The organism is Huijunlia imazamoxiresistens (assembly GCF_037132455.1).
GTDB lineage: Bacteria > Bacteroidota > Bacteroidia > Chitinophagales > Chitinophagaceae > Flavisolibacter > Flavisolibacter imazamoxiresistens.
On the sequence record NZ_JBBBEI010000005.1, the window covers coordinates 193,647 to 372,216 of the forward strand.

Annotated in this window: 159 protein-coding genes, 3 tRNA genes, 1 other RNA gene and 2 riboswitches (1 of these 165 running past the window's edge); of the genes, 104 read left to right on the forward strand and 59 right to left on the reverse strand. The window is 56.1% G+C overall.

The window, feature by feature from the left end; translation table 11 throughout:
* A protein-coding gene (locus V9K67_RS08195; RefSeq protein ID WP_336721376.1) for a sodium-translocating pyrophosphatase crosses the window boundary here: on the reverse strand, nucleotides 1-1,689 show its 5' portion. It extends 594 nt beyond the left edge of the window; only the first 1,689 of its 2,283 coding nucleotides appear in the window; its start codon is at nucleotides 1,687-1,689; its stop codon lies beyond the left edge, outside the window.
* A 577-nt stretch (nucleotides 1,690-2,266) separates the two neighbouring features.
* On the opposite strand from V9K67_RS08195, the gene V9K67_RS08200 reads away from it, so the two are divergent.
* From V9K67_RS08200 to V9K67_RS08235, 8 genes are all read left to right on the forward strand, one after another.
* Complete coding sequence (locus V9K67_RS08200) at nucleotides 2,267-2,815, forward strand: lipocalin family protein (protein WP_336721377.1); 549 nt, start codon at nucleotides 2,267-2,269, stop codon at nucleotides 2,813-2,815.
* Between the two features lies 1 nt (nucleotide 2,816).
* Nucleotides 2,817-4,289 carry an SDR family oxidoreductase gene (locus V9K67_RS08205; RefSeq protein ID WP_336721378.1) on the forward strand — a complete coding sequence of 491 codons (1,473 nt, stop codon included), beginning with the start codon at nucleotides 2,817-2,819 and terminating at the stop codon, nucleotides 4,287-4,289.
* Nucleotides 4,286-4,744: a hypothetical protein gene (locus V9K67_RS08210; RefSeq protein ID WP_336721380.1), complete on the forward strand. Its 459-nt coding sequence runs from the start codon at nucleotides 4,286-4,288 to the stop codon at nucleotides 4,742-4,744. The genes V9K67_RS08205 and V9K67_RS08210 overlap by 4 nt, the downstream gene beginning before the upstream one ends.
* A 78-nt stretch (nucleotides 4,745-4,822) precedes the next feature.
* Complete coding sequence (locus V9K67_RS08215) at nucleotides 4,823-5,752, forward strand: DUF6607 family protein (protein ID WP_336721381.1); 930 nt, start codon at nucleotides 4,823-4,825, stop codon at nucleotides 5,750-5,752.
* Between the two features lie 115 nt (nucleotides 5,753-5,867).
* A riboswitch (cobalamin riboswitch) is annotated at nucleotides 5,868-6,073 on the forward strand.
* A gap of 116 nt (nucleotides 6,074-6,189) precedes the next feature.
* Nucleotides 6,190-7,161 (forward strand): ribonucleoside-diphosphate reductase small subunit, encoded by a 972-nt coding sequence (locus V9K67_RS08220; RefSeq protein WP_336721382.1) that lies wholly within the window; start codon nucleotides 6,190-6,192, stop codon nucleotides 7,159-7,161.
* Between the two features lie 24 nt (nucleotides 7,162-7,185).
* Nucleotides 7,186-9,585 (forward strand): ribonucleoside-diphosphate reductase subunit alpha, encoded by a 2,400-nt coding sequence (locus V9K67_RS08225; RefSeq protein ID WP_336721384.1) that lies wholly within the window; start codon nucleotides 7,186-7,188, stop codon nucleotides 9,583-9,585.
* Nucleotides 9,586-9,730: 145 nt separating this feature from the next.
* Nucleotides 9,731-10,306, forward strand: coding sequence for a Crp/Fnr family transcriptional regulator (locus tag V9K67_RS08230; RefSeq protein WP_336721385.1), 576 nt, complete (start codon nucleotides 9,731-9,733; stop codon nucleotides 10,304-10,306).
* A 65-nt stretch (nucleotides 10,307-10,371) separates the two neighbouring features.
* Nucleotides 10,372-10,812: a carboxymuconolactone decarboxylase family protein gene (locus tag V9K67_RS08235; RefSeq protein ID WP_336721386.1), complete on the forward strand. Its 441-nt coding sequence runs from the start codon at nucleotides 10,372-10,374 to the stop codon at nucleotides 10,810-10,812.
* Nucleotides 10,813-10,895: 83 nt separating this feature from the next.
* Here the strand turns inward: V9K67_RS08235 and V9K67_RS08240 are convergent, their stop codons facing one another.
* Nucleotides 10,896-11,144 (reverse strand): KGG domain-containing protein, encoded by a 249-nt coding sequence (locus V9K67_RS08240; RefSeq protein ID WP_336721387.1) that lies wholly within the window; start codon nucleotides 11,142-11,144, stop codon nucleotides 10,896-10,898.
* Nucleotides 11,145-11,606: 462 nt separating this feature from the next.
* A riboswitch (cobalamin riboswitch) is annotated at nucleotides 11,607-11,802 on the forward strand.
* A 183-nt stretch (nucleotides 11,803-11,985) separates the two neighbouring features.
* On the opposite strand from V9K67_RS08240, the gene metE reads away from it, so the two are divergent.
* The 6 genes from metE to V9K67_RS08270 all read left to right on the forward strand — a co-directional run bounded on the left by metE (nucleotide 11,986) and on the right by V9K67_RS08270 (nucleotide 20,283).
* Entirely contained in the window at nucleotides 11,986-14,316 is a 2,331-nt protein-coding gene (metE, locus tag V9K67_RS08245; protein ID WP_336721388.1) for a 5-methyltetrahydropteroyltriglutamate--homocysteine S-methyltransferase, read from the forward strand.
* A gap of 105 nt (nucleotides 14,317-14,421) precedes the next feature.
* The gene (locus tag V9K67_RS08250) at nucleotides 14,422-14,940 is read left to right on the forward strand and encodes a hypothetical protein (RefSeq protein WP_336721389.1); all 519 of its coding nucleotides are present in this window, start codon (nucleotides 14,422-14,424) and stop codon (nucleotides 14,938-14,940) included.
* Nucleotides 14,941-15,112: 172 nt separating this feature from the next.
* On the forward strand, nucleotides 15,113-16,705 hold the full coding sequence (locus tag V9K67_RS08255; RefSeq protein ID WP_336721391.1) for an ABC-F family ATP-binding cassette domain-containing protein: 1,593 nt from the start codon (nucleotides 15,113-15,115) through the stop codon (nucleotides 16,703-16,705).
* A 79-nt stretch (nucleotides 16,706-16,784) separates the two neighbouring features.
* Nucleotides 16,785-18,980: a B12-binding domain-containing radical SAM protein gene (locus V9K67_RS08260; protein ID WP_336721392.1), complete on the forward strand. Its 2,196-nt coding sequence runs from the start codon at nucleotides 16,785-16,787 to the stop codon at nucleotides 18,978-18,980.
* Between the two features lie 38 nt (nucleotides 18,981-19,018).
* Nucleotides 19,019-19,474: a DUF1801 domain-containing protein gene (locus tag V9K67_RS08265; RefSeq protein ID WP_336721393.1), complete on the forward strand. Its 456-nt coding sequence runs from the start codon at nucleotides 19,019-19,021 to the stop codon at nucleotides 19,472-19,474.
* 8 nt (nucleotides 19,475-19,482) lie between these two features.
* A complete protein-coding gene (locus V9K67_RS08270) occupies nucleotides 19,483-20,283 on the forward strand; it encodes an alpha/beta hydrolase (RefSeq protein WP_336721395.1) in 801 nt (266 codons plus the stop codon).
* Between the two features lie 404 nt (nucleotides 20,284-20,687).
* Here V9K67_RS08270 and V9K67_RS08275 read toward each other — a convergent pair whose 3' ends face one another.
* The gene (locus V9K67_RS08275) at nucleotides 20,688-21,221 is read right to left on the reverse strand and encodes a hypothetical protein (protein WP_336721396.1); all 534 of its coding nucleotides are present in this window, start codon (nucleotides 21,219-21,221) and stop codon (nucleotides 20,688-20,690) included.
* A 170-nt stretch (nucleotides 21,222-21,391) separates the two neighbouring features.
* On the opposite strand from V9K67_RS08275, the gene V9K67_RS08280 reads away from it, so the two are divergent.
* A complete protein-coding gene (locus V9K67_RS08280) occupies nucleotides 21,392-22,459 on the forward strand; it encodes a calcium:cation antiporter (protein WP_336721398.1) in 1,068 nt (355 codons plus the stop codon).
* A gap of 63 nt (nucleotides 22,460-22,522) precedes the next feature.
* On the forward strand, nucleotides 22,523-22,993 hold the full coding sequence (locus V9K67_RS08285; protein WP_336721399.1) for an META domain-containing protein: 471 nt from the start codon (nucleotides 22,523-22,525) through the stop codon (nucleotides 22,991-22,993).
* Nucleotides 22,994-23,010: 17 nt separating this feature from the next.
* On the opposite strand, the gene V9K67_RS08290 is transcribed toward V9K67_RS08285, so the two are convergent.
* A complete protein-coding gene (locus V9K67_RS08290; RefSeq protein WP_336721401.1) occupies nucleotides 23,011-24,435 on the reverse strand; it encodes an aminotransferase-like domain-containing protein in 1,425 nt (474 codons plus the stop codon).
* Between the two features lie 138 nt (nucleotides 24,436-24,573).
* On the opposite strand from V9K67_RS08290, the gene V9K67_RS08295 reads away from it, so the two are divergent.
* The 4 genes from V9K67_RS08295 (at nucleotide 24,574) to V9K67_RS08310 (ending at nucleotide 28,359) form a co-directional block, all read left to right on the forward strand.
* Nucleotides 24,574-25,662, forward strand: coding sequence for a branched-chain amino acid aminotransferase (locus V9K67_RS08295; protein ID WP_336721403.1), 1,089 nt, complete (start codon nucleotides 24,574-24,576; stop codon nucleotides 25,660-25,662).
* Nucleotides 25,663-25,694: 32 nt separating this feature from the next.
* Complete coding sequence (locus tag V9K67_RS08300) at nucleotides 25,695-26,198, forward strand: GyrI-like domain-containing protein (protein ID WP_336721404.1); 504 nt, start codon at nucleotides 25,695-25,697, stop codon at nucleotides 26,196-26,198.
* 91 nt (nucleotides 26,199-26,289) lie between these two features.
* Entirely contained in the window at nucleotides 26,290-27,693 is a 1,404-nt protein-coding gene (locus V9K67_RS08305) for a PAS domain-containing sensor histidine kinase (protein ID WP_336721405.1), read from the forward strand.
* Nucleotides 27,694-27,714: 21 nt separating this feature from the next.
* On the forward strand, nucleotides 27,715-28,359 hold the full coding sequence (locus tag V9K67_RS08310; protein ID WP_336721407.1) for a response regulator transcription factor: 645 nt from the start codon (nucleotides 27,715-27,717) through the stop codon (nucleotides 28,357-28,359).
* A gap of 15 nt (nucleotides 28,360-28,374) precedes the next feature.
* Here V9K67_RS08310 and V9K67_RS08315 read toward each other — a convergent pair whose 3' ends face one another.
* Nucleotides 28,375-29,097 (reverse strand): hypothetical protein, encoded by a 723-nt coding sequence (locus tag V9K67_RS08315; protein ID WP_336721409.1) that lies wholly within the window; start codon nucleotides 29,095-29,097, stop codon nucleotides 28,375-28,377.
* A gap of 134 nt (nucleotides 29,098-29,231) precedes the next feature.
* Here V9K67_RS08315 and V9K67_RS08320 point away from each other — a divergent pair, with 134 nt between their 5' ends.
* The 21 genes from V9K67_RS08320 (at nucleotide 29,232) to V9K67_RS08420 (ending at nucleotide 50,662) form a co-directional block, all read left to right on the forward strand.
* Nucleotides 29,232-31,694, forward strand: coding sequence for a heavy metal translocating P-type ATPase (locus V9K67_RS08320; RefSeq protein WP_336721410.1), 2,463 nt, complete (start codon nucleotides 29,232-29,234; stop codon nucleotides 31,692-31,694).
* Nucleotides 31,695-31,943: 249 nt separating this feature from the next.
* Nucleotides 31,944-32,111 (forward strand): cbb3-type cytochrome oxidase assembly protein CcoS, encoded by a 168-nt coding sequence (ccoS, locus tag V9K67_RS08325; protein WP_336721412.1) that lies wholly within the window; start codon nucleotides 31,944-31,946, stop codon nucleotides 32,109-32,111.
* 20 nt (nucleotides 32,112-32,131) lie between these two features.
* A complete protein-coding gene (gene ccoN, locus V9K67_RS08330) occupies nucleotides 32,132-34,333 on the forward strand; it encodes a cytochrome-c oxidase, cbb3-type subunit I (RefSeq protein ID WP_336721413.1) in 2,202 nt (733 codons plus the stop codon).
* Nucleotides 34,334-34,339: 6 nt separating this feature from the next.
* A complete protein-coding gene (locus V9K67_RS08335; protein WP_336721414.1) occupies nucleotides 34,340-34,561 on the forward strand; it encodes a CcoQ/FixQ family Cbb3-type cytochrome c oxidase assembly chaperone in 222 nt (73 codons plus the stop codon).
* Nucleotides 34,558-35,451: a cbb3-type cytochrome c oxidase N-terminal domain-containing protein gene (locus tag V9K67_RS08340; protein WP_336721415.1), complete on the forward strand. Its 894-nt coding sequence runs from the start codon at nucleotides 34,558-34,560 to the stop codon at nucleotides 35,449-35,451. The genes V9K67_RS08335 and V9K67_RS08340 overlap by 4 nt, the downstream gene beginning before the upstream one ends.
* An 83-nt stretch (nucleotides 35,452-35,534) precedes the next feature.
* Complete coding sequence (ccoG, locus tag V9K67_RS08345) at nucleotides 35,535-36,971, forward strand: cytochrome c oxidase accessory protein CcoG (RefSeq protein WP_336721416.1); 1,437 nt, start codon at nucleotides 35,535-35,537, stop codon at nucleotides 36,969-36,971.
* Between the two features lie 97 nt (nucleotides 36,972-37,068).
* Nucleotides 37,069-37,506 carry a FixH family protein gene (locus V9K67_RS08350; protein ID WP_336721417.1) on the forward strand — a complete coding sequence of 146 codons (438 nt, stop codon included), beginning with the start codon at nucleotides 37,069-37,071 and terminating at the stop codon, nucleotides 37,504-37,506.
* A 20-nt stretch (nucleotides 37,507-37,526) separates the two neighbouring features.
* Entirely contained in the window at nucleotides 37,527-37,847 is a 321-nt protein-coding gene (locus tag V9K67_RS08355) for a hypothetical protein (RefSeq protein WP_336721418.1), read from the forward strand.
* A 140-nt stretch (nucleotides 37,848-37,987) separates the two neighbouring features.
* A complete protein-coding gene (locus V9K67_RS08360) occupies nucleotides 37,988-38,701 on the forward strand; it encodes a sulfite exporter TauE/SafE family protein (protein ID WP_336721419.1) in 714 nt (237 codons plus the stop codon).
* A gap of 51 nt (nucleotides 38,702-38,752) precedes the next feature.
* A complete protein-coding gene (locus tag V9K67_RS08365) occupies nucleotides 38,753-40,159 on the forward strand; it encodes an FAD binding domain-containing protein (protein ID WP_336721420.1) in 1,407 nt (468 codons plus the stop codon).
* A gap of 75 nt (nucleotides 40,160-40,234) precedes the next feature.
* Entirely contained in the window at nucleotides 40,235-42,538 is a 2,304-nt protein-coding gene (locus V9K67_RS08370) for a xanthine dehydrogenase molybdopterin binding subunit (RefSeq protein ID WP_336721421.1), read from the forward strand.
* Nucleotides 42,501-43,529, forward strand: a complete 1,029-nt coding sequence (locus tag V9K67_RS08375; RefSeq protein ID WP_336721422.1) for an XdhC family protein — start codon at nucleotides 42,501-42,503, stop codon at nucleotides 43,527-43,529. Before V9K67_RS08370 ends, V9K67_RS08375 begins: the two co-directional genes overlap by 38 nt.
* Nucleotides 43,530-44,171: 642 nt before the next feature.
* Nucleotides 44,172-44,474, forward strand: coding sequence for an urease subunit gamma (ureA, locus tag V9K67_RS08380; RefSeq protein ID WP_336721423.1), 303 nt, complete (start codon nucleotides 44,172-44,174; stop codon nucleotides 44,472-44,474).
* Between the two features lie 39 nt (nucleotides 44,475-44,513).
* Nucleotides 44,514-44,885 (forward strand): urease subunit beta, encoded by a 372-nt coding sequence (locus tag V9K67_RS08385; RefSeq protein WP_336721424.1) that lies wholly within the window; start codon nucleotides 44,514-44,516, stop codon nucleotides 44,883-44,885.
* Nucleotides 44,882-46,603, forward strand: a complete 1,722-nt coding sequence (gene ureC / locus V9K67_RS08390) for an urease subunit alpha (protein WP_336721425.1) — start codon at nucleotides 44,882-44,884, stop codon at nucleotides 46,601-46,603. The genes V9K67_RS08385 and ureC overlap by 4 nt, the downstream gene beginning before the upstream one ends.
* Before the next feature lie 170 nt (nucleotides 46,604-46,773).
* Nucleotides 46,774-47,283, forward strand: a complete 510-nt coding sequence (gene ureE / locus V9K67_RS08395; protein ID WP_336721427.1) for an urease accessory protein UreE — start codon at nucleotides 46,774-46,776, stop codon at nucleotides 47,281-47,283.
* Entirely contained in the window at nucleotides 47,276-47,965 is a 690-nt protein-coding gene (locus V9K67_RS08400; RefSeq protein WP_336721428.1) for an urease accessory protein UreF, read from the forward strand. The genes ureE and V9K67_RS08400 overlap by 8 nt, the downstream gene beginning before the upstream one ends.
* An 82-nt stretch (nucleotides 47,966-48,047) precedes the next feature.
* Entirely contained in the window at nucleotides 48,048-48,683 is a 636-nt protein-coding gene (gene ureG / locus V9K67_RS08405) for an urease accessory protein UreG (protein WP_336721430.1), read from the forward strand.
* Nucleotides 48,680-49,507, forward strand: a complete 828-nt coding sequence (locus V9K67_RS08410) for an urease accessory protein UreD (protein WP_336721432.1) — start codon at nucleotides 48,680-48,682, stop codon at nucleotides 49,505-49,507. The genes ureG and V9K67_RS08410 overlap by 4 nt, the downstream gene beginning before the upstream one ends.
* A 15-nt stretch (nucleotides 49,508-49,522) precedes the next feature.
* Complete coding sequence (locus tag V9K67_RS08415) at nucleotides 49,523-50,224, forward strand: hypothetical protein (RefSeq protein ID WP_336721434.1); 702 nt, start codon at nucleotides 49,523-49,525, stop codon at nucleotides 50,222-50,224.
* A 12-nt stretch (nucleotides 50,225-50,236) separates the two neighbouring features.
* Entirely contained in the window at nucleotides 50,237-50,662 is a 426-nt protein-coding gene (locus V9K67_RS08420; RefSeq protein WP_336721435.1) for a GNAT family N-acetyltransferase, read from the forward strand.
* Between the two features lie 58 nt (nucleotides 50,663-50,720).
* Here the strand turns inward: V9K67_RS08420 and pucL are convergent, their stop codons facing one another.
* The gene (gene pucL, locus V9K67_RS08425) at nucleotides 50,721-51,566 is read right to left on the reverse strand and encodes a factor-independent urate hydroxylase (RefSeq protein WP_336721436.1); all 846 of its coding nucleotides are present in this window, start codon (nucleotides 51,564-51,566) and stop codon (nucleotides 50,721-50,723) included.
* A 78-nt stretch (nucleotides 51,567-51,644) separates the two neighbouring features.
* Between pucL and allB the strand changes: the two genes are divergently transcribed.
* The 7 genes from allB (at nucleotide 51,645) to V9K67_RS08460 (ending at nucleotide 58,058) form a co-directional block, all read left to right on the forward strand.
* Entirely contained in the window at nucleotides 51,645-52,988 is a 1,344-nt protein-coding gene (gene allB, locus V9K67_RS08430) for an allantoinase AllB (RefSeq protein WP_336721438.1), read from the forward strand.
* A 16-nt stretch (nucleotides 52,989-53,004) separates the two neighbouring features.
* Nucleotides 53,005-54,240, forward strand: coding sequence for a M20 family metallo-hydrolase (locus V9K67_RS08435; protein ID WP_336721439.1), 1,236 nt, complete (start codon nucleotides 53,005-53,007; stop codon nucleotides 54,238-54,240).
* A gap of 14 nt (nucleotides 54,241-54,254) precedes the next feature.
* Nucleotides 54,255-54,989, forward strand: coding sequence for a (S)-ureidoglycine aminohydrolase (gene allE / locus V9K67_RS08440; RefSeq protein ID WP_336721441.1), 735 nt, complete (start codon nucleotides 54,255-54,257; stop codon nucleotides 54,987-54,989).
* Between the two features lie 17 nt (nucleotides 54,990-55,006).
* On the forward strand, nucleotides 55,007-55,513 hold the full coding sequence (gene uraD, locus V9K67_RS08445; protein WP_336721443.1) for a 2-oxo-4-hydroxy-4-carboxy-5-ureidoimidazoline decarboxylase: 507 nt from the start codon (nucleotides 55,007-55,009) through the stop codon (nucleotides 55,511-55,513).
* Nucleotides 55,510-55,848, forward strand: a complete 339-nt coding sequence (gene uraH, locus V9K67_RS08450) for a hydroxyisourate hydrolase (protein WP_336721444.1) — start codon at nucleotides 55,510-55,512, stop codon at nucleotides 55,846-55,848. Before uraD ends, uraH begins: the two co-directional genes overlap by 4 nt.
* 31 nt (nucleotides 55,849-55,879) lie before the next feature.
* Entirely contained in the window at nucleotides 55,880-57,316 is a 1,437-nt protein-coding gene (locus V9K67_RS08455; RefSeq protein WP_336721445.1) for a DUF6986 family protein, read from the forward strand.
* A 94-nt stretch (nucleotides 57,317-57,410) separates the two neighbouring features.
* A complete protein-coding gene (locus V9K67_RS08460) occupies nucleotides 57,411-58,058 on the forward strand; it encodes a hypothetical protein (protein WP_336721446.1) in 648 nt (215 codons plus the stop codon).
* A gap of 200 nt (nucleotides 58,059-58,258) precedes the next feature.
* Here V9K67_RS08460 and V9K67_RS08465 read toward each other — a convergent pair whose 3' ends face one another.
* The 5 genes from V9K67_RS08465 to V9K67_RS08485 all read right to left on the reverse strand — a co-directional run bounded on the left by V9K67_RS08465 (nucleotide 58,259) and on the right by V9K67_RS08485 (nucleotide 61,030).
* Complete coding sequence (locus V9K67_RS08465) at nucleotides 58,259-58,921, reverse strand: hypothetical protein (protein WP_336721447.1); 663 nt, start codon at nucleotides 58,919-58,921, stop codon at nucleotides 58,259-58,261.
* A gap of 151 nt (nucleotides 58,922-59,072) precedes the next feature.
* Nucleotides 59,073-59,354 carry a hypothetical protein gene (locus tag V9K67_RS08470; protein ID WP_336721449.1) on the reverse strand — a complete coding sequence of 94 codons (282 nt, stop codon included), beginning with the start codon at nucleotides 59,352-59,354 and terminating at the stop codon, nucleotides 59,073-59,075.
* The gene (locus tag V9K67_RS08475) at nucleotides 59,351-59,830 is read right to left on the reverse strand and encodes a hypothetical protein (protein WP_336721451.1); all 480 of its coding nucleotides are present in this window, start codon (nucleotides 59,828-59,830) and stop codon (nucleotides 59,351-59,353) included. Before V9K67_RS08475 ends, V9K67_RS08470 begins: the two co-directional genes overlap by 4 nt.
* Nucleotides 59,805-60,665, reverse strand: coding sequence for an AAA family ATPase (locus V9K67_RS08480; protein WP_336721452.1), 861 nt, complete (start codon nucleotides 60,663-60,665; stop codon nucleotides 59,805-59,807). The genes V9K67_RS08475 and V9K67_RS08480 overlap by 26 nt, the downstream gene beginning before the upstream one ends.
* Nucleotides 60,666-60,721: 56 nt before the next feature.
* Nucleotides 60,722-61,030: a hypothetical protein gene (locus V9K67_RS08485; RefSeq protein ID WP_336721453.1), complete on the reverse strand. Its 309-nt coding sequence runs from the start codon at nucleotides 61,028-61,030 to the stop codon at nucleotides 60,722-60,724.
* A 106-nt stretch (nucleotides 61,031-61,136) separates the two neighbouring features.
* Here V9K67_RS08485 and V9K67_RS08490 point away from each other — a divergent pair, with 106 nt between their 5' ends.
* The 3 genes from V9K67_RS08490 to dapA all read left to right on the forward strand — a co-directional run bounded on the left by V9K67_RS08490 (nucleotide 61,137) and on the right by dapA (nucleotide 64,087).
* On the forward strand, nucleotides 61,137-61,868 hold the full coding sequence (locus tag V9K67_RS08490) for a S24 family peptidase (protein WP_336721454.1): 732 nt from the start codon (nucleotides 61,137-61,139) through the stop codon (nucleotides 61,866-61,868).
* 128 nt (nucleotides 61,869-61,996) lie between these two features.
* Complete coding sequence (locus V9K67_RS08495) at nucleotides 61,997-62,974, forward strand: acetyl-CoA carboxylase carboxyltransferase subunit alpha (RefSeq protein ID WP_336721455.1); 978 nt, start codon at nucleotides 61,997-61,999, stop codon at nucleotides 62,972-62,974.
* Nucleotides 62,975-63,205: 231 nt separating this feature from the next.
* Nucleotides 63,206-64,087 carry a 4-hydroxy-tetrahydrodipicolinate synthase gene (gene dapA / locus V9K67_RS08500; RefSeq protein WP_336721457.1) on the forward strand — a complete coding sequence of 294 codons (882 nt, stop codon included), beginning with the start codon at nucleotides 63,206-63,208 and terminating at the stop codon, nucleotides 64,085-64,087.
* A gap of 160 nt (nucleotides 64,088-64,247) precedes the next feature.
* Here the strand turns inward: dapA and V9K67_RS08505 are convergent, their stop codons facing one another.
* The 4 genes from V9K67_RS08505 to V9K67_RS08520 all read right to left on the reverse strand — a co-directional run bounded on the left by V9K67_RS08505 (nucleotide 64,248) and on the right by V9K67_RS08520 (nucleotide 67,925).
* Nucleotides 64,248-65,657, reverse strand: a complete 1,410-nt coding sequence (locus V9K67_RS08505; protein WP_336721459.1) for a sensor histidine kinase — start codon at nucleotides 65,655-65,657, stop codon at nucleotides 64,248-64,250.
* 72 nt (nucleotides 65,658-65,729) lie between these two features.
* Nucleotides 65,730-66,632 (reverse strand): ribonuclease Z, encoded by a 903-nt coding sequence (locus tag V9K67_RS08510; RefSeq protein WP_336721462.1) that lies wholly within the window; start codon nucleotides 66,630-66,632, stop codon nucleotides 65,730-65,732.
* Between the two features lie 24 nt (nucleotides 66,633-66,656).
* Nucleotides 66,657-67,529: a fructosamine kinase family protein gene (locus V9K67_RS08515; protein WP_336721466.1), complete on the reverse strand. Its 873-nt coding sequence runs from the start codon at nucleotides 67,527-67,529 to the stop codon at nucleotides 66,657-66,659.
* A 9-nt stretch (nucleotides 67,530-67,538) separates the two neighbouring features.
* Nucleotides 67,539-67,925 carry an STAS domain-containing protein gene (locus V9K67_RS08520; protein WP_336721469.1) on the reverse strand — a complete coding sequence of 129 codons (387 nt, stop codon included), beginning with the start codon at nucleotides 67,923-67,925 and terminating at the stop codon, nucleotides 67,539-67,541.
* 96 nt (nucleotides 67,926-68,021) lie between these two features.
* On the opposite strand from V9K67_RS08520, the gene V9K67_RS08525 reads away from it, so the two are divergent.
* The 4 genes from V9K67_RS08525 (at nucleotide 68,022) to V9K67_RS08540 (ending at nucleotide 75,951) form a co-directional block, all read left to right on the forward strand.
* Nucleotides 68,022-70,547 (forward strand): ATP-dependent Clp protease ATP-binding subunit, encoded by a 2,526-nt coding sequence (locus V9K67_RS08525; RefSeq protein WP_336721472.1) that lies wholly within the window; start codon nucleotides 68,022-68,024, stop codon nucleotides 70,545-70,547.
* A gap of 86 nt (nucleotides 70,548-70,633) precedes the next feature.
* Complete coding sequence (cmk, locus tag V9K67_RS08530; RefSeq protein ID WP_336721475.1) at nucleotides 70,634-71,344, forward strand: (d)CMP kinase; 711 nt, start codon at nucleotides 70,634-70,636, stop codon at nucleotides 71,342-71,344.
* Between the two features lie 682 nt (nucleotides 71,345-72,026).
* Entirely contained in the window at nucleotides 72,027-73,655 is a 1,629-nt protein-coding gene (locus V9K67_RS08535; RefSeq protein WP_336721477.1) for a T9SS type A sorting domain-containing protein, read from the forward strand.
* Between the two features lie 640 nt (nucleotides 73,656-74,295).
* Nucleotides 74,296-75,951 (forward strand): T9SS type A sorting domain-containing protein, encoded by a 1,656-nt coding sequence (locus V9K67_RS08540; protein ID WP_336721480.1) that lies wholly within the window; start codon nucleotides 74,296-74,298, stop codon nucleotides 75,949-75,951.
* A 95-nt stretch (nucleotides 75,952-76,046) separates the two neighbouring features.
* Here the strand turns inward: V9K67_RS08540 and bamJ are convergent, their stop codons facing one another.
* Nucleotides 76,047-76,775, reverse strand: coding sequence for a BamJ family beta-barrel-assembly machinery protein (gene bamJ / locus V9K67_RS08545; protein WP_336721481.1), 729 nt, complete (start codon nucleotides 76,773-76,775; stop codon nucleotides 76,047-76,049).
* Between the two features lie 194 nt (nucleotides 76,776-76,969).
* Nucleotides 76,970-77,749, reverse strand: coding sequence for a M57 family metalloprotease (locus tag V9K67_RS08550; RefSeq protein WP_336721484.1), 780 nt, complete (start codon nucleotides 77,747-77,749; stop codon nucleotides 76,970-76,972).
* Between the two features lie 413 nt (nucleotides 77,750-78,162).
* Here V9K67_RS08550 and V9K67_RS08555 point away from each other — a divergent pair, with 413 nt between their 5' ends.
* A complete protein-coding gene (locus V9K67_RS08555; RefSeq protein ID WP_336721486.1) occupies nucleotides 78,163-78,612 on the forward strand; it encodes an acyl-CoA thioesterase in 450 nt (149 codons plus the stop codon).
* Between the two features lie 59 nt (nucleotides 78,613-78,671).
* Here V9K67_RS08555 and V9K67_RS08560 read toward each other — a convergent pair whose 3' ends face one another.
* The 3 genes from V9K67_RS08560 to V9K67_RS08570 all read right to left on the reverse strand — a co-directional run bounded on the left by V9K67_RS08560 (nucleotide 78,672) and on the right by V9K67_RS08570 (nucleotide 82,272).
* Complete coding sequence (locus V9K67_RS08560; protein WP_336721487.1) at nucleotides 78,672-79,508, reverse strand: M57 family metalloprotease; 837 nt, start codon at nucleotides 79,506-79,508, stop codon at nucleotides 78,672-78,674.
* Nucleotides 79,509-79,808: 300 nt separating this feature from the next.
* Entirely contained in the window at nucleotides 79,809-80,588 is a 780-nt protein-coding gene (locus V9K67_RS08565) for a M57 family metalloprotease (protein ID WP_336721489.1), read from the reverse strand.
* Between the two features lie 304 nt (nucleotides 80,589-80,892).
* Nucleotides 80,893-82,272, reverse strand: a complete 1,380-nt coding sequence (locus V9K67_RS08570) for an exonuclease domain-containing protein (RefSeq protein ID WP_336721490.1) — start codon at nucleotides 82,270-82,272, stop codon at nucleotides 80,893-80,895.
* A gap of 85 nt (nucleotides 82,273-82,357) precedes the next feature.
* Here V9K67_RS08570 and V9K67_RS08575 point away from each other — a divergent pair, with 85 nt between their 5' ends.
* Nucleotides 82,358-83,278: a class I SAM-dependent methyltransferase gene (locus V9K67_RS08575; protein WP_336721492.1), complete on the forward strand. Its 921-nt coding sequence runs from the start codon at nucleotides 82,358-82,360 to the stop codon at nucleotides 83,276-83,278.
* 70 nt (nucleotides 83,279-83,348) lie between these two features.
* Here the strand turns inward: V9K67_RS08575 and V9K67_RS08580 are convergent, their stop codons facing one another.
* The gene (locus tag V9K67_RS08580) at nucleotides 83,349-84,164 is read right to left on the reverse strand and encodes a M57 family metalloprotease (RefSeq protein ID WP_336721493.1); all 816 of its coding nucleotides are present in this window, start codon (nucleotides 84,162-84,164) and stop codon (nucleotides 83,349-83,351) included.
* 915 nt (nucleotides 84,165-85,079) lie between these two features.
* Here V9K67_RS08580 and V9K67_RS08585 point away from each other — a divergent pair.
* The gene (locus V9K67_RS08585; protein WP_336721494.1) at nucleotides 85,080-86,450 is read left to right on the forward strand and encodes a S8 family peptidase; all 1,371 of its coding nucleotides are present in this window, start codon (nucleotides 85,080-85,082) and stop codon (nucleotides 86,448-86,450) included.
* Between the two features lie 116 nt (nucleotides 86,451-86,566).
* Here the strand turns inward: V9K67_RS08585 and mdh are convergent, their stop codons facing one another.
* A complete protein-coding gene (gene mdh, locus V9K67_RS08590; RefSeq protein ID WP_336721495.1) occupies nucleotides 86,567-87,496 on the reverse strand; it encodes a malate dehydrogenase in 930 nt (309 codons plus the stop codon).
* Between the two features lie 146 nt (nucleotides 87,497-87,642).
* Nucleotides 87,643-88,182: a TlpA family protein disulfide reductase gene (locus V9K67_RS08595; RefSeq protein WP_336721496.1), complete on the reverse strand. Its 540-nt coding sequence runs from the start codon at nucleotides 88,180-88,182 to the stop codon at nucleotides 87,643-87,645.
* Nucleotides 88,183-88,392: 210 nt separating this feature from the next.
* Here V9K67_RS08595 and efp point away from each other — a divergent pair, with 210 nt between their 5' ends.
* The 3 genes from efp to accC all read left to right on the forward strand — a co-directional run bounded on the left by efp (nucleotide 88,393) and on the right by accC (nucleotide 91,164).
* On the forward strand, nucleotides 88,393-88,959 hold the full coding sequence (gene efp, locus V9K67_RS08600) for an elongation factor P (RefSeq protein ID WP_336721497.1): 567 nt from the start codon (nucleotides 88,393-88,395) through the stop codon (nucleotides 88,957-88,959).
* A gap of 274 nt (nucleotides 88,960-89,233) precedes the next feature.
* The gene (gene accB, locus V9K67_RS08605) at nucleotides 89,234-89,716 is read left to right on the forward strand and encodes an acetyl-CoA carboxylase biotin carboxyl carrier protein (protein ID WP_336721499.1); all 483 of its coding nucleotides are present in this window, start codon (nucleotides 89,234-89,236) and stop codon (nucleotides 89,714-89,716) included.
* 110 nt (nucleotides 89,717-89,826) lie between these two features.
* The gene (gene accC, locus V9K67_RS08610) at nucleotides 89,827-91,164 is read left to right on the forward strand and encodes an acetyl-CoA carboxylase biotin carboxylase subunit (RefSeq protein WP_336721501.1); all 1,338 of its coding nucleotides are present in this window, start codon (nucleotides 89,827-89,829) and stop codon (nucleotides 91,162-91,164) included.
* A 77-nt stretch (nucleotides 91,165-91,241) separates the two neighbouring features.
* Here accC and V9K67_RS08615 read toward each other — a convergent pair whose 3' ends face one another.
* The 6 genes from V9K67_RS08615 to V9K67_RS08640 all read right to left on the reverse strand — a co-directional run bounded on the left by V9K67_RS08615 (nucleotide 91,242) and on the right by V9K67_RS08640 (nucleotide 99,862).
* Nucleotides 91,242-92,447, reverse strand: a complete 1,206-nt coding sequence (locus V9K67_RS08615; RefSeq protein WP_336721504.1) for a hypothetical protein — start codon at nucleotides 92,445-92,447, stop codon at nucleotides 91,242-91,244.
* Between the two features lie 136 nt (nucleotides 92,448-92,583).
* A complete protein-coding gene (locus tag V9K67_RS08620; protein ID WP_336721506.1) occupies nucleotides 92,584-93,414 on the reverse strand; it encodes a type 1 glutamine amidotransferase in 831 nt (276 codons plus the stop codon).
* Nucleotides 93,415-93,596: 182 nt separating this feature from the next.
* Nucleotides 93,597-93,863 (reverse strand): hypothetical protein, encoded by a 267-nt coding sequence (locus V9K67_RS08625; RefSeq protein WP_336721507.1) that lies wholly within the window; start codon nucleotides 93,861-93,863, stop codon nucleotides 93,597-93,599.
* A gap of 276 nt (nucleotides 93,864-94,139) precedes the next feature.
* Nucleotides 94,140-95,252: a carboxylate-amine ligase gene (locus V9K67_RS08630; protein WP_336721508.1), complete on the reverse strand. Its 1,113-nt coding sequence runs from the start codon at nucleotides 95,250-95,252 to the stop codon at nucleotides 94,140-94,142.
* A 174-nt stretch (nucleotides 95,253-95,426) separates the two neighbouring features.
* A complete protein-coding gene (locus V9K67_RS08635; protein WP_336721509.1) occupies nucleotides 95,427-96,449 on the reverse strand; it encodes an ATP-grasp domain-containing protein in 1,023 nt (340 codons plus the stop codon).
* A gap of 131 nt (nucleotides 96,450-96,580) precedes the next feature.
* Complete coding sequence (locus tag V9K67_RS08640; protein ID WP_336721512.1) at nucleotides 96,581-99,862, reverse strand: TonB-dependent receptor; 3,282 nt, start codon at nucleotides 99,860-99,862, stop codon at nucleotides 96,581-96,583.
* Between the two features lie 302 nt (nucleotides 99,863-100,164).
* Here V9K67_RS08640 and V9K67_RS08645 point away from each other — a divergent pair, with 302 nt between their 5' ends.
* On the forward strand, nucleotides 100,165-101,385 hold the full coding sequence (locus V9K67_RS08645) for a bifunctional 3,4-dihydroxy-2-butanone-4-phosphate synthase/GTP cyclohydrolase II (RefSeq protein ID WP_336721514.1): 1,221 nt from the start codon (nucleotides 100,165-100,167) through the stop codon (nucleotides 101,383-101,385).
* Nucleotides 101,386-101,524: 139 nt separating this feature from the next.
* On the opposite strand, the gene xerD is transcribed toward V9K67_RS08645, so the two are convergent.
* Together xerD and V9K67_RS08655 are read right to left on the reverse strand one after the other, a co-directional pair.
* Nucleotides 101,525-102,433, reverse strand: a complete 909-nt coding sequence (gene xerD, locus V9K67_RS08650; protein WP_336721516.1) for a site-specific tyrosine recombinase XerD — start codon at nucleotides 102,431-102,433, stop codon at nucleotides 101,525-101,527.
* Between the two features lie 102 nt (nucleotides 102,434-102,535).
* The gene (locus V9K67_RS08655) at nucleotides 102,536-103,183 is read right to left on the reverse strand and encodes a hypothetical protein (protein WP_336721519.1); all 648 of its coding nucleotides are present in this window, start codon (nucleotides 103,181-103,183) and stop codon (nucleotides 102,536-102,538) included.
* A 117-nt stretch (nucleotides 103,184-103,300) separates the two neighbouring features.
* Between V9K67_RS08655 and V9K67_RS08660 the strand changes: the two genes are divergently transcribed.
* The gene (locus V9K67_RS08660; protein WP_336721521.1) at nucleotides 103,301-103,795 is read left to right on the forward strand and encodes a YkgJ family cysteine cluster protein; all 495 of its coding nucleotides are present in this window, start codon (nucleotides 103,301-103,303) and stop codon (nucleotides 103,793-103,795) included.
* A gap of 67 nt (nucleotides 103,796-103,862) precedes the next feature.
* Here V9K67_RS08660 and V9K67_RS08665 read toward each other — a convergent pair whose 3' ends face one another.
* Entirely contained in the window at nucleotides 103,863-104,216 is a 354-nt protein-coding gene (locus V9K67_RS08665; RefSeq protein WP_336721523.1) for a YraN family protein, read from the reverse strand.
* A 32-nt stretch (nucleotides 104,217-104,248) separates the two neighbouring features.
* On the opposite strand from V9K67_RS08665, the gene manA reads away from it, so the two are divergent.
* Complete coding sequence (manA, locus tag V9K67_RS08670; RefSeq protein WP_336721526.1) at nucleotides 104,249-105,472, forward strand: mannose-6-phosphate isomerase, class I; 1,224 nt, start codon at nucleotides 104,249-104,251, stop codon at nucleotides 105,470-105,472.
* Between the two features lie 91 nt (nucleotides 105,473-105,563).
* Here the strand turns inward: manA and V9K67_RS08675 are convergent, their stop codons facing one another.
* The 3 genes from V9K67_RS08675 to V9K67_RS08685 form a co-directional block, all read right to left on the reverse strand.
* Nucleotides 105,564-106,019 carry a hypothetical protein gene (locus V9K67_RS08675; RefSeq protein WP_336721529.1) on the reverse strand — a complete coding sequence of 152 codons (456 nt, stop codon included), beginning with the start codon at nucleotides 106,017-106,019 and terminating at the stop codon, nucleotides 105,564-105,566.
* Nucleotides 106,020-106,080: 61 nt separating this feature from the next.
* Nucleotides 106,081-106,560 carry a ribonuclease HI gene (gene rnhA, locus V9K67_RS08680; protein ID WP_336721530.1) on the reverse strand — a complete coding sequence of 160 codons (480 nt, stop codon included), beginning with the start codon at nucleotides 106,558-106,560 and terminating at the stop codon, nucleotides 106,081-106,083.
* Nucleotides 106,561-106,625: 65 nt separating this feature from the next.
* Nucleotides 106,626-108,218, reverse strand: coding sequence for an acyl-CoA carboxylase subunit beta (locus V9K67_RS08685; RefSeq protein WP_336721531.1), 1,593 nt, complete (start codon nucleotides 108,216-108,218; stop codon nucleotides 106,626-106,628).
* Between the two features lie 62 nt (nucleotides 108,219-108,280).
* Here V9K67_RS08685 and V9K67_RS08690 point away from each other — a divergent pair, with 62 nt between their 5' ends.
* Entirely contained in the window at nucleotides 108,281-108,871 is a 591-nt protein-coding gene (locus tag V9K67_RS08690; RefSeq protein WP_336721532.1) for a biliverdin-producing heme oxygenase, read from the forward strand.
* A 3-nt stretch (nucleotides 108,872-108,874) separates the two neighbouring features.
* Nucleotides 108,875-111,604 carry a PAS domain-containing protein gene (locus V9K67_RS08695; protein WP_336721534.1) on the forward strand — a complete coding sequence of 910 codons (2,730 nt, stop codon included), beginning with the start codon at nucleotides 108,875-108,877 and terminating at the stop codon, nucleotides 111,602-111,604.
* A gap of 198 nt (nucleotides 111,605-111,802) precedes the next feature.
* Here the strand turns inward: V9K67_RS08695 and argH are convergent, their stop codons facing one another.
* The 8 genes from argH to V9K67_RS08735 all read right to left on the reverse strand — a co-directional run bounded on the left by argH (nucleotide 111,803) and on the right by V9K67_RS08735 (nucleotide 120,619).
* Nucleotides 111,803-113,104, reverse strand: coding sequence for an argininosuccinate lyase (gene argH / locus V9K67_RS08700; protein ID WP_336721536.1), 1,302 nt, complete (start codon nucleotides 113,102-113,104; stop codon nucleotides 111,803-111,805).
* Nucleotides 113,101-114,246: a M20 family metallo-hydrolase gene (locus tag V9K67_RS08705; protein WP_336721538.1), complete on the reverse strand. Its 1,146-nt coding sequence runs from the start codon at nucleotides 114,244-114,246 to the stop codon at nucleotides 113,101-113,103. Before V9K67_RS08705 ends, argH begins: the two co-directional genes overlap by 4 nt.
* Before the next feature lie 5 nt (nucleotides 114,247-114,251).
* Nucleotides 114,252-115,046: an acetylglutamate kinase gene (gene argB, locus V9K67_RS08710; protein WP_336721540.1), complete on the reverse strand. Its 795-nt coding sequence runs from the start codon at nucleotides 115,044-115,046 to the stop codon at nucleotides 114,252-114,254.
* A 13-nt stretch (nucleotides 115,047-115,059) separates the two neighbouring features.
* Complete coding sequence (locus V9K67_RS08715; RefSeq protein WP_336721541.1) at nucleotides 115,060-116,013, reverse strand: Rossmann-fold NAD(P)-binding domain-containing protein; 954 nt, start codon at nucleotides 116,011-116,013, stop codon at nucleotides 115,060-115,062.
* Between the two features lie 201 nt (nucleotides 116,014-116,214).
* Nucleotides 116,215-117,399, reverse strand: coding sequence for an aspartate aminotransferase family protein (locus V9K67_RS08720; protein WP_336721542.1), 1,185 nt, complete (start codon nucleotides 117,397-117,399; stop codon nucleotides 116,215-116,217).
* 120 nt (nucleotides 117,400-117,519) lie between these two features.
* On the reverse strand, nucleotides 117,520-118,545 hold the full coding sequence (argC, locus tag V9K67_RS08725) for an N-acetyl-gamma-glutamyl-phosphate reductase (protein WP_336721543.1): 1,026 nt from the start codon (nucleotides 118,543-118,545) through the stop codon (nucleotides 117,520-117,522).
* A 36-nt stretch (nucleotides 118,546-118,581) separates the two neighbouring features.
* Nucleotides 118,582-119,841 carry an argininosuccinate synthase gene (locus V9K67_RS08730; RefSeq protein ID WP_336721544.1) on the reverse strand — a complete coding sequence of 420 codons (1,260 nt, stop codon included), beginning with the start codon at nucleotides 119,839-119,841 and terminating at the stop codon, nucleotides 118,582-118,584.
* A gap of 76 nt (nucleotides 119,842-119,917) precedes the next feature.
* The gene (locus V9K67_RS08735; protein WP_336721545.1) at nucleotides 119,918-120,619 is read right to left on the reverse strand and encodes a GNAT family N-acetyltransferase; all 702 of its coding nucleotides are present in this window, start codon (nucleotides 120,617-120,619) and stop codon (nucleotides 119,918-119,920) included.
* 944 nt (nucleotides 120,620-121,563) lie between these two features.
* Here V9K67_RS08735 and V9K67_RS08740 point away from each other — a divergent pair.
* Together V9K67_RS08740 and V9K67_RS08745 are read left to right on the forward strand one after the other, a co-directional pair.
* Nucleotides 121,564-122,286: a 3'-5' exonuclease gene (locus tag V9K67_RS08740; protein WP_336721546.1), complete on the forward strand. Its 723-nt coding sequence runs from the start codon at nucleotides 121,564-121,566 to the stop codon at nucleotides 122,284-122,286.
* A complete protein-coding gene (locus tag V9K67_RS08745) occupies nucleotides 122,253-124,160 on the forward strand; it encodes a DUF294 nucleotidyltransferase-like domain-containing protein (RefSeq protein ID WP_336721547.1) in 1,908 nt (635 codons plus the stop codon). The genes V9K67_RS08740 and V9K67_RS08745 overlap by 34 nt, the downstream gene beginning before the upstream one ends.
* 261 nt (nucleotides 124,161-124,421) lie before the next feature.
* Here V9K67_RS08745 and V9K67_RS08750 read toward each other — a convergent pair whose 3' ends face one another.
* Nucleotides 124,422-124,577: a lmo0937 family membrane protein gene (locus V9K67_RS08750; RefSeq protein WP_336721549.1), complete on the reverse strand. Its 156-nt coding sequence runs from the start codon at nucleotides 124,575-124,577 to the stop codon at nucleotides 124,422-124,424.
* Between the two features lie 869 nt (nucleotides 124,578-125,446).
* Between V9K67_RS08750 and V9K67_RS08755 the strand changes: the two genes are divergently transcribed.
* Complete coding sequence (locus V9K67_RS08755; RefSeq protein ID WP_336721551.1) at nucleotides 125,447-126,208, forward strand: transporter; 762 nt, start codon at nucleotides 125,447-125,449, stop codon at nucleotides 126,206-126,208.
* Nucleotides 126,209-126,232: 24 nt separating this feature from the next.
* Here the strand turns inward: V9K67_RS08755 and V9K67_RS08760 are convergent, their stop codons facing one another.
* A complete protein-coding gene (locus V9K67_RS08760; protein WP_336721553.1) occupies nucleotides 126,233-126,961 on the reverse strand; it encodes an HAD family hydrolase in 729 nt (242 codons plus the stop codon).
* A 152-nt stretch (nucleotides 126,962-127,113) separates the two neighbouring features.
* On the opposite strand from V9K67_RS08760, the gene V9K67_RS08765 reads away from it, so the two are divergent.
* Entirely contained in the window at nucleotides 127,114-129,027 is a 1,914-nt protein-coding gene (locus V9K67_RS08765) for a PAS domain-containing sensor histidine kinase (RefSeq protein ID WP_336721555.1), read from the forward strand.
* Between the two features lie 99 nt (nucleotides 129,028-129,126).
* Here V9K67_RS08765 and V9K67_RS08770 read toward each other — a convergent pair whose 3' ends face one another.
* Entirely contained in the window at nucleotides 129,127-130,188 is a 1,062-nt protein-coding gene (locus tag V9K67_RS08770; RefSeq protein ID WP_336721558.1) for an NAD(P)H-dependent flavin oxidoreductase, read from the reverse strand.
* A gap of 141 nt (nucleotides 130,189-130,329) precedes the next feature.
* On the opposite strand from V9K67_RS08770, the gene budA reads away from it, so the two are divergent.
* The 3 genes from budA to V9K67_RS08785 are packed head-to-tail and all read left to right on the forward strand — an operon-like array spanning nucleotide 130,330 to nucleotide 132,828.
* Entirely contained in the window at nucleotides 130,330-131,097 is a 768-nt protein-coding gene (gene budA, locus V9K67_RS08775) for an acetolactate decarboxylase (RefSeq protein ID WP_336721560.1), read from the forward strand.
* Nucleotides 131,098-131,123: 26 nt separating this feature from the next.
* Nucleotides 131,124-131,735 (forward strand): DUF1572 family protein, encoded by a 612-nt coding sequence (locus tag V9K67_RS08780; RefSeq protein ID WP_336721562.1) that lies wholly within the window; start codon nucleotides 131,124-131,126, stop codon nucleotides 131,733-131,735.
* A gap of 34 nt (nucleotides 131,736-131,769) precedes the next feature.
* Nucleotides 131,770-132,828 (forward strand): GNAT family N-acetyltransferase, encoded by a 1,059-nt coding sequence (locus tag V9K67_RS08785; protein WP_336721563.1) that lies wholly within the window; start codon nucleotides 131,770-131,772, stop codon nucleotides 132,826-132,828.
* Between the two features lie 89 nt (nucleotides 132,829-132,917).
* Here the strand turns inward: V9K67_RS08785 and V9K67_RS08790 are convergent.
* From V9K67_RS08790 to V9K67_RS08815, 6 genes are all read right to left on the reverse strand, one after another.
* Nucleotides 132,918-132,999, reverse strand: a tRNA-Leu gene (locus V9K67_RS08790).
* 154 nt (nucleotides 133,000-133,153) lie between these two features.
* On the reverse strand, nucleotides 133,154-134,323 hold the full coding sequence (locus V9K67_RS08795; RefSeq protein ID WP_336721564.1) for a hypothetical protein: 1,170 nt from the start codon (nucleotides 134,321-134,323) through the stop codon (nucleotides 133,154-133,156).
* 282 nt (nucleotides 134,324-134,605) lie between these two features.
* Nucleotides 134,606-134,687, reverse strand: a tRNA-Leu gene (locus tag V9K67_RS08800).
* A gap of 276 nt (nucleotides 134,688-134,963) precedes the next feature.
* Nucleotides 134,964-135,045: transfer RNA gene (locus tag V9K67_RS08805), tRNA-Leu, on the reverse strand.
* 56 nt (nucleotides 135,046-135,101) lie between these two features.
* Nucleotides 135,102-136,028, reverse strand: a complete 927-nt coding sequence (locus tag V9K67_RS08810; RefSeq protein ID WP_336721565.1) for a DMT family transporter — start codon at nucleotides 136,026-136,028, stop codon at nucleotides 135,102-135,104.
* Between the two features lie 98 nt (nucleotides 136,029-136,126).
* On the reverse strand, nucleotides 136,127-136,939 hold the full coding sequence (locus V9K67_RS08815) for a 2,3,4,5-tetrahydropyridine-2,6-dicarboxylate N-succinyltransferase (RefSeq protein ID WP_336721566.1): 813 nt from the start codon (nucleotides 136,937-136,939) through the stop codon (nucleotides 136,127-136,129).
* 127 nt (nucleotides 136,940-137,066) lie between these two features.
* Between V9K67_RS08815 and V9K67_RS08820 the strand changes: the two genes are divergently transcribed.
* The 6 genes from V9K67_RS08820 to V9K67_RS08845 all read left to right on the forward strand — a co-directional run bounded on the left by V9K67_RS08820 (nucleotide 137,067) and on the right by V9K67_RS08845 (nucleotide 142,647).
* The gene (locus tag V9K67_RS08820) at nucleotides 137,067-138,050 is read left to right on the forward strand and encodes a glycosyltransferase family 9 protein (protein WP_336721567.1); all 984 of its coding nucleotides are present in this window, start codon (nucleotides 137,067-137,069) and stop codon (nucleotides 138,048-138,050) included.
* An 18-nt stretch (nucleotides 138,051-138,068) separates the two neighbouring features.
* Nucleotides 138,069-138,647: an L-threonylcarbamoyladenylate synthase gene (locus V9K67_RS08825; protein WP_336721569.1), complete on the forward strand. Its 579-nt coding sequence runs from the start codon at nucleotides 138,069-138,071 to the stop codon at nucleotides 138,645-138,647.
* Nucleotides 138,648-138,749: 102 nt separating this feature from the next.
* Nucleotides 138,750-140,177, forward strand: a complete 1,428-nt coding sequence (locus V9K67_RS08830) for a CCA tRNA nucleotidyltransferase (protein ID WP_336721570.1) — start codon at nucleotides 138,750-138,752, stop codon at nucleotides 140,175-140,177.
* Nucleotides 140,178-140,424: 247 nt separating this feature from the next.
* Nucleotides 140,425-141,000 (forward strand): IS1096 element passenger TnpR family protein, encoded by a 576-nt coding sequence (locus V9K67_RS08835; RefSeq protein ID WP_336721573.1) that lies wholly within the window; start codon nucleotides 140,425-140,427, stop codon nucleotides 140,998-141,000.
* A 133-nt stretch (nucleotides 141,001-141,133) separates the two neighbouring features.
* Nucleotides 141,134-142,042, forward strand: coding sequence for a tRNA (adenosine(37)-N6)-dimethylallyltransferase MiaA (miaA, locus tag V9K67_RS08840; RefSeq protein WP_336721575.1), 909 nt, complete (start codon nucleotides 141,134-141,136; stop codon nucleotides 142,040-142,042).
* 167 nt (nucleotides 142,043-142,209) lie between these two features.
* Nucleotides 142,210-142,647 (forward strand): hypothetical protein, encoded by a 438-nt coding sequence (locus V9K67_RS08845; RefSeq protein ID WP_336721577.1) that lies wholly within the window; start codon nucleotides 142,210-142,212, stop codon nucleotides 142,645-142,647.
* Between the two features lie 75 nt (nucleotides 142,648-142,722).
* Here the strand turns inward: V9K67_RS08845 and V9K67_RS08850 are convergent, their stop codons facing one another.
* A complete protein-coding gene (locus tag V9K67_RS08850) occupies nucleotides 142,723-144,258 on the reverse strand; it encodes an OmpP1/FadL family transporter (RefSeq protein WP_336721578.1) in 1,536 nt (511 codons plus the stop codon).
* 113 nt (nucleotides 144,259-144,371) lie between these two features.
* On the reverse strand, nucleotides 144,372-145,247 hold the full coding sequence (locus V9K67_RS08855; protein ID WP_336721581.1) for a hypothetical protein: 876 nt from the start codon (nucleotides 145,245-145,247) through the stop codon (nucleotides 144,372-144,374).
* Nucleotides 145,248-145,409: 162 nt separating this feature from the next.
* Between V9K67_RS08855 and proS the strand changes: the two genes are divergently transcribed.
* Nucleotides 145,410-146,888, forward strand: coding sequence for a proline--tRNA ligase (gene proS, locus V9K67_RS08860; RefSeq protein ID WP_336721584.1), 1,479 nt, complete (start codon nucleotides 145,410-145,412; stop codon nucleotides 146,886-146,888).
* Nucleotides 146,889-147,066: 178 nt separating this feature from the next.
* Nucleotides 147,067-147,531 carry a DUF5362 family protein gene (locus tag V9K67_RS08865; RefSeq protein WP_336721585.1) on the forward strand — a complete coding sequence of 155 codons (465 nt, stop codon included), beginning with the start codon at nucleotides 147,067-147,069 and terminating at the stop codon, nucleotides 147,529-147,531.
* A 100-nt stretch (nucleotides 147,532-147,631) separates the two neighbouring features.
* On the opposite strand, the gene V9K67_RS08870 is transcribed toward V9K67_RS08865, so the two are convergent.
* Nucleotides 147,632-148,432 (reverse strand): RDD family protein, encoded by an 801-nt coding sequence (locus V9K67_RS08870; protein WP_336721587.1) that lies wholly within the window; start codon nucleotides 148,430-148,432, stop codon nucleotides 147,632-147,634.
* A 96-nt stretch (nucleotides 148,433-148,528) separates the two neighbouring features.
* Between V9K67_RS08870 and V9K67_RS08875 the strand changes: the two genes are divergently transcribed.
* The 13 genes from V9K67_RS08875 to V9K67_RS08935 all read left to right on the forward strand — a co-directional run bounded on the left by V9K67_RS08875 (nucleotide 148,529) and on the right by V9K67_RS08935 (nucleotide 164,128).
* Nucleotides 148,529-149,479: a stage II sporulation protein M gene (locus V9K67_RS08875; RefSeq protein WP_489753310.1), complete on the forward strand. Its 951-nt coding sequence runs from the start codon at nucleotides 148,529-148,531 to the stop codon at nucleotides 149,477-149,479.
* The gene (locus V9K67_RS08880; protein WP_336721591.1) at nucleotides 149,472-150,242 is read left to right on the forward strand and encodes a DUF4129 domain-containing protein; all 771 of its coding nucleotides are present in this window, start codon (nucleotides 149,472-149,474) and stop codon (nucleotides 150,240-150,242) included. The genes V9K67_RS08875 and V9K67_RS08880 overlap by 8 nt, the downstream gene beginning before the upstream one ends.
* Nucleotides 150,242-151,468 carry a DUF4350 domain-containing protein gene (locus V9K67_RS08885; RefSeq protein ID WP_336721593.1) on the forward strand — a complete coding sequence of 409 codons (1,227 nt, stop codon included), beginning with the start codon at nucleotides 150,242-150,244 and terminating at the stop codon, nucleotides 151,466-151,468. The genes V9K67_RS08880 and V9K67_RS08885 overlap by 1 nt, the downstream gene beginning before the upstream one ends.
* The gene (locus tag V9K67_RS08890; RefSeq protein WP_336721594.1) at nucleotides 151,452-152,447 is read left to right on the forward strand and encodes an AAA family ATPase; all 996 of its coding nucleotides are present in this window, start codon (nucleotides 151,452-151,454) and stop codon (nucleotides 152,445-152,447) included. The genes V9K67_RS08885 and V9K67_RS08890 overlap by 17 nt, the downstream gene beginning before the upstream one ends.
* 42 nt (nucleotides 152,448-152,489) lie before the next feature.
* Complete coding sequence (locus V9K67_RS08895; protein WP_336721595.1) at nucleotides 152,490-153,830, forward strand: DUF58 domain-containing protein; 1,341 nt, start codon at nucleotides 152,490-152,492, stop codon at nucleotides 153,828-153,830.
* Nucleotides 153,831-154,113: 283 nt separating this feature from the next.
* On the forward strand, nucleotides 154,114-156,525 hold the full coding sequence (locus V9K67_RS08900; protein WP_336721598.1) for an SLBB domain-containing protein: 2,412 nt from the start codon (nucleotides 154,114-154,116) through the stop codon (nucleotides 156,523-156,525).
* Between the two features lie 166 nt (nucleotides 156,526-156,691).
* Nucleotides 156,692-157,765 carry a hypothetical protein gene (locus V9K67_RS08905; RefSeq protein WP_336721601.1) on the forward strand — a complete coding sequence of 358 codons (1,074 nt, stop codon included), beginning with the start codon at nucleotides 156,692-156,694 and terminating at the stop codon, nucleotides 157,763-157,765.
* A 90-nt stretch (nucleotides 157,766-157,855) separates the two neighbouring features.
* Nucleotides 157,856-159,205 carry a flippase gene (locus tag V9K67_RS08910; protein ID WP_336721602.1) on the forward strand — a complete coding sequence of 450 codons (1,350 nt, stop codon included), beginning with the start codon at nucleotides 157,856-157,858 and terminating at the stop codon, nucleotides 159,203-159,205.
* Nucleotides 159,206-159,209: 4 nt separating this feature from the next.
* Nucleotides 159,210-160,127 (forward strand): hypothetical protein, encoded by a 918-nt coding sequence (locus V9K67_RS08915; RefSeq protein ID WP_336721603.1) that lies wholly within the window; start codon nucleotides 159,210-159,212, stop codon nucleotides 160,125-160,127.
* Nucleotides 160,128-160,176: 49 nt separating this feature from the next.
* Entirely contained in the window at nucleotides 160,177-161,262 is a 1,086-nt protein-coding gene (locus tag V9K67_RS08920) for a glycosyltransferase family 4 protein (protein WP_336721606.1), read from the forward strand.
* A 51-nt stretch (nucleotides 161,263-161,313) separates the two neighbouring features.
* The gene (locus tag V9K67_RS08925) at nucleotides 161,314-162,063 is read left to right on the forward strand and encodes an FkbM family methyltransferase (RefSeq protein WP_336721627.1); all 750 of its coding nucleotides are present in this window, start codon (nucleotides 161,314-161,316) and stop codon (nucleotides 162,061-162,063) included.
* Between the two features lie 5 nt (nucleotides 162,064-162,068).
* Nucleotides 162,069-162,776, forward strand: coding sequence for a glycosyltransferase (locus V9K67_RS08930; protein ID WP_336721607.1), 708 nt, complete (start codon nucleotides 162,069-162,071; stop codon nucleotides 162,774-162,776).
* An 11-nt stretch (nucleotides 162,777-162,787) separates the two neighbouring features.
* Nucleotides 162,788-164,128: a hypothetical protein gene (locus V9K67_RS08935; RefSeq protein ID WP_336721609.1), complete on the forward strand. Its 1,341-nt coding sequence runs from the start codon at nucleotides 162,788-162,790 to the stop codon at nucleotides 164,126-164,128.
* Nucleotides 164,129-164,235: 107 nt separating this feature from the next.
* Here V9K67_RS08935 and V9K67_RS08940 read toward each other — a convergent pair whose 3' ends face one another.
* Complete coding sequence (locus V9K67_RS08940; protein WP_336721611.1) at nucleotides 164,236-164,766, reverse strand: hypothetical protein; 531 nt, start codon at nucleotides 164,764-164,766, stop codon at nucleotides 164,236-164,238.
* A 175-nt stretch (nucleotides 164,767-164,941) separates the two neighbouring features.
* On the opposite strand from V9K67_RS08940, the gene V9K67_RS08945 reads away from it, so the two are divergent.
* Genes V9K67_RS08945 through V9K67_RS08955 form a run of 3 tightly spaced genes read left to right on the forward strand, consistent with a single transcriptional unit; the run spans nucleotide 164,942 to nucleotide 167,844 of the window.
* On the forward strand, nucleotides 164,942-165,631 hold the full coding sequence (locus V9K67_RS08945; RefSeq protein WP_336721613.1) for an acyltransferase: 690 nt from the start codon (nucleotides 164,942-164,944) through the stop codon (nucleotides 165,629-165,631).
* Between the two features lie 13 nt (nucleotides 165,632-165,644).
* On the forward strand, nucleotides 165,645-166,718 hold the full coding sequence (locus tag V9K67_RS08950; RefSeq protein ID WP_336721614.1) for a glycosyltransferase family 4 protein: 1,074 nt from the start codon (nucleotides 165,645-165,647) through the stop codon (nucleotides 166,716-166,718).
* Nucleotides 166,719-166,734: 16 nt separating this feature from the next.
* Nucleotides 166,735-167,844, forward strand: a complete 1,110-nt coding sequence (locus V9K67_RS08955; protein WP_336721615.1) for a DUF1972 domain-containing protein — start codon at nucleotides 166,735-166,737, stop codon at nucleotides 167,842-167,844.
* 46 nt (nucleotides 167,845-167,890) lie between these two features.
* On the opposite strand, the gene V9K67_RS08960 is transcribed toward V9K67_RS08955, so the two are convergent.
* Complete coding sequence (locus V9K67_RS08960) at nucleotides 167,891-168,109, reverse strand: hypothetical protein (RefSeq protein ID WP_336721616.1); 219 nt, start codon at nucleotides 168,107-168,109, stop codon at nucleotides 167,891-167,893.
* 112 nt (nucleotides 168,110-168,221) lie between these two features.
* Here V9K67_RS08960 and V9K67_RS08965 point away from each other — a divergent pair, with 112 nt between their 5' ends.
* From V9K67_RS08965 to truB, 3 genes are all read left to right on the forward strand, one after another.
* Complete coding sequence (locus V9K67_RS08965) at nucleotides 168,222-169,625, forward strand: undecaprenyl-phosphate glucose phosphotransferase (RefSeq protein ID WP_336721617.1); 1,404 nt, start codon at nucleotides 168,222-168,224, stop codon at nucleotides 169,623-169,625.
* Nucleotides 169,626-169,656: 31 nt separating this feature from the next.
* Nucleotides 169,657-171,315: a capsule assembly Wzi family protein gene (locus V9K67_RS08970; RefSeq protein WP_336721618.1), complete on the forward strand. Its 1,659-nt coding sequence runs from the start codon at nucleotides 169,657-169,659 to the stop codon at nucleotides 171,313-171,315.
* Between the two features lie 98 nt (nucleotides 171,316-171,413).
* Entirely contained in the window at nucleotides 171,414-172,094 is a 681-nt protein-coding gene (gene truB / locus V9K67_RS08975) for a tRNA pseudouridine(55) synthase TruB (protein ID WP_336721620.1), read from the forward strand.
* A gap of 82 nt (nucleotides 172,095-172,176) precedes the next feature.
* Here truB and V9K67_RS08980 read toward each other — a convergent pair whose 3' ends face one another.
* Nucleotides 172,177-174,516, reverse strand: a complete 2,340-nt coding sequence (locus tag V9K67_RS08980; protein ID WP_336721621.1) for a BamA/TamA family outer membrane protein — start codon at nucleotides 174,514-174,516, stop codon at nucleotides 172,177-172,179.
* A 63-nt stretch (nucleotides 174,517-174,579) separates the two neighbouring features.
* Here V9K67_RS08980 and V9K67_RS08985 point away from each other — a divergent pair, with 63 nt between their 5' ends.
* Nucleotides 174,580-175,311 (forward strand): TrmH family RNA methyltransferase, encoded by a 732-nt coding sequence (locus V9K67_RS08985; RefSeq protein WP_336721622.1) that lies wholly within the window; start codon nucleotides 174,580-174,582, stop codon nucleotides 175,309-175,311.
* A gap of 66 nt (nucleotides 175,312-175,377) precedes the next feature.
* On the opposite strand, the gene V9K67_RS08990 is transcribed toward V9K67_RS08985, so the two are convergent.
* Nucleotides 175,378-176,613 carry an ABC transporter permease gene (locus V9K67_RS08990; RefSeq protein ID WP_336721623.1) on the reverse strand — a complete coding sequence of 412 codons (1,236 nt, stop codon included), beginning with the start codon at nucleotides 176,611-176,613 and terminating at the stop codon, nucleotides 175,378-175,380.
* A gap of 183 nt (nucleotides 176,614-176,796) precedes the next feature.
* On the opposite strand from V9K67_RS08990, the gene V9K67_RS08995 reads away from it, so the two are divergent.
* From V9K67_RS08995 to V9K67_RS09005, 3 genes are all read left to right on the forward strand, one after another.
* On the forward strand, nucleotides 176,797-178,074 hold the full coding sequence (locus V9K67_RS08995) for a type IX secretion system plug protein (RefSeq protein WP_336721624.1): 1,278 nt from the start codon (nucleotides 176,797-176,799) through the stop codon (nucleotides 178,072-178,074).
* Nucleotides 178,075-178,207: 133 nt separating this feature from the next.
* An RNA gene (gene ffs / locus V9K67_RS09000) (signal recognition particle sRNA small type) lies at nucleotides 178,208-178,306 on the forward strand.
* Nucleotides 178,307-178,429: 123 nt separating this feature from the next.
* A partial coding sequence (locus tag V9K67_RS09005) for a transaldolase family protein (protein WP_336721628.1) occupies nucleotides 178,430-178,570 on the forward strand: 141 nt, incomplete at its 3' end.

A 178,570-nucleotide genomic window follows, 5' to 3' on the forward strand; every position in this document is an offset into this window, starting at 1 on the left:
CCCTACGGCGCGGATGGCAAGGGAAGAAAAGATGAAGGGGATCATGCCGCCCACGAACAGGCTGGCCAGTACGTTGGCCTTGTAGATGTTGATGCCGTTGATGCCGGCCACGCCCACAAAGGCGGCAAACAGGGCCAGGGCCGTAAGGGCGGCCGAGGCAATGGCGAAGCCCTTGCCGGTGGCGGCGGTGGTATTGCCCACGGCGTCCAGCGTATCGGTCTTTTCGCGTACTTCCTTGGGCAGCTCGCTCATTTCGGCAATGCCGCCGGCGTTGTCGGCAATGGGGCCGAAGGCGTCAATGGCCAGCTGCATGGCGGTGGTGGCCATCATGCCGGCGGCCGCAATGGCCACGCCGTACAGGCCCGCAAAGGCGTAGGAGCCGTAGATGCCGCCCGCCAGCACCAGGATGGGCAGCAGGGTCGACTCCATACCAATGGCCAGGCCGCCGATGATGTTGGTGGCATGGCCGGTGCCGCTCTGCCGTACGATGGTATCCACGGGACGCTTGCCCATGGCGGTATAAAATTCGGTGATGACGCTCATCAGGGTGCCCACGACCAGGCCCACGGCAATGGCGCCCATGACGCCGTACTTGGTAAACGGAGCGGCTTCTGCTGCCAGCTGGCCGCCGGCAAGGATGTCACGGCTCAGGAACATGTTGCCTTCCGGCAGGATCCAGTTCACCAGGAAGTAGGAAGCGATGGCGGTGAGGATGATGCTGCCCCAGTTGCCCATGTTCAGGGCGCGCTGCACCACGGAGGTGTTGACGCCGGCCCCCTCGCTGATGCGTACGAACAGGGTGCCGACCATGGAAAAGAGGATGCCTGCCCCGGCGATGAGCATGGGCAGCAGGATGGGGGAGAAGCCGCTGAGGCCGTCGGCCAGCGGGGCCTTGGCAGCATCGGTCACTTCGTGGCCCAGCACGATGGTTGCCAGGACGGTGGCCACGTAGGAGCCGAAGAGGTCGGCGCCCATGCCGGCCACGTCGCCCACGTTGTCGCCGACGTTATCGGCGATGGTGGCGGGGTTGCGGGGATCGTCCTCGGGAATGCCGGCTTCCACCTTGCCCACCAGGTCGGCGCCCACATCGGCCGCCTTGGTATAAATGCCCCCGCCCACCCGGGCAAACAGGGCAATGCTTTCGGCCCCGAACGAGAAGCCGGTCAGCACCTCCAGGGCGCGGGTCACCTGGGGAGCGGTGGACATGGCGCCGGGAGCAAAGATCTGGATCAATACGATGAACAGGCCGCCCAGGCCCAGTACCGCCAGGCCGGCAACGCCCATGCCCATCACCGACCCGCCGGTAAAGGAAATGGACAGCGCTTTGGACAGGCTGGTGCGGGCGGCATGGGCCGTGCGCACGTTGGCCTTGGTGGCAATGCGCATCCCGATATAGCCGGCCAGGGCACTGAAGAAGGCACCCAGGACAAAGGCCAGGGCAATGGCCGGGTGGGAGCCCTCATGCCGGCTGCCGAGATAGCCCAGCAGGATTCCTACGATCACCACGAAGTAGCCCAGTACCTTCCATTCCGCCTTTAAAAAGGCCATGGCGCCATCGGCGATGTACGTGCTGATTTCCTTCATACGGTCCGTGCCCGCATTCTGTTTGCTTACCCATAGAAATTTCACGAATGTGTAGATCAGGCCAATTAAACCCATGGCGGGGATCAGGTACACGTAAGAATTCATACTGCAAGTGAGGTTAAGAGGTTAAACAAATAACTTGTACGGATCTGGTACCCAAAGCAGGGAGCTGCACACCGGGCGTGCCTGCCGGGTTGGCTAACAAGATACGGGAATTTGGCATTGAGAAGATTGAATTTGGCGTCCTGCCCGGAAAGAATAAAAAAAATTCCAGGCGGGAAACCCATGACCACTATCCTTCAACACAATTTGGGGAACAGGGAACGAAAAGCCCCAATAATGCAGCCGGCAGGGAACGGACGTAGCCCGGCCGCCTGCCGCCGCAGGTCCAAAAGGAAACTGCAAAAAACAAGCCCGTCAGTTGCGGGGGTGGTTGGGGCAAACGCCCGGGCGGTGGCCAGCTAACAAACGCCTGAGATTCAGCAGGAACGAAAACCTTTTTTTCAAACAGCCCGGACCGCGGTGGCGGCCCATTTCCCAATTTGGGGACTACACAACCATTTTGCCCGGGTGCCGGAAAAGAAGCCCGCTGGGGAACCGCAACTTTTCGCCGACTTGGCTGTTTATTCCAGTGAAACAGGGCTTTGGCGCTGATGGGTTATTACCTCAAAAACAGGAGATCATGAACGCAAACAGAATGAAATTTTTTATGGGAAGCGGGGTAGCGGCGCTGCTGCTTTTTGCGCTCCCATCCTGCCGGTCCATCCCGGAAAATGCGGTGGTGGTAAAACCGTTTGACCGGCAGCGTTACCTGGGGCGCTGGTACGAGATCGCCCGCCTGGATTTTAAACACGAGCGGAACCTGAATAATACGACGGCCACCTATGCACTGAATGACGATGGCAGCATCCGGGTGGTGAACCGGGGCTATAATTATGTGACCGGGGAATGGAAGCAGGCTACCGGCAAGGCCAAGGCGGCCGGGGCCGCGGACGAAGGACGGCTGAAGGTGTCTTTTTTCGGTCCCTTTTATTCCGGCTACAACGTGCTGGCCCTGGACCGGGACTATAATTATGCGCTGGTGGCGGGCAAAAACCTCAAATACCTGTGGCTGCTTTCCCGTAGCAAAACAATGCCCGACAGCATCCGGAAAGCCTACCTCGACCAGGCGGCCCGGCTGGGCTACAAGGTAGCCGACCTGGTGTGGGTGGTCCACGATAAAAACGAATAACATGAACGTGCTGCTCACCGGTGTTACCGGTTATATTGCCCAACGCTTATTGCCCCTGCTGCTGCAGCAGGGGCACCGGGTGCTGTGCTGCGTACGCGATAAAAACCGCTTTTATGCGCCCTATGCCGCGGAAAACTGCGTCGTTATCGAAGCGGACTTTCTCCGGCCCGAAACCCTGCGGCAGATCCCGGAAGACATTGACGTGGCGTATTACCTGATCCATTCCATGGCGACCGGCACGGGCAACTTTGAACAGCTGGAGCAGGAGTGCGCCCAGAATTTCCGCCACCGGATCGAACAAACGAAGGCCCGCCAGGTGATCTATTTAAGCGGTATCGTCAATGAGCCCGTGCTGTCGCGGCACCTCTCGTCGCGCCGCAACGTGGAAACCATTCTTTCCGGCGCTTCCTATGCCCTGACCACGCTGCGCGCCGGCATCATCATCGGGTCGGGCAGCGCTTCCTTCGAGATCATCCGCGACCTGGTGGAAAAGCTGCCCCTGATGATCGGCCCGCGCTGGCTGAAAACCCGCAGCCAGCCCATTGCCATCCGCAATGTGCTGCAGTTTTTGAGCGGGGTGATGGGCCGCACCGACACTTACAACCAAAGCTTCGATATCGGGGGGCCGGAAATTATCAGCTATAAGGACATGCTGTTGCGCTTTGCAGGGGTAAGGGGCCTGAAGCGGCGCATCCTGATGGTGCCCGTGCTGACGCCCCGCCTGTCTTCTTACTGGCTCTATTTCGTTACCTCCACCTCCTATGCGCTGGCCCGCAACCTGGTCAACAGCATGAAGGTGGAAGTGGTGTGCCGGCCGAACGACCTGGCCGGGCGCCTGGGCATTTCGCTGATCGGCTACGACGAGGCCATCCGCATGGCCTTTGACAAGATCGAGCAGAACCAGGTGGTTTCGAGCTGGAAGGACGCCCAGTCCAGTAAAATTTTTCAAAAAGGCATTTCCGCCTTTATAGAAGTGCCGGTGAACGGTTGCTTCAAGGATGTGCGCCGCGAAAAGGTGGGCGACGGGGAACAGGTGCTCGACCGCATCTGGCAGATCGGGGGAAAGACCGGCTGGTACTATGGGGACTGGCTCTGGGAGGTGCGGGGATTTATGGACCAGCTGGTAGGCGGGGTCGGCCTGCGGCGGGGGCGCAAAAGCGCTACCGACATCCGGCCCGGCGACGCCCTGGATTTCTGGCGCGTGCTGGTGGCCTCCCGCGAAGACAAACGGCTGCTGCTGTATGCCGAGATGAAGGTGCCGGGGGAGGCCTGGCTGGAGTTCCGCCTGGGCGAAGACGGGGTGCTGACGCAAACGGCCACCTTCCGGCCGCTGGGTGTGGCCGGCCGGCTGTACTGGTACGCGGTGTTGCCCTTCCACGGCTTTATTTTCCGGGGCATGATCCGCAACATTGTGAGCGGAAGGCCGGAAAGAAAAGGCATCTTTGCAGTTCCTAAAAACACGGAGTACCGATGAAAGTGGATATCACGAACCGTACGGACCTGAATGCGCTGCTGCAGCGCCTGACCGAAGAAAGCCTGCCCGCCTGGGGCGTTATGCGGCCCCAGAACATGGTGGAACACCTGGCCACCACGGTGCAAATTTCCAATGGCAAACGCATCATGGCCCAGCGGCTGTCCGACGAGGAAACCCTGGCCGCCCGGCAAACCTACCTATTCGTGGACGCCGACTTGCCCAAAGGCATGAAAACGCCGCTGCTGGGTGAGGGGCCCGCTCCCTTTGAGTGGCCCAGCCTGCAGGAGGCGATCAGCCAGCTGAACGCCGAGCTGGACGCTTTCGAGCGCTACTTTGCGGCCCAGCCCGGGGGCACCAGCACCCACCCCCGCTTCGGCCCCCTGGACCATAAGGGATGGGTCCACTTCCACGGCAAGCATTTTACCCACCACTTCCGCCAGTTCGGCCTGGTATAAGGGGCAGGGTGAGGCTGGCAGGAATTATGCGGCAGGTTTGGTTGTTTCGTTCTTCTCCACCAAAAAAACCTGAACGCCATGAAAGAGATCTGCCGCTTCCTTTTCCTGCTGTTGGCAGCTTTGCCGGCCCGCGCCCAGTTGCAGGGCGGGCGGGAAAATATTGACAAGCTGTGCGGTTGCTTTGATGTGGAATTCAAATATGCCGAAACCTTTGCTCCTGATCCCAACTACAAATTTCATCCGCGGGAGCAGATGGGCGCCCGGGAGCTGGCCCTGCCCATTGAAGCCTCTGCCCGCAGGGTGGTGATCCAGCACCTGCTGATCCTCGACGATACCACGGTAATCAAGCACTGGCGGGAAGACTGGGAATTCGAGCAACCCTACCTGTGGAAGTACGAAGGCGCGAAAAAATGGGTGAGGCAGCAGCTTTTGCCGGCCGCCTACAAGGGCCGGTGGACGCAGACTGTCTGGGAGGTGGACGATGCGCCCCGTTACCAGGGCATCAGCGAATGGGTGGCCACCGACGGCAAGGTCTTCTGGCAGAGCACCGTTGCTGCGCCGCTGCCCCGCCGCGAGTACACCGTGCGCAACGACTACGACATCCTGCGTCGCGGCAATCGCCTGGTGCTGACCGACAGCGGCTGGACCCACGAGCAGGACAACGACAAGATCCGCCGGCAGTCGGGCGGCGACCACGTCATTGCCCAGGAAAAGGGCTATAACATTTATACCCGGGCCAATAAGGAAAAGTGCGCCTATGCCTTACAGTGGTGGCAGCAGCACAGCGCCTTCTGGGGGCTGGTACGCACCGAATGGCAGCAGCTGCTGACCGGGGGCAACCGGGTAAGCCTGCAGGCAAAGGTTGACAACAAGGTGCTGCACCAGCATTTGGATGAATTATCGGATCAGTACAACAACCGGCTTCTTTCGGCGGAAGCCGCCGCCCAGAAAATAAAAACCCTCCTGCAGAAGTTCGCCCAGGTCAATGCCGAAGTGGCGGGAAAGTAAACTGCACTTTGCTTCAGGCGAAGCGTTTCTTGTATTTGCCCTCTTCACCTGTTATTAACACTACGTGGATAACCCCGTGGAAAACAACTTTATGCTTCCAGCTCTCCTCCGCTGTATCTTGCAGGCAGATTTTGGTTACGCTATCGCCACAGGTGATACGTATTAAAAGGGAAGTCCGGTGCAAATCCGGCGCTATCCCCGTAGCTGTAAGCTCCTTAGCATTGTTCAGAACACAGACGGTCACTGTTTCGCCTCCGGCGGGATGGGAAGGCCCTGGACAATGGAGCAAGCCAGAAGACCTGCCAGGATCGGCTTTCTGTTTCATCGCTTTCGGGAGAAAGGCATTGAACTGGACCAATCCGCAGGGTATCCCCGCGCTGTTTCAGCCCTTATTTCTTTTTCCGAAGGCTTATTGCTCCATTTTTTAAACTATAGCTATGCAGCCGGAGAACGAAGTACTTTTAAAAGAGAACAAGGAACGCTTTGTCCTGCTTCCCATCAACTACCCTAAAGTATGGGAACATTACAAGCGCCACGAGGCCAGCTTCTGGACGGCCGAGGAGATCGACCTGAGCGGAGACCTTAAAGACTGGGAAACCCTGAACGATGGCGAGCGCCATTTCATTTCGCACGTGCTGGCCTTCTTTGCCGCCAGCGACGGCATCGTCAACGAAAACCTGGCCGTGAATTTCATGAGCGAGGTGCAGTTGCCCGAAGCCCGCTGCTTTTACGGTTTCCAGATCATGATGGAAAATATTCACAGCGAAACCTACGCCCTGCTGATCGACACCTACATCAGCGATCCTAAAGAAAAGCACCGCCTGTTCCATGCCATGGAAACCGTGCCGGCCGTAACCAAAAAGGCTGAATGGGCCCTGCGCTGGATCACCAATGGCAGCTTCGCCCAGCGGCTGGTGGCCTTCGCCGCCGTCGAAGGCATCTTCTTCAGCGGCAGCTTCTGTTCGCTCTTCTGGCTGCGCAAACGGGGGCTGATGCCGGGGCTGACCTTCAGCAACGAGCTCATTAGCCGCGACGAAGGCCTGCACTGCGAGTTTGCCTGCCTGTTATACGGCATGCTGCAGCAACAGCTGTCGCGGGAAGAGGTGTACGCCATCATCACCGATGCCGTTGCCATCGAAAAGGAATTCATCACCGAGGCGCTGCCGGTAGACCTGATCGGCATGAACGCCCGCCTCATGCAGCAATATATCGAGTTCGTGGCCGACCGCTGGATTTCCGAGCTGGGATATCCCAAGGTGTATGGCGCCGCCAATCCCTTCGACTTCATGGAAATGATCTCGCTGCAGGGCAAAACGAACTTTTTTGAAAAACGCGTCGGCGACTACCAGAAAGCCGGCGTCATGGCCGCCAAGGAAAGCCAGGCCTTTTCTTTGGAAGAAGATTTCTAACGCCTCACCCCTTAAAATATAATTATGAGCTATGTAATTAAGCGGAGTGGGCGGAAAGAACCCATTCAATTCGATAAAGTGACGGCCCGCATTAAAAAACTGTCGTACGGCCTGAGCCCGATGGTGCATCCCATCGACGTGGCCAAGAAAACCATTGAAGGCATTTACGAAGGCGTGCACACCACGGAGCTGGACAACCTGGCGGCGGAGGTGGCGGCTTCGCTGACGGCCACCCATCCCGACTACGCTATCCTGGCCTCCCGCATTGCCGTGAGCAACCTGCACAAGAACACGGTAAAATCGTTCTCGGACACCATGCGCAAGCTCTATGCGTATACCGACAAGGCCACCGGCCGCAAAATGCCACTGATCGCCGACGACGTGATGGTCCTCATTGATACGCATGCCGAATGGCTGGACAGCGTCATCATCTACGACCGCGACTACGCCTTCGATTATTTCGGCTTCAAAACCCTGGAAAAGTCGTACCTGCTGCGCATCGACGGGGAGATTGCCGAACGTCCCCAGCACATGTACATGCGGGTGGCCCTCGGCATTCATAAGTCCGACCTGGACAGCGTGCTCCAGACCTACCACCTCCTCAGCGAGCACTGGTTTACCCATGCCACCCCTACGCTCTTTAATGCCGGCACCCCGCGGCCGCAAATGAGCTCCTGCTTTTTGCTGGCCATGAAGGAAGACAGCATCGATGGCATCTACGATACCTTGAGGCAGACGGCAAAGATCTCGCAAAGCGCCGGCGGCATCGGCCTGGCCATTCACAACGTTCGCGCCACCGGCAGCTACATCAGCGGTACCAACGGCACCAGCAACGGCATCATTCCCATGCTAAGGGTGTTCAACGATACGGCCCGCTACGTGGACCAGGGCGGCGGCAAGCGCAAGGGCGCTTTTGCCATCTACCTCGAGCCCTGGCATGCCGACATCCCTGAGTTCCTGGACCTGCGCAAGAACCACGGCAAGGAGGAGCTGCGGGCCCGCGACCTGTTCTATGCCCTTTGGATCCCCGACCTGTTCATGAAGCGGGTGGAGGCCAACGGGCAGTGGAGCCTGTTCTGTCCCAGCGAGGCTCCCGGCCTGCACGAGTGCTGGGGTGAGAAATTTGAAGCCCTCTACACCCGCTACGAAGCCGAAGGACGGGCCCGCAAGACCCTGAAGGCCCAGGACCTGTGGTTCCGCATCCTCGACGCCCAGATCGAGACCGGCACGCCCTACCTGCTGTACAAGGATGCCGCCAACGGCAAAAGCAACCAGCAGAACCTGGGTACCATCCAGAGCAGCAACCTGTGTACGGAAATTATCGAGTATACCTCGCCCGACGAAGTGGCGGTCTGCAACCTGGCTTCGCTGGCCCTGCCGAAGTTCGTACGCAACGGCGCCTTCGACCACCAGCAGCTGTTTGATGTGACCTGCCAAGTAACGAAGAACCTGAACGCGGTGATCGACAACAACTTTTACCCCGTGCCCGAAGCAAAGGCTTCCAACACCAGGCACCGGCCCGTGGGCCTGGGCGTGCAGGGCCTGGCCGACGTGTTCATCCGCCTGCGGCTGCCCTTCGAAAGCGAGGGCGCCCGGCAGCTCAATAAAGACATTTTCGAAACCATCTACTTCGCCGCCATGACCGCCAGCAAAGACCTGGCGAAGGTGGCGGGTCCTTACGAAACCTACGCAGGCTCGCCCGTTTCCAAAGGCCAGTTCCAGTTCGACCTTTGGGGCGTGACGCCCGGCGACCGCTGGGACTGGGCCGGCCTGAAGGCCGAAGTGGCGCAGTACGGTGTGCGCAACTCCCTGCTGGTGGCGCCCATGCCCACCGCTTCCACCTCGCAGATTTTGGGCAACAACGAATGCTTCGAGCCCTACACCAGCAACATCTATGTGCGCCGGGTGCTGAGCGGCGAGTTCGTGGTGGTGAACAAGCACCTGCTGCAGGACCTGGCGGCGCTGAACCTGTGGAACAATGACATGAAGAACCGCATCATTGCCGCCAACGGTTCCATTCAACATATTCCCGGTATCCCGGCCCAGCTGAAAGAGTTGTACAAGACTGTCTGGGAGATCCGCCAGCGGGCGCTGATCGACATGGCGGCCGACCGGGGCGCGTTCATCTGCCAGTCGCAGTCGCTGAACCTGTTCGTGGACAGTCCTTCGGCCGCCAAACTCACCTCCATGCACTTTTATGCCTGGAAGAAGGGCCTCAAAACCGGCATGTACTACCTGCGTACCCAGGCCGCCGCCCAGGCCGTGCAGTTTACGGTGGAAAAGCAGGGCGGCAGCGCCGTGGAGCCCGTGCTGCCCGGCCAGCCGACGCGCGAAATGGCAACGGTGGTGCCCCTCAACGAAGCCTCCTTCCCGGAAGGAGCAGCCTGTTCGATGCAGGACGGCTGCCTAAGCTGTGGCTCGTAGAAAGGGAGCCGCATCCTGTTTTCGGCCTTCTGCCCTTCTTCGAATACCTGAAGAACGGCAGAAGGCCGTTTTTATAGATTAGGGATGTCGCCTGTAAAATCCAGTTGCCTTCCATGGTAATTTTGTGGTCAACAGGTTATTGCTTATGTCGGATATTTTGAAAAAGCATATTGAAAAGTTTATTGCCGTCAATGAACAGGATTACGCAAATATCCTGTCGTATTTCCAGCCCCTGAAAGTTGCTAAAAAGCAGAACCTGCTGGTGGAAGGGAAGGTGTGCAAGTCCAATTACTTCGTGGAGAAGGGTTGTTTGCGCCTTTTTTTTATCAACGAAAAAGGAGTGGAGCAAACCATACAGTTTGCCCTGGAGCACTGGTGGATGGCCGATTTTACGTCCTTTTCCACGCAACAGCCTTCCGAATATTATATCCAGGCGGTGGAAACCTCCGGGGTGCTGGCCCTGGAGTATGCCGCCCAGGAAGAAATGCTGCAGCGGTTCCCGCAAATGGAACGGTATTTCCGCCTGGTGCACCAGCGGGCGCATGCCGCTTACCAGTTCCGCATCCGGGGCCTGTATTATTTGTCCCGCGAGGAGCTGTTTCACCAGTTCAATGAAAAGTATCCCGAGTTCGTGCAGCGGGTGCCCCAATACCTGCTGGCTTCGTTCCTGGGCTTCACCCCGGAATACCTGAGTGAGATCCGCAGGAAGAAGCGTTCTTAAACTGGTTTAAGCAATCGGGCGGGGGAGGGGTTTTAGCTTTGCTCCATCCAAAAAATAAAAGCAAAATGGAACAAAGATTCAACTTTCAGCAATCCCATCCCGAAGCGTATAAGGCCCTCTACCACCTGAGTGTTATTACCGCCAAATCCTCCCTGACGCCCATACAAAGGGAATTGATCAAGATCCGGGCATCGCAGATCAACGGCTGTGCCTTCTGTATCGATATGCACACCAAAGAAGCGCTTCAAATTGGCGAAACGCAACAGCGGATCTTCCTGTTGAATGCCTGGCGCGAAACCGATTTGTTTACCGAAGAAGAAAAGGCGCTGCTGGCCGTGACGGAAGAAGTGACCCTCCTCCACCAGAAAGGTATTTCGGATGCTACCTACCGGCAGGCCGAAAAGTGCTTCAGCCCCCAGGTGATCGGCGACATCGTCCTGGCCACCCTGGTGATCAATTCCTGGAACCGCATTGCCGTCAGCTCGCTCCTGCCGGTGCCCCGGTAAACCCGGTAGATGTATCGGCAGATCAGGCCGCATAAAAAAACGCCTGAACCGGTGGTTCAGGCGTTTCGTTTGAATTTGGAACTTTAACGGTTACCGCCACCCTGGCTGCGTCCGCCGCCACCGGAGGATTGACCCCCTTTGCGGCCGGCTTCGCGCGCCTCTTCGGAATCGAATTCATGAGCGGTTCCCTTTTCATGGGCTGCTTTACCACCTTCACTGGCGATCTCTCTTTGTTTCTCCGGATCCATAGAGGCAAATCCTCTTTGCGAATTTCCTTGGTTTCCACCTTGATTACCTCCGCGGTTTCCGCCTCCTTGATTTCTTTCAGCCATAAAAACAAGTTTTTATTGTTAACAAATTTCTTGCGGTAAGCTAACCGGAAAATAGTGCCAATACGGCTTGGTTGCCCGGGCCGCTCTGTTCTTTTCCAGCTGTTCTTTATCCTTATAATAGCTTTAGGAAAACGGGGGCAAAACAGCGGAAAATTCCTGATCAGCAGACCTTCCGGCAGTCCTGACTATCTAAAGAAAAGTTGAAGTGTAGATTCTTTGAACAGGAGTTGTACAAAAAGTTGCATGGATGGGGCGACCTGCAGGACTTGTTTATTTTATGCACAGGAACGACTTTGGAAACTGGTTTTTATTAAGGTAACCGCCGGCGTGAATAACTCTCTTTGTTCAACTTTACTCCAGACGTATTTATACAAGTGGGTATCCTCCAAAGGAAGAATAAGTTCGGCGGGCGAATTTTTATAACAGCATTTAACTATTTTTGCCGCCTTAGCTCTTTGCGATCAACTTATCGGCGAAAAAGGTTTCCGGTGCTGAGCCGGAATGAAAAGGGAACCATGTGCGATTCATGGACTGTCCCGCAACTGTAAGTGCCCCCGACGTTTTTACCCCGCAATGCCCACTGTCCCGCTCCAGGCGCGATGGGAAGGGCGGTAAAAATGGCACAAGTCAGGAGACCTGCCTCTTTCGTTTTGACAATGCTTTCGTGGACTGAAGCAACTGCTCAAGCAGGATAAGTGCCTATTCAATTTAAAGGACGGGAGTTGCCGCCGGCAACGTCTTGCTTCCTGTTATTGCATGCGCATTTGTTGGCTCTTTCCCTGGAGCATTGTGGGTTTCATCTGCAAAGATTTTATTGAATCATTCAATTAAAATCAGACAAATGCAAACGCACAACCTGGGTTACCCGAGGATCGGTAACCGACGTGAACTGAAAAAAGCCTGCGAAGCCTACTGGGCAGGCACCCTCAACGACCAGCAACTCGAAGAAGCCGCCGCGGCCCTCCGCCGCCAAAACTGGCAAACGCAACAGGAGGCCGGTATCGACCTTCTTCCCTGCAACGATTTTTCCTTTTATGACCATGTGCTCGATACGGTCCTGATGACGGGCGCCGTCCCCGACCGGTTCCTCCTGCTGCAGGAACAGCGGCAGCTGTCGCCGACCGACCTGTTGTTTGCCCTGGCCCGCGGCTACCAGAAGGACGGCTTCGACCTCACCGCCCTGGAAATGACCAAGTGGTTCGATACCAACTACCACTACCTGGTACCCGAATTTACCGCCGGCCAGCAGTTCTCCCTTAATGCTGCCAAGGTGGTCCGGGAATATGCCGAAGCCGTGGCGCTGGGCGTTGCCGCCAAGCCGGTGCTGCTGGGCCCCGTCTCGTTCCTGCTGCTGGGCAAGGAAAAGGAAGACGGCTTCCACCGCCTGGAACTGCTCGACCGCCTGCTGCCCGTCTACATCGAGTTGCTGACCCAACTGAGCGCTGCCGGCGCCCACTACCTGCAGTTCGACGAGCCCTGCCTGTCCCTCGACCTGGACGAGCGGGAACGGGCCGCTTTTGCCAAAGTCTACACCACCCTCCACCGTTGCTTCCCGCAGCTGCATTTCCTGTTAGCCTCCTATTTCGACTGTTATGGCAGCAACCTGCCGCTGGCCCTGAGCCTGCCGGTACAAACCCTTCACCTCGACCTGGTCCGCTGTCCCGCGCAGCTCGACGACATCCTGGCTGCCGGCTTTGCCCACTCTGCAACCCAACTGTCGCTGGGCGTGGTGGATGGCCGCAACATCTGGATCAACGACTTCGAACAGTCGCTTACCTCCATCCGCAGGGCGGTGGAACACCTGGGCGCCGACCGGCTGTGGATCGCCCCTTCCTGCTCGCTGCTGCACGTGCCCTGCGACCTGGAGCTGGAGTCCAACGAAAAGACCCTGCCGGCAGAGGTGAAGTCCTGGCTGGCCTTTGCCAAACAAAAGCTGGAAGAGGTGGTGACCCTGAAACAACTGGCTGCCGGTGACGACAATGCCCGCGCCCGGGAACGCTGGCGGGCCAACGCCGCCGCCAACAAAAGCCGCCGGACCTCGCCGCTGACCCGGAATGCCGCCGTGCGGCAAAGGGTGGCGGGGTTGACGCCGCAGGACGACCGCCGCCGCAGTGCCTTTGCGGTGCGCCGGCCGCTGCAGCATGAAGCCCTGCGCCTGCCGCTCTTTCCCACTACCACCATCGGGTCCTTTCCCCAGACCGCCGAAGTGCGGAGCTGGCGGGCGCAGTGGAAAAAGGGCGCGTTGAGTGCGGAGGAATACGACCGCCGGATCGCCCGGGAAACCGAAAACGCCATCCGCTGGCAGGAGGAGATCGGCCTGGACGTGCTGGTGCACGGCGAATTCGAGCGCAACGATATGGTGGAATATTTCGGCGAGCAGCTGGCAGGCTTTGCCTTTACCCAGAACGGCTGGGTGCAAAGCTATGGCAGCCGCTGCGTGAAGCCGCCCGTCATTTACGGCGATGTCCGCCGCCCCGCCCCCATGACGGTCAAGTGGAGCGCCTATGCGCAGTCGCTGGCCGCCCGCCCGGTCAAGGGCATGCTCACCGGCCCGGTCACGATGCTGCAATGGAGCTTTGTGCGCAACGACCAGCCCCGCGCCGAAACCTGTACGCAGATCGCCCTGGCCATCCGCGACGAGGTGGCCGACCTGGAGCGCGCCGGCATACGGGTGATCCAGATTGACGAGCCCGCCCTGCGCGAAGGGCTGCCCCTGCGGCAGGAAAACCGGCGGCCGTACCTGCAATGGGCGGTCAAGGCCTTCCGCATCGCGGCTTCCGGGGTACAGGACGAAACCCAGGTGCATACCCATATGTGCTATTCCGAGTTCAACGATATCATCGACAGCATTGCCGCCATGGATGCCGACGTCATCACCATCGAGTGCTCGCGATCGCAGATGGAGCTGCTGGATGCCTTTGCGGACTTCCGGTACCCCAACGAAATAGGGCCGGGGGTGTACGATATCCATGCGCCCCGCATTCCCTCCGTGGGCGAAATGGAGGCCCTGCTGATAAAAGCCCTGCAGGTGCTGCCGCCCGGCAACCTCTGGGTCAACCCCGACTGCGGCCTGAAGACCCGGAGCTGGGAAGAGACCCGGCCGGCCCTGGTGAATATGGTAAAGGCTGCCCGGAAAATGAGGGCGCTGCTGAAGGATAAAGTACATTCCTGATCGGATGAAAAAAACGGGGTAAACGGATGGGTTTACCCCGTTTTTTTTAAGGCTGGGTTTGCGGGCGGGATGGGTTTTGTAAATTAGTAGGATATTATATGTGTTATGAAGCAGCTTCTTCTTTTGGTTTTCCTTTTTGCCGGCGTGGCAGGGCGCAGCCAGTCCCCTGACCTGCCCGCCTGGTTCTCCGAAACCTTTGCGAAAAAAGGGCTGGACGCTAAATACACCGTTCAGGCCTACCTGCAGCCTTCCTTTCTTCAGGCCGACTTTAACGGGGACGGGAAGGAGGATATAGCGGTGCTGGTGGTGGAAAAGGAAAAAAAGAAAAAGGGCATCCTGCTGGTGCACGGCAATACCCACGAATCCTTTTTGTTTGGTGCGGGGAAAAACCTGAACAAGGGGGGACTCACCTTTAAGTCCGCCGATCAGTGGGGACTTTATACCGAAAAGACCGCCCGGGCCATCCAGCGCGACCCGGAGAACGGCCATTTTACCGGGCACCGCGAAGTGGCGCTGAATACTCCCGCCCTGTTTATCCATGACCATAAAGGTGCTGCCGCCTCCGAAGGCTGGCTCATTCACTGGAACGGGAAGCGGTACACCTGGATCCACCACGGGCATTAAGCCGGAATGCAGGGGGAAACCTCTTCTGCCCCTTTAAAAGAAAACCTTATATTTGCAGCCCAACAATAATAGCTCCCCCATCATGTAAAAACGGATTTCTCCCCGACAAAAGACAAGCGGCGCCGCCCCAAGCGGATCGCCGGACTCCTCACTTTTAAAGGAAGAAATTCGTATGCTATTACTGCAGCAACTCGCTTATATCCATCCCAACAAGGACGTCCTGTTCGAGGACATCAGTCTCAGCCTCCCCAAACGTGCCAAAGCCGCCCTGGTGGGCAATAACGGTTCGGGCAAGTCTACCCTCCTGAAGGTCATTGCCGGGGACCTGGCTCCTGCGGCCGGCAGCATCACCGCCGGTGACCGCCTGTATTATGTGCCCCAGCATTTCGGTCAATTCAATGAACTGACCGTGGCCCGGGCGCTACGGGTGGACCAAAAGATCGCCGCCCTGCACCGCGTACTGGAAGGCGACCTTTCGGACGCGACCCTGGCAGCGCTGGACGATGACTGGACCATCGAGGAACGCTGCCGGGAGGCCCTGCAGCACTGGGGCCTGGACGGCCTGCGCCTCGACCGGCCTATGGACGCCCTCAGCGGCGGGCAGAAAACCAAGGTCTTCCTGGCCGGCATAGCCATTCACCAGCCCGGGATCGTGCTGTTGGACGAGCCCAGCAACCATCTCGACACCGGGGGCCGGCACCTCCTTTACGACCTTATCCAATCCAGCCCGGCCACCCTGCTGGTCGTCAGCCACGACCGTACCCTGCTGAACCTGCTCGACCCGGTCTGCGAACTGAGCAAGCGGGGCCTGACGGTCTATGGCGGCAACTACGACTTCTACGCCGAACAGAAAGCACTGGAGCTTAATGCCCTGGACCAGGATATCAAAAGCCGGGAAAAAGCCATCCGCAAAGCAAAGGAGGTGGAGCGGGAAACGGCCGAAAGGCGGCAGCGCCTGGAGGCCCGCGGCAAAAAAAAGCAGGAGAAGGCGGGCACGCCCACCATCATGATGAACACCCTGCGCAACAACGCCGAAAAGAGCACGTCGCGGCTGAAAGAGGCGCAGGGCGAAAAGATCAGGGGCCTGGCCCAGGAGCTGGCCGACCTGCGCAAAGAGCTGCCCGATGCCGACAAGATGAAATTCGGCTTCGACGATTCGGGGCTCCACAACGGCAAGATCCTGGTGGCGGCCACCGGCATCAACTTCAGCTACGACCACCGGCCGCTCTGGCACCAGCCGCTGACCTTTACCATCACCAGCGGCGACCGCATCGCCCTGAAGGGCGGCAACGGTTCGGGCAAGACCACCCTGGTCAACCTGATCCTGGGTGCCCTCGAGCCCGCTGCCGGTACCCTGCACCGGGCGGACAACCAGGCGGTGTACATCGACCAGGAGTATTCGCTGGTGGACAATGCCCTGACGGTATACGAGCAGGCGCAGCAGTTCAATTTTTCCGCCCTGCAGGAGCACGAGGTAAAGATCCGCCTCAGCTGGTTTTTGTTTGGCAAGGACGACTGGGACAAGCCCTGCAGCGCCCTGAGCGGAGGGGAGAAGATGCGCCTCATCCTGTGTTGCCTGACCATCAGCAACCGGGCTCCCGACCTGATCGTGCTGGACGAGCCCACCAACAACCTCGACCTTCAGAACATCGCCATCCTGTCCGCCGCGGTCAACGGCTACCAGGGTACGCTGCTCGTTATTTCCCATGATGCCTATTTTTTAAAGGAAGTAGGCGTGGAAAAGGTAATCGAGCTGAAGGCTTGAGGCATGCGGCTGAATTTTAAGAAACCGGAACGCATTATCCGGTCGGGGAACGGTACTTTTGCAGGCTAAATCAGCCGTTTTGAATGCCCCTGTCTTTTTGATCACGCCTCCTTTTACCCAGCTCAACACCCCTTACCCGGCAACCGCCTACCTGAAAGGTTTCCTCAATACCAAAGGCATCCCTTCCGTCCAGGCCGACCTGGGCATTGAAGTGACGCTGGCCCTGTTCTGCAAAAGGGGCCTGCAACAGCTTTTTGCCCATATCGAAAGCCTGGGGCAGACCTTTTCTGCCAATGCCGAGCGGATCCTTGCCCTCAAGGAGGATTATATCGATACCGTCGACGACGTGGTGCTGTTCCTGCAGGGCAAGCGGCCGACGCTGGCCCACCTGATCTGCAAGCGCGAGTTCCTGCCCGAGGCGGAACGCTTTACCCAGCTGGGCGACCTGAAATGGGCTTTTGGCAGCATGGGCACCCAGGACCTGGCCAAGCACCTCGCCACCATGTACCTCGAAGACCTGAGCGACCTGGTGAAAGAAACGGTGGACGAACATTTCGGCTTCAGCCGCTATGCCGAAAGCCTCGGCCGGTCGGCCTCCTCCTTCGACGAGCTGTATGCCGCCCTCCAAAAGGAGTACACCTACATCGACAAGCTGCTGATTGACCTGCTGCAGCAAAAAGTGGCGGAAGTGCAGCCCCGGCTGGTGGCCCTGTCCGTGCCCTTTCCCGGCAACCTGTATACGTCGCTGCGCTGCGGCCAGTGGATTAAAAAGAATTGCCCCGGCGTCCGGGTGGCCATGGGTGGCGGCTTTGCCAATACCGAGCTGCGGTCGCTCAGCGATCCCCGCGTCTTTGAATTTTATGACTTTATCACCCTGGACGACGGCGAAGCGCCCCTGGAGCTGCTGCTGGAACACCTCGAAGGCAAGCGGCCCCAATCGGAGCTGAAGCGGACCTTTACCCTGGTCGACGGCGCCGTCACCTACATCAACAACACCGCCTGTTCCGACTACCGGCAGGGGCAGGTGGGTACGCCCGACTACAGCGACTTTTACCTCGACCGCTATATTTCCGCCATCGAGGTGGTCAACCCCATGCACAGCCTCTGGAGCGACGGCCGCTGGAATAAGCTCACCATGGCCCATGGCTGCTACTGGGGAAAATGTACCTTTTGCGACATCTCGCTGGACTATATCAAGAATTACGAACCGCTGACGGCCTCTTTGCTGGTGGACCGCATGGAGGAGCAAATCGCCCAGACCGGGCAGAACGGTTTCCACTTTGTGGACGAGGCCGCCCCGCCGGCCCTGATGCGCTCGCTGGCCCTGGAGATCCTGCGCCGCCGCCTGGTGGTGAGCTGGTGGGCCAACGTGCGGTTTGAAAAAAGCTTTACCCGCGACCTCTGCCTGTTGCTGCGGGCCTCCGGCTGCATCGCCGTCAGCGGGGGCCTGGAGGTGGCCTCCGACCGCCTGCTGCAGCTCATCCAAAAAGGCATTACCGTGGCCCAGGTGGCCCGGGTGAGCAAGCATTTTACCGAGGCGGGCATTATGGTGCACGCCTACCTGATGTACGGCTTCCCCACCCAGACGGCCCAGGAAACCATCGACTCGCTGGAGATGGTGCGCCAGCTGTTCGAGACCGGCGTACTGCAATCGGCCTTCTGGCACCTGTTTACCATGACGGCCCACAGCCCTATCGGCCTGCAGCCCGAAAAGTTCAAGGTGCGGAAAGTGACCGAGGCCGTGGGCGCTTTTGCCAACAACGACCTGGAGCACGTCGACCCCACCGGCGCCGACCACGAGCAATTCGGCTACGGCCTGAAAAAAGCCCTGCTGAACTATATGCACGCCGCCTGCTTCGATTTTCCCCTGCACAAATGGTTTGATTTCAAGGTGCCCAAGACCACCATCGCCCCCGACTTTATCAAGAAAGCCATCGAAGAGCCGGAGCCCGCTTCGGGACCGAACAGCAAGGTGGTGTGGCTGGGACGGCCGCCCAAAACCGAACTGGTTCGCAAATCCAAAAAGGGCGCCTCCTGGGAGGTGCTGTCGCTGGCCTTTTCCACCAAAAACGCCACCCTCAGCATCAGCCTGGAGCCGGAGAAAGGCACCTGGCTGGTGGGCATGCTGCCCCGCCTCGGCCTGGCCAACCCCACCCCCCTGACCGTACAGGCCCTTAAGGCCGACTACGAGCAGGCCGGCCTGGAGGATTTTGAGCTGTTCTGGGACAATAAGCCCGTCAACACCCTGCACAAGGCGGGATTGTTACGCTTGTAGCGGCTTCTGCCTTATTTTTAAGGAAAATCAACTACGCCATGCCCTCCACCGCCGCCACTCCCGAAGCCTACCTGTCGGAACTGCCCGATGACCGGAAAAATGCCCTGAACGAACTCCGAGCCGTCCTGTTGCGGCACCTGCCGCACGGGTTTAAGGAGGAGATGAGCTATGGCATGCTGGGCTATGTGGTGCCCCATGAATTGTATCCGCCGGGTTACCATTGCAACCCGAAGCTGCCCCTGCCGTTCATCAGCATCGCGGCGCAAAAGAATTTTATCGCCCTCTACCATATGGGACTCTATATGCACCCGGAGTTGCTGCACTGGTTCCAGGAAGAATACCAAAGGCAGGGAACGGTCAAACTGGACATGGGCAAAAGCTGTATTCGCTTTAAGAAGCCGGAGCACATCCCCTACAAATTGATCGGGGAGCTGGCTGCCAAACTATCGCCACAGCAATGGATCACCGTTTATGAAAGCAAGTTGAAAAGATAGCGGGGTTTATGAAGCATCTTCTTTTCCGAACCCTTGTGCTCCTGGTGATCGGTTACGTGCTGATCTGCATCCTGCTGTTTTTCCTGCAGGAAAAGCTGATCTTCTTTCCGGATAAATTAAGCAAGGACTACAGGTTTCGCTTTAACCGGCCCTTCGAGGAACTGTTCATTCAGGGCCCGGGTGGAAAATTATTGAATGGCGTGTTGTTTACCATTCATTCATCCAAAGGGCTGGTGTTTTACCTGCATGGAAATGCCGGCTCCCTGGACAGCTGGGGCGAGGTGGCGGGAACCTACACCGACCTGGGCTATGATGTGTTTTTACTGGACTACCCGGGCTATGGAAAAAGTGAAGGCGTCCTGCGCAGCCAGGACCAGCTGTTTGGGGCTGTGCAGGCCGCTTACGACGCCCTGAAAAAACGTTATTCCGAACAACGGATCGTGGTGCTGGGCTATTCCATCGGATCGGCGCCGGCCGCCCATCTGGCCGCGGCCAACCACCCACGCCTGCTGATCCTGCAGGCCCCGTTTTACAGCCTTACGGATATGGCCCGGCGCCATTATCCCCTGGTGCCCCCGTTTATCCTGCGTTACCGGCTGGAAACCTATAAATACCTGCAAGATTGCCCCATGCCGGTGGTGTTGTTCCATGGCGACAGGGATGAGGTGGTAAACTACCAGTCCTCCGTTCGGCTGCGGCGGTTGCTGCAACCTGCAGATACGTTAGTGACGCTGCACGGGCAGGGCCATAACGGGATGACGGAGAACCCCCAATACCAAAGCGCCCTGGCCCGGATCCTGGACCGGTAAGCACTACCTTTATTTCCTATGCCGCTGCCTTATGAGACTGTATGTTTATCTCGAGTTGCCTTTCTTTGGCCGGAGAAGCCTGAAGGGCTTCACTGTGAATAGCCCCGGGTGCAACCCGGGGTCAGCAGTACGTGGTTACGGCAACCCCAACGGGGTTGACTGTGTCCTGTTCGAATGTCAGCAGTTTTCGATGCCGAAGGATTCTTCGGAAAGCTTTTCTGATCCAGGTCCGCCTGTTTGCCGTGGGTCCCACAATCAACCCCGTTGGGGTTGTGTCCTTTATCGGCGCAGTTCCCCGGGTTTGCACCCGGGGCTATTCACAGTGAAGCCCTTCAGGCTTCTTTTTCTTCCCCATCCGCTCCACTTGAAACGGTAGAAAGACTTTGTGTTATAAATCAGGAATCTTAGCCATCCCGCCCCGGTTCTTCGAGCTTTTCGTCTTCGCGCTTGGTACGCTCCATGGCTTCCGGTTCCAGTTCCTCGGCGCTGCGGTTGAGGCGGATGAACACGCCCCAGGCAGCCAGCAATACGCCTGCCGCCACCCCTACCACGGCGGCCTGCGGCAGTTGGGCGGGGTTCTTGTGCGCCAGTTCGAACACGGCTACGAGGCATTCGATAGACAGGGCCACGATGATGACCACCAAAAAGCGCGACAAAAACCGCCGCACCCGGGTAGGCGCGCTGATCTGCGCCTGCCGCTGTACTTCCTCTTCGAGGATGGTTTGACCCAGTTCCAGCGCCACCACGGCAATAGTGGCCAGCCCGATGCTTTCGAGGATGGAATTGAAGCGCTGCCGCAGCGGCTGGTCCGCCGCCGGGTTCACGCCCTGCCACAGCTCCATCAGGGCAAAGGAGATCAGGGCAAAGGCGCAGCAGAGCAACAGCAAAATGATGCTGCCATAACCAAAAGCGAAAATCTTCCCGATGAATTTGGACATGGTGCTAATTTAATCCCGGTGATGATCCGGTAAACGTTGTAGGATACCGGCAAATTGAGGGCCGGGCCTGGCACAGGCTTTTAAGCACCTCCCGCGGATCTGCCGGTGGTGACCGTAAGGGGGAAAACGGCAGTTTTGCGCAGCATTTTACCAAAGAAGCGAACAACAACATGCGACTATTACTGCAATGGACAACCGTTATTCCTGTACTGGGATGGGTGCTTTATTTTTCGGGGCTGATCCCGGAAAAGGGCATCTGGCAGATTGTTGCCAGCATTTTACTCATTATGAGTGTGCTTTCTGCCGTGCACCATTCGGAAATCATCGCCCACAGGGTGGGAGAGCCTTATGGCACCATCATCCTGGCAGTGGCCGTTACCATCATTGAAGTCTCCATCATCATTTCGCTGATGATCTCCGGCGGCCAGGAAGCCGCGTCCCTGGCGAGGGATACGGTTTTTGCCGCCACCATGCTCATCCTCAATGGCATCGTAGGCCTTTGCCTGCTGATCGGCGGGCTCCGGTACCACGAGCAGCATTTTTCCAAACATTCCGCTACCATTGCCCTGGTTTCGCTGGTCTCCATCGTGATCCTGACCCTGGTGTTCCCCACCTTTACCTCCAGCATGGAAGGGCCGTACTACAGCCGTCCGCAATTGCTGTTCGTGTCGCTGGCCTGCCTGGTCATCTATTCGTGTTTCCTGTTCGCGCAAACCATCCGGCACCGCGAGTACTTTCTTTCCGGATCAAAGAACGAGCAGGGAAGCGGGACGAAGATCAGCAACCCCGTCTTCGTTACCAGTATCCTGTTTCTCCTGGTCAGCCTGGGGATCGTGGTGTTGCTGGCAAAAATGCTTTCGGGCAAAATAGAGGACATTGTCCTGGCCCACCATCTGCCCAAGAGCCTGGTGGGGATCATCATTGCCGCGGTGATCCTGTTGCCCGAAGCCACTGCCGCCCTTATCGCCGCCCGGAACAACAAGTTGCAGACCAGCCTGAACCTGGCCCTCGGGTCTGCCCTGGCCAGTATCGGGCTGACGATCCCCAGCGTGGCGGTGATCAGCGCCTTTTATAAAATGGACATCATCCTGGGCCTGGATATCAAGTCCATACTGCTGCTGGGGCTGTCGGTCTTTACCGTCATGCTGTCGCTGGCAAGCGGGCGCACCAATATTGTGTATGGAGTGGTGTTGCTGGTCAACCTGCTGGCGTTTATCTTTTTGATCATCCATCCCTGAGGCCTTATACGTCCGCCTTTCGTGTTCTGCCGTAACTTGCAGGTTCATTAAACTGGTCGATCCATGAGAAAAAGTCGTTTCTTCCCGGTGGTGGTCTTGTTGCTGAGCCTGGCATCCTGTGGCACGGCCAAAAGCCCGCAGCAGGGAAATACTGTCCAGGCCTCTGCCCCGGGACAGCAGGCCGGGCTGGTCGAAAAATACTGGAAGCTGACCGAACTCGGGGGCAGCGCCCTGGTATCCTCCGACAAATGGCGGCGGGAACCGCATATGATCCTGAAAGCCGACGGCAACAAACTCAATGGCCATGGCGGCTGCAATTCGTTTTTCGGAACCTACGAGCTGCCCGGCGGCAACGGCATCCGCTTTACCGGTGTCGGCTCCACGCGCATGGCCTGCGAGGACATGCAGGTGGAATACCGCTTTTTACAGGCGCTTCAGGCGGCCGGACAGTATACCGTCCAGGGCGATGCGCTGGCCTTGCAGGACGCCAAAGGAACCGTACTGGCACGGTTTGCGGCGGTGTACCTGCGGTAAACCGACCGTGCAAAAAGTTATTGCTGCCTGGCCAGGCGGCCCAGCGTTTTCAGGGCAGCGTCCACCTTTTCGCTCCAGGGCAGGCCATAGCTCAGGCGGATGCAGTTGTGGTACTGGTCGCGCAGCGTGAACATGCGGCCCGGCGCAATGCTGATGCGGTGCCGCAGGGCCTCCTCGTACAGCCCCACGGCATCGGTGCCCCCGGGCAACTCCACCCACAGCAGGAAACCGCCCTGGGGCCGGCTTACCCGGGTGCCTTCGGGAAAATAGTCGCCGATGGCCCGCAGGTAGTGCAGCAAGTTGGCGTGCAGCGTCTGCCGCAGCTTGCGCAGGTGGTGCTCGTAGCGCCCCGTTTCCAAAAAGTTGCCCACCGCCTCCTGCATCAGCGTGGCCGAAGAAACCGAATGGTACAGCTTGGTGCGCAGCACCGCCTCCTTATACTTTCCCGGCGCCACCCAGCCCACCCGGTAGCCCGGGGCCAGCGTTTTCGAAACCGAGGCGCACCAGAGCACGTTGCCGCTTTCGTCAAAGGATTTGCAGGATTTCGGACGGTGGCTGCCGAAATAAATGTCGCCGTACAGGTCGTCCTCCACCAGCGGCACCTGGTGCTGCTCCAGCAGCCGCACCACTTCCTTTTTGTGTTCGTCGGGCATGCAGCTGCCCAGGGGGTTGCTGAAGTTGCTCACCAGCAGGCACAGTTTTACTTTTCGTTTTTCCAGGGTTTTTTTGAGCGCGTCCGGCTCGATGCCTGTCAGCGGGTTGGTGGGCAGCTCCAGCACGTTCAGCCCCAGGCTTTGCGCCAGCTGCAGCACGCCGAAATAAACGGGGCTTTCCGTAGCGATGGTATCGCCCCTGCGGGTCAGCGCCATTACCGCGTACGCCAGGGCGTTCATGCAGCCGGCCGTCGTTACCAGGTCGTCTTCCTGCAGGCGGCCGCCCCAGGTGAAGGACCAGCGGGCCACCTGCCGCCGCAGCCGGTCGTTGCCTTTTATCTGGTCGTACGAAGTGCCACCGGCCGGCAGGCTGCGCATGGCCGTTACCAGCGACTTGTTGATCCGGGCAATGGGCAGCAGCTCCGGCACCGGCACGCCCAGCGAAAACATCAGGTGGTTCTGCGTCCCCAGCTCGGAATAGACCCGGGCAATCAGCTCTTCGGTTTCCAGGGGTGCCAGGGCGTGCTGGGGATTGCTGGTGGCGGGGGCTGCCGGGAACCTGCGGTGCGTGCCGGCCACGTAGTAGCCCGACTGCGGCCGCGATTCGATCAGGCCCTTGCGTTCCAGTTCGTAGTACGCCTGCAGGGCCGTGCTCATGCTTACGCCCTGCTCGCGGCAAACGGTGCGGATGGAGGGCAGTCGGTCGCCCACCCGCAGCACCTCCTGCCTTATCTGGTGCTCCATATCGCCAGAAATCTTTTGGTACAGCGGCGCGCTTTTCTTTCCCATGCGGTTGAAACTGTTATGGTTAAAATTACTGAAATTGTATCTGTTCTGGTATACGTCCTTTTCCCAATTTTGTAAGGAACGCACTGTTTTTCTGCTTGCCGCCTTATCCTTTACTGATCATCTTCAAAAACGAACAGCATGACTACAGCAATCCCCGTTACCCGTACCACCCACAGCCGGCTGGCCACCTACGATTTTCAAAAAATCGTTTTCGGCGCCAATCCCACCGACCATATGTTCCTGGCCGATTACCAGGGCGGCGCCTGGCGCCGGCCGCGGATCGAACCCTTCGGCGACCTGACCCTGAGCCCCCTGGCCCTTTGCCTGCATTACGGCCAGACCGTGTTCGAAGGCTTCAAAGCCTACCGGCAGGCCGACGGCAACGTGAGCCTTTTCCGCCCCGACCGGCACCATGCCCGCCTGAACCGCTCCCTGGAGCGGATGTGCATGCCCGCTATCCCTGGAGAATTGTTTAGGACCGCCGTCCGCCGCCTGGTGGCCCTGGAAGAACCCTGGGTACCCCACCGGGCCGACGCCTCCCTCTACCTGCGTCCCTTTGTCATTGCCACCGAACCGCGCCTGGGGGTAAAGGTGGCGGACAGCTACCTGTTCGGCATCGTGTGCCTGCCCCTGGCCCATTACTATTCGGGCCACCTGAGGGTGAAGGTGGAGACTGAATTCGTACGGGCCGTGGAGGGCGGCGCCGGCGCCGCCAAGTGCGGGGGCAACTACGGGGCCGCCTTTTACCCGGCGCAGCAGGCAAAGGAGCAGGGTTTCGACCAGCTGCTGTGGACCGACGCTCTCCACCACGAATACATCGAGGAGTCCGGCACCATGAACGTCATGTTTGTGCTGGACGAGGTGCTGGTGACCCCGCCCTTGTCGGGCAGCATCCTGGACGGTGTGACCCGCGACTCGCTGCTGACCCTTGCCCGGGATGGGGGCATCCAGGTGGAGGAGCGCAGGATCAGCTATAAAGAACTGGAGCAGGCATTCCGGTCCGGCAGGCGGGTGGAGGCCTTTGGCGTGGGCACGGCCGCCGCGGTATCGCCCATCGGCGAGATCGACATCAACGGCCACCGCTATTTTCCCGACGTCTCCGCCGGCACCGTTTTCGCGCGGCTGCAAAGCGAGTTGCAGGACATCCGGCTGGGCCAAAAAGCCGATCCCTACCACTGGAATGATTTGATCCGGGTAAAAGAAGGCAGTGAGCAGGAGGCGGGGTAAATTGCCCCCCCAAATCAAAACGAAACAAAGAGATGAACGTACTGCCCCGACTGGAACAATTGTCCCCGAAAAAGCTGGTGGGTAAAAGAGCGCGGATGTCTTTTGCCGCCAACACCACGGTAGACCTGTGGAAAAGCTTTATGCCCCGGCGAAAAGAAGTGGCGAACGCCGCCGGCCCGGAACTGTATTCGGTGGAGGTGTACCCTCCTCACTTCTTTTCGCCCTTCGACCCGGCGGCGGCATTCGAAAAATGGGCGGGCGTGGCAGTGGCGGAAGGGGCGGCCGTTCCCGAGGGCATGGAGGCGCTCGATCTTCCCGCCGGCCTGTATGCCGTTTTCGTGTACCAGGGTACGGATGCCGCCGCGGCAGATTTTTACCGCTACATCTTCACCGGCTGGCTGCCCTCCTCCGGCTATGAATTGGACGACCGGCCTCATTTTGCCCTGATGGGAGCAAAATACAAACGTGAAAGTCCCGATTCAGAGGAGGAAATCTGGATTCCCGTTCGGGGGTTAGGCCCGGAAGCAGTACCTTAAACGTATAGTGCCGGTTATGCTCCGGGGGATTGTTAAAAAGCTGGAAAACGCCTGATGGACATAACTTTAAGCCGATATTTGCCATTGCACTATGGAACAACAGAATGCCCAACTGGTGGCGGTGCTGGAAAGCATCACCGATGGTTTCTTTGTAATGGACCGCCACTGGATTGTAAAATACTGGAACAAGCAGGCGGAGCTCCTGCTGCAGAAAAGCCGGCAGCAGATGCTGGGCGCCAGTCTGCAGGACTATTATCCCGAGGAGGTGGCCGGGGGCTTTTACCAGCGGTACCGGCAGGCGCTCGAAACGCAGAAAAGCGTCCGCTTCGAGGAGTATCTGCACCGCAGCGGCCATTGGTACGAAGTGACGGCCTATCCTTCGGCGGACCAGCTGTCCATTTATTTCAAGGACATAACGGACAAGAAGCGCCACGAGCAGGCACTGTTGGAAAGCGAAGAAAGCTACCGGCAGCTGTTCAACAACGCCCCGCTGCCGCAGTTTATCTACGACCGCCGTACCCTGCGGTTCCTGAAGGTCAACCAGGCCGCCCTGCTGACCTACGGGTACACCGAAGAGGAGTTCCTGCAGATCAGCGCCCTGGAACTACGGCCGGAGGAAGAGCGGGCAAAATTCCTGGACCATATACAAACCTGGAAACAGGAAGCCTGTCCCTATACCACCGTCTGGCAGCACCGGATCAAAAGCGGCGAGCGGATCACCGTGGAAGTGGCCGCCTCCCGGATCGTTTACCGGGGCCAGCCGGCTATCCTGGCCACCATGAACAACATTACCGAAAAGATCCGCCTCGAAGAGAAGATCGTCCGGCTGAAAGCCCTGCGGCAACGCAAGATCATGGAAGCCACGGTAGGGGCGCAGGAGCGGGAGCGGGCCGCCATCGGCCGGGAACTGCACGACAACATCAACCAGATCCTGACCACCACCAATATGTTCCTGGAACTGGCGGAGGAGAACGAGGCCCTGTGCCTGGAGATGATCGCCCGCAGCCGGGATAACCTGTCCCACGCCATCCGGGAGATCAGGGCCCTTTCCCGGGAGCTGACCACCTCCACCCTGGAAGACATCGGCCTGTCCAATGCCGTCCGGGAGCTGGCGGAGAACTACCGGCGGGCGAGCCGGTTTCACCTGCAGGTGGCCTGTGACGGGCAGCTGGATCATATCGGGATGGACGTGCAGGTGGCCTTGTTCCGCATCATCCAGGAGCAGCTCAATAATATCGTAAAGCATGCCGAAGCAAAGAACGTGGGGATAAAGCTCCGGTTCGGCGGCCGGGAAATCCGGTTGCAGGTGCGGGACGACGGTAAGGGTTTTGATACCCGCCTTCCGCGCCAGGGCCTCGGCATCCGCAATATGCAAAACCGGGCCGAGCTGCACAACGGTCGCTTGCGGCTGACGTCGGCCGAGGGAAAAGGATGCACCCTGGACGTGCACATTCCCTGGAAAGCGTGCGTAGACGAGCATTCAATTGTAAAATGAAAAGTATAAAAAGGAGTTTGTATGGAAAGAATCAGGGTTATCATAGCGGATGATCATGCTCTGTTACGCGAAGGATGGAGCTTTTTATTGAACAACGACCCGCAGTTCCAGGTGATTTCTGTCTGCGGCAGCGGGGAAGAAGCGTTGGAACAGGCAAAGGCAATGCGCCCGGATGTGGTGATCATGGACATCAATATGCCGGGCATGAGCGGTATTGATGCCACCCGGCTGATGCAACAGGCGCTGCCGCAGGTACGGGTGCTGGGCGTGTCGCAGCATGCCAAACCCGCCTACGCCTATAAAATGATGCAGGAGGGCGCCTACGGGTATTTAACGAAAACCTCCTCGAAAAAAGAGCTGTTCCATGCCATTCGCGAGGTCCATGAGGGCCGGAAATACGTTTGCTCGGAGATCAAGGACCTGGCCTTCGAACAGTCGCTGTCCGAAACCAAGCCCCCTGAATTGTCCGAGGTGCTTACGAAGCGCGAGCTGGAAGTGGTGGAACTGCTGGTGACCGGGCAGTCTTCGAAGGAGATCGCCGCCCGCCTGAATGTTTCCGACCGGACGGTAGAGGTACACCGGTTCAACATCCTCAAAAAGCTGAACCTGAAGAATACCGCTGCCCTCGTGAATCATGTCAACAACAGCGGTATCTGGGCGTCCTGAGCCGCAAAGGTTCCTTTATCCTTCCACCGCCACGCTTGCGGAAAGGGTTAACCCTTCCATGTTCTGGGCCAGCTGGCGCATCCGGTGGAGCCGTTCCGCCCCATCCTCCCGGCGCTGGTCGTCGGGGCAGGGAAAGTCGCCGGTAACGGCTTCTACCCGGTAACCCAGGCGCCGGGCCAGGTGGAAGGCATAGGGCCGCCAGCCCCAGCCGATGGTCGGGGGCAGGCGGTCCAGGAAAGGCACCAGTTCGCGGTGCAGCAGGAAGGGGCCATACACGTAGTCTGTGGGTTCGCCGATTACCTCGGCGCAGCAGCGGTTGATGGTGGTTTCGGTCATCTGCTGGAAAGGCGGGAAGGTGGCAAAGCCCCCGGGCGAGCGGGCCGCCAGCACCACGCCGGTTTGCCCGTCCGGCTGCAGGTCCTCCAGCAGGGCGGGGAGGAAGCGCTCGAAAAACAATGCTTTATCGGGCTCGGTATAAAAGAGATAAGGGGTGCCGCCCCCGTAAGCAGCCGTGAGGCTGCTTTTTGTTTGCGGCCACAGGCCCCGGGCCGGTTCCTGTAGCACAAACTGCGGAAAGCCCCGGAGGAACCGGAGAAAGGAGGGCGGTGAGCCGCCGTCGGTCAGGTAGACAGGTATTTCCAGCTGCGCCAGGCGGGTGAGCGCCTCCGTGAGGGCCGCTTCTTCCGCCTCGTTGCGCACCAGGGTCATGGTGGCAATGGACAGGTCTTTTCTGTTCATGCCTAAAACTAAGCTCTTTCGCTCTTTTCCCTCTTTGTCTCTTGACATTTCTCATCTTTCGCCTTGATGCAGGTCAGAGGATGGCCGGGTCGCTTTTGCCATTTTTGCCGCACTCCTAAAATCGCGTCATTACCATGGAAGCTCCTGCCTTTGGCCTGCCCGTACCGCCCCAAGCCCCCGCCATCCCCGCCCGGGAAATGGTGTCCTGTTATCATTGCGGCGAAACCTGCGATGGCAGCATCGCCGAAGCTGAAAAATGCTTTTGCTGCGAGGGCTGCAAGTTCGTCTTCGGCCTGCTGCAGGAAAACGGCCTGTGCAATTATTACGAGCTGAGCAAAACTCCGGGTATCAAGGTCACCGGCAAATTTGCCTCGGACCGCTTTGCCTACCTCGACAACGCCGACGTGATCCGGAAACTGGTACGCTTTACCGACGGCAAGCAAAGCCACCTATCCTTTTACCTGCCCCAGATGCACTGCGCTTCCTGCATCTGGCTGCTCGAGAACCTGCATACGATCCAGCCCGGCATCAGCCACTCCAAGACCAATTTCGGGCGCAAGGAGATCTTTATCGTCTTCGACCCGGCGGCCACTACCCTGCGCAAGGTGGTGGAGCTGCTGGCCTTCGTGGGCTACGAGCCCTATATCAGCTTCAACGATTCGGAAAACAAACGGGTGAAGAAGGTGTCGCGGGGCCAGATCTTCCGGATCGGCGTGGCCGGCTTTGCCTTCACCAACATTATGATGCTGAGCTTCCCGGACTATTTTGCTTCCGGCCAGATCGGCCAGGAAGAGCTGGAGCGGGTGTTTCCCTACCTGAACCTGCTGCTGGCCCTGCCGGTATTCTTTTACAGCGCTTCGGGCTTCTTCGTGTCGGCCTGGAAAGGCCTGCGCCAGCACTGGCTCAACATCGACGCCCCCATCGCCCTGTCCATTCTCATGACCTTTTCGCGCTCCGTGTACGAAGTGCTGAGCGGCACCGGCACCGGCTATTTCGACTCCATGGCCGGCATCGTGCTGTTCATGCTGGTGGGACGCTGGTTCCAGGACAAGACCTATGACTCCTTTTCCTTTGACCGCGATTATAAATCCTACTTCCCCCTGGGCGTGACCGTGCTGCAGGAAGGGGGGGGCGAAGCCGCCGTGACCATCTCGGACCTGAAGCAGGGCGACCGCATCGTGGTGCGCCATGGCGAGATGGTGCCGGCGGATGCCTTGCTGGTGAGCGGCGAGGGCAGCATCGACTACAGCTTTGTATCGGGCGAGAACACCCCCGTGCTACGGCGCAAGGGCGAACTGGTGTACGCCGGCGCCCGCCAACTGGGCGGCAGCCTGGTGCTGGAAGTGGCCAAGCCCGTAGCCCAAAGCTATATCACCCAGCTGTGGAACAACAACGAGGTGTTCAGCCCACAAAAGAACCGCGACAAATCCTTTATCCATCCCTGGAGCCGCTATTTTACTTTAGTGCTGTTTTCCATTGCCACCGCTGCGGGCATTTACTGGGCCCTGAACGATCCGTCAAAAATTTTGCCTTCCGTAACCGCCGCCCTGATCGTGGCCTGCCCCTGCTCGCTGCTGCTGTCGGCCACCTTTACCTTTGGCAACATGCTGCGGTATTTCGGCCGCAACAAGCTGTATTTGAAAAACGCCTCGGTGATCGAGGCCCTGGCCCGCATCAACAACCTCGTGTTTGATAAAACCGGTACGCTCACCCATACCGCCGAAGCCACCATCACCTACGAGGGCGAGCCGCTGTACAGCGGGGCCCAGGGCCTTTTGTATTCCCTGCTTAAAGAATCGGCCCACCCCCTCAGCCGCCTGCTGAAGGACCACCTGCTGCAAGGCGGCGCCGTGGCCCCCCTGCCCGTCACCGGCTTTTCGGAGCTGGCCGGAAAGGGTACCGAAGCCCTGGTGGACGGCCGCCCGGTCCGCATCGGCTCTTCGGCCTTCGTTACCGGCGCCAAAAGCGAAAAACGCCCGAACGCCGCCCAGGTGTGGGTGGCCATCGACGGGCGCACCTGCGGCCATTTTACCATCAGCAACAGCTACCGCAAGGGGGTGCAGGAAATGGCCCAAACCCTCCACCGCCGCCGCTACGGCCTCCACCTGCTTTCCGGCGACAACAACGCCGAGCGTAAAAACCTGGAAGCGATCTTCGGCAACGACACGCCCCTGCACTTCAACCTGACACCGCAGGCCAAGCTGGAATACATCCAGGTACTGAAATACTACGACGATAAAAAGCGCATCCTGATGCTGGGCGACGGCCTGAACGACGCAGGCGCCCTGAAGCAGGCCGACGTGGGCATTGCCGTCACCGAGAACACCAGCCAGTTCACGCCGGCCTCCGACGCCATCCTCGACAGCTCCAACGTGGGCCTGCTGCCGGCCTTCCTGCGCTACGCCCGCTCCGGCCGGCGCATCGTCACGGCCTCCTTTATCCTGTCCATCCTCTACAACATCGTGGGCCTGAGCTTCGCCGTCCAGGGACAACTCTCCCCGCTGGTCGCCGCCATCCTCATGCCTGCCTCCTCCCTCTCCATCGTGCTGTTCGTGACGGTTGCGACGTCCGTTTCCGCCAGGAGAAAGGGGCTTTGAGGAGTTTGCGAGTTTACGAGTTTACGAGTTGCTGGCGCCGGTACGGAAGAAACTACAAAAGTCTTCTAGACTTTTGTAGTTTGTCGTTCTGCCAGAATGTTCCTGCCGGAGTTACGCCAACTCGTAAACTCGTAAACCCGTAAACTCGTAAACTTTTCGGAGGTTGACTTTCCTCATGTTTCGCTTTGACGGCAGTCATCGTTGGCTCAGCAGTACGGAAATACTTTTGAGACCCGAAACTCCTTTAAAATGAGCGTATTACTTGTACTTATCGCCGTAAGCATCCTGGTAGCCGGAGGGTTCCTGGCGGCTTTCATCTTTTCGGTCAAACGGGGCCAGTATGATGATGACTATACCCCCTCGGTACGCATGCTTTTCGACGATCAACCTTCCACTACCGATACTCAGAAATCTTAAAACCAAAATAGCACCGATACATGCAAAAGGAAACCGTCTATTCCGGCAATGAGCTGGCCGCCGCCCCACCCCACACGGCTGCCGGAAATAGAGAACAATTCTATTACGACAACAAAACCACCGCCCTCTTCGCCTATGCCACCATCATCTGGGGCGTGGTGGGCATGCTGGCAGGCCTGTGGGTGGCGCTGCAACTGGTATTCCCCAAAACCCTGAACGTGGGCCCCTGGTTCAACTTCGGCCGCCTGCGCCCCCTGCACACCAACGCGGTGATCTTCGCCTTCGTGGGCAACGGCATCTTCATGGGGTATTATTATTCCATCCAGCGCCTGCTGAAGGCCCGCATGTGGAGCGACAAGCTCAGTAAGGTCCACTTCTGGGGCTGGCAGGCCATCATCGTGGCTGCTGCCATCACCCTGCCCCTGGGGTATTCCACCGCCAAGGAGTACGCCGAGCTGGAATGGCCCATCGACATCGCCATCACCGCCATCTGGGTGGTATTCGGCTGGAACATGTTCGCCACCATCCTCAAGCGCCGCGAACGCCACCTGTACGTGGCCGTGTGGTTCTACCTGGCCACTTTCATTACCGTGGCGGTGCTGCACGTGGTCAACTCCTTCGAGCTGCCCATCTCGCTGTGGAAAAGTTATTCCTGGTATGCCGGGGTGCAGGACGCCCTGGTGCAGTGGTGGTACGGGCACAATGCCGTGGCCTTCTTCCTGACGACTCCTTACCTCGGATTGATGTATTACTATATGCCCAAGGCGGCCAACCGCCCGGTGTTCTCCTACAAGCTGTCCATCATCCACTTCTGGGCGCTGATCTTCATGTACATCTGGGCCGGCCCGCACCACCTGCTGTACACCGCCCTGCCCAACTGGGCGCAGTCGCTCGGCATCGTGTTTTCCTTTACCCTGCTGTTTCCCAGCTGGGGCGGCATGATCAACGGCCTGCTCACCCTGCGCGGCGCCTGGGATAAAGTGCGTGAAGACGTTATTTTGAAATTCATGGTGGTGGCCATCACCGCCTACGGCATGGCTACCTTCGAAGGGCCGATGATGTCGCTGAAAAGCATCAACGCCATCAGCCACTTCACCGACTGGACCATCGCCCACGTACACGTCGGCGGCCTGGGCTGGAACGGCATGCTCACCTTCGGCATCCTGTACTGGCTGATGCCCCGCATCTTCCGCACCGAGCTGTATTCCAAACGCCTGGCGAATATGCACTTCTGGCTCGCTACCCTGGGCATCATCTTCTATGCCGTGCCCATGTACATCGCCGGCTTTGCGCAGGCCTCCATGTGGAAGCAGTTTACGCCCAGCGGCCAGCTGAAATACCAGTTCCTCGAAACGGTGAACTTCATGAAGCCGTTCTATGCCACCCGTGGCTTCGGCGGTGCCCTGTTCGTGGCCGGTGCCATCCTCATGATGTACAACCTGTTCCAAACCGCCGCCAAAGGCAGGCTGCTGGCCAATGAAGCCGCGGAAGCCCCCGCGCTGGTAAAAGAATACAAAAAGCACCAGGGCGAACACTGGCACCGCTGGATCGAACGCAAGCCCACCCCGCTGCTGGTCTTTACCCTCATCGCCATCCTGATCGGCGGCGCCGTGGAAATGATCCCCACCTTCCTGGTGAAATCCAATATTCCCACCATCGCCAGCGTGAAGCCGTACACGCCGCTGGAGCTGCAGGGCCGCGATATCTATGTACGCGAAGGCTGTTACACCTGCCACTCGCAGATGATCCGTCCCTTCCGGTCCGAGACGGAGCGCTATGGCGAATACTCCAAGGCCGGAGAGTTCGTGTACGACCATCCCTTCCAGTGGGGCTCCAAGCGTACCGGTCCCGACCTGGCCCGTGAAGGGGTAGGCAACAACCGCAAGAGCGACACCTGGCACTTCAACCACCTCGATGACCCGCAATCCATTTCTACCGGTTCGGTGATGCCCGCTTACTCGTTCCTGATCGACAACGCCCTGGATACCGCCACCACGGCGGCCAAGATCCGGGCCATGCGTACCCTGGGCGTGCCTTATGCCGAAGGCTACGAAAGCACCGCCAATGCCGACCTGATGACACAGGCCGGGGAGATCACCAGGAACCTGAAGAAGGACAACATCAGCGTGCCTTCGGATAGGGAGATCGTAGCGGTGATCGCCTACCTGCAGCGCATGGGAACCGATATCGGAAAAAACAAAACTGCTCAAAACACTAAATAAACTGTCATGCTCAAGTTCGTCAAGCAACACGCCGCATCCATTGAGGGGATCGACATTTATCCCGTCATATCGCTGCTGATCTTCTTCCTCTTCTTCGTGGGTATGCTGTACCTGGTGAAGCGCATGGACCAAAAAAGCGTGGAAGAGATCTCTTCCCTGCCGCTGGATGAGGCCGGGGACCTGTACACCATTTTTCCCTCACAAGCAAACAACCTGCATCAATCATGAGAAAGAGCACCACGTATAAATTCCTTTTTTCCGGCCTCCTGCTGGTCCTGCTGCAATCGGCAGCCCGGGCCCAGGAAGCCGCCGCCGGAGCCGGGGACGCCGGGGCCGCCGAAGCCGCAGCTGCTGCCGGTGGCTGGTTCCACTGGGGCATGGCCACCCTGTTCCTGTTCGTCCTGTTCTTCCTGGCCTCGGTGCTGCTGCGCTTCAATAACCTGGGCAAGGAAGGGGCCGATGAAGACGTGAGCCTGCAGCAATGGTGGGCCCGCCTGAACCGCAAGGTGTTCACCAGGGCCGTGCCGGTGGAAGACGAGGATGGCATTATCCTCGACCACGAATACGACGGCATCCGCGAGCTGGACAACGCCCTGCCGCCCTGGTGGAAATGGGGCTTTTACCTGTCGCTGGTGGTGGCGGTGATCTATGTGTTCCGCTTTCATGTGCTGAAGACCGGTCCCGATCCCGAGCAGGAGTACCGCACCGAGATGTCGCTGGCGGCCGCCCAGCTGGAGGAGTACCGCAAGACCTCGAACGATATGGTGGATGAAAAGACCGTGACGCTGTCCGACGCCGCCGGTATCGAGGCCGGGAAGAAGATCTATTCGCAGTCGTGCTTTCCCTGCCATGGCGGCAAGGGCGAGGGCGGCGTCGGGCCGAACCTCACCGACGACTACTGGCTGCACGGCGGCTCGCTGGGCGACGTGTTCAAGACCATCAAGTACGGCTGGCCCGACAAGGGCATGCAGGCCTGGGAAAAGACCTTTTCGCCTTCCCAGATCAAGGACCTGGCCAGCTACATCAAATCCCTCCGGGGTACCAACCCGCCCAATGCCAAGGCGGCGCAGGGCGACCTGTACGCCGAGGCTGCCACGGCCGGCGCTCCCGCCAAATAACCATCCCACCTGCCGCCCTTCCCCGGACGGGCGGCAGGTTTTCCCAAGCACTTTTCCCTCACCGGATTAACCTACACCCGCACATGAAAAATTCACCGGCTGCTTTCGATAACCGTGCAGAAGAAAAAAAAGTACTGCTCGACCAGTCTTTTCGTGATTCCGTAGCCACCATCAACAAAGAAGGGAAGCGCAATTTTCTCCATCCCAAAAAGCCCAAAGGCCGGTTATACGGCTGGCGCAGCCTCGCGTCGGTGGTCTACCTGGTCGTGTTTTTTACCCTTCCCTTCATCAAAAGCGGCGGGCAGCCCCTGTTCCTTTTTAACATCGCCGAGCGGAAGTTTATCCTTTTCGGACAGATCTTCTGGCCGCAGGACTTTTTCATCTTCGCCATCGGCCTGCTTGCTTTCATTGTGTTTGTGATCCTGTTCACCGTGGTGTTCGGCCGCGTCTGGTGCGGCTGGGCGTGCCCGCAGACGGTGTTCATGGAAATGGTGTTCCGCAAAATAGAGTACTGGATCGACGGCGATTCCAGCCAGCAGAAGCGCCTGAAGGCCATGCCCTGGAACGCCTACAAAATAAAAAAGCGCACGCTCAAGATAGCTGTCTTCTTCGCCCTTTCCTTCCTCATCGCCAACTTCGCCCTGGCCTACCTGGTAAGCATGGACCAGGTGCTGCGGATGATCCACGACGGCATCGGGGCGCACAAGGGCACCTTTGCCTCCTTGGTAGGTTTTACCGCCGTATTCTTTGCCGTCTTTTACTGGTTCCGCGAGCAGGCCTGCATCGTTGTTTGTCCCTACGGACGGCTGCAGGGAGTGTTGCTCGATAAAAAATCCATTGTCGTGGCCTACGATTACGTACGCGGCGAGCCCCGCGGCAAGGTGAAAAAAGCTTCTTTGGAGAACCCGCTGGGCGACTGCGTGGATTGTTCGGCCTGCGTATCGGTTTGTCCCACGGGCATCGACATCCGAAATGGTACGCAGCTGGAGTGTGTCAACTGCACCGCCTGCATCGATGCCTGCGACGCCATCATGGAAAAGCTGAACCGGGGCACGGGCCTGATCCGCTACGATTCGGAAGAGAACATCGCCCAGGCCAAGAAGTCCACCTTCAACTGGCGGCTGGCGGGTTATTCCTCGGTGCTGGTACTGTTGTTAGGCTTCCTTTGTTTCCTGCTGGTGAGCCGCAACGACGTGGATGCGCTGGTGCTGCGGACGCCGGGCCAGATCTTTCAAACCCTTCCGGATGGCCGCATCAGCAACCTGTACAGCATCAAGGTTACCAACAAAATACGGAAAGAGATTCCCTTGACCCTGAAGCTCGAAAACGTAAAAGGCGAGATCGCCCTCATCGGCCAGAAACTTCTGGTACCCGGTGAGTCGTATTTCCAAACAGGCTTCTTCGTCCAGATCGACCGCCAGCACATTGTCCGCCGCAAAACCCAGCTGGTGATCGGCATATACGAAAACGGACGGCGCATCGAAACCGCCAAAGCCATGTTTTTAGGACCGGGTTATTAGGGTGGGAAAAAGGAATTGGTTAATTGGTTAATTGGGTATTAGGAGCGGCGGTGAAAGAATTAAAAAAAGGTAGTATAAAAAAACTAAAAAACATTTTATGAAAATTTCCTGGGGATATAAAATAGCAGGGGCGTATATCACATTTGTGATCGGCATTCTTTTCCTGGTGTTCCAGGCCAACCGGCAGACGTTCGACCTGGTGACGGAAGATTATTACGGTGAAGAGCTGAAGTTCCAGAATGTTATCGACCGGCGGCAGCGGGCTTCCGAGTTGTCGGCCCTTCCGCAGATAACTTATGCGGGCGGCGAGCTGAAGCTGGCCTTGCCTTCGGAATTTGTCGGCAAGGAGGTGAAAGGGGAACTGTACCTGTACCGTCCTTCCGATGCCCGCAAGGACATCCGCAAAAGCTTTTCCGTTACCGGTACCGATTGCAACGTGCTGCTGCCCGGCGGCCTTTCCGGCATGTACGACATCAAGCTTTCCTGGCAGTCCGGTGGCCAGTCCTTTTACCACGAGCAAAAAATATTCTTCTAATCCCTTAACCTTATGGACCGATGTTTCTAAAAGTCTTTTCTTCCCCCGTCACGATGAGGATCGCAGCCTTGGCCGGCCTGCTGGGCGCTTTTGGTATCTATTTTTATTACGGAGCCGAGGCCCAGCCCTCATCGCCCCTGGTCTTGTTGCTGCTGGCCACAACGGGCTTGTTCATTAGCCGTAAAAAGGAGCTGGGAAGCAGCGTCTTCCTGTCCTTTGCCGGCGCCTCGCTGCTGGTACATCCCTTCCTCTTCCTTTCCCCCGCCGGCTATGCCGTTGCCGCCTTCCCGCTGCTGCTGGCCGGCGTTAGTGGCTTGGTTCGCTGGTGGAACAGGAGTTGAGGTATTGGTTCATTGGTTAATTGGGAATTAGGAGGGGCCGTCCTTGCCAAATGACCAATGTCCAATGACCCAATACGCTTCGACCTGAATGCCCAATATCCCAATATCCCAATTAACCAATTAACCAATACCTCCCCCACATGGATTTCCTTCAAATCATCACCACCGCCCTGGTCATGGGCCTCATCGGCAGCCTGCATTGCGTGGGTATGTGCGGGCCGCTGGCGATGGCGTTGCCGGTAGCGCACCGCAGCAGCCGCGGACGGCTGTTGGGCGGCCTGATCTACAATACGGGGCGGGTGCTGACCTATGCCGTGCTGGGAGGGATACTGGGATTGGCCGGGGAATACCTGCTGTCGTCGCACTGGCAGGGCAACCTGTCCATTGCCTTGGGTGCCTGCATCTTTATGTACCTTCTTTTTCCTTCGCAGAAAAAAGCTACCACTCTGCTGGCTACCTGGGCCAATAAGCCTTTTGTGCACCTGCGGCTCGCGCTGGGCCGACTGTTCCAGTCGAAAAAGTATACCTCCTTATTTGCCATTGGCGTGCTCAACGGGCTGCTGCCCTGCGGCATGATCTACCTGGCGGTGAGTTCGTCGCTGCTGGCCGGCTCGGCCCTGAAGGGCAGCCTGTTCATGCTGCTGTTCGGGCTGGGCACTTTTCCCGCCATGGTAGCGGTCGTGTTTTTCGGCAGTTATGTCAACCAGCAGTTGCGCCTCGGCCTGCGCAAGGCCGTTCCCGTCTTTTTGTTCTTCATGGCCACCCTGCTGGTGCTGCGGGGCCTGAACCTGGGCATTCCCTTCGTCAGCCCGGCCCTGCCCGATGCTCCCCAGGCAGCGGTGCTGTGCCATTAAGGCCGTTTCACCTGAAAATCTTATCTTTAAAAGGAACCAACACCTCCTTTTTTGATACGATTTATTTTAAACAATACCGAACAGGTTACGAGCCTTCCGCCCGGCTCGCTGCTGGTGGATTATCTTCGCTACCACCGCCATCTCACCGGTACCAAGATCGGCTGCCGCGAGGGCGACTGCGGGGCCTGCACCGTGCTGGTAGGCGAACTGAAGGAGGGCGAACTGGTCTACCGGTCCTTTGTTTCCTGCCTGACGCCGCTGGCCAACGTGCAGGGCCGCCACGTGCTGACCATTGAAGGTATTAATGGCACCGCCCTGAGCCCCGTGCAGCAGGCCATGGTGGACGAGGCCGCCACCCAGTGCGGCTTTTGCACGCCTGGTTTCGTGGTGTCGCTGACCGGCTTTTGCCTGGGCGGCAAAGAAGCTACTTCCGAAAATGCCCTGGCCGCTATCGACGGCAATATCTGCCGCTGCACCGGTTACAAATCCATTGAACGGGCCGCCCGCAAGGTGGCACAAGCGATGGAGGGCAGGGGAGGGGCGGACCCGGTGACTTTTGCCGTGAAAAAGGGCGTGGTGCCGCATTATATCGCAGGGATAAAAGAGCGGCTGCAACAATTGTCGCTTGCTGCCGACGGCCAGTTGGCCGGAGGGGAAAAGCCCCAACCCTTCGTAGGAGGGGGAACCGACCTGCTTGTGCAGCGGCCCGACGAACTAAAGGATTCCGCCAACCGCTACCTGTTCCAGAACGGCGGTAAACGTATCGTGCAGGAAGGCGATCGTTGTGTACTGGACGGGAATGTAACGGTTACGGACCTGGCGGAGTCGGAGCTGTTCCGGCGCCACTTCCCGCGGCTGGACCGTTACATAAAACTGGTTTCTTCTACACCTATCCGCAACATGGCCACCGTAGGAGGGAATTTCATCAATGCCTCTCCCATCGGCGACTTTACCATTTTCTTCCTGGCCCTGGATGCCCGCCTGCTGCTGGGCGATGGCGACAACCGCCGCGAATTGCCCCTGCGCCAGCTGTACAAAGGTTATAAGCAACTGGACCGGCTGCCCGGGGAATACATCGAAAAGATCAGCTTCCGCCTGCCGGACTCCCATACGCATTTTCATTTCGAAAAAGTAAGCAAGCGCACCCACCTGGATATTGCCAGCGTCAATTCCGCTATCAGTTTGAGGAGGAATAATGACAGCATTACCGAAGCGCATCTGTCCGCAGGCGGTGTCGCTCCTATACCCCTTTACCTGGAAAAGACCTCGACCTTTTTACATGGAAAAAAGATCAGCGAACAACTGGTGGATGAAGCCGTCGAGCTGGCCCAGGCCGAGGTCAGTCCCATCAGCGATGCCCGTGGCTCAGAGCAATACAAGCGGTTGTTGCTGGGGCAATTGATCCGCGCCCATTTTGTGTCATTAGTGGAAGCAGAGATGAGCAGAAGTGATGCGTAATTAGGAAGGGTGGTTCCCTGCCCAATATCCCAATTAACCAATGAACAAATTCCTGTACCTCAAAACCCCTCCGCAATGAAAAATATAGATTCCATCACCCACATAAAAGGCGAATCGGTTTACCTCGACGACCTGCCGCTGCTGCAGGGCACCCTCTTTGCCGCCGCCTTCGGCTCACCGGTAGCCCATGGCCATATCACGGCCCTGCACCTGGAAGAGGCCGAAGCCCTCCCCGGTGTGGTCAAGATCTTTACCAGCCGCGACATTACCGGCGATAACCAGATCGGCGGCATTGTTCCCGACGAGCAGTTGCTGGCTGATTCGGAAGTGCATTTCTGCGGCATGCCCATCGCCCTGGTGGTGGCCGAGACCGAAGAGGCGGCCCGTGCCGCCGTCCGCCTGGTACGGGCCGATATCGACCCCCTGCCCGTAATCACCAATCCCCGCGAAGCCAAGGCAAAAGGCGAGCTGATCGTGCCGCCCCGCACCTTTAAGCTGGGCGATACGGCCGGCGCCTGGCAGCAGTGCGCCCATGTTTTTGAAGGCACGGCCGATACCAACGGGCAGGAGCACCTCTATATCGAAACCCAGGGCGCCTACGCCCTGCCTTCGGAGGGCGGGGGGCTCAAAATATATTCCTCCACCCAGGCGCCTACGGCCGTGCAGCGCTGCCTGTCCCGCGTGCTGGGCGTGCCCATGCACCTGCTGGACGTGGAGGTGGGCCGCCTTGGCGGCGGCTTCGGCGGCAAGGAGGACCAGGCCAACACCTGGGCCGCCCTCTGCGCCCTGGCTGCTTACGTGCTGAAAAAGCCCGTAAAATATTCCCTCCACCGGGCCGAGGATATGGTCATGACCGGAAAGCGCCACCCTTATTCTTCGGATTATAAAGTAGGTTTGGATAAGGATTTGAACATCATTGCCTGGGAGGTGGAGTTTTACCAGAATGCCGGCGCCGCGGCCGACCTGTCGCCGGCCGTGCTCGAGCGCACCTTGTTCCACTGTACCAACTCGTATTTTGTGCCCAACGTCACCGCCACGGCCTACAGCTGCCGCACCCACCTGCCGCCTAATACGGCCTTCCGCGGCTTCGGTGGCCCGCAGGGCATGTTCGTCATCGAGTCGGCCATTGCCCATGCCGCCGAAGCGCTGGGCATCGATGCCGCGGTGATCCAGGAAAAGAACCTGAATAAAACCGGCGACGAATTTCCCTACGGCCAGATCGCCGAAAGCGAAGCCCGCGCCTGCTGGAAAAAGGCGGAGGAGATTTATGCGATTGGGGACTTGCGAAAGGAAGTGGAGGCGTTTAACAGTAGCAACCGGCAGTATAAAAAAGGCCTTTCCTTCATGCCCATCTGCTTCGGCATTTCCTTTACCAAGACCTTTATGAACCATGCCCGCGCACTGGTGCACGTATACACCGACGGCAGCGTGGGCATCACCACCGGCGCCGTGGAAATGGGGCAGGGGGTGAATACCAAGATTTTGCAGGTGGCGGCAGAGGTGTTTGCCCTTCCGCCCGAAAAAATAAAAATCCAATCCACCTCTACCTTCCGCATTGCCAATACGTCGCCCTCGGCCGCCAGTGCCACTGCCGACCTCAATGGGAAGGCCACCCTGCTGGCCTGTACGGCCCTGCTGGAGCGCCTGAAGAAAGTAGCTGCCGAAGAGCTGGGCGTGGAGCCCGGCGCCGTGGCGGTGAAGGACGGCCAGGTGTGGGCGGATGGCCAGCCAACGTCTTTGGACTGGCCGAAGCTGGTGATGGCGGCCTTTGTAAGACGGGTGAGCCTGTCGGAGCATGCCCACTATGCCACACCGGAGATCCACTTCGATGCCTCGAAGGAAAAAGGTCATCCCTTTGCCTACCATGTGTACGGTACGGCCATCACCACCGTAACGGTCGACTGCCTGCGCGGCACCTATACCATCGACGCCGTGCGGGTGGTGCACGACTTCGGCGCCAGCATGAACCCGGTGATCGACCGCGGCCAGATCGAGGGCGGCATCGTGCAGGGCGTGGGCTGGATGACGCTGGAGGAGGTGGTGTACGACGAGGCGGGGCGGCTGCGCTCCAATGCCCTTTCCACCTACAAGGTGCCGGATATTTATTCGGCCCCGAAAGCCATCGCCGTCGACTTCCTGCAGACCGATGCGGACAACCTGGCGGTCTTCCGCTCCAAGGCGGTGGGCGAGCCCCCGCTGATGTACGGCATCGGTGCGTATTTTGCGCTGCGCAACGCCCTGCGGGCCTTCCGCCCGGGAGCCGTCGTGCCGTTTTCCGCTCCCATGACGCCCGAAAAAGTGTTACTGGCTTTATACCCACAAAAAGGATTTTTGCAACCGCATGAACAAACAACTGATCACCTGGCAATTCATTCATAAGAGCCTGTCGAAGGGCATCCCCGTCATGTTGCTGTACGTGTTGCACAGCAAGGGCAGCAGCCCCGGCCGTCAGGGCTTTTTCATGGCGGTGAATGCTGCCGGTGAAATGGAAGGCTCCATCGGCGGCGGCATCATGGAACACAAGCTGGTGGAGCGGGCCAAGGACAAGCTGGTCAGCGGCGAGGAGGAGCATACCCTGCGCCTGCAGGTGCACGACAAAAGCGCCCGCCACCAGAGCGGCATGATCTGCTCGGGCGAGGAAACCGTATTCCTGTACCGGGTGCATGCCGATGAAATAGCCCTTATTGAACGGATGGTGCACTGCCTGCAGCAGAACGGCGACGGCCTGCTGGCACTGTCGCCCGCCGGCATCCGCTTCCTGGAAGGCGCCGCCCCCGACGGGGATTATTATTTTCAAAAAATTTCCGACGACGACTGGAAATACGAAGAAAAGATCGGCTACAAAAACCAGTTGTACCTGGTGGGCGGCGGCCACTGCGCCCTGGCCTTTTCCCGCCTCCTGTACAACATGGACTTTTACACCCGCCTGTACGAGGATCGTCCGCACCTGAACACGCTGCAGAAAAATTTTTACGTGCACGAAAAACATATCCTCTCCGATTACAGTGAGCTTCGGCACTATATTCCATCAGGACCGCACCACTACGTAGTGGTGATGACCGTGGGCTACCGTTCCGACGATACCGCCGTCAGGGCTTTATTGGGAAAAGAGTTTGCCTACTTCGGCCTGCTGGGCAGTGCCCATAAGATCGCGCAGATGTTTACCGCCTACCGGTCCGAAGGCCTGCCCGAGGAATGGCTGCAGCGGATCCATGCGCCCATCGGCCTTCCCATCCATAGCCAGACACCCGAAGAGATCGCGGTGAGCATAGCCGCAGAGATCATCCAGGTGAAAAATGAGCGGAGCCGGGAAGGGCTGAAGGCGGCCATACCGGCCACCGTGAAGAACAAAAAGGAAGGAGAGGTGTAAGTCCTTCCCGGGCAGGGCTAAAAAGCTCAGGAATAAATAATTAAAAAAGAATATGCATAAATAGTTTAATTTCGTAGTAGATTTCCGGTCTGCTATACCGGGAAGCCCGTTTCTTTTCCGTGCCCCTCCATTTCCATGACAATGCCGCTCCGGGTTCATACTGTACTGCAGGCCTTTTGTGCTCCCTGTACAGGGTTGACCGGGTCCGTACTCCGGGCTTCATGGCCCCAGGGATACCCAACTGTTCACCCAAGCACCCATTCTCTTCACCAGGGGGACCCCTGTTCTTTTACCCTGAAATGGAAATGTTGAAATCCGGAAAACAGGTAACCCAGTTTCCTGTTGCAAACAGGTAAATTCTTAAGGAAAAGGCGGCCGGTGCTCCCGGCTGCTTTTTTCGTTTGCTCCTGGCTGGTAGTCGCCGGCTGCCCCCCCCTGGAGGGGCTATTTTTATATATGGTCCCTGTTGTTCATGTGAGGTTTTTCGCTCCCTTTGTTGTTCAAAAGGCTTTCCGGGCCTGCGGCATCGCCCTCTTCTGGAAAATTGTGGGAAAGATTTGAGAAAAATCAGTTCAAAATTCCCGTATGCTGCTTAGTTTTAAAGAAATTGCTCCCGTAAAGATTTATTAACCACCATATATTATGCACTTAACTCCAAGGGAAACCGAGAAATTGTTGTTGTTCCTGGCCGGCGAGCTGGCGCAGAAACGCAGGGACAGGGGGCTGAAGCTGAATTACCCCGAGGCCATCGCCCTGATCAGCAGCCACCTGCAGGAGGCGGCCCGCGATGGAAAGTCGGTGGCCGAACTGATGCAGTACGGCGCCACTATCCTTACCCGTGAGGACGTGATGGAAGGTATCCCGGAAATGATCCACGAGATCCAGATCGAGGCCACCTTCCCCGACGGCACCAAGCTGGTGACCGTGCACGACCCGATCCGCTAAAATTCCCGAAAAGATTGACAACCCTAAAAGATTGACGACATGATTCCCGGAGAATACATACTGGCAGAGGACCCCATCGAGATCAATGCCGGCCGCCCCACGGTGCGGCTGACCGTGGTCAATACCGGCGACCGCCCCGTGCAGGTGGGCTCGCACTTCCACTTTTTCGAAGTGAACCGGCAAATGGCCTTCGAGCGCCGCCTTGCCCTGGGCATGCGCCTCAACATCGCCGCCGGCACGGCCGTGCGCTTCGAGCCCGGCGAGGAAAAAGAGGTGGAGCTGGTAACCTTTGGCGGCAGCCGCCAGCTTTATGGATTCAACAGCCTGGTGAACGGCGCCGCTTCACCCGAAGCGGCCGATGCCGCCCTGGAAAAAGCTGCCGGCCGGAATTTCAAAAACGAACAAGCATGAGTGTACACATCAACCGGATCAAATACGCCAACATGTACGGCCCCACCACGGGCGACAAGGTGCGCCTGGGTGATACCGACCTGCTGATCCAGATCGAGAAAGATTTTTCTGTATACGGAGACGAAGGCAAATTCGGCGGCGGCAAGACCATCCGCGACGGCATGGCCCAGTCGGCCCGCGCCAGCCGCGGCGAAGGCGTGCTGGATATGGTCATCACCAGCGTGATGATCATCGACCACTGGGGCATCGTCAAGGCCGACATCGGCATCAGGGACGGCAAGATCGCCGGCATCGGCAAGGCCGGCAACCCCGATACCATGGACGGCGTGGATGAGGGCATGATCATCGGCGCTTCCACGGAGGTGCACGGCGGCGCCGGCCTGATTGCCACCGCCGGCGGCATCGACACCCACATCCACTTCATCTGCCCCCAGCAGATCGACCACGCCCTGTTCAGCGGCATCACCACCATGATCGGCGGCGGCACCGGCCCCGCCGACGGCACCAATGCCACCACCGTCACTCCCGGCGCCTGGAACATCCGCAAAATGCTGGAGGCCGCCGAGGCCTTTCCCATGAACCTCGGCTTCCTGGGCAAGGGCAACTGCGCCGCCCTCGCGCCCCTGGAAGAACAGGTGGAGGCCGGCGCCCTGGGCCTCAAAATTCACGAGGACTGGGGTTCCACACCGGCGGTGATCGACGCCGCCCTGCAGGTGGCCGACAAGTACGACGTGCAGATCGCCATCCATACCGATACGCTCAACGAGGCGGGTTTTCTGGAAGATACCCTGGCCGCCATCAACGGGCGCACCATCCATACCTACCATACCGAGGGCGCCGGCGGCGGCCATGCGCCCGACATCATCCGGGCCTCCATGTTCCCCAACGTGCTGCCTTCCTCCACCAACCCCACGCGCCCTTATACCCGCAATACCATCGACGAGCACCTCGACATGCTGATGGTGTGCCACCACCTCGACAAGTCGGTGCCCGAGGACGTGGCCTTTGCCGATTCGCGCATCCGGCCCGAGACCATCGCGGCGGAGGATATCCTCCACGACATGGGCGTGTTCAGCATGATGAGCTCCGACTCGCAGGCCATGGGCCGGGTGGCGGAGGTGATCACCCGCACCTGGCAGACCGCCGACAAAATGAAAAAGCAGCGGGGCTTCCTGCCCGAGGACGAAGGCTCCGGCAACGACAACTTCCGCGTGAAGCGCTACGTGGCCAAATACACGATCAACCCGGCCATTACCCACGGCATTTCGGACTATGTGGGCTCGCTGGAAGTGGGCAAGTGGGCGGACCTGGTGTTGTGGAAACCGGCATTTTTTGGGGCCAAACCCGAGATGATCCTCAAAGGCGGCACTATTATTGGCAGTAAAATGGGAGATCCGAATGCCTCTATTCCTACCCCCCAGCCGGTTCTGTACCGGCATATGTTCGGGGCATACGGAAAAGCGGTGCAATCCACCTGTATTACTTTCGTATCCGCCGTTTCGCTGGAACGCCATGTGGTGCAGTCGTACGGGTTACAAAAAAAGGTGCTGCCGGTCAAAAACTGCCGCTCGATTTCTAAAAAAGACCTGGTACACAACAGCGGCACCCCCGAGATCCAGGTAAACCCGGAAAATTACGAAGTAAAGGTCGATGGTCAGCCCATCACCTGCGAACCCGTCGCCGTCGTGCCCCTGGCCCAGCGGTATTTTCTGTTTTAAGACGGATATTGGTCATTGGCCAATGGAGAAAAGCCCAAAACCTAAAACCCACTGGTGCACAAGGAAACTTGTGAACAGGTGAACTATAACTCTGGAACTTTGGAACTCTGGAACTATGGAACTCAATAATCGTTCGTCCCTGAACTCGTAAACCTTAAAAGAATACGACTATGCTCATACAGCGAAAAATCGGCAACCTGGCAACGTTTGCCATCGACAATCGCCGGATCGACCGTGTTCCGGTACAGTGGTACGAAACGAATAAGCGCATCCTGCACAAGCGGACACAGTCGGGCCGCGAGCTGGTACTGAAGTTTTTAAAGGAAGCCCCGGGACTGGCCCAGGACGATATCCTGTTCGAAGATGCCCTGAGCCTGGTGGTGATCGACATCCCGCCCTGCGAGGCCATCGTGCTGCGGCCGCAGAACATGCACCAGATGGCCAGCCTATGCTACGAGATCGGCAACAAGCACCTGCCCCTGTTTTACGAGAACGACGAAATCCTGGTGCCCTTCGAGGCGCCCCTCTTCCGGTTGCTGCAGGCCGCCGGTTTCGAGCCGGTGGAGCAGATCCGCAAGCTGCTCTACCCGGTAAGAACCTCCGTGGCCCCGCACAGCCACAGCAGCGGCGGCACCCTGTTTTCCAAAATTTTACAACTGACAACCTCCGCCAGTGACTAATTCCTTCCTGCTGCCCCTGCTGCAGCTGACCGACCCCGCCCTGCCGGTGGGTGGCTTTGCCCACTCCTCCGGGCTGGAAACCTATGTGCAAAAAGGGATCGTGCACGATGCCGCCACGGCCAGGGCCTTTGTGGTGGGCATGCTGTCGCAGAACCTTCATTATACTGATGCGGCCTTTGTGTCGCTGGCATATGAGGCCGCTGCCCAAAACGACTGGGAGCGCCTGTTGCAGCTCGACGAAGAATGCACGGCCCTGAAGCTGCCCCGCGAAATGCGGCAGGCCAGCCAGAAGCTGGGCATGCGGCTGGTAAAGGTGTTCCGGGAACTTTGTCCTTTTGCCCTGGCAGAGGAGTATGTTGGGGCGATTCGCGCCCAGCGGGCCTCAGGGCATTATTGCATCGTGTTCGGCTTGTACGCTTTTGCCCTGGGCATTCCCAAACAGGAAGCCCTTGCCGGTTTTTATTACAACGCGGCTTCGGGCATGGTCACCAACAGCGTCAAGCTGGTGCCCCTGGGCCAGCAGCAGGGGCAGGAGCTCCTGTTCGCGCTGCAGCCGCTGATCGTCCGCCTGGCCGCTGCCTCCATGAACCCCGACCCCGATACGATCGGCCTTTGCTGTACGGGCTTCGACATCCGCTGCATGCAGCACGAGCAGCTGTATTCGCGGTTGTACATGTCGTAGAAAATGTAACATGTAGTATCCAAAATAGAGAATGTAAAAGGGAGAAAAAAAACATACTTCCCTTGATTTGATAACGTAAACTATGAACGAAAGAACCTATATCAAGATCGGCATTGCCGGACCGGTGGGATCGGGAAAGACGGCGCTGATCGAACGGCTGTCGCGGCATATGAGCGGCCGCTACAGCATTGGCGTGATCACCAACGACATTTATACCAAGGAAGACGCGGAGTTTTTGACCCAAAACAGCCTGCTGCCGCCCGAGCGGATCATTGGCGTGGAAACCGGCGGCTGCCCGCATACCGCCATCCGCGAAGATGCCAGCATGAACCTGGAAGCGGTGGAGGAAATGGCGGAACGTTTTCCCGATATCGAACTCATTTTCATTGAAAGCGGCGGCGACAACCTGTCGGCCACCTTCTCGCCCGACCTGGCCGACCTGACCCTCTTCGTCATCGACGTGGCCGAAGGCGACAAGATCCCCCGCAAGGGCGGTCCCGGCATTACCCGGTCCGACCTGCTGGTGATCAACAAAACCGACCTGGCCCCCTACGTAGGCGCCAGCCTGGAGGTGATGGAGCGCGATGCCCGGAAAATGCGCCGGGGCAACCCCTTTGTCTTTACCAACCTGATGTCGCTGGAGGGCCTGGACAGCGTGATCGACTGGATTCGCAAATACGCCCTGGCCGAGGAGGCGGAACCTAAACTGTGGCGATGATCTCCGAGCTTTCCCTGCAAACGGCCCTGCGCAACGGCCGCACATATTTGAAAGATGTGTACTGCACCCCGCCCTTCAAGGTCGCCGACATCACCGAAGACCGGCGCCAGGGGGTGCTGCACCTGATGATCATGAGTTCGTCGCCCGGCGTGCTGGACGGCGACCGCCAGCAGGTGACCATCGACCTCGCCGAAGGCACACAACTGCACCTGCATACCCAGGCCTACCAGCGGCTCTTTCACATGAAAAAGGGGGCTACGCAGCAGGTGGAGGTGCGGCTGGGCGCCGGCGCTTCGCTTTGTTATTTGCCGCTGCCGGTGGTGCCGCACGTGGCGTCGCATTTTACCGCCCGCAACCGCGTGCACCTTTCTTCCGGCTGTCGCCTCGTATGGGGCGAGGTGCTTACCTGCGGGCGTAAGTTGAGTGGCGAGGTTTTCCGCTTTACCCATTACCAGAATATTACCGAGGTGTTTTTAGCCGGCCGGCTGGTGCTGAAGGAAAACCTGCTGCTGCGGCCTGACGCTACCGACCTGTCCGGCCTGGGGCAGTGGGAGGGCTACACCCACCAGGGCGGCCTGATCTTCCTGGATGAAACGGCATCGGTCAGTGAAGGGATAGCGGAAATCAGCGAAGACCTGTCCGCGGTTCCCGGCATCAGCTTCGGTCTTACCGCCGCCCCCGTAAACGGGCTGATTCTCCGCCTCCTCGGCCACAAAGCCGAAACCCTTCACTCCCTTTTAAAGAAGGTAGCAGATAAACTCCTAACTCAGGAACTCAGAAACAAAGGAACTCAGGAACGAACTCGTAAACTTGTAAACCCGTAAACTCCCCCAAAAATCGTGTTCGCCGAAATTCAAATACTGATTGTTACCGCGATAACCATCGCCTGTCTGCATACGCTGACGGGGCCGGACCATTACCTGCCCTTTATTGCCCTTTCGCGTTCGCGGGGGTGGTCGTTTGGAAAAACGGTCTGGTGGACGGTGGTGTGCGGCTGCGGCCATGTCTGGAGCTCGGTGTTGCTGGGTCTTTGCGGTGCTTTGCTGGGGTGGTCGCTGGCGCGGGTGGAAGGCCTGGAGTCGGTGCGCGGCGGCATTGCCGGCTGGGCCTTGCTGGCGTTCGGGCTGGGGTACGGTATTTGGGGCCTGGTGCGGGCGGGGCAGAACCGCCGGCACAAGCATTTCGATATCGCCGATGACGGGTCGGTTTCGGTCTTTGAGCACCGGCACGGCGAAGTGGTGTACCCCCAGGACCGCAACAAGGTAACGCCCTGGGTGATGTTCCTCATTTTTGTGTTGGGCCCCTGCGAGCCCATGATTCCCCTGTTGTCTTTCCCGGCGGCCCGGTCGTCGTGGTGGGTGATGGGATTGCTGATCGGGGTGTACACGGTGTTTACGCTGGCGACCATGCTGGTGATGGTGGTGCTGGGATATTACGGCATTGCCCTGGTAAAGACCGAGAAGCTCGAACGCTACATGCATGCCCTCGGCGGGTTCGCCATTTTTTCCTGTGGCGCCGGGATGGTATTTTTGGGTTGGTAAGAGCAAGAACAAATGGTTATTAAAGAAATCAGGCCGGAAGCAACCTGGCCCATAAGGTTGGAAGCCATGTGGCCCGGCAAGCCCCTGGAGTTTGTGCAGCTTTCCGACGATGCAAGCGGTGTTCATTACGGCCTGTTTGCGGAAGGAGCGCTGGTGTCGGTGGTTTCCTGTTTTGAAAAGAACAGGGAGCTGCAGTTCCGCAAACTGGCCACGCTGCCGCATCAGCAGGGAAATGGGTATGGTTCCCGGCTGCTGCAGCATGTGCTGGACGAAGCCCGGAGGAAAAGCATCGCCAGGGTCTGGTGCAATGCCCGGGTCAACAAAAAAGCCTTTTACGAAAAGTTCGGTTTAACAGATACCCATAAACGCTTTTCCAAAGAAGGTATTGAATTTACCATTATGGAACTGGTCTCCACTCCCCGGGAACCTTCCTTTTAACCGGGAACCCTGGAACCTGCGAACGCCAACTCGTAAACTTGTAAACCCGTAAACTTTCTTATTCCCTTACAATCGTAGCGGTAATATACCCGTACGGTTCGTCGGTGGCGATAAAGATCTCGTTTTTGTTTTCCATTCCAAACGGCTCCAGGTTGAACAGGATATGGTGCTTGTTGGGCATTTTCAATGAAATTTCCTTTAAGGCCTCGAACTGCTGCAGCACCGTTTCGCCCATGGCATAGAGGGTTTGCTGCACCGACAGGCTTTTGTGGAAGGCAAAGGTTTTCAGCAGCGTTTCCCGGATGGCTTCATAGCTGGCCGTAAAGTTGAGGTCGGTAGAGGCGTAGGTCCATTCCACTTCGCACTGCGTGGCCAGGATGCGGTCGGCGGTTTCCTTCAGCGTGGTGTAGGGGTCGCGGATATAGTTTTCAAAGCCCGAGTCGGTGGTCTTTACGAGCAGCAGGTCGCGGATGCCTGCCTTGACGGTAGTGCCGCTCCGGCTGTGCACGATGGCAGCCGTATGCTTTTCGGGGCCGCTGCCCACGAAGGCGTGGGGGTGGGGCGTTCCGTCGAACGACAGGCGGTAGTAACCATGCTCCGTCAGTTCGATGGTGGCGCCGGATACCTGCGGGTTGTTGTCCAGGAAATGGCCCGCCAGGTGCAGGCCGAAGTCTTCTATGCCTGATACGAAATGTTCCTTTGCCAGTGCGTACACGGTATTTTTCTGCGTGTCGGTGGGCAGTATTTTGCTGTTGTCGCCAAGGGTATGAGCGGTTTCAAAATCGCCTTCCAGGGCTACGCTCACCGAAATGTGCCGGAACTCGTGATGGCCGGCGTGCCGGATGATCTTCGAGAGGTTTACGGCATTTTTGCCGTACGCATTCTTTCCCAGTCTGATGGACATACGCTTGATTTTATGTAATATTAGGAACGTGAATCGACCATTCACTATCCAATTTACTCATTTATTCTGCAGATGCCTATGTTTGATCTGATCCTGAAAAGCAAATGCCTGGTCACGCCCGGCGGGATGATGGAAGGAAGCCTGTGCATCAAAGGCGGCATCATCACCGACGTGGTCACCGAGTCCTTCGAGAATCCTGCCGTGGTGGATCTTTGCGACAGTGTCGTTCTTCCCGGGCTGATCGACCCGCACGTGCACATTAACGAGCCGGGACGAACCGATTGGGAAGGCTTTGAGGCCGCCACCAGAGCCGCCCTGGCCGGGGGGCTTACCCTACTGGCCGACATGCCCCTGAACTCGTCGCCCGTAACGACTACGGTGGCGGCTTTCGACAAAAAACTGGCGGCAGCTGCGGGAAAGCTTTTTACGAACTGCGGGTTCTGGGGCGGCGTCGTTCCGGGCAACGAAGGAGAAATAGAAGGGTTGATCCAGCGGGGCGTGCTGGGCTTCAAGGCCTTCCTGACTCATTCCGGCATCGACGATTTTCCCAACGTTACCGAAAGCGACCTGCGGAAGGTGATGCCCCTGATCGCACGCCACGGCCTGCCGCTGCTGGTGCATTGCGAGCTGGCGGACGATACGCCGCTACCGGTTACGGATAACCGTTCCTATCGGCAATACCTGTCTTCCCGCCCTCGGCGGTGGGAAGAAGAAGCCATCGACCTCATGATCCGCCTGTGCGCCGAATACCTGTGTCCCGTACATATCGTGCATGTTTCTGCGGCTTCTTCCCTGGAAGCCATTCGCCGGGCCAGGGCACAGGGGCTGCCCCTGACGGCCGAAACGGCCCAGCACTACCTGTTTTTTTCCGCCGAAGAAATTGCCGACGGGCAAACCCAGTTCAAATGCGCCCCGCCCATCCGTGAACGGGGAAACAACGACCGCCTGTGGCAGGCCCTGGAAGAAGGGGTGCTGGACTTCGTGGCCACGGACCATTCTCCCGCGCCGCCGGAGCTGAAGCAGCTGGAAAGCGGCAATTTCAGTAATGCCTGGGGCGGCATCGCGTCCCTGCAATTTGCGTTGCCGGCTTTATGGACCGCCGCCCGCCGGCATGGGCATACCCTGCCCGAGGTTGTCCGTTGGCTGAGCGAGGCCCCCGCCCGGCTGACGGGGCAGCAGGCCCGGAAGGGAAAGCTGGAAAAAGGCTTTGATGCGGACATCGTCGTCTTTAAGCCGGAAGAGCGCTTCGTGGTGCGGGAAGAGGGCATCCACCACCGCCACAAGGTGACGCCCTACCTGGGAAAAGAGCTGACCGGCGTGGTGGCGCAAACCTACCTGGGCGGTCAACTGGTGTATGAAAACGGAACATTTGCGCAGGGACGCCAGGGGACAGTAGTCAGAAGGGAGCAATCGGCAAAATGAACGAAACACGAACCCATTGAAGGAAAAATATACAAGGCGGGCGGAACGGATCATGGCCCGGATCCACGAGCTGGCAGCGATCAGCGACGATGCGGACGGCATTACCCGTACCCTGGGTTCGCCGGCCTTTATGGTCGGCCGCAGCCTCGTGCTCTCGTGGATGCGGGAGGCCGGCCTGCAGGTGCGGAAGGACAATGCCGGCAACGCCAGGGCGCGCCTGCTTTCCCCCAAAGCCGGTGCGAAAACCTTTGTCATCGCTTCGCATATCGATACGGTGGTCCATGCCGGCCGCTTCGACGGGCCGCTGGGCGTGCTCCTGGGGCTGGACCTGCTGGAGCGGCTGAAAGCAGCCGACGTGTCGCTGCCTTTTCATCTCGAGCTGATCGCCTTCAGCGATGAGGAAGGCGTCCGCTTTCACTCCACCTACCTGGGAAGCAAAGCGGTGGCGGGGTCCTTTGAAAAAGAACTGCTGTCGAAGACCGATGCTTCGGGCATTTCCCTGGCGGAGGTGCTCTCTGCCATGGGCGGCGACCCGGACTTTGTGCAGGAAGATGCCCTGGAAGGCTGGCTCGGGTATTTCGAGGTCCACATCGAGCAGGGGCCGGTGCTGTACCAGGAAGGCCTGCCCGCGGCCGTGGTGACCGCCATTGCGGGGCAGCGCCGCCGGGAGCTGGTCTTCCGCGGCCAGGCGGGACATGCCGGAACGGTGCCGATGGACCGTCGGGCCGATGCCCTCTGCGGGGCGGCGGCCTTTATACTCGAAGCGGAGCGGTGGGCCAAAGCGGCCGGGGTGGTGGCCACGGTGGGAAAGCTCCAGGTCCATCATGCGGCCAGCAACGTCATTCCCGGCGAGGTGGTCTGCAGCCTGGACCTGCGCAGCGCCGACGAAGCGCTGCTGCAGCGGTCCGAGGAGGCCCTCCAGCAGGCCTGTGCCGACCTCTGCCGGCAGCGGGGCCTCGCCTTCGAATGGAACCCCGTGCAGCAAAGCGCCCCGGTGGCCTGCAGCCCGCAGCTGCAGCAACTGCTGGCGGAAGCCATCAAAGAGGCCGGTTACCCACCGGTGTTTTTGGTCAGCGGCGCCGGCCACGATGCGGTACCCGTGTCGGCGGTGGCCCCGGTCTGCATGCTCTTTGTGCGGTGCTTTGAAGGCATCAGTCACCACCCGCTCGAACAGGTGGAGGAGCCGGATATTGCCGCTGCTTTGGAAATTGCCGATAACTTTATGCAACACCTGATCCAACACTATTCTTAATCAAAATCCCCGACATGGAAATATCTGCCCTTACCCGTACCGTCGTCACCTCTACCCATGCGTTGATCAGCGGCGACGGCTTCGTCAACAGCGTGGTGCCCGGCTGGACCGGCTGCACGGTGAACGTGGTCATCAGCCGTGAAATGGGCGCCCGCTTTACCCAGACCCTGGTGACCCTGCAACAGGGCGGCCTGCTGACCGGCACCACCAAAGGCGACCAGCTGTTTTTTTACGTGGTTGCCGGGACGTGCAGGGCCTCGGTAGGCGATGCGGCACGCGACCTGCCCGCCGGCCATTTCCTGTACGTGCCGCCGGGAAAGGATTATGTGCTGGAAAACCGGGAGGAGGGCACCCGCCTACTTACTTTTCGGAAAACCTACGAGCGGCTGGAAGACCAGGCGCTGCCGCCCATAATATTCGGCGATGCGGCCACCGTGAAAGGCGCGCCCTTCCTGGGCGACGAGGCGCTGCGCCTGCAGGTGCTGCTGCCCGACAACCTCTCCTTCGACATGGCGGTGAACATCTTTACCTACGATCCCGGCGGCCACCTGCCGTTCGTGGAAACGCATATCATGGAGCACGGCCTGACGTACCTGCAAGGCCAGGGCGTGTACATGCTCGACCAGCAGTGGTACCCGGTGAAAAAAGGCGACAGCATCTGGATGGCGCCCTACTGCGCCCAGTGGTTCACGGCCATGGGCAAGGAGCCGGCAGTTTACATTTATTACAAAAACGTCAATCGCTTGTAGGAGGAATAATGCATTCTATGACCTTATCTGAATTAAATAATCTATCCCCGGGCGAGCGCATAAAAGCCCTTTCGGCCTGTTGCGGGGCGACGGCCTGGCAGGAAAAGGTGAACGCCGCCTTTCCACTGGCGGACGAAGAAGATTTGTTCCGGGAAGCGGAAAAGGCCTGGGCTTCCTGCTCCCCGCAGGACTGGAAGGAAGCCTTTGCCCACCACCCGAAGATCGGCGACCTGGCATCGCTGAAGAAAAAATTTGCTTCCACGGCCCAATGGGCGGCCGGCGAACAGGCCGGTGTGCAGCATACCTCCCCGGCCGTGCTGGAGGCCCTGGCGGCCGGCAACCGGGCTTATGAAGAAAAGTTCGGCTACATCTTTATCGTTTGCGCCACAGGCAAGACCGCCGAAGAAATGCTGCACCTCCTGCAGGCCCGCCTGCCCAACGACCCCGAAACGGAAATCGCCATCGCCGCCGGGGAACAAAACAAGATCACCCTTATCCGGTTACAAAAACTACTCGCATCATGAGCCAGATCACATCGCATATCCTCGATACCAGCCATGGCAAACCCGCCTCTGGCGTTACGGTTGTCCTGTACCGGCAGCATGAAAGGAAATGGGAGGAGCTGGCCCGCGGCGTTACCGACAACGACGGGCGGGTAAAAGAGCTGCTCGGCAAGGAAGCCGTCCTTTCTTTCGGTGCGTACAAAATGAAGTTCCTGACCAAAGCCTATTTCGACCTGTACGGCCTCTCCTCCTTCTATCCTTACGTGGAGATTGTTTTTGAAATTACCAGCGGCGAGCACTATCATATTCCTTTGTTGTTAAGCCCGTACGGGTATACAACGTACAGGGGAAGCTAAATGACCCATCACGTTTTAAACACCAACCAGCATGAAACTTTCCATACCATCCGGAGAAAAGGAAGGATTGCTCAACGACCTTCGCACCGCCAACCTGCGCTTCCAGCAAACCTATCCCGGCGACCGGCCCGACCGCCAGCCTGTACATACCGTGTACGGAGGCGCCAACCTGTTTCATTCCGACACCTGTATCCGCATGGGTGAGATCGCCCTGCGCAGCCTGCAAAGCTATGCCCCCAACTTTGCCGTGCTGGCCCGCGTGCTCCAGCTGAAGGGCTATGAGACCCTTCCGCAAACGGAAAAGGACATTGAAGTCCTGACGCGCAAGCTGGATGTCCTAAGCGAAGAAGATCGGCGCGGCGAGCCCGCCTGGCTAGCCTATTCGGTCTATAAAAAGATTATTGCCAAGCTTCAGAAAGAAGCCGTGGAAGACTTCCGCATCGACTTCGAGGACGGTTTTGGCAACCGCCCCGACGACGAAGAAGATGCCACCGCCCTGGCGGCAGCCCGCGAGCTGGCAAAAGGCATGCAGGAGGGTACCATTTCGCCCTTTATCGGCATCCGCATCAAGCCTTTTACCGAGGACCTGAAGCAGCGCGGCGTCCGCACCCTCGACCTGTTCCTGACCACCCTGCTGGAGGCTACCGGCGGCAAGCTGCCCCACAACTTCGTGGTGATGCTCCCCAAGGTGACCATACCCGAACAAATGCAGACGTTGGTACGCCTGTTCGGGATCATCGAGCGCGAAAACGGATTGCCCCACGGCAGCCTGAAGATGGAAACCATGGTGGAAGCCACCCAGATCATCATGGACGACGAAGGGCGCAACCCGCTGATGAAGATTATCCGGGCGGGAGAAGGGCGCTGCATCGCCGCCCACTTCGGCACTTATGACTATACGGCCTCCTGCGGCATCACCGCCCGCTACCAGACCATGGCCCACCCGGTCTGCGATTTCGCCCACCACATGACCAAGGTCGCCCTGGGCGGCACCGGCATCTTTATATCCGACGGCGCCACCAACGTCATCCCCGTGGCGCCGCACCGGGGCGACCACCTGACCTATGAGCAGTTGCAGGAAAACCGCCAGTCGGTGCACCATGCCTGGCGCGTCGGCTTCGACCACACGATGCACTCGCTGGTGAACGGCCTGTACCAGGGCTGGGACCTCAACCCTGCCCAGCTACCCATGCGGTATGCCGCCACCTACAATTTCTTTTTGAGCTCGTACGGGGAGGCGGTGCACCGCCTTAAAACCTTCGTGGAGCGGTCGGCCATCTCCACCCTGACCGGCGATATTTTCGATGATGCCGCTACCGGCCAGGGGTTGCTCAACTTCTTTTTGAAAGCCCTGAACTGCGGCGCCGTGACCGAGGAGGAGGTGCTGGTGACCGGCCTGACGCTGGAGGAGATCCGCAGCCGCTCGTTCTACCGGATCCTGGAAGGCCGGCGGAAGGGAAAAGATTAGGCTTCAATGCTTAGTTTTCAGTATCTTAGATGCTGAGTGGGGGGGCTGAAGGCCTCTTTTCAAGAGTATTTCGTTCAACGATAAATTAAGCGCTATGATTTTAAAGGCCATTGGCAGGTTCGTTGCCCGCGTGGTTTCCAATATATTCCGCCTCGATAAAGTAGTAATGTTCATCCTGAGCTTCCTGATGACGGCCACCGCTGCCATGGCAGAGGAAAAGGCCCGGGCAAGGGAAGAGGCCGTACGGGTTGAAGAACAGGTGGCCGTACCACCGGCCACGGTGGCAACTGCCCCGGCAGCCGCTACAGTAAAGGCGCCTCAAACAGCCCTGCCCTATAAGCCTACTTATGCTTCCCGCTTCGAGATCGGTGATCAGGGCCATGCCCAGAAAGTGCTGGAGGTATATAAAGACTACGAGAACAATTCCCTGGACGGGCGCCTGTTTGCGACTTCCCTGGAGGTACAGTATCCCGAAGGGTTTTCGGTCAAGGGCCGCGACGAGGTGCTGGCCCGGATGCGGGAGGAGCGGAGCGGTCTTGCCAGCATAAAAAATACCATCGGTACCGTGCTTGCCTTCCAAAGCCCGGGACGGCCGGAAAGCTGGGTGTCGGTCTGGGCACGTTCGGAAGCCGTGGGCCGGGATGGCGTTAAAACGCGTTCTTCCGTGAATGAGATCTGGCGCATTAATAAAGACGGTTTGATCGATTTCATGCGTCGCTACGATTCCAACCACCAGGGATAACCGCGTTTTAAATTTTTCGGTTATGGATCCATGTTAGTGCGATAAAATTTGCAGACAGCCGGTAAAAAAAACACATGCTTTTCTGAAAATAATAAAGGCCGCTTCCATCGAAGCGGCCTTATTTATGGAACGTACCAGGCTGTATGCATTCCGTTCTTTTTCGGGAGCGGCAAGGGGTGCCGAAGGTGCTCTCCATTTCCTTATCCGGTTTTTCTTTCTGTTCGTCCTCCCAGGTTCGGGTTGAGGTGGATGGCCTGGCTGAACAGGTCGCCGATGGCTTTGGGCTCTTCGCAGATCCGGTCTTTCGGACCTTCGGTCTTCCGTTGGGCATCGATGGTATCTTTCCACCGCAGGTAGGCTTCATGGCGCTCCTGGCGGTAGCGTTCCAGCAGGTCCATTAACTGATAATGGTACAGCAGGCTTTTGATCTTGCCGTAATGGCCCGCCTTTGCCCGTTCGAAGAACAGGATCAGGTCTTCGAGGCTCAGGTGGTCTTCGTAGGCAGACAGCATCAGGTCGCAGGCCAGGGCGCTCATCTTGGTGTCGGACAGCTTTTTGGCCTTAGGCAACGGGAGCGCCAGGCAAAAGGCACGAACAATCATCAGCACCAGGTGGTGGATGCGCTTGCTGCCGTTTTGGGCAATCAGCTGCGGCAGGCGGTCTTCCGGAGAAATGGCCAGCAGCCGGTCGAACAGGATGACCCCGTCCTTCTGGTATTGCTGCAGCACCAGGTGGGTAATGATCTCGTATTCCAGAGGGTTGACAAACTTTTTGGTCACCCGCTTTACGGCCGGAATATCGGATATGCCTTCTGCCGGCTGGGGCAACCCGGGGGCAGTATTATAATTAATATTTGCAATCACTATATCTATCGGTTTAAAGGTGAAAAATGTGCATGGACAATGGACACTGGGCAATGGTCAAGGATCATTGGTATGGGGTGAAATAATTTCGTATGGTTAAGAGCCGAATGATCCATGACCATTGCCCGATGTCCCCTGTCCTTTCCCGCACTCAACTGGCCTTGGCGTAGCGGCGGCGCATCAACTGCAGGCGTTGGTACAGGCTGCCGATCACCAGCGGCGTATTGCCGATGGCGGGGTCGGCCTCGTGCCATTCCTGGTTGCTGTCCATGATGTACAGCCGGCCGTCGGGACTGGTGCAAACGCCCCAGGCACGGAACGGAAAGCTGTGCGGGGTGGTTTTGATCTCGATGGCGGTATCGAAATAGAGGTATTCATTTCCTGCCAGTTCCCGGATCGTCTCGATGCATTCCTGAAAAATGTCTTGTGTCATTTGGATAGAGTTATTCTGTAAGTCGATTTCGATGTTTTGAGGGCTCCTTCCAGCACTTCGCCGGTTTCGGGGTCCACGGCCATGCGGCCGGGGCTGAGGTGCCGGAGCTTTTCTTCCTGTTGCCGTTTTTGTTCCTGCAGGTGCCGGATCTGTTCGTCCAGCGACCGCCAGGTGCCGTCCTTTGAATAGTCGTAGAGCACGCCGGCTTCGCAGGTTTCCAGCTTGGCGCCGGAGGCGGTCCGCAGGTGGCCGTGGTGCTTCAGCAGTTCGTCGCGCAGGAACGATACAAAGCGTTCGTCTTTGCGCACCTGCCGGGCAAATTCCTCCATGACGGCCAGGGCTTCCGCCACCTGGAAGACGCTGCCGTCTTCCAGTACCTTGTCCACCGACTGGGTGGCCAGGGCGGCGATCTGCCCCTTGGTCAGGCCCGCGGATAAAAAGGGCAGCGGGTTAGGCTGCATTAAGGGTCTTGCCATTGATCTGGTTTCTACGGTTAGCAATCAGCTGCTGCAGCAGCGGGTTTACGTCCACGTCGGTCTTGTAGCGGTTGTACAGTTCCACCAGTTCTTTTTGGGTGGTGCATTTCTGTACGCGGCTGTGCCACTCGCTGCCCGGGGCCGTGTTAAGGGCTTCCTCGCCGGTTTCGCACCACTGGGCAATCTGGCGGCCGGTTTCCTCGCTCGGCATGAATGCCGGCTTGCCCATGAACAGGCCCGTACGGTCCTTGCTGGCAAGGGCGTGGTGGCTCATGTCCATTTCCAGGTTGATGGTCAGTTCGTATTCAAAGCCCTCGCGGGTGACTTCCCGTAAACCGGCCTTTTCCACTTTTACCTTGCCGTTATTGTCCTTGATCATTTCGTAGTCCTGCTTGCGCCGAACGGTGGTGATGATATGGGCCGGGCTTTGGATGATGGCGTCGATAAAGGCCTGGTGACGGGGCGTTACTTTTGCCCAGTCCTGGTATTTGCCGCCCAGGCTTTCCACGATCTCCAGACAGCCGCCCTTGCCGTCCCACTCGTGCGAGATGCTGTCGACAATGATCACTTCCATGCCCGCTTTTTCACAGGTCTTGATGGCCTCGATGTATTTCTCGGGCGGGAAGGGGGCGGTGATGGGCAGCACGTTGAAGTCGCCCAGGTGGGCATAGAGGTCGGCGCTGCTGTTTTCAGAGTCGATGATGGCTATCTTGCTCCAGTCGCCGCAGATGCCTTTGGCAATCAGCAGGGCGGAGAAGGTTTTGCCGCCGCCGGATACGGCCGACAGGCCGAGGCGGATCTTTGCTTTCTTACGGGTTGCTTTTCTTAATTCCATTGTTTATCGTATTTAATCGTACTCAATTGGGGGGGAAGAGGGGGAGCGCTCTTCCGTCAGGCGGCCTGGCCGTAGCCGTCGGGCAGCAGCAGGCCGGCGATATAGCGGACGGCCGCTTCCTCGATCTCTTCCAGGTTGCCGGTCACTTCCAGCACGGCCTTGATGTCGGTGCCGTTCCACTTCACAAAGTCAATGTCCACCGCGTAGCGGTCCCGGATGTCGAGACTGCGGACGTCGGGCTGGCAATAGCCGATGCCTTCCACCAGCAGGTCGCCCACGTGCTCGGTGACGATCTGCAGGTTCCGAACCACCTTATGCTTCAGCGGATACGTGAAGCAAAACTCTTTTTTCACTTTTGGTACCATAGCTTGAAATTGTGAATTCTTTTCCTAAATTTGTGAAGGATAAAGTTACGAATTTTCACATTATCCACATAGTTTTCACAAAATTATTCACAATTTATTTACCGTTATGATCAGCGCTCATAATCTCAAGGAAATCAGGCAGTTGTACAACCTGACCCAGGAAGAGTTCGCCCAGTCCCTGGGCATCACGCGGGAATTGATCAATAAAATGGAGAAGGGCAAGTGCCCGGTCAGCCGCCAGACCTCCCTGCTGCTCCAGAAATTCCTGGAGGAGCGCCGCCAACGTGAAGAATTTTCACACGAAGCCACCCTCATCGGCCAGGCAGCCGCCGACCCTGCCGCTTCCGTGCCCTACCACCTGCAGCGGCGCGAGCAGAAAAATGAAGCGGCCCCGCCCATGGCGCCCCTGGTGGGTATCAAGGCCCAGGCAGGCTATATTAAAGGATTCGAACAGGTGGATTTCCTCGATTCGCTGGAAAAGTTCTCCCTGCCCCCCGGCGTCAAGGCCGGCGGTGCCCAGTGGAGCTATTTTGAAGTGGAAGGCGACAGCATGGAGCCCACCTTTTCCGACGGCGATATCCTGCTGGCCAGCATGGTCCATGCGGAGGACTGGCAGGAGATCAAGAACTTTTATGTGTATGTGATCCTGACCGCCGACCGCCTGATGGTGAAGCGGGTGTACCGCAAGTCGCCGGAAGAATGGGTGCTGATCAGCGATAACGACGAAGTGTACCCCCAAAAGCTGCTGCCGGTGCACCAGGTCCGGGAAGTCTGGGTGTTTCGCCGCCATATCAAGGCCAAGGCCCCCGTCCCGAAAATGTTCGAGATCCAGGTATAAGAAAGGGATAAGGCCCGGATGGGCGGAAAATAGCCGTGGGAAAGGAGCGATTTTGCCCAATTTTAAAATCGGAACCTCTTATTTAATCTTTCCTACTTATTTTTATCCGCTTATTACCATATTCGCTTATGCCTTCAAATGCAAACCGGCAGTTTTTAGACTTTGAAAAGCCTATTAAGGATTTAATAGACGAGATCGAGCGCCTGAAACATAATGCCGAACAAAAGAAGATCGATTATTCGCAAACCATAGAGCAGCTGGAGCAAAAGATCCTGGAGAAACGCAAGGACGTGACCCGCAACCTGACCAGCTGGCAGCGGGTGCAGCTCAGCCGCCACCCCGATCGTCCCTATACCCTGAAGTACATCGACAAGATGACCACCAACTTCCTGGAGCTGTACGGCGACCGCAACGTCAAGGACGACAAAGCCATGGTAGGCGGCTTCTGCATGCTGGACGGCCAGACCGTGATGGTGATCGGGCAGCAGAAAGGGATCAACACCAAGATGCGGCAAATGCGCAACTTCGGCATGCCCAACCCCGAAGGCTACCGCAAGGCGCTCCGCCTGATGAAGCTGGCCGAAAAGTTCAACAAACCGATCATTACCCTCATCGATACGCCGGGCGCCTTCCCGGGCCTGGAGGCCGAGGAACGCGGCCAGGGTGAAGCCATTGCCCGCAACATTTACGAAATGATCCGCCTGAAAGTGCCGGTGATCTGCGTCATCATCGGCGAAGGCGCCTCCGGAGGCGCCCTCGGCATCGGCGTGGGCGACAGGGTGTTCATGATGGAAAATACCTGGTACACCGTGATCTCCCCGGAAAGCTGCAGCTCTATCCTGTGGCGTACCTGGGAGAAAAAAGAGATTGCCGCCGAGCAGCTCCGCCTGACCGCCAACCACATGCAAAGCTTTGGCCTCATCGACGGCATCATTCCCGAGCCCGATGGCGGCGCCCATTGGGACTATGCCCAGGCGGCCCAGATGCTGAAAGACTACCTGGTGCCGGTGCTGCAGGACCTGCAAAAGATTCCGGCCGAAGAGCGCGTCAGCCGCCGCATCGAGAAGTTCGGCAAAATGGGCTTCTGGGAAGAAACGGCGCAATAGTTTGTAGTTGCCAGTTTGGGGTTTGTAGTTGGCGTAAATCATCAAAACTTTACGACAGGCAGCGGCATGCGCTTGCTTCGATTCTGAAGGTTAATCGCTGTCGGCACGGCAACTACAAACCACAAACCGCAAACTACCAACCGATTTTCTTCTTTTTCTTCACGATTTCAAATAGCTTCGCGGCCGAAATTGTCAACCGCAAATTTGTAAATCTAAATCAAACGATCGTTCATGTCTTTACGGGAGCAACTGCGTGGAACTGGTGTGGCCCTGGTAACACCCTTCTCAACGGATCATTCAGTCGATTATCCGGCATTGGAAAAGCTGATCAATTTTGTCATCGAGGGTGGCGTGCAATACGTAGTGTCCCTGGGCACCACCGGCGAAACCCCGGTGTTAAGCAAGGAAGAGAAACTGGAGATCTTCAATTTTACCCATAGCGTAGTTGCCGGCCGGGTTCCAATTGTGCTCGGTGTGGGCGGAAACCATACCCAGGGCGTAATCCGGGAGATCAACAGCTTCCCGCTGGAGAAAGCTGTAGCCATCCTGTCGGCCAGCCCCTATTACAACAAACCTTCCCAGGAAGGCATTTACCAGCACTACAAGGCCCTGGCAGCCGCCAGCCCCCTGCCGATCATCCTGTACAATGTTCCCGGCCGCACCGGCAGCAACATTGCCGCCCCGACCGCCCTGCGGCTGGCCGAGCTGGACAATATTGCGGGCATCAAGGAAGCCAGCGGCAACATGGTCCAGTGCATGCACATCCTGCGCGACAAGCCCAAAGACTTCCTGGTGACCAGCGGCGACGACCACGTGACCCTGCCCCTGATCGCCTGCGGCATGGACGGCGTGATCTCGGTAGCGGCCAACTGTTTCCCCAAAGACTTCAGCCGCATGGTCAACCTGGCGCTGGAAGGCAACTTTGATGCGGCCAAACCCCTGCATTTCAAGCTCCTGGAAGGATACGACCTGCTGTTCGCGGAAAACAACCCCGCCGGCGTCAAAGCATTCCTGGCCGAGCTTGGCCTCATCAGCAACCACCTGCGCCTGCCCCTCGTTCCCCTGAGCGACCCCATTCAGCAGCAGGTGAAAAAATATTGTGCTACCCTGTAAGGAGTTTACGGGTTTACAAGTTTACAGGTTCACGGGTTCCTTTCGGACAGTGACAGTTATTAAAAGGTAAAAGGTCCCGGAGTATACGTATACTCCGGGACCTTTTACCTTTTATATATGGTGTTCCTTCCTGGTTTCCCCACTTAACCAATTCCCTGGTTTACAATCCCGGCAGGAAGATATGAAAGGTGGTGCCTTTGTTCACTGCGCTGCTGACGGTAATGATCCCGTCGTGGTTTTCCACGATCTTCCTGCAGAGGGTCAGCCCGATGCCGGTGCCGCCGTATTTGTCCTTGGTATGGAGGCGTTGAAACAGGCCGAAAACCTTTTCCGCGTATTTCTGGTCGAACCCGATGCCGTTGTCGGAAAAGCTGAGTTTTACATAGTGGGAGTGGAGCCGGGGGGCGGGGAGGGCTTCGGGGAGTTCGGCGGCCTGCACCAGTTGGCAGGAAAGTACTATATGGGGCGCCTGGTGGGGATTGCGGTACTTCAGGGAATTACTGATGAGGTTTTCAAACAGTTGGAACAATTGAAAGTGGATGCCGCTGACCACCGGCAGGTGCTCGTATTCGAGGGTGCCCTGGTGTTCTTCCAGCAGTTCTTTCATGTTGAGCTTGATCTCTTCCAGCACTTCCATCAGGTCTACCGGCTTCAGCTGCCGCTCACCCAGGCCGATCTGGGTGTACACCAGCAGGTCGTCGAGCAACAACTGCATATAACCTGCCGAGGTTTCTATGCGCCCGGCCAGCTGCCGGGTCGGGCCGCTGATAGCCTGGTCGAATAAGATGGCGCTGTTGAACGACCGGATCTTCCGCAGCGGTTCCCTCAGGTCGTGGCTGGAAATGAAATTAAAGGAGAGCAGTTCCTCGGCCGACTTTTCCAGCTCTTTATTTTTATGGGCAAGCTCCTTGTTTTTCTCCTGCAATTCGGCAGAGTAGCGGTTGGACAACTTCAGCCGGTAGCCGATCCGGTAATACGAATAGGCCAGGGCAAAGAGCGTGAGGATCAGCAGGGACAATACGGCCAGGGGGGTGCGGTACACATATTTGTTCTTGGTGGCTTCCCGCAGCCGGAGCACATTGTCTTCGGTCTGCATCATAAAGTCTATTTGCCAGCGGAGCCGTTCCATGACCTCCTTGCCGGTGACCAGGTGTACGACCAGTTGGCCGCTGTCCCGCCGGGTCAGGAAGGTCCTCAATGCCAGGTCAAGGATCGAGAAGCGCCGGTTCACCAGCTCTTCCAGGTTGGCCAGGTTTTCTTCCTGGAAGGGATTGTCCCTGATGAGTTGCCGTAATTCCAGCAGCTCGCTTTTAACCTCCTCCTGGGCTCTTTCCTTGGGCGGCAGGAAGGTCTGGTCCCAGGTCAGCAGGAATGCCCGCTGGCAGGCCTCCACCTCCCGAAGGTTCGACAGCGTTTGTTCCAGTTTTAGTTTGACCGAGGTGGAATGGGCTACCCGCTGGTAGGATTGGATGAGGTCGTGTATGCCCAGGAACAATAAGGACGTGAGCAGCACCAGTGCCACGGAAAGCGCAATCAGGATCGATCTTTCAGCCCGTGCCGATAATTGCATACAAACAGCTTTAAAGAAGCATCAGCATAAGCAGCAATCGTGTGGGTGTTCGTTCACGGGGGGATGATCCGGTCAGAGCTCGTAGGTGACGCCTTCCAGGGCCAGTTCGGTATTGGGAAACACTTCGCGGGCTTCGGACAGGAAGGCTTCCAGGGTGCTGTATTTCGAGCTGAAGTGCCCGATCAGCAGTTTGCCCACCCCGGCTTTCTGGGCAATCATCCCTGCCTGTTTGGTGGTGGAGTGGAACCGCTCGATGGCCCGTTCCCGCATGCTGTCCAGGTAGGTGGTCTCGTGGTAGATGCAGTCAAAACCCTGGATGTGCTCGATAATGGATTCGTCGTAACGGGTGTCGGCGCAGAACGCGTAGCTCTTGCCTTTTTCGGGCGGGGCGGTGACCATATCGTTTTTGATGGTTTCGCCTTTGGGCGTTATATAGTCGAGGCCGTTTTGCAGGCTGCTGTAAAAGGTCAGGGGTATCTGGAACTTCCTCGCCTTGTCGGCCAGGATCTTCCGCTTACTGATCTTTTCTTCAAAGGTAAAGCCAAAGCACTGGATGCGGTGCGAGGTGCGGAAGCACCGGATGCGGATCTTGTCATTGTCCACCAGCACGGCATTTTCGGTAACCGCATGAAAATAAAGAGGGTAGGGCAGGTAGGTTTCGGCCATCTGCAGCTGGATCTCGATAATCTGCTGCAGGGCCTGCGGGCCGTACACGTGCAGCTCCTGCTTGTGCGACAACAGGCCGAAGGTATTGAGCAGGCCTACCAGGCCAAAATAATGATCGCCATGCAGGTGCGAGATGAAAATGTGGGAGATCTTACCGCGGCGGACCTTGTATTTGATCATCTGGATCTGCGTGCCTTCGCCACAGTCGACCAGGTAGTTAGTGCCGTCGTGGGTGACTACCTGGCTGGTCGGGTGGCGGTTAAAAGCCGGAACTGCTGAGTTATTGCCTAATATGGTTACCGATAACATAAAGTAAATTTATTACAAAGCCAATTACGAAAAAGCGTCCAATGTTTGCTCGATTTGCGCCCGGTAACTGCTGCCGAACAGCAACAGGTGAATCAACAAGGGATACAGGTTACAAACGGCCCACTGGTCCCGGTAATTCCGGGGCAGCGGGAAGTAATGCTGGTAAGCATCATAAAACTCCGGGCCAAACCCGCCGAACAGGGTGGTCATGGCCAGGTCGGCGGAGCGGTGGCCGAAGGATACGGCCGGGTCGATCAGCACCGGCTCCGAACGGTGGTTACAGATAAAATTGCCGCTCCACAGGTCGCCATGGAGCAGGGAGGGCTTTTCCGGTTCGAAAATGTCCTGCAGGCGCCCATAGAGGCGGTCCAGCTGGTCGAGGTGCCCCTGCTGCAGCAGGCCCAGCCGGTAACAGTCCCGGGCCAGGGGCCACAGCCGGTGGCGGGTAAAAAAGGTGCACCAGTCCGCTTCCTGTTGGTTGCATTGCGGCACGCTGCCCATGAAGTTGTCTTCCTCCAGCCCGAAGGCGTCGGCGCTGACGGCATGCAGCTGGGCGAGTTGCCTGCCGAACTGGCGCCAGAAGGCCGGGGTCCGGGGGCCCTCTTCCACCCATTCCAGCAGCAGTACCTGGTGGGCGCCGGTAACGGCCGCATCGAGCACGGCAGGAACGGACACTACCTGTTGCCGGCCGAGCAGTTGCAGCCCGGCTTTTTCTTTCTGGAACAAGAGCGGGAAATGGGTGGCCGTGTTGAGCTTGCAGAACAGCTTCCTGCCTTCGGGCAGGCGCAGCTGGAAGGCCTGGTTGATCGAGCCGCCGTTTATGGGGATAAACTGCCGGGAATCAAGGGGTTGCTGCAACAAGCGGGACAGGTGGTCCCGTACGCCGGCAGGGATCATAAGGTGCGTTTAACCTTGAAAGTCTTCGTCATTCAGCAACTCCCGCTCAATCTCTTCCATCTGGACGATATCCCAGGCCTCGCTTTCGGTAGGGGTCACGTTCATCAGCTCGAGCAGCTCGGTCTGGTCCAGGAAGGCTTCCACCTCGGGCGGCAGCTCACAGATCACAAAGGAAGCGTTCTCCTCGTAGAAGCGTTGCTGGAGCTTCACCACCGTTTCGGCGGCAGCCTCATCCATGCTCTGCACGTCTTTAAAATTCATCACTACATTTGGAAGGCCGGATTGCAAAATTGGTGTAACTTGTTGGTACAGGTCAGCGGCCAAATTGGCAGACAGGTGCGGCGTAACGACCCAAATGACATGGAATTTTTCTTTGGTATCAGTTTTGACTTCCATAGATAAAGCGAATAGGGATGCGTAAAAAGGTTAACAAGTTCTGTGAACCCTGCTCAAAAATATTCGTTATTATTGTATTAAAGCAACAAATTTAAAATGGATAATAATTTTTCCTCACAAGTAAAAGAAATCATCTCGTTCAGTCGCGAGGAAGCCTTGCGGTTGGGGAATGATTTTATCGGTACGGAGCATTTGCTTCTGGGCTTGATTCGTGAGGGTGACAATACTGCGGTTCGTATTCTGAAAAGCTTTAACGTTGACCTGTATGAGTTAAGAAAAGAGGTGGAACTGGCTGTCAAAGACAAAACGGGTAAAAATATTGCCAACATCAACAGTTTGCCGCTTACCAAACAAGCAGAAAAGGTGATCCGGGTCACGGTATTAGAAGCCAAAGCCTTGAAAAGCCCTACAGTGGAAACCGAGCATTTGATGCTTTCCATACTGAAGAACAAAGAAAACATAGCTACTCAAATTTTAAATCAATTCGACGTGGACTACGATTTATTCAGGCAGGAACTGGGCATGGTCAAGTCAAACGACGTACGTGCCGAATATCAGGAAGAGGGTGATGATTTTGACGATGATGAAAAGAAATACTCGCAACAAAAAGCCAAACAGGCCGGTGCTACCAAAAGCAAGACCCCTGTGTTGGACAACTTCGGCCGCGACATCACCAAGCTCGCCGAAACCGGTACCCTCGATCCCATCGTAGGCCGGGAGTCGGAAATCGAACGGGTGTCGCAGATCCTCTCGCGCCGCAAAAAGAACAACCCCATCCTTATCGGGGAACCCGGCGTGGGTAAGACCGCCATCGTGGAAGGCCTGGCCCTGCGCATCGTGCAGCGGAAGGTATCCCGGGTGTTGTTCGACAAACGGGTGATCTCCCTGGACCTGGCGGCCCTGGTGGCCGGTACCAAGTACCGCGGCCAGTTTGAAGAACGCATGAAGGCGATTATGAACGAGCTGGAAAAGAACCGCGACGTGATCCTGTTCATCGACGAGATCCATACCATCGTGGGCGCCGGCGGCGCCAGCGGTTCGCTCGATGCCTCCAACATCTTCAAGCCCGCCCTGGCCCGTGGCGAGCTCCAGTGCATCGGCGCCTCTACCCTGGACGAGTACCGCATGTACATCGAAAAGGATGGTGCCCTTGACCGCCGCTTCCAGAAGGTGATGGTGGATCCCCCGAGCGTGGACGATACCATCCTCATCCTCAACAACATCAAAACGAAGTACGAAGAATACCACAACGTGATCTACGACCAGGAAGCCATCGACGCCTGCGTAAAGCTCAGCGACCGGTACATCACCGACCGCCTGCTGCCCGACAAGGCCATCGACGTGATGGACGAAGTGGGCGCCCGGGTGCACCTGAAGAACATTAACGTTCCCCAAAACATCCTGGAGCTGGAAAAGAAGATCGAAGACATCAAGGTGGAAAAGAACCGCGTGGTGAAAAGCCAGAAGTTTGAAGAGGCCGCTGCCCTGCGGGATACCGAAAAACGCCTGGGCGAAGAGCTCGAAAAAGCCAAGGCCCAGTGGGAAGAGGAAAGCAAACACAAGCGTTATCCCATCGGGGAAGAAGAGATCGCCGAAGTGATCAGCATGATGACCGGCATCCCCGTAAAACGGATGGTGGAAGCCGAGACCGAGAAGCTGCGCAAGATGTCCGCCGAAATGAGCGGCATGGTGGTTGGGCAGAACGAGGCCATCCAAAAGGTGGTCAAAGCCATCCAGCGCAACCGCGTCGGCCTGAAGGATCCCAAAAAGCCTATCGGCACCTTTATCTTCCTCGGACCTACCGGGGTGGGTAAAACCGAGCTGGCCCGCGCCCTGGCCCGCTACATGTTCGATACAGAGGATGCCCTCATCCGCATCGACATGAGCGAATACATGGAGAAATTCACCGTTAGCCGCCTGATCGGTGCGCCTCCCGGATACGTAGGTTACGAAGAAGGGGGCCAGCTGACCGAACGGGTACGCCGCAAACCCTACAGCGTGATCCTGCTGGACGAGATCGAAAAGGCCCACCCCGACATCTACAACATCCTGTTGCAGGTGCTCGACGACGGCCAGCTGACCGACGGCCTGGGCCGCAAGGTGGATTTTAAGAACACCATGATCATCATGACCTCCAACATTGGCGTACGCCAGCTGAAGGACTTTGGTGAAGGCGTTGGGTTCGCCACCGCTTCGCGCATCCAGAATGCCGATGAAGCCAACAAGGCGGTGATCGAAAAGGCCCTGAAACGGACCTTCTCGCCCGAGTTCCTGAACCGGATCGACGATGTGATCATCTTCAACTCGCTGAACAAAGAGCACATCTTCGAGATCATCGACATCCTGATGAAGGGCGTGCTGAAGCGGCTGAACAACCTCGGCTTCAGCCTGGAACTGAGCCCGGAAGCCAAGGAGTTCATTGCCGATAAAGGCTACGACCAGCAGTTTGGCGCCCGCCCGCTGCACCGGGCGATCCAGAAATACCTGGAAGACCCGCTGGCGGAGGAAATCCTGAATATGAGCATCAAAACCGGCGATGTGCTGGTGGTGAATCTCGATAAGGAGGCTGGCAAGCTGACCTTTGAGCTGAAAAAGACCGTGACCGAAGAGTCGAAAGCATAATACCCGAAATATTTAACCAAAGGCTGTTGCTTGCAACAGCCTTTTTTTTGTTGTTTCATTTATTGTGTTCAATTTTGCGTTTGTTCATGGAAAACAAGAAAATAAATATCACCATTGACGGATGGTCGTCCTGCGGGAAGAGCACGATGGCCAAGCAGCTGGCAAAGATCCTGGGGTATATTTACGTGGATAGTGGCGCCATGTACCGCGCCATCACCCTGTATTTTTTGCGGAACCATATCGACTGGACCCACAGTAAGGACGTACGCAATGCCCTGAAGGAGATTTCCCTCCAGTTCCATTACAATCCTAAAAGCGAGAAGTCGGAAATGTACCTGAACGGGGAAAACGTGGAATACGTGATCCGCGACCTGGTGATTGCCGAAAAGGTCAGCGAGATCGCCGCCATTAAAGAAGTGCGGGATTATGCCGTGGCCCAGCAAAGAAGAATGGGGAAAGCCAAGGGCGTTGTAATGGACGGCCGGGATATCGGTACCGTGGTGTTCCCGGATGCCGAGTTGAAGATCTTTATGACGGCCGATAATGCCGTTCGGGTGGAACGCCGCTTCCAGGAACTGTACGAGAAGAATCCCAATATCACCATCGAGGAGGTAAAAGCCAACCTGGAGCTTCGGGATTATATCGATTCGCACCGCGACATCAGTCCCCTGCGCAAAGCCGACGATGCCTATATCCTGGACAATACCAACCTGACCCCGAAGGAGCAGCTCCAGAAATCCCTGAGGTGGGCCCAGCAGATCATAGCCAACGAGGAAAAGCTGCAGCCCGCAGGGTAGCTCCACCGTTGTAGAGGATTGTTCTCAGCTCATCCAACATATTTTCCTGACCGCCGGTGCCACAGCGCCGGCGGTTTTCTTTTTTGGCCTGGCATGATTTTTTTTAACAGGCACCTGCTTTACGCCGCCGGTTTTCCGGCGGCATTTTTTTTTCATTTTCCCGACTGCATTTTTTTCCCTTGCAGCAGTGGGTATATATTATAACCTTTTGTAAATCAATGGCCGGTTTTTAATAACCGGCCATTAGTGGTTTCCTGCCATTGTCATCACCTTCCTGCTTTCCATTTTCCCGTCTGCAGCGGCACCCGGTTTTACCGCTGTGCCGGTTTCCTGTTGCTCATTCGCGGGTAAAATCGGGGAAAATGGGGCGCAGAATAGCCGGAAAATGGGATGGAAAGGTCGGAATGCGGGCAAGGGGCCATTTATTGTAGAGGTTTATATACAATCTCTGCAGTAAGCGTCTGGGGGCGGTTGTGTAACTTGTTGATGCTGAGCTTAAAGCTCATCTGGCATAAAACTTATTTATATTAACACGAAACGCTCAGTTACCAATCCAACACTCATCCGATCTCCTGCCGATTAGCCACCATGATTGAAGTAGAGTACAACCTCTTTATTTCAGAATCAGAGATACTCCACCCTAGAAACAAGCCATTTTTTTTCACATTTTAATCTCTGAAAAATGAAAAATTTTTTATGCACTTTGTTCCTGCTTTGTTCTTTTGTTTCCTCCATGGCTCAACTGCGCATCAACGAAATTTATTCCAAGCCGGTGAACGGCGATGTGAATAAGGAGTTCTTCGAACTGGCGCTGGATCCCAATGCTCCCGCATCGGAAAATTCGGACGGCTATGTCTTCATGACCTACTTTGAAGACGCCACCGAAAAAGGCGTTTATGTCATCGATATGCCTTTTCGGGATATTGCCCCGGGCACCTTTATATTCGGTGCCGCAGGCCCCAGGTTTTCCAAGTACCAGGATAGCAAAACCTTTACCAGCACACCGGTAAACTGGAACGGCACCATTTCGTCCGGATGGGCCAAAAAATTCACTTTTAACGGCACCAGCTGGAGCGCTGGGCTGGATATGAAGAATAAGAATATCAATAACGTTTTTTCCAAGTCGCTTCCGGATCTGGGGTATAGCGACATGGTAGCGCTCCTGTTCAAAAAAGAGAGCGGGGGTATGGAGCTGATCGATGGCTTCATTGCTTCGGAAGCGGAAGACCGTTTTGAAGTGCCCGCTTATATCCAGGCCCTTCCCCCCCTGACTATTCCACTGGTCCGCTTCGAAATGCCCAATGAAAACGTAACCATCAACTTTGGTTCACTGGGTAGCGCCGAACTGTGGGCGGTTGCCGCTGCTGATTTTGCAGGCGACGAAGGGTATTATTTCTGCGGTTCCTGGGACCAGCCGGGATCCGGGCAATTCCTGACACCCAACTTTACCAACACCTCCCTGCAGGGCAATCCGCTGCAGGCCATTACCAATTGCTTCCCGGAAAGTAACAAGGTTACCTTCACGGAGGTATCGGGCCAGGTTAGCGCTTACCCGGTGACCGCCTCCCTGTATGAAGACCGGGACATGAACATGCAGTTAAGCGAAGGTGATGTAAAGTACTCCCAGATTGTCATGAAAAGACAAGGCCAGACCTACAGTATGAATAAACCGGTGGGTAACAACTTCATCCTGGTGCTGGATGGCTCAGGCCAGTGCTTCGACGATGTGATTCCTTTCTTCTGCGACCCGGCCATTGTCACCCCCGTCACCTTTATTTCCTTCAACGGCCTGCGCAAAGGCGCCAACGTAGAACTGAACTGGCAGACCGGCTCGGAAAGCAATAACAAAGGCTTTTACGTGGAACGCAAAAACGGCAGCGGCGAATGGGATCGCCTGGCGTTTGTTTCCAGCAAAGCTACCGGTGGTTCCAGCTCTTCCACCCTGTCTTACTCCTTCAATGATGCTAATAACGCCAGTGGCGTCACCCAATACCGCCTGCTGCAGGTAGATTACGATGGAAAGAGCGCCCACAGCTCCATCGTGTCGGTTCGTGGTCAGAGCCAGCAGGGAAGCACCGTGGTCTATCCCAACCCCAGCAGCAACGGATCCGTGAACGTCGTGTTCGACCAGGCCGTTACCCTGCGCAATGTGATCATAACCGATATGGTGGGCCGCGTGATCCAGCAATGGAAAAACTTTGGCAGCAGCAGCCTGCAGATCAACAACCTGAAGTCCGGCATGTACAATATCATGATTCAGAATATTCAAAGCGGAACACACACAGTTGAACGAGTGTCAGTAAACAGGTAACCAAGTACTCTTAGCGTTTTCAATCCGGAAAAGGGTGGCCATGAGCCGCCCTTTTTCTTTTGCAGCTGCCCGCAGGAGCAGAATGTGGTGGCCATTTCGGCCGGAATACTCCCCAATTCAACAAATTGTAGCGGAACAATGGAAAAATTGGCATTTCCCAACGGGACCATTTTTCGCAGCCGGCAGGTTTCTTTGGGGCAAATGGAGATTTAATCTGTTGATAACCTGTGGGTGGCGCCGGTGGCCCTGCCGGCCCGGCGGCTAAGCGTGGCTCCGGAAAAATACGGAGCGGGCAGGGGAAAAATCCTTAGAGGCCCCGCTGTACGGCAGGCGGAAAGCCCCTGCCAGAGGGAGGTGAGACCACCCTCTGGCAGGGGCTTGATTTTTGTGGCAAATCTATGTTATTAAAATGTTATTTATTAAATGCTGAGTTGTAGTGTTAATTGCTGTGTTCGGTAGATTTTTGGCACAAATTTTCTTTCAACATTAACAGAAACGCAAGCGTTTTTTCCCCAATTCCTTCCGATTCCTCTGATTTTCCGCAAATGATCGAAGTAGGGTTTTACTCCCTTTATTTCTGCATCAGCAATATTCAACTCCCTATTCGCTAACCTTTTTTTCACTGTTAAATCTCTGAAAGATGAAAAATTTTTTATTCTCTTTTGTTTTCCTGTGTGTGTCGATGATGGGTGCAGCCCAACTGCGCATCAATGAAGTGTATGTAAAGCCGGTAAACGGAGATGTGAACACCGAGTTTTTTGAACTGACCCTGGACCCCACTGAAACCTCTCCCGAAAACGCAGACAGTTACGCCCTGTTGGCTTTTTACAATACCGGGTCGGAGCAGGGCGCGTATTTGTTCGACATGCCCAACCGGAGTATCGCCCCCGGCTCCTTTTTATTTGCTGCAGCCGGTCCCCGGCTCTCCCGCTACCAGGACAGCCGGCAGTTTTCCAGCACTCCTCACCTCAACTGGAACCTGGCCCAGACCGCCACTTCCAGCGCCTCGGCCAAGAAGTTCGTGTACAACGGCAGCACCTGGGATGGGGGTGCCTCCCTGGCCGGCAAGAATGTGAACGACGTGTTCAGTAAAATGACTCCCATGGACGGGTTTGGCGACATGGTCGTACTGCTGTTCCGCAAGGACGGCTCCACCATGGACCTCGTGGATGGTTTTATCGCCTCCGAAGCCGAAGACCGCTTTGAAGTACCCGACTACCTGCAAAACCTCAATGACCTTTCCTTTCCGCTGCTGGTGGGCGGAGCCTCCAGCACCGTAAAGATCGAGTTTGACGAACTGGATGACTTCGAACTGGGTGCCGTTCCCATGGCCGACTTCATGAGCGAGGACGGCTACTACTTCTGCAGCTCCTGGGACCAGACCATCCCGGGCCAGTACCTGACGCCCAATGCCATCAACTCTTCCCTGGAGGGCGATCCGCTGCAGGCCATTACCAATTGTGGCATCGACAGCAACTTTGTGGAAGTGGCGGAAGTATCCGGGCAGGTAAGCCCTTACCCCATCACCGTTTCCCTGTACCTGGATAACAATAACGACCGGGTGCTGGACCTGAATAGCGGTGATACCAAGTATTCGCAGATCGTGATCAAAACCCAGTCAAGGATGTATAAAATGCCCAAACCGGCGGGCAACAACAACTTTATCCTGGTGCTGGACGGCCAGGGAAAATGTTTTGACGACATTATCCCCTTCTTCTGCGAACCCGAGATCGTAACACCGGTGACGTTGAAAAACTTTACGGCCGTGCGCCGGGGCGTGAACGTTGTTTTGGACTGGCAAACCGCCAGCGAAAGCAATAGCAGGGGCTTTTATATCCAGCGCCGGAAAGGAGCCGCCGACAACTGGGAAACCGTTGCCTTCGTGAACAGCAAGGCCCCGGGCGGCAACAGCACCTCCGACCTGGCATATACCTACAATGATGCCTATAATGCCGCGGGCGAAACCCAGTACCGCCTGCTGCAGGAAGATATCGACCGGAAACACCACTACAGCCCTGTGCTGTCGGTCCGCGGACTGGATCAGGCAGGAACGGCAACCGTATACCCCAACCCCAGCGGCAGTGGTACGGTGAATGTAGTGTTTGACCAGGCTGCCACCCTGCGCAATGTGATCGTCACCGACATGACGGGCCGCATGGTGCAGCAATGGAGGGGTATCCGCAACAACAGCCTGCAAATCAATAACCTCAAGGCCGGCCTGTACAACATTATGATCCAGGATGTACAAAGCGGTACTCAGGCAGTGGAACGGGTGGCCGTAACCGGCAACCGGTAATTTCTTCAGATGTGCAATAAAAAAGGGTGGCAGGTTGCCACCCTTTTTTTGAAACGCAGGTAATCCGGAAGAACTGCTGCCTCCGGCGATAAAGTTTATTTCTTCTGGGAGGGGATGTCCAGCAGGTCCACTTCGAATACCAGCACCGAGCCGGCCGGGATGGATCCTACTTCGTTCACCCCGTAACCCAGTTCCTGGGGAATATAGAGTTTGTACTTGGCGCCCTTCGACATTAATTGCAGCGCCTCGGTCCAGCCCTTGATAACACCGGTTACCGGGAAGGTGATGGGTTCGCCTCTTTTGTACGAATTGTCGAACTCGGTACCGTTGATCAGGGTGCCCACGTAATTCACGGTCACAGTATCGGTAATGCCGGGTTTGGAGCCTTCTCCTTCTTTCAGCACTTCGTATTGCAGGCCGCTGGCAGTGGTTTTTACCCCCGGCTTGGATTTATTCTGAGCCAGGAATTTTTCCCCGGCAGTGATATTACCCTTTGCTTTGGACTCCTGGGCCTGGTTGATGATGCTCATCATTACGCCATTGGCCTGCTGGTCGTTCAGCAGCGGGCTCTTTTTCACCATGACATCATTTATCGCTTTAGTAACCAGGGCGGTGTTGATATTGGTAATGCCCTGTTGTTTATAAAAGTTGGCGACGCTGATGCCGATGGCATAGCTGGCCGAATCGTTCAGGGTTTTCAGGGAGGTGACCGCACCGGCTTTGGCGGCGGCAGGTTTGGCAGCGGGTTTGGCAGCAGGTTTCTTGGCTTGTCCGAAAGCAACCAGGCCGGAACCCATCATCAGGACTACAAACAGTTTTTTCATTTTCTATGAATTAAGTGGTAAAAGTAAGACGCAATAAAGCGAGACCTGCCCCCTTTATTGTTTTCGGAAAAGTTATCGCATTCCGGTTGCTAAGATAAGTCCCAAATGCAGATGGCGGGCGCACCGGCGGCCGGGTACTAATAAAAAGGCCATAACCGGAGGTTATGGCCAGGAAATTATGCAGGAGGAAGTGCTTATTTCGGGTAAACGGTCTTTACTGCTTTAAGATCGTAGGTGGTAAAACCGGTCCAGCTGAGGCAAACCGCATTCATGACCGACTTGGAATCGGTGTCGGGCGTGCCTTCGATCCATTCGCCGGTAGCGCTGTTGGTGTGCGAAAACCCAATGATGTGGCCCAGCTCGTGGGTGATGGCAAATACCTTCATGGCATCGGCCAGGCTGTTTTTATACGTGTTGATCACCATGCGGTTGCCGGGGTTGCCGTAATAGTCGGGGTATCCTCCGGTAGCCACGGTCGAGGAAACCGAATAGGTGGTGGTGACTTTGGTAGTGGCACCGGTGGTGGTATTAATGCGGGTCATGTACACCCGGCTGCCGGTGGCATTCCAGTTGGCGATGGCTTTGTCCAGGGCGGTCAACCAGGCGGCAGGAACGGTAGCGTCAGCGTAGATTTTAATAGTATTGACTTTGGTAGGCGTGATCAGGTAAAAGTGCGAACGCTGGGTGGTGGCGCTGGGCGGGTTGGCGCCTTTGTCGCCGAAGCGTACCTGGGCGTCTTCCAGGCTTACATAAGCGTCCTCTTCCACTACAAATTGCTTTTCCGCTTCGTTGTACACAACGCTTTCAGCGGTAACGCCTAAAGACTCGGCTACGGACTGTTTCAGGGTAGCGATGTTCGTAGATGCGGCAGCGTTTTCGGCAGGGGCGGATACTTCTTCCTGGAAAGAAGATTTAGAACAAGATTGTAAGATCAGCAAAATAGCTACGGCCAAGGTTAAGGTGAATCTCTGCATCGGGCTAAGTTTTTTCGTTAGTAGAGCTAAGATAGAACTGCCTCTGCCATTTTCGGGAGTTATTCGGTAGAGCCCGGAAAACCTTCGGTGAACCCCTTCAATAGCATATGCTATAGTCGGGTAAATGCTGGGGTGGTTTCTTAAGTATTTGTTAATCAGTTCCTTGTTGTGGAGCGGGTTGAAGCGTAGGGATGGCGTTACCCATTGGGGTGGAAGGGGATTTTCGGCTAACCGTTACTGTAGAGCTTGTTTTACCCTCTTATGGACGAGTTCGCCTATGTATCGAAGTTAGGCCGAATGCAGCAGAGATACTGCAGGGCTTTTGCACGTTTCTCCGGTGGTTCGTATACATTTGACATCCACGGGAAACCGGTATCGGGTGAAGCGCCGGGCCCGGAAAAAATTTGAAGCTTATGAATGATTATAGCCGGACAGTCCAGGTACGGTGGTCGGACCTGGACCCTAACTTCCATATACGGCATTCGGTTTATTACGACTGGGGCGCATTTTGCCGGCTGGAGTTTTTCAACGATTTTGGCTTGACGGCCGGCGTATTGCAGCAATTGCACCTGGGGGTCATCCTGCTGCGGGAGGAATGTGTTTTCCGCCGGGAAATAAAATCCGGAGATAACGTCACCATTGACATGAAGCTCATCAAGGCGAAGCGCAACTATTCGCGTTGGAGTATCCAACACCATATTTATAAGAATGTGGATACGGTTTCCGCGGTGGTAACTGTTGAGGGTGCCTGGATTGATGCACGCCTTCGGAAGCTGATCAGTCCCCCCGACGAAGTGCTGCAGGCCTTTGCGCAGTTGCCGCTGGCCGAAAACTTTGAATGGCTCGACAAGCAAAAGCCATGAGGCAGGCTCATGGCTTTTGGGTGAAAACAGGTTTCCTATTCCCGCTGCAAGGGCAGTGATTATTCGGTGGCAGCAGCTGCCTCGGTTTCCATGCCTGCGTCCGTATCCGTGGCGGGGTCCGTTTCTTCCGTGAACGTTTCCGGTTCGGCTGTTAGCCCGGGATAGGTGAGGTTAATCGCCATCAGGTCGTAATCGGTAAAGCCGGTCCATTGCAGGCAAACCGAGTTCATGATCGATTCCGAATCGCGGTAGGGCGTGCCTTCGATCATGGTGCCGAAAGTGCCGTTGGTGTGGCTGAACCCGATGGTATGGCCCAGTTCATGGGTCAGGGCGAAGATCTTTTTGGATTCGGCCAATGAGTTGAAATAGGTATTAATAGTAATCCTGCGGCCCGCATTGCCGTAATAGTCCGGCAGGGCGCCGGTAGCGATGGTTCGGTAGTCCATGAAAGCGGCGGTTACCCGGGTGGTGGTGATGGTGGGGTAGGAGGTTCTTTCCATGTGCACCCCGCTGCCGGAGGCATTCCAGTTTTCAATTGCCTGGTCCAGCGCAGCGATCCAGGCCTGCGGCACCGTCCGGTCCACATAAATGGTGAGGGAGCCGATCTGTTCCGGGTCGACCAGGAAATAGCTGAGCATATGCTGGGTGCCATTTACCGCGGAGCGCAGCCCCATCCCTTTTGAGGTAAACCGCATCCGGGCATCCTCGAGCGATATATAGCTGTCCTCTTCAATCACAAACGCTTGCTTATCGGCTGCATAGACAACGGTTTCCATGGGCATGCCGGTTGCCTGGGCAATCGATTCCTTTAGCTGGGTAATATTGGGCGCCGCAGCAGCGGCTTCTTCGGCGACAGTTGACTTTTTGCAGGAACTGCAAAGAAGGAGCGAAGCCATTGCTGGCAGGACGAGTTTTCCCGGGAGATGTAATAAAGTCCGCATAGATGTGGTTTGAGGTTGAGGGGTGAATAAAATGAAGGTTACGAACTCAGCCATTTTGGCCGGATTTTGCCAAAAACGTATACTTCCAACGGAAATATTGTTTTCAGGTAAAAGAATTGATCGGGATCAATTTTATATAGTGGATGAGTCTAATAAGATGCCCCCAACAAGCCCAGCCTTCCTTTTGCGCAAAGGGATTCAAAGCCATACCGGTAAGGATATGGCTTTGAAGATCATCCCGTGACGGCAGCCGGCCTACTTAGGATAAATGGTCCGGACTGCTTTCAGGTCGTTCTTGGTAAAGCCATCCCAGCTGCGGACCACCGAATTCATCACTGAATTGGGGTCGAGTTGGGGGGTGCCTTCCACGAGCTCACCGGCAGTGCCATTGGTATGCGCAAAACCAATGGTGTGCCCCAGTTCATGGGTGATGGCAAAGACCTTTTTGGAACTCGTCAGGCTGTTTTGGTACGTGTTGATCGTAATCCTCCGTCCCGGGTTGCCATAGTAATCGGGGTAGGCGGCAGAAGCAATGGTGCTGGACTGCGCATACGTAGCCGACACGATGGTAGTGGCGGTGGAGGCCGACCATACCCGCTTCATTTTTACCATGCTGCCTGCATCGTTCCAGTGTTCGATCGCATCTTCCAACGCCCTTTTCCAGGCACCGGGCACCGACGCATCCACATAAATTCTGATGGTGCTTTCCTTGGGAGGAGCGATCAGGAAATAATGCGCCATCTGGGTAGTGCCGTTGACGCCGCTTGGCGGGGCTGCGCCCTTGTCGCCAAACCGCAAGACGGCATCCTCCAGGGTGACGTAACTGTCCTCCTCCACCACGAATTGCTTTTCCCGGGCGTTGTACACCACCTTGTCCGGGGTGGTGTACAACGCCTGCGCTACGGATTGCTGCAGGGCGGCAATGTCATGACTTTCGGTTGCGGGTGTTTGTTCGGGGATGTCCGACCGTTTACAGGATCGGAAAATCAATAACAGGGCACAAGCCACCGTTAAGGTTAGCATGATTCTTCGCATAGGATTTTTGTTTTAATAAGCGAATTGGGATTTCAATAAGGGATTTCACCGCTGGCTCAGCAATTTTTCAGCCTAAGTGATAAGCGGGCCAGAAAACGGGTGGAAACTTGATGCTGATCAAAAAAACCGGGCAGGAAGGGAAAACCGTATCGCTGCGGCTAGGTGGATTTGCGTAACCGCCGAACCGGGAATTTTCGCGTCCGGCGCTTAAGGGTGGCCGGCAGGGCTGCCGAATGGTTGGTAAAAATTGGGGCGAAAAGGAGGCATTCATTTTTTATGCCGCCGGAACACAGGCGGCTGAATGTTATTTCGCACTGGGGGCCGCAGGCGAGATCATGTGGGCATACTGTTCGCTGTAGCGGGCCAGCAACTGGCGGATCACCGCATTTTCTTTAATGGGCTCCAGGCAGGGTTTCAGCAGCTCGTGCCGCTCGTCTTTCATTTCCATCGGAATATAACCCATTCCAAACAGGCTGCCTTTTTCCACCAGGATGCACGAAAGTTCGTTGGGCTCCCGGCCTTTGTCGAGGACCACGTAGGAGGGGCGGTGCTGCAGCGACCCGATGGCATCCGCCACCCGTTGGTTATAGGTCTCGGGACCTTCCAGCTGCTCGCAGGCGCCATGGCAATAGTGTTCCAGCAGGCCGATGCATTTTTCCCGGTCCACCTGGATAAAGCACAGCCGCGGGCAGAGCTCGAAATTCTTGATGAGCTTTTTGAGAAAATTATGGACGTCCACCTTGTAATGGAAGCTGCAGACCGGCGCACTGTGCCTTCTTTTTTTGTCGATGACCAGCCGCTTGTAGCCGTTGCGGTCTTCGTATTCATAAATGCCGAAAACCTCTTCCTGGTTTTTCTGGGCCTGGTTGAAGGCGGGCCACAGGCGTTTGATCTCGGCGGCCTCCAGGATGGAGGCCATCAGCTCCGTGGCGCATTCCTTAAAGGAAATGGAATAGGTATGGCGTAAAAAGTTCTGGCGCTGGCGGCCGCCGGAATTGGTGCTGAAGTGGCTGTTGACCCGCTTTTTGATGTTTTTGGCCTTGCCTACATAGATCACCTTGCCCTTGTTGTCGTGGAAATAATACACACCGGGGCAGGTAGGCAGTTTGGAAAAATGCTCGTGGGGGACGTTGGGGGGCAGGGCCTTTTCTTTCGAATGGTGCAACAGGCTGGCCGGGATGCACCCTTCCTTGTCGTTTTCCAGCAGCAGGCGAAAGAGGGTGGCCGTCGCTGCCGCGTCGCCGCCGGCGCGGTGGCAGTGGTCGAGGGTGATGTCGAGTGAACGGCACAGCTTGCCGAGGTTGTAGGAGGGCAGGCCGGGAAAGATCTGCCGTGACAGCCGCACGGTGCACAGCTTCTTTTCGTTCAGGCTGTAGCCGCAGGCTTCCAGGTGGCTTTTTAAAAAGGAATAGTCAAAGTTGACATTGTGGGCGACAAAAATATTGCCCTGTAGCAGGCGGTACACTTTTTCGGCGATCGCTTCAAAGGCCGGCGCTTCCTCCACCATGTCGTTGCTGATGCCGGTGAATGCCTGGATGTAACGGGGAATGGGCAGGCCGGGATTGACCAGGGATTCAAAGCGCTCGGTCACCTGTCCGCCGTCGAATACCTGGATGGAGACCTCGATGATCCCGTTGGCGGCCGCATAGCCGCCGGTTGTTTCAATATCTACGATGGCATACATTCCCGTGAAGTACTTTTGACGCGTTCGAAAAGTTTTCGAAGTTCTAAATTTTTTAGCAATGCAGCAACCTTTTAGTAAATTATTAATGTTTGAGAACAGGCTGCAAAAGGTTTTCCGGCATTTGAGCCGGCAGGCCGCCCGCCAGGGTGTCACGTGCTACCGGGTGTACGACCATGACCTGCCGGAAGCGCCCTTCCTGATCGAGGTCTACGGCGACCGCCTGTATGCTTCGGAATACAAACGCCGCCATGCCCTCTCGGAGGAGGAGCATGAGCGCTGGCTGGAAGAAAGCAGGACCGTTATGAGCCGGGTGACGGGCATTCCCGAGGAGAACATCTATCTGAAGCTGCGCCAGCGCAAAGCCGGGCGGCTGGGCCAGTACCAGAAACTGGACGAAAGCCGCCGGGAATTCGTAGTAATGGAAAACGGCCTGAAATTCCGGGTCAACCTGGCCGACTACCTGGATACGGGGCTGTTCCTGGACCACCGTACCACCCGCCAGATGGTGCGAGAGGCCGCCGGCGGCAAAAGGGTGCTGAACCTTTTTTGCTATACCGGCTCCTTTTCGGTCTATGCGGCGGCCGGCGGTGCGGCGGAGGTGGTTTCGGTCGACCTGTCGAAAACTTACCTGGATTGGGCGCAACGCAACATGGAGCTGAACTTTCCCGGTTTTCCCCATAAGATCCTGCAGGCCGACGTGCTGGGCGAGCTGAAGAAGATGCCCGAGGCCTCTTTCGACCTGATCGTCATGGACCCGCCCACCTTCAGCAACAGCAAGCGCATGGAGGCGTTTCTGGACATCCAGCGCGACCATGTGGAGCTGATCGGGGACTGCCTGCGCCTGCTGCGCCCGGCAGGGGTGCTGTACTTCAGCACCAACTACACCCGCTTTGAGCTCCAGGCCGCCCGGATCCCGGCCGCCGAGATCAGGGATATTACCAAGGCCACCACGCCCTTTGACTTTGCCGGCAAGCTGGCCCGCCAGTGCTTCCGGATCGTGAAATAGGAGGCCCAAAAGCAAAAAGGCAGGAGCCCCTCAACTCCTGCCTTTTTGCTTTTTGTTGGGTTCGCCCGGATCAGTACAGGAAATTCAGGGCCTCGATATCATTGCTGTTGAAGGTGCGGTCGCCGCCGTTGGAGCAGGCCAGCATCCACGAGTTGGCGTCGGGACCGCTGGGCGTGCCGGGAATGAGGATGGCGCCGACGCTGCTGGCGCCTTCGTTGGAGGCCGAACCCCCGCAGCTGTAGGCCCGGTTCATGTAGTCGGTATGGCGGAAGCCGATGCAATGGCCCAGCTCGTGCTGGATCACCGACCCTACGTAGTTCACATCCGGATTGGAGCCGTAGGCGTACTGGTTGGTATTCATCTTGATCTCGCGGTAGGGGTCGCCCTTGGAAGAGGGGAAGCCGGCGCTGCCCAGGGTGATGTAGCCGCCCGAGGGTGGCTGGTTAAAGCCCCGGATGTTTATGGTGGGCTTGCCGCTGGTGACAAACTGGAACTTGAGCTGCAGGTTCAGGGCATTGAAACGGCCAATGGCCAGCTTGGCCCCGTCAATATAGGCCTGTCCAAGGCTGGAGGTGCCTACCGTAATGGTTCGGGGCAGGCCGGTAACCAGGTACGTAGTCCGGTACTGTTCGGAATTGGCCACCCGCAGCGTGGGGGAGGAAGAAGGAGCGCTGTTCAGCAGGTCGGGTGTCAGCAGGATGTCGCCTTCCACCAGGTAGCCTTCATCAGTGGCATGGACATTCTGGGTGCTGAAGCCCAGGCTTTTGATTTGGCTGAGCACGGTTTCCGTTACCTCGGGTGCCGGATTTTTGGTTTCTTTTTTACACTGGGCTAAGAACAGGGACAGCCCGCATCCCACGGCCAACAGGAGAAGCGTTTTCTTCATGGTTACTGTTTGTTTTGTTATAAATAAGGTTCAGATCAGGCCGGGTAGGCCTTATATCGGTAGTAAAAGCAGATGAGTTAATATTTGGTTAAATTAAACAAAAGAATTGATGAAACAGCTATGATTTTTCATCGATACGAACGGACCCTTAGGTCCTTACTCATAATATACGTAGGCACCTTCAGCGCTAAACGGCCGGGCTTCACCGATTTTTTCGGGCAACTGAACGTTTTTAAGATTTTTTTAGAATAAACTGGGCTATAAGTGATTGAAAATTCCTAATTTACATCAGAATTCAAAAGCACACGGACAGGAATTTATCTACAGAAAAATCAACGGCTAACTGCAAACGCTCCCTACCCTAATCCTGACGGCTGGTCCCAACAGCCCGGGCGTGTACCCGCAAACAACATTCAATCGCATAAACCAAGATTGCTCATGAAAAAAGAATTCCTGGCCCCTGAATCGATCTTTACGGTTCACTTTTTCCCAAAAAATTCGCCGGCTGCCGGCGGTCCTCTTTTTGCCCATGCTGCGCAAGGGTTCCCCGGAAACCCGGCCCTCCGGCCCTGCGGCACCAGGCGACTTCCCTGATCATCTTTTATTTGTTGACCATTTACGGCTTCGCCCTGGTGTTACCGGTGCAGCCGCTGAAACCGGTCTATCTCTCTATTCCTGAAGGATTTTTTCGCTTCGGATAGCATTCTTTTTGCCCGTTCCATCCCTACCTTATTGATGCTCCCTGATATACTCCGGCCTTCGCTTAGGCGAAACCGGTAGTATCGAAAAGCGGCTGCGGGCCTTCCTTTTCCCGCCTTCTTTTCGCCTTTCCCTACCTGATGAACAGCCGGCGGTACGGTGTTTCCGCTTCCTTTTAAGAAACCACTTACTCATTCATATTTAAACTATTGTTCCATGGAAAAGTTGTTGCTTGCCATAGGTGTGTTCGTTATTGCCTTATTTACAGGTTGTGTGAAAGAAATGACGCCGGAAAACGTTTCCCAGGAGCTGCCTGCCTCTTCTGTCAAACAATCCCTGACGGACCTGCGCCGGCCGTACATGCCGCACCGGGTGCTGGTAAAATTCAAAAAGAGCACCGGTACGGAAAAAAGGCAACGGGCATTAGGACTGGTAAGCGGCAAGCTGAAAGAAATGGTGTATACCCAAATGATGAAGGAAACAGGCGAAGAAGGCGTGTACGTGCTGGATACGCCCCTGGAGGTGAAGCTGGCGATTGAAAAGATGAAAGCCTCGCCGGACGTGGAATACGTAGAGCCCGATTACCTGGTGACGGCGGCGGCCACTACCTCCGATCCTTATTATACCGGCGGCGAACTGTGGGGGCTGAACAGCAGCTCTTACAGCACCAAGGCGTACTCGGCCTGGAAAAATGACCACACCGGTTCCCAGTCGGTTTATGTAGGCATCATCGACCAGGGCGTTCAGGTAAACCATCCCGACCTGCAGTCCAATGTCTGGGTGAACCCCTACGACAAGCCGGACGGCATCGACAACGATGGGAACGGCTATATCGACGATGTCAACGGCTGGGACTTCTGGAACAACGACAATACGGTTTATGATGGCGGCGCCACCGGCACCGAAGACCATCACGGCACCCATGTGGCCGGCACCATCGGCGCCCGCAGCAACGGCAACGGCGTGGTGGGCATGAACTGGAAAGTAACAATGATCTCCTGCAAGTTCATGGGACCCCAGGGCGGCTATGTCAGCGGCGCCATCAAGGCCCTGGATTACCTGACCGACCTGAAAAAGAGAAAAGGACTCCGCATTGTGGCCACCAATAACTCCTGGGGCGGCGGCGGCTACTCCCAGGCGATGTACGATGCCATCGAGCGCAGCAACGCAGCCAATATCCTGTTCGTGGTGGCTGCAGGCAATGGCGGTGCCGACGCCATCGGCGACGACAACGACCTGACGGCCAGCTATCCTTCGGGCTATACCAATGCCAACGTGATCGCCGTGGCCGCCATGACATCGAGCGGCGCCCGCTCCAGCTTTTCCAACTACGGCAAAACTTCGGTGGATATCGCAGCGCCCGGCTCCGACATCCTTTCCACCATTGCCGGCGGCGCTTACGGTTATTTAAGCGGCACTTCCATGGCAACCCCCCACGTTACCGGCGCCTGCGCCCTGTATGCGGCCTCTCGTTCTTCGGCAACGGCAGCTACCATCAAGAGCGCTATTTTGAGCAAGGGCACCTCCACCACTGCTTTTTCGGGCAAGACCGTCACCGGCAAACGCCTGACCGTCAGCAGCTTTTAAAGCGCCGGAACCGATCGTATTCCCATAAAAAATGGAGGCCGGACAGCCTCCATTTTTTTGTAGTGCACCGGCACCTATGCAGTGGGGAAGAGGGAAGTGGGGATTCCTGTGGAGCCTTAAAGGGTTTTGAGTACCTCGTTCATGCTGCGCACCGCGTCGGCGCTTTTGGCGAACAGGGCCGTTTCCTCTGCGTTGAGGTGGTAGTCGAGGATCTGTTCCCAGCCGTTCTCGCCCACGATAACGGGAACGCCCATGCAAATATCTTTCTGGCCGTATTCGCCATCGAGCATCACGCTGCAGGCAAAGAGCTTTTTTTCGTCGCGCAGGATGCTTTCCACCATGGCGGCCCCGGCGGCTCCCGGTGCATACCAGGCCGATGTTCCGATCAGTTTGGTCAGGGTGGCGCCGCCTACCATGGTGTCGGCGATGATTTGCTTTTGCTGTTCCTCGGTCAGGAAGTCGGTGACGGGCACGCTGTTCCAGGTAGCGTAGCGCATCAGCGGGATCATGGTGGTATCGCCGTGTCCGCCGATGACGAGGGCGTTGAGGTCGGAGGGCGAGCAGTTCAGGGCCTTGCTCAGGTAACATTTAAAGCGGGCGCTGTCGAGGTTGCCGCCCATACCCAGTACCCGGTTTTTGGGAAGACCGGAAGCCTCCAGGGCCAGGTAGGTCATGGTATCCATCGGGTTGCTGATGACGATCAGGATGGTGTCGGGGGAGTGCTGCAGCACGTTTTCGGCTACGGAGCGTACGATGTTGGCGTTTACACCGATCAGTTCCTCCCGGGTCATGCCCGGTTTGCGGGGTAAGCCGGAGGTGATCACCACCACCTGGGAACCGGCCGTTTTCCGGTAATCGTTCGTGGTGCCGGTAATTTTCGTATCAAAGCCCAGCAGGGCGGCGGTCTGGGTCATGTCCAGCGCCTTGCCTTCGGCCACGCCTTCCTTAATGTCCAGTAAAACCAATTCATTGCACAACTCTTTCCGGGCTATATTATCAGCTACCGTGGCGCCAACGGCGCCGGCTCCTACAACTGTTACTTTCATGCGTAAGGGTTTAAGTGAGGTGAAAAGAACTATTCGATAAAGGAAAATCTTACGGACAAATATAGGCGAATGGATAAAACGCGCTGCCGTTTTTACTATATGAGCGGCAGCGGTAAAAAGGGGGTTGAAAAGGAGCCTTTTACCCTTTATTCTTTTTCTTTTTTAGCCTTCGGGGTCTTCGATTCGGGACTTTGGCCGAATATTCCCAGCGCCTTTTGCAACGGCATCGAACCTTCATGGCCCATTAAGAGGGCGCCCTTGCGGTTGTAGAAGGCCAGGTAGGGAAGGCTTTTGACATTGTAAAAAGGCGGCAGGATAAAATGCACGTCTTTGCCCACCACTACGTTGGGCAGCTCGGTCAGCCGGTATTTCTGCACAAATTCGTTCATCATCCAGATGGGGTGCAGGGTGGCCATGACGATATGAATGTTTTTGATTTCTTCCTTGTACTGCAGCATTTCTTCGGCGGTATGCTGGCAATGGCTGCAGTCGGGACTGAACAGCATGATCAGCACCGGCTTATTGCCGGGAATGCTGGCCTTGGTGTACTTGGTGGTGCTGTCGCCCAGGTACAGTTGCAGGGGCGGCAGGGTAGGGAAGCGCTTGTAGGGTGGCAGGGTGGTGTCGGCCTGGGCAAAGGCGGCGGTTTGGCAGAAAGCCAGCAGGAGCAGCAGGATGTACTTCATGCGCAAAGAAAGGAGAAGTTTACGAGTTTACAAGTTCACAGGTTCACGAGTTCGTTCCTGAGTTCAAAGGTTCTTAAGTTCGACGGGAAGTTCCCAATTCCCAATACCCCAATATCCTAATCCCTCAAAACCTTTTGCCGCCTGTTTAAAATTCTCTTAGTTTTGCCTCCCTGATTTAGAAACAGTAAATTTCAAATTGAATATTTTTTTATGGCAAGTACTGCAGATATCAGCCGCGGTTTGATCATCAAATTAGACAACAGTCTTTACAAAGTGGTGGAGTTTGGCGAGAACAAGACCGCCCGGGCGGCTGCCAAAGTATGGGCAAAGCTGAAGGGTGTGGACAACAACCGCACCATCGAGCAAACCTGGAACAGCGGCGACACCATTTATCCTGTGCGCGTAGAACGGAAAGAATACCAGTTTTTATATAAAGATGAGTCGGGCTATAACTTCATGGACAACGAAACCTTCGAGCAGGTAAGCGTTCAGGAATCCCTGGTGGACGCCCCCCAGTTTTTGAAGGACGGCCAGGTGGTATCGGTGTTGTTCAATACCGAAACCGAATTGCCGATGACCGTGGAACTCCCCGATAAGATCGTGGTGCTGGTGACCTACAGCGAGCCCGGCATGAAAGGCGATACGGCTACCCGCACCCTGAAGCCGGCTACCGTGGAAACCGGCGCTACCGTGATGGTACCCCTGTTTGTAAACGAAGGCGAACTGATCCGGGTGAACACCAAAACCGGTGAATACGTAGAACGGGTAAAAGAATAATCGCTGATTTAATTGCTTTAACGAATCGGGCTGATGAAACAGATTGCTCTTCTGGAGTGGACGAAAAAGGTTCAAACAGCGGTTATGCCCGTTGCCGGAAGCAGACTTCTTTAGATAGAAAAGGGTTCTCGCATGCGGGAACCTTTTTTCATATGTCTGCTGCCGCCGGCCTTCCGCGCCTTTTCCGGCCGCGACAAATCTTCTCCAAGGAAGTTCATCAGAAGTCCTATCTTCGACGCCCTGTTTACAATAAATTTAACATAAATTGAAACAAATGGATTTCAAGCAAATACAGGAGCTGATAAAATTGGTCAACCTTTCCAATATCGGTGAAATTACGGTAGAACAGAAGGATTTCAAGATCACTATCAAGCAGAAAGAGGAACAGGTGACCCACGTGGTTGCCGCCGCACCGCAGGCTCCTGCAGCCGTTTCCTTACCCCAGCAGGCACCCCAGCAGGCCTTACCCGCCGCCCCCCAGCAACAGGCCGCCCAGCCCGCCGCCGCCCCTGCCAATACCGTGACCATAAAAAGTCCCATGATCGGTACTTTTTACCGGAAACCCGCCCCCGACAAACCCAATTTCGTGGAAGTGGGCGACGAAGTATCCGTAGGCAAGGTGGTCTGTGTGATCGAAGCCATGAAGCTTTTCAATGAGATCGAAAGTGAAGTGAAAGGCAAGATCGTCAAGATCCTGGTTGAAGACGCCTCTCCGGTGGAATACGACCAGCCCTTGTACCTGGTAGAGCCGTTCTAACGTCAATTTTTAAAAACCGGGTAACCGGCCCCCGTAGCCGGGGGAGGGCCCCCGAATGCGGAAATAAAGCTGACGTACAGCTTGGATTTTCACATGTTCAAATTTTATCAATGTTTAAAAAAGTACTGATTGCCAACCGTGGTGAGATCGCCCTGCGCGTCATTCGTACCTGCCGGGAAATGGGCATCAAAACGGTTGCTGTATACTCTACTGCCGACAGGGACAGCCTGCACGTAAAGTTCGCCGACGAAGCTGTCTGTATCGGCAAACCCACCAGCAGCGATTCCTATTTGAATATTCCTCACCTGATGGCGGCGGTGGAGATCACCAATGCCGATGCCATCCACCCCGGTTACGGCTTTTTGGCCGAGAACGCCAAATTCGCACAGATCTGTGCCGACCACGGCATTAAGTTCATCGGTCCCAATGCCGCCATGATCGCGAAGATGGGCGACAAGATATCCGCCAAGGAAACCATGATCGCTGCCGGCGTACCGGTAGTGCCGGGCAGCGAAGGCCTGCTGCAAACCCTGGAGGAAGCCAAAAGCCTGGCCAAGGCCATGGGGTACCCTGTTATCCTGAAAGCCACCGCCGGCGGCGGCGGACGCGGCATGCGCATCGTTTGGGAAGAAAGCGAAATGGAACGGGCCTACAACACGGCCAAGATCGAAGCCGGCGCTGCTTTCAAAAACGACGGCATTTACATGGAGAAGTTCGTAGTGGAGCCCCGCCACATCGAAATCCAGGTTGCCGGCGACCGTTATGGTACCGTTTGCCACCTGGGCGAGCGGGATTGCTCGATCCAGCGCCGCCACCAGAAGCTGGTGGAGGAGTCGCCTTCTCCCTTCATGACCCCCGAACTGCGCCACAAGATGGGCGAGGCCGCCAAGAAGGCCGCCGCCGCCATCAACTACGAAAGCGTTGGTACCGTGGAGTTCCTGGTCGACAAGGACCGCAACTTCTACTTCATGGAAATGAACACCCGGATCCAGGTAGAACACTGCGTTACGGAAGAAGTGATCAACTTCGACCTCATTAAGGAGCAGCTGAAGATCGCCATGGGCGAGAAAATCTCCGGCAAGGATTACGAGCCCCAGATGCACGCCATCGAGTGCCGCATCAATGCCGAAGACCCCTATAACGACTTCCGTCCTTCCCCGGGCCGCATCACCACGCTGCACCAGCCCGGCGGTCACGGCGTACGGGTGGACAGCCATGCTTATGCAGGCTATGTGATCCCCCCTTATTACGACTCCATGATCGGCAAGGTCATTACCGTGGCCCAGACCCGCCAGGAGGCGATCGACACCATGTACCGTGCCCTGAGCGAGTACGTGATCGAAGGAGTGAAAACCACCATTCCGTTCCACCTGCAGCTGATGAAGAACGAACAGTTCCGTTCGGGCAACTTCACCACCAAGTTCCTGGAAGGCTTTAAAATGCAATAAGCAATTGACAATAAGCAATGAGCAAAAGAGAGAGGGAGCAATCCTTCTCTCTTTTTATTTTGCCTATTGCCTATTGCTTATTTTTCCCCGCTCTCGAACAGGCAAAAGCTGCCGCCCACCCAATCTTTATCCTTGTTGTAGTTGACGCCGATCATTTTTCCCTTGCTCAGGCGGGCAAGGTTGTTGGTGGCAAGGGGGCGGGGAGCGCCGGGTGGCCAAAAGTAGAAAAGCCGCAGTTCGGCCTTGGCGCCTTCATCCGGCGTTTGAATGAGGGGGGCATAATCCACTTTCTTTTGCAGGATCCAGTTTTCCCCATCGGTGATCCGTTCGATATCCTGCCCCGTAACGTCAATGACCACGCCCTGCCCCGAGAAGGAGAACAGGGGTTTTAATACATAATTTTCCAGATCGGGCGGGAGGGTTTCCAGCTCGTTGAGGAAGGCCGTTTCGGGCACGCAGGGATGCTGCAGAAACGGCAGGGTGAACTTGCTGAGGCGGTAAAACCAGTTGGGGTGCACCACCCATTCCACGTCCAGCTCTTCTTGCAGGATTTTTCCTTTTTCGCGTACTTCCGGCGCCTGCTGCAACAGCTCATCGAAGATGAGGCGGTTGTAAATGCGGTGGATGGCCGTTTTCTTACCCTCGCGGTAATAGTACAGGTTTTTCCCTTCCTTACTGATTTCCGTCAGGCAAACCGGGTGAACGCCCAGCAGGTCGCGGGTGGCATAAAAGTCCACGCGGGTTTTCTGGCGGTGCGGGAAGAGTTCCAGCAGCACCACGTTTTCCGGCCGGTGGTCCCCGACAATAATGTGGCGGAGCAGGGCCACATAAGAGGGCCGGTCAAAGCCGTTCAGGAAGGGGCTGAAGCCTGCCGGCAGGCTGAAATGCCGGGCGGCCGCTTCGGGCAGGGCCAGGTGCCAGGCAAAGAGGCTGGGAAATCCCTGCAGCTCGATCAGCCGGGGCTCGGGCGCGCCGGAAGCCCCCCTACAGAGTCCGAAGTCCAGCACCATAAATTCGGGGCAAGGCGTTTCGTTGGGTACCCTCAGGGCCGGGGGGATGGCCCGTTCGCTTTGTTGCCGGTAGCCGGGCTGCAGCAGCAGGTCGACGACGGCTTCGGCCGTATCGATCATTTGGCGTGTAACGGATGAGGGGACGAATACCGGCGTTTCGGCCAGGCGGAATTCCAGGCTGCCGGGATAAATGCTGCCCAATTCGTGTAGGTAAGCGGCATATTTTTCGGGTGTAAAGCCGGCGTTGTATTGCTGTCGGAGATGCGGGATCATAAGAGGAATGTAGAATGTAAAATTTAGAATGTAAAATGTAAAATATGGAAGAAAGAATAAATGATAAATGACGGATAATCAGTTATCCTGACAGGCTTTTGCCTTATTCTACATTTTAAATTTTATATTTTACATTTTATATTTCAATAATCTGTCCGTGGCGGTGACGGGCGGCATGATTCAGAAAGTTGGGCAGGATGCGGTTGTAGGTATTCATGATCTTCCCGGGGTCGTGCAGGCCTTCCATGATGTCGTGCCATTTGGCTTCGCCGTGGTTCTTGATCAGCCGTTGCTTTTGCTCGTCGGTCTGCAGGTACACGCTCATGCCCACGGCATCGGCTTCCGGATGGAACTGGGTGCCCACCATGTAGGGGTTGAAGCGGATGCCCATCACCGCCCGTTCCAGCGGCACGTGGGGGCGTTCCTTTTCGATACAGAGCACCTGGGCGCCCATCATGTTTAGTTTATGGTGGTTGGGCTGCACCACCTGCCAGTCGCGGCTGTCCACTACATAAAAGGGGTTGGCCAGCTCGTCGAATATGGTTTCGGTCTGGCCGGCGGGCGTCAGGTGCACCGGGAACACGCCGAAGGCGGTGGACTTGCGCCGGATGACCTGCGCTACCGCGTAGTGCCGGCACACCAGCTCAAAGGAATGGCAAATGAAGAACACGAACTTTTTATGGGTAGGATCGGGGTGGTTGTTCCAGTTTTCGATGCCGGACAGCCAGTGAAAATAGGCTTTTTCCCAGCCGGAGCCCATGCCGTCCAAGGGGCTGCCCGGCCCCCCGCTGGAGAGGTAGATGTCGTACGACAGGTCGGGTACCTGGCCGCTGTGGCGCACCTCGAACTCGTGGGTTTCCACCTCCAGCCGGTGCTCCGCGCTCCATTGGGTGATGATCTCGCGCAGGCAGCGCATGCCCTGGTTGGGTTGTCCTTCGTACAAGTCTAGAATGGCAATGCGGATCATAAAGCTCCTGGTTAAATGGATGAACGGTTTTTCCTGTGCGGGCCGTTGGTGCCGGCCGCCCAATTTACTAATTCCTGCCTTTACAACAGGAAGAAGCGATACAGGAAAATGGTTTCGCCTGCAGGAGGGGCATAGGGGATACGAAGAGGGTGCGGGGAAATATGCTTTTAGCGGTGCCCTGCTCAGGAATGGGGCAAGGCGTGCAGGTGTTCGGAAATGGCTTCGATGATCTCTTTCATCACGCCGTCGTGAATGCTGGAAGGGGCACCCGGGCAGATGAACTGGTTGGGCGAAGGGGAGATCAGCTTGTCGCAGGGCAGCGATTCCCGCAGCTCATTGCTCAGGGGGCTGATCTTGTATTCGGTATAGTAAGGGGTTTCGTGCACGGAAACCAGTGCATGTTCCTGGGTTTTATTACACGTAAATTGTATGCTGAAGATGCGTGCCATATAGAGGAGTTCAAGGTATGAAAATGATGGTCAGAAATGCCACATCAAAGTCATCTTGCACGATACCATAGACAAGCTACAAAACATTAGACAATAATCAAAATAAATTGTGCGAGCATCCTGTTCTGTCCTGTTTTGGCCGGGCGCGAATTTATTGTTTAAATTGATAAAGTGTTCGAATGCGCCTGTGTGTTAGTGCTGGTTCGGGGACATGGAATTAGGGTTGGGTAATCTTTGGGCGTTTTTTTGGATTTATTGACTGTAAAAAAGGTGTAATTACAGATTAGAAAGAAATTGGGATTGAATGAAGTCCACCACGGCGGTCAGGCTGTTGGTTTCGTGGAAAACTTTCAATTGCCGATCGGCGCCGGTGCCTTTTTCGGTGATGGCCGGGATGGCCTGGAGGTGGGCGCGGCTGCCCAGGTGGTCGACCACGTCGTCCACAAAGTCCAGGAGTTCGGCAATAAGGGCGCGGGTATTTACCTCCTCTTCCTTTCCGAAATCGATGAGGCGGCCTTCGATACCGTAGCGGCTGGCGCGCCACTTGTTTTCATTGATCAGCGAGCGGGAATATTGGATGAAGTTCAGGTTTTTGCTGCGCAGCTTGTAGATCTTGGCGCAGATGGCCTGGAACAGGGCGGCCAGGGCCACGCTTTCATCCACGGTCAGCGGCACGTCGCAGATGCGGAATTCCACGGTATTGTAAAAAGGATGCACCCTCAGGTCCCACCATACTTTTTTGGCGTTGTCGATACAGTGGGTCTTCATCAGCAGTTTGATGAAGTTGTCGTAGGCTTCGATGCTGTCGAAGCTTTCGGGGATGCCGGTGCGGGGGAATTTGTCGAACACCTTGGTGCGGTACGATTTGTAGCCGGTTTCGCGGCCTTCCCAGAAGGGCGAGTTGGTGCTGAGGGCAAACACGTGGGGCAGGAAATAGCGGGTGGAGTTGGCAATATGGTTGGCCATTTCGCGGCTTTCCATGCCTACATGCACGTGCAGGCCGAAGATCAGGTTGCTGCGGGCGGCGTCCTGCAGCTCGGCCACGATCTCGGTATAGCGGGTATGTTCGGTGATCAGCTGGCCGGTCCAGCTGCTGAAGGGGTGAGTGCCCGAGGCGCCGATGCCGTAGCCCAGGCTGGCGGCGATTTCCGCCACGGTCCGGCGCAGGTGGGCCACGTCCTTGTAGGCTTCGTCCGTATCCCTGCAGATGTCGGTGCCCACTTCCACCACGGCCTGGTGCATTTCGGCCTTTATCTTTTCCCGGATGATTTTTTCCCCTTCCTGCACGATGCGCTTATCATGGCTGTTCAGCTCCCTGGTTTGGGGGTCCAGCACCATGTATTCTTCTTCAATACCTAACGTGAACTGTTTGAAATGGATCTGCGGCATTTAAGGAATTGGTTAATTCGTTAATTGGTTAATTGGGAATCAGGCCGGGGACCCAAATCTAAAGGATATCGTCCTCAAAAGAATCATTCCCTTTCCAATATTCCTGTCCCTACAAAACAAGTAGCTTCCACCTAAGGTCCCAATTAACCAATTCACGAATTAACCAATTCCCAATCAGCCGATATTTTCCTTTTCTTCCTTGCGGGACGTTTTTTTCCGGGAGGGCGATATCTTTTCGCGGGCTTTGGGCGGTTCCGGCGCTTTTCCCTTGACGCTTTGCCGTACGTATTCGCCCCAGGTAAGGTTGCTGCCCTCCTCGTGCTGGGCCAGTGCCCGTTCGATGGCGTAGTTGGCCAGGTTTTCCACGACCCATTCGAAATTGCTTTCGCCTATGCTGTCGCGGTCGGCATCGGGGGCGGGGTTGCAAAAGTCAATGGCGTAGGGAATATTATCGCGGAAGGCCAGTTCCACGGAGTTGAAGTCGTATCCCAGGTACTGGTTGATGCGCAGCACGATCTCCTCGATCTGTTGCAGTTTGTCGGGGCCGGGCTGGAAAGAGGTTTCGTAGCGCTGGTGCGGCGGGTTGCGGGGCTCGAAGGGCATGACGTGCACGTATTTGCCTCCTACGCAGAAGCAGCGGTAGTATTCGTCGTAGTGGATCGCTTCCTGCAGCATCATGGTCTGCTGCCCGGTAAGGCCATGCTTGCGGAAAAAGTCGTCCGCGTCTTTGAGCCGGTACACTTCGCCGCCGCCGGCTACCGGTTTCATATAAGCGGGAAAGCCGATGTAGCGGAAGATCTTGTCCCAGTCGAGCGGGTAGGCCAGGTTCAGGAACGAGTCGTGCGTGGTGTCGGCGGGCAGCTCGAAGGAGGGGAGTACCGCCGTCTTGGGCACGGGGATACCCAGCTCGGTCATGAGGCAGTTGTTAAAAAATTTTTCGTCGGCGCTCCACCAGAAAGGATTATTGAGGACCGCCGTGCCGGTAAGGGCGGCATTTTTCAGATACGTGCGGTAGAAGGGTACGTCCTGCGAAATGCGGTCGATGATGACGGCATAACCGGTGGGTTCATCCTGCAGCACTTTATGGATGCGCACCGGTTCGGCCCATACTTCGTCGATTCCTTTACTGTTTATCTTTTCGATCAGCGCCATGGGAAAACTGCGCTCCTGGCCATAAAGGATACCAATCTTTTTCATGATGAAAATATTAAGAAGGTTAACAATCGTATACCGTACAAGTTAGGGTATCCTGTCCAATTTTTCAATCTTCGGAAAACGAAAGCGCCCCGGATGCCCGGGACGCTTTCGTTTCTTCCAGGAACCGTATTTTATTGAAACACATAACGCAATCCCAGCTGGATGCCCCAGGTGCTGGTGGTGGAGTAATTGGGCTGGAACCCTTGTGCGGCGCCTTTGGGATCGAAGGTGAACTTCGGCGTATTTTTATTAAAGGCTTCGTTGCCGGTATTGTTCGAGCTGGAGCCCGAGGTGGGCACGCCCAGGATACCCATGTCCTGGAAGGTGCCGTAGGTATACGCATAGCGGTAACCCCAGTCCCTGTTCAGCAGGTTCAGCAGGTTGGTCACGTCGGCGCTCACCTGGAAGGAATGCTTCTGCGCGCCTGTTTTGATGGAAAAGTCCTGCAGCACGCGGAAGTCCAGGGTGTGGGCCCAGGGCAGGAGGGCGCCGTAGCGTTCCATGTATTCGCCCTTGTGCTTCTTGAGGTACTTGTCTTTTTCCACGAAGGCCAGGAAGGCATCGCTTTGCTGCTTGGCGGTGTACACGTTGGCGCCCACTTTAAAGCCTTCCACGAACTGGATCTCCGAGGCATCCCTGGGAATGTAGATGATGTCGTTGGAAGCGCCGTCGTTGTTCACGTCGCCGCCGTAGCGGTAGCTGTAGCGCTCCTGCGGCGAGGCCGAATAGTACAGGGCCAGGGTCGTGGCCATCCGGTCGTTCAGGTAGTTAAAACGGTACGAGCCGCTGGCCACCACGCGGTGGGGGACAGCATAGTTGGAAAATCCCAGTTCCGGTTTGTTGGGGTTGCGGACGATGTTGTTGGTGGTCCAGCCGCTGCCCGACTGGTCGGAGGAGCCGATAGCCACGTCTTTCGCCAGGGTGTAGGTATACGCTACGCTGGCGTCCCAGTTGTGGGTAAAGGCTTTGGTGACCATGGCGGTAACCGAGGTGCTGTAGCCTTTCTGGATGTTGTCCATCACGATCATCTGGGCTACATTGCTGTTGAGGCGGGTATTGTAGTAGGGGCGTTGGTCCTTGCCGGCCAGCGTGCCGTTCGGTGCACCGAGGTTGGCATTGCGGAAGTACACGTTATTGATCATTTTGGTATAGATGCCTTCCAGGGTAAAGGTAAAGTCGCGGGCAAACTTCTGGTCCACGGCCAGGTTGCTGCGCCATACCTGGGGCATTTTAAAGTCGGCCGCCGCGGCGCTGTACGAGGAGCCGCTGGGCAGGGTGGTGCCCACCGCCGGTGGGTTCTGGGGAATGTACTTCGTGCGGTCGGTGGAATAGGTGATGTTGGCCAGTTCGGCGGTCGACGCCTGGTAAAGGGCGCGGATCACCCCGTTGTCGCCCACCTGGTTCACCAGCCAGATAAAGGGAATGCGGCCGGTAAAGATGCCGGTACCGCCGCGCAGCAGGGTGGATTTGTTGCCCTGCACATCGTAGGTAAAGCCGGCCCGGGGCGAGAACAGCAGTTTGGGATCGGGCCATTTGCTGACGTCAAACTTTTCGGGATTCCCGTTCTCGTCCTGGAAGGTCACGGCTTCCAGCGCCGGGTTGCGGGGCGGGTCGTAAGGATAAAACGGCCGGTCTACCCGGATGCCGACGGTCAGTTTCAGCTTGTCCGTGGGGCTCCAGAGGTCCTGGCCGTATACGCCCAGTTGGGCAAACTTGGCTTCTCCCGCCTTCATATTCGTGCGGTTTTTGGGGTCGTAGGAAACGGCAAAGACGGCCGGGCTTTTGTTGTCCAGAAAGTCCTGCAGGCTGTTGAAGCGGTAGTAGGAGGCGCCTGCGGCGCTGGAGAAGGAGTTGATAAAGGCCATGTATTCAAAGTTGGCGCCGGCCGTCAGGGTATGCTTGTCCAGGTTGAAGGTCACGTTGTCGGCTATGTTCCAGGCCTTGTCGCTGACGCTGTTCTTATAGGAAAACAGGTCGGTGCCGAAGGAGATATAGACGTTGTTGGCGTCCCGCATGATGTCGACAAAAGAGGCCGTGCTGTTGGGTACCCGTTTGCTCTGGTTGTTGGTATAGGAAGCGATCAGCTGGTTGGACAGCCTCGTGGAAAACCGGGAGTTGAACTCGATGACGGAAGAGGCGACCTGGGTATTGTTTTTAAAGTTGCTGCCGGTATAGGCCAGGCCGCCGTTGGTGCCGCCCCGGCGGCCGTTGTTGATGCGGTTGGCGGTGATGCCGGTGACGCTGGAGGTATTCACCTGGTCGTCCTCGTCGGTTTCCGATTGGGTGTGGCGGAGGGTCAGGCGGTGCTTGTCGGTAATGTTCCAGTCGAGGCGGCCCAGGAACTTTTTGTTTTCGGTTTCAAAGTCATAGCCTTCATAGCCGCCGGTGGTGTATTGGTAGTTCTTGGCCAGGTGTTCGCTCAGCTTGTCCAGGTCGCTGGCCAGCACGGGGGTCACCTGCGGGTTGCCGTCATTGGTGCCGGGGCGTTTGGCCAGCCAGGTCTGGCCGGGGTTGGTGCGCTTTTCCGCTTCGAAGTTGGCAAAGAAGAACAGCTTGTCTTTGAGGATGGGGCCGCCCAGGCTGGCGCCGTAAATTTTGGTGGACCGCTTGGCATTGGCCACCGTCACGTCCTTCACTTTGTCGCCGGTAAAGTTCTGGTTGCGGTAGTAGCCATAAGCGGCGCCGTACCAGTTGTTGGTGCCCCGGCGGGTGACGGCGTTGATGCCGCCGCCGATAAAGCCGGCCTGGCGCACGTCGTAGGGCGAGATGTTGACCTGTACCTGGTCGATGGCGTCAATGGAGATGGCCGAGGTGGCGCCCCCGGGGATCATGCCGTCGCCGGAGCGGCCGAAGTTGTTGTTGAACAGCGAGCCGTCGATGGTGATGTTGTTGTAGCGGTTGTTCATGCCGGCAAAGCTGTTGCCGTTGGCCTGGGGCGTAATGCGGGTCAGGTTGGTCAGGCTGCGGCTGATGTTGGGCAGGTTTTGCACCTGCAGCCGTGAAATATTGGTGGAGGCGCCGGTCTTTTCGGTCGCGGCCCTACGGGCGGCGGTCACCGTCACTTCCCGCAATTGCTGGTCGGCCGCGCCCAGCACCACGTCGATGTCAAAGCGCTCGCCCAGGGGAATGTTGATGTCGGTGCGCTGGATGGTTTCGTAACCTACATACGATATGGTAACGGTATAGGGGCCGCCCGGCGGCAGGTTCTGGATATTGAACCGCCCCCCGGTCCGGGTGGAGGTGGTGAAGGTGGACCCGGTGGGCTCATGGCGGATGCTGATGGTGGCGCCGGTCAGCAGTTCCTGTTTGGCCGACTTGACCACCCCGCTCATGCTGCTGTTGGTGACCTGGGCCAGGACGCCCCGGCCCACCAGCAGGCTAAGCAATAAAATGTAGAGCGATTTTTTTGACATAGCTGAGATTTAAGTTTTTTAAATAATATTTCCTTTTTGAACCCGGCCGCTAAAAAAGCCGTACCACTATGAACGGAACCGGGGCGTCCGACCCCCAATCTGCCCGTGGATAGCCTTGGTCGCGGCCTGCGGCCGCAAAAAAAGTCCATTGCCGGAAAGTGCCGTAGTCGTCTGCATTAACATTACATTATGTCTGAATGTTTCATTAGGACAAAGGGCTTCCCCCAAGTGCTGCGTTTGACCTGTGCATGTTGATAACTTCTCATTCTCGGTTAGTTCCTACCTTTGCCAAAAAAATACGGATGTTAGATTCAATCGAAAGCGCCATAGAAGATATAAGGGCGGGTAAACTGGTGATCGTGGTGGACGATGAGGACCGGGAAAACGAAGGTGATTTTATCGTGGCCGCACGGCACGCCACCCCCGAGATCATCAACTTCATGAGCAAGCACGGCCGCGGCCTGATCTGCGTGGGCCTGCTGGAAGAGCGTTGCGACGCCCTCGGCCTGGAGCTGATGGTCAACAACAACACCGCCCTGCACGAGACCGCTTTTACCGTATCGGTCGACCTGCTGGGTCATGGCTGTACCACCGGCATTTCCGCCCACGACCGCTCCAAAACCGTCCTGGCCCTGATTGACCCGGCTACCAAGCCCGAAGAGCTCGGCCGCCCGGGGCATATTTTCCCCCTGCGGGCCAAGAAGGGCGGCGTGCTGCGCCGCACCGGCCATACCGAAGCCTCCATTGACCTCGCCCGCCTCGCCGGCTTCGAGCCTGCCGGGGTGATGGTGGAGATCATGAACGACGAAGGCGACATGGCCCGCCTGCCCGAACTGACCGTAATGGCCAGGAATTTCGGCGTCAAGATCGTTTCCATCAAAGACCTGATCGAATACCGCCTGAAGCGCGACTCGCTGATCGAAGAGATCGTTCGTGTGGATATGCCCACCCAGTACGGTCATTTCAAGCTGGTAGCCTTCCAGGAAAAGAACAGCAGCAACGAGCACCTGGCCCTCATCAAGGGCGAGTGGAAGCCCGGCGACCCCGTGCTGGTGCGGGTGCACTCCTCCTGCTTTACCGGCGACATCCTGGGCTCCCTGCGCTGCGACTGCGGCGAACAGCTCCATGGCGCCATGCAGATGGTGCACGAAGCCGGCCAGGGCGTGATCCTCTACATGAACCAGGAAGGCCGCGGCATTGGCCTGGTGAACAAGCTGAAGGCCTACCGCCTGCAGGAAGAGGGTCTGGACACCGTGGAAGCCAACCTGCACCTGGGCTTCCAGATGGACGAACGCGACTACGGCGTGGGCGCACAAATCCTGCGCTACCTGGGCGTGAACAAGCTGCGGCTGATCACCAACAACCCCAAAAAGCGCGTAGGCCTCATCGGCTACGGCCTCGAGATCGTGGACAACGTGCCGCTGAAGATCGACCCCAACCCCCACAACGAACGCTACCTCCAAACCAAGCGTGACAAACTCGGACATGAGATCCTGCAGGAAGAGAAAGAAAGCCTGAAGTAGTTTATCGTTTGTGGTTTGTAGTTATCGTAACGTTCGAAAAAACTTTACGATAAGCCCTATATAATTTACGCCGTTGTTGGCAGGAATGCATACATAGTATGTCGGCCTGCCGGTAACGGCGTTTTTCATTGACTGCAAACTACAAACCCTTAAAAGCCGGGTGGTGCCGGTGCAGCGTTTCGCGGAGGTATTCGCGGTCGAGGTGGGTATATATTTCGGTGGTGGTGATGCTTTCGTGGCCCAGCATTTCCTGGACGGCCCGCAGGTCGGCGCCGCCCTCCACCAGGTGGGTGGCAAAGGAGTGCCGGAAGGTGTGGGGCGAGATGTTTTTGGTGATGGCCGCCTTCTGCACCAGCTCCTTGATGATCAGGAAGATCATCACCCGCGTCAGGCGCTTGCCGCGGCGGTTCAGGAACAGGATATCCTCCTCGCCGGCCTGTATGGGCCCGTGCGCCCGGATCTCCTGGCGGTAGATATTAATGTATTTGGTGGCGCTGCTGCCGATGGGCACCAGTCGCTCCTTGTTGCCCTTGCCGATGATGCGAACAAAGCCCACGTCGAGAAAGAGCTGCGAAATTTTCAGGTTCACCACTTCGCTCACCCGAAGGCCGCAGCTGTACATGGTTTCCAATATAGCCTTATTGCGGCCGCCTTCGGGGGTGCTGAGGTCGATCTGGCCGATGATGGTTTCGATCTCCCCGAAGCTCAGTACGTCGGGCAGGTGCCGCTGCAGCCGGGGCGTTTCAAGCAGGGCGGTGGGATCGACCGTGGTAATGTCTTCGAGCAGGCAATATTTGTAAAAAGCCCGGATGCCGGAAATGATGCGGGCCTGCGAAGCCGGCGTCATGCCCAACTCGGCCACCCAGCGCACGAATTGGGTAAGGTCTCCCGGCTCCAGGGCCGCCGGTCCTTTGTCCACCCCCGTCGCCTCCAAAAAAGCCGTCAGCTTGTCCAGGTCCGACAGGTAGGCCTCGATCGAATGCTCCGACAGCGACCGCTCCAGTTGTAAATACGCCTTAAATCCTTTTTTGTAGGGTTCCCAATTCATAAGAGTTCCAAAGTTCCAAAGTTCCAAAGTTCCAGAGTTGCTGGGGCACGTTACCGTTATTATTTCAAGAAAAAACCCCCTCGGGGGAGGGGGTTGAATAAGTTACAGGCTGATATTTTTTTCCAGCGGTATGTTTTCACCGTTCTCCTTCAGTTGCACGAAAATGCGGTTTTTGGAAACGTTGATGGAGTCGATGGTTTCGTGGATATTGTTCCAGTGGATGGTGTATTCTTTCTTGAAGCTCATTTTTTCCACTTTGCCGGTGTTGATATCTTCCACGAAGATGTTGCTGTAGTCGGCATAAGCTCTCAGGTCGTCGGGCACGACGAATTTCTTGTCGAAGCTGTTGAGGGCGCTGCTCATTTTGCGGAGGCTTTCTTTCTTGTCGAAAGGCATGACCACCATAAAGCCGCGGCCGGTCATGCAGTCGTTGTAGGTGAGCCAGGCCGCCTTGTTGCCGACGAACTGTACCTTGATGGCGTCCTTGCTGGGGCGGGTGGTATTGTCCATCAGGGTGCCCATGTGCATGCTGCGGGAGGATTCCATGCTTTTGTGGAACCAGGTGAGGGTATCGGCCAGGCAGTTGTTGACCGACAGGGTTACATATGACTTCTGGGCAGCTTCGCCATCCCATTTGAAGGTTTCGGTGACGCAGGTAGTGTCGCAAAAGTTGGTGGCAGTTTGCACTTCGTTGTTTTTGCAGCTGGCCATAAGCAGTACGGCGGCTGAGAGAATGGAGAGAAATCTCATGGATAAAAAATTAAGGTGGGCAAAAATACTCCTTGCGGCTTGTTCGCCGTCAAATTATTTTAACTTCGGTAAGAGGGGATTTTTATGTCGTACTTCCGAAGAAAATTCAAGAAAAACATGTTGCTGCACCGCTCCCGGCTGCGGCGGTTCCTGACCAAGGTGGAAAAGGACCCGCCGAAGAACCTGGATGCACTGGCGGAAGCCGTCGACAAGGACGTCTGGGCCGAGACCAACTGCCTCGTCTGCTCCAACTGCTGCCGCGAGATGACGCCGACCTACACCTTTACCGATATCCGGCGCATCGCCGCCCACCTGGGCATGACCCCCAAAGCCTTTAAGGAAAAATGGCTGTACCAGGATAAAAAGTCCGGCGACTGGATGAATACCAGCCGCCCCTGCCAGTTCCTGGACCTCAAGACCAACCTGTGCAGCATCTACCTGGTCCGCCCCGCCGACTGTGCCAACTTCCCCCACCTCACCAAGAAAAAAATGGTGGACTACCTGCACGTGCACCGGCAAAACGTGGAATACTGCCCCGCAACGTTTAAGATGGTGGAGAAAATTATGGAAGCGGTGAAGAGTTCCAAAGTTCCTGAGTTCCAAAGTTTCTGAGTTCCTGGGTTAGGAGTTCAACTGTTCCGGAGGTACGCCAACTCAGGAACTCAGGAACTTTGGAACTTCATAAATAGACATCCTCAATCAAAAAAAACTCCGCCTCCTCCCCCCGGGTCGTAATGGCGAGGATGTCGTATTGGACGTGGCGGAACTGCGGGTGCCGGTAGAGGAAGGCGTCGGCGGCCCGCAGGAGGCACTGGAATTTTTTCCGGTTGACCTTTTCCTCGGGGAAGCCGAATTGTTGGGAGGAGCGGGCCTTCACTTCCACGAAGTGGAGCTTTTCCCCTTTGCGGGCGATCAGGTCGATCTCGTAGTGTCCGTGGCGCCAGTTGCGGTGCAGGATGGCGTATCCCTTTTGCAACAGCCAGGCTTCGGCCATCTGCTCGCCCCTTTTTCCAAATTCATTGTGTGCGGCCATGGTTATATTTGCTCTCTACAAATTAAGCACTAATGGCCATACTGCAACATCTTTATCCCCTGCAAGGAAAAGTACAGCATTACAGCTGGGGCGGGTATAACTACCTTGCCCACCTGCTGCGGCAGGAGAACCCAGAACGCAAGCCCTGGGCGGAATACTGGCTGGGCGCTCACCCTAACTTCCCCGGCTTTATTCCCGTGGGCGGAAGCGAGGTGGCCCTGAACCAGTTTATCAAACAATATCCCGAAGAGGTGCTGGGCGAGCCGGTGTACCGGCAGTTCGGCGCCCTGCCCTTCCTGCTGAAGGTGCTCGACATTCGCCAGATGCTTTCCATCCAGGTGCATCCCGGCAAGGCCGAGGCCGAGGAAGGCTTTGCAAAAGAAAATAAGGCCGGCATACCCGAAAACGCCCCCCACCGCAATTATAAGGACGATAACCACAAGCCCGAGCTGATGGTGGCCCTGGGCGATTTCTGGCTGCTGCACGGCTTCAAGCCCGCCGGCCCCCTGCGGGAAACCCTGGAAACCATCCCCGAGTTTTCTTTCCTGCTGGAGGAGTTCGACCGGGGCGGCTACAAGGCCCTGTACGAAACCGCCCTGCAGCTGGACCAGCAGCGGGTGAACGAGATCCTGGACCCGATTGCCAGCCGTATTGTGCCGCTCTACCGCAACGGTGAGCTGCTGCAAACCCAGGAGGACTTCTGGGCGGCCCGCGCCGTGGAAACCTTCTGCCGTCCGGGCCATTACGACCGCGGCATCTTTTCCATCTACTTTTTCAACCTGCTGCACCTGAAGAAGGGCGAAGCCATCTACCAGCCGGCGCAAATGCCCCATGCCTACCTCGAAGGACAAAACGTGGAGATCATGGCCAATTCGGATAATGTGCTGCGGGCAGGCCTGACCGATAAACACATCGATGTTTCCGAACTGCTGCAGCATGTGCGGTTCGCCGAAACGGTACCCCAAATACTGGGCGGGGCGGAAGGCGTGGCCAAAGAAACGGTGTTCACTACCCCGGCTGCCGAGTTCGAGCTGCTGCAGTACCGGCTGTCCGGCGAAAGCCTGCCGCTGAAAGCGCAGAGTGCCGAAGTAATCCTGGTGCTGAACGGAAGCGCCGAGCTGCAGGCCCATACGGAGCTCCTGCAGCTGGCCGAAGGGCAGGCCGCTTTTATCGTGGCGGGTACTTCTTATACACTGCGGGTGGATAACGCGGCGGAAGTATTCCGGGCTACCGTGCCGGCAGGAAAAGCAGGATAAAGAAAAGGGCCCATAACGGCAAAGAAAAAGGTCATGGAGCGGGTTGCTCCATGACCTTTTTCTTTGCGGGTGAATCGAAAGAACAGGATGCCTATTTAATTTTAACGGCTACCCGGGTGTCGTTGTAGAACAGGTAGGTGGGATAGAGGTCTTCAGGGATGCAATAGACCAGCCTCCGGTGCAACGAGTCCCCGCTTTTGATCTGTTTGCGGCTTTTTTGCAAAAAGGTGATCAGGCCTGTTTGCATAACATACTCTGGTGCGTACTTTACCCTGTAGGCCGTATCGGCTAAGAAAATAGATTTCAGGTCCACTTCCTGGCTTTCCCCGGTTTTGTTGGTCAGCTGCAGGTAAACGCCGATGAATTTATACCCTCTCTTCGGGCGCGCAGAGAAGTTGCCGGTTGCAAAAGCAGGAAACTCCTCCACCTGTTCGACGAATAACGAGATGGAGTCATTGTAGAAACGGGCGCAGGGGCGGGCATGTACTTTCCCGGACGTAAACGCCAGGAAAAGCAGGGTGAACAGGAATAAACAGTTTTTGGTCATGGTTGAATACGATGGAAAAGCAGGGTAAGAAACGGTAACGATATACTGCGGACGGGGGCAATTAAAGATTCAGGTGGCCCGGATCGATTTCAAAGCCCTCGTCCTCCAGCAGGTTGCCGCCATCGGCGGCGGCGGTGGCCAGCTGGTCGCAGCGGTTGTTGTAGGGGTTTTCGGCATGGCCCTTCACCCAGATGAATTTCACGTGGTGCTGCTTGAAGAGGTTGTAAAAGCGCACCCACAGGTCCTTGTTCTTTTTGCCGCCGGCGAAGTTGGTCGCCATCCATTTGTTCAGCCACCCCTCGTTCAGGGCTTTTACAATGTACTGGCTGTCGGAATAGACCGTCACGTTCAGCCCGGGCTTTTTCAGCGCTTCCAGGGCGGCAATGACCCCCATCAGTTCCATGCGGTTGTTGGTGGTGCGGCGGTAACCCTGCGCCAATTCCTTGCGCTTGGTACCGCTCATCAAAATGGCGCCGTAACCGCCCCTGCCGGGATTCCCTCGCGAAGATCCGTCGGTATAAATAATAACTTCCTGGCTCATAAACTTCTAAAGGCGCCAAAGGTAACGAAAATGCCCGGGCCGGAAGGATGTAGGAAGCACTTCGTCTATACTTGAAAGACACCCGTTTTAAAGTCTGCCACATTAGGGTTGTGGTTGGCGGCGTGGAGGGCTTCGGAAATTACTTTCCGCGTATCGGCGGGGTCGATGATATCGTCGACCCATAACCGGGCGGCGGCATAGTAGGGCGAGGTTTGGTGGTCGTAGCGGCTTTTGATCTCGTTCAGCAGGCGGCTTTCCTCCTCGGCCGACAGCACCTGGCCCTTGGCCTTCATGCCCGCCACCTGAATCTGCAACAAGGTTTTTGCCGCCTGGTCGCCGCCCATTACCGCGATCTTGGCCGTGGGCCAGGCAAAGATCAGCCGCGGATTATAGGCCTTGCCGCACATGGCGTAGTTGCCCGCCCCGTACGAGTTGCCGATGACGATGGTGATCTTGGGCACCACCGAGTTGGCCACGGCATTCACCATCTTGGCGCCGTCCTTGATGATGCCGGCCTGTTCGCTGCGGCTGCCCACCATAAAGCCGGTAACGTCCTGCAGAAATACCAGGGGGATGCGCTTCTGGTTGCAGTTGAGGATAAAGCGGGCGGCCTTGTCGGCGCTGTCGTTGTAGATGACGCCGCCCATCTGCATTTCACCCTTTTGCGAACGCACTACCTTGCGCTGGTTGGCCACGATGCCCACCGCCCACCCGTCGATGCGGGCATAGCCGCACAGGATGGTTTTTCCAAAATCTTCCTTGAACTGGTCGAAGTCCGAATCGTCCACCAGCCGCTCGATTACCTGCAGCATGTCGTAGGGTTTGGAGCCGTCGGTAGGCACGAGGTCGCGCAACTCCTCCACTTCCTGTTTGGGTGGGAGGGGAGCGGCCCGGTCGAAGCCGGCGGTGGCGGGGTGCCCCAGCTTGCCGACCAGTTTTTTGATTTCGTCCAGGCATTCCTGTTCGGTGGTGAAGCGGTAGTCGGCGATCCCGGAAATGGCGGTATGGGTGAGGGCGCCGCCCAGGGTTTCGGCATCCACCTCCTCGCCGATGGCGGCCTTGACCAGGTAGGGGCCGGCCAGGAAAATAGAGGCCCCTTCCACCATCAGCGTCTCGTCGCTCATGATGGGGAGGTAGGCCCCGCCGGCCACGCAGGAGCCCAGGACGGCGGCGATCTGCACGATACCGGCGGCGCTCATTTGGGCGTTGTTATAAAAAACCCTTCCGAAATGTTCCCGGTCGGGGAAGATCTCGTCCTGCAGGGGCAGGTATACCCCGGCGCTGTCGACGAGGTAGATGATGGGCAGGTGGTTTTGCAGGGCGATCTCCTGCATCCGCAGGTTCTTTTTGCCGGTGATGGGAAACCAGGCGCCGGCTTTCACCGTCTGGTCGTTGGCGGCGATGACGCATTGCCGCCCGCTGACGTAGCCGATCCCTGCCACCGTGCCCCCTGCCGGGCAGCCGCCGTGCTCGGCGTACATCTCGTAGCCTGCAAACGCCCCGATCTCGATAAAGGGCGAATCCTTGTCCAAAAGGTAGTCGATCCGTTCGCGGGCCGTCAGCTTGTTTTTTTCCTTTTGCTTCTCCACGGCTTTTTTGCCGCCGCCTTCATAGATCTTCTCTAACCGTGCCTGTCGTTCCTGCAGCAATCGTTTCATATTTGGAATGGTTTTATAAATCAGGAAGGGCCAATTTACTAAGAAAGATATATTTTTAATGCATGTTGAAAACTGAAATGAGTGTGGTCTGTACCGAATTGTTGAAAACTGCTACCCGTGAAAACCACCAGGAAACCGAGGCCGCCCTGCTGCCGCTGCTGAAAGGCATCCGCAAAACAGCGGATTATGCCGCCGTTTTGCGGATCTTTTACGGCTACTACCACCCCCTGGAGCAGCGGATCGGGGCGCTGGTAGGAGCGGACCTGCTGCCGGATATCGACAGCCGGCGCAAAAGCGGGTGGCTCCTGCACGACCTGGAGCAGCTGGACCTGCTGCCCCAAAACCTGCCGCAGGCCCCCGCTCTGCCCCTGCTGGAAAATCCCCTGCAGGCTCTCGGGGCGCTCTACGTGCTCGAAGGTTCCACCCTGGGCGGCACCATCATCGCCAAAATGCTCCAGTCAAACCCCCATATACAACTTCCCGATGCAGCGCTCACCTTTTTCCGTGGTTACGGCAGCGCCACCGCGGCTTACTGGAAGGCTTTTCGCCGGCACCTCGACGCCGCCGTGCGTACCGAAGCCGAAGCGGAACCGGTGGTCCGGGCCGCCAACGACACCTTCCTCCACCTGAAGCACTGGATCTTAAATAAATAGCGAATGGCCAGCGACCGTCCCAATTACGACGCCCTCTTCTGTGGCAAACAACCCCTGCACCAAACGAACCTGATCCAGCCGCACGGCGTACTGCTGGTGGTGAACCCGAAAGGCTACACCCTGATCCAGGCGAGCGAAAACGTCACCAGCCTGCTGGGCCTTACGGCCCGCGAGGTGGTACGGCAGCCCCTGCAGCGGTTCCTGACAGCAGACAGCTTTAGCGCACTGCTCCAGCGGGCAGCAGGCGGCCTGTTCCGCCGCAAAGCGCCCCTGTCCCTGGACTTCACAACGCCCGGCGGGCCCGTGACCTACATGGCCCTGGTACACGAGAAGCACGAGGCGCTGCTGGTGGAGGTGCAGTTTACCGACCGGCTGGAAGGACCGCAAAACTCCTTTATCCAGGTGTTCCAGCAGGTCAAGGACGTCATGGCAGCCGTGGAGTCGGCCCGCACCCCGCAGGAGGTATGCCTGGCGGCCGCCCCGGCGATCAAGCGCCTTTCGGGCATCGACAAGGTGATGATCTATTCCTTCGACGAGGAATGGAACGGCACCGTGCTGGCCGAAGTAATGGAAGAAGGCATGGAAAGTTACCTGGGACTGAAGTTCCCGGCCTCCGACATCCCGAAGCCGGCCCGTGACCTGTACCTGAAAAATCCCTTCCGCATCATTCCCGACCGCACGTATGAGCCGGTAGCGCTTTTTCCCCACCTCAACCAGCTTACCGGCACCCTCACCGACCTGACGGACTGCAGCCTGCGCAGCGTGGCGCCCGTGCACCTCGAATACCTGGGCAACATGAAGGTGCAGGCCTCGCTTTCGGCCCGTATCGTGCACAACGAGCAACTGTGGGGACTGATCGCCTGCCACCACCGCACGGCCAAATTCCTGTCGTTTGAAGAATGCTCCTTTTTCGAGCTGCTGTCCAACATCGTTTCGGCCCGTATCAGCTCGCTGATCCACCAGGAATCGGCGGCGGTAAAGCTGCAGTTGCAGCAGCACTTCGGCCGGCTGGTGGAAGGGGTATACCTCTACGACAACCTCACCCGCGCCCTGCTGCACCACCAGGAAGACCTGCAGCGGTTGCTGAGCGCCGAGGGCGTGGCCATCTGCTGGAACGGCACCATCGAAACGGTGGGCCTGACGCCCGAAACGGACGAGATCCGCCACCTGGTGAGCTGGCTGCGCCAGAAAAATGTTGCCCGCACCCTGCACCTGCCCTCCCTGCCAAAAGCCTATGAAGCGGCTGCGGCCTTTGCCGATGCGGGCAGCGGCCTGCTGGCCCTGCCCATACAGGTGGAACAGGGCAATTATATCCTGGCCTTCCGTCCCGAAGTGATCCAAAAGGTCAACTGGGGCGGCAACCCCTTCGATGCCCTGCGCATCGAGCCCGGCGCCGCCACCTACCATCCCCGCCATTCGTTCCAGATCTGGAAGGAAACGGTCATGCATACCGCCGCTCCCTGGAGGACGGAAGAAGTGGCCATGGCCGAAGACTTCCGCAACGCCATCGTGGAATACACCCTGAAGCTGCGCAACCGCGAGCTGCAGCGCCTGATCCAGGAGTTCACCTTCGTTACCGATTTTATTCCCGAGATCATCTGGTCATCCTGGCCCGACGGCCGGGTGGATTTCTTCAACCAGCGCTGGGAAGAGTATACCGGCCTGCCCCGGGAGATGGAAGTGGGCACCGGCTGGAACCTGGTGGTGTATCCCGACGATGTGCCCGTAGCCCGGCAGGTGTGGACGGACGCCCTGGCTACCGGCAATCCCTACGAGACGGAATACCGGCTGAAAGACCGCAACGGAACGTACCGCTGGTTCCTGGCCCGGGCCATACCCCTGCGCGATGCCGAAGGGCGGATCATCAAGTGGTACGGCTCGTGCACCGATATCCACGACCGCAAGGTGATGTCGTCCCTGCTGGAACAAAAGGTGCAGGAGCGGACGCTGGAGCTGCAGCGGTCGAACATCGAGCTGGAAGCCCGCAACCACGAGCTGATGCAGCTGACCCATGTGGCCACCCACGACCTGCAGGAGCCCGCCCGGAAGATCCATACCTACAGCGCGCTGGTGAAGGAGCGGTTTCTCCAGGACTGCACGCCGGAGGCGGAGGGCTACATGGAACGGGTGCTGCGGGCCTCGAAGCGACTGCGCCTGATGCTCAACGACCTGCTGAACTTTTCGCGCCTGTACGGCGCCGCCTCCCTGGAGTCCACCGATCTTAATGAGTTGGTGGGGGAAGTGCTGGCCGACCAGGAATGGAAGATCCGGGAGAAAAGCGCCCAGGTGACCGTGGAGCCGTTGCCCACCCTGGAAGCGGTGCCTGGCCAGATGCGGCAGGTATTTCACAACATCATTGCCAACGCCCTGAAGTTCACCCATCCCGGCCGGGAACCCAGGATTCATGTTGCCGCCGCTTTTGTGGACGAGCCCGACCTGCAGGCGGCTGCGGTGCCGCAGGGCCGGTACAGCCGCATCTCCATCACCGATAACGGCCTCGGCTTCGACCAGCAATATGTGCATAAGATGTTTACCATGTTCCAGCGCCTGCATACCGAGGAAGAAGGTACCGGCATCGGCCTGGCGGTAGTGAAGAAGATCGTGGAGACCCACCACGGTCTCGTCACCGCTTTTGGCAAAAAAGGAGAGGGCACGCAGATCGTTATGGTGCTACCGCTGAAGCAAAACCTCTCCCCCGTCCCGCCTTCGGCGGGCCGACCCCTCCCCACATAGGGAGGGGTGAAGCAGCGTAGCTTCGCGGGAGTATATTTTAATTAAAAGAAAAGGCGAACAAGAGCCCTTATAACAGGTCTTGTTCGCCTTTCAATTTTATAATAACGGCTATGTGGAAAACTGCTGTACCCGTGGTACCCTGTTCTCCCGCGAAGCTACGCTGCTTCACCCCTCCCTATGTGGGGACGGGGGAGGGGTTTATCCAAATTTCTTCAGTACGCCTTCCATCAGCGATTGGATGCCGTCGTTGCGGAGGTTGCCGATAGAGCCTTCGTGGGTGTGGTGCAGGCCCTTGGAATAGTCGAAGTGGAATTCGCCTTTTTCAATCACGTTGCCCACTTCCTTGTAGGCTTCGCGGAAGGGGAGGCCCTGGTTCACCAGCTCGTTCACGGCTTCCACGCTGAAGAGGTACTTGTACTTTGCATCATCCAAAATATGGTCCTTGATCTCGATGTTCGACAGCATCAGGCGGGTGAGCTGCACGCAGGCCTTCAGCTCCTCGAGGGCGGGGAACAGGATCTCCTTGGTCAGCTGCAGGTCGCGGTGGTAGCCCGAGGGCAGGTTGGCCAGCAGCAGGGTCAGCTCGTTGGGGGTGGACTGGATACGGTTGCACTTGGCGCGGATCAGCTCGAACACGTCCGGGTTCTTTTTGTGCGGCATGATGCTGCTGCCGGTGGTCAGCTCCGAGGGGAAGGAGATAAAGCCGAAATTCTGGTTGATGTACAGGCAGCAATCCATGGCCAGGCGTCCCAAAGAGGCGGCGATGTTGCTCAGGGCCATGGCCGTCACCTTTTCGGTCTTGCCCCGGGTCATCTGGGCGTAAACCGAGTTATAGTTGGGGGCGGCAAAGTGGAGGAGCTCGGTGGTGAGGGTGCGGTTCAGCGGGAAGGAGGAACCGTAGCCGGCGCCACTGCCTAAAGGATTCTTGTTGGCCACGGCATAGGCGGCCGCCAGCACTTCCAGGTCGTCCACCAGGCTTTCGGCATAGGCGCCGAACCAGAGGCCGAAGGATGAAGGCATGGCGATCTGCAGGTGGGTATAGCCGGGCAGCAGCTTGTCCTTAAAGCGCTCGCTTTGCGCCAGCAGCAGGTCGAACAGTTCTTTTACCTCGTCCTTTACTTTGCCGATCTCTTCACGCAGGTACAGCTTGATGTCCACCGCCACCTGGTCGTTGCGGCTGCGGCCGCTGTGGATCTTTTTGCCGATGTCGCCGATGCGCTCGGTCAGCATGAATTCGACCTGCGAGTGCACGTCCTCCACGCTGTCGGCAATAGAAAACTTGCCTTCTTCGATTTCTTTCAAAATGGCTTCCAGGGCGGTTACGGCAGTGGCCGATTCCTCCGGCGTCATCAGGCCTACTGTGCCCAGCATTTTCACGTGGGCAATGGAGCCCTGCACGTCATGCTTGGCCAGCAGCAGGTCAAATTCCTTGTCCCTGCCCACGGTGAATTTTTCGATCAGTTGCGAAACGGAGGTATTTTCTTTTTGCCAGAGTTTCATGGTTGGTGAGTTTGGGCGGGGGGACACAGTACCGTCCGCAGCAGCTGGATGTACGTTTCCATGCCCTTTTTTAATTCGTCGATGTAAATAAATTCATTGGCGGTATGGCTGCGGGCCGAATCGCCGGGACCCAGCTTCAGGGTCTGGAAGGGCATCAGTGCCTTGTCCGAGGTGGTAGGGGAGCCGTAATAGGTCAGTCCCAGCCCCAGGCCCGACCGCACCAGGGGGTGGTCGAGGGCGATGGAGGTGGACCGCAGGCGGGTGCTGCGGGGCTGCACCTCGCTTTGCATGTTGGCGCGGATGATCTCCAACAGCTCTTCAAAGGTGTAGAGCTCGTTCACCCGTACGTCCACCACGAACTTGCACTGGGCCGGCACCACGTTATGGGCCTTGTTGTCCGTTTCGATGACCGTCACGCTCATTTTCGACGGGCCCAGCAGGGGCGACACTTTTTCGAAATGGTACTTGCAGATCCAGTCGATGTCGCGGATGGCTTTGTAGAGGGAATTCTCGCCTTCCGAGCGGGCGGCATGGCCGGCTTTGCCGTGGGCGGTGCAGTCGAGCACCATCAGGCCCCTTTCGGCCACGGCCATCTGCATCAGCGTGGGTTCGCCCACAATGCCGCAGTCGATTGGTCCCAGCAGGGGCAGGATGCTTTCGATGCCGTTGCGGCCCGAGATCTCTTCCTCCGCCGTAGCGGCATAGATAAGGTTGTATTTCAGGTCCTTTTTATCGTGGAAATACAAAAAAGCCGCTGCCAGGGCCACCAGGGGGCCGCCGGCGTCGTTGCTGCCGAGGCCGAACAGCTTGCCGTCCTTTTCCACGGGGGTAAAGGGATCGAGGGTGTAGCCTTTGTTCGGCTTCACGGTATCGTGGTGCGAGTTGAGCAGGAGGGTGGGTTTGGCCGCGTCGTAATGCGTGTTGCGGGCCCAGACGTTGTTGCCCTGCCGTTCGGTTTTGATGCCCAGGGATTGCAGAAAGCTTTCCATGAGAGCGGCGGTGCCCTCTTCCTCCTTGCTGAAGGAGGGGATGGCAATCAGTTGCTTCAGCAGGCCGATGAACATGTCGGCCCAGCCGTCCCGGTCCTTTTTGCCTTTATCGCCGGAAGGGTTTCCGGGCTCAATATTTTCCTTTTTGCTCATAGCGGTTAGAGGGTTATAGTGGTGCCTTCGGTGCCGGCGATCAGCTGTTGCAGCTGTTCCGCCTTGCCGATGATGACCTTTCGCACACCGCTGTTCAGGGCCGCAAAGGCATTATCGAGCTTGGGGATCATGCCGGCGAAGATGGCGCCCGATTCCTTCAGTTCCCTGTAGGAAGCGGGATGGATTTGTTGGATCACGGTGGCATCGTCATTGGCGTCGAGCAGCACGCCGGCCTTTTCAAAGGAATAGACCAGCTGCACCTCGAAGGCGGCGCTCAGGCCCTTGGCGATCTCCTGGGCGATGGTGTCGGCGTTGGTGTTCAGCAGCTGTCCCCGGGAGTCGTGGGTGATGGGGGCCACCACCACATTGATATCCTGGTCGAGCAGGTTTTGGAACAGGGCGGTATTGATGCCGTCCACGTCGCCGACGAAGCCGTAGTCGAGGTTGGCGTTTTGGCGTTTGTGGGCCCGGATGGCGTTGCCGTCGGCCCCGCAGATGCCGATGGCATTGGTGCCGGCGGCCTGCAGCCGGGCCACGATGTTTTTATTGATGTAACCGGCATACACCATGGTCACGATTTTGAGGGTTTCGGCATCGGTGATGCGGCGCCCCTCCACCATCTGCTGGGGAATATTGAGCTGGCCGGCCAGGCGGGTGGCCAGCTTGCCGCCGCCGTGCACGAGGATCTTTTTTCCCGGCACGGAAGCAAACTCCTTTAAAAATTCGGACAGCTTCTGGTCGTCGTCGATGATGTTGCCACCGATCTTGATGACAACAACGCGGTTATGTTGACTACTCATGCTTGCTGAAAATCTATTTATGCTTGATAATTTCGCTCAATACGGCTTGGGCTGCCCATACGCGGTTACCGGCTTCGTGCACTACCAGGCTGTTGGGGCCGTCGAGCACCTCGCCGCTCAGCTCAAGGTTGCGGCGCACCGGCAGGCAGTGCATCACCCTGGCGTTGTTGGTGGGCAGGAGCTTTTCGGGCGTCAGCATCCAGGAGGTATCGTGGCAGGTGATCTGGCCATAGTTTTCGTACGAGCTCCAGTTTTTTACATAAATGTAGTCGGCATCCGCCAGGGCTTCGTCCTGGTTGTGGGTGATGGTGGCGCCTTTGGTAAACTGCTCGTCCAGCGCATAGCCTTCGGGGTGGGTTACCACGAAGTCGGCACCGCCCCAGGCCGTCATCCACTGGGCAAAGCTGTTGGCCACGCATTGCGGCAGCGGCTTTACGTGCGGCGCCCAGGTGAGCACCACCTTGGGCTTACGGGCTTCCGTAAACGTTTCTTTGATGGTAATGAGGTCGGTAAAGCTTTGCAGGGGATGCAGGGTGGCGCTTTCCAGGCTCACCACCGGGATGCCCGCGTATTTGATGAACTGGTTGATGTACAGTTCGCTATAGTCCTCTTCCTTGCTTTTGAGCGAGGGGAAGGTGCGGATGGCCAGTATGTCGAAGTACTTGCCCATGATGGGGGCCGCTTCTTTTACGTGTTCCACCGTAGTGCCGTTCATGATGGCCTCGTCGTTGAATTCCAGGGCCCAGCCTTCCTGGCCCACGTTGAAAACGATGGCTTCCATGCCCAGGTTCTGGGCGGCGATCTGCGTGCTGAGGCGGGTACGCATACTGGGGTTCAGGAACAGGCAGCCAATGCGCTTGCCGGCGCCCAGCGACTTGTCTTTAAACGGATCGGCCTTGTAAGCCAATGCTTTTTCTACCAGGGCATTGAGGTCCCTTACATCATGAACAGAAATGAACTGTTTCAATTTTAGTAGGCGATTTTTTTAAGTGAAAGTACAGGGGTTAATGGTCACCGGATGTTGGTCCGTGAACCGTAACCGTAAATTAATCGGTGCGAATTTACTCTCATTGGGTTATTTACCGGCCAGGAATTCCCTTAAAAAAGAAATTCCATACCCCGGTGAGGTATGGAATTGAAATTTATGAGGCAATTGCCCGGGGACGATTTAGGATTCCGACTCTCCTTCCTGCACCACTTCTACGTTCTGAACGCCGCGGAGCTCGCTGATCTCGTCTTTCAGTTCTTCCAGGAACTCGTCGATCTGCTTGCGGGTAATGGCCAGGGACGGCAGCAGGCGGATGACGTTGGGTTTGGCTTCGCCGGTGAAGATGTTGTGCTTGTACAGCAGGTTCTTGCGCAGGTCCTTCAGGTCTTCGGGCACGTCGAAACCGATCATCAGGCCGCGGCCGCGAATGTTCTCGATGCCGTCGATGGCTTTCAGGCGGTTCATCAGGTACTGGCCGCGCTGCTTGGCTTTTTCCAGCAGGTCGTCCTGTTCGATCACTTCCAAAACAGCCAGCGCTGCGGCGCAGGCCAGTTGGTTGCCGCCGAAGGTGGTGCCCAGCATGCCGATCTTGGGCTGGATGTGCGGGGCGATGAGGATGCCGCCAACGGGGAAGCCGTTACCCATGCCTTTGGCCATGGTGTAGATGTCGGCATTCACGCCGGCATGGTCGTGGGCAAAGAACTTGCCGGTACGGCCGAAGCCGTCCTGTACGCCATCGGCAACGAATACGGCGCCGTTCTGGTCGCAGAGGCGGCGGATCAGTTGCAGGAAGGAGTCGGTGGCCACGTTGATGCCGCCGACGCCCTGGATGCCTTCAACGATGACGGCACACACCTGGTTACCCTTGGTCTGGAAGTAGGTTTTCAAGGCCGCTTCGTCATTGAAAGGCAGGAAGTCCACGTTCTCGGTCTGGTTCACCGGGGCCACGATGGCCGGGTTGTCGGTCACCGATACGGCCAGGGAGGTTCTTCCGTGAAAGCTTTTCTTAAAGGCCACGATCTTTTTGCGGCCGTTGTGGAAGGAGGCCAGCTTCAGGGCATTTTCGGTGGCTTCGGCGCCGCTGTTGACCAGGAACAGCTGGTAGTCTTCTTTTCCGCTCACTTTGCCCAGCTTGTCGGCCAGCTCCTGCTGCACCGGGATCTTGACGGAGTTGGAGTAAAAAGCGATTTTACCGAGTTGGTCTTCAATGCGCTGCACCCAGTGCGGGTGGCCGTGGCCGATGCTGATGACGGCATGGCCGCCGTACATGTCCAGGTATTTCGCGCCGTCCTCATCCCATACATAAGAGTCTTTTGCCCTTACAATGGTGATGTCGTTGAGTGTGTAAACGTCAAAAAGTTTCATAAGAACCCCTTCACCCCCCAAAGGAGCGTTTAGGAATTCCCCGGGAGACCCGGGGAGTTTCGTGTTGATAATAAATACAGTTTCTAAAGAGCTATGGTAGCGGCCCTTGCCGCTACGGCGTTAAAAGTAATTCGCTTTCAAATTTAGGCCCGCACACTCATCCAATCCAAACATCAGGTTCATATTTTGCAGGGCCTGGCCGCTGGCGCCTTTCAACAGGTTGTCGATAGCGGAATGCACTACTAATTTGGTGCCCACTTTTTCCAGCTGCAGCACGCATTTGTTGGTATTGACGGCCTGCTTCAGGAAGATCGGCGAGCGGCTCACCACGGTGAAGGGGTGGTCCTTGTAAAATTCCTCGTACAGGGCCAGCAGGTCGCCTTCACCCAGCTCGCAGTCCACCTGCGAGGAGATGAAGATGCCGCGGGTAAAGTCGCCGCGCCAGGGAATGAAGCTCAGGTCGATCTGCCCGCCGGGTTGCAGGTGGTAGAGCGACTGGCCGATCTCGTGCAGGTGCTGGTGCGACAGGGTTTTATAGGCCTGGATGTTGTTGGCCCGCCACGAAAAGTGGGAAGTGGTCGCCAGGCTCTGGCCGGCACCGGTGGAGCCGGTAATGCCGGTGGTGTACACTTCGCCCAGGAGGCCTGCCTTGGCCAGGGGCAGCAGTCCGAGCTGGATGCCGGTGGCAAAGCAGCCGGGGTTGGCAATGTTGTGGGCCGCGATGATCTTTTCCTTGTGCAGCTCGGGCAGGCCGTAGACGAACTGGCGGCTGCCGATGGCCGACTTGGGATTCAGGCGGAAGTCCTGCGACAGGTCGATGATCTTCACCGATTCGTCGATGGGGGTTTCTTCCAAAAATTTCCGGGCTTCCCCATGGCCGACGCAGAGGAACAGCACGTCGATATCGTCGTGCAGGTCGCCGGAGAACTGCAGGTCGGTTTCGCCCACCAGGTCCTGGTGCACGGCATAGACCGGCTTGCCGGCATTGCTGCGGCTGTTGATAAAGGAAACGGAAACCTGGGGATGGTGGATCAGCAGGCGGATCAGTTCGCCACCGGTATAGCCGGCGCCGCCCACCACACCTACGCGCACCCGGGTTCCTGAAGCGGAACCGGGGCTCGTAGTGGTATGTTTAGTTGTTGCCATTGAGATTGAAAAGGAATAGGATGTACAATACGTTGGTTAGGAAGCGCTTTCTTGTCCGGCGGCCTCTTTTACCTGGTAGAAAATAGAGGTCTGGTTGCCGAAGATCTTGCTGAAGCCGCGCACGTCCTCGCCGCTCCATCCGGTGTTCATTTCGCCGTACTTGCCGAACTTGCTGCTCATCAGGTCGAAGGCGGATTCGATGCCGATCACCTGGAAGCGGTAGGGCAGGAGCTGCAGGAACACGTCGCCGGTCACATTTTCCTGGGCGCTTTGCAGGAAGGCCTCGATATCGCGCATCACGGGGTCGAGGATCTGGCCTTCGTGCAGCCAGTTGCCGTAGAATTGGGCCAGCTGGTCTTTCCAGTTCAGTTGCCACTTGGTCAGCACGTGCTTTTCCAGGGCGTGGTGGGCCTTCAGGATCACCATGGGGGCGGCGGCTTCGAAGCCCACGCGGCCCTTGATGCCGATGATGGTGTCGCCCACGTGGATGTCGCGGCCGATGCCGTAGGGGCCGGCCAGCGTTTGCAGGTATTGGATGGCTTCGGTCGGGTGATCGAAGGCCTGGTCGTTGATCTTTTTCAGCTCGCCTTTTTCAAAGGACAGCTTTACTTCCTCGCTGCCGCTTTTGGTTACCTGGGTGGGCCAGGCTTCTTCCGGCAGGAGGCCTTTGGAGGAGAGGGTTTCCTTTCCACCCACGGAAGTGCCCCACAGGCCCTTGTTGATGGAGTACATGGCCTTGGCGAAGTTCATTTCAATGCCCTTGCCTTTGAGGTACTCGATCTCCTGCTCGCGGCTCAGTTTGAGGTCGCGGATGGGGGTAATGATTTCCACGCCGGGGATGAGGATGTGGAAGATCATGTCGAAGCGCACCTGGTCGTTGCCGGCACCGGTGCTGCCATGGGCCACGGCGTCGGCGCCCAGCTTTTTGGCGTGTTCGGCAATGTGCAGGGCCTGGCTGAGGCGCTCGGCGCTTACGCTCAGGGGGTAGGTGTTGTTTTTCAACACGTTGCCGTAAATCAGGTATTTGATGATGCGGTCGTAGTAGCCTTTTACCGCGTCGATGGTGGTATGGCTTTTCACGCCCAGCTTGTAGGCATGGGCCTCGATCTGCTGCAATTCTTCGGAGGTGAAACCGCCGGTATTGACGATAATGCTGTGAACTTCGTAGCCTTTTTCCTCGCTTAAGTATTTTACGCAATAAGTCGTATCCAGTCCGCCGCTAAAACCCAGGACTACTTTTTTTCCAACGGCACCCGGGGTGCTTTGATCCAGAGAAGTGCTTGCTGTTTCCTGCATTTCTAAATGCTGTGATTTAAAGGGTTTGATGTGATATTATATAATTCAAAGCTCCCCGACGGGCGGGGAGCTGGCATTAAAAGTTAAAGAAAGACCCGAGAATGGCTTTGAACCGCGAGGGGTTGGCCTGCAGCCGTTTCAGCCGGTTGAGGAACTTGCTTTGTTTCAGTTGCAGGAGGCGTTCGTACACCTTCGACTTCTTTTTAAAGTGCTCCTCGGTTTCTTTGGGCTCGTAGTGATCTTTGGGATCGTAGAGCATGGCGGTGCACAGGCAGTTCTTCCGGTCCTTGCTCATGAGGATCTCGTAGTTGATGCAGCTTTTGCAGCCGGCCCAGAAGGCTTCGTCCTGCGTGAGCTCGGAATAGGTTACCGGCTCGTAGCCCAGTTCGCTGTTGATCTTCATCACGGCCAGGCCGGTGGTCAGGCCGAAAATCTTGGCGTTGGGGTATTTTTCCCGCGACAGCTCGAAGATGCGGTGCTTGATGCCTTTGGCGACGCCGCTTTTCCGGAAAGCCGGGGAAACGATCAGGCCGGAGTTGGCCACGTAATCGCCATGGCTCCAGGTTTCGATATAGCAGAAGCCTACCCACTGACCGTCATCGGTAACGGCAATGACGGCTTTGCCTTCTTCCATTTTCTGGGTGATGTAGGCGGGTGAGCGTTTGGCGATGCCGGTTCCCCGTGCCTTGGCCGAAGCCTCCATTTCGTCGGTGATGATTTCAGAAAAATGCGCATCGGCAGGGGTTGCCACCCTTATAATGATGTTTTGATTGTCCACGGTAAAAAAAGATTTAAAAAGTGCGGATAACCACTCCTGAGTAATTTACGATACGTCGGGGAAAATTCACTGATAGGGGCCTTGGTTGGGTGCTCGTCCTATCAGCACTCAGGTCGTCTTGACAGGTAGCGGAACAGGTCAAAACAAACAGCATACACACCTGTTGCCAGGAAAGCGTGGAAAATGTAGTATTTGTTATGTGTGTTTGTGTTCACTTTCTTAGAAGTCGGTGCAAAGTTATAGGTTGAGCTGAGATTTGCGCAAAAAAAATGCTTAATTCTTTGCCTTATTTTTTGTCCCATACGGCTCCCTCCGGAATGGATTTTCGTTCTCTTTTTCCACTTCTAAAATTGCGCCGGAATCCCCCGTTTGGGGGTTTCCATCCGGGCGGGGCGGGGGCGGCGTGCTTTTCCGGCTTTTGGCCGGGGAGCGGCCCCCGTTATTTTAAATTTTCATTATCGGTTTGGGGCTGACAGCCACAGGATTGTCCCGGTTTGGGAAAAACGGCGCCAAAATTGAAGGGATTGTATAGCGGCCCTGTTGGCTTACAGGAATTTCCTTAACAAAGTTTTGGGGATATTTCGAATTGTCGAGCTTGAGAATTTTACTTATTTTTATTTTGCAAATCTGTAATCAGTAGGGTTGCTCTTCATTAAGATCCAATTCCGGGCCGCGACCCCGACCTGCCACCAGCTGTGAACAACCGCTTCGCAACGCATTCGCCCGTTTTCAATCTGTCCCCTGGTTCCCTTAACATCGGCCCTGGAAAAATTCAAGGCGTCTAATGTCCGTATAGAAAATGCCCTGCTTTTAGCAAACGCCCTCGAAATTTTTAGCCCTTCCGCCGGCGCGGGAGGGATTTTTTTGGCTGCACTTTCCCTTCCCGCTGTACCTTTGCCCTCCTTCCGGTTGCCGGAACATTGCCTGGCCATTAAATTTTTTCCGTGCAGGATTACCTCCTCTTCATCGATACCGAAACCTCGGGCAAGCCCCGCCGGTGGAATGCGCCTTATTCCCAAAAAGACAACTGGCCCCACGCCCTTCAAATTTCCTGGCTCCTGTATACCCGCGAAGGAGTGCTGGTACGGCAGGAAGACCATTACATCAGCGACGATGACTTCACCATAGCGCCTTCCGCCTTCCAGGTCCACGGGCTGACGGCCGCCTTCCTGCGGGAAAAGGGCCGGCCCCGCCGCGAGGTGCTGGCACGGCTGGCCGCCGACCTCGAAACCTTCCAACCGCTGGTGCTGGGCCATTTCATGGCCTTCGACGCCCATATTGCCGGCGCCGAATTCTACCGCTCGGGCCTTGCCGACCCCCTGCCCGGCCTGCCCGCCTTCTGCACCATGCAGGGTACCCGCCACCTGGTACGCAACCCCGCCGCCCACTTCCTGCGCCTGGGCGAGCTGTACGAACTGCTGTTCCAAAAACCGCAACGGCACCCCCACAACGCCCTGGCCGATGCGCAGGCAACCGCCGAATGTTTTTTTGAATTAATAAAAAGAGGCGATATTGACCCGGAAAAGGCGGGACCACCGCAGTTGGAAGCCGTTGCCGCCCCGTCGGGACGCACTTCCGGCCTGCTGGCAGCCCTGCTCAGTGCTTTTGTGATCTCTTTAATTCTGTATTGTTTATGGAAAACCGGCTCGCCTTCCTTCGTACCGTAAAACCCTTTGACCTGCTGCCCGAAGACGTGCTGGCCGACCTCGCCGGCAACCTCGAGGAGGTGCGCTACAGCCGCGACACGGTCATTTACCGCCAGGATGTGTCGCAGCTCAAGGGGGTGGACATTATTGTCGCCGGCGAATACGAATCCTTTTTCTACGACAGCGCCCTCAATAAGCGGCTGGTGGAACACTTCCTCCCGGGCTTTTGCTTTGGCGGCATGTCGGTGCTGCTCAACCAGCGGCGCTCTTTCCATACGGTCATCGCCAAAAAGGGCACCGTCATTTACTTTCTTCACCGCAAGGAGTTCCGCGAGCTGGCCCGCAACTACGAACCCTTCCTGCACTATTTTACCACCGCTTTCGGCAAGCGGATGATGAACGAGGAATTTACCCATTTCTTCAAGCAGGCCGCCGCCACCGAAAAAAATTACATTGCCGCCGACCAGGCCTATACCCGCCGGATCGAGAGCGTGGAATCGGCGGAGATCATTTCCTGCCCCGGCCACACGCCGGTGGCCGAAGCGGCCCGGGTGATGGGGAAACACCGCATCAGCTGCCTGATGGTGCTGGACGAAGCGGGCAAGATCGGGGGCTTTATTACCGACCGCACCATTCGCGACAAGGTGGTGGCCCTGGAAGCTTCCGTGCAGCAGCCCGTGCACCGCATCATGGAGGGGCCGGTGGTATCTATCGGCAAGGACGCTTATGTGTACGAAGCCCTGCTGATGCTGTTCCGCACCAAAAGCCGCTACCTGCTGGTAGAGGAGAACGGGCAGTATACCGGCATCGTCAGCCGTAAGAAGCTGATGAGCGAGGAGGGCGAGTCGCCCATGGTCTTTATCCAGGCGGTCAAGCTGGCCGTGTCGGAGGAGGAGCTGGGGCGCAAGTGGCAGCAGGTGCCGCAGATGGTGAACCGGCTGCTGGACCGGGGCGTGAATGCCGAGATCGTCAACCAGCTGATCACCACCATCGCCGATACCATTGCCGTCAAGGTGATCGAGGAGGTGATCGACAAAATGGGGCCGCCGCCGGCCAAATTCGTGTTCATGGTGCTGGGCAGCGAGGGCCGCAAGGAGCAGACCCTCAAAACCGACCAGGACAATGCCATCATTTACGAGGACAAGGCCAACGAGCACCGCGAAGAGGTGCGGGCCTACTTCCTGGAGTTTGCCGCGGAGGTTTCGGGCAAGCTCGACCGCATTGGCTTCAGCTTCTGTACCGGCGGCTACATGGCCAAAAATCCCAAATGGACCCATTCCCTCTCGCACTGGAAGCGCAATTACGTCAGCTGGATGGAGGAGTCGGTGCCCGAAACGGCCATGAAATTCGCCACCTTCTTCGACTGCCGCCACCTTTATGGCGATGCGGCCATCATCGACGAGCTGCGGGCGTTCCTGGATGCCGAGCTGCAAAAGCCGCTGCAGGCCTTCTTTTACCACATTGCCCGCAACGCCCTGCAGTACGAACCGCCGCTGACCTTTTTTAAAAACATCCGCACCACCACCCGCGGGGCCCAGGAAGTGTTCGACATCAAGCGGGCCATGACGCCCATCGTGGACCTGGTACGGGTGTTTGCCCTGAAGAACCGGGTGTTCGAGGTGAATACGGGGGAGCGGCTGAAGGCGCTGAGGGCCAAAGAGGTGCTCAACGATACCGCCTTCCAGGAACTGATGCAGTCGTACTACCTGCTGATGCGCCTGCGCCTGAAAAAGCAGGCGGCCCAGATCATCCGCGATAAGGCGGAGCCGGATAATTACGTCAACATCCGCAGCCTGACCAAAATTGAGCTGGTAACGCTGAAAGAGATCTTTAAAACCATCGAGGAATTCCAGTCGCGGATCAAAATGGAATTCACCAATAACCTTTTCGGGTAATGGGAGCAGGGTTCCGAACCCTCCTGCCTCATAGGATTTGTCTATGAGGACATAGAATCTTTCAATAACGGACATTGCCGGCGGGCGGCTACTTTTGTGTCTTCATATGGCAAGCAATCGTTAGTCGCCCGCTGTTTCTACAGTGGGCTCTTTTTTTATCCCTCCCTTAAATGAAAAAGAGGGAAGGTAAAAAGCGCATATGCCTACGCTTTATACTCTCCCTCTTTTGTAAATTTCAGTAGGTGGTGTTTTCCTCCGCCGTTATACCGGTCGTCCGCCACCGATGATACGTACCAGGATCGCAATCACTGCTAATACCAGCAGGATGTGAATCAAACCGCCCGCATGGAAGGCGAACATACCCAGTAACCATCCGATAATCAGGATAACGGCGATGATATACAATAAGCTACTCATAATGATAAATTTTTCGGGTTCACAATATCATTTCCAGGCTTATCTATAGTCAAAACCTTGCCAAAATATAATGCAGAGCTTGAGGTAATGGCGCCACCGGAGCTGCCGGTGCGGGCCTGCTGCTGAGGTTGTTTTATATTTTGATGTGTCCGTTGCCCTGCCTTGTGCCGGCCAACGTTGAGGGATAGCTGTGCCGGTGGAAAATGGCTGTGGCCGGCCAGGCCGGGTGGGAGTGGAATAGCTGCTGATCGCCTTGACAATCAACGCTGCCCGTTCTGGGAAAAAGCGCTGTTTTAAATTTTCCGAAGTTTTTTTTTGAGAAATGAAAAATGATAGTATCTTGCTTCAAGTTTTCATAGGGTACGGATTAAAAACGGGCTCAGGTTTCTACCTAGGCCCTTTTTCTTTTTAAGGCCTTTCCCCAAAATACCCCTTCATTCAGCCCGTCCTTTCCGCATTTTTATTGGTATCGTCCCTGCTTTTTCCTGCTTCCTTTGCTTTTTATAGGAAGCCAACGGAAGACAAAATCGGCTTTTTGGCGGCATTCAACCGGCAAAATCCCCGTTTCGTCGAAAACTCAGCCATAAAAGGCCTTTCTTCCCGAGCTTCGTACCACATTCGCCTCCGGAACTATAAAGATTCCTCCCGTTTTTTCCACCATCCTTGAAAACTTATCCAGCTTCCCTGAAAACCGTTTTCATCCGTTTCCCTGTTGCATCGTTCCTTTTCTATCCTTTAAAAAATCACGGGCGTTCCGTATTCCCGATTGCATCATAAATCATTAACGCCTATAAGCTTCCCCTCTTTGCGAGGGGATTTTTATTTTAAGGGATGCCTGAATCTGCACAAGATTTGAAGTGGTTTCTGCCATGAAACGGAAACAGTGTGGACTTTTTGCCGTGATGTGTTTGCTGGCAGGCAGCGCGTTTGCCCAGGAGGACCGGATCGAGTCCGACCGTCCGGGCCAGACGCAGACGCCCGGGCTCACTTCCAAAGGCTACCTGCAGGTGGAAGCGGGCATCGAAAAGGACCAGGAACGGGACGGGGCATATATGCTCCGGCACCCGGAGGCTGTTTTGAAATTCGGCTTGTCGGACCGCTGGGAACTGCGGACGGAACTGACGTCTGAAACCTGGCGGGACAAGGTCGCCAAGGAGTATCACTACGGCCTGAAGCCGGTGGAAGTGGGCTTCAAGGCAAAGCTGGCCGAAGAAAAAGGCATGCGTCCCGCCACCTCATTGTATACCCTGGTGGGCCTTCCTGCCCTTGCTTCCCGGGACCACCGGGTGTCCCATGTGTTTCCCACCGTGCGCCTGCTGTTTAAAAACCAGCTCACCGGCAAGCTGGAGCTCGATTACAACATCGGCCCGGAATGGGACGGCGAGCAGGCGCAGCCGCAATGGCTGTATTCCGTGGACCCCGAATGGAAGATCGGGGAAAAATGGGAAGCCTTTTTGGAAGTGTTCGGCTACCTGCAAAAAGGCAAGGCACCGCAGCACCACCTGGATGGCGGGCTGGCGTATTTCCCCTCCAACGACCTGAAGATCGACCTGTTTGGCGGCAAAGGCATTTCGGCGGAAGCCCCGGACTATTTTATTTCCCTGGGCGTGTCGTTCCGCCTGCGGCCCTGACACTTCCCCGGAAGCCGGGTATACTTAAGAAGCGCTCCGGGAAACAGCGGCGCAAAGCGCCCGGAAATCCATTGCTTCATAGCTGTCGATAATGGTATCGGCCTGCCCCAGGTCGGCGGCTGCATGGGTGGTGGTGATGGCCACGCACGTCATGCCGGCGCTTTTGGCGGCCTGCACGCCGCTGGCGGCGTCTTCGAACACGATGCAGTCGGCGGCGGGTACCTGCAGGCGGTGGGCGGCCTTGAGGAAGATATCGGGGGCGGGCTTGCCGTGTTCCACTTCATTGCCGGTGACGATCACCTCGAAAAAGCGGCCCAGGCCGGTTTGTTCCAGCACCAGCTCGGTTTTGGGGCGGCGCGAGCTGGTGGCCAGGGCCAGCCTCAGGCCCTGCTGTTGCAGGCTTTCCAGCCAGGCTTCCACGAAGGGAATGGTCTGGATGCCGGTTTCCAGGGCGAATTCTTTAAAATACGCCATTTTCTGTTGCATGGCAGCATCCGCCTCGGCGCCCTCCAGGTGCAGCAGGGAGCTGACGACATCCGCGCTTTTTTTGCCCAGCAGGGGAAAGTACCGTTCAAAGGTCAGGTCGATGCCATAGTCGGCAAACAGCTTTCTCCAGGCTTCGTAGTCGGCCTGGGTGCTGTGGATCAGGGTGCCGTCCATGTCGAAAATGGCGGCGGTGAAGGCGGCTGTCGGCGTTTCTTCCAGAGCGGCAATGCTCCGAAGAGGGGCGGTGGTGGCTAATGAATTCTGCATGAATATGTTGTAGGCGCCGCAAAGGTAGTCAAATTCAGCCATTCGCCGGGAGCGCCGGAAAACGGGCGCCGGAAGAAAAATCAGGCTTTCGGCTTCCTATTTGTTTTTGCTTATTGAAAAGTAATGTATTTTGTACACATATTACTTTGGCCATGGTGAAAGAACCCCTGAAGCAACAACTGATGGAAGCCCTCCTGGACGCCCAGACGGATTCGGTGGTCTGGATGGTGCCGGTGTATGAAACCTTTGTTACCGGGGAGGGACCGGTAGTGGATTTTGAAACGCAGTATTGCAATCCCGCAGCGGCCGCACTGTTTGGCTGCAGCCACCTGCAGCTTATGGGCCGGCGCTTGCTGGCCTTTCCCCATGTCGACGAAAAGTTGCGCCGCCGCATCTTTGAACAGTGCGTGCAGGTATGGGAAACCGGCGCCTCTATGGAGTTTACCTACTACAATCCGTCCTGCGACGGTTATTACCACATACAGCGCAGCAGGGTACAGGAAGGGGTGCTGAGCATCATTCGCGACCGTACGGCGGAAGTGAAGGCGGAAAAGGAAAAGGAGCGCCAGGCCCAGTTGCTGCAGCATATCTTCGACTCCTCGCTGAACGGCCTGTGCACCTGTGCCGCCGTACGCGACGCTTCCGGGACGATCCGCGACCTGCGGTACGTTATGGTGAATGCGATGTTCAAAGAGCTGAACCCGGGTGCCCTCCAGGACGTAGTTGGGAAAACGATGCTGGAGCTGTTCCCCGCCTCGGGCGAAATTTTTAAAAAGTATTGCACCGTTTTTGAAACCGGCGTGCCGGCCCGCTTCGAAGCCCGTTATGCCCTGGGCGACATCGACTCGTGGTTTATGGTTTCCTGCGTCCGGATGGATGCCGATAACGTGGTGGTCACCTTTGCCGACATCACCGAACAAAAGAAGGCGGCCCTGGAGATGTCGGAACAAAAGACCATGCTCGACAACATCCTGAGGTATTCGGCCAACGGCATTTCGGTGACCGAAGTGATCCGCAATGCGGAAGGAGCGGTGGTCGACGGCCGCACCATCCTGGCCAACGAGGCCGCCATAGCCATTGCCGGCATTCCCCGCGACATTTACCTGAGTAAAACCGCCGAAGAGATCGTGCCGGGCATTATGCTGTCCCCCTACGGCCAGGCCTGCCTGGAAACCCTCCAAACGGGCAAACCCCAGGTGAGCCAGTACTTCCTGGAGCCCACCAGGCGTTGGATGGAGATCACCATTTCCTGCCTGGACCGCGACCATATCATCACCATCTTTACCGACATCACGCCCTTCAAGGAAGCCCAGATTTACCAGCAGCAGCTGATGGACGAACTGCAGCGCTCCAATGCCAACCTGGCCGAATTTGCCTATGCCGCCTCCCACGACCTGAAGGAGCCGATCCGCAAGATGAACATTTTTACCGACCGCCTGAAGCTGCGCCTGTCCGAGCGGCTCGACGGGGACGAAACCCGCCTGCTGGAAGGCCTCGAACGGGGCGCCCGCCGCATGAGCGTGCTGGTGGACGACCTGCTGGACTACTGCCACGTCAGCCGGGGCACCGAAAAGCAGGAGCTGGTAGACCTGAACGCCAAGCTGCGGGTGGTGCTCGACGAGCTGGACCTGTTGGTCCAGGAAAAAAGCGCCGACGTACAGGTGGGCGAGCTGCCCACCATCAAAGGCCGCCGCCAGCAACTGAAGCAGCTGTTCCAGAACCTGATCGGCAATGCCCTCAAATACAGCCGGGCAGGCACGGTTCCCCGCATTACGGTAACGGCCCGCCTGGTCAAAGGCAGTGAAACGGCAGGCAAAGCCACCGCCGCTGAAGGAGATAAGTCGTATCACCTGATAGAAGTGCAGGACAACGGCATCGGCTTCGACCAGCAGGATGCCGAACGGATTTTTAACATCTTTACCCGCCTGCACGGCAATACCGAGTATAAAGGGTCGGGCATCGGCCTGTCGATCGTGCGCAAGGTGGTGGAAAATCACCAGGGTTACGTCTGGGCCGAAAGTCTCCCCGGCGAGGGCGCCACCTTCCGGGTGCTGCTGCCGGCTTAACCTCACCCCCGGCCCTCTCCATTTGGAGCGGGGTGCTTAAATCAGAATGTTATCCTGCTGGCCGGAACAATGGGTTGCTTATTGATTATTGTGTATTGCTTATTGCAGCTCTTCTACCTCTTTTATTAAATCCCTGAAGATCATGGCGGCGGGCAGGGCTTTTGCCCGGGCGGCAGACTGGCCGGCCCAGAGGGTGGTCAGCTCCTTGTTGTTTTGCGCCTGCGAGAGCAGCCTGATTTTGGCTACCAGGCTGTTTTGTACGGGGTAGGCGGGAATGGCCAGGCCCGAACGTTCCACTTCGTCCATAAAGCGGTTGCGCAGGCCCCGGGCCCAGCGTCCCGAAAAGGCCCGGGTAAGGGCGGTGTCGGTATCGGCGGCATGCGCTAAAGCTTCCTTGTAGGCGGGGATGGCGGCGCTTTCGTCCGAAGCAATAAAAGCCGTTCCTATTTGCAGGCCTTTGGCGCCCATGATAAAGGCAGCTTTTGCCGTGGGCCCGTCGCAGATGCCGCCGGCAGCCAGCACGGGTTTCCGGGTGCGGCTGGTGATGCCCGTGAGCAGGGATACCAGGCCTACCTGCGGCAGGGGCCCTTCATCTAAAAAAGTGCCGCGGTGGCCGCCGGCCTCGATGCCCTGGGCGGTGATGATGTCGATGCCTTTTTCTTCCAGCAGGAGGGCTTCTTGGGTGGAGGTAGCTGTTCCGATCAGTACCGTTCCTTTTGCTTTCAGCGCCTGAATGCTTTCCTCATCCAGGTTGCCGAACGTAAAGCTGACGATGGGCACCTGTTCCTGCAGCAGGATGCCTATTTGTTCCCTATAGGAGTAAAACCGGAACGGTTCGAAGTCTTTTTCTGCAAAGGGCAGCCCGTATTGGGCGCACAGGCGTACCAGGAAGGATTTCATTTCCTGTACTTCCCCCTGCCGGGGCTCCGGTATGCCGTGGGCAAACAGGTTGACGGCAAAGGGCCTGTCCGTCCGTTCCCTTGTACGTCGGATCAGCTCGAGGGTTTTATCCGGCGACAGTCCGCCTACCGGCAGGGAGCCCAGTCCGCCGGCGTTGGCAATCTGCGCCACCATAGCGGGCGTAGTCACGCCCAGCATGGGCGCCTGTACAATGGGGTAGTCGATGCGGAGGGCTTCCGTGATTTCGTTTTTCCAGTTCATAAGAAAAGGCGGTTGCGGGTTTCGAAGGAGCGGGCGGATAGGGTAAATATACTTCAAAGACCTCACCCGTCCCGCCGAAGGCGGGACGGGTGAGGTGGAAACCCCGGAACATTTTTTACCTTCACTTCCTCAATCAAAACCATGCGTTCCACTTTCCTGTTTGCCTTCCTGTTGCTGCTAACGGTTCCTTCCTTTGCCCAGAAGAACGGCATCACGACCTTTTCCACCATTGACGCCCTGCTGTCGGGGATCTACGATGGTCCTTTTTCCCTTAAAGAAGTAAAGAAGGCCGGCAACATGGGCATCGGCACGGTCAACGGCCTGGACGGCGAGCTGCTGGTGTATAAGAACAAAGCCTACGCTATTAAATCGGACGGTGTTCCGTATGCGCTGCCCGACAGCGTAAAAGTTCCCTGGGCCACCATTACCCAGTTTAAGCCCGGCAAGGCGTTGCCCCTGCTGCCGGGCTGGAATTATGCCGCCTGCACCGCCCATATCGATTCGTTCCTGACCAGCCTCAATTACGGTTATGCCCTGCTGGTAGAAGGGACGTTCGAGCTGGTGAAAACCCGCAGTGTTCCCAGGCAGCAGCCTCCTTATGTAAAGATGACCGAGATCGTAAAGACGCAGCCCGTTTTTATGCTGGAACGGGTGGAGGGCATCATGGTAGGTTTCCGCTTCCCCTCGTTTGTCAAGGGCGTCAATGTTCCCGGGTATCACTTTCATTTCATCACCAAAGACCGGAAGGCCGGCGGCCATGTGCTGGATTTCAAAATCGCCAAGGCGGTGGTGCTGGTCGACCAGGCACTGCAGTTATCCACTATTTTACCGGAAGGAGAAGCGTTCCGGAACTTAAGCCTGGAAGAGGACCGGGAAGAAGAATTGAAAAAGGTGGAAAAGGGACAATAGATTGTTCGAATTATAAATCCGCGATTATGGATTCTAATTATTTGGAAAGCGTCATCAAGCAATTTGAGTATTATAAGTTACTGGGCGATAAGACCCTTGCCCGCATACCGGAAGAACAGCTGTTCTGGCAGTACAACAGCGACAGCAACAGCATTGCGGTGATCGTAAAGCATTTATGGGGCAATATGTTGTCGCGTTGGACCGATTTTCTGACTTCCGACGGGGAGAAGGAGTGGCGCCACCGCGAGGAGGAGTTTGACAACGATCGGCGCAGCAAGCAGGAAGTGCTGCGGCTGTGGGAAGAGGGCTGGAACTGCCTGCTTTCGGCCCTGCGGCCCCTGAAGGCCGAAGACCTGGATAAAATCATTTATATCCGTAACCAGGGGCATACCGTACTGGAAGCCATCAACCGGCAGCTGGCGCATTATCCCTATCACGTAGGACAGATCGTTTTTTTGGGAAAAATGATCTCCGACGGGCACTGGGAAAGCCTGAGTATCCCCCGGGGCGGATCGAAAGCGTATAATGCGGAAAAGTTTGCCGCCGAAAGGAAACGGGCACATTTTACCGATGAATTCCTCCATAACCCGGCAGGAAACCCGGACCGGGAACAGCAGCCCGGGGAAGAAAGCCGGTAAAATGATTGAAACATATAGATGGAACAGGCACCCTATGGAAAAGAAATTATTATTTGAAGAGGGAGCGTTTGCCCTCTGGCGGCATTCCGGTTTGACGGATGAAGCAAGGGCGTTCCTGCAACACATAGCGTGGGGGCAGAGCGGGCCCGTATACAACCACCGGAACACGGAGGAGCGGATAGGGCACCTGCACCGGCCCACGCTGATTTCCATTACCCGGCAGGGAAAAATGCTGGGTACGGCGGTTTTTTGTAATACCCCGGTTACGGCCGGTGAGCGCCGGTACAACAGTTATTATATCCGGTATTTTGCTGCCTCTAAGGAAATCAGGGGCCAGGGCATCATGAAGCGGTATGCGGAAAAGGTGATGACTGCTATCCGGGACCAGGAGCAGGAGAAGACCGTATTTTTTGCCTTCGTGGAAAAGGAGAATAAAGCCTCGTATACCTCAGTCCGGAATGCAGGCTACGAGCAGATCGGGTTGTTGAAAACACATGGTTTCAGCCGCTTTTTTCCAAGGAAAAACAAGGACATAGAGCAGGTGGCGACCGGGCCGGTGCGCCAGGAGCTGGAGGGCCTGCTGCAGCAGCAGTATACACAGCACGCCCTGGTCCAGTTCAATTCCATTTTCCTGAACAACAATTATTATGTGATCCGCGAAAAGGGAAAAGTCGTTGCCGGTTGCCAGTACCACCGGGTGCATTGGGTGGTGAACCAAATGCCCGGCCTGTTTGGTAAGATCGTCATGAAGGTGGTACCGCTGGTACCGGTACTGAATAAGCTATTTCATCCGAAGAAGTTTGAGTTCCTGGCATTTGAAGGGATTTTTGCGGCGCCGGGAAGCGAAAGCCGGCTCTTCGAATTATTTGAAGGATTGCTGGCCAAGGAAAAGCTGAAAGGGGCCATGTACTGGATGGATGAAAACTGCCCCGTACGCAAACGCTTGGAGGGCAGGGGGCGGAAGGGGTTGCTGCATGCCTTTGTCCGGGACTCGGAGGCGCTGATTATGGCATCCTTTACTCATTTGAATGAAACAGAGATCATGGATATCCAAGCACGTCCTCTTTATGTTTCCGCCTTTGATTTTATTTAAGCCGCTTTAACGGAGTGGCGCCGGGAATATTTTTATGCCGGAAGGAGGATAAAGCAAAAAGCCTTTCAGAAGAACTGAAAGGCTTTTTGTGCCCAGGACTGGATTCGAACCAGCACACCTCGCGGCGCCGCCACCTGAAGACGGTGCGTCTACCAATTTCGCCACCTGGGCAGGTTGCGTTTGGGAGTGCAAATATAGGGGAAGAGTTGAAACTGCAAGTATAATTTCAAAACTATTTTACCTGTAACAGAAAAAAATTCCGGCCGCGGGTAGAGGGATGGAACTTCCTGTACGGGTTCGCCGTCTATATCCATCTTTACATGGTTTATGTTTTTGCTTTTCCTATCGCATCCTTAGAAGAAATAAAGCGGGACAAAGTATCCGGAACAAAACGTTCTGCAAAACCGGCAATAAATGACCAAATGATCAATTTTGCATAGTCTATACTTGTTGAAGGCCGTTCATTTAAAAATGTTTTTATGCTTTTCCCTATTTCCTGAGAATCGGCGTGATCCGTAAATGCTGGAAATAAGCTGCCATCCAGCAACTTTCCCCGAACAAGGACATATAACAATAAAGCGAACAGGGCACCATTAAAGGCTGGGGTAAAGAGCCGGATGGAGCTTTGCGACAACTCTGAAACATTCATTATAGGATCGCCATCGCGGGATGTGCTCATAAAACGTTGTTGCATACTTAACAGGCCTCCCATTGCACCAAAGAACAGCACGAGTAAAAATGCTCCGGAAGGTAGTGCCAGGGAATGATTCACAGATGCGGTTGGGCGGTTGATCTGGAGGGATCCCTTTAGGGTAAGAAAATAATATATTATGCCAGTAAGGATGATAACAAATAAGCCTCCTATTATCGAATAGGTAACACGGTTAGAATTGCGTTTATGTAAAGCGTCGGTAACCGGTATAAGAGCATACTGCAGGTATATTTTTCCCAACAGGTATTCCATATCTGCTCTGAGAGCGCCTATCTCTGAGGGCTTGTCCTGATCGTTGCTCTTTTTCGACGAGCCTTCAAGATCTGGTGGCTTTGATGCCAGGTAGGCTTCATACTCTGCAAGTCCCACTATATCCCGGTATCTTAAACGCAGGTGCCAGACTTCCCGGGCCAGTCGTTCATCGGGTAAAAGCCGCGCTAAGGCTAACTCCAGTTTGTAAAGGTCTTTCCAGCGAAGGGAGTTCGTTTCTCTTTTCACTTTCAGGTCCGACAGGAATTTAAATGGATCTTTATGGGTCGGGTTTGATTTTTCCTCCCCGGTTGGGTTCGCTTTTTCCCTCTCGTAAAGCAAGTCTTCAATGGAAACCGTTAAGTTATCGAAATATAAGATGCCGTGCGGGGGGAGAGCGTCCACGGCGAGTTGCTTTTTATGTGCTTTGGTCTCCTTCCTGGGTTTATTTGTTTGCTGACTTTTGCCGATTGGGGTTTGATCCTTATTGGCGTTTTCCCCATTGTTGAAGACCAGGCTGTGTACATTGCTCATATGGTGATCGTTAGAATGGTTGTCTGGCAGCTCTATTGCCGGTTTGGCTATATTTCCCGGGATAAGCCTGCTGTGCTTGCAGTATCGCTAATATAAAAAGGTTTTAGACATCTTTATCCGCGAGAAACAGCTGGTACAGGTTTATGCTTAGGGTAAAAAAGCATGGCGCCGAGCTTTGCCGGAGTTCCGTTGCTGCAACTCTTTACCTGGAGAATAGAAGATAGGTAGGCGACAGGATACCCTAAAGCAAAAAGCCTTTCAGAAGAACTGAAAGGCTTTTTGTGCCCAGGACTGGATTCGAACCAGCACACCTCGCGGCGCCGCCACCTGAAGACGGTGCGTCTACCAATTTCGCCACCTGGGCAGGTTGCGTTTGGGAGTGCAAATATAGGGGAAGGATTGAAACTGCAAAGAAATTTTTTCAGTGTTAAAATATTTTTTGAGCAGGGGAGAAGGATGGTCGTTTTCCTTATTTGGTTTTCTTTGAATGCCTGAGCCATTTGGTTCCCTAGGTCAAAGCGTCCTTCCCCGGAATACAATTCGGGAGCACGTGTTCAGCTCTTAAGATAATGCTCTTCGGTAGGAGGCCAAGGTAGCCCTAAAAGCAAAAAGCCTTTCAGAAGAACTGAAAGGCTTTTTGTGCCCAGGACTGGATTCGAACCAGCACACCTCGCGGCGCCGCCACCTGAAGACGGTGCGTCTACCAATTTCGCCACCTGGGCAGGTTGCGTTTGGGAGTGCAAATGTAGAATTCTTTTGGAAACGACCAAATTTTTTTTCAGCTTCCTCCTTTTTTCTTCCAGCTCAGCATCAAAATACCCGCCACCACCAGCACCGTGCCCACCAACTGGCCGGGAAAGATCTGCTCGCCCAAAAAATAATGCGCCTGCACAATGGTGGAAACCGGGCCGATGCTCGATACGATGGCCGTATTGTTCGACCCGATCCGCTTCAGCGCCAGCGACAGCAAAAAGGACGGAATGACCGTCGCTATTACCGCCAGGGCAATACCGTACCACCACAGGGTGGCGCCGCTCTGTAAATCAGACCAGGGCCGGGAAAGGGCAAAGTGCACAAAAATGCCCGCCGTGGCGGCCATCATGGCGTAAGCCGTGAACTTGGTCGCCCCCACCTGCGGAATGATGCGCCCGCTGCCCACGATATAAAACGAATAGGTGATGGAACAAAGGAAAATAAGAAAGGAGCCCAGGAAAAAGTTGGGGTTCGACGTGTCGATCTGCAATTCGCCGATATAAGCCAGGCCGATGCCCGCATAGGTCAGCAGCAGGGCCAGCTGCTGGTTGCGGTGCAGGGGCTGCTTGTATACATACCGGTTGATCAGCAGGGCAAAGGTAGGGTAGAGGAAGAGGATCAGCCGCTCCAGCCCGGCCGAAATATACTTCAGCCCGATGAAGTCGAAAAGTGAGCTGAGGTAATAACCCATAATGCCCAGCCACAGGATCGCCAGCCACTGCCGGCCGCTCATCCGTACACCGGGCTCCTGGCGCCGCACCACCCAGGCCGTCACCACGTAAAAGGGCAGGGCGAACAGCATGCGGATGGTCAGCAGCGTCAGCGGGTCCACCTGTATCTGTTCAAAGGCCTTCTTAACGAAAATTGCTTTTGTGGAGAACAGCACTGCCCCCGCAAAAGCAATCAGGAAACCGCTAAAATTTAGCGTTTGATGTTTTTGGTTAGTCGTCAAAAAGTTTACAAGTTTACGAGTTTACAAGTTTACGAGTTGCTTCCAGGTCCGGACAACTCGTAAACCCGTAAACTCGTAAACTTGTATACTACTATAGATTAAACGGCTACATTAAAGTCACGCAGCGCATCATTGAGGCTGGTCTTCAGGTCGGTGCTGGCCTTGCGGGTGCCGATGATCAGGGCGCAGTTCACGTTGTATTCGCCGGCGGGGAATTTTTTGGGGTAGCTGCCGGGGATCACCACGCTGCGGGCGGGTACCACACCTTTGTATTCCTTGGGTTCGGGACCGCTCACGTCAATGATCTTGGTGCTTTGGGTCAGCACCACGTTGGCGCCCAGTACCGCTTCTTTTTCCACCCGTACGCCTTCCACCACGATGCAGCGGGAGCCCAGGAAGCAGCCGTCCTCGATAATTACCGGGGAAGCCTGCAGGGGTTCCAGCACGCCGCCGATACCCACGCCGCCGCTCAGGTGCACGCCCTTGCCGATCTGGGCGCAGCTGCCTACGGTAGCCCAGGTGTCCACCATGGTGCCTTCGTCCACGTAAGCGCCGATGTTCACATAGGAGGGCATCAGCACCACGTTCTTCGCCAGGTAAGCGCCATAACGGGCAACGGCATGCGGAACGGCCCGTACACCGATCTCCTTATAATTTTTCTTCAGCAGCATTTTGTCGTAAAACTCGAAGGGGGCCACATCCCATGTTTGCATAGGCTGGATGGAGAAGTACATCAGGATGGCTTGTTTTACCCATTCGTTCACCTGCCAGCCGTTCTCGGTAGGCTCGGCAACCCGCAGCTGGCCTTTGTCCACCAGGTCGATCACCGCGCGGATGTCGTCCTGAAACGTTTGGTGGCTTAACATCTGGCGGTTGCCCCAGGCTTGTTCAACAGACTCTCTTAATTTCATTTGTTGGTAATTTGTAATGTTTGTTAGGCATGGGTTCCTGTAACAGGACCCCACGGCTAAAATTTGTGCAAACATAGTTGAATTTGAAAATCGCCCAACTTTCGCCATCTTGCCGCAGCTTACGATCATGAAGATACTTGTACGTTTACCCAACTGGCTGGGCGATATGGTCATGGCGGCCGCCTTCCTCCGCGCCCTGCAGGAAGCCTATCCCGGGGCGGAGATCAGCGTGATCGCCAAAAAAGGCATTCACGGGCTGCTGCCCCTGTTCCCGGGTATAAGTCACCAGCACGTTTTCAGCAAGGACGCGTACCGCGGCTTTATGGGCCTGCTGCGCTTCGGGCGGAAGGTACGCAGGGGTGGCCCCTTCGACCTGTTTTTTTGCCTGCCCGACTCCTTTTCCTCGGCCCTGATGGGCTATGCCACGGGAGCGAAGAACCGCATCGGCTTTAAAAAGGAAGGCCGCAGCTTTTTGCTGACCCATTCCTATTCAAAGCCCCAAAGGGGCCACCGGGTGGAGGAGTACGTGTCGCTGCTGGAGCTGTACACCGGGAAAAAGGCTGCCCCGCCGCAGGTGCTGCTGCAGCATACCTATGCCCAAAAGGACCATATTGCCGTCAACATCAATTCCGAAGCGTCCTCACGCCGCCTGACGGTGCCGAAGGCCGTGGAGGTGATCGGACTGTTGCGGGAAAGCGTTACCGCCCCGCTGGTGCTGATCGGCGGACCGGGGGAAAAAGCGTTCGTAGAAGAGGTGTATGAAAAGCTGCCCCGCAAGGACGGCATCACCTCCGCCGCCGGCCGGACGGCGCTGCCCCAGCTGGCGGAGCTGCTGGCATCGGCCCGCCTGCTGCTCACCACCGACTCGGGCCCGGCCCACCTGGCCAATGCCCTGGGCACCCCTACCGTGGTGCTGTTCGGCGCCGGCAACGAGGCCAATACCGCTCCCTACAACAGCGGCCTGCGTACCATCATCCGGCTGGGCCAGCTCTCCTGCGAACCTTGTCTGAAAAACAAATGCCCCCTGTACGAGGTGCCGCAATGCCTCCAGCAACTGGAGTCCCGGCTGATAGTGGACCGGGTGAAACAGTCAATGGCCAATAAGCAATAAGCAATAGACAATATAATTATGAGCGAAATAAATTTTGACCAGGAAGTGGAAACAGCTCTCGAGGTTTTGCGTCGGGGCGGCACCATCCTGTATCCTACCGATACCGTCTGGGGCATTGGCTGCGATGCCACCAACGAGGCGGCAGTACGCCGGATCTTTGAGATCAAACAGCGCGAGGACAGCAAAAGCATGATCGTGCTGGTGGCCGGCGAGCGGGACATCATCCAGTACGTGGCGGCGCCGGACCTGGGCGTCTTCGATTTCCTGCAGCAGCAGGAGCGGCCGACGACCATCATCTTCGAGCAGGCCCTGGGGCTGCCCTCCAACCTGGTAGCTGCCGACGGCTCCATCGCCATCCGCATCGTCCGCGACGAATTCTGCCGCCACCTGGTGCGGCGCCTCCGCCGGCCGATCGTCTCCACCTCGGCCAACATCAGTGGCCAGCCCACGCCCCAGACCTTTGCGCAGATCGCCCCCGAGATCCGGGAAGCCGTGGACCACGTGGTGGGCTGGCGCCAGGACGACGAAACCGCCGCCCTTCCCTCGCAGATCATCAAATGGAACAACGATGGCACGCACGTTGTTATTCGCAAATAACAGTTTACGAGTTCACGAGTTTGCAAGTTTACGAGTTGCCGGCGCCCGTATGGAACTCGTAAACTCGTAAACTTGTAAACTCGTGAACTTTATCTTTGGACCATGGATATTCATCTAAGTGAACGGGAAGAAAAGGTATTTGAAACAGTGGCTGCGGCGGCAGAGCAGCTGCAGACGCCCTGTTACCTGATCGGCGGCTTCGTCCGCGACAAGATCATGGGCCGTCCTACCAAGGACGCCGATATTGTGTGCGTAGGCGACGGGCTGGAGCTGGCCAAGTGTGCCGCCAACCGCTTTCACCCGCATCCCAAGGTGAGCTATTTCAAGAACTTTGGCACCGCCTACTTCAAGCTCAGCGACGGCTTCGATGTCGAGTTCGTCGGTGCCCGCAGGGAAAGCTACCGCTACCATTCCCGCAACCCCGAGGTGGAGCCCGGCACGCTGGCCGACGACCAGAACCGCCGCGACTTCACCATCAACGCCCTGGCCATTAGCCTGAACCCGCAGGATTTCGGCAAGCTGCTCGATCCCTTCGGCGGCCTGCAGGACATCGACAAAAAGATTATCCGCACCCCCACCGACGCCAACCAGACCTTTTGCGACGACCCGCTGCGCATGATGCGGGCCGTACGCTTCGCCACCCAGCTGCATTTTCATATCGAAGAGCAAACCTTCGAGGCCATCTGTAAAAATGCCGCCCGCATCGAGATCATCTCGCAGGAACGCATAACCGACGAGCTGAACAAGATCATGCTCAGCGAAAAGCCCTCCATCGGCTTCAGCCTGCTGTTTCACAGCGGCCTGCTGCACTACATCTTCCCCCAGCTCGTGGACCTGGCAGGGGCCGAGTATATCGAAGGCAAAGGCCACAAGGACAACTTCTTCCACACCCTGGAAGTGCTGGACCATACGGCCGCCCGCTCCGGCGACCTGTGGCTGCGCTGGGCCGCCCTGTTGCACGACATCGGCAAACCCGCCACCAAGCGTTTCGAGGAACCCCACGGCTGGACCTTCCACGGCCACGAGGTGGTCGGCGGCCGCATGGTGCCCAAGATCTTCAACCAGCTGAAGCTGCCCATGGGCGACAACATGAAATATGTGCGCAAGCTGGTGGAGATGCACCTGCGCCCCATCAGCCTGTCGCAGGAAAATATAACCGACTCGGCCATCCGCCGCCTCCTGTTCGATGCGGGGACCGACTTCGACGACCTCATCCTGCTTTGCGAATCGGACATCACCACCAAGAACCGTAAAAAGGCCAAGCGCTACTTCGAGAACTTCGAGCTGGTGCGGCAACGCTGCCACGAATTGGAAGAAAGCGACCGCATCCGCAACTGGCAGCCGCCCATTACCGGCGAGCTGATCATGGAAACCTTCGGCATCGGCCCCTGCCGGGAAGTGGGCTTCATCAAAAACGCCATCAAGGAAGGCATCCTCGACGGCCTGATCCCCAACAACTACGAGGCCGCCTTCCAGTTTATGCTGGACAAAGGCCGGGAATTTAAACTGGAGCCGAAGACGGCCCAGTAGTTTGTGGTTCGTGGTTTGTAGTTAGCGTAACCCGAAGGGAGTGCGTTTGATGGTGGGAGCGGGGCGGAGGTCCGATGCGACAGCCGAACTCGTGAACTTGTGAACCCGTGAACTGGTGAACTGCCCGCTTTGTGACTGTAGCGCTTACAAATGAGCTTTACCCGTAACACGACAACCATGAACCACAAACCACGAACGACAAACGGTTTTTTCCTACTTTTGACTTTTCTCAACCGGATTACTACAAATGGCTATACTGAAATTCAGGGTTTATTTTGAAGAAGATGACAGTGTGTACCGCGACGTTGCCATCCGTCATACCCAGATCTTTTTTGAGCTGCACGAAGCGATCTTGAAAGCGTATGAGTTTGACAGCAAGCACGGCGCTACCTTTTACCGCAGCAACGACAACTGGCAGCGCGGGCGGGAAATTTCCCTGGAGAAGTATAACCGCCCCTACAAGGCGCCCCCGCTGCTGATGAAAGAAACGACCATCGGCTCGGAGATCAGGGACACCAACCAGAAATTCGTTTACGTTTACGACTTCAATAAGAACTGGACCTTCCTGGTCGAGCTGATCAACGTGTCCAAGGAAGAGAATCCCAAGCTGACCTACCCGGCTACCGTACGCAAGGAGGGCATCCCCCCCAGCCAGTACGGCACCCGCAGCCTGCTGGGCGAACGCTTTGCCGACGTAGAGGAAAAATACGACCTGGGCAAGGGCGCCGAGGGCTTTGGAGAGGAAGGCGACGACAGCGGCGACAGCAGCGACCAGGACGAGCAGGGCGAAGACGACCACCGCGAGGGCGGGGACGACTGGTAGATCCCCGGGATAAGGTATTGGTTCATTGGTTCATGGGGTATTGGGCCTTACTGCCCGCCTTTAATTATGCCCTGATGGCCGCGGGCCCAACTACCGAATATCCCAATTAACCAATTAACAAATTCCCAATTCCTTGACTGCTCCTTTAAAAACCGTCATTGTAATAGCCGGGCCAACCGCGGTAGGCAAGACCTCCGTGGCCATACAGGTGGCCCGGCGGCTGGGAACAGAGATCATTTCGGCCGACAGCCGGCAGTGCTACCGGGAACTGAACATCGGCGTAGCCCGTCCTTCGCAGGAAGAGCTGGCGGCCGTGCCCCACCATTTCATCGCTTCGCATTCCATCCACGACAAGGTCAACGCCGCCACCTTTGAGCAGTATGCGCTGGAAAAGGCTGCCCAACTGTTCCGGACACACGATGCCGTGGTCATGGTGGGCGGCACGGGGCTGTATATCAAGGCTTTTTGCGAAGGGCTGGACCTCATGCCCGAGGTGCCCGAAGCCGTGCGCTACGACATTGTCCGCGGCTACGAGCTGCACGGCCTGCCCTGGCTGCAGGAGCAGGTGCAGCAGGCCGACCCCGCCTATTACCAGGAAGGCGAGATCCTCAATCCCCGCCGCCTGATGCGGGCGCTCGAAGTGGTCCGGGCCACCGGCCGGTCCGTCCTGGATTTCCGCACCGGCCAGAAAGCCTCCCGCCCCTTCCGTACCCTCAAAATAGCCCTGCACCTGCCCAAGGAACAATTGCACCAGCACATCAATACCCGGGTGGACCAGATGCTGGAACAAGGTCTGCTGGAAGAGGTACGCTCCCTGCTGCCCGACCAGCACCTCAGCGCCCTGCAAACCGTGGGCTACCAGGAGCTGTTCGATTATTTCAACGGCAAAATGGGAAAGACCGAAGCGGTCGACGCCATTAAAACCAATACCCGCCGCTACGCCAAGCGGCAAATGACCTGGTTCCGCAAGGATGAAAGTTTTCAATGGTGGGAACCGGGCAATCGCGACGAGCTGATGGGCGCAGTGGAAGGGCTGCTGTAAGCCTGCTTTGGAAGAAAGCGGATGTGCGGAAAAAAACTTTCGGCATATAGGGAGAAAAGTAATATTTTCCTGTCCAGTTGCGTTTAAAATTTGGTTAAAGGCGTCCCTGAAAGTTGCTCCCTTCGGGGCAGGCCGGACCAGATCGCTCACCCCTTCAAAACCCATTTATGAAAAAATTAATTGTCGCTTTTTGCGCTACCCTCCTGATCGTCGCCGGTTGTAAAAAGGATAAGGATGAAGATGAGGAAGAGGTAGTTCCTACGGTCACCAGCCTGGCAGGAAATTATAAAGTCACCGAGTATACCTTCAAGTACAGGGGCCGGACGGTCAATTTCCTGGACTCCATGGAGGTCTGCAACCGGGATGATGTCATGACGTTGAAAACTGATAAATCCTATACCTGGTCCGATGCGGGCACCACTTGCAACCCGACCGGTAGCTTTGCCCCCGGCACCTGGGACCTGGCCACCAGCAAAAAGTTCCTCTGGGACGGGGATCTGTATGACCTGGATACCTATGACGGCAAAAGCCTGGTGATCAGCCAGACCGACATCGATTCCCTGGGCAACCTGGCCGTGGTGAAAGCGGCGTTCCAAAAGCAATAACCGACGTTCCACCTTTCCATAAAAAAAAGAGCTCTGGCCGAGCTCTTTTTTTATTTCCCGTTTTCCGGAATGCGGTTAAAATTTAAACCCGAAAGTAGTCAGCAGGCTGCCCGTAGCCGTCCGCAGGGAGGCGCCGCTGTAGGGGGCGCTTTCGAGGCGGTAAGGGAAGTGCACGTCCCTGGTCAGGGCATGAACATAGGTGAGGTCCATGAAAAAGCCCTTGTTGCGGTAGCCCAGGCCGCCGCTCAGGTTCAGCTTGCTGCCCTTTTCGCCCTGGATGTCCTTGTACGGGTTGCCGTAATAGGCGGCGCCGCCGCGGACCATGAAGGTGTTGAATTTCAGCTCGGCGCCCAGGCGGAAGTTGAAGGCCCCTTTGTAGGCGTTGTCCACGGCCTGGTTCACCGATTTGAGGTAGTCGGCCGTTTCGGTGTCGAGGCCGGTCTCATTTTCTTCGTGGAAGGCCGGCACTTTGTAATTGACGTATTCCAGGTCGGCGGTGATAAAGCCCCGCTGGCTGCTGACATCCTCTACCGATCCCATCACATAGGCGACGCTGCCGATGAAGCGGTAGGGCGTATTGAAGCTATAGCGGAACTGGGCCGGCGCATCGTTGGTCAGGAAACTGGACTCCTGGGTGTACACCTGTCCGGAAGAATCTTCCGGGTCGGTGCTGACGGTATAGTGCACATTGTCGGTGAGCCCGTACAGGGTGGGCGTATGAAAGGAGAGGCCCAGCCGCCATGCCTCCGAGGGGCGGAAGATGGCCCCCAGGCGGAGGTTCAGCCCCACGCCCTTGGTGGTCAGGTTCTCGGTGATGGTCGCCCGGTCAAACTTGTTCAGGCGGGTGGAAGTGTCCTGTTCGGTAAAGGCCGATTCCCGTTCGTAGCGCAGCACGGGCACACCCAGGGTGGCGCCCAGCATCACCTTGTCGTTCAGGTTGACGGCCCCGCCCAGGGCGAATTCACTGACGCCGCCGCTGGTTTTCAGCACCTGCTGCTGGTAAAGCCCGGAAGCATAGGGCGCCCGGCTTTGAAAGCCGGTTACCTGGCCGGAAGCACCGCGGATGGTATCGATCCAGTAGGTGTTGAAGGCCAGGCTGGCACCGTAAGGATAATCCTGGGCCACGCTGTTGGGGTCTTTGTTGGAGCCGATATCCTCGATAAATTTTTGGGCGTAGGAGCTTTGGTTGTTGAAGCCCCGGTACAGGATGTTGCTGTTGAAGTCGGCCATGCGGTTATAAGCCAGGCCGAAGGAGGTGTTTTTGACCTTGCCGCCCGGGTTGTCGGACCCGAAGACAAAGCCGGTGGCGCCCCAGTTGAACTTATTGTATTCGGCCGATTCGGTGCGGCCGCGGTAGGAGGCGCGGGTGCTGCCGAACTGCAGGATGGGGCTGAAGATCAGGTCGCCGGTGCGGTAAACGGCCAGGCCGGCGGGGTTGGTAAAGGCGGAGGTGATGTCGCCGCCTAGGGCGCCCATGGCGCCGCCGACGGCCTGCTGCCGGGCGGTGCCGCCCGGAACGGTCCAGGAAAAGCGTAACGCATCGGCCGGCTCCTGGGCATATAAAAAGGTGGAAATAAAGCCGGTGCCGAGTAATAAAAAGATCTTCTTCATAATCATTTTTTATACAGAATAAGGGTCATAGCCAGTTGGAATGGGAGGGGCAAAGATGCGAAAGGTGCATAAAGGCCGTTGCCTCCATGCACCTTCTTTGGTTTGGCTGTGCGTTAAAATCTTCTGACCGGGGCATTGCCGCCGCTGCTGCCGGAGTTACCGGAAGAAGAGCTGTTGCCCGAGGAGCTGGAATTGCTCGATGAAGAGCGTCCGGGGGTATACGAAGGGGAGGAGCTGCTGTTGTTGTTCGAGCTGTTCCCGTTAAAGACCCCCCTCAGGTCGGGACCGGCGCTGCGCCGGGGAGCAGCGTTCTGCCGGTCGTTGTTGGCCGGCTGCGAGTAGCTGCCCCGGTTGCCTGAAGCGCCGCGCGGCGTATTGTACACGCCCATGTTGCTGGTGCGCGGGCGGTTGTACGCCGGGCGGTAGGTGCCTCCGCCGATGACATTGTGGCCGCCGTAGTAGTACGGGCGGCTGTACCAGGTGCGGGGGTAGTAGCCGTAGGGGCTGCCGAAGTGGTTGTAGCCGTAGCCATAGCCATAGGGGTTGCCGTAGAAGGCATACGGGTTATAGAACGTATTCCAGTACGTATAGGAATTCCAGTAGCCGTGGGGGTTCCAGGCGGAATACGGGTTCCAGGGCGAGCCGAAATAAAGGCTCAGGCCGGAATAGCTGTTGAAGCCGTTGCCGTAATAGGGGCTATAGGAATAGAAGTCGTTGTAGTCCAGGGCCGACCACATCTGGCGGTTGCGCACCTTCATGCGCAGGTAACGGTCGTCCTCGTCTTCGTAGTTATAATAGCGGTCGTCGTCGTTGTTGCGCTGGCTGGGACGGTACTGGCGGTCGTCATTTTTTTCTACCCGGGCGTATTCTTCCTGCTGGGGCCGCGCCGGCGAGAAGTAGACATCATCGGGCGTTTGTCCTGATTTATAAGCGGTGGAGCAACTGGCTGCCGCAAATGCCAGGGCGAGGAAAGGTAGAAACGTTTTCATTTCAGATGATTTAAATCGTTTGGTTGGATATGCTACTTTTGCTGCTCCAAAATACTTGCCACCGGCAGTATCCGGAGCGGCGGTGCTGTTAAACAATAGACAAAAATACAAAGGGCTGAGTTGCACGCCGCAAAAGTTAAAATTCAAACCGAACAATAAAATATGAGCAAGGCAATCACTTCCCGTTCCCAGGATTACTCCCAGTGGTATAATGACCTGGTAATTAAAGGCGGCCTGGCCGATTACTCGGCTGTGCGCGGCTGTATGGTCATTAAGCCCTATGGCTTTACCCTCTGGGAGAACATGAGGGATGTTTTAGACAGGATGTTCAAGGATACCGGGCACCAGAACGCCTATTTCCCGCTTTTTGTGCCGAAAAGCCTGTTTGAGGCCGAAGAGAAAAACGCGGAAGGCTTTGCCAAGGAATGCGCCGTGGTGACCCACTACCGCCTGAAGTCGGACCCGAACAACAAGGCAAAGCTGGTGGTGGATCCCGAAGCCCGCCTGGAAGAAGAGCTGGTGGTGCGCCCGACCAGTGAAGCCATCATCTGGAATACGTACAAAGACTGGATCCAGTCGTACCGCGACCTGCCCATCCTGGTGAACCAGTGGGCCAACGTGGTGCGCTGGGAAATGCGCACCCGCCTGTTCCTGCGCACGGCGGAATTCCTGTGGCAGGAAGGCCATACCGCCCACGCCACGGCCGAAGAAGCGGTGCAGGAAACCCGCCAGATGCTCGACGTATACGCCAACTTCGTGGAAGAGTACATGGCCCTGCCGGTGGTACGCGGCGTGAAAACGCCCAACGAACGCTTCGCCGGCGCCGAAGACACTTATTGCATCGAGGCGCTGATGCAGGACGGTAAGGCCCTGCAGGCCGGCACCTCGCACTTCCTCGGCCAGAACTTCGCCAAGGCCTTCGAGGTGAAGTTCCTGAGCAAGGAAAACCGCCAGGAGTACGTTTGGGCCACCAGCTGGGGGGTAAGTACCCGCCTGATCGGCGCCCTGGTAATGGCGCACAGCGACGACGAAGGCCTCGTGCTGCCGCCCCGCATCGCCCCGCTGCACGTGGTGATCGTGCCCATTTTCAAAGGCGAGGAGCAAAAAGCGAAGATCGATGCCAAGGTGCAGGAGATCACCAAAGAACTGAAAGCTGCCGGCATCCGCGTGAAATACGACGACAACGACAATGCCCGCCCCGGCTGGAAGTTCGCCGAATACGAACTGAAAGGCGTACCGGTACGGGTAGCCCTGGGCGTTAGGGACCTGGAGAACAACGTGGCCGAAGTGGCCCGCCGCGATACGAAGACCAAGGAAAGCGTGTCCCTCGACGGCCTGGCCGGTCACATCCAGAACCTGCTGACCGAGATCCAGCAAAACCTGTTCAACAAGGCCAAAGCTTATCGCGACGAGCACATCACCGTGGTGGACAGCTGGGAGGAATTCCAGAAAGTACTGGACGAAAAAGGCGGCTTTGTATCGGCGCACTGGGACGGCACGCCCGAAACCGAGGACGCGATCAAGGAAAAAACCAAGGCCACCATCCGCTGCATTCCCCTGGACAATCCCCAGGAAGACGGCCAGTGTATCTTCTCCGGCAAACCGTCCACCCAACGGGTGTTGTTTGCAAGGGCCTATTAAAGCAGGTACGAAGTAGGGAAAGCATATCCTTTACATTATCCCAAAAGGCTGGCAGCGGAAACGTTGCCGGCCTTTTTTGTAAAAACCTCCCGGCACCTCATTTGCAGTATCCGGTCGGACGGCCGCATTCGTTTATTGCGGGCATTCCCCTTATTTTTAAGCAGACAAACCCTGAATTATGGAGCCTACACATTCCCCGGAACTTTTTTCCCTGACCATCGACCCGCAGACGAAGGCCCACCTGGTGGAAACGTCCAAATGGGCGCGGTTCCTGGCCATCGTCGGCCTGGCCCTGTCCGTTCTCATGGTGGTGGCCGCCCTGTTTTTTATGTTTTCATCTACAGGGCAGACGCCGGCCGAAGGGGAATACGGCAACACCTCCCTGCTGCAAAACGTAGGCGCCTATGCGCTGATCCCTATTCTCTTTTATGCCCTGGTTACCGTCTTTCCGCTGGTGTTTTTACTCCGGTTCGCCAACAAAATGCGGGCAGCCCTCTCCGGCAACGACCAACGGGTGCTCAATGAATCCTTCCACAACCTCAAGGCCTGCTTCCGCTACCTGGGCATCGTCACCATCATCGTCCTGGCCCTCTATATCCTGGCGTTCGTTCTCGGGATCTTCGGGTCGGTGGCCACGTCTTAAAAGTTCCTGAGTTCCTGAGTTTGCCTAACTCCGTTGAGAAAAAACGGGCATAGGAAACCTTTATGCTTTTTCCATCCAATGAACTCAGGAACTCAGAAACTTACTGCGTTGCCAAATAATTATAATCCTTCAACAACACTTCTAAAAACGCATACGGGTCGAGGGAGGTTTGAATGTTGAGGTGGTTTTGGATCTTTTCGGCGGCGTGGGCGGCCATGGAGCGGTCGTTGTGTCTTTTGGCGGTTTTGAGGATGTTTTTGAGGGCGTTGATATCCCGGTCGCTCAGCTGCATTACCTGCGGGAAAGAGGGCATATAGTCGGGGCCTATCTGCAGGAAGACGGTATCGTCGATGGAGGTGCGCTGGCGGGTCCGGATCAGGATGGTATGTCCCAGCAGGTCGCCGAGGCGCTGGTGCTTTTTGGAGGTGTTCACCAGGATCACGTCGGCGATCAGCAGGCCGAAGGCGGCGGCGGCCTTCCAGAAAAAGTCCAGGTTGTTGCGTTGCAGGGCGTCGTTGGCGCCGAGGATAAAGACCAAGGCCATGAAGTCGGAGGTGCGGATGAGCCAACGGATCACGAACTGGCTGTAGCTGGGCCGGCTTCCGTTTTCGTTCACGACGCGGATGCCCAGGATCTTTTTGCCGATGCTTTGCCCGTTCATGGTGGCCTCGCAAATGAGGTGGTAGGTAAAAAAGGGGATGATCAGCAGCAGCACCAGGGCCATGACCCGGGTGGGGTTGGCTTCGTCCGCCGAGATCCAGTTCAGGAAGCGGTAGGCCACGATGAGGTAAAAGATCAGCACGAATATGTCGATCAGCCAGGCCAGCAGGCGCTGGTGAAAGGGCGGCGCCTCGAACTCGAGGTCAAGGTTAAAAGATGTCTGGATCCGGATGTCGGACATGAACAAGGGTTGAAAGGAACAAGGTAGGAAAAAAACTTTCTTTAAAATGCCGTATTTTTCAAGCTAAAACCACCCAAACTGAGAGAAGGACTTTTTATAAAGAAAAACAAGGACCGGTGGGAGCGCATCCGGCAGGGGGAGGTGAAGGATCCGGACGAGATGGCGGGCGAATTCACCCGCCTGGTAGACGACCTGAGCTATGCCAAGACCTTTTACCCCTCCAGCCGTGTGACCGCCTACGTCAATTCGCTGGCGGCGCGCATTTACCTGAACATTTACCGCAACCGCAAGGAGGACTCCAACCGCCTGGTGCAGTTCTGGAAGTACGACGTACCCCTGACGGTGGGCCGCCACCACGGCGCCATCCTGTTCGTATTTTTCCTGTTCGTGCTCTTTTTCTCGGTGGGCTTTTTCTCGGCGGCCAACGACCAGCTCTTTGTTCGCGAAATGCTGGGCGAGGCCTATGTGGAAAAGACCGAGCAGAATATCCGCGACGGCAACCCCTTCGGCGTCTATGCCAGCGGCAGCTCGTTCTTTATGTGGATCTGGATCATGATCAACAACATCATGGTGGCCTTTACCTATTTTTTCCGGGGCATCCTGCTGGGCATTCCCAGCATGTCGGCCCTCATCCGCGAGGCGGTGCGCATCGGGGCCTTCGAGCAGCTGTTCTTTGCCCGGGGGCTGGGCCTGCAGTCGGTGCTGACCGTGCTCATCCACGGCCTGCTCGAGCTGACGGCCATCATCATCACCTGCGCCGCCGGCCTGGTGATGGGAAAAAGCGTCCTGTTTCCCGGCACCCACCGGCGCCTCCACGCCTTTGCCCAGGGGGCCAAGGACGGCGTCAAGATCGTCATCGGCCTGGTGCCGGTGTTTATGGTGGCGGCGTTCTTCGAAGGCTTTGTTACCCGGCACTATAAAATGCATTACGTTTTCAGCCTCGCCATCCTGGGATCGGCGGCCGCCTTTATCATCTGGTACTTTATCCTTTATCCCCTGGAACTACAACGAAACCTAAAAGAGCAGCAGCAGCCCGTTCATGCGTAACCCTTTCGTTCATAGCAAACCGCGGCCGGGAACAGTCTTCCTGGCGGCTGCCCTCTGCCTCGCTTCCCTGCAGGGCCGGGCGCAGGAAGAGGTGGTGGTGCCCCGGGTGGATACCGCCCTGATGGCGGACGACGATTCGGTCAATTATTTTGAGGAGCTCGCCGCCGGCGATACCCAGCGGCTGCAGCGGCGCACCATCGCCGACAGCGTGCTGCGCCAGCTGCGAGCCGACAAGGACTTCTGGTATGCCAACCAGGCGCCCGTAAAGCGAAAGGAACCCGACGGCCCGTCGCGGCCCTTCGTGGTGCAGCCCTGGTTCCGCGCTCTGCTGTGGACCATCATCATCACCTGCTTTCTGGCGATCCTGGTGTGGTACCTCATGGCCAGCGACGTGCGCCTGTTCCGCCGCAAGGCCGCCAGCTTTGGCCCCGAAGACGAGGCCGCCCCTCCCGACGACCTGTTCTCCATCAACTACCGCCGGGAGATCGAGCGTGCCATAACGGCCCGCGATTTCCGCCAGGCCATCCGCCTGTTGTACCTCGAAACGCTGAAGGAGCTGGCCGGCCGCCAGATCATCCGTTATTCGGTGGACTTTACCGACACCCACTACCTGGCACAACTGCAGGGCACCTCCTGGTACGACCATTTCTTCCGCCTGACGCGTACCTTTGAATATACCTGGTACGGCAAGTTCGAACCCGCGGAAGCGGCCTTTGAACAGATCCACCGGGATTTTCTCCATTTTAAACAACGGTTGCGGTAATGAAAAAAAATACGCCCTATATCATTGCTGCCGTCGTGTTCCTGGTGCTGGCCACCATGCTGGTCACCTCGGCGCGCAATCCCCTGCGCCGGTTCAACGAAACCATCACCCTGCGCCAGAAAGACAAAATTCCTTATGGCACCTACGTGGCCTACCACCTGCTGCCCTCCCTGTTTCCCCATGCCCGGGTGACCTACGAGAAAAAGGAGCCCGACAGCATCAAAAGCCTGCAGCGGGAAGGGGGCGGGCAGGCCCTGATCCTGGTGGCCAAGAATTTCGATGCCGGCACCTCAGAGCTCAACAGCCTGCTGGAGTTTGTGCAGCAGGGCAACTACGTGTTCATCATCGCCCGCTACCTGTCGTCCGACGCCTCGAAGTTTTTCAAAGTCTCCGACAACGGCAACTATTTCGAGTACGAAGAGGACGACAGCCTGCAGCTGGTGCTGCACACCCCGCCCTTTGCCGTTCCCGGCGCCTTCGTATACCCGGGCAAGAAGTACGAAAGCTATTTTTCGTTCCTCGACCAGAAGCGGGCCCGCGTGCTGGGGCACAGCAAGGGCGCCACCGCCAACTTTATCCAGATGAAGTCCGGCCGGGGCAGCCTGTTCATCCACCTGGCGCCGCTGGCTTTTTCCAACTATTTCATTTTACACAAGAACAATATCGAGTATTTTAAAAGCACCCTGTCGGTCATCCCCGAAAACGTGCGCACCGTGGTGTGGGACGATTATTACCTGATGCGGCCGGGCTACCAGAAGGAAAAGGACCCCAGCATCCTGCGGGTGCTGCTGAGCTATCCCTCCTTCAAGTGGGCCCTGCTCACGGCCCTGGGTACGCTGCTGTTGCTGGTGCTGCTGGAGATGCGCCGCAAGCAGCGCATCATCCCGGTCTGGGAGCGGCCGAAGAACGAGTCGCTCGATTTTGTGCGCACCATCGGGCGGCTGTACTACGAGCGCGGCGACCATAAGAACCTAGTGAAAAAAATGAGCGCCTATTTCCTGGAACATATCCGCAGCCGCTACCAGCTGCCCACCCATACCATCGATACCGCCTTTGCCGAAAGCCTGCATGCCAAGACCGGCTACCCGCTGATCGAGCTCAAGCGGATCGTGCGGTTCATGGAGATGGCAGAAACGGCGCCGGAGGTGTCGGAATACGATCTTTCGCACTTTTACCAACAATTGGAATCGTTTTATCAAAATACAGCCGATGGAAGAACAACTTAAGATGGAAGAGCCGCTGTTCGGCCTCCGTACCGACCTGACGGACCTGGGCGAGGCGGTGCAGGCGATCCGCCAGCAGATCCGCAAGGTGATCGTGGGCCAGGAAGAGATGGTGCGCCTGATCATTACCGCCCTGCTGGCCGACGGCCATGTGCTGATCGAAGGGGTGCCGGGCGTGGCCAAGACCCTGGCCGCCAAGCTGGTGGCCCGCTGCATGGACATTCATTTCTCGCGCATACAGTTTACCCCCGACCTGATGCCCAGCGATGTGCTGGGCACGCCGGTCTTCAATCCCCGCGAAGCCGCCTTCGAGTTCAAGCGCGGACCGGTGTTCAGCAACATCGTGCTGATCGACGAGATCAACCGCGCCCCGGCCAAGACCCAGGCCGCCCTGTTCGAGGTGATGGAGGAGCGGCAGGTAACCATCGACGGCCGTACCTACCCGATGCAGCCGCCCTTTATGGTGCTGGCCACCCAGAACCCCATCGAGCAGGAGGGTACTTACCGCCTGCCCGAGGCGCAGCTCGACCGCTTCCTGTTCAAGATCCTGGTGCCGTATCCCTCCGAGGCGGAGGAGTTCGAGATCCTGAACCAGTTTCACCAGTTGGGCAATACCGACGCGGTGGCCTCCCTGGCGCCGGTGCTGCAGGCCGAGCAGATCGGCGCCCTGCGCCGCCAGGTGAAGACCCTGGTGATCGAGGAGCGGCTGCTGCAGTTCATCGCCCGCTTCGTGCACCAGACCCGCAACCACAAAAGCATTTACCTGGGCGGCTCGCCCCGGGCTTCGCTGGCCATCATGAATGCCTCGAAGGCCATGGCTGCCATCAACGGCCGCGACTTCGTCACCCCCGACGATATTTTGGAGGTGATTCCGCCGGTGCTGCGCCACCGCATCCTGCTTTCCCCCGAAAAGGAAATGGAAGGCGTAACCGAGGACGTGGTGCTCCGGCAGATCCTGCAAACGATGGATGTGCCCCGGTAGGAGAGAAGATAATAAAGCATCAAAAGGTCAAGCAATTTTTTTATGAAAGAATGGATGGAGCGGTCATCGTTTTACCTGAAGCGGAAAGTGTATTATGCCGGGTTCCTGGCGGCGCTCCTGTTTGCCCTGAGCTATTTTTTCCCGCCGCTCTTCGACCTGGCCCTGGCGGTGCTGGTGTTTGCGGGCCTGGCCGTGCTCATCGACGTGGGACTGCTGTACGGCCGCCGGTCGGCCGTAAGTGCCGAGCGGGTGCTTGAAGACCGTATGAGCAACGGCGACGACAACCGGGTGGTGCTGCGGCTCGCCAACCGCTACGGGTTCAAGGTGCACCTGCGCATCCTCGACGAGCTGCCCTTCCAGTTCCAGGAGCGCCACTGGCGCCGCGAGGTGGAGGTGCCGGCCGGCGGCAGCTACACCCTGGAGTACATGGTAAAGCCCCTGCAGCGGGGCGAATACCGCTTTGGCAACATCAACCTGTACGCCACCAGCCCCCTGCGCCTGGTGAAGCGCCGCTATACCGTGGACCAGCCCCAGGCCGTAAAAGTGTACCCTTCCTACATCCAGATGCGCCGCTACCAGCTGCTGGCGGCTACCAGCCACCTGCAGGAAACCGGCTCCCTGCCCCTGCGCAAGCTGGGACAAAGCATGGAGTTTGAACAGATCAAGGAATACGTAAGGGGCGACGACTACCGCACCATCAACTGGAAGGCCTCCGCCCGCCGCGGCGACCTGATGGTGAACAACTTTACCGACGAACGCAGCCAGCAGGTGTATTGCATCATCAACAAGGGGCGGATGATGAAAATGCCCTTCGGGGGCATGACCCTGCTGGACTACGCCATCAATGCGGCCCTGGTGCTGTGCAACACGGCCCTGATGAAGCAGGATAAGGCAGGCCTCATTACCCTGGCCCAGAACATCGACACCTTTTTGCCCGCCGATAAGAAGCCCACCCAGATGAACGCCCTGCTGCAGGCCCTGTACAAGCAGCAGACTGATTTTAAGGAACCGGACCTGGAAAAACTGTTCTCGGCCATCCGCACCCGCATTTCGCAGCGCAGCCTGCTGGTGCTTTTTACCAATTACGAGTCGGTGGAAAGCCTCGAACGCGACCTGCCTTCGCTGAAGCGCATCGCCCATTACCACCTGCTGGTGGTGGTGTTTTTCGAAAATACCGAGCTGCAGCAGCTCGTGGAAACCCCGGTGAACAGTATTGAAGATATTTATATACGCACCATAGCGGAAAAATACCAGTTCGATAAAAAGCTGATCGCCCGGGAGCTGCAGAAGCACGGCATCCTGTCGGTGTTGTCGCAGCCGCAGAAGCTGACCATCCACGCCCTGAACAAATACCTGGAAGTCAAGAACCGGCAAAGCCTGTAGCGCATAGCCCTCCCGTTTGGTTCTTTTCTACCGGTTTTTTCTCACTTTTTCTAACGCTCATGCCTGTCCCCCGGCGGAGCGTATTTTTCCGCATAAGGGTTTACCATGCTTGCACGCCTTTTTGAAATAATTAAAGTATCCCGCGAAGCATGAACAAGCCGATGTCTTATCTTTGCGCGCGTTAAATATGAATGAACGTTAATCATATTTAACTCAAATGCAAGGCGTTATGGTGTACTAGGGGTTTTTATTTATCCCTGCCGGGCATCTAAATTAACTGAGTATGAGCTTCTTAAAATATATTCTATTTTTCCTGTGTCTGTGTGCCGGTACTGCCGGTTTTGCCCAGTATCCTTCCAACCTGGGCGGTATTAAAGCGTCGCAGATCTCCGACAGCCAGTTGCAGGAGTACATGCAAAAAGCAAAATCCAGCGGGATGAGCCCGGAGCAGATGGAAGCCGAGTTGAGCCGCCGGGGCCTGTCGGCTACGGAGCTGGCGGAGCTGAAGTTGCGCATGGCGCAGCTGGAAGGTGCCGCCGGGGAAGCTGCCGGGGCTGCGGAGCAACCGGCCGCGAATACCAAACGCACCGCACCCAGACTGGTGGCGCCGCCCTACGAGTCGCCGGAAAGCCTGAAAAAACGCTCCCGGGTGTTCGGCTCCGAACTTTTTTCCGTTTCCAACCTTACGTTCGAGCCCAACCTGCGGATGCCCACCCCCAAAAATTACATCATCGGTCCTGATGATGAGCTGATCCTGAATATTTTCGGATTGAACCTGTCGCAGCAGACCCTGAAGGTTTCCCCCGACGGAACCGTGAACGTGAAGTATGCCGGGGTGATCAATGTGAACGGCCTGAGCATCGAAGGGGCCACCGCCCTGCTCAAAAGCCGGCTGGCTAAGTATTACCCCGCCCTGGGCAGCGGGCAGACGAAGTTGCAACTGGCCCTGGGCAACATCCGCAGTATCCGCGTGATCCTGATCGGCGCCATCAACCGCCCGGGTACCTACACCCTTCCTTCCCTGGCCAGCCTGTTCAATGCCCTTTATGTCAGCGGCGGCCCCGTTGAGAACGGCTCCTTACGGAATATAGAACTGATCCGCAATAACAAGGTGGTGCAAACCGCCGACCTGTACGACTTCCTGGTGCGGGGCGACCTGCGCGGCAACGTGCGGCTCGAGGACAACGACGTGATCCGCGTGCCCTTTGCCCGCCTGAACATCACGCTGAACGGCGAGGTGAACCGCCCCGGCATTTTTGAACTGCAGAAAAACGAAACCCTGGCCGATGCCCTGGAGTTTGCCGGCGGCTTTAAAAGCCGGGCCTTCCGCGGCCGCCTGACCGGCAACCGCTTTGCCGACCTGGAGCGCAAGGTGATCGACGTGTCCGGCGATTCGCTCGCCTTTTTCAAGCCGCTCAGCGGCGATGAATTCTTTATTGACTCGGTCATCAACCGCTACCAGAACCGGGTGATCATCCAGGGCGCCGTCTTCAAGCCCGGCTCCTATGCGCTGGAGCCCGGCATGAGCCTGAAGCAACTGATCGACAAGGCGCACGGCCTGAAAGAAGACGTCTTTACCGGCCGCGCCCTGGTGGTGCGTACCCGCCAGGACCTGACCCGGGAATACCTGTCCATTGAACTGAAGCCCCTGATCGCCGGTAAGGAAACCGGCCTGCTGCTGCATCGCGAAGACAGCGTGGTGGTGGCCTCCATTTTCGACCTCCGCGATACGGCTACCGTCAGCATCAACGGGGCGGTGCGCCAGCCCGGCGTCTTCCGCTACGAGGACGGCATCTCCCTGAAAGCCCTGGTTATGAAAGCGCATGGATTTTCCGATCACGCTACCGGCATGGGCATCGAAATCTCCCGTCGCCGCAGGGATGTGGACGTGAACAAGGCCGGCAGCAATATCGTGGAGCTGATCCGCGTGGACGATAACAAGGAACTGTCCGCCGGTTCGGCCGACCTGAAGCTGATGCCCTTTGATATCGTAACGGTAAAGGAAGATCCTTTTTATAAAAAGCAGATCAGTGTGAAGATCTCCGGCGAGGTGCTGATGCCGGCCGTGTACACCCTGCAAAGCCGCGAGGAGCACCTGAGTTCGTTGATCCAGCGTTCCGGCGGCCTCCTGTATACGGCGAATGTGAGCGGCGCAAAGCTGATCCGCAAGAAAAAAGAGGTGGTGGATACCGCCGAAGTAAGGCGGTTATTCATGGCCACGTCCAGGGATACGGCAGTAATCAATAACCGCCAGTTGGAAAAGACGACCACCGACGTAGCTATCGACCTGGGCTACATTTTAAAGCATCCCGGCAGCAAGGACGATATTACCCTGGAAGAAGGCGACGAACTGGTCATCCCCCGCATCAACAATACCGTCAGCGTGGGTGGCGAAGTGTTCAAGCCGCTGGATATTATGTACGAGCGGGGCAAGAAGCTGAAAGACTACCTGTCCGACGCGGGCGGGGTAACCGGCCGGGCCAAGGAAAGCAAAGCCTTCGTCATCTATGCCAACGGCAGTTCGGCCAGCACCAAAAAGGTCCTGGGCCTCTTTCGCCGCTACCCGCGCATTTATCCCGGTTCCAGCGTATTTGTGCCCCAGAAGCCAAAGCGGGAATTCAATGCAGGACAGGCCGGCCTGGTCATTTCGGCTATTACCGGGCTGATTACCGCCGTGGCGGTGTTTATGCGATAAGTAAATCAGGTGCTACCAGGTGGGTACTGGCAACCGGTTCCGGCGGGATTCGTGCCGGTAAAACATGATCGTAGTCTTTGAAGAAAGTCTTATAAAGTATTTGTGGGACTGAGGTGGCGAAGCTCTGCCCGGTTCGCAGAAAATGATTATTTAAACTGTTTTTTCGATGGAAGAAAATAAAGAAGACCATTATTCCCTGGGTGATATTGCCCGCCATATAAAATCCTTTTTGGTCTACCTCCGCAGGAAAAGCTGGTTATTGATACTGGCGGCTGTACTGGGCGCAGTATTGGGGGCTGTCGCCTACTATAAGCAAAAGCCGAAGTATGTGGCGGAATGTACGTTTATCCTGGAGGAGAAACAAAGCGGGATGGGAGGATTGAGCAGCATTGCCTCTCAATTTAATATCGATGTGGGGGGATTGAGCGGGGGCGGAAGCATTTTTGCCGGGGATAATATACTGGATATCCTGAAATCAAGGAACATTATCCAAAAGGTATTGCTTTCCAGGGTGGACAGTACTTCCAACAGCCCGACATTAGCGGATATGTTCCTGGAGTTTAGCGGGTGGAAGGAAAAATGGTCCCGGTCGCAGGAGTCGAAAGACAGCGGTATTTCCTATGCCGGCCTGGCGGCAGGCAAAGAACTATCGGTGCAACAGGATAGCGTCCTGAATTTACTGTATGATTATTTATCCCTGAAGTCCGTTTCCGCGGAAAGGGTCGATAAGAAAGGTACCATCATCAAGGTTAAGGTCATTGCTGCCCATCCTTATTTTGCCAAGTTGATGACCGAACGGATTATCGAGCAATCGAAATCCTTTTACATTACGGTAAAAACCAATACGGCCCAGCAAAATGTAAGCCGGCTGGAAAGAAAGTCCGACTCCCTATTAGCTCTGCTGAACAACAAGTCCTTCGAAGCTGCGGATGCTATCGTGTTGGACGCGAACCCGGCATTTAAAACCTTGAGTGTGCCTTCGGAACTGAAGATGAGGGACAAAAATGTCTTAGGTGCCTTGTATACCGAGATTATAAAGAACCTGGAAATCAGCCGGATCTCCTTAAGTCAGCAAATGCCGGTGATTCAGATCCTGGATAAGCCCAAATATCCGATTCCGGATTCGAAGATGGGAAGGACTTTAATCATAGCCGGATTTTCCTTTGCAAGTCTGCTGTTAACGATTATGGTTTTAGGGTTGGTGAAGCTCCTTTCCAGTGCCCTGAAAGTGCTCCAATAATGCCAGCCTGTTGTAACGAATAAATGAACTGTTCCTGTAGAAGGCTTAATTCCTGGTTCCTCTACAGTACCAAAACTCCTGAACCCGTCCATGCCAGCCCTTGCAAGTTTAATCGGACCGCTAAAAGGCAAAAGCCTTTTCCAGAGCCTAAAAAGCAAGAAGAAAATAATTTTCAATTCCCTGTGGGTTATCTTGGACAAGATCATCCGCATGGTAGGGGGACTGTTCGTAGGAATCTGGTTTGCACGATACCTGGGCCCCTACAACTTTGGCGCATGGAATTATGCTTATAGTCTGGTAAGCCTTGCTATTCCTTTCGTAAATCTTGGATTAAATAATATTTTATTAACGGACCTGGTAAAATCGGCCGACAAGGGAAAGGTTTTATTTACCGGATTCATCATAAAAATATTTTCCGGGTCCCTGGTCGCCTTCCTGCTTTATTTGTATTCCTTTTCGTTAAGGGATGAGCAGTTAACCCGCTCCTTACTCATCATTCTGTCGTTTCAATGCATTTTCCAGGCGACGGATGTTTTTGATTTGTTTTATCAGGCCCGGATGGAATCCCGGAACAGCGTGGTAGCCAAAACCAGTGCGTACCTGCTGATGAACGTGTTGAAGATCATTGCACTGGTTTATGGTTTCAGCCTGTTGTTTTTTGCCCTGCTCACCTTGATGGAGGTAGTCGTGTCGGCGATTATTCTTCTGTATTTTTATTTTAATGTTTCGCATCAGCGGCTTTCGGACTGGAAGGTTGATTTTTCATTGATCAGGGATTTGCTGCGGCGCTCCTGGCCCTTTATTGTTTCCGAGCTGCTCATTACGCTGTATACCCGGCTCGACCAGGTAATGATCAAGAATATGGTCGGCAATGCAGAGTTAGGAAAGTACAGTGCGGCGGTTCGTATGTCTGAAATATGGTATTTTATCGGCAGTGCCATTTCCATATCCGTTTATCCCGCTATTTTAAAATTGAGGGAGAAAAGCGAAGCCGATTTTATGAATGGTTTTCAAAAACTTTTTAACCTGTTGACCACTATATCGGTTTCCCTGTCCCTCCTGATCATGGTATTTTCCGGATGGATAACCGGGGTGCTTTACGGCGACAAGTTTGCAGGTATCGGCAGCATATTGTCCATTCATATCTGGACCGGCGTATTTGTATACCTGGGTGTGGGATGCAGTAACTGGTTTATTGTCAAGGACCTTCAGAAATATATGATTTGGCGTACGGCAATCGGAGCTGCCGTCAATGCCTGCCTGAATATCATGCTGATACCGAAATATGGAAGCCTGGGAGCTGCTGTCGCAACGCTGATAGCCCAGGCCTTTGCTTCCGTTATTGCCAATGCTTTTTCCTCAAAGACACGTGAGATCTTCTGGCTCCAGGTAAAATCATTTGTAGTCATCTTTCGACCTTCCTTAAAAAATTATATTTAACCATATGCCGGTTCCGCCCATATTAATGATAGCCTTTAACAGGCCGATGCATGCACAGAAAGTATTTGAAGAGGTGCGAAAGGCCAGGCCGGGCAAATTGTATATTGCTGTAGACGGCCCGCGGAAAGGCCGTGAAGAGGATGTCCGCAATATCGGGCAAACGATCAAAATCTTTGATGCCGTAGACTGGCCCTGCGAGGTGGTGAAGTTGATCCGGGAGGAAAACCTGGGATGCAAACTTGCTGTAAGCTCTGCAATTACCTGGTTCTTCCAGCACGAGGAGCAGGGGATCATTCTGGAAGATGATTGTCTTCCCTCGCCTTCGTTTTTCGACTATTGCGACCATTTGCTGGAAAAGTTTAAACATAACGACTCCGTGATGCATATCAGCGGCGTCAATTTTCAGGATGGAAACCAGCGGGGGGCGGGGACCTATTATTTTTCCCGTATCTGCCATGTATGGGGCTGGGCCAGCTGGAGGAGGGCCTGGGAAAAGTATGATATCGAGATGACCGGCCTGGAAACGTTTTTTGACGACAACTTGTATAAAGGCATCATGGATGACCCGGGTTATTGGAAGGATGCATTTTATGGAACGAAGAAGGGTGCCATAAATACGTGGGATTATCAATGGGTCTACTCCATCTGGAAGAACAATGGCTTATGTATCGCTCCGAACCTGAATTTAATTTCGAACATTGGGTTTGACCAGATGGCTACCCATACAAAAAAACGGAATAAAGACGTGTCGGATCTGCCTGCCCAGGTGATAAAGGATGAAATAAAGGATTGCCATATCTTAATTCCCCACTATGAAGCCGATAGGTATTCCATGAAAAAGCTGTTCCGCAAACCGGGCATCACCGATAAAATAAAATGGAAGCTTTCCCATTTGTTACCAAAAGACCGGAGCGTTGCTTAAGGCTGAATGCAGGCCTGCGTTGGATCGTTCATTACCAGAATAATCGATTATGAGAGTCCTCTTTGACCATCAAATATTTTTGTCCTACAAGTTTGGGGGCGTCGCCAGATACCATTTCAAGCTGTATGAAAGCCTGCTTCGGCTAAAGAATCAGCATGCCTATGAGATTGTGCATTTTGGAACGGATAATCATTACCTGGATGGAGAGAAAAAAATAATAGATTTCAAAGGCCGGAAAAAAGTAGTTGGCTATATTAATAACCGGCTTGTAATCAATAGGTTCAAAAATGTTGAGGTGTTTCATCCCACCTATTACGATACGTACTTCCTGGGCCGGAAGGATGTCCCCGCCTATGTTTTAACCATACACGATATGATACCGGAATGGGAATATCAGTCCGGGAACGGCGTGTTTAAGCAGTTGGTGGATTGCAAAAGGCAACTTTTGGAAAAAGCGTCTGCCGTAATTGCCATATCGGAAGCTACAAAGAAGGATATTTCCGTGTTTTCCAGGATCGATCCGGCAAAGATTACCGTTATCCATCATGGCGAACCTGATTATTTCAGCAAGTATTCCGGGATGCGTCAAGATTATAACCCCGGGGAAGCATACGTACTGTATGTGGGGTACCGGGACGGGTATAAGAATTTCAAGTTCGCGTTAAAAGGACTGGCTTCCTTCCTGAAGAAAGAGCCTGTATCCCTGAAGGTAGTGGGTAAAGAGGTCAGCAGGGAGGAAAAGGAACTGATCAGCCAGTTGGGTCTGGAGCATAAAGTGATTTTTCTGCGGGAAACCTCGGAAGACACCCTGTACTCCTTGTACCAGCAAGCCCTTTGCTTTATTTATCCTTCACTGATGGAAGGCTTCGGAATCCCTATCCTGGAAGCTTTTTACTCCGGATGCCCGGTTATTTGCAGTGATATAGATTGTTTTAGGGAAGTGGCCTCGGATGCCGCTCTTTACTTTGACCCCAAATCCCCGGAGAGCTTGAACAGGACCATGGAAAAGGTTTATTCCAGCAGGGAAGTGCGGAACGAGTTGCGGAAAAAGGGAGAAAGCCGGTTGCGTTCTTTTTCGTGGGCCCATACGGCCAAAGCGACCAACGGCGTCTATGAGGCGGCATTAAATCACTAGGAAACGATAACTGCAAAGATTTTACAGAAGCGATTAAATCAATACTTGGAAGTGAAAATAGTTAAATCTCTAAAAAATAGTTTTCAATCTTTTCTGGCTCAGAATGATATTCTACTGCATAAGAAGACACCTTTGAACTCGGAAGATAAGATTATTGAATATTTATTGAAGACTTACGGGATTGACCTGGTGCTGGATATTGGTGCCAATATTGGCCAATTCGCCCTGGAGTTGCTGACGGCACATTTTAAGGGTGACATTATTTCCTTTGAGCCGCTGCCTGACGTTTTTCAGCAATTGCATTCGAACGCTGTGCGTTACCCGAACTGGCGGGCAGAGAACCTTGCCCTGGGAGCTGAGACCGGGGAGATCCGGATAAACGTCGCCGGCAATACGGAAAGCAGTTCCATTTTGCCTATGTTGAGCGCTCATTCGGACCTGGCGCCGGAATCCAGGTATATTGATGCCATTACAGTACCCATCACAACACTGGACAATTACCTGCAGCATCAAAACCTGGCAAAGCGGAATACCTTCCTTAAAATAGATGTGCAGGGCTACGAGGAAAGCGTTCTGAATGGTGCGGTCCATACGCTGGAGCACGTGAAAATACTACAGTTGGAGCTGTCCTTTATCCCGCTTTATGATAGCAGCCTCCTGTATTATAAAATGATGGAGAAGATTGAGGCGATGGGATTTTCCTTTTATTCCCTTTTTCCCGCGTTTTCGGATTACAAAACCGGCCAGATCTTCCAGATCGATGCCATTTTTGTCAGGAACCAGGAGGTTAAAGCTCATTAATACCCATGTGCCTGATTACTTATATTACGGTAGTCCGCAATGGAGCCGCAGAAATGGAGCAAACCATTAAAAGTATTCTGCCCTTTGTGTCCGATACGGTTGAATACATCGTTATTGACGGGGAATCCACTGACGGAACGTTGGAAATTATAAAAAAGTACTCCGACCGGATCAGTAGCTGGGTCTCCGAACGCGATAAGGGCATTTATGACGCTATGAACAAGGGATTGGCAAAAGCCCGCGGGCATTTTGTTTGCTTTATCAATATAGGTGACCGCCTGCTGGATTGCCCGGTAGCGCAACTAAAAAGGATAGAGCACACAAATGCCGCAGCGATTTCTTTTCCTGTTCAGCTCTCCAGCGGAAAGGTATTCAAGCCTTCTTTTTCGGCAAGGATCATCCTGGAAAATACCCTTCATCACCAGGGAACCTATTACCGCAAGAGTAAAATGGGCACCTTCAACCTGCTGTTTAAAATTTTTGCAGATTTCGATATGAACCAAAATCTGTTTAAAAACAAAGAGAAGGTGCTGATCGACCATTCCCTGGTTACCTCTTATCACAGTGTGGAGGGGACCTCTCAGAATAAAAAACATTTTAACGAGATATTTAAGGTGGTGCATAAGAATTACGGAAGGGTCTTTTCATTCTTTTCCTTAGTTTATTTTAAGCTCAATTATGGCTTAATCAATAAGATCAGGTCAGTAAAATAAAATTTCCTTCTGTGCAGGCGTTAATCGATATCCTTTTCCTGTTCTTTTTCTCACTGGTTTATGTGTACTTTTTCCTGTCTTTCTTTTACAGGGAAAAGGCGGTGTTTTTCTTTTTCCTTATCTGCTTTATCGCATTTTACGATATTGTATTTATCAGCATTTCACCCTACGTTTCCCCTATTGTTCTGAATATTATTAAGTCATGGCAGGAATACTTGTTCCTGTTTTTGCTTTTCCTGTTAATGATGCCGGGTAAAAACAAGTCTTTTTACCTCAATAAGTTCGACCGGACATTTTTATTTTCCTTTATACTCTTAACAGCAGTAGGCTCGGTTGGGGGCATGATGAACGGTACGCCTGCCGGCCAGGTGTTTTTAGGATGGCGCATGTACCTGCTGCCCTTTCTGTGGTCTTTCCTGTTGTATAAAACTTCCATTTTTAACAGGATCTCCTCCAGGTTTGTTATTAACCTGTTGATTTCTGTAACGGTATTCATCGTATTATTTGCTATTTATCAGCAGCTGACCTTTGACAATGATCTGAAGCGCCTTTGGTTTTATGACTACATCAACCGCTTGAATCCCATTGAAGATCATGAGTTTGACTTTATTCGCGACGGTCAACTTCGTGTTACCAGCATTTTCGTAAGCCCGCTTATTTACGCTTCTTTTCTGTCCTTTTCGATGCTGATGCTGATTTTCCGTATTTTCATCAAGAGGGAACCTCTTATAGGAAAGGTAGTGCCGGCGATGCTGCTGGTGCTTCTGGGATACGGGCAGGTATTGTCAAGAACCCGGATCGGGTTTATCATCCTGTTGGTCGGATTGTGCTGTTCCTTCCTGGTGTATTTCCGGCCCTCTTCCAAATTCCTGTTCAGCTTTTTTGTTCCGATAGCTTTTCTTTCCGTAACGTTTATTTCCCTGATATTCGGGGTTACCGATGATCTGTCTGCATTGGGACGGCTGATCCAATATTCCAGTCTGCCCTCCAACTTCGTTCCCATGGGAATGGGGTTTGGCGCGGAAATGACCAATGTTTATTTCGATTCCTTTTACATTTCTGTTATTCTGTTGTTCGGGATTTTCGTTCCCCTGTATCTCAGGTTTTACCTGGTGCCCCTGAGGAAAATGAATGAGCATGCCCGGTACCTCCGGTATGAGGAGCGGGATAGTTCCAATAGGATATTGTATTACTCCTGTTATGGTTTTTTCTTCTCTTTCCTTTACACGTTTGGCTTTCACTTCACGATCGGTTCGGCAACGGTCCAGCTTTTTTACCTGTTGTTGTTTTTCTTTGTTTCCAGATTTGAAAAGCTAGCCGAAAAGAAACCACAAAAAATGTTGGCTTTATGAATAGCGCATTGAACGAGTACTGTATCCTTATAGTGCTTTATAAAATGGATATCGCAGATTGTCCGACCATTCAATCCCTGCTGAGCTGCAAGGAGTATTTGGAAGGGTCAAAAATAATTGTTTGGGATAATTCGCCCACCCCCGTGGCCGAAGGGCAGGTCCAATGGCTTCACAAAGAGTTTCAGGAGGTTTCCTACATCCATACAGCCATCAATACGTCCCTTTCCAAAATTTACAATAAAGTATATTCCGAAAACGGGCAGTACGGGCACCTCATTATTTTTGACCAGGACAGTAGCTTCCAAAAAGACTATTTCCTCCAGATTGGTTCCGCTAAAAAGGACTTTGGCCATGTGAACCTGTTTGTTCCGCTGATCCGCCATAAGGAGATGATTATGAGTCCCGGGCATTTTTATAATTTCAAGGGCAAGCTTTTGCAGGAAGTGCGCTATGGCGTCAACAGTACGCGGGATATGTGTGTCATCACCAGCGGAATGTGCGTTTCCATGCGCTTCCTTCATGAAAGGTTCCAGGGATTCAATGAAAACCTTTCCTTTTATGGCATTGATACCTTCTTTTCCGTCCAATACCGGAAAAAGAATGAACACTTCTTTGTGCTGAACTGCTTTTTTAATCACTCTATGTCGGTTAACGAGGAGGAACCTTACGAAAACAAGTTGCGGAGGTTTTACAACCATAGAAAGTCGTTACTGATACTGACAAAAAACTCCAGCCTGCTTTATAAATTATTGACCAGGCTGTATGTTGTTCACCAAACCGTAAAGTTCCACCTGAAACATAAAAGAACCCAGAATGCGACAAATCCTTAACGGAATCATCAGCAGGTTGAAAAAGGAGCCTTACCAGTTGAATGAGGATATTCCTGTAACCTACCTGTTTTTCACAAGCTGGTATCGCCTTGCCATGATCATGAGGGGGTTGCTGGTTTTTTGCAGAAAGGACGGGCTGTTTTTCCTTGGTGCCAAAACGGTAATCAAATGCACCTCAAAGATTTCCCTGGGAAGCAGTGTGACCATAGAACGGGGATGTTACTTTGACGCTCTTTCCCGCAATGGGATCCGTATCGGAAAAAGTTCGTCTTTTGGAAAGAACTGTATCGTGGAATGCACGGGTAATTTAAAGTTCCTGGGAAAGGGGTTACACATCGGAAACCATGTGGGTGTCGGCTCGGGCAGTTTTTTAGGTTGCGCCGGCGGCATCGAAATAGGCGATGATACGATCATCGGCAATTACGTGACCTTTCATTCCGAAAACCATAATTATTCCGACCAGGAAATGCCCATCCGACTGCAGGGGGTCAATCACCAGGGAATCAAGGTGGGGAAAAACTGCTGGATCGGAGCTAAGGTTACCATACTGGACGGGGTGACTGTTGAGGACGGTTGTGTTATTGCAGCAGGGGCATTACTGACCAAGGGAACTTATTTGCGCGATTCCATTTATGGCGGCGTGCCTGCAAAATTCATCAGGAAAAGGATATAACCCCGATAAGCGCATGAAAGTATTAATGATTAGCCGGGCAACGCTGTATTCTTCCCCGGGAGGAGATACGATCCAGATTGAATCGACGGCAAAATATTTGCGGAAACTGGGCGTAGAGGTGGACATTCGGCTGGCCCATGATGTTTCCATAGATTACCAGGCCTATGACCTGCTGCACCTCTTCAACCTTATCCGGCCAAATGATTTTGTGTACCACGTGAAACAGTCGGGTAAACCTTTTGTGTTGTCTACGGTTTATGTTGACTATTCCGAGTACGAGAAGAAAAACCGCCAGGGATTTTTCGGCTTGATGGCCAAGGTGTTGGGCAAACATAAAACGGAATACGTCAAAGTACTGGCAAGGGCCATCCTGAATGGCGAAAAGATCGTCAGTCCCCACTACTTGTTTTGGGGGCATAAAAGGTCCATGAAATGGCTGGTAAAGCAGGCAAGTTATCTTTTGCCCAATTCCTTCAGCGAAATGGCCAGGGTGGACCGGGACTTGCAAGTGAAGAAACCCTTTGCCGTGATTCCCAATGCCATTGATAAGGAAAAGTTCTGGTCGGAAAAAGATCCTTCAAAGCGCGAAGGGGTCATTTGCGTCGCCAGGATCGAAGGGTTAAAAAACCAGCTGAATTTGATCCGGGCAATGCAGGGGCTTGATATTTCCTTGTGCCTTATTGGCAAAGTATCCCCCAACCACCAGTCTTATTATGAGCAGTGTATCCAGGCTGCCGGCGCGAACGTTACTTTTCTGGACCATATTTCCCAGCAGGAGTTAAAAGAGATTTATCGCAAGGCTAAAGTGCATGTTCTGCCCAGTTGGTTTGAGACCACCGGTCTTTCCAGCCTGGAAGCCGCTTTTCTGGGTTGCAATATTGTTGTAACCAGGAAAGGCGATACGGAAGAGTACTTCGGCAATTATGCCTTCTATTGCGAGCCTGATGATATCGACTCTATAAAAAAAGCTGTTGTCCGTGCCTATGACCTCCCATATCCCGCGGAGTTCAGGGATCGGATCGAGAAGAATTATGTCTGGGAAGTAACGGCCCAAAAGACCCTTGAAGCATACAAACAGGTTATTTGATTTAATTTATTATTGGATGAAAATTGCAATTATCGGCTCCCGAGGTTATCCGTATGTTTATAGTGGTTACGAAACCTTTGTATCAGAGGTAGCGCCTCGCCTGGTGAATATGGATGTGCAGGTGCACGTTTACTGCCACAGGCAATTATTCGATGCCCGGCCAAAGGAAGTAAAAGGCATCCGCCTGCACTACATGCCCTGCATCAGGTCCAAGAGCCTCAGCCAGTGGTCCAATTCGTTTTTGAGTACCGTGCATGCCCTCTTCCAGGGGTATGATGCCATACTGTATGTCAATTCGGCCAATGGCATATTCGGCGTGCTGACCAAGCTTTTCCGGAAGAAAACGGCCATTAACGTGGATGGCCTGGAATGGCTGCGGCCCAAGTGGAAAGGGCTTGGCGCGAAAGTTTTTTACTTTACTTCCAAGATGGCGACCCGCTGGATGGACCGGATCATTACCGATGCCGAAGGCATGCGGCAGGTATACCTGGAAGAGTTTCAGACGGATTCCGCGGTTATCGCTTATGGTGCCAATGTGCGGTATTCCCGGCAGCCCGCCCTGATCGACCGGTGGAAACTGAAGCCGGAGGAATACTACCTCATTGTAGGCCGCCTGATCCCCGATAATAACGCCCTGCTGATCCTGCAGGAGTTCGCCAAATCCGATACACGCAAAAAGTTGGTCATTGTGGGCGATGTTCCTTACCAGGACGAATATGCGACCAACATTAAAAAGATTAAGGATGACCGTATCATCTTTACCGGGTATGTAAATAACCAGGATGAACTGGCGGAGTTATACCATAATTGCTTTGCCTACTTCCATGGCCACGAGTTCGGCGGCACCAATCCTACCCTGCTGAAGGCCCTGGCCTATGGCTGCGCCATCATTGCGCTGGATACCGTGTTCAGCAGGGAAGTGCTGAACCACAGCCAGTATGGCATCTACTTCACAAAAGAGGAGGGAGACCTCTGTCGCCTGATCCGCACGCTGGAAGAGGACCATAGTTCCCTGGAAACCTACAGGGAAAGATCCCGGCAACGTATAACGGAGAATTACACCTGGGAAAAGATAAGCCGTCAGTATTTTGAGTTGTTGCAGGATATGACCGCAAAAAAGAATTAACATTTGCTATACGGGCAGGCTATCGGGCTCCGGCAAGTATTTTCGGTCACGTATCAGTGATTGCTCTTGTGGTTTTTACTGGTATTCTCTTATGAAATTGCGCAGCCTTTAGCATAAGCAGCAGGGGGGAAACTTTTCCTTCAAAATAGGTCAGAGGCAGATAAAATGGAATGGTGAAATAACCTAATTTTACAACTTGTGTGTAAGTCACTGCTTTATGTACCATAACTTGATCTGCGGATGAACCCGATAACCACTTTTTCACCCCTTTGCCGGGTGTTATTTTTACGCATGGTTTTTCGTTTTACCTGATGTAACCAATGTGACCAGCACATTCCTGCATCAGATTTTTACCGCTGAACGAAAAAACCTTAACTATGCGAAAACTGCCCCTTATTTCCGTCAGAGCCCGTATCCTGTGCGATCTGCTCGCTTTGAGCCTGTGCATCCTGGCTACCCAACGGTTTCTATTTAAAGATTACGGCGGCCTGCTGGCCAATCACAATATGCTGATCCTGATGACCGGTTTGGGCTGCTGGCTTTTTTCGGCCCGCACTTCAGGATTGTACAATGATTTCCGGGAAAAGCCCTTCTCCTTCGAGTGGATCGTTTTTTTGAAGGCATTTGTTCTGTATTCGCTGCTCATTACCTGTATCCTGTTTCTTTTCTTTCACGAATATCTCTTTAGCCGCAGGCTGGTCATATTTCATTGTTCCCTTCTGTTCGTGCTGGTGCCCTTCCAAAAGTTATTCTTCCGGATGGCATTAAAAAGGCTCCGGAACAGCGACAATGTAAAGAGAAAAGTTTTGATTGTCGGTGCCGGCGATACGGGTATCCGTTTTTACCAGAAATACGTGAAGGACCTGCATTACGGTTTTGAGTTGACCGGCTTTGTGGATGACCAGAAACATCCTTCCCTGAACGGTCATTACCTGGGCAAAACAACCGAAATTGAAAAGGTGATTGCCCGCTACGACCTGGATGATATCATTGTGACCCTTCCTTCTTCTGAAGAAAACAAAATCGAGCGAATCGTTTCTATCGGGGAAAAGGAGGGAAAGCGCATCCGCATCATTCCCGACTACGAGCGTTTCGGCGGAAAAAGGCTGCGCCTTGATCAAATAGGCAGCTTCCCGGTTATTACCCTGCGGCACCTGCCCCTGGACATCAGCGATAACCGTTATTATAAGCGGCTGTTTGATATTGCTTTTTCGGTGCTCGTTATTGTTTTTATTTTTTCCTGGTTGTTTCCGCTGATTGCCCTGCTGATCAAGTGGGGCTCCAAAGGGCCGGTATTTTTTAAACAGGAGCGCTGGGGACTGAACAACAAACCCATTCTGTGTTATAAGTTCCGTTCCATGGTAGCCACCAGCACGGACGTAGACGAGAAGGGCCGCTACCGGCAGGCCACCCGCAATGACCCGAGGGTCACGCCCATCGGCCGGTTTTTACGCAAGACCAACCTGGATGAACTGCCGCAGTTTTTTAACGTGCTGCTCGGCTCTATGTCGGTAGTGGGCCCCCGCCCGCATCCGGTGCCGCTGAACCTGCAATCGAAGGATTCCGTGGATAACTATATGATGCGTCACTGGGTGAAACCCGGCATCACCGGCTGGGCCCAGGTAAAAGGTTACCGCGGGGAAACGTCCACGCCACATCTCATGCAAAAACGCGTGGAACTGGACATGTGGTACATGGAAAACTGGACGTTCCCGCTGGACCTCCAAATCATCGTGCAAACCTTGGTAAACATGGTGAAAGGGGAGGAGAATGCTTTGTAAGGGAGCGCTGCCTCTCCCTAAAATGGTTTACATGAAAAATTCGTACCTGGTTTTTGCTTTTCTGCTCCTGTTCCTGGCCACTTCCTCCTCTGCACAAACAATTCCCGTAGGCACCCCCGTTCTGGAGGAGGTCCTGCGCCGCCGGCAAATCGCCGGCGAAGGCGACAGCCTCCCTTCCTTTGCCGTGCGCCCGCTTTCGTTTCCTGTAGCTGCCTACGATACACTGCTGGCCAGCCTGGCACCACACCGCCGCAGACTCGCTCCTGTGACATTTGCAGGGGGCAGGGGCGTTGCCCGCCTGCTGCCGGTCACACTTACCCAACAATACAATTCCCACCATCCCTATGGCTGGAACGACGGATCGATGATCCCGGCCAGGGGCTACCAGAACCAGCTGTCGATGGGCGTGGCTGCCCGCCTGGGATTCGTCAGTGTGCAACTGCAGCCCGAACTGGTAGTGGCCGGGAACCGGAACTTTTCCACCTTTCCCTCCAGCCATACCGACGAAATGTGGTACAGCTACTATACCCAGGTACAAAACCGCATCGATCATCCTGAAAAATTCGGCAGCGGTTCGTACTCCAGATTATTTCCCGGCCAATCCAGTGTGCGCCTTCATGTGAAAAAGCTGTCCGCAGGCCTGTCCACTGAAAACCTGTGGTGGGGGCCGGGTATTCGGAATTCCTTGTTGATGAGCAACACGGCTCCCGGCTTTCCGCACCTGACCTTCAACACCTCCGCACCGGTGCTTTCCGCCGTGGGGGCTTTTGAATGGCAGGTCGTTTCCGGCCTTTTGGCCAACTCGGGCCTGCTGCCGGACGATACCTCCCGCAGGTATACCGGGGTCCCGCTTTACGCTCCGAAACAGGAAGAGGAGCGCTACCTGAACGGGATGATTCTTACCTGGCAGCCGAAATGGACCAAGGGCCTGTACCTGGGTTTTTCCAGGGTACTCTACCTGTACCGGTCCGATATTCAGGGTATCGGCGGTTACCTGCCCGTGGTGGCAAAATTTTTCAAGGATAACGCGGCCAACGAAGACGACCTGAAACGGGATCAGTTGCTGTCCGTATTTCTGCGGCTGGTACTTCCCAGGGACCGGGCGGAGGTGTACGCCGAATACGGGCGGAACGACCATTCCGCCAATTCGCGGGACTTGTTGCTGGAGCCGGAACACGCCCGGGGGTATATCCTGGGCGGGCGCAAGCTGTTTCCTGCCGGCAAGGGCAAGGACCTGGAATTGTTTATCGAGCTGACCCAATTACAGAATCCGCCCACGGCCCGCTTCCGCGCCGTTCCCACCTGGTATGTCCACCACCAGGTGCGCCATGGCTACACCCACCGGGGCCAGGTGCTGGGCGCGGGCATCGGGCCGGGCAGCAACAGCCAGACCATCGGGCTCAGTTGGCTCCACGGCCTCGACAGCTGGAACTTTTCGCTGGAACGGGTAGTCCGCAATAATGATCTTTACCAGTATGCCGTGGTGCCCGACCTCAGCTACGACGGCCATTGGGTGGACGTGTCGGCCAATGCCCGGAAAAACTGGGTCCGCCAAAACCTGGTCTATTCCGCCAACCTTTCCCTGGTGCGCTCCTACAACTACCAATGGCGCAACAACCACAGCCCCGCCGACGGCAAACGCGATGTCAACAACCTGCACGCCCGCTTTTCGGTTTCCTACCTTTTTTGATCCTTTTCATACTTCTTTTCCAATGTTCACCTACACCATTGCCGATTGCTTATTGTACATTGCCACTTAGCTTTGCCGCTATTATTTTAAACGCTTACATGGAAAATATTTTTGAGCAGGGCCAGGTGCTGCTGATCAACAAGCCCCTGACATGGACCTCCTTCGACGTAGTGCGCAAGGTGCGGAACCTCTCCCGCACCAAGAAAGTCGGGCATGCCGGCACGCTCGACCCGCTGGCCACCGGCCTGCTGATCGTGTGCACCGGCAAGTTTACCAAGAAGATCAACGAGTACATGGCGCAGGAAAAAGAATATACCGGCACCATCACGCTGGGCGCAACCACACCCACCTACGACAAGGAAAGCGAGCCGGAAAATTTCAAGCATTACGAGCCCTTTACCCGCGAACAGCTGGAAGAAGCGGCCCGTGTCTTTACCGGCAACATCCTGCAGGTGCCGCCCATTCATTCGGCCATTAAAAAAGAAGGCAAACGGGTGTACGAGCTGGCCCGCAAAGGCGTGGACGTCAAGCTGGAGCCCCGTCCCGTTACCATATCCGCCTTCGATATCACCGATATCTCGCTGCCCTTTATTCATTTCCGGGTGGTTTGTTCCACGGGCACCTATATCCGCAGCCTGGCCAATGATTTCGGCGCCCAATTGGGTTGCGGCGGCTACCTGAGCGCCCTTTGCCGCACCCGCATCGGCGAATTTTGGGTACAGGATGCCCACAGCATGGAGCAGGTAGAACTCCACATTAAAGAGGCGTTGGGTTCATAAGAAGTTTACAAGTTTACGAGTTTACAAGTTTACGAGTTGCTGGCGCCCGTATGGAACTCGTAAACCCGTAAACCTGTAAACTTTAAAAAGGGAGGTTCACCCCCAGCTGCAACTGCCCGTTCAGCCAGTTCCAGTGGTAAAACCATTTGTTTTGCGTGGCGGCATCGCCGGGGCTGGGGTCCTTGACCTTGTAGGCATAGTCCAGGCGGATGAGGAAAAAGCCGAAGTCCACCCGCAGGCCGGTGCCCGAGCCGATGGCCAGGTCTTTCCACAACTTATTCAGGCGGAAGGCGCCCCCGGGGAAGTCGGGGTTTTCGCGCAGGAACCAGACGTTGCCGATATCGGTGAACAGGGCGCCGTTCAGCCGCACCCCGCTGATCTCGGTCAGGTAGAACCGGTATTCGCCGTTGGCTTCCAGCTGGATGTCGCCGAAGCGGTCGGGAGCGATCTGCCGGTCGAAGGATTTGATGGCGGAGCCCGGCCCCAGCTTGCGCAGGCCCCAGGCCCGCATGCTGTTGGCGCCGCCCGCAAAATACGACCGGAAGAAGGGCAGGTAGCGGTTGAAGCGGTGCCGGCTGGAAGGGAGTTCGTAGCCTGCCCCCCCGAAGGCCCGCCAGGCAAACTCAGTACGGGGCGTCAGCTTGTGCGTTTTTCGGTATTCGGCGTCCACCTTGATGAAGCGGTACAGGTTGTTCTCCAAAAAATCCGTTTTTACCAGTCCCGGCAGCAGTCCCGACATTTCCCAGTTGAAGCGGGCCAGGCTGGTGGTGACTTTGCGTGCATGGGTAAGGGTATAGCTGGCCAGGGCCGAGGTGATCAGGCCGTTATTGAAAATAAAGTTGTAGGAAGCGTTTTCGGCAATCAGCTTTTCCAGGTCCTCCCGGCGGTTTAAAAACGAGTATTCGATATTGGGCAGGCGGATCTCGAGCAGCTTGTTACGCCAGTTGAACTTATAGCCCCAGGAGGTATTGAAGGAGGTGAGGTTCAGGAACCGTACGCGGTCGTAGTTGTTGACGTTGAAGGCAAAGACGGTATTGAAGTTATCCTTCAGGCGGTCGGGAATAAACGGCAGTTCGGGCACCAGCCGGGGAAAGTTAAAGGTATGGCCGACGGTGACCTGCTGGCTCTGGATCAGCTCGTCGGAGGCGTTCAGTTCGATGCCGTAGCGGAAGTTGCTGGCGGCCTGGTTGGCGCGGCGGGCGAAGTTGCGGTTTTGCAGGCTGAGGTTCACGCCCAGGCCCAGCAGGTTGCCGGAATTAATGAAGTCGTTCCAGTTTCGGCTGCCTTCGAGGTTGGAGGTGAACAGGTATTTGCGGGCGGGGGTGAGCTTGATGACAAAGTCTACCGAATCGGTGCCGGGCCGTGGTACCTGTTCGATGTTGGCCAGCCGCCAGGCCTGCAGCGAATTGAAGCGGCTGAGGGTTTGCAGGTAGCGCCGCTGGCTGTAGCGGGCGCCCCGCCGCAGGTAAATATTTTCGGTGAGGGTGCCGGGGGTGAACAGGTTGCGGTTCGACACGATCTTGTAGCCGTTTTTATAGGTAACGGTGGGCTGGTAAAAAGCCGAATCCAGGCTCCAGTCGGGGTAGACCGTCACATTGCCCACATGGTAGCGCACCAGGTGCACCGAGTCGGCATCCGGGCGCAGGCGCACCTCCAGGTCGGCGGTGGGGTTCTCGCGGCGGCGCTGCAGCTCCTGCAGCTGGTTGGCCTGTTCAAAGGGGTCCAGGGTCGGGCGCAGCAGGGCCAGGCCCACCGTGTCCCAGACGGCCACCAGGTCCTCGCGGGAAAAGCGCAGGTAGCCCGAATTGCGGTACACGTCCGTCAGGCGGTTCAGCTCGGTGGAGATCAGCCCCTTGGCAAAGGGCTCGCCCCGCTTCAGCAGGGCGTCGGCCATGGCGGCATCGGTCACCTTTTGCAGCGAGTCGTCGCCAAATATTTGCAGCACCGTATCGCCGCTGGCAGCCAGCACCAGGGTGTCCCTGCCGAGGCGGTAGGCCACCGAGTCCAGCTTGATCAGCCTGCCCGGGATGGTGTTGAAGTTCAGCGTCACGCGGTGCTGGTCGCCCCGCACCCGCAGGCTGGTATCGTAGGTGATGGTATCGCGGTAATAGCCCAGCGAATTCAGCAGGGCATGCAAAAAGATCACCGACCGGGTGGCATGGGCGCTGTCCCAGACGGGCGGCTTCACCAGCTCGGTATAAAAGAAGCGGGGGTATTTGCGCCAGCCCACCAGCTTTTCCACTTTATTCAACTGCAGGCTGTCGTGCAGCTGCTGCTGCAACTGGTTTACCAGTTGTTTCCTTTCATCGGTGTTAAATTTGCCTTTTACGTTAATATTGACCTCGTAAACGAACGGCCGGCGCACCGGGTAGTTTTTTACGATGGTACAGGAAGAAAGGAGCAGGAGCAGAACGGCGAACAAAATGATGGTGAATTGCCTGTATGAAGTTGCCGCAAGATTAAACATATAGATAAAGCCCCGACTATGCTGAGTAAAAATGAGGTTAAAGATATTCAAAGTTTACGCCACAAAAAGCAACGCGATGAAGGTAAGGTTTTTATAGCCGAAGGGCCCAAGATCGTATCCGAACTGCTGGGGCTGATGCCCGAGGGCGTGGAGGCCATTTACGGCCTGGAAGAATGGGTGCAGGAGCACGAGGGCCTGCTGCGCCACCTGCCGGTCCGCACCATTTCCGCTGCGGAACTGGTGCGCATCTCGCAGCTGCAGACGCCCCACGCCGTGCTGGGCGTTTTCCGGCAGTTGCCCGTGCATGCGCCCGATCCCCAAAAACAATTCTGCCTGTACCTCGACGCCATCCAGGACCCGGGGAATTTCGGCACCATCATCCGCATCGCCGACTGGTTCGGCATCCGCGACATCGTCTGCAGCGAGGGCTGCGCCGACCGCTACAACCCCAAGGTGGTACAGTCCACCATGGCCTCCATCGCCCGGGTAAACGTTTTTGCGGATGCCGACGGCCGGTGGCTGTACCGCCAGCAGGCGCCCGTCTATGCCGCCACGCTGCACGGCCGGCCGCTCTACGAGCTGCCCAAAGCCGCCAACGGCGTCCTGATCATCGGCAACGAGTCCAAAGGCATCCACCCCGACCTGCAACAGCTCGCCAGCCAGCACGTCACCATCCCCCGGAAAGGGGAGGCCGAATCGCTCAATGCGGCGGTAGCCACCGGTATTATATTGTCACATTTGTTAGGTTGAGCGTTTACGGGTTTACAAGTTTACGAGTTCCTGGCGGGCGCAAGCAACTCGTAAGCCCGTAAACTTCTATCTAAAGTGAATCGCCTTAACGGGTTGCACATTCCGCACAATCAGCGAGGGGATCAGCAGTACTAAAAAGGAGACGGTCATGGTGCCGGCGGCGACGGCCACCACCTGCCACCATTTGACCTTGACGGCGGCGGTGGACATGTAGTAGGCGTCCTCGTCGAGGCGGATAAAGCCCGTTTGCTGTTGCACCCACAGCAGGCCCAGGCCCAGGGCCGTGCCGATCAGGATGCCGGTAAAGGTGATGAGGGCCGAGTGGTGCAGAAAAACCTTTTGGACGGCCCAGTTGGTGGCGCCCAGGGCTTTGAGGATGCCGATCATGCGGAACCGCTCCAGCACCAGGATGATGAGGCAGGTGATCAGGTTGATGGCGGCGATCACCACCATGATGGTGATGAGGATGCCCTGGTTGGTATTCTGGATCTGCAGCCAGTCGAAGATGTTGGGGTAAATTTCCTTGATGGTTTTGGTTTCCCACAGCAGTGGGAACAGCACATGCTCGTAGATGGCCCCGCTGACCGCTCCCATCTGTTCATAGTCGTGCAGGAAGATCTCGTAGCCGCCGATCTCGTCGGCCTCCCAGCCGTTCAGCCGCTGGATCAGGCGCAGGTCGCCGATGGCAAAAGTCTTGTCGTATTCTTCGATGCCCGTTTTGTAAATGCCCGTGACGGTCAGCTTGTCGGGCCGCAGCGAGCCGTCGGGGCGCACAAAATAAATAAGGATGCGGTCGTCCACCTTCAGCTGGAGCTGTTTGGCAGTGTAGGCCGAGATGACGATCTCGCGGCTGTAGGAGGGGCCGCCGAAGCGGATCCACCGCCCCTGCTGCAGGAAGCCGGAGAGGTGGTTGAAGTCGTAGGTGGAGTCCAGTCCTTTCAGCAGCACGCCTTCCATGTCCTCGGCGGTTTTGAGGATGGCATACTTGGTGGCAAAGGGGTGAACGGACTCTACTTGTGGAAAGCGGGCGATGTTGTGCACCAGCGAGTCGTTCTTTTCGATGGGCTGCTCCTCGGCGATGTTGGCCTTCATGGGCTGGCGGTACTGGATGCGCACGTGTCCCCAGAAGCTGAACACCTTCTGGCTGACGGTCTCCTGGAAGCCGTTGACAAAGGACAGCGTGACGATCATGACCATGACGCTGATGACCGTTGCCGCTACGGACAGCCGGATAATGAACCGCGAAAACGATTTTTGCTGGTTAAAGGCAATACGCCGCGCTATGAAGGAGGAAATGTTCACCGATTATGGGTTAGAGGCTTCAAATGTAATAGGCAATGGGCAATAAGCAATAAGCAAGGTGCGGAGGCGTTGGCAGAACCTGGGGCGGGCATTGCAAAAAATTGCAACCCCTGGGGGTTGTCCCGCGTCATTCCTTAATTTTAGCGGGCGACCTGTATCTTCAGACCTAACCAGTAATACCATATGACTCAAAAGTTCTTTTTCCTCTTTTTATTGTGCTGCTCCCGGATTTTATATGCCCAGCAGGCCGAAAGGATCTATGACGAGGACATCCATTCCATCAAGCTGTATAAGAATGGCGACCAGGCCACCTTCCCGGCCCTGACCCTGAATACCAGCGATGTGCTGGAGCTGCATTTCGACGACCTGGAAGGCGACGTGAAAAATTATTACTATTCCTTCCAGTTGTGCAATGCCGACTGGACGCCCAGCATGCTGCGCACCTTCGAATACACCAGGGGCTTCCAGAACGTGCGCATCACCACCTACCGCAATTCCTCCATCGCCTTTACCCGCTACACCCACTACCAGGCGGTGGTGCCCGACCGCAACTCGGCGCCCATCCGCTCGGGCAATTACCTGCTGAAAGTGTTCCTCAATGGCGATACGTCGCAACTGGTCTTCACCAAGCGCTTCGTGGTGGTGGAAAACAAGGCGGCGGTCTCCGCCGTCATCCAGCAGCCCTTCAACTCCCGCATGCAATCCTCGCAGAAGCTGCAGGTAACGGTCCGGACCGATTCGCGGGTGCAGAACCTCAGTCCCAATGACCTGAAAGTGGTGGTGCTGCAAAACAACAACTGGCAGACCGCCCTCTACATGGAGCGCCCCACCATCTACCGGGGGAATTATTATGAGTACAACGACGAGGCGGTGACCGTGCTGCCGGCGGGCAAGGAGTTCCGCTGGATCGACCTGCGCAGCTTCCGCCTCAAAAGCGACCGCATGCTCGACCTGCAGGCCCGCGGCAACAACACCCTGGTGACCGTAAAGCCCGATGGGCAGCGGACCGACCAGGCCTATGTGTATTACCGCGACCTGAATGGCAGCTATACCATCGAGGCCCTCGAAAGCATCAACCCCTTCTGGCAGGGCGACTATGCCACGGTGCAGTTCAGCTACTTCCCGCCGGGCAACCGCCCCTTCGAAGGCCGCGACCTGTACCTGTTTGGCGAGCTGACGCGGTACGCCCAGGATACCTCGGGCCGCATGAACTTCAATGCCGACCGCGGCGCTTACGAAAAAACGCTCTTCCTCAAACAGGGTTACTACAATTACAACTACGTCACCCTGCCCTCCAACGGCAAAAAAGGCTTTCCCGATTTCAGCCAGACCGAAGGCAATTACTGGGGCACCGAAAACAATTATACCGTCCTGGTCTATTTCCGTCCCTTCGGCGCCCGTGCCGACGAACTGCTTGCGTTTACGACGGTCAATTCTATTTTAAACCGACAAGGTTTTTAGAGAGTTTACGAGCTTACGAGTTCCTTACGGGCGTCGGCCAACTCGTAAACCCGTAAACTCCTTAACAATTACCGGCAAGAAAATTTTTTAAAATTTTTCTTGCCGGTAATTGTTAAGCTCCTATATTTGCACCCGGCAGGTCTTACACGACCAGCTCCTGCTGAACCCCCCAGGATCGGAAGATAGCAAGGGTAGGTGGTTGTAGCGGTGCGATGTAAGTAGCCTGCCTTTTTTTCTTTTCTTCTATGCTCCTTACGGGGCTTTTTTTATGCCCCTGCACCACTTCTATTTCTTTTATATTTGTACACCTAACAAATTTTTATAACAATCAATTCCCGCAACGGGCTCAACACTTATGAAATTCTTTATTGACACCGCCAACCTGGCGCAGATCAGGGAAGCGCATGCCCTGGGCATTTTGGACGGAGTAACCACCAACCCCTCGCTGATGGCCAAAGAAGGCATCAAGGGCGAAGAAGCCATCAACCAGCATTAC

What these genes read in the sequence shown, in the direction of transcription:
- V9K67_RS08200 (WP_336721377.1), top strand. Translation starts at nt 2,267, where the DNA reads ATGAACGCAAACAGAATGAAATTTTTTATGGGAAGCGGGGTAGCGGCG.
- V9K67_RS08205 (WP_336721378.1), top strand. Translation starts at nt 2,817, where the DNA reads ATGAACGTGCTGCTCACCGGTGTTACCGGTTATATTGCCCAACGCTTA.
- V9K67_RS08210 (WP_336721380.1), top strand. Translation starts at nt 4,286, where the DNA reads ATGAAAGTGGATATCACGAACCGTACGGACCTGAATGCGCTGCTGCAG.
- V9K67_RS08215 (WP_336721381.1), top strand. Translation starts at nt 4,823, where the DNA reads ATGAAAGAGATCTGCCGCTTCCTTTTCCTGCTGTTGGCAGCTTTGCCG.
- V9K67_RS08220 (WP_336721382.1), top strand. Translation starts at nt 6,190, where the DNA reads ATGCAGCCGGAGAACGAAGTACTTTTAAAAGAGAACAAGGAACGCTTT.
- V9K67_RS08225 (WP_336721384.1), top strand. Translation starts at nt 7,186, where the DNA reads ATGAGCTATGTAATTAAGCGGAGTGGGCGGAAAGAACCCATTCAATTC.
- V9K67_RS08230 (WP_336721385.1), top strand. Translation starts at nt 9,731, where the DNA reads ATGTCGGATATTTTGAAAAAGCATATTGAAAAGTTTATTGCCGTCAAT.
- V9K67_RS08235 (WP_336721386.1), top strand. Translation starts at nt 10,372, where the DNA reads ATGGAACAAAGATTCAACTTTCAGCAATCCCATCCCGAAGCGTATAAG.
- V9K67_RS08240 (WP_336721387.1), bottom strand. Translation starts at nt 11,144, where the DNA reads ATGGCTGAAAGAAATCAAGGAGGCGGAAACCGCGGAGGTAATCAAGGT.
- metE (WP_336721388.1), top strand. Translation starts at nt 11,986, where the DNA reads ATGCAAACGCACAACCTGGGTTACCCGAGGATCGGTAACCGACGTGAA.
- V9K67_RS08250 (WP_336721389.1), top strand. Translation starts at nt 14,422, where the DNA reads ATGAAGCAGCTTCTTCTTTTGGTTTTCCTTTTTGCCGGCGTGGCAGGG.
- V9K67_RS08255 (WP_336721391.1), top strand. Translation starts at nt 15,113, where the DNA reads ATGCTATTACTGCAGCAACTCGCTTATATCCATCCCAACAAGGACGTC.
- V9K67_RS08265 (WP_336721393.1), top strand. Translation starts at nt 19,019, where the DNA reads ATGCCCTCCACCGCCGCCACTCCCGAAGCCTACCTGTCGGAACTGCCC.
- V9K67_RS08270 (WP_336721395.1), top strand. Translation starts at nt 19,483, where the DNA reads ATGAAGCATCTTCTTTTCCGAACCCTTGTGCTCCTGGTGATCGGTTAC.
- V9K67_RS08275 (WP_336721396.1), bottom strand. Translation starts at nt 21,221, where the DNA reads ATGTCCAAATTCATCGGGAAGATTTTCGCTTTTGGTTATGGCAGCATC.
- V9K67_RS08280 (WP_336721398.1), top strand. Translation starts at nt 21,392, where the DNA reads ATGCGACTATTACTGCAATGGACAACCGTTATTCCTGTACTGGGATGG.
- V9K67_RS08285 (WP_336721399.1), top strand. Translation starts at nt 22,523, where the DNA reads ATGAGAAAAAGTCGTTTCTTCCCGGTGGTGGTCTTGTTGCTGAGCCTG.
- V9K67_RS08290 (WP_336721401.1), bottom strand. Translation starts at nt 24,435, where the DNA reads ATGGGAAAGAAAAGCGCGCCGCTGTACCAAAAGATTTCTGGCGATATG.
- V9K67_RS08295 (WP_336721403.1), top strand. Translation starts at nt 24,574, where the DNA reads ATGACTACAGCAATCCCCGTTACCCGTACCACCCACAGCCGGCTGGCC.
- V9K67_RS08300 (WP_336721404.1), top strand. Translation starts at nt 25,695, where the DNA reads ATGAACGTACTGCCCCGACTGGAACAATTGTCCCCGAAAAAGCTGGTG.
- V9K67_RS08305 (WP_336721405.1), top strand. Translation starts at nt 26,290, where the DNA reads ATGGAACAACAGAATGCCCAACTGGTGGCGGTGCTGGAAAGCATCACC.
- V9K67_RS08310 (WP_336721407.1), top strand. Translation starts at nt 27,715, where the DNA reads ATGGAAAGAATCAGGGTTATCATAGCGGATGATCATGCTCTGTTACGC.
- V9K67_RS08315 (WP_336721409.1), bottom strand. Translation starts at nt 29,097, where the DNA reads ATGAACAGAAAAGACCTGTCCATTGCCACCATGACCCTGGTGCGCAAC.
- V9K67_RS08320 (WP_336721410.1), top strand. Translation starts at nt 29,232, where the DNA reads ATGGAAGCTCCTGCCTTTGGCCTGCCCGTACCGCCCCAAGCCCCCGCC.
- ccoS (WP_336721412.1), top strand. Translation starts at nt 31,944, where the DNA reads ATGAGCGTATTACTTGTACTTATCGCCGTAAGCATCCTGGTAGCCGGA.
- ccoN (WP_336721413.1), top strand. Translation starts at nt 32,132, where the DNA reads ATGCAAAAGGAAACCGTCTATTCCGGCAATGAGCTGGCCGCCGCCCCA.
- V9K67_RS08335 (WP_336721414.1), top strand. Translation starts at nt 34,340, where the DNA reads ATGCTCAAGTTCGTCAAGCAACACGCCGCATCCATTGAGGGGATCGAC.
- V9K67_RS08340 (WP_336721415.1), top strand. Translation starts at nt 34,558, where the DNA reads ATGAGAAAGAGCACCACGTATAAATTCCTTTTTTCCGGCCTCCTGCTG.
- ccoG (WP_336721416.1), top strand. Translation starts at nt 35,535, where the DNA reads ATGAAAAATTCACCGGCTGCTTTCGATAACCGTGCAGAAGAAAAAAAA.
- V9K67_RS08350 (WP_336721417.1), top strand. Translation starts at nt 37,069, where the DNA reads ATGAAAATTTCCTGGGGATATAAAATAGCAGGGGCGTATATCACATTT.
- V9K67_RS08355 (WP_336721418.1), top strand. Translation starts at nt 37,527, where the DNA reads ATGTTTCTAAAAGTCTTTTCTTCCCCCGTCACGATGAGGATCGCAGCC.
- V9K67_RS08360 (WP_336721419.1), top strand. Translation starts at nt 37,988, where the DNA reads ATGGATTTCCTTCAAATCATCACCACCGCCCTGGTCATGGGCCTCATC.
- V9K67_RS08370 (WP_336721421.1), top strand. Translation starts at nt 40,235, where the DNA reads ATGAAAAATATAGATTCCATCACCCACATAAAAGGCGAATCGGTTTAC.
- V9K67_RS08375 (WP_336721422.1), top strand. Translation starts at nt 42,501, where the DNA reads ATGAACAAACAACTGATCACCTGGCAATTCATTCATAAGAGCCTGTCG.
- ureA (WP_336721423.1), top strand. Translation starts at nt 44,172, where the DNA reads ATGCACTTAACTCCAAGGGAAACCGAGAAATTGTTGTTGTTCCTGGCC.
- V9K67_RS08385 (WP_336721424.1), top strand. Translation starts at nt 44,514, where the DNA reads ATGATTCCCGGAGAATACATACTGGCAGAGGACCCCATCGAGATCAAT.
- ureC (WP_336721425.1), top strand. Translation starts at nt 44,882, where the DNA reads ATGAGTGTACACATCAACCGGATCAAATACGCCAACATGTACGGCCCC.
- ureE (WP_336721427.1), top strand. Translation starts at nt 46,774, where the DNA reads ATGCTCATACAGCGAAAAATCGGCAACCTGGCAACGTTTGCCATCGAC.
- ureG (WP_336721430.1), top strand. Translation starts at nt 48,048, where the DNA reads ATGAACGAAAGAACCTATATCAAGATCGGCATTGCCGGACCGGTGGGA.
- V9K67_RS08410 (WP_336721432.1), top strand. Translation starts at nt 48,680, where the DNA reads ATGATCTCCGAGCTTTCCCTGCAAACGGCCCTGCGCAACGGCCGCACA.
- V9K67_RS08420 (WP_336721435.1), top strand. Translation starts at nt 50,237, where the DNA reads ATGGTTATTAAAGAAATCAGGCCGGAAGCAACCTGGCCCATAAGGTTG.
- pucL (WP_336721436.1), bottom strand. Translation starts at nt 51,566, where the DNA reads ATGTCCATCAGACTGGGAAAGAATGCGTACGGCAAAAATGCCGTAAAC.
- allB (WP_336721438.1), top strand. Translation starts at nt 51,645, where the DNA reads ATGTTTGATCTGATCCTGAAAAGCAAATGCCTGGTCACGCCCGGCGGG.
- allE (WP_336721441.1), top strand. Translation starts at nt 54,255, where the DNA reads ATGGAAATATCTGCCCTTACCCGTACCGTCGTCACCTCTACCCATGCG.
- uraD (WP_336721443.1), top strand. Translation starts at nt 55,007, where the DNA reads ATGACCTTATCTGAATTAAATAATCTATCCCCGGGCGAGCGCATAAAA.
- uraH (WP_336721444.1), top strand. Translation starts at nt 55,510, where the DNA reads ATGAGCCAGATCACATCGCATATCCTCGATACCAGCCATGGCAAACCC.
- V9K67_RS08455 (WP_336721445.1), top strand. Translation starts at nt 55,880, where the DNA reads ATGAAACTTTCCATACCATCCGGAGAAAAGGAAGGATTGCTCAACGAC.
- V9K67_RS08460 (WP_336721446.1), top strand. Translation starts at nt 57,411, where the DNA reads ATGATTTTAAAGGCCATTGGCAGGTTCGTTGCCCGCGTGGTTTCCAAT.
- V9K67_RS08470 (WP_336721449.1), bottom strand. Translation starts at nt 59,354, where the DNA reads ATGACACAAGACATTTTTCAGGAATGCATCGAGACGATCCGGGAACTG.
- V9K67_RS08475 (WP_336721451.1), bottom strand. Translation starts at nt 59,830, where the DNA reads ATGGCAAGACCCTTAATGCAGCCTAACCCGCTGCCCTTTTTATCCGCG.
- V9K67_RS08480 (WP_336721452.1), bottom strand. Translation starts at nt 60,665, where the DNA reads ATGGAATTAAGAAAAGCAACCCGTAAGAAAGCAAAGATCCGCCTCGGC.
- V9K67_RS08485 (WP_336721453.1), bottom strand. Translation starts at nt 61,030, where the DNA reads ATGGTACCAAAAGTGAAAAAAGAGTTTTGCTTCACGTATCCGCTGAAG.
- V9K67_RS08490 (WP_336721454.1), top strand. Translation starts at nt 61,137, where the DNA reads ATGATCAGCGCTCATAATCTCAAGGAAATCAGGCAGTTGTACAACCTG.
- V9K67_RS08495 (WP_336721455.1), top strand. Translation starts at nt 61,997, where the DNA reads ATGCCTTCAAATGCAAACCGGCAGTTTTTAGACTTTGAAAAGCCTATT.
- dapA (WP_336721457.1), top strand. Translation starts at nt 63,206, where the DNA reads ATGTCTTTACGGGAGCAACTGCGTGGAACTGGTGTGGCCCTGGTAACA.
- V9K67_RS08505 (WP_336721459.1), bottom strand. Translation starts at nt 65,657, where the DNA reads ATGCAATTATCGGCACGGGCTGAAAGATCGATCCTGATTGCGCTTTCC.
- V9K67_RS08510 (WP_336721462.1), bottom strand. Translation starts at nt 66,632, where the DNA reads ATGTTATCGGTAACCATATTAGGCAATAACTCAGCAGTTCCGGCTTTT.
- V9K67_RS08515 (WP_336721466.1), bottom strand. Translation starts at nt 67,529, where the DNA reads ATGATCCCTGCCGGCGTACGGGACCACCTGTCCCGCTTGTTGCAGCAA.
- V9K67_RS08520 (WP_336721469.1), bottom strand. Translation starts at nt 67,925, where the DNA reads ATGGAAGTCAAAACTGATACCAAAGAAAAATTCCATGTCATTTGGGTC.
- V9K67_RS08525 (WP_336721472.1), top strand. Translation starts at nt 68,022, where the DNA reads ATGGATAATAATTTTTCCTCACAAGTAAAAGAAATCATCTCGTTCAGT.
- cmk (WP_336721475.1), top strand. Translation starts at nt 70,634, where the DNA reads ATGGAAAACAAGAAAATAAATATCACCATTGACGGATGGTCGTCCTGC.
- V9K67_RS08535 (WP_336721477.1), top strand. Translation starts at nt 72,027, where the DNA reads ATGAAAAATTTTTTATGCACTTTGTTCCTGCTTTGTTCTTTTGTTTCC.
- V9K67_RS08540 (WP_336721480.1), top strand. Translation starts at nt 74,296, where the DNA reads ATGAAAAATTTTTTATTCTCTTTTGTTTTCCTGTGTGTGTCGATGATG.
- bamJ (WP_336721481.1), bottom strand. Translation starts at nt 76,775, where the DNA reads ATGAAAAAACTGTTTGTAGTCCTGATGATGGGTTCCGGCCTGGTTGCT.
- V9K67_RS08550 (WP_336721484.1), bottom strand. Translation starts at nt 77,749, where the DNA reads ATGCAGAGATTCACCTTAACCTTGGCCGTAGCTATTTTGCTGATCTTA.
- V9K67_RS08555 (WP_336721486.1), top strand. Translation starts at nt 78,163, where the DNA reads ATGAATGATTATAGCCGGACAGTCCAGGTACGGTGGTCGGACCTGGAC.
- V9K67_RS08560 (WP_336721487.1), bottom strand. Translation starts at nt 79,508, where the DNA reads ATGGCTTCGCTCCTTCTTTGCAGTTCCTGCAAAAAGTCAACTGTCGCC.
- V9K67_RS08565 (WP_336721489.1), bottom strand. Translation starts at nt 80,588, where the DNA reads ATGCGAAGAATCATGCTAACCTTAACGGTGGCTTGTGCCCTGTTATTG.
- V9K67_RS08570 (WP_336721490.1), bottom strand. Translation starts at nt 82,272, where the DNA reads ATGTATGCCATCGTAGATATTGAAACAACCGGCGGCTATGCGGCCGCC.
- V9K67_RS08575 (WP_336721492.1), top strand. Translation starts at nt 82,358, where the DNA reads ATGTTTGAGAACAGGCTGCAAAAGGTTTTCCGGCATTTGAGCCGGCAG.
- V9K67_RS08580 (WP_336721493.1), bottom strand. Translation starts at nt 84,164, where the DNA reads ATGAAGAAAACGCTTCTCCTGTTGGCCGTGGGATGCGGGCTGTCCCTG.
- V9K67_RS08585 (WP_336721494.1), top strand. Translation starts at nt 85,080, where the DNA reads ATGGAAAAGTTGTTGCTTGCCATAGGTGTGTTCGTTATTGCCTTATTT.
- mdh (WP_336721495.1), bottom strand. Translation starts at nt 87,496, where the DNA reads ATGAAAGTAACAGTTGTAGGAGCCGGCGCCGTTGGCGCCACGGTAGCT.
- V9K67_RS08595 (WP_336721496.1), bottom strand. Translation starts at nt 88,182, where the DNA reads ATGAAGTACATCCTGCTGCTCCTGCTGGCTTTCTGCCAAACCGCCGCC.
- efp (WP_336721497.1), top strand. Translation starts at nt 88,393, where the DNA reads ATGGCAAGTACTGCAGATATCAGCCGCGGTTTGATCATCAAATTAGAC.
- accB (WP_336721499.1), top strand. Translation starts at nt 89,234, where the DNA reads ATGGATTTCAAGCAAATACAGGAGCTGATAAAATTGGTCAACCTTTCC.
- accC (WP_336721501.1), top strand. Translation starts at nt 89,827, where the DNA reads ATGTTTAAAAAAGTACTGATTGCCAACCGTGGTGAGATCGCCCTGCGC.
- V9K67_RS08615 (WP_336721504.1), bottom strand. Translation starts at nt 92,447, where the DNA reads ATGATCCCGCATCTCCGACAGCAATACAACGCCGGCTTTACACCCGAA.
- V9K67_RS08620 (WP_336721506.1), bottom strand. Translation starts at nt 93,414, where the DNA reads ATGATCCGCATTGCCATTCTAGACTTGTACGAAGGACAACCCAACCAG.
- V9K67_RS08625 (WP_336721507.1), bottom strand. Translation starts at nt 93,863, where the DNA reads ATGGCACGCATCTTCAGCATACAATTTACGTGTAATAAAACCCAGGAA.
- V9K67_RS08630 (WP_336721508.1), bottom strand. Translation starts at nt 95,252, where the DNA reads ATGCCGCAGATCCATTTCAAACAGTTCACGTTAGGTATTGAAGAAGAA.
- V9K67_RS08635 (WP_336721509.1), bottom strand. Translation starts at nt 96,449, where the DNA reads ATGAAAAAGATTGGTATCCTTTATGGCCAGGAGCGCAGTTTTCCCATG.
- V9K67_RS08640 (WP_336721512.1), bottom strand. Translation starts at nt 99,862, where the DNA reads ATGTCAAAAAAATCGCTCTACATTTTATTGCTTAGCCTGCTGGTGGGC.
- V9K67_RS08645 (WP_336721514.1), top strand. Translation starts at nt 100,165, where the DNA reads ATGTTAGATTCAATCGAAAGCGCCATAGAAGATATAAGGGCGGGTAAA.
- xerD (WP_336721516.1), bottom strand. Translation starts at nt 102,433, where the DNA reads ATGAATTGGGAACCCTACAAAAAAGGATTTAAGGCGTATTTACAACTG.
- V9K67_RS08655 (WP_336721519.1), bottom strand. Translation starts at nt 103,183, where the DNA reads ATGAGATTTCTCTCCATTCTCTCAGCCGCCGTACTGCTTATGGCCAGC.
- V9K67_RS08660 (WP_336721521.1), top strand. Translation starts at nt 103,301, where the DNA reads ATGTTGCTGCACCGCTCCCGGCTGCGGCGGTTCCTGACCAAGGTGGAA.
- V9K67_RS08665 (WP_336721523.1), bottom strand. Translation starts at nt 104,216, where the DNA reads ATGGCCGCACACAATGAATTTGGAAAAAGGGGCGAGCAGATGGCCGAA.
- manA (WP_336721526.1), top strand. Translation starts at nt 104,249, where the DNA reads ATGGCCATACTGCAACATCTTTATCCCCTGCAAGGAAAAGTACAGCAT.
- V9K67_RS08675 (WP_336721529.1), bottom strand. Translation starts at nt 106,019, where the DNA reads ATGACCAAAAACTGTTTATTCCTGTTCACCCTGCTTTTCCTGGCGTTT.
- rnhA (WP_336721530.1), bottom strand. Translation starts at nt 106,560, where the DNA reads ATGAGCCAGGAAGTTATTATTTATACCGACGGATCTTCGCGAGGGAAT.
- V9K67_RS08685 (WP_336721531.1), bottom strand. Translation starts at nt 108,218, where the DNA reads ATGAAACGATTGCTGCAGGAACGACAGGCACGGTTAGAGAAGATCTAT.
- V9K67_RS08690 (WP_336721532.1), top strand. Translation starts at nt 108,281, where the DNA reads ATGTTGAAAACTGAAATGAGTGTGGTCTGTACCGAATTGTTGAAAACT.
- V9K67_RS08695 (WP_336721534.1), top strand. Translation starts at nt 108,875, where the DNA reads ATGGCCAGCGACCGTCCCAATTACGACGCCCTCTTCTGTGGCAAACAA.
- argH (WP_336721536.1), bottom strand. Translation starts at nt 113,104, where the DNA reads ATGAAACTCTGGCAAAAAGAAAATACCTCCGTTTCGCAACTGATCGAA.
- V9K67_RS08705 (WP_336721538.1), bottom strand. Translation starts at nt 114,246, where the DNA reads ATGAGCAAAAAGGAAAATATTGAGCCCGGAAACCCTTCCGGCGATAAA.
- argB (WP_336721540.1), bottom strand. Translation starts at nt 115,046, where the DNA reads ATGAGTAGTCAACATAACCGCGTTGTTGTCATCAAGATCGGTGGCAAC.
- V9K67_RS08720 (WP_336721542.1), bottom strand. Translation starts at nt 117,399, where the DNA reads ATGAAACTTTTTGACGTTTACACACTCAACGACATCACCATTGTAAGG.
- argC (WP_336721543.1), bottom strand. Translation starts at nt 118,545, where the DNA reads ATGGCAACAACTAAACATACCACTACGAGCCCCGGTTCCGCTTCAGGA.
- V9K67_RS08730 (WP_336721544.1), bottom strand. Translation starts at nt 119,841, where the DNA reads ATGCAGGAAACAGCAAGCACTTCTCTGGATCAAAGCACCCCGGGTGCC.
- V9K67_RS08745 (WP_336721547.1), top strand. Translation starts at nt 122,253, where the DNA reads ATGGAAAACCGGCTCGCCTTCCTTCGTACCGTAAAACCCTTTGACCTG.
- V9K67_RS08750 (WP_336721549.1), bottom strand. Translation starts at nt 124,577, where the DNA reads ATGAGTAGCTTATTGTATATCATCGCCGTTATCCTGATTATCGGATGG.
- V9K67_RS08755 (WP_336721551.1), top strand. Translation starts at nt 125,447, where the DNA reads ATGAAACGGAAACAGTGTGGACTTTTTGCCGTGATGTGTTTGCTGGCA.
- V9K67_RS08760 (WP_336721553.1), bottom strand. Translation starts at nt 126,961, where the DNA reads ATGCAGAATTCATTAGCCACCACCGCCCCTCTTCGGAGCATTGCCGCT.
- V9K67_RS08765 (WP_336721555.1), top strand. Translation starts at nt 127,114, where the DNA reads ATGGTGAAAGAACCCCTGAAGCAACAACTGATGGAAGCCCTCCTGGAC.
- V9K67_RS08770 (WP_336721558.1), bottom strand. Translation starts at nt 130,188, where the DNA reads ATGAACTGGAAAAACGAAATCACGGAAGCCCTCCGCATCGACTACCCC.
- budA (WP_336721560.1), top strand. Translation starts at nt 130,330, where the DNA reads ATGCGTTCCACTTTCCTGTTTGCCTTCCTGTTGCTGCTAACGGTTCCT.
- V9K67_RS08780 (WP_336721562.1), top strand. Translation starts at nt 131,124, where the DNA reads ATGGATTCTAATTATTTGGAAAGCGTCATCAAGCAATTTGAGTATTAT.
- V9K67_RS08785 (WP_336721563.1), top strand. Translation starts at nt 131,770, where the DNA reads ATGGAAAAGAAATTATTATTTGAAGAGGGAGCGTTTGCCCTCTGGCGG.
- V9K67_RS08795 (WP_336721564.1), bottom strand. Translation starts at nt 134,323, where the DNA reads ATGAGCAATGTACACAGCCTGGTCTTCAACAATGGGGAAAACGCCAAT.
- V9K67_RS08815 (WP_336721566.1), bottom strand. Translation starts at nt 136,939, where the DNA reads ATGAAATTAAGAGAGTCTGTTGAACAAGCCTGGGGCAACCGCCAGATG.
- V9K67_RS08820 (WP_336721567.1), top strand. Translation starts at nt 137,067, where the DNA reads ATGAAGATACTTGTACGTTTACCCAACTGGCTGGGCGATATGGTCATG.
- V9K67_RS08825 (WP_336721569.1), top strand. Translation starts at nt 138,069, where the DNA reads ATGAGCGAAATAAATTTTGACCAGGAAGTGGAAACAGCTCTCGAGGTT.
- V9K67_RS08830 (WP_336721570.1), top strand. Translation starts at nt 138,750, where the DNA reads ATGGATATTCATCTAAGTGAACGGGAAGAAAAGGTATTTGAAACAGTG.
- V9K67_RS08835 (WP_336721573.1), top strand. Translation starts at nt 140,425, where the DNA reads ATGGCTATACTGAAATTCAGGGTTTATTTTGAAGAAGATGACAGTGTG.
- V9K67_RS08845 (WP_336721577.1), top strand. Translation starts at nt 142,210, where the DNA reads ATGAAAAAATTAATTGTCGCTTTTTGCGCTACCCTCCTGATCGTCGCC.
- V9K67_RS08850 (WP_336721578.1), bottom strand. Translation starts at nt 144,258, where the DNA reads ATGAAGAAGATCTTTTTATTACTCGGCACCGGCTTTATTTCCACCTTT.
- V9K67_RS08855 (WP_336721581.1), bottom strand. Translation starts at nt 145,247, where the DNA reads ATGAAAACGTTTCTACCTTTCCTCGCCCTGGCATTTGCGGCAGCCAGT.
- proS (WP_336721584.1), top strand. Translation starts at nt 145,410, where the DNA reads ATGAGCAAGGCAATCACTTCCCGTTCCCAGGATTACTCCCAGTGGTAT.
- V9K67_RS08865 (WP_336721585.1), top strand. Translation starts at nt 147,067, where the DNA reads ATGGAGCCTACACATTCCCCGGAACTTTTTTCCCTGACCATCGACCCG.
- V9K67_RS08870 (WP_336721587.1), bottom strand. Translation starts at nt 148,432, where the DNA reads ATGTCCGACATCCGGATCCAGACATCTTTTAACCTTGACCTCGAGTTC.
- V9K67_RS08880 (WP_336721591.1), top strand. Translation starts at nt 149,472, where the DNA reads ATGCGTAACCCTTTCGTTCATAGCAAACCGCGGCCGGGAACAGTCTTC.
- V9K67_RS08885 (WP_336721593.1), top strand. Translation starts at nt 150,242, where the DNA reads ATGAAAAAAAATACGCCCTATATCATTGCTGCCGTCGTGTTCCTGGTG.
- V9K67_RS08890 (WP_336721594.1), top strand. Translation starts at nt 151,452, where the DNA reads ATGGAAGAACAACTTAAGATGGAAGAGCCGCTGTTCGGCCTCCGTACC.
- V9K67_RS08895 (WP_336721595.1), top strand. Translation starts at nt 152,490, where the DNA reads ATGAAAGAATGGATGGAGCGGTCATCGTTTTACCTGAAGCGGAAAGTG.
- V9K67_RS08900 (WP_336721598.1), top strand. Translation starts at nt 154,114, where the DNA reads ATGAGCTTCTTAAAATATATTCTATTTTTCCTGTGTCTGTGTGCCGGT.
- V9K67_RS08905 (WP_336721601.1), top strand. Translation starts at nt 156,692, where the DNA reads ATGGAAGAAAATAAAGAAGACCATTATTCCCTGGGTGATATTGCCCGC.
- V9K67_RS08910 (WP_336721602.1), top strand. Translation starts at nt 157,856, where the DNA reads ATGCCAGCCCTTGCAAGTTTAATCGGACCGCTAAAAGGCAAAAGCCTT.
- V9K67_RS08915 (WP_336721603.1), top strand. Translation starts at nt 159,210, where the DNA reads ATGCCGGTTCCGCCCATATTAATGATAGCCTTTAACAGGCCGATGCAT.
- V9K67_RS08920 (WP_336721606.1), top strand. Translation starts at nt 160,177, where the DNA reads ATGAGAGTCCTCTTTGACCATCAAATATTTTTGTCCTACAAGTTTGGG.
- V9K67_RS08930 (WP_336721607.1), top strand. Translation starts at nt 162,069, where the DNA reads ATGTGCCTGATTACTTATATTACGGTAGTCCGCAATGGAGCCGCAGAA.
- V9K67_RS08945 (WP_336721613.1), top strand. Translation starts at nt 164,942, where the DNA reads ATGCGACAAATCCTTAACGGAATCATCAGCAGGTTGAAAAAGGAGCCT.
- V9K67_RS08950 (WP_336721614.1), top strand. Translation starts at nt 165,645, where the DNA reads ATGAAAGTATTAATGATTAGCCGGGCAACGCTGTATTCTTCCCCGGGA.
- V9K67_RS08955 (WP_336721615.1), top strand. Translation starts at nt 166,735, where the DNA reads ATGAAAATTGCAATTATCGGCTCCCGAGGTTATCCGTATGTTTATAGT.
- V9K67_RS08965 (WP_336721617.1), top strand. Translation starts at nt 168,222, where the DNA reads ATGCGAAAACTGCCCCTTATTTCCGTCAGAGCCCGTATCCTGTGCGAT.
- V9K67_RS08970 (WP_336721618.1), top strand. Translation starts at nt 169,657, where the DNA reads ATGAAAAATTCGTACCTGGTTTTTGCTTTTCTGCTCCTGTTCCTGGCC.
- truB (WP_336721620.1), top strand. Translation starts at nt 171,414, where the DNA reads ATGGAAAATATTTTTGAGCAGGGCCAGGTGCTGCTGATCAACAAGCCC.
- V9K67_RS08985 (WP_336721622.1), top strand. Translation starts at nt 174,580, where the DNA reads ATGCTGAGTAAAAATGAGGTTAAAGATATTCAAAGTTTACGCCACAAA.
- V9K67_RS08995 (WP_336721624.1), top strand. Translation starts at nt 176,797, where the DNA reads ATGACTCAAAAGTTCTTTTTCCTCTTTTTATTGTGCTGCTCCCGGATT.